General features: G+C 31.6%; 265 protein-coding genes, 4 tRNA genes and 1 other RNA gene (2 of these 270 cut by a window edge). 136 read left to right on the top strand and 134 right to left on the bottom strand.

The window, feature by feature from the left end; genetic code table 11:
- The 3 genes in view from HA141_RS03920 to chrA are tightly spaced (at most 30 nt apart) and all read left to right on the top strand, a layout consistent with a single transcriptional unit that may run on beyond the window.
- Positions 1-938, top strand: the 3' portion of a protein-coding gene (locus HA141_RS03920) for an ArsJ-associated glyceraldehyde-3-phosphate dehydrogenase (RefSeq protein WP_209117927.1). Its footprint begins 85 nt before the window's first position; 938 of the gene's 1,023 nt are visible here — the last part of the coding sequence; its start codon lies beyond the left edge, outside the window; it ends in the stop codon at positions 936-938.
- Positions 939-949: 11 nt separating this feature from the next.
- Positions 950-2,209 carry an organoarsenical effux MFS transporter ArsJ gene (gene arsJ / locus HA141_RS03915; protein WP_209117081.1) on the top strand — a complete coding sequence of 420 codons (1,260 nt, stop codon included), beginning with the start codon at positions 950-952 and terminating at the stop codon, positions 2,207-2,209.
- Positions 2,210-2,239: 30 nt separating this feature from the next.
- A complete protein-coding gene (gene chrA, locus HA141_RS03910; protein WP_209117078.1) occupies positions 2,240-3,466 on the top strand; it encodes a chromate efflux transporter in 1,227 nt (408 codons plus the stop codon).
- Positions 3,467-3,513: 47 nt separating this feature from the next.
- On the opposite strand, the gene pstS is transcribed toward chrA, so the two are convergent.
- Entirely contained in the window at positions 3,514-4,485 is a 972-nt protein-coding gene (pstS, locus tag HA141_RS03905; RefSeq protein WP_209117076.1) for a phosphate ABC transporter substrate-binding protein PstS, read from the bottom strand.
- A gap of 339 nt (positions 4,486-4,824) precedes the next feature.
- Here pstS and HA141_RS03900 point away from each other — a divergent pair, with 339 nt between their 5' ends.
- Positions 4,825-6,183, top strand: a complete 1,359-nt coding sequence (locus tag HA141_RS03900) for a carbohydrate porin (RefSeq protein WP_209117074.1) — start codon at positions 4,825-4,827, stop codon at positions 6,181-6,183.
- 121 nt (positions 6,184-6,304) lie between these two features.
- On the opposite strand, the gene HA141_RS03895 is transcribed toward HA141_RS03900, so the two are convergent.
- From HA141_RS03895 to HA141_RS03870, 7 genes are all read right to left on the bottom strand, one after another.
- Positions 6,305-7,453: a sensor histidine kinase gene (locus HA141_RS03895; protein ID WP_245157271.1), complete on the bottom strand. Its 1,149-nt coding sequence runs from the start codon at positions 7,451-7,453 to the stop codon at positions 6,305-6,307.
- 2 nt (positions 7,454-7,455) lie between these two features.
- Positions 7,456-8,184 (bottom strand): response regulator transcription factor, encoded by a 729-nt coding sequence (locus HA141_RS03890; protein WP_209117070.1) that lies wholly within the window; start codon positions 8,182-8,184, stop codon positions 7,456-7,458.
- Between the two features lie 194 nt (positions 8,185-8,378).
- Positions 8,379-8,732, bottom strand: coding sequence for a c-type cytochrome (locus HA141_RS03885; protein ID WP_209117068.1), 354 nt, complete (start codon positions 8,730-8,732; stop codon positions 8,379-8,381).
- 54 nt (positions 8,733-8,786) lie between these two features.
- On the bottom strand, positions 8,787-9,842 hold the full coding sequence (locus tag HA141_RS03880) for a potassium channel family protein (protein WP_209117065.1): 1,056 nt from the start codon (positions 9,840-9,842) through the stop codon (positions 8,787-8,789).
- A 184-nt stretch (positions 9,843-10,026) separates the two neighbouring features.
- Positions 10,027-10,158, bottom strand: coding sequence for a hypothetical protein (locus HA141_RS09685; RefSeq protein WP_011818220.1), 132 nt, complete (start codon positions 10,156-10,158; stop codon positions 10,027-10,029).
- 77 nt (positions 10,159-10,235) lie between these two features.
- On the bottom strand, positions 10,236-10,589 hold the full coding sequence (locus HA141_RS03875) for a DUF1499 domain-containing protein (protein ID WP_025922294.1): 354 nt from the start codon (positions 10,587-10,589) through the stop codon (positions 10,236-10,238).
- Between the two features lie 355 nt (positions 10,590-10,944).
- A complete protein-coding gene (locus tag HA141_RS03870; protein ID WP_209117063.1) occupies positions 10,945-11,328 on the bottom strand; it encodes a DUP family protein in 384 nt (127 codons plus the stop codon).
- A 283-nt stretch (positions 11,329-11,611) separates the two neighbouring features.
- Here HA141_RS03870 and HA141_RS03865 point away from each other — a divergent pair, with 283 nt between their 5' ends.
- The gene (locus tag HA141_RS03865) at positions 11,612-11,923 is read left to right on the top strand and encodes a DUF3303 domain-containing protein (protein ID WP_011818215.1); all 312 of its coding nucleotides are present in this window, start codon (positions 11,612-11,614) and stop codon (positions 11,921-11,923) included.
- A gap of 95 nt (positions 11,924-12,018) precedes the next feature.
- The gene (locus HA141_RS03860) at positions 12,019-12,213 is read left to right on the top strand and encodes a hypothetical protein (protein ID WP_032520682.1); all 195 of its coding nucleotides are present in this window, start codon (positions 12,019-12,021) and stop codon (positions 12,211-12,213) included.
- A 20-nt stretch (positions 12,214-12,233) separates the two neighbouring features.
- Here HA141_RS03860 and HA141_RS03855 read toward each other — a convergent pair whose 3' ends face one another.
- Both HA141_RS03855 and HA141_RS03850 read right to left on the bottom strand, forming a co-directional pair.
- A complete protein-coding gene (locus tag HA141_RS03855) occupies positions 12,234-12,476 on the bottom strand; it encodes a hypothetical protein (protein ID WP_209117061.1) in 243 nt (80 codons plus the stop codon).
- Between the two features lie 21 nt (positions 12,477-12,497).
- Entirely contained in the window at positions 12,498-12,734 is a 237-nt protein-coding gene (locus tag HA141_RS03850) for a hypothetical protein (protein ID WP_025890625.1), read from the bottom strand.
- Positions 12,735-13,265: 531 nt separating this feature from the next.
- Between HA141_RS03850 and HA141_RS09680 the strand changes: the two genes are divergently transcribed.
- From HA141_RS09680 to HA141_RS03830, 5 genes are all read left to right on the top strand, one after another.
- Positions 13,266-13,391 carry a hypothetical protein gene (locus HA141_RS09680; RefSeq protein WP_257472671.1) on the top strand — a complete coding sequence of 42 codons (126 nt, stop codon included), beginning with the start codon at positions 13,266-13,268 and terminating at the stop codon, positions 13,389-13,391.
- 298 nt (positions 13,392-13,689) lie between these two features.
- A complete protein-coding gene (locus tag HA141_RS03845) occupies positions 13,690-13,941 on the top strand; it encodes a molecular chaperone DnaJ (protein ID WP_209117925.1) in 252 nt (83 codons plus the stop codon).
- A 17-nt stretch (positions 13,942-13,958) separates the two neighbouring features.
- Positions 13,959-14,114, top strand: coding sequence for a hypothetical protein (locus tag HA141_RS03840; protein ID WP_198025609.1), 156 nt, complete (start codon positions 13,959-13,961; stop codon positions 14,112-14,114).
- A gap of 92 nt (positions 14,115-14,206) precedes the next feature.
- Complete coding sequence (locus HA141_RS03835; RefSeq protein WP_209117059.1) at positions 14,207-14,434, top strand: hypothetical protein; 228 nt, start codon at positions 14,207-14,209, stop codon at positions 14,432-14,434.
- Positions 14,434-14,688 carry a hypothetical protein gene (locus HA141_RS03830; RefSeq protein WP_209117057.1) on the top strand — a complete coding sequence of 85 codons (255 nt, stop codon included), beginning with the start codon at positions 14,434-14,436 and terminating at the stop codon, positions 14,686-14,688. The genes HA141_RS03835 and HA141_RS03830 overlap by 1 nt, the downstream gene beginning before the upstream one ends.
- 532 nt (positions 14,689-15,220) lie before the next feature.
- On the opposite strand, the gene HA141_RS03825 is transcribed toward HA141_RS03830, so the two are convergent.
- A complete protein-coding gene (locus HA141_RS03825; protein ID WP_209117055.1) occupies positions 15,221-15,886 on the bottom strand; it encodes an SDR family oxidoreductase in 666 nt (221 codons plus the stop codon).
- A gap of 174 nt (positions 15,887-16,060) precedes the next feature.
- Here HA141_RS03825 and HA141_RS03820 point away from each other — a divergent pair, with 174 nt between their 5' ends.
- The 8 genes from HA141_RS03820 to HA141_RS03785 all read left to right on the top strand — a co-directional run bounded on the left by HA141_RS03820 (position 16,061) and on the right by HA141_RS03785 (position 18,647).
- Positions 16,061-16,267, top strand: coding sequence for a hypothetical protein (locus HA141_RS03820; RefSeq protein ID WP_209117053.1), 207 nt, complete (start codon positions 16,061-16,063; stop codon positions 16,265-16,267).
- A 58-nt stretch (positions 16,268-16,325) separates the two neighbouring features.
- The gene (locus tag HA141_RS03815; RefSeq protein ID WP_209117051.1) at positions 16,326-16,517 is read left to right on the top strand and encodes a hypothetical protein; all 192 of its coding nucleotides are present in this window, start codon (positions 16,326-16,328) and stop codon (positions 16,515-16,517) included.
- Entirely contained in the window at positions 16,507-16,716 is a 210-nt protein-coding gene (locus HA141_RS03810; RefSeq protein ID WP_209117049.1) for a hypothetical protein, read from the top strand. The genes HA141_RS03815 and HA141_RS03810 overlap by 11 nt, the downstream gene beginning before the upstream one ends.
- A gap of 181 nt (positions 16,717-16,897) precedes the next feature.
- A complete protein-coding gene (locus tag HA141_RS03805; protein WP_079293997.1) occupies positions 16,898-17,110 on the top strand; it encodes a TIGR02450 family Trp-rich protein in 213 nt (70 codons plus the stop codon).
- A gap of 99 nt (positions 17,111-17,209) precedes the next feature.
- Complete coding sequence (locus tag HA141_RS03800; RefSeq protein WP_209117047.1) at positions 17,210-17,392, top strand: hypothetical protein; 183 nt, start codon at positions 17,210-17,212, stop codon at positions 17,390-17,392.
- A gap of 519 nt (positions 17,393-17,911) precedes the next feature.
- Positions 17,912-18,166: a chlorophyll a/b-binding protein gene (locus HA141_RS03795; RefSeq protein ID WP_209117045.1), complete on the top strand. Its 255-nt coding sequence runs from the start codon at positions 17,912-17,914 to the stop codon at positions 18,164-18,166.
- A 16-nt stretch (positions 18,167-18,182) separates the two neighbouring features.
- The gene (locus tag HA141_RS03790) at positions 18,183-18,458 is read left to right on the top strand and encodes a hypothetical protein (protein ID WP_245157270.1); all 276 of its coding nucleotides are present in this window, start codon (positions 18,183-18,185) and stop codon (positions 18,456-18,458) included.
- Between the two features lie 6 nt (positions 18,459-18,464).
- On the top strand, positions 18,465-18,647 hold the full coding sequence (locus HA141_RS03785) for a hypothetical protein (RefSeq protein ID WP_209117043.1): 183 nt from the start codon (positions 18,465-18,467) through the stop codon (positions 18,645-18,647).
- Between the two features lie 496 nt (positions 18,648-19,143).
- Here HA141_RS03785 and HA141_RS03780 read toward each other — a convergent pair whose 3' ends face one another.
- Both HA141_RS03780 and HA141_RS03775 read right to left on the bottom strand, forming a co-directional pair.
- Complete coding sequence (locus tag HA141_RS03780) at positions 19,144-19,377, bottom strand: hypothetical protein (protein WP_209117040.1); 234 nt, start codon at positions 19,375-19,377, stop codon at positions 19,144-19,146.
- 2 nt (positions 19,378-19,379) lie between these two features.
- Entirely contained in the window at positions 19,380-19,670 is a 291-nt protein-coding gene (locus tag HA141_RS03775; RefSeq protein WP_209117038.1) for a DUF1651 domain-containing protein, read from the bottom strand.
- 192 nt (positions 19,671-19,862) lie between these two features.
- Between HA141_RS03775 and HA141_RS03770 the strand changes: the two genes are divergently transcribed.
- The 4 genes from HA141_RS03770 (at position 19,863) to HA141_RS03755 (ending at position 21,414) form a co-directional block, all read left to right on the top strand.
- Entirely contained in the window at positions 19,863-20,084 is a 222-nt protein-coding gene (locus HA141_RS03770; protein ID WP_209117036.1) for a hypothetical protein, read from the top strand.
- A gap of 84 nt (positions 20,085-20,168) precedes the next feature.
- Positions 20,169-20,426 carry a Notch domain-containing protein gene (locus tag HA141_RS03765; RefSeq protein WP_209117034.1) on the top strand — a complete coding sequence of 86 codons (258 nt, stop codon included), beginning with the start codon at positions 20,169-20,171 and terminating at the stop codon, positions 20,424-20,426.
- A gap of 31 nt (positions 20,427-20,457) precedes the next feature.
- A complete protein-coding gene (locus tag HA141_RS03760; RefSeq protein ID WP_209117032.1) occupies positions 20,458-20,664 on the top strand; it encodes a hypothetical protein in 207 nt (68 codons plus the stop codon).
- Entirely contained in the window at positions 20,665-21,414 is a 750-nt protein-coding gene (locus tag HA141_RS03755; protein ID WP_209117030.1) for an NAD-dependent DNA ligase, read from the top strand. It abuts the gene before it with no gap.
- Between the two features lie 123 nt (positions 21,415-21,537).
- Here HA141_RS03755 and HA141_RS03750 read toward each other — a convergent pair whose 3' ends face one another.
- The 5 genes from HA141_RS03750 to HA141_RS03730 form a co-directional block, all read right to left on the bottom strand.
- Positions 21,538-21,690 carry a hypothetical protein gene (locus tag HA141_RS03750; RefSeq protein WP_011862727.1) on the bottom strand — a complete coding sequence of 51 codons (153 nt, stop codon included), beginning with the start codon at positions 21,688-21,690 and terminating at the stop codon, positions 21,538-21,540.
- Positions 21,680-21,820 carry a hypothetical protein gene (locus tag HA141_RS03745; protein ID WP_209117028.1) on the bottom strand — a complete coding sequence of 47 codons (141 nt, stop codon included), beginning with the start codon at positions 21,818-21,820 and terminating at the stop codon, positions 21,680-21,682. The genes HA141_RS03750 and HA141_RS03745 overlap by 11 nt, the downstream gene beginning before the upstream one ends.
- Positions 21,817-22,116: a DUF1651 domain-containing protein gene (locus tag HA141_RS03740; RefSeq protein WP_209117026.1), complete on the bottom strand. Its 300-nt coding sequence runs from the start codon at positions 22,114-22,116 to the stop codon at positions 21,817-21,819. Before HA141_RS03740 ends, HA141_RS03745 begins: the two co-directional genes overlap by 4 nt.
- A 159-nt stretch (positions 22,117-22,275) precedes the next feature.
- Positions 22,276-22,460: non-coding RNA, 6S RNA (gene ssrS, locus HA141_RS03735), on the bottom strand.
- A gap of 17 nt (positions 22,461-22,477) precedes the next feature.
- Complete coding sequence (locus HA141_RS03730; RefSeq protein WP_209117024.1) at positions 22,478-23,668, bottom strand: 5-(carboxyamino)imidazole ribonucleotide synthase; 1,191 nt, start codon at positions 23,666-23,668, stop codon at positions 22,478-22,480.
- A gap of 125 nt (positions 23,669-23,793) precedes the next feature.
- Here HA141_RS03730 and aroB point away from each other — a divergent pair, with 125 nt between their 5' ends.
- On the top strand, positions 23,794-24,885 hold the full coding sequence (aroB, locus tag HA141_RS03725) for a 3-dehydroquinate synthase (RefSeq protein WP_209117022.1): 1,092 nt from the start codon (positions 23,794-23,796) through the stop codon (positions 24,883-24,885).
- Here aroB and HA141_RS03720 read toward each other — a convergent pair.
- Positions 24,882-26,072 (bottom strand): SAM-dependent methyltransferase, encoded by a 1,191-nt coding sequence (locus tag HA141_RS03720; protein WP_209117020.1) that lies wholly within the window; start codon positions 26,070-26,072, stop codon positions 24,882-24,884. The two genes, aroB and HA141_RS03720, sit on opposite strands and share 4 nt — an antisense overlap.
- A 31-nt stretch (positions 26,073-26,103) precedes the next feature.
- Here HA141_RS03720 and HA141_RS03715 point away from each other — a divergent pair, with 31 nt between their 5' ends.
- Positions 26,104-26,901, top strand: coding sequence for a TPM domain-containing protein (locus tag HA141_RS03715; RefSeq protein ID WP_209117018.1), 798 nt, complete (start codon positions 26,104-26,106; stop codon positions 26,899-26,901).
- Positions 26,902-26,925: 24 nt separating this feature from the next.
- On the opposite strand, the gene HA141_RS03710 is transcribed toward HA141_RS03715, so the two are convergent.
- Positions 26,926-27,699 carry a TIGR04168 family protein gene (locus HA141_RS03710; RefSeq protein ID WP_245157269.1) on the bottom strand — a complete coding sequence of 258 codons (774 nt, stop codon included), beginning with the start codon at positions 27,697-27,699 and terminating at the stop codon, positions 26,926-26,928.
- Between the two features lie 109 nt (positions 27,700-27,808).
- Between HA141_RS03710 and nadA the strand changes: the two genes are divergently transcribed.
- Complete coding sequence (nadA, locus tag HA141_RS03705; RefSeq protein WP_257473043.1) at positions 27,809-28,777, top strand: quinolinate synthase NadA; 969 nt, start codon at positions 27,809-27,811, stop codon at positions 28,775-28,777.
- Here nadA and HA141_RS03700 read toward each other — a convergent pair.
- From HA141_RS03700 to HA141_RS03690, 3 genes are all read right to left on the bottom strand, one after another.
- Positions 28,774-30,108, bottom strand: a complete 1,335-nt coding sequence (locus tag HA141_RS03700; protein WP_209117917.1) for a S41 family peptidase — start codon at positions 30,106-30,108, stop codon at positions 28,774-28,776. The two genes, nadA and HA141_RS03700, sit on opposite strands and share 4 nt — an antisense overlap.
- A 62-nt stretch (positions 30,109-30,170) precedes the next feature.
- The gene (gene ispG, locus HA141_RS03695) at positions 30,171-31,388 is read right to left on the bottom strand and encodes a (E)-4-hydroxy-3-methylbut-2-enyl-diphosphate synthase (RefSeq protein ID WP_209117016.1); all 1,218 of its coding nucleotides are present in this window, start codon (positions 31,386-31,388) and stop codon (positions 30,171-30,173) included.
- Positions 31,389-31,423: 35 nt separating this feature from the next.
- Positions 31,424-31,927: a uracil-DNA glycosylase gene (locus HA141_RS03690; protein WP_209117013.1), complete on the bottom strand. Its 504-nt coding sequence runs from the start codon at positions 31,925-31,927 to the stop codon at positions 31,424-31,426.
- Between the two features lie 161 nt (positions 31,928-32,088).
- Between HA141_RS03690 and HA141_RS03685 the strand changes: the two genes are divergently transcribed.
- Genes HA141_RS03685 through HA141_RS03665 form a run of 5 tightly spaced genes read left to right on the top strand, consistent with a single transcriptional unit; the run spans position 32,089 to position 37,109 of the window.
- Positions 32,089-33,267: a pyridoxal phosphate-dependent aminotransferase gene (locus tag HA141_RS03685; protein ID WP_209117011.1), complete on the top strand. Its 1,179-nt coding sequence runs from the start codon at positions 32,089-32,091 to the stop codon at positions 33,265-33,267.
- A gap of 11 nt (positions 33,268-33,278) precedes the next feature.
- On the top strand, positions 33,279-34,172 hold the full coding sequence (locus HA141_RS03680; protein ID WP_209117009.1) for a putative selenate ABC transporter substrate-binding protein: 894 nt from the start codon (positions 33,279-33,281) through the stop codon (positions 34,170-34,172).
- On the top strand, positions 34,169-34,909 hold the full coding sequence (locus tag HA141_RS03675; RefSeq protein WP_209117007.1) for an ATP-binding cassette domain-containing protein: 741 nt from the start codon (positions 34,169-34,171) through the stop codon (positions 34,907-34,909). The genes HA141_RS03680 and HA141_RS03675 overlap by 4 nt, the downstream gene beginning before the upstream one ends.
- Before the next feature lie 4 nt (positions 34,910-34,913).
- A complete protein-coding gene (locus HA141_RS03670; RefSeq protein WP_245157267.1) occupies positions 34,914-36,416 on the top strand; it encodes a PhnE/PtxC family ABC transporter permease in 1,503 nt (500 codons plus the stop codon).
- Between the two features lie 48 nt (positions 36,417-36,464).
- Entirely contained in the window at positions 36,465-37,109 is a 645-nt protein-coding gene (locus HA141_RS03665; protein ID WP_209117005.1) for a GDSL-type esterase/lipase family protein, read from the top strand.
- Between the two features lie 20 nt (positions 37,110-37,129).
- Here HA141_RS03665 and HA141_RS03660 read toward each other — a convergent pair whose 3' ends face one another.
- From HA141_RS03660 to HA141_RS03650, 3 genes are read right to left on the bottom strand one after another with little or no spacing between them, the layout of a single operon-like run.
- Positions 37,130-37,867, bottom strand: a complete 738-nt coding sequence (locus tag HA141_RS03660; protein ID WP_209117003.1) for a TIGR00297 family protein — start codon at positions 37,865-37,867, stop codon at positions 37,130-37,132.
- Between the two features lie 6 nt (positions 37,868-37,873).
- Positions 37,874-38,647, bottom strand: coding sequence for a 16S rRNA (uracil(1498)-N(3))-methyltransferase (locus HA141_RS03655; RefSeq protein WP_209117001.1), 774 nt, complete (start codon positions 38,645-38,647; stop codon positions 37,874-37,876).
- Between the two features lie 9 nt (positions 38,648-38,656).
- Complete coding sequence (locus tag HA141_RS03650; protein WP_209116998.1) at positions 38,657-39,100, bottom strand: DUF3531 family protein; 444 nt, start codon at positions 39,098-39,100, stop codon at positions 38,657-38,659.
- An 83-nt stretch (positions 39,101-39,183) separates the two neighbouring features.
- On the opposite strand from HA141_RS03650, the gene HA141_RS03645 reads away from it, so the two are divergent.
- The gene (locus HA141_RS03645; RefSeq protein ID WP_209116996.1) at positions 39,184-39,831 is read left to right on the top strand and encodes an ABC transporter ATP-binding protein; all 648 of its coding nucleotides are present in this window, start codon (positions 39,184-39,186) and stop codon (positions 39,829-39,831) included.
- The gene (gene hslO / locus HA141_RS03640) at positions 39,821-40,723 is read left to right on the top strand and encodes an Hsp33 family molecular chaperone HslO (RefSeq protein WP_209116994.1); all 903 of its coding nucleotides are present in this window, start codon (positions 39,821-39,823) and stop codon (positions 40,721-40,723) included. Before HA141_RS03645 ends, hslO begins: the two co-directional genes overlap by 11 nt.
- Here the strand turns inward: hslO and HA141_RS03635 are convergent, their stop codons facing one another.
- From HA141_RS03635 to HA141_RS03625, 3 genes are read right to left on the bottom strand one after another with little or no spacing between them, the layout of a single operon-like run.
- Complete coding sequence (locus HA141_RS03635; protein ID WP_209116992.1) at positions 40,724-41,398, bottom strand: CPP1-like family protein; 675 nt, start codon at positions 41,396-41,398, stop codon at positions 40,724-40,726. It lies immediately after the preceding gene.
- A 51-nt stretch (positions 41,399-41,449) separates the two neighbouring features.
- On the bottom strand, positions 41,450-43,087 hold the full coding sequence (locus HA141_RS03630) for a peptide chain release factor 3 (RefSeq protein ID WP_209116990.1): 1,638 nt from the start codon (positions 43,085-43,087) through the stop codon (positions 41,450-41,452).
- A 31-nt stretch (positions 43,088-43,118) separates the two neighbouring features.
- Positions 43,119-43,814, bottom strand: coding sequence for a class I SAM-dependent methyltransferase (locus HA141_RS03625; RefSeq protein WP_209116988.1), 696 nt, complete (start codon positions 43,812-43,814; stop codon positions 43,119-43,121).
- Between the two features lie 131 nt (positions 43,815-43,945).
- On the opposite strand from HA141_RS03625, the gene nrdJ reads away from it, so the two are divergent.
- Positions 43,946-46,279 (top strand): ribonucleoside-triphosphate reductase, adenosylcobalamin-dependent, encoded by a 2,334-nt coding sequence (gene nrdJ, locus HA141_RS03620; protein WP_209116986.1) that lies wholly within the window; start codon positions 43,946-43,948, stop codon positions 46,277-46,279.
- Between the two features lie 88 nt (positions 46,280-46,367).
- Positions 46,368-46,631, top strand: a complete 264-nt coding sequence (locus HA141_RS03615; RefSeq protein WP_209116984.1) for an RNA recognition motif-containing protein — start codon at positions 46,368-46,370, stop codon at positions 46,629-46,631.
- On the opposite strand, the gene HA141_RS03610 is transcribed toward HA141_RS03615, so the two are convergent.
- The gene (locus HA141_RS03610; protein ID WP_209116981.1) at positions 46,632-46,826 is read right to left on the bottom strand and encodes a hypothetical protein; all 195 of its coding nucleotides are present in this window, start codon (positions 46,824-46,826) and stop codon (positions 46,632-46,634) included. It lies immediately after the preceding gene.
- Positions 46,827-47,132: 306 nt separating this feature from the next.
- On the opposite strand from HA141_RS03610, the gene HA141_RS03605 reads away from it, so the two are divergent.
- Positions 47,133-47,234, top strand: a complete 102-nt coding sequence (locus HA141_RS03605; protein WP_209116979.1) for a DUF4278 domain-containing protein — start codon at positions 47,133-47,135, stop codon at positions 47,232-47,234.
- Between the two features lie 351 nt (positions 47,235-47,585).
- Positions 47,586-47,735, top strand: coding sequence for a hypothetical protein (locus HA141_RS03600; protein WP_209116977.1), 150 nt, complete (start codon positions 47,586-47,588; stop codon positions 47,733-47,735).
- Between the two features lie 91 nt (positions 47,736-47,826).
- Here the strand turns inward: HA141_RS03600 and HA141_RS03595 are convergent, their stop codons facing one another.
- Complete coding sequence (locus tag HA141_RS03595; RefSeq protein ID WP_209116975.1) at positions 47,827-48,015, bottom strand: hypothetical protein; 189 nt, start codon at positions 48,013-48,015, stop codon at positions 47,827-47,829.
- A 343-nt stretch (positions 48,016-48,358) separates the two neighbouring features.
- Positions 48,359-49,231 carry an SGNH/GDSL hydrolase family protein gene (locus HA141_RS03590; RefSeq protein WP_209116973.1) on the bottom strand — a complete coding sequence of 291 codons (873 nt, stop codon included), beginning with the start codon at positions 49,229-49,231 and terminating at the stop codon, positions 48,359-48,361.
- Between the two features lie 376 nt (positions 49,232-49,607).
- On the opposite strand from HA141_RS03590, the gene HA141_RS03585 reads away from it, so the two are divergent.
- From HA141_RS03585 to HA141_RS03570, 4 genes are all read left to right on the top strand, one after another.
- A tRNA-Ser gene (locus tag HA141_RS03585) sits at positions 49,608-49,694 on the top strand.
- 127 nt (positions 49,695-49,821) lie between these two features.
- Entirely contained in the window at positions 49,822-50,022 is a 201-nt protein-coding gene (locus tag HA141_RS03580; protein ID WP_209116971.1) for a hypothetical protein, read from the top strand.
- 38 nt (positions 50,023-50,060) lie between these two features.
- Positions 50,061-50,645: a hypothetical protein gene (locus HA141_RS03575; RefSeq protein WP_209116969.1), complete on the top strand. Its 585-nt coding sequence runs from the start codon at positions 50,061-50,063 to the stop codon at positions 50,643-50,645.
- Between the two features lie 7 nt (positions 50,646-50,652).
- Positions 50,653-50,982 carry a hypothetical protein gene (locus HA141_RS03570; RefSeq protein WP_209116967.1) on the top strand — a complete coding sequence of 110 codons (330 nt, stop codon included), beginning with the start codon at positions 50,653-50,655 and terminating at the stop codon, positions 50,980-50,982.
- A 27-nt stretch (positions 50,983-51,009) separates the two neighbouring features.
- Here the strand turns inward: HA141_RS03570 and HA141_RS03565 are convergent, their stop codons facing one another.
- Positions 51,010-51,444 (bottom strand): Tic20 family protein, encoded by a 435-nt coding sequence (locus HA141_RS03565; RefSeq protein ID WP_209116965.1) that lies wholly within the window; start codon positions 51,442-51,444, stop codon positions 51,010-51,012.
- A 133-nt stretch (positions 51,445-51,577) separates the two neighbouring features.
- Here HA141_RS03565 and gloA point away from each other — a divergent pair, with 133 nt between their 5' ends.
- The 3 genes from gloA to HA141_RS03550 all read left to right on the top strand — a co-directional run bounded on the left by gloA (position 51,578) and on the right by HA141_RS03550 (position 53,127).
- Positions 51,578-51,967 carry a lactoylglutathione lyase gene (gloA, locus tag HA141_RS03560; RefSeq protein WP_209117913.1) on the top strand — a complete coding sequence of 130 codons (390 nt, stop codon included), beginning with the start codon at positions 51,578-51,580 and terminating at the stop codon, positions 51,965-51,967.
- A gap of 267 nt (positions 51,968-52,234) precedes the next feature.
- The gene (locus HA141_RS03555) at positions 52,235-52,732 is read left to right on the top strand and encodes a VHS domain-containing protein (protein ID WP_209116963.1); all 498 of its coding nucleotides are present in this window, start codon (positions 52,235-52,237) and stop codon (positions 52,730-52,732) included.
- A 2-nt stretch (positions 52,733-52,734) separates the two neighbouring features.
- Complete coding sequence (locus tag HA141_RS03550; RefSeq protein ID WP_209116961.1) at positions 52,735-53,127, top strand: LEM domain-containing protein; 393 nt, start codon at positions 52,735-52,737, stop codon at positions 53,125-53,127.
- 2 nt (positions 53,128-53,129) lie between these two features.
- Here the strand turns inward: HA141_RS03550 and HA141_RS03545 are convergent, their stop codons facing one another.
- Positions 53,130-53,603, bottom strand: a complete 474-nt coding sequence (locus tag HA141_RS03545; RefSeq protein ID WP_209116959.1) for a pentapeptide repeat-containing protein — start codon at positions 53,601-53,603, stop codon at positions 53,130-53,132.
- Positions 53,604-53,709: 106 nt separating this feature from the next.
- On the opposite strand from HA141_RS03545, the gene HA141_RS03540 reads away from it, so the two are divergent.
- Positions 53,710-55,350, top strand: a complete 1,641-nt coding sequence (locus HA141_RS03540; RefSeq protein ID WP_209116957.1) for a GMC oxidoreductase — start codon at positions 53,710-53,712, stop codon at positions 55,348-55,350.
- Here the strand turns inward: HA141_RS03540 and HA141_RS03535 are convergent.
- Both HA141_RS03535 and HA141_RS03530 read right to left on the bottom strand, forming a co-directional pair.
- A complete protein-coding gene (locus HA141_RS03535; RefSeq protein WP_209116955.1) occupies positions 55,337-55,594 on the bottom strand; it encodes a DUF2811 domain-containing protein in 258 nt (85 codons plus the stop codon). The genes HA141_RS03540 and HA141_RS03535 overlap by 14 nt on opposite strands.
- Before the next feature lie 381 nt (positions 55,595-55,975).
- Positions 55,976-57,097, bottom strand: coding sequence for a sirohydrochlorin chelatase (locus HA141_RS03530; protein ID WP_373921802.1), 1,122 nt, complete (start codon positions 57,095-57,097; stop codon positions 55,976-55,978).
- Between the two features lie 47 nt (positions 57,098-57,144).
- Here HA141_RS03530 and HA141_RS03525 point away from each other — a divergent pair, with 47 nt between their 5' ends.
- Positions 57,145-58,419, top strand: a complete 1,275-nt coding sequence (locus HA141_RS03525) for an FAD-binding protein (protein WP_209116951.1) — start codon at positions 57,145-57,147, stop codon at positions 58,417-58,419.
- A gap of 30 nt (positions 58,420-58,449) precedes the next feature.
- Positions 58,450-60,015: a SulP family inorganic anion transporter gene (locus HA141_RS03520; protein ID WP_209116949.1), complete on the top strand. Its 1,566-nt coding sequence runs from the start codon at positions 58,450-58,452 to the stop codon at positions 60,013-60,015.
- Between the two features lie 5 nt (positions 60,016-60,020).
- Here HA141_RS03520 and HA141_RS03515 read toward each other — a convergent pair whose 3' ends face one another.
- The 4 genes from HA141_RS03515 to HA141_RS03500 form a co-directional block, all read right to left on the bottom strand.
- Positions 60,021-60,911, bottom strand: coding sequence for a homoserine O-succinyltransferase (locus HA141_RS03515; RefSeq protein WP_209116947.1), 891 nt, complete (start codon positions 60,909-60,911; stop codon positions 60,021-60,023).
- Between the two features lie 13 nt (positions 60,912-60,924).
- Positions 60,925-62,253 (bottom strand): O-acetylhomoserine aminocarboxypropyltransferase/cysteine synthase family protein, encoded by a 1,329-nt coding sequence (locus HA141_RS03510; protein ID WP_032522424.1) that lies wholly within the window; start codon positions 62,251-62,253, stop codon positions 60,925-60,927.
- Between the two features lie 72 nt (positions 62,254-62,325).
- Entirely contained in the window at positions 62,326-62,985 is a 660-nt protein-coding gene (locus HA141_RS03505; RefSeq protein ID WP_209116945.1) for a hypothetical protein, read from the bottom strand.
- Positions 62,986-63,076: 91 nt separating this feature from the next.
- Entirely contained in the window at positions 63,077-64,585 is a 1,509-nt protein-coding gene (locus HA141_RS03500; RefSeq protein WP_209116943.1) for a hypothetical protein, read from the bottom strand.
- A 166-nt stretch (positions 64,586-64,751) separates the two neighbouring features.
- Here HA141_RS03500 and stpA point away from each other — a divergent pair, with 166 nt between their 5' ends.
- The gene (stpA, locus tag HA141_RS03495) at positions 64,752-65,972 is read left to right on the top strand and encodes a glucosylglycerol 3-phosphatase (RefSeq protein WP_209116941.1); all 1,221 of its coding nucleotides are present in this window, start codon (positions 64,752-64,754) and stop codon (positions 65,970-65,972) included.
- Between the two features lie 40 nt (positions 65,973-66,012).
- Positions 66,013-66,945, top strand: a complete 933-nt coding sequence (gene arsS / locus HA141_RS03490) for an arsenosugar biosynthesis radical SAM (seleno)protein ArsS (protein ID WP_209116940.1) — start codon at positions 66,013-66,015, stop codon at positions 66,943-66,945.
- A 9-nt stretch (positions 66,946-66,954) separates the two neighbouring features.
- Here the strand turns inward: arsS and HA141_RS03485 are convergent, their stop codons facing one another.
- Entirely contained in the window at positions 66,955-67,407 is a 453-nt protein-coding gene (locus HA141_RS03485; RefSeq protein WP_209116938.1) for a Fur family transcriptional regulator, read from the bottom strand.
- Between HA141_RS03485 and HA141_RS03480 the strand changes: the two genes are divergently transcribed.
- From HA141_RS03480 to HA141_RS03470, 3 genes are all read left to right on the top strand, one after another.
- Complete coding sequence (locus tag HA141_RS03480) at positions 67,401-67,541, top strand: hypothetical protein (RefSeq protein ID WP_209116936.1); 141 nt, start codon at positions 67,401-67,403, stop codon at positions 67,539-67,541. The genes HA141_RS03485 and HA141_RS03480 overlap by 7 nt on opposite strands.
- A complete protein-coding gene (locus HA141_RS03475; protein WP_209117911.1) occupies positions 67,528-68,094 on the top strand; it encodes a hydrolase in 567 nt (188 codons plus the stop codon). The genes HA141_RS03480 and HA141_RS03475 overlap by 14 nt, the downstream gene beginning before the upstream one ends.
- Positions 68,095-68,172: 78 nt before the next feature.
- Positions 68,173-69,204, top strand: a complete 1,032-nt coding sequence (locus HA141_RS03470; RefSeq protein WP_209116933.1) for a mechanosensitive ion channel family protein — start codon at positions 68,173-68,175, stop codon at positions 69,202-69,204.
- Here the strand turns inward: HA141_RS03470 and HA141_RS03465 are convergent.
- Complete coding sequence (locus HA141_RS03465; protein WP_209116931.1) at positions 69,175-70,176, bottom strand: SDR family NAD(P)-dependent oxidoreductase; 1,002 nt, start codon at positions 70,174-70,176, stop codon at positions 69,175-69,177. The genes HA141_RS03470 and HA141_RS03465 overlap by 30 nt on opposite strands.
- A gap of 225 nt (positions 70,177-70,401) precedes the next feature.
- Here HA141_RS03465 and crtL point away from each other — a divergent pair, with 225 nt between their 5' ends.
- Positions 70,402-71,685 (top strand): lycopene beta cyclase, encoded by a 1,284-nt coding sequence (crtL, locus tag HA141_RS03460; RefSeq protein ID WP_209116928.1) that lies wholly within the window; start codon positions 70,402-70,404, stop codon positions 71,683-71,685.
- A 7-nt stretch (positions 71,686-71,692) separates the two neighbouring features.
- Positions 71,693-72,400: an SDR family NAD(P)-dependent oxidoreductase gene (locus tag HA141_RS03455; protein WP_209116926.1), complete on the top strand. Its 708-nt coding sequence runs from the start codon at positions 71,693-71,695 to the stop codon at positions 72,398-72,400.
- Here HA141_RS03455 and HA141_RS03450 read toward each other — a convergent pair.
- On the bottom strand, positions 72,397-72,939 hold the full coding sequence (locus tag HA141_RS03450; RefSeq protein ID WP_209116924.1) for a GIY-YIG nuclease family protein: 543 nt from the start codon (positions 72,937-72,939) through the stop codon (positions 72,397-72,399). The two genes, HA141_RS03455 and HA141_RS03450, sit on opposite strands and share 4 nt — an antisense overlap.
- A 74-nt stretch (positions 72,940-73,013) precedes the next feature.
- Between HA141_RS03450 and HA141_RS03445 the strand changes: the two genes are divergently transcribed.
- Positions 73,014-73,673 carry a glutathione S-transferase gene (locus HA141_RS03445; RefSeq protein WP_209116922.1) on the top strand — a complete coding sequence of 220 codons (660 nt, stop codon included), beginning with the start codon at positions 73,014-73,016 and terminating at the stop codon, positions 73,671-73,673.
- On the opposite strand, the gene HA141_RS03440 is transcribed toward HA141_RS03445, so the two are convergent.
- The 3 genes from HA141_RS03440 to HA141_RS03430 all read right to left on the bottom strand — a co-directional run bounded on the left by HA141_RS03440 (position 73,670) and on the right by HA141_RS03430 (position 76,504).
- On the bottom strand, positions 73,670-73,927 hold the full coding sequence (locus tag HA141_RS03440) for a hypothetical protein (protein WP_011862645.1): 258 nt from the start codon (positions 73,925-73,927) through the stop codon (positions 73,670-73,672). The two genes, HA141_RS03445 and HA141_RS03440, sit on opposite strands and share 4 nt — an antisense overlap.
- A 36-nt stretch (positions 73,928-73,963) precedes the next feature.
- The gene (locus tag HA141_RS03435) at positions 73,964-75,352 is read right to left on the bottom strand and encodes a sodium:solute symporter (protein WP_209116920.1); all 1,389 of its coding nucleotides are present in this window, start codon (positions 75,350-75,352) and stop codon (positions 73,964-73,966) included.
- Positions 75,353-75,445: 93 nt separating this feature from the next.
- Positions 75,446-76,504, bottom strand: a complete 1,059-nt coding sequence (locus tag HA141_RS03430; RefSeq protein ID WP_011818131.1) for a chlorophyll a/b binding light-harvesting protein — start codon at positions 76,502-76,504, stop codon at positions 75,446-75,448.
- Positions 76,505-76,834: 330 nt separating this feature from the next.
- On the opposite strand from HA141_RS03430, the gene HA141_RS03425 reads away from it, so the two are divergent.
- Positions 76,835-77,011, top strand: a complete 177-nt coding sequence (locus HA141_RS03425; protein ID WP_167315821.1) for a hypothetical protein — start codon at positions 76,835-76,837, stop codon at positions 77,009-77,011.
- Between the two features lie 43 nt (positions 77,012-77,054).
- On the opposite strand, the gene HA141_RS03420 is transcribed toward HA141_RS03425, so the two are convergent.
- The 4 genes from HA141_RS03420 to hisS form a co-directional block, all read right to left on the bottom strand.
- Positions 77,055-77,288 carry a hypothetical protein gene (locus HA141_RS03420; RefSeq protein WP_209116918.1) on the bottom strand — a complete coding sequence of 78 codons (234 nt, stop codon included), beginning with the start codon at positions 77,286-77,288 and terminating at the stop codon, positions 77,055-77,057.
- Between the two features lie 136 nt (positions 77,289-77,424).
- Positions 77,425-77,724, bottom strand: a complete 300-nt coding sequence (locus HA141_RS03415; protein ID WP_209116916.1) for a TIGR02450 family Trp-rich protein — start codon at positions 77,722-77,724, stop codon at positions 77,425-77,427.
- A 2-nt stretch (positions 77,725-77,726) separates the two neighbouring features.
- On the bottom strand, positions 77,727-77,927 hold the full coding sequence (locus HA141_RS03410) for a glycoprotein (protein ID WP_245157264.1): 201 nt from the start codon (positions 77,925-77,927) through the stop codon (positions 77,727-77,729).
- Positions 77,928-78,016: 89 nt separating this feature from the next.
- Positions 78,017-79,300 carry a histidine--tRNA ligase gene (gene hisS / locus HA141_RS03405; RefSeq protein ID WP_209116912.1) on the bottom strand — a complete coding sequence of 428 codons (1,284 nt, stop codon included), beginning with the start codon at positions 79,298-79,300 and terminating at the stop codon, positions 78,017-78,019.
- A 98-nt stretch (positions 79,301-79,398) separates the two neighbouring features.
- Between hisS and HA141_RS03400 the strand changes: the two genes are divergently transcribed.
- On the top strand, positions 79,399-79,821 hold the full coding sequence (locus HA141_RS03400; RefSeq protein ID WP_209116910.1) for a hypothetical protein: 423 nt from the start codon (positions 79,399-79,401) through the stop codon (positions 79,819-79,821).
- A 30-nt stretch (positions 79,822-79,851) separates the two neighbouring features.
- Here the strand turns inward: HA141_RS03400 and HA141_RS03395 are convergent, their stop codons facing one another.
- Positions 79,852-80,631, bottom strand: a complete 780-nt coding sequence (locus HA141_RS03395; protein ID WP_209116907.1) for a 3'-5' exonuclease — start codon at positions 80,629-80,631, stop codon at positions 79,852-79,854.
- A 115-nt stretch (positions 80,632-80,746) separates the two neighbouring features.
- Here HA141_RS03395 and HA141_RS03390 point away from each other — a divergent pair, with 115 nt between their 5' ends.
- A complete protein-coding gene (locus HA141_RS03390) occupies positions 80,747-81,469 on the top strand; it encodes a DUF1350 family protein (protein ID WP_209116904.1) in 723 nt (240 codons plus the stop codon).
- Here HA141_RS03390 and acs read toward each other — a convergent pair.
- The 6 genes from acs to HA141_RS03360 form a co-directional block, all read right to left on the bottom strand.
- On the bottom strand, positions 81,466-83,448 hold the full coding sequence (gene acs / locus HA141_RS03385) for an acetate--CoA ligase (protein WP_209116902.1): 1,983 nt from the start codon (positions 83,446-83,448) through the stop codon (positions 81,466-81,468). The genes HA141_RS03390 and acs overlap by 4 nt on opposite strands.
- 93 nt (positions 83,449-83,541) lie before the next feature.
- Positions 83,542-84,513 (bottom strand): solanesyl diphosphate synthase, encoded by a 972-nt coding sequence (sds, locus tag HA141_RS03380; RefSeq protein ID WP_209116900.1) that lies wholly within the window; start codon positions 84,511-84,513, stop codon positions 83,542-83,544.
- A gap of 27 nt (positions 84,514-84,540) precedes the next feature.
- Entirely contained in the window at positions 84,541-85,335 is a 795-nt protein-coding gene (murI, locus tag HA141_RS03375; protein WP_209116898.1) for a glutamate racemase, read from the bottom strand.
- A complete protein-coding gene (locus HA141_RS03370) occupies positions 85,332-86,417 on the bottom strand; it encodes an N-acetylmuramoyl-L-alanine amidase (protein ID WP_209116896.1) in 1,086 nt (361 codons plus the stop codon). The genes murI and HA141_RS03370 overlap by 4 nt, the downstream gene beginning before the upstream one ends.
- Positions 86,417-87,244: a carbon-nitrogen hydrolase family protein gene (locus tag HA141_RS03365; RefSeq protein WP_209116894.1), complete on the bottom strand. Its 828-nt coding sequence runs from the start codon at positions 87,242-87,244 to the stop codon at positions 86,417-86,419. Before HA141_RS03365 ends, HA141_RS03370 begins: the two co-directional genes overlap by 1 nt.
- Positions 87,245-87,274: 30 nt before the next feature.
- Entirely contained in the window at positions 87,275-88,003 is a 729-nt protein-coding gene (locus tag HA141_RS03360) for a 2-phosphosulfolactate phosphatase family protein (RefSeq protein ID WP_209117909.1), read from the bottom strand.
- A gap of 127 nt (positions 88,004-88,130) precedes the next feature.
- On the opposite strand from HA141_RS03360, the gene aroA reads away from it, so the two are divergent.
- From aroA to glmU, 3 genes are read left to right on the top strand one after another with little or no spacing between them, the layout of a single operon-like run.
- A complete protein-coding gene (gene aroA, locus HA141_RS03355; protein ID WP_209116892.1) occupies positions 88,131-89,447 on the top strand; it encodes a 3-phosphoshikimate 1-carboxyvinyltransferase in 1,317 nt (438 codons plus the stop codon).
- An 11-nt stretch (positions 89,448-89,458) separates the two neighbouring features.
- Positions 89,459-90,364, top strand: a complete 906-nt coding sequence (locus tag HA141_RS03350) for a tRNA (5-methylaminomethyl-2-thiouridine)(34)-methyltransferase MnmD (protein ID WP_209116890.1) — start codon at positions 89,459-89,461, stop codon at positions 90,362-90,364.
- Between the two features lie 25 nt (positions 90,365-90,389).
- A complete protein-coding gene (glmU, locus tag HA141_RS03345; protein ID WP_209116888.1) occupies positions 90,390-91,739 on the top strand; it encodes a bifunctional UDP-N-acetylglucosamine diphosphorylase/glucosamine-1-phosphate N-acetyltransferase GlmU in 1,350 nt (449 codons plus the stop codon).
- 1 nt (position 91,740) lies between these two features.
- Here the strand turns inward: glmU and HA141_RS03340 are convergent, their stop codons facing one another.
- Genes HA141_RS03340 through menD form a run of 4 tightly spaced genes read right to left on the bottom strand, consistent with a single transcriptional unit; the run spans position 91,741 to position 97,272 of the window.
- Positions 91,741-93,114, bottom strand: a complete 1,374-nt coding sequence (locus HA141_RS03340) for a UDP-N-acetylmuramoyl-tripeptide--D-alanyl-D-alanine ligase (protein ID WP_209116886.1) — start codon at positions 93,112-93,114, stop codon at positions 91,741-91,743.
- 7 nt (positions 93,115-93,121) lie between these two features.
- Positions 93,122-94,579 carry a glycogen synthase GlgA gene (gene glgA, locus HA141_RS03335; protein ID WP_209116884.1) on the bottom strand — a complete coding sequence of 486 codons (1,458 nt, stop codon included), beginning with the start codon at positions 94,577-94,579 and terminating at the stop codon, positions 93,122-93,124.
- A 36-nt stretch (positions 94,580-94,615) separates the two neighbouring features.
- Positions 94,616-95,473: a 1,4-dihydroxy-2-naphthoyl-CoA synthase gene (gene menB / locus HA141_RS03330; RefSeq protein WP_209116882.1), complete on the bottom strand. Its 858-nt coding sequence runs from the start codon at positions 95,471-95,473 to the stop codon at positions 94,616-94,618.
- 35 nt (positions 95,474-95,508) lie between these two features.
- Complete coding sequence (menD, locus tag HA141_RS03325) at positions 95,509-97,272, bottom strand: 2-succinyl-5-enolpyruvyl-6-hydroxy-3-cyclohexene-1-carboxylic-acid synthase (protein ID WP_209116879.1); 1,764 nt, start codon at positions 97,270-97,272, stop codon at positions 95,509-95,511.
- Between the two features lie 50 nt (positions 97,273-97,322).
- Between menD and lepB (HA141_RS03320) the strand changes: the two genes are divergently transcribed.
- Both lepB (HA141_RS03320) and HA141_RS03315 read left to right on the top strand, forming a co-directional pair.
- The gene (lepB, locus tag HA141_RS03320; protein ID WP_209116877.1) at positions 97,323-97,907 is read left to right on the top strand and encodes a signal peptidase I; all 585 of its coding nucleotides are present in this window, start codon (positions 97,323-97,325) and stop codon (positions 97,905-97,907) included.
- A 45-nt stretch (positions 97,908-97,952) separates the two neighbouring features.
- A complete protein-coding gene (locus HA141_RS03315; protein ID WP_012007422.1) occupies positions 97,953-98,288 on the top strand; it encodes a DUF760 domain-containing protein in 336 nt (111 codons plus the stop codon).
- 6 nt (positions 98,289-98,294) lie between these two features.
- Here HA141_RS03315 and HA141_RS03310 read toward each other — a convergent pair whose 3' ends face one another.
- From HA141_RS03310 to HA141_RS03290, 5 genes are read right to left on the bottom strand one after another with little or no spacing between them, the layout of a single operon-like run.
- Entirely contained in the window at positions 98,295-99,467 is a 1,173-nt protein-coding gene (locus tag HA141_RS03310; RefSeq protein WP_209116875.1) for a DUF4336 domain-containing protein, read from the bottom strand.
- Complete coding sequence (locus HA141_RS03305) at positions 99,464-100,336, bottom strand: metal ABC transporter permease (RefSeq protein WP_209116873.1); 873 nt, start codon at positions 100,334-100,336, stop codon at positions 99,464-99,466. Before HA141_RS03305 ends, HA141_RS03310 begins: the two co-directional genes overlap by 4 nt.
- A gap of 12 nt (positions 100,337-100,348) precedes the next feature.
- On the bottom strand, positions 100,349-101,113 hold the full coding sequence (locus HA141_RS03300) for a metal ABC transporter ATP-binding protein (RefSeq protein ID WP_209116871.1): 765 nt from the start codon (positions 101,111-101,113) through the stop codon (positions 100,349-100,351).
- 3 nt (positions 101,114-101,116) lie between these two features.
- Positions 101,117-102,016 (bottom strand): metal ABC transporter substrate-binding protein, encoded by a 900-nt coding sequence (locus HA141_RS03295; RefSeq protein WP_209116869.1) that lies wholly within the window; start codon positions 102,014-102,016, stop codon positions 101,117-101,119.
- A 20-nt stretch (positions 102,017-102,036) separates the two neighbouring features.
- A complete protein-coding gene (locus tag HA141_RS03290) occupies positions 102,037-103,371 on the bottom strand; it encodes a DUF697 domain-containing protein (protein WP_209116867.1) in 1,335 nt (444 codons plus the stop codon).
- A 164-nt stretch (positions 103,372-103,535) separates the two neighbouring features.
- On the opposite strand from HA141_RS03290, the gene HA141_RS03285 reads away from it, so the two are divergent.
- The 7 genes from HA141_RS03285 (at position 103,536) to HA141_RS03255 (ending at position 112,607) form a co-directional block, all read left to right on the top strand.
- Positions 103,536-103,958, top strand: a complete 423-nt coding sequence (locus HA141_RS03285) for a hypothetical protein (RefSeq protein WP_209116865.1) — start codon at positions 103,536-103,538, stop codon at positions 103,956-103,958.
- Positions 103,948-104,964 carry a tryptophan--tRNA ligase gene (trpS, locus tag HA141_RS03280; RefSeq protein ID WP_209116863.1) on the top strand — a complete coding sequence of 339 codons (1,017 nt, stop codon included), beginning with the start codon at positions 103,948-103,950 and terminating at the stop codon, positions 104,962-104,964. Before HA141_RS03285 ends, trpS begins: the two co-directional genes overlap by 11 nt.
- A 3-nt stretch (positions 104,965-104,967) precedes the next feature.
- The gene (gene thrS, locus HA141_RS03275) at positions 104,968-106,884 is read left to right on the top strand and encodes a threonine--tRNA ligase (protein ID WP_209116861.1); all 1,917 of its coding nucleotides are present in this window, start codon (positions 104,968-104,970) and stop codon (positions 106,882-106,884) included.
- 10 nt (positions 106,885-106,894) lie between these two features.
- Positions 106,895-107,920, top strand: coding sequence for a glucokinase (locus HA141_RS03270; protein WP_209116859.1), 1,026 nt, complete (start codon positions 106,895-106,897; stop codon positions 107,918-107,920).
- A gap of 18 nt (positions 107,921-107,938) precedes the next feature.
- Positions 107,939-108,886 carry a homoserine kinase gene (thrB, locus tag HA141_RS03265; protein ID WP_209116857.1) on the top strand — a complete coding sequence of 316 codons (948 nt, stop codon included), beginning with the start codon at positions 107,939-107,941 and terminating at the stop codon, positions 108,884-108,886.
- A 79-nt stretch (positions 108,887-108,965) separates the two neighbouring features.
- Positions 108,966-110,507 (top strand): NAD(P)H-quinone oxidoreductase subunit 4, encoded by a 1,542-nt coding sequence (locus HA141_RS03260; protein ID WP_209116855.1) that lies wholly within the window; start codon positions 108,966-108,968, stop codon positions 110,505-110,507.
- A 12-nt stretch (positions 110,508-110,519) separates the two neighbouring features.
- Positions 110,520-112,607: a M3 family metallopeptidase gene (locus HA141_RS03255; protein WP_209116853.1), complete on the top strand. Its 2,088-nt coding sequence runs from the start codon at positions 110,520-110,522 to the stop codon at positions 112,605-112,607.
- Here the strand turns inward: HA141_RS03255 and HA141_RS03250 are convergent.
- From HA141_RS03250 to HA141_RS03235, 4 genes are all read right to left on the bottom strand, one after another.
- Positions 112,600-113,193 (bottom strand): esterase/lipase family protein, encoded by a 594-nt coding sequence (locus tag HA141_RS03250; RefSeq protein WP_209116851.1) that lies wholly within the window; start codon positions 113,191-113,193, stop codon positions 112,600-112,602. The genes HA141_RS03255 and HA141_RS03250 overlap by 8 nt on opposite strands.
- A gap of 5 nt (positions 113,194-113,198) precedes the next feature.
- Positions 113,199-113,561 carry a dihydroneopterin aldolase gene (gene folB, locus HA141_RS03245; protein ID WP_209116849.1) on the bottom strand — a complete coding sequence of 121 codons (363 nt, stop codon included), beginning with the start codon at positions 113,559-113,561 and terminating at the stop codon, positions 113,199-113,201.
- An 11-nt stretch (positions 113,562-113,572) separates the two neighbouring features.
- Positions 113,573-114,883: a glutamate-5-semialdehyde dehydrogenase gene (locus tag HA141_RS03240; protein WP_209116847.1), complete on the bottom strand. Its 1,311-nt coding sequence runs from the start codon at positions 114,881-114,883 to the stop codon at positions 113,573-113,575.
- A 70-nt stretch (positions 114,884-114,953) separates the two neighbouring features.
- Positions 114,954-118,865, bottom strand: coding sequence for a translocation/assembly module TamB domain-containing protein (locus tag HA141_RS03235; protein ID WP_373921801.1), 3,912 nt, complete (start codon positions 118,863-118,865; stop codon positions 114,954-114,956).
- A gap of 121 nt (positions 118,866-118,986) precedes the next feature.
- Between HA141_RS03235 and HA141_RS03230 the strand changes: the two genes are divergently transcribed.
- The 9 genes from HA141_RS03230 to HA141_RS03190 all read left to right on the top strand — a co-directional run bounded on the left by HA141_RS03230 (position 118,987) and on the right by HA141_RS03190 (position 129,289).
- On the top strand, positions 118,987-119,430 hold the full coding sequence (locus HA141_RS03230; protein ID WP_209116845.1) for a DUF2518 family protein: 444 nt from the start codon (positions 118,987-118,989) through the stop codon (positions 119,428-119,430).
- An 11-nt stretch (positions 119,431-119,441) separates the two neighbouring features.
- Positions 119,442-119,849: a DUF4332 domain-containing protein gene (locus HA141_RS03225; RefSeq protein ID WP_209116843.1), complete on the top strand. Its 408-nt coding sequence runs from the start codon at positions 119,442-119,444 to the stop codon at positions 119,847-119,849.
- Positions 119,850-119,901: 52 nt separating this feature from the next.
- On the top strand, positions 119,902-120,168 hold the full coding sequence (locus tag HA141_RS03220) for a hypothetical protein (RefSeq protein WP_209116841.1): 267 nt from the start codon (positions 119,902-119,904) through the stop codon (positions 120,166-120,168).
- Between the two features lie 7 nt (positions 120,169-120,175).
- The gene (locus HA141_RS03215; RefSeq protein WP_209116839.1) at positions 120,176-121,750 is read left to right on the top strand and encodes a CocE/NonD family hydrolase; all 1,575 of its coding nucleotides are present in this window, start codon (positions 120,176-120,178) and stop codon (positions 121,748-121,750) included.
- A gap of 59 nt (positions 121,751-121,809) precedes the next feature.
- Positions 121,810-124,074, top strand: coding sequence for a 1,4-alpha-glucan branching protein GlgB (gene glgB / locus HA141_RS03210; protein ID WP_209116837.1), 2,265 nt, complete (start codon positions 121,810-121,812; stop codon positions 124,072-124,074).
- A gap of 125 nt (positions 124,075-124,199) precedes the next feature.
- A complete protein-coding gene (gene hemE, locus HA141_RS03205; RefSeq protein WP_209116835.1) occupies positions 124,200-125,240 on the top strand; it encodes a uroporphyrinogen decarboxylase in 1,041 nt (346 codons plus the stop codon).
- An 8-nt stretch (positions 125,241-125,248) separates the two neighbouring features.
- A complete protein-coding gene (locus HA141_RS03200; protein ID WP_209116833.1) occupies positions 125,249-126,232 on the top strand; it encodes an NAD-dependent epimerase/dehydratase family protein in 984 nt (327 codons plus the stop codon).
- A 59-nt stretch (positions 126,233-126,291) separates the two neighbouring features.
- Positions 126,292-126,642, top strand: a complete 351-nt coding sequence (petE, locus tag HA141_RS03195; protein ID WP_012007398.1) for a plastocyanin — start codon at positions 126,292-126,294, stop codon at positions 126,640-126,642.
- 64 nt (positions 126,643-126,706) lie between these two features.
- Positions 126,707-129,289 carry an ATP-dependent Clp protease ATP-binding subunit gene (locus tag HA141_RS03190; protein ID WP_209116830.1) on the top strand — a complete coding sequence of 861 codons (2,583 nt, stop codon included), beginning with the start codon at positions 126,707-126,709 and terminating at the stop codon, positions 129,287-129,289.
- Between the two features lie 49 nt (positions 129,290-129,338).
- Here the strand turns inward: HA141_RS03190 and HA141_RS03185 are convergent, their stop codons facing one another.
- Positions 129,339-129,809, bottom strand: a complete 471-nt coding sequence (locus tag HA141_RS03185) for a 6-carboxytetrahydropterin synthase (RefSeq protein ID WP_209116828.1) — start codon at positions 129,807-129,809, stop codon at positions 129,339-129,341.
- A gap of 63 nt (positions 129,810-129,872) precedes the next feature.
- Between HA141_RS03185 and hisIE the strand changes: the two genes are divergently transcribed.
- The 4 genes from hisIE (at position 129,873) to HA141_RS03165 (ending at position 132,351) form a co-directional block, all read left to right on the top strand.
- Positions 129,873-130,538, top strand: coding sequence for a bifunctional phosphoribosyl-AMP cyclohydrolase/phosphoribosyl-ATP diphosphatase HisIE (hisIE, locus tag HA141_RS03180; RefSeq protein WP_209116826.1), 666 nt, complete (start codon positions 129,873-129,875; stop codon positions 130,536-130,538).
- A 160-nt stretch (positions 130,539-130,698) separates the two neighbouring features.
- Positions 130,699-131,622 (top strand): sigma-70 family RNA polymerase sigma factor, encoded by a 924-nt coding sequence (locus HA141_RS03175; RefSeq protein WP_209116824.1) that lies wholly within the window; start codon positions 130,699-130,701, stop codon positions 131,620-131,622.
- 39 nt (positions 131,623-131,661) lie between these two features.
- On the top strand, positions 131,662-132,030 hold the full coding sequence (locus HA141_RS03170; RefSeq protein ID WP_209116822.1) for a YkvA family protein: 369 nt from the start codon (positions 131,662-131,664) through the stop codon (positions 132,028-132,030).
- Positions 132,031-132,351: a hypothetical protein gene (locus HA141_RS03165; protein WP_209116820.1), complete on the top strand. Its 321-nt coding sequence runs from the start codon at positions 132,031-132,033 to the stop codon at positions 132,349-132,351. It begins immediately after the preceding gene.
- Between the two features lie 231 nt (positions 132,352-132,582).
- Here HA141_RS03165 and HA141_RS03160 read toward each other — a convergent pair whose 3' ends face one another.
- Positions 132,583-132,852 (bottom strand): YciI family protein, encoded by a 270-nt coding sequence (locus HA141_RS03160; RefSeq protein ID WP_209116818.1) that lies wholly within the window; start codon positions 132,850-132,852, stop codon positions 132,583-132,585.
- A 96-nt stretch (positions 132,853-132,948) separates the two neighbouring features.
- Here HA141_RS03160 and HA141_RS03155 point away from each other — a divergent pair, with 96 nt between their 5' ends.
- Complete coding sequence (locus tag HA141_RS03155) at positions 132,949-133,305, top strand: AbrB family transcriptional regulator (protein ID WP_209116816.1); 357 nt, start codon at positions 132,949-132,951, stop codon at positions 133,303-133,305.
- 21 nt (positions 133,306-133,326) lie between these two features.
- On the opposite strand, the gene trpA is transcribed toward HA141_RS03155, so the two are convergent.
- The 5 genes from trpA to pyrC all read right to left on the bottom strand — a co-directional run bounded on the left by trpA (position 133,327) and on the right by pyrC (position 136,092).
- Entirely contained in the window at positions 133,327-134,202 is an 876-nt protein-coding gene (trpA, locus tag HA141_RS03150) for a tryptophan synthase subunit alpha (protein WP_209116814.1), read from the bottom strand.
- 26 nt (positions 134,203-134,228) lie between these two features.
- Positions 134,229-134,549, bottom strand: coding sequence for a DUF3007 family protein (locus HA141_RS03145; RefSeq protein WP_209116812.1), 321 nt, complete (start codon positions 134,547-134,549; stop codon positions 134,229-134,231).
- 4 nt (positions 134,550-134,553) lie between these two features.
- Complete coding sequence (gene ndhL, locus HA141_RS03140) at positions 134,554-134,787, bottom strand: NAD(P)H-quinone oxidoreductase subunit L (RefSeq protein WP_209109770.1); 234 nt, start codon at positions 134,785-134,787, stop codon at positions 134,554-134,556.
- Between the two features lie 70 nt (positions 134,788-134,857).
- Positions 134,858-134,943: transfer RNA gene (locus tag HA141_RS03135), tRNA-Leu, on the bottom strand.
- 99 nt (positions 134,944-135,042) lie between these two features.
- A complete protein-coding gene (gene pyrC / locus HA141_RS03130; protein WP_209116810.1) occupies positions 135,043-136,092 on the bottom strand; it encodes a dihydroorotase in 1,050 nt (349 codons plus the stop codon).
- Between the two features lie 118 nt (positions 136,093-136,210).
- Between pyrC and HA141_RS03125 the strand changes: the two genes are divergently transcribed.
- On the top strand, positions 136,211-137,290 hold the full coding sequence (locus tag HA141_RS03125) for a calcium/sodium antiporter (protein WP_209116807.1): 1,080 nt from the start codon (positions 136,211-136,213) through the stop codon (positions 137,288-137,290).
- Positions 137,291-137,292: 2 nt separating this feature from the next.
- Here HA141_RS03125 and gorA read toward each other — a convergent pair whose 3' ends face one another.
- Positions 137,293-138,657, bottom strand: a complete 1,365-nt coding sequence (gorA, locus tag HA141_RS03120) for a glutathione-disulfide reductase (protein ID WP_209116805.1) — start codon at positions 138,655-138,657, stop codon at positions 137,293-137,295.
- A gap of 52 nt (positions 138,658-138,709) precedes the next feature.
- Between gorA and HA141_RS03115 the strand changes: the two genes are divergently transcribed.
- Positions 138,710-139,939, top strand: a complete 1,230-nt coding sequence (locus HA141_RS03115) for a glutathione S-transferase (protein ID WP_209116803.1) — start codon at positions 138,710-138,712, stop codon at positions 139,937-139,939.
- Between the two features lie 9 nt (positions 139,940-139,948).
- Here HA141_RS03115 and dnaA read toward each other — a convergent pair whose 3' ends face one another.
- Entirely contained in the window at positions 139,949-141,343 is a 1,395-nt protein-coding gene (dnaA, locus tag HA141_RS03110) for a chromosomal replication initiator protein DnaA (protein ID WP_209116801.1), read from the bottom strand.
- Positions 141,344-141,536: 193 nt separating this feature from the next.
- Here dnaA and HA141_RS03105 point away from each other — a divergent pair, with 193 nt between their 5' ends.
- Positions 141,537-142,148 (top strand): TIGR04282 family arsenosugar biosynthesis glycosyltransferase, encoded by a 612-nt coding sequence (locus HA141_RS03105; protein ID WP_209117904.1) that lies wholly within the window; start codon positions 141,537-141,539, stop codon positions 142,146-142,148.
- Positions 142,149-142,153: 5 nt separating this feature from the next.
- Positions 142,154-142,834, top strand: a complete 681-nt coding sequence (locus tag HA141_RS03100) for a TIGR04283 family arsenosugar biosynthesis glycosyltransferase (protein WP_209116799.1) — start codon at positions 142,154-142,156, stop codon at positions 142,832-142,834.
- 3 nt (positions 142,835-142,837) lie between these two features.
- On the opposite strand, the gene HA141_RS03095 is transcribed toward HA141_RS03100, so the two are convergent.
- Genes HA141_RS03095 through hisG form a run of 3 tightly spaced genes read right to left on the bottom strand, consistent with a single transcriptional unit; the run spans position 142,838 to position 145,810 of the window.
- Positions 142,838-143,368 (bottom strand): GNAT family N-acetyltransferase, encoded by a 531-nt coding sequence (locus tag HA141_RS03095; protein WP_209116797.1) that lies wholly within the window; start codon positions 143,366-143,368, stop codon positions 142,838-142,840.
- Positions 143,368-145,161, bottom strand: coding sequence for an ABC transporter ATP-binding protein (locus HA141_RS03090; RefSeq protein WP_209116795.1), 1,794 nt, complete (start codon positions 145,159-145,161; stop codon positions 143,368-143,370). The genes HA141_RS03095 and HA141_RS03090 overlap by 1 nt, the downstream gene beginning before the upstream one ends.
- 4 nt (positions 145,162-145,165) lie before the next feature.
- The gene (gene hisG / locus HA141_RS03085; RefSeq protein ID WP_209116794.1) at positions 145,166-145,810 is read right to left on the bottom strand and encodes an ATP phosphoribosyltransferase; all 645 of its coding nucleotides are present in this window, start codon (positions 145,808-145,810) and stop codon (positions 145,166-145,168) included.
- A gap of 40 nt (positions 145,811-145,850) precedes the next feature.
- On the opposite strand from hisG, the gene gloB reads away from it, so the two are divergent.
- The 3 genes from gloB (at position 145,851) to HA141_RS03070 (ending at position 147,321) form a co-directional block, all read left to right on the top strand.
- Positions 145,851-146,591 (top strand): hydroxyacylglutathione hydrolase, encoded by a 741-nt coding sequence (gloB, locus tag HA141_RS03080; protein ID WP_209116791.1) that lies wholly within the window; start codon positions 145,851-145,853, stop codon positions 146,589-146,591.
- A gap of 24 nt (positions 146,592-146,615) precedes the next feature.
- The gene (locus HA141_RS03075) at positions 146,616-147,008 is read left to right on the top strand and encodes a Rid family detoxifying hydrolase (protein WP_209116789.1); all 393 of its coding nucleotides are present in this window, start codon (positions 146,616-146,618) and stop codon (positions 147,006-147,008) included.
- Positions 147,009-147,093: 85 nt separating this feature from the next.
- Positions 147,094-147,321 (top strand): DUF3136 domain-containing protein, encoded by a 228-nt coding sequence (locus HA141_RS03070; protein ID WP_209116786.1) that lies wholly within the window; start codon positions 147,094-147,096, stop codon positions 147,319-147,321.
- A gap of 6 nt (positions 147,322-147,327) precedes the next feature.
- Here the strand turns inward: HA141_RS03070 and HA141_RS03065 are convergent, their stop codons facing one another.
- The 8 genes from HA141_RS03065 to HA141_RS03030 all read right to left on the bottom strand — a co-directional run bounded on the left by HA141_RS03065 (position 147,328) and on the right by HA141_RS03030 (position 154,313).
- The gene (locus HA141_RS03065; RefSeq protein WP_209116784.1) at positions 147,328-147,567 is read right to left on the bottom strand and encodes a 4a-hydroxytetrahydrobiopterin dehydratase; all 240 of its coding nucleotides are present in this window, start codon (positions 147,565-147,567) and stop codon (positions 147,328-147,330) included.
- Between the two features lie 75 nt (positions 147,568-147,642).
- Positions 147,643-147,891 (bottom strand): carboxysome peptide B, encoded by a 249-nt coding sequence (locus HA141_RS03060; RefSeq protein ID WP_025969106.1) that lies wholly within the window; start codon positions 147,889-147,891, stop codon positions 147,643-147,645.
- Between the two features lie 18 nt (positions 147,892-147,909).
- Complete coding sequence (locus tag HA141_RS03055) at positions 147,910-148,161, bottom strand: carboxysome peptide A (protein ID WP_002805244.1); 252 nt, start codon at positions 148,159-148,161, stop codon at positions 147,910-147,912.
- Positions 148,162-148,163: 2 nt separating this feature from the next.
- Complete coding sequence (locus HA141_RS03050; RefSeq protein ID WP_209116782.1) at positions 148,164-149,693, bottom strand: carboxysome shell carbonic anhydrase; 1,530 nt, start codon at positions 149,691-149,693, stop codon at positions 148,164-148,166.
- Between the two features lie 7 nt (positions 149,694-149,700).
- Positions 149,701-151,995 carry a carboxysome assembly protein CsoS2 gene (gene csoS2 / locus HA141_RS03045; RefSeq protein WP_209116780.1) on the bottom strand — a complete coding sequence of 765 codons (2,295 nt, stop codon included), beginning with the start codon at positions 151,993-151,995 and terminating at the stop codon, positions 149,701-149,703.
- Positions 151,996-152,086: 91 nt separating this feature from the next.
- Positions 152,087-152,428, bottom strand: a complete 342-nt coding sequence (locus HA141_RS03040; protein ID WP_011862568.1) for a ribulose bisphosphate carboxylase small subunit — start codon at positions 152,426-152,428, stop codon at positions 152,087-152,089.
- An 88-nt stretch (positions 152,429-152,516) separates the two neighbouring features.
- The gene (locus HA141_RS03035) at positions 152,517-153,932 is read right to left on the bottom strand and encodes a form I ribulose bisphosphate carboxylase large subunit (RefSeq protein ID WP_011862567.1); all 1,416 of its coding nucleotides are present in this window, start codon (positions 153,930-153,932) and stop codon (positions 152,517-152,519) included.
- Between the two features lie 69 nt (positions 153,933-154,001).
- Entirely contained in the window at positions 154,002-154,313 is a 312-nt protein-coding gene (locus HA141_RS03030; RefSeq protein WP_002807869.1) for a BMC domain-containing protein, read from the bottom strand.
- Between the two features lie 327 nt (positions 154,314-154,640).
- Between HA141_RS03030 and rdgB the strand changes: the two genes are divergently transcribed.
- Positions 154,641-155,225 carry an RdgB/HAM1 family non-canonical purine NTP pyrophosphatase gene (gene rdgB, locus HA141_RS03025; protein WP_209116778.1) on the top strand — a complete coding sequence of 195 codons (585 nt, stop codon included), beginning with the start codon at positions 154,641-154,643 and terminating at the stop codon, positions 155,223-155,225.
- Between the two features lie 8 nt (positions 155,226-155,233).
- On the opposite strand, the gene HA141_RS03020 is transcribed toward rdgB, so the two are convergent.
- Positions 155,234-156,004, bottom strand: a complete 771-nt coding sequence (locus tag HA141_RS03020; protein ID WP_011818055.1) for a hypothetical protein — start codon at positions 156,002-156,004, stop codon at positions 155,234-155,236.
- Between the two features lie 97 nt (positions 156,005-156,101).
- On the opposite strand from HA141_RS03020, the gene HA141_RS03015 reads away from it, so the two are divergent.
- The 4 genes from HA141_RS03015 (at position 156,102) to bchL (ending at position 160,541) form a co-directional block, all read left to right on the top strand.
- On the top strand, positions 156,102-156,470 hold the full coding sequence (locus tag HA141_RS03015; RefSeq protein ID WP_209116776.1) for a hypothetical protein: 369 nt from the start codon (positions 156,102-156,104) through the stop codon (positions 156,468-156,470).
- A 157-nt stretch (positions 156,471-156,627) separates the two neighbouring features.
- Complete coding sequence (locus tag HA141_RS03010; RefSeq protein ID WP_209116774.1) at positions 156,628-157,884, top strand: ferredoxin:protochlorophyllide reductase (ATP-dependent) subunit N; 1,257 nt, start codon at positions 156,628-156,630, stop codon at positions 157,882-157,884.
- A gap of 6 nt (positions 157,885-157,890) precedes the next feature.
- On the top strand, positions 157,891-159,462 hold the full coding sequence (locus HA141_RS03005; protein ID WP_209116772.1) for a ferredoxin:protochlorophyllide reductase (ATP-dependent) subunit B: 1,572 nt from the start codon (positions 157,891-157,893) through the stop codon (positions 159,460-159,462).
- Positions 159,463-159,653: 191 nt separating this feature from the next.
- The gene (gene bchL, locus HA141_RS03000) at positions 159,654-160,541 is read left to right on the top strand and encodes a ferredoxin:protochlorophyllide reductase (ATP-dependent) iron-sulfur ATP-binding protein (protein WP_209116770.1); all 888 of its coding nucleotides are present in this window, start codon (positions 159,654-159,656) and stop codon (positions 160,539-160,541) included.
- A 6-nt stretch (positions 160,542-160,547) separates the two neighbouring features.
- Here the strand turns inward: bchL and HA141_RS02995 are convergent, their stop codons facing one another.
- From HA141_RS02995 to psaM, 3 genes are all read right to left on the bottom strand, one after another.
- Complete coding sequence (locus HA141_RS02995; RefSeq protein WP_209116768.1) at positions 160,548-161,552, bottom strand: SDR family NAD(P)-dependent oxidoreductase; 1,005 nt, start codon at positions 161,550-161,552, stop codon at positions 160,548-160,550.
- Positions 161,553-161,605: 53 nt separating this feature from the next.
- Entirely contained in the window at positions 161,606-161,953 is a 348-nt protein-coding gene (locus HA141_RS02990; protein ID WP_209116766.1) for a hypothetical protein, read from the bottom strand.
- An 84-nt stretch (positions 161,954-162,037) separates the two neighbouring features.
- Positions 162,038-162,142, bottom strand: a complete 105-nt coding sequence (gene psaM / locus HA141_RS02985; RefSeq protein WP_245157261.1) for a photosystem I reaction center subunit XII — start codon at positions 162,140-162,142, stop codon at positions 162,038-162,040.
- 196 nt (positions 162,143-162,338) lie between these two features.
- On the opposite strand from psaM, the gene HA141_RS02980 reads away from it, so the two are divergent.
- A complete protein-coding gene (locus HA141_RS02980; protein WP_245157302.1) occupies positions 162,339-162,971 on the top strand; it encodes a lipoyl protein ligase domain-containing protein in 633 nt (210 codons plus the stop codon).
- A gap of 22 nt (positions 162,972-162,993) precedes the next feature.
- Here the strand turns inward: HA141_RS02980 and HA141_RS02975 are convergent, their stop codons facing one another.
- Positions 162,994-164,217 carry a site-2 protease family protein gene (locus HA141_RS02975; RefSeq protein ID WP_209116759.1) on the bottom strand — a complete coding sequence of 408 codons (1,224 nt, stop codon included), beginning with the start codon at positions 164,215-164,217 and terminating at the stop codon, positions 162,994-162,996.
- A gap of 55 nt (positions 164,218-164,272) precedes the next feature.
- Here HA141_RS02975 and HA141_RS02970 point away from each other — a divergent pair, with 55 nt between their 5' ends.
- A complete protein-coding gene (locus tag HA141_RS02970; protein ID WP_209117902.1) occupies positions 164,273-164,929 on the top strand; it encodes a phosphoribosylanthranilate isomerase in 657 nt (218 codons plus the stop codon).
- On the opposite strand, the gene folE is transcribed toward HA141_RS02970, so the two are convergent.
- The 6 genes from folE to HA141_RS02940 form a co-directional block, all read right to left on the bottom strand.
- Positions 164,926-165,666, bottom strand: coding sequence for a GTP cyclohydrolase I (gene folE / locus HA141_RS02965; RefSeq protein ID WP_209116757.1), 741 nt, complete (start codon positions 165,664-165,666; stop codon positions 164,926-164,928). The genes HA141_RS02970 and folE overlap by 4 nt on opposite strands.
- Positions 165,667-165,818: 152 nt before the next feature.
- On the bottom strand, positions 165,819-166,553 hold the full coding sequence (locus HA141_RS02960) for an SDR family oxidoreductase (protein ID WP_209116755.1): 735 nt from the start codon (positions 166,551-166,553) through the stop codon (positions 165,819-165,821).
- Positions 166,528-167,535 carry an acetyl-CoA carboxylase carboxyltransferase subunit alpha gene (locus tag HA141_RS02955; RefSeq protein ID WP_209116753.1) on the bottom strand — a complete coding sequence of 336 codons (1,008 nt, stop codon included), beginning with the start codon at positions 167,533-167,535 and terminating at the stop codon, positions 166,528-166,530. The genes HA141_RS02960 and HA141_RS02955 overlap by 26 nt, the downstream gene beginning before the upstream one ends.
- Before the next feature lie 3 nt (positions 167,536-167,538).
- On the bottom strand, positions 167,539-168,579 hold the full coding sequence (locus HA141_RS02950; RefSeq protein WP_209116751.1) for a long-chain acyl-[acyl-carrier-protein] reductase: 1,041 nt from the start codon (positions 168,577-168,579) through the stop codon (positions 167,539-167,541).
- A 108-nt stretch (positions 168,580-168,687) separates the two neighbouring features.
- Entirely contained in the window at positions 168,688-169,416 is a 729-nt protein-coding gene (locus HA141_RS02945) for an aldehyde oxygenase (deformylating) (protein WP_209116749.1), read from the bottom strand.
- Between the two features lie 111 nt (positions 169,417-169,527).
- Positions 169,528-170,322, bottom strand: a complete 795-nt coding sequence (locus tag HA141_RS02940; RefSeq protein WP_209116747.1) for a creatininase family protein — start codon at positions 170,320-170,322, stop codon at positions 169,528-169,530.
- Between the two features lie 66 nt (positions 170,323-170,388).
- Between HA141_RS02940 and HA141_RS02935 the strand changes: the two genes are divergently transcribed.
- From HA141_RS02935 to pgeF, 3 genes are read left to right on the top strand one after another with little or no spacing between them, the layout of a single operon-like run.
- On the top strand, positions 170,389-171,597 hold the full coding sequence (locus tag HA141_RS02935) for a S1 RNA-binding domain-containing protein (protein WP_209116745.1): 1,209 nt from the start codon (positions 170,389-170,391) through the stop codon (positions 171,595-171,597).
- The gene (locus tag HA141_RS02930; protein WP_209116743.1) at positions 171,587-172,492 is read left to right on the top strand and encodes a Tab2 family RNA-binding protein; all 906 of its coding nucleotides are present in this window, start codon (positions 171,587-171,589) and stop codon (positions 172,490-172,492) included. The genes HA141_RS02935 and HA141_RS02930 overlap by 11 nt, the downstream gene beginning before the upstream one ends.
- A 22-nt stretch (positions 172,493-172,514) precedes the next feature.
- Positions 172,515-173,297: a peptidoglycan editing factor PgeF gene (pgeF, locus tag HA141_RS02925; protein WP_348535317.1), complete on the top strand. Its 783-nt coding sequence runs from the start codon at positions 172,515-172,517 to the stop codon at positions 173,295-173,297.
- Positions 173,298-173,303: 6 nt separating this feature from the next.
- Here pgeF and HA141_RS02920 read toward each other — a convergent pair whose 3' ends face one another.
- The 3 genes from HA141_RS02920 to hemH all read right to left on the bottom strand — a co-directional run bounded on the left by HA141_RS02920 (position 173,304) and on the right by hemH (position 176,797).
- On the bottom strand, positions 173,304-173,654 hold the full coding sequence (locus tag HA141_RS02920) for a hypothetical protein (protein WP_209116742.1): 351 nt from the start codon (positions 173,652-173,654) through the stop codon (positions 173,304-173,306).
- Between the two features lie 67 nt (positions 173,655-173,721).
- Positions 173,722-175,485 (bottom strand): biosynthetic-type acetolactate synthase large subunit, encoded by a 1,764-nt coding sequence (gene ilvB / locus HA141_RS02915; protein ID WP_209116740.1) that lies wholly within the window; start codon positions 175,483-175,485, stop codon positions 173,722-173,724.
- A gap of 136 nt (positions 175,486-175,621) precedes the next feature.
- Positions 175,622-176,797, bottom strand: a complete 1,176-nt coding sequence (gene hemH / locus HA141_RS02910; RefSeq protein WP_209116737.1) for a ferrochelatase — start codon at positions 176,795-176,797, stop codon at positions 175,622-175,624.
- Between the two features lie 65 nt (positions 176,798-176,862).
- Between hemH and HA141_RS02905 the strand changes: the two genes are divergently transcribed.
- The 5 genes from HA141_RS02905 to HA141_RS02885 all read left to right on the top strand — a co-directional run bounded on the left by HA141_RS02905 (position 176,863) and on the right by HA141_RS02885 (position 181,287).
- Entirely contained in the window at positions 176,863-178,032 is a 1,170-nt protein-coding gene (locus HA141_RS02905) for a site-specific integrase (protein ID WP_209116735.1), read from the top strand.
- Between the two features lie 33 nt (positions 178,033-178,065).
- Positions 178,066-178,758 (top strand): cob(I)yrinic acid a,c-diamide adenosyltransferase, encoded by a 693-nt coding sequence (gene cobO / locus HA141_RS02900; RefSeq protein WP_209116733.1) that lies wholly within the window; start codon positions 178,066-178,068, stop codon positions 178,756-178,758.
- A gap of 124 nt (positions 178,759-178,882) precedes the next feature.
- Positions 178,883-179,587, top strand: a complete 705-nt coding sequence (pyrH, locus tag HA141_RS02895) for a UMP kinase (protein ID WP_209116731.1) — start codon at positions 178,883-178,885, stop codon at positions 179,585-179,587.
- A 21-nt stretch (positions 179,588-179,608) separates the two neighbouring features.
- Positions 179,609-180,157 (top strand): ribosome recycling factor, encoded by a 549-nt coding sequence (frr, locus tag HA141_RS02890; RefSeq protein WP_209116729.1) that lies wholly within the window; start codon positions 179,609-179,611, stop codon positions 180,155-180,157.
- Entirely contained in the window at positions 180,154-181,287 is a 1,134-nt protein-coding gene (locus HA141_RS02885) for an NAD(P)/FAD-dependent oxidoreductase (protein WP_209116727.1), read from the top strand. The genes frr and HA141_RS02885 overlap by 4 nt, the downstream gene beginning before the upstream one ends.
- A gap of 25 nt (positions 181,288-181,312) precedes the next feature.
- Here the strand turns inward: HA141_RS02885 and tal are convergent, their stop codons facing one another.
- The 4 genes from tal to HA141_RS02865 all read right to left on the bottom strand — a co-directional run bounded on the left by tal (position 181,313) and on the right by HA141_RS02865 (position 186,033).
- Positions 181,313-182,314: a transaldolase gene (gene tal / locus HA141_RS02880; RefSeq protein WP_209116725.1), complete on the bottom strand. Its 1,002-nt coding sequence runs from the start codon at positions 182,312-182,314 to the stop codon at positions 181,313-181,315.
- A 91-nt stretch (positions 182,315-182,405) separates the two neighbouring features.
- Positions 182,406-184,157 carry a peptidoglycan D,D-transpeptidase FtsI family protein gene (locus HA141_RS02875; protein WP_209116723.1) on the bottom strand — a complete coding sequence of 584 codons (1,752 nt, stop codon included), beginning with the start codon at positions 184,155-184,157 and terminating at the stop codon, positions 182,406-182,408.
- On the bottom strand, positions 184,157-184,585 hold the full coding sequence (locus tag HA141_RS02870; RefSeq protein ID WP_209116721.1) for a hypothetical protein: 429 nt from the start codon (positions 184,583-184,585) through the stop codon (positions 184,157-184,159). Before HA141_RS02870 ends, HA141_RS02875 begins: the two co-directional genes overlap by 1 nt.
- Before the next feature lie 86 nt (positions 184,586-184,671).
- Complete coding sequence (locus HA141_RS02865) at positions 184,672-186,033, bottom strand: CPBP family intramembrane glutamic endopeptidase (protein WP_209116719.1); 1,362 nt, start codon at positions 186,031-186,033, stop codon at positions 184,672-184,674.
- A 116-nt stretch (positions 186,034-186,149) separates the two neighbouring features.
- On the opposite strand from HA141_RS02865, the gene HA141_RS02860 reads away from it, so the two are divergent.
- Positions 186,150-187,478 (top strand): histidine phosphatase family protein, encoded by a 1,329-nt coding sequence (locus HA141_RS02860; protein ID WP_209116717.1) that lies wholly within the window; start codon positions 186,150-186,152, stop codon positions 187,476-187,478.
- Positions 187,479-187,530: 52 nt separating this feature from the next.
- Here HA141_RS02860 and lepB (HA141_RS02855) read toward each other — a convergent pair whose 3' ends face one another.
- The 5 genes from lepB (HA141_RS02855) to HA141_RS02835 form a co-directional block, all read right to left on the bottom strand.
- Positions 187,531-188,190 carry a signal peptidase I gene (gene lepB, locus HA141_RS02855; protein ID WP_209116715.1) on the bottom strand — a complete coding sequence of 220 codons (660 nt, stop codon included), beginning with the start codon at positions 188,188-188,190 and terminating at the stop codon, positions 187,531-187,533.
- Between the two features lie 23 nt (positions 188,191-188,213).
- Positions 188,214-188,576, bottom strand: a complete 363-nt coding sequence (locus HA141_RS02850; RefSeq protein ID WP_209116713.1) for a Spx/MgsR family RNA polymerase-binding regulatory protein — start codon at positions 188,574-188,576, stop codon at positions 188,214-188,216.
- Positions 188,573-189,127 carry an inorganic diphosphatase gene (locus tag HA141_RS02845; RefSeq protein ID WP_209116711.1) on the bottom strand — a complete coding sequence of 185 codons (555 nt, stop codon included), beginning with the start codon at positions 189,125-189,127 and terminating at the stop codon, positions 188,573-188,575. The genes HA141_RS02850 and HA141_RS02845 overlap by 4 nt, the downstream gene beginning before the upstream one ends.
- The gene (locus HA141_RS02840) at positions 189,117-189,371 is read right to left on the bottom strand and encodes a hypothetical protein (RefSeq protein WP_209116709.1); all 255 of its coding nucleotides are present in this window, start codon (positions 189,369-189,371) and stop codon (positions 189,117-189,119) included. The genes HA141_RS02845 and HA141_RS02840 overlap by 11 nt, the downstream gene beginning before the upstream one ends.
- Positions 189,372-189,467: 96 nt before the next feature.
- Positions 189,468-189,818, bottom strand: a complete 351-nt coding sequence (locus HA141_RS02835; protein ID WP_209116707.1) for a resolvase — start codon at positions 189,816-189,818, stop codon at positions 189,468-189,470.
- Between the two features lie 173 nt (positions 189,819-189,991).
- Here HA141_RS02835 and HA141_RS02830 point away from each other — a divergent pair, with 173 nt between their 5' ends.
- The 4 genes from HA141_RS02830 (at position 189,992) to HA141_RS02815 (ending at position 194,661) form a co-directional block, all read left to right on the top strand.
- The gene (locus tag HA141_RS02830) at positions 189,992-191,791 is read left to right on the top strand and encodes a proline--tRNA ligase (RefSeq protein ID WP_209116705.1); all 1,800 of its coding nucleotides are present in this window, start codon (positions 189,992-189,994) and stop codon (positions 191,789-191,791) included.
- 23 nt (positions 191,792-191,814) lie between these two features.
- A complete protein-coding gene (gene psb27, locus HA141_RS02825) occupies positions 191,815-192,252 on the top strand; it encodes a photosystem II protein Psb27 (RefSeq protein WP_209116703.1) in 438 nt (145 codons plus the stop codon).
- An 81-nt stretch (positions 192,253-192,333) separates the two neighbouring features.
- Positions 192,334-193,644, top strand: a complete 1,311-nt coding sequence (locus HA141_RS02820) for an adenylosuccinate synthase (protein ID WP_209116701.1) — start codon at positions 192,334-192,336, stop codon at positions 193,642-193,644.
- 15 nt (positions 193,645-193,659) lie between these two features.
- Positions 193,660-194,661, top strand: coding sequence for an adenosine kinase (locus tag HA141_RS02815; protein ID WP_209116699.1), 1,002 nt, complete (start codon positions 193,660-193,662; stop codon positions 194,659-194,661).
- Positions 194,662-194,667: 6 nt separating this feature from the next.
- Here HA141_RS02815 and cutA read toward each other — a convergent pair whose 3' ends face one another.
- Together cutA and HA141_RS02805 are read right to left on the bottom strand one after the other, a co-directional pair.
- Positions 194,668-194,973, bottom strand: a complete 306-nt coding sequence (cutA, locus tag HA141_RS02810; RefSeq protein ID WP_209116697.1) for a divalent-cation tolerance protein CutA — start codon at positions 194,971-194,973, stop codon at positions 194,668-194,670.
- A gap of 13 nt (positions 194,974-194,986) precedes the next feature.
- Positions 194,987-195,778, bottom strand: a complete 792-nt coding sequence (locus HA141_RS02805) for a precorrin-6A/cobalt-precorrin-6A reductase (RefSeq protein WP_209116695.1) — start codon at positions 195,776-195,778, stop codon at positions 194,987-194,989.
- Between the two features lie 28 nt (positions 195,779-195,806).
- Between HA141_RS02805 and HA141_RS02800 the strand changes: the two genes are divergently transcribed.
- Positions 195,807-196,232 (top strand): single-stranded DNA-binding protein, encoded by a 426-nt coding sequence (locus HA141_RS02800; RefSeq protein WP_209116693.1) that lies wholly within the window; start codon positions 195,807-195,809, stop codon positions 196,230-196,232.
- Position 196,233: 1 nt separating this feature from the next.
- Here HA141_RS02800 and HA141_RS02795 read toward each other — a convergent pair whose 3' ends face one another.
- The gene (locus HA141_RS02795) at positions 196,234-196,416 is read right to left on the bottom strand and encodes a hypothetical protein (RefSeq protein WP_209116691.1); all 183 of its coding nucleotides are present in this window, start codon (positions 196,414-196,416) and stop codon (positions 196,234-196,236) included.
- A 41-nt stretch (positions 196,417-196,457) separates the two neighbouring features.
- Here HA141_RS02795 and HA141_RS02790 point away from each other — a divergent pair, with 41 nt between their 5' ends.
- From HA141_RS02790 to HA141_RS02780, 3 genes are all read left to right on the top strand, one after another.
- Entirely contained in the window at positions 196,458-196,988 is a 531-nt protein-coding gene (locus HA141_RS02790) for a DUF2854 domain-containing protein (RefSeq protein ID WP_209116689.1), read from the top strand.
- Positions 196,989-197,051: 63 nt separating this feature from the next.
- On the top strand, positions 197,052-197,903 hold the full coding sequence (argB, locus tag HA141_RS02785; protein WP_209116687.1) for an acetylglutamate kinase: 852 nt from the start codon (positions 197,052-197,054) through the stop codon (positions 197,901-197,903).
- A gap of 3 nt (positions 197,904-197,906) precedes the next feature.
- A complete protein-coding gene (locus HA141_RS02780) occupies positions 197,907-199,016 on the top strand; it encodes a DUF3153 domain-containing protein (protein WP_209116685.1) in 1,110 nt (369 codons plus the stop codon).
- On the opposite strand, the gene priA is transcribed toward HA141_RS02780, so the two are convergent.
- The gene (gene priA, locus HA141_RS02775; protein ID WP_209116682.1) at positions 199,017-201,299 is read right to left on the bottom strand and encodes a replication restart helicase PriA; all 2,283 of its coding nucleotides are present in this window, start codon (positions 201,297-201,299) and stop codon (positions 199,017-199,019) included.
- A gap of 324 nt (positions 201,300-201,623) precedes the next feature.
- Here priA and rpoD point away from each other — a divergent pair, with 324 nt between their 5' ends.
- Together rpoD and hemC are read left to right on the top strand one after the other, a co-directional pair.
- On the top strand, positions 201,624-202,805 hold the full coding sequence (gene rpoD / locus HA141_RS02770; RefSeq protein ID WP_209116680.1) for an RNA polymerase sigma factor RpoD: 1,182 nt from the start codon (positions 201,624-201,626) through the stop codon (positions 202,803-202,805).
- Positions 202,806-202,901: 96 nt separating this feature from the next.
- Positions 202,902-203,858 carry a hydroxymethylbilane synthase gene (hemC, locus tag HA141_RS02765; RefSeq protein WP_209116678.1) on the top strand — a complete coding sequence of 319 codons (957 nt, stop codon included), beginning with the start codon at positions 202,902-202,904 and terminating at the stop codon, positions 203,856-203,858.
- On the opposite strand, the gene HA141_RS02760 is transcribed toward hemC, so the two are convergent.
- The gene (locus HA141_RS02760) at positions 203,859-204,446 is read right to left on the bottom strand and encodes an inorganic diphosphatase (protein ID WP_209116676.1); all 588 of its coding nucleotides are present in this window, start codon (positions 204,444-204,446) and stop codon (positions 203,859-203,861) included.
- 63 nt (positions 204,447-204,509) lie between these two features.
- Positions 204,510-206,015 (bottom strand): carboxypeptidase M32, encoded by a 1,506-nt coding sequence (locus HA141_RS02755; RefSeq protein ID WP_209116674.1) that lies wholly within the window; start codon positions 206,013-206,015, stop codon positions 204,510-204,512.
- A gap of 108 nt (positions 206,016-206,123) precedes the next feature.
- Between HA141_RS02755 and HA141_RS02750 the strand changes: the two genes are divergently transcribed.
- The 4 genes from HA141_RS02750 to HA141_RS02735 are packed head-to-tail and all read left to right on the top strand — an operon-like array spanning position 206,124 to position 209,547.
- On the top strand, positions 206,124-206,579 hold the full coding sequence (locus tag HA141_RS02750) for a secondary thiamine-phosphate synthase enzyme YjbQ (RefSeq protein WP_209116672.1): 456 nt from the start codon (positions 206,124-206,126) through the stop codon (positions 206,577-206,579).
- A 36-nt stretch (positions 206,580-206,615) separates the two neighbouring features.
- The gene (locus HA141_RS02745; RefSeq protein ID WP_209116670.1) at positions 206,616-206,906 is read left to right on the top strand and encodes a 4a-hydroxytetrahydrobiopterin dehydratase; all 291 of its coding nucleotides are present in this window, start codon (positions 206,616-206,618) and stop codon (positions 206,904-206,906) included.
- Between the two features lie 29 nt (positions 206,907-206,935).
- On the top strand, positions 206,936-207,982 hold the full coding sequence (locus tag HA141_RS02740) for a CobW family GTP-binding protein (RefSeq protein ID WP_209116668.1): 1,047 nt from the start codon (positions 206,936-206,938) through the stop codon (positions 207,980-207,982).
- Positions 207,983-208,008: 26 nt separating this feature from the next.
- Complete coding sequence (locus HA141_RS02735) at positions 208,009-209,547, top strand: ABC transporter permease (protein ID WP_209116666.1); 1,539 nt, start codon at positions 208,009-208,011, stop codon at positions 209,545-209,547.
- 2 nt (positions 209,548-209,549) lie between these two features.
- On the opposite strand, the gene HA141_RS02730 is transcribed toward HA141_RS02735, so the two are convergent.
- From HA141_RS02730 to HA141_RS02715, 4 genes are read right to left on the bottom strand one after another with little or no spacing between them, the layout of a single operon-like run.
- A complete protein-coding gene (locus HA141_RS02730; protein ID WP_209116663.1) occupies positions 209,550-210,500 on the bottom strand; it encodes a hypothetical protein in 951 nt (316 codons plus the stop codon).
- Positions 210,497-211,723: a nickel pincer cofactor biosynthesis protein LarC gene (larC, locus tag HA141_RS02725; protein WP_209116661.1), complete on the bottom strand. Its 1,227-nt coding sequence runs from the start codon at positions 211,721-211,723 to the stop codon at positions 210,497-210,499. Before larC ends, HA141_RS02730 begins: the two co-directional genes overlap by 4 nt.
- A 53-nt stretch (positions 211,724-211,776) precedes the next feature.
- Positions 211,777-212,376 carry a hypothetical protein gene (locus HA141_RS02720; protein WP_209116659.1) on the bottom strand — a complete coding sequence of 200 codons (600 nt, stop codon included), beginning with the start codon at positions 212,374-212,376 and terminating at the stop codon, positions 211,777-211,779.
- Positions 212,377-212,405: 29 nt separating this feature from the next.
- The gene (locus HA141_RS02715) at positions 212,406-212,699 is read right to left on the bottom strand and encodes a hypothetical protein (RefSeq protein WP_209116657.1); all 294 of its coding nucleotides are present in this window, start codon (positions 212,697-212,699) and stop codon (positions 212,406-212,408) included.
- Positions 212,700-212,767: 68 nt separating this feature from the next.
- On the opposite strand from HA141_RS02715, the gene xth reads away from it, so the two are divergent.
- Both xth and hemL read left to right on the top strand, forming a co-directional pair.
- A complete protein-coding gene (xth, locus tag HA141_RS02710) occupies positions 212,768-213,613 on the top strand; it encodes an exodeoxyribonuclease III (protein WP_209116655.1) in 846 nt (281 codons plus the stop codon).
- A gap of 228 nt (positions 213,614-213,841) precedes the next feature.
- Positions 213,842-215,143 carry a glutamate-1-semialdehyde 2,1-aminomutase gene (gene hemL / locus HA141_RS02705; protein ID WP_209116653.1) on the top strand — a complete coding sequence of 434 codons (1,302 nt, stop codon included), beginning with the start codon at positions 213,842-213,844 and terminating at the stop codon, positions 215,141-215,143.
- Between the two features lie 71 nt (positions 215,144-215,214).
- Here the strand turns inward: hemL and HA141_RS02700 are convergent, their stop codons facing one another.
- From HA141_RS02700 to HA141_RS02680, 5 genes are all read right to left on the bottom strand, one after another.
- Positions 215,215-216,018: a prohibitin family protein gene (locus tag HA141_RS02700; RefSeq protein ID WP_025894130.1), complete on the bottom strand. Its 804-nt coding sequence runs from the start codon at positions 216,016-216,018 to the stop codon at positions 215,215-215,217.
- Between the two features lie 113 nt (positions 216,019-216,131).
- The gene (locus HA141_RS02695; RefSeq protein WP_209116651.1) at positions 216,132-216,338 is read right to left on the bottom strand and encodes a hypothetical protein; all 207 of its coding nucleotides are present in this window, start codon (positions 216,336-216,338) and stop codon (positions 216,132-216,134) included.
- A gap of 24 nt (positions 216,339-216,362) precedes the next feature.
- Entirely contained in the window at positions 216,363-216,860 is a 498-nt protein-coding gene (locus HA141_RS02690) for a YajQ family cyclic di-GMP-binding protein (protein WP_209116649.1), read from the bottom strand.
- 66 nt (positions 216,861-216,926) lie between these two features.
- Positions 216,927-217,439 carry a DNA recombination-mediator protein A gene (locus HA141_RS02685; protein WP_209116647.1) on the bottom strand — a complete coding sequence of 171 codons (513 nt, stop codon included), beginning with the start codon at positions 217,437-217,439 and terminating at the stop codon, positions 216,927-216,929.
- Positions 217,440-217,464: 25 nt separating this feature from the next.
- Complete coding sequence (locus tag HA141_RS02680; protein WP_209116645.1) at positions 217,465-218,574, bottom strand: phosphotransacetylase family protein; 1,110 nt, start codon at positions 218,572-218,574, stop codon at positions 217,465-217,467.
- 147 nt (positions 218,575-218,721) lie between these two features.
- Between HA141_RS02680 and HA141_RS02675 the strand changes: the two genes are divergently transcribed.
- Positions 218,722-219,441, top strand: a complete 720-nt coding sequence (locus HA141_RS02675) for an SDR family oxidoreductase (RefSeq protein WP_209116643.1) — start codon at positions 218,722-218,724, stop codon at positions 219,439-219,441.
- 3 nt (positions 219,442-219,444) lie between these two features.
- On the opposite strand, the gene map is transcribed toward HA141_RS02675, so the two are convergent.
- A complete protein-coding gene (gene map / locus HA141_RS02670) occupies positions 219,445-220,302 on the bottom strand; it encodes a type I methionyl aminopeptidase (protein WP_209116640.1) in 858 nt (285 codons plus the stop codon).
- A gap of 84 nt (positions 220,303-220,386) precedes the next feature.
- Between map and HA141_RS02665 the strand changes: the two genes are divergently transcribed.
- The 6 genes from HA141_RS02665 to gltX all read left to right on the top strand — a co-directional run bounded on the left by HA141_RS02665 (position 220,387) and on the right by gltX (position 223,218).
- A complete protein-coding gene (locus HA141_RS02665) occupies positions 220,387-220,686 on the top strand; it encodes a PepSY domain-containing protein (protein ID WP_209116638.1) in 300 nt (99 codons plus the stop codon).
- A 32-nt stretch (positions 220,687-220,718) separates the two neighbouring features.
- Complete coding sequence (rplS, locus tag HA141_RS02660; RefSeq protein ID WP_245157259.1) at positions 220,719-221,189, top strand: 50S ribosomal protein L19; 471 nt, start codon at positions 220,719-220,721, stop codon at positions 221,187-221,189.
- A gap of 53 nt (positions 221,190-221,242) precedes the next feature.
- Positions 221,243-221,315: transfer RNA gene (locus HA141_RS02655), tRNA-Trp, on the top strand.
- Positions 221,316-221,349: 34 nt separating this feature from the next.
- On the top strand, positions 221,350-221,544 hold the full coding sequence (locus HA141_RS02650) for a hypothetical protein (protein ID WP_002807701.1): 195 nt from the start codon (positions 221,350-221,352) through the stop codon (positions 221,542-221,544).
- A gap of 149 nt (positions 221,545-221,693) precedes the next feature.
- Positions 221,694-221,767, top strand: a tRNA-Asp gene (locus HA141_RS02645).
- Between the two features lie 17 nt (positions 221,768-221,784).
- Positions 221,785-223,218 (top strand): glutamate--tRNA ligase, encoded by a 1,434-nt coding sequence (gltX, locus tag HA141_RS02640; protein WP_209116636.1) that lies wholly within the window; start codon positions 221,785-221,787, stop codon positions 223,216-223,218.
- 3 nt (positions 223,219-223,221) lie between these two features.
- Here gltX and HA141_RS02635 read toward each other — a convergent pair whose 3' ends face one another.
- The 3 genes from HA141_RS02635 to tsaD all read right to left on the bottom strand — a co-directional run bounded on the left by HA141_RS02635 (position 223,222) and on the right by tsaD (position 225,834).
- Positions 223,222-224,421, bottom strand: a complete 1,200-nt coding sequence (locus tag HA141_RS02635; protein WP_209116634.1) for a cation:proton antiporter — start codon at positions 224,419-224,421, stop codon at positions 223,222-223,224.
- Between the two features lie 160 nt (positions 224,422-224,581).
- Positions 224,582-224,758, bottom strand: coding sequence for a high light inducible protein (locus HA141_RS02630; protein ID WP_209116632.1), 177 nt, complete (start codon positions 224,756-224,758; stop codon positions 224,582-224,584).
- A gap of 5 nt (positions 224,759-224,763) precedes the next feature.
- Positions 224,764-225,834, bottom strand: a complete 1,071-nt coding sequence (tsaD, locus tag HA141_RS02625) for a tRNA (adenosine(37)-N6)-threonylcarbamoyltransferase complex transferase subunit TsaD (RefSeq protein WP_209116630.1) — start codon at positions 225,832-225,834, stop codon at positions 224,764-224,766.
- Positions 225,835-225,908: 74 nt separating this feature from the next.
- Between tsaD and HA141_RS02620 the strand changes: the two genes are divergently transcribed.
- Together HA141_RS02620 and psaJ are read left to right on the top strand one after the other, a co-directional pair.
- Entirely contained in the window at positions 225,909-226,463 is a 555-nt protein-coding gene (locus HA141_RS02620) for a Photosystem I reaction center subunit III (RefSeq protein WP_209116628.1), read from the top strand.
- A 28-nt stretch (positions 226,464-226,491) separates the two neighbouring features.
- On the top strand, positions 226,492-226,626 hold the full coding sequence (gene psaJ / locus HA141_RS02615) for a photosystem I reaction center subunit IX (RefSeq protein ID WP_011862490.1): 135 nt from the start codon (positions 226,492-226,494) through the stop codon (positions 226,624-226,626).
- A gap of 15 nt (positions 226,627-226,641) precedes the next feature.
- Here the strand turns inward: psaJ and gmk are convergent, their stop codons facing one another.
- Entirely contained in the window at positions 226,642-227,196 is a 555-nt protein-coding gene (gene gmk / locus HA141_RS02610; RefSeq protein ID WP_209116626.1) for a guanylate kinase, read from the bottom strand.
- Positions 227,197-227,269: 73 nt separating this feature from the next.
- On the opposite strand from gmk, the gene HA141_RS02605 reads away from it, so the two are divergent.
- The 3 genes from HA141_RS02605 (at position 227,270) to tatC (ending at position 230,099) form a co-directional block, all read left to right on the top strand.
- The gene (locus HA141_RS02605; protein WP_209117896.1) at positions 227,270-228,970 is read left to right on the top strand and encodes an NFACT RNA binding domain-containing protein; all 1,701 of its coding nucleotides are present in this window, start codon (positions 227,270-227,272) and stop codon (positions 228,968-228,970) included.
- Positions 228,971-228,999: 29 nt separating this feature from the next.
- Positions 229,000-229,260, top strand: a complete 261-nt coding sequence (locus HA141_RS02600; protein ID WP_002807054.1) for a hypothetical protein — start codon at positions 229,000-229,002, stop codon at positions 229,258-229,260.
- A gap of 80 nt (positions 229,261-229,340) precedes the next feature.
- Positions 229,341-230,099, top strand: coding sequence for a twin-arginine translocase subunit TatC (gene tatC, locus HA141_RS02595; RefSeq protein WP_002807537.1), 759 nt, complete (start codon positions 229,341-229,343; stop codon positions 230,097-230,099).
- Here the strand turns inward: tatC and HA141_RS02590 are convergent.
- The gene (locus tag HA141_RS02590) at positions 230,068-230,385 is read right to left on the bottom strand and encodes a DUF3067 family protein (RefSeq protein WP_209116624.1); all 318 of its coding nucleotides are present in this window, start codon (positions 230,383-230,385) and stop codon (positions 230,068-230,070) included. The two genes, tatC and HA141_RS02590, sit on opposite strands and share 32 nt — an antisense overlap.
- A 123-nt stretch (positions 230,386-230,508) precedes the next feature.
- On the opposite strand from HA141_RS02590, the gene petC reads away from it, so the two are divergent.
- A protein-coding gene (gene petC / locus HA141_RS02585) for a cytochrome b6-f complex iron-sulfur subunit (protein WP_209116621.1) crosses the window boundary here: on the top strand, positions 230,509-230,686 show its start. It continues 359 nt past the right edge of the window; only the first 178 of its 537 coding nucleotides appear in the window; it begins with the start codon at positions 230,509-230,511; its stop codon lies off the right edge, out of view.

Genomic DNA, 230,686 nt, shown 5'->3' with positions numbered 1-230,686 from the left:
ACATTAATGAGATAGCAGGAGATTCGAATGCCGCTGCGCATCTACTCGAATTCGATTCAGTCCATGGTAGATGGGTGAAAGATATAAAGGTCAAAGAAGAAGCAATAATAATTGATGGAAAGAAATTAGCTTACACATCTTTCAAAAATTACCTAGATGTTCCTTGGGAAAAATCTTCTGTAGATATTATTTTGGAATGTACAGGAAAGAATAAAAAGCCAGACAAACTAAATCCCTATTTTGATTCTCTAGGGATGAAAAGAGTAATAGTAGCTTGTCCAGTCAAAGGAATTGTTGCGGAAGCTAAATCACTTAATGTTGTTTATGGCATAAATCAAAGTCTTTATGACCCTTCCAAACATAAATTAGTAACTGCAGCATCCTGCACTACAAATTGTTTAGCTCCGATAGTAAAGGTGATTAATGAAAATTTTTCAATTAAACATGGCGCTATTACAACTATTCACGATGTAACGAACACTCAAGTCCCTGTAGATTTTTATAAAAGTGATTTGAGGAGAGCAAGAGGATGTATGCAAAGTTTAATACCTACTACTACTGGATCTGCCAAAGCTATCGCTGAGATCTTTCCAGAATTAAAAGGAAAATTAAATGGCCATGCTGTAAGAGTTCCTCTACTTAATGGTTCTTTAACAGATGCAGTTTTTGAATTAAATAATAAAGTGACAGTTGAACAAGTAAATTTGGCACTTAAAGAAGCTTCAGAAACTTATTTAAAAGGAATTCTTGGCTACGAAGAAAGACCTTTAGTTTCTGCAGATTATGTAAATGACTCTAGAAGTTCAATAGTTGATAGTTTATCAACGATGGTTGTTAATTCAAATTTATTAAAAATATACGCTTGGTATGACAACGAGTGGGGCTACAGCTGCAGACTTGCAGATCTTACTGAATATGTAATCAAAAAAGAGATTTAATTTATGTCTTTATGAAGTTATCTAATATTCAACAATATAGTGTTGTAACAGCAAACTATTGGGCATTCACGCTCACTGACGGCGCATTAAGATTATTAGTTGTTGGTCACTTTCATGAGCTAGGTTACACAACTCTACAAATTGCTTTACTTTTCCTTTTTTATGAGTTTTTTGGAATAATTACTAATCTATATGGTGGTTGGATAGGAGCAAGATATGGTTTAAGGCTTACTTTATGGATTGGGACTATCCTTCAAATCATTGCTCTTTTCATGCTTATTCCAGTTAAGGAGGATTGGCCAATAATATTTAGTGTCGTATACGTTATGGTTGCTCAAGCAGTCAGTGGGATAGCAAAAGATCTAAACAAAATGAGTGCTAAAAGTGCTGTTAAGACGATAGTTCCAGAGACAAATGATGGCAATGATACTGGCCAAAAACAACTTTTTAAATGGGTTGCTATTTTAACTGGTTCTAAAAATGCTCTTAAGGGAGTTGGCTTTTTCTTAGGTGGACTTCTATATAAGTTATTTGGATTCAATAATGCTGTAGGAATTATGGGTTTTGGACTCTGCTTAGCCTTTTTATTGACATTAATTTTGCCTGGAGAAATTGGCAAGATGAAAACCAAACCAGCTTTTAATGATCTTTTTTCAAAATCAAATGCAATAAATATTCTTTCAGCAGCAAGATTCTTTCTTTTTGGAGCAAGAGATGTTTGGTTTGTTGTAGCTCTTCCAGTATTCCTAGATATGGCATTTGGTTGGGACTACATGGAGATAGGATTATTTCTTGGGGCCTGGGTAATAGGTTATGGAATTGTTCAGGCTTCGGCTCCAGCAATTAGAAAGATGTGGGGCCAGAAAGAAAGTCCAGATCGTAAAGCTATCCAATTTTGGAGTGCCGTATTAATGGTCATACCGTCTTTGATAGGAGTCGCATTATGGAGAGAAAGTTCTCCATCGATAGCAATAATTTTAGGACTTACTATTTTTGGATTTGTTTTTGCAATGAATTCCTCCACACATTCTTATATGATTTTGGCCTACTCTGATAATGAAAAAGTCAGTTTAAATGTTGGCTTCTATTACATGGCAAATGCGGCTGGAAGACTAGTTGGAACATTACTATCTGGCTTACTATTTATGATTGGGAGAAATCCGAGTATTGGTCTTCAATATTGTCTTTATTTTTCATCACTTCTAATATTATTATCTTGGATTTCGAGTCTTAAATTACCATCAATCAAACAAAGCTTATCATCACCATAAAAACTAATTTTTAGAAATTAGAGTATTTAAATGACAAAAATATCCTTAATTGAACTTGCAAAAATTTTTCTAAAAATTGGTATTTTCAGTTTTGGAGGACCATATGCTCATATTTCTTTATTCGAAGATGAACTTATAAATAATAAAAAATTAATCTCTACACAATCTTTTGAAAAAGGTATTGGTTTATGTCAATTGCTTCCTGGGCCAATATCCACTCAATTAGCAATATATATAGGTCTTAAAATTAATGGTTATCTTGGTGGATTGATATCCGGTTTATGTTTCATTATCCCAGGATTCATTTCGGTATTAGTTCTTAGCTTTTTTTGGCAAATTTATTCAGGATCAGAATTTCTAAATGATTTAATTTATTTTAATCCTCCTATTATTGCAGGAATAATTTTTTCATTTGCATTAGTTCTTTTAAAAAAAAGATTAAAGTTAGATCGAGTATTATTCTCTAGCTCAATCTTATTTCTACTTATATTTGCAAAATATAATAGTATTCAATTTCCTCTCATAACAATTCTTACTATTGCAGGTTTGATAAATATTTTCTTACAGCAATGGAAAAATATTTTTTATAGCTTGGTTCCTTTATCTATATTTTCAACAACCTCATTTTTAACTAGCTCAATCTTTTTGTATATTGCCAAGTTTTATAATTTTTTAAAGCACTCTACAAACTCAAAGTTTTTAATAGATTATCTTAATCTGTTTTTTTTCTTCTTGAAATCGGGACTTTTTATTTTTGGAGGGGGATTAGTAATCATTCCTCTAATGAGTGATTATGTTGTCTCACAAGGATGGTTAACAAATAATGAATTTATAGATGGGATAATGATTGGCCAGATAACACCTGGTCCTGTCTTATTAACTACAAGTTTTATTGGATACAAAGCTGGGTTTTCGGTCGGAGGATTAAATGAAGCTTTAAAGTATTCATTTATATCAACTTTTGCAATTTTTTTACCAAGTTTTTTATTGATTTTTGTTTTTGGAAAAGCCTTCATAAAAAACAGAATTAAATCGATTAATTACTTTATCGAAGGAGTAATCAATACAATTCCAGGAGCAGTTATTTTCTCTGGCTTTAATTTAATTGAAAATAGTTTTTCATCAAAATTCTTTTTAATTAGCTCTATTTTTATAGTTTTAATCTCCACACTATTATCTTTTTTTAAAATAGTTCCAACCTACATACTTATTCTTTTTTCTTTAATATTAGGTTTGTCAAAATATTTGTTCGCATAAAAAAAAGGAGGAAATAAATTCCCCCATTTAAATGTTTGTCTTACGATTTATTTACCGATTCTTTTTACAGCAGCTCTTGATTTCTCAAGAATATCGCCTTTCAAAGGGACAAATCCTAGTGATGGAGCTTTATCTTGATACTCATCACTTAACAATGTATTAAAGGCTTGTTTGATAGCTTTAGTGTTTCTACCATTACCTTCTTCATAGGCAAGTATCCACGTTAATGAAGCTATAGGATATGCTCCTTTTGCAGTTGGATTAGGATTTTTACCCGCAAGATTTTCATCTAAAGTAATGCCATTAAGAGCTTTTGCTCCTGCCTCAACTGTAGGCTTTACATATTCTCCAGAAAGATTCTGAAGTGCAGCAGCTTTAACATTACCTTTTATATAAGACTGGTTAACATAACCAATTGCGCCAGGAGTGTTTTGTATAACTCCAGCGACACCAGAATTACCTTTTGCACCAACACCTGCCGGCCACTTAACTGATTTACCAGTTCCTAAAGTCCAAGTTCTTGAAAACGCTTCCATGGAGTTTGTAAAGGCTTTAGTTGTACCTGATCCATCAGAACGATGGGTCCAAGTCAATTTCCCTGGTTTACAACCTAATTCTTTCCAATCTTTAATCATTCCCATAGCAACTTGTACTGCTTTTTCTTGGGAAAGTTTCAAATCACAGTCGTAGTTATAACCGAATGCAATAGTACCTCCAACCATAGGTATCTGTACTAGTCCTCTAGTAACTTTTGCTATATCTTTATCTTTCATGGGATCATCAGAAGCACCAAAGTTTACAGTCTGATCAATAAATGCTTTTCTTCCAGAACCAGAGCCGACAGCTTGATAATTAACTCTTGGGCCGCCAGATTTTGCTAGATCAAAAAACCATCGAGTGTAAATTTTGGCAGGAAATGATGCTCCAGCACCACTTAATCTTGTTTTTGCCGAAACACTTGTGCCAGCAGCAATGGCAACTACAGAAGTAAAGACCAAAGCTTTCTTAGCTATGTTCATTGATTTCATGAATTAACGAAAGACAACATATTTATAGCACTTAACATGAAAACAAATACTCTTTAATTTAAAGTTTATCTTTAAATTAATTAGTTCTTAACCATTACTTAAACTAAATCTTGATTAGAGCTTTTTCGTTTGGTTTTGAAAATATTTAAAAATAAAATTAGGTTAATTTTTAACTTTTGTACGAGAAAATTAAAAAATTTTTTTTATTTACTTTAAGAGCAGTTTAAGTTCTTTTTAAATTTACCTTTTTACTTTATTTCTTATCCGTTTCTTAACCTGAATTCGTTCTCATAAGTTTGGATCAATATCCATTTTTACGTGTTGAGGTTTATGAAACTTTTTCAAAAATTAATTGCTGCTCCTGCAATCATTTCAATTGCTTCAGGATTTGCAGTAAATGCTGCTGAGGTCAATACATATGATCTTAGCGATTATTCAAACTCTAACAATCTAGTATCTTTAAGTGATTTCAAATCTGATACTTTATTTCCAGGAGATTGGGCTTACGATTCTTTAAAGGATCTTACAAATAGTCCAAGATTCAATGGTAACTCTGTCTCTCGTTTAGAAGCTGCTGCTGAATTAAATAATCTAATTGCAGGCGGTGAAGGCTTGATGAATGAAGCTGCAATAGACAGGTTAAGTGATGAACTTGGTTCTGAGTTAGCAATTATGAAAGGAAGAGTGGATGGCCTCGAAGCTCGTGTTAATGGAATTGAAGCTGCAAGTTTCTCAGAAACTACAACGGCGTCATTCGGTGCTAACTTCTTCGCTGGTATCAGTTATGACGATGACGGTGGTAACGATCGTGATGACAACTTAGGAGCAGGTTATGACTTCGGCATGAAATTAACTACAAGTTTCACTGGTGAAGATAATCTTGAAATTAAATTCGATACTGGTAATTCTGACGCGCCAGGTATTGATGAGTTTGGTGGAGACACTATAGCTGGTGAAGCTTTAAGACTTGACGAGATCTCTTATAAATTCCCACTTGGTGATAAGACAACAGTTATGGTTGGTGATGACATAGGTGGTGGTAAATTGTTCACCAAGGCTTGCACTTACGGAACACCTGGTGACACTCTTGATGAGTGTGGTACACCTAACGGCGACGTTGATAATGATGGCGCATACATAGGTGCTGAATATGACTTCGGTAACGGTTTAACTGCTGCTGTAGGTTGGGCTGGTGACGAAAATGACATAGCTAACGAAGAAGGTGTTGATGCTTATGGTATTAACTTCGCTTATACAGGTGATAACTATGGTGTTTCAGCAACTTACGCTGTTACTGAAGATGGAGCTCCAGTTAATGACAACATGGAGGTTGATTCATTCGTTGCTCTTAATGCTTACTACACTCCTGATTCTGAAGGACTTCCTTCAATAAGTGTTGGTTACGAAGCTGGTGAAGATGGTAGTGTTGTTGGTAACAACGACGGATTATCAAACTTCTTCGTTGGACTAACATGGCCTGAAGTTGGACCTGGTGAGCTTGGAATCGGAATGGGTACAAGAGTTAACACTGTTGAAGATACAGACGCTCAGTACATGTATGAGGCATACTACTCCTACCAAATAAACGATGGTATGACAATTACTCCATTAGTTTTCGCAAAGGATGTATCAGCTGCAAATACAGATGATATGACTGGTGTAATGGTTAAGACTTCATTCAAGTTCTAGTCTTATCGAAGTTCTTAAAATTCTACGCATATCTAAAGCCTGCAAAATTGCAGGCTTTTTTATTTCAACAAAAAAAGGTTGTGAATGTATTAAAAACAATCAAATAATTTTTACATAAATCTCAAAATTCTTCCGTCAATGGGAAGATAACTTCTATAATTGCTCCACCATCCTTATGATTAAAAGCCTTTATAAAACCTTTATTGTTATTGATTATTTTTTTTGTTATTGAAAGACCTAAACCACTTCCGCTTTTCTTGAATTTAGTCCTTGATGGATCACCTCTATAAAAACGAGAAAAAATATCATTAAATTCATTTTCTTCTAATCCAATACCTTTATCTCTAACTCTTATAACAACAGAACTATCTCTTTTGAAAATTTCAATTTGAATTTCTTCATTAGCTGGGGAATAACGAATAGCATTATCCAAAATATTTATAAAAGCTCTTTTTAAATTTTCAATATCTGCAGATATAAAATATTTTGTTGGTATCAGTAAATTTATTTTTACATCTTTCTTTTCTGCAAGAGGTTTTAAGGTTTGCCAAGATTCCATTATTAAATCTGAAATAGATATTTTTTTGTTTTTATTAAAAGATTCGCTACTTTCTAACTTGGAAAGCTCTAAAGTCTCTTCGACCATTTTTCTTAGTCTTTTAGATTCTTTCTTAAGTCTTTTAACAAGATATTTATCTTTCTTTGATACTACTGCTTCCAATCTTTCGCCTATTAAAATAAGAGATGTAAGAGGTGTTTTCAGTTCATGAGACACATCATTGATTAATTGATTCTGTCTTTTTTTTATGGATTCGATTGATAATTTACTCTCTAGCAATATTAAATAATTTTTCTTCCTTGCTCTAACAATATTTACAGAAATGGGTTCCCCCGAAATGGCGCAATCTAGGCTGATTGGGAAATCTTTTTTTCTAGAATATAGAATTTTATTTCTTACTACGTCGAGCTCATTAATATCATTAATTGCTTTTCCAATAACGTCTTTATATTTAATAAACTTAATGAGAGATAAAGCTTTCTGATTGATAAATTTTATTGTTAGATCAGATGACAAAATCATCCATCCTTGAGATGAATAATCTAACCAAGACAAAAGTTGCTGTGGTTTAACTTTATCAAATGGAAAATCAAAAATTTGTTGGTTCTTTTTTTTAGTTGATTCAATATTTTTATTATTTTTTGAAAATCCTTTAACCTTATTTTTCCATTTCTTATAAAATAAAATTAATACCTCTTGAAGTGTTTTCATTTTCACCCAAACTTATATCCAAAACCTCTTACAGTTTTCAGAAGTTTTGGCGCTGAGGGATCTTCTTCTAATTTTTCTCTAAGCCATCTAACATGAACATCTACTGTTTTAGTATCACCAATAAAGTCAATTTCCCATATTTTTTCAAGAATTAAATCCCTTGACCATACCCTTTTTGGACTTTTCATAAATAACTCTAATAATTTAAATTCTTTTGGAGATAAAGTTATTTCCCTATCAAAAGAAGTTACTCTGCATTCTTCTAAAAACATTTTTATATGATTAAACTCAATGATGGTTTGTCTTTTGTCTATATATTTCTTATTACGTTTAGATCTTCTTATTAATGCTCTTGATCTGGCAATTAATTCATTTAAACCAAAAGGTTTTGTTAAATAATCATCAGCACCAACCTCTAATCCAAGAACCCGGTCTGATTCATTATCTTTAGCACTCAAAATTAATATAGGTGTATAATTTTCTTCATTTCTTATTTTTCTGCATAACTCTAATCCATTAAGCCCTGGCAACATCACGTCAAGAATTATAAGGTCTATATCATTTCTAGTATTATCGTCAATAAATTTTGAGGCACTTAAACCATCCTTAAAAGTTAACACTTGAAAACCTTCGCCTTTCAATGATTCACATACTGTCAGCCTAATACTCTTATCATCCTCTACAAGAAGAATTTTTGAGTCTTGCAAACTTTTATGATCTTTAATAGTCATTTAAAAACCCAACAAATTAATTTTATATAATCAAATTTATTTGATGTAATTATTTCATATTTACTTTACATTCAATGCTTATTTTTTATTTGATCTTATTTGCTTTTTAATTTGTCCTTAAACCTGTTTATTTAATATAAAAATGCTTCTTTAATTTTCCTCACACAAACATATTAAAGAAGCAAACTTTTCATCTACTCCCAACCTTTTTCTGCATTTTGAATGATCCATTGTGCAAGAACCTTATCCTCTCCATCCTTCAATTTATTTTTATAACCCCTCATAAAACCAATACCTTCATTGGCAATAATTGTTATTGAATTTACATCTGCTATTCCTCTTTTTTCAAGGTCGGAAAGTTTTAATGATTTGGATCCTTTAAGAACTACTGATCCACCTCTTACATGGCAGCCTGCACAAACATTTCTAAAAATTGTTTCTCCATTTCTAATATCAGAAGCCATTAGATATCTGTTTTGCAAAGAGGTTTGAAAAATAATAATTAAAGTTATTACAGGAATAACGAATAGAAATTTAAATATTTTCATTTAATTTATTCCAACCAAAATCAATTTAGCAATTAATTCTGAATCTCGATTTATTTATTTTAATAGCTCTACTGCTACGACAAGATTACCTAATAATCCGTTCAAAATATTTAGTTGTTCTTTACTACCAAATGCTATTAATACCTGACCTGGCTGAAGTATAAAATTACCGCCAGGGTTAGTAAATAATTTTTCGTTCTCTTTTATAGCCAAAATTTTTGCCCCGCTTTTTTTACCTATTCCAAGTTCAGAAAGTGATCTTTTCTCTGCAGTTTCAAAAAGACTAATATCATTACTTAATTCAAATTCTTCAATCTCACATTCACTTCCTGCAAGTAGATCAAGAAAATCAATAGCAATAGGTCTTAAAGCCATTGATGCCATTGCTCTTCCTGCTGCGATATAAGGGCTTACAACTATACTTGCTCCAGCTAATCTCAATTTACTTGCGGCCTCTTCAGTTCCTGCTCTTGCTATTACTCTTATAGAACTTCTTATCCCTTTAGCACTTAAAACAACATATAAATTTGCAGCGTCATTAGGTAAGGTAACAACCAAACTTTTGCATTTTTCTAATCCTGCCAATTTTAAAGTCTCATCAAGAGTCGCATCAGCACAAAGCACTTCTAAACCATTTTCTTCAGCAATCTTTTTTCTATCTTCGTCACTCTCAACAACGATAATAGGAATATTTTGTGTTTTTATTTGGTTAGATATTTCCTGACCTACTCTCCCATACCCGCACAAAATTACATGATTTTCCATTTTTCTAAGAATTCTTTTAAAACGTAATTCGTTTACTCTTTGAAAATAGCCGGATTCGAATAATCTTACAGCTTTTTGAAAAGTAAATTGAATAAAGATCAATCCGCCAACAATTATTAAAACAGTTACGATCCTGCCTTCAGGACTTAAAGGTTGAACTTCTCCAAAACCAATTGTGGTTATTGTGATCAGAACCATCCATAAGCAATCACTCCATTCCCATCCCTCTGTTATTCGATAGCCAATTGCACCTAAAAAAAACAGAAAGAATAAAGAATAAATAAGACCAAACCAAGGCCTCAAATAGTCTTTAATAAAATAGAACTCAAATAATCTAAGCTTCATATCCCTTATTATCGTTAACTATTCAAAAATTTCAAAAAATTTTTTCTATTATGTTCTTAAAACTATTTATTTGTTTAAGTGAAATACATATTAAGCAGGATAATAATATTTATTTTCTTAGCTATATGCATTAAACAAATGATTACTATCTCAGGTCTTTTTTAATGCTTCATTAAGAATTAATTTAAGGTTTTACTTGTACCGATTCAATAAGAAAATCAGAAGCTGCTTTTAACCAATCAGCAACTGTAAGACGAAGGTCAGGTTGAGAATATACAAGCGCGACAATAATTCCAACTAAGATTATTTTTACCATGGCAATTCAAATATTCTTATGAATTAAAGCACAACTATTTAGTAAAAAGAACCTTAAATTTATAAAAAATAGATTAATTAAAATTTCTCTAATTGATTAAACAAGTATTCCACTCTTCTAAGATTTACACCTAAATCTGATTGCCCTAATCTTGCTGCAGATCTTATCTGAATAATTCCTTTTGATCTATCTACATAACTTCTTACATCAAGCTTTAAAATTTCAAGGTCATCAGGAAATCTAAAAATTAAGCTCCTACAAACACCTCTCCAATAATTCCTCCCACTCTCAATGACTTCTGTACGAGGTAATCCTTCTGCCAGAGAAACAAGTTGAATGAACTTTTGATCAACATTTATTAGTTTCTTTTCTATTAAGACACTATTTAATGGATTAGTTATTGGAGCAAGACCTTGAATGGAGGAAACCATATTTTTAAAAACGATATAGATGTTCTAACCGATTTCGGACACAAAGTGAGAGGAAAAAAGTGAAGAATTTTCCAATAAATTTGATCTCTTTACAAAGATTCCTTATTTTGTGATCAAAATTCTAAAATTTGAGATTTTTAATTGTTTTTTTTGATAGATATGGTTGCCTATCTTTTTTACTAGTTAGTTTCCTAACCCAAAAAAAAACTCCTACGAACAAAAATATTTCAACAATAATTCCAATCTTTATTAGACTCATTTTCTATCCTCTTTTTTCTTGTTGGTGCCCTCAATGTATGGCACAAGAATATTTAATAACCACTTTTTAAATGAATTTAACGGTTTCATAATCTTTTTACTTGCCTTTTTTCCACAAACTCCTCCCTTTAATGAGATCCTCTATATTTGGCCAAGCTGCTATTAATTCTTTAAGTGCTTTTCTATTAGGGGTATAAGAAACACAAGATAATGCACTTATTACATAAAATACGAACCATAACTTACTCTCTGAATAAGCTAAAAACAAAGAGAAAAGAAAACTTCCAATAAAGAAAAAGAAAAATAACCTATTTAATACTTCTAATGGAGTTCTTTTAAGTCTGTAAAATTTAATCTTTTTACTATTTCCTTCAGTATCTTTCTGAAATTTACTTTCGTACGAATTAATTATTTCTTCTTCTAGAACTTTTTCATACTCTAAATTATCAATTGGATCCCTTAGATCCTTTTTATTTATCATTGGTATCTATACAATACAAATATGGTAACTAATTTAAGGTATTTTAAAAAGTATCAAATTTTATCTGTTAACTGAAGCTATACGAACAGATCATGATTTTGAAAATACTTCGAGATTGTCTTATTTATAAATGATAAATTAGTCAAAATATTTTTTTTAATTTTCCCAAGTCTTTCTGTCATTTAAAACAATCACTTCTATAAACTTCATAGCATTAATTAAATTGGGAGGCAATATCAAAATCTAGAGTTAAAATAGTTTAGAGATTTTAATAATAATCTATATGCAAAGGTATTTGATTTCCTACGAATTTACAGATGGTGAGGATCAAGAAGAAGGGGCAGAAATGCTAATTAATTGGTATGAATCAGGTGGTCCCCAAAACCGACCTGAAAACTATGAGGTTCATTCATGGATTTTTATGGTTCAAAATGGGATTGGACATTCTGTAGTGAGTGCCGATTCTCTTGAAACAATATGGAAGCAATGGCATCCCTGGAGAAGGTTAATGGATATAAGTATTCAGCCGTGTATGGATCTTGATGAGACAGTCGGATTATTCAAAAAACAAAAAATGAATACACGGATAGTCTAAAAGTATTTCTAAGTTCTAAATTTAAATTTCTCTTTAGTAGCACATAATACTACATACATATATCACTGCGTTAAAAAGGATAAGATTTACTTTCCATGATGAATGATTCTTATCACATTTACTTCAAAGGAGAAATTCTTTTCAAGAATTTAAGTAAAGATGAATTTGAATTTGTTTGGGGAAAACTTTATACATCTTATATAAATGCCCTAAATAAAGAGCTAACCTACGAATTAATTAGTGAAAACAATATTATGGAGCCGGCCTTTAATCTTGAGCCATCTTACTAAATCAAGAATTAAATCCTAGATCATGAATAAAACAAGAAAAGCTGTTTCTCTTTTATTTTGAGGTACTCTTTTTCTTCCTTAGTTATATCCAGAGCAATTTTGTTTGCCTCAATTTCGACATTTGAACTATAAATTTCATATTTTTGCTCTCTTTTAAATAGGGCGGCGATACCAATATCTGTTATGAACCAAATAAAGTGATCAGTTTCTCCAATTGGCTCCTCTTTTAAAGAGTCGATAATCAAATCACTTGTCGAATCCATTTATTTTTCTGTGAGAGAATTTTAATTGCCACCATTGCAATACCTTACCGCCTCTGAATTAGTACCACCATCTTCAATAATTTCGGCAACACATTTATTAAAAAGTTTAGACTCTTTTTTTACTGAACAGAATCCAAAAGCAATCGCAGCTAAAGCTATTGCAGATACAAAACTAGAACCAAGTTGTATAAAACCATAGGCAAACATAATGTTTTTCTTTCCAGAACATTTTTTTGAATCCTTTTTTTCTTCTGTCATGTTAAATTTTTAACTCATACAAACCTATTTGATTAATCTTATTTGGGAAGTGTTGCCATAGAGAAAACCGAATCAAGACTTAATTTAAACAGGTGAGACAAATTTTCAAAAATTCAAGTTTCCTTTTATTTTTCTTAACTTTATTTGTCAATTTGATACATCATTCAAAAATAAATTTATTATTTTTTTCTCAACACTAGTTTCTAGATAAAATCCTTTTTATAAATATAAAAGTAATGATCCCACAGTTATGACAATAGGTTTTGGTGCATTTTAAACTATATTTAAACTTTTCTTGATGAAGTATTAATACTTAAAAAGTATTCCAGAAAAGCTTGTTTTGATCATGCTCCCCGAGAGTTATCCACTTTTTTAGTGTTTTTCAACAGGGTTTTCCACAATATGTTGATTAAATTAAATCTTCTATGTGCAAAATAAAATATTTTCTCTTTTTTAAAAAATATAGCCACATTTTGTTTTAATGATAAGTAGGATTGTTTTTGTCATTTTTTTAGATTGATTTTTAAATTTATGAATAACAACAAATTTAAAAAAAATCCGACTACTGAAATCAAAGAAAAACTTAAGAAATCAAAGTTTGATTTACTTACTAACGAGAATGATTTTTTAGTTAAAAGTCTTAAAAAGGCTGGATAATCTCCTGGTTTACCAAAATGATATTTTTACAATAAATCTCTTTTATTTAAAATTTGTTCTGCTAAATACAACAATTAATCATCTTTTTAAGATTTAATATTAGTTCATTAAATATAAATTTTCTGTTAAAAATAAAAAAAATAGTACTCCCCAATAAACATTAAAAAAAAATATCCGTTATATTAATTTAATCTCAATATGAGATCAGATTAGAAATATAAACGGTAAATTCATAGGGCTTATTTTAATTATTTATTGCTTCTTTTACCTATATTTGGAAACTAGTTTCAGTTTAAAGATGAATACTCAAGAACTTAAAGTCAACTACAAAAAGCTTTTAAACAAAGCTGCCAAAGCAAACGGTCGTAAAGAAACTGTTTCCTATTTAAACCGTGCTGCTAAAATCAAGTCAAAACTTTACTCAACTTCTAAAGTAAATTGCTTCAGATGTAAAGGAGCAGGTTTTCTGAGAATTTCATTAGATGAGACTAAAACGTGTCTATCTTGCTATGGGAAGGGTTTTTTAGTTCAAGAAATTCAGCAGCTTTAAAACAATTTTATTTATTAATGAAAGATCTCATTCAAGCTCATAAAAAATTAATTAAGACAGTCAAAGAACAAATGGGGTTTTCAGATTATGGTATGTACTGGCTAGCTTTCTTAGAAGGGGGATTAACTATTTGGTTTCTGGATAGAATATTTTTCCACTGGTTAAAATTTTAATTTTTTATTAGTCTCAAAAAAAATTATTAAGGTATTAAATAAATTTATTTATCGAAACCATTTAAAAAGTTGTAGCATAGTAAAAAACCAATATGCAATTACTGGGATTAATTCTTCTACTAGCTAGTAGCTGGTACTTGTGGAAATTAACATCAAACTTTCTTGATGAACCAACAAAAAAAGAGCTGACAAATAGTTTTAATAATCTCAAAAATAAATTCTCTGAGGGGAAACAAACCTTCTCTAAAGCAAAAATAAGTGAAGCCTGGGAAAAATACAAAGAAGAAGGTGGAGCCTTATCTAAAAAAGAAAAAAGTTAGTGGACTTTTTTATTATTACAAGTCTCACTAAAGATATTTCTAGAATTGATCTAATTGGTATTTTGATTGGTCATTTAATTTTTGGTGTTGCATTGACACAGCTTTTAGATTGGACGTGGTTAAAAAACCTTATGAGTGAAGAAGATAAAGAAAGGATGCTTAAAAGTTATACATGGAAAGACCTATTAGTTGATGGAGCAATTGTTACGGTAGTTCTAGGAATAATCTTTTTGATAATTAGCATTTTTCTATAAATGAACCTAACTTACATACTTTTAGTTTTTTTAATGATATCAATTGTGATTTTCACTCAAATAATCAATTCCTCCGATAAATCCAAATAAATGACCGAAGTAACTAGCAACTCCTCAACTGGATGGTACTTAATCGCTTTGGTAAGTACTTTATCTTTTTTGGCACTAATTTACTTCGGTCAAAAAAGATAGGGAACATTTTGAAAGACCATTTTAATTCATAAAAAAACTCTGCAACTACTGGAGATGCAGAGCTTTTGATTATTAAATGATTTATTTATATAAATCTATTGATGATAAAACCTTTTTTCTTAATTAAAGAAAAAGAGACCGATGAATGTGATGAAGATACTGAATTCACGGTCCCTTTGATAACCGCATTTTTCGGTAGATACGACAATGAATCACCTCCTTTACTAATATTTTTCTAAACATAACTAAAAGAATTAAACAAGGAAAGAAATTCGTTAAAAATTTAAAAGTTTTTTAACAAATTAACGATATAAATCTTTTAAAAATAAAAATATAGATTTTACCAAGGCAAAACTTCTCCGTTGGCATGCCAAAAAGTACCCGAGTTATTTTTATTTAAAGAATCTACACGTTTTAAAAGGCCATTTGCTGATTCTTCAGGACTAATTCCATTTCGTGTAAAGCCAGTCATTCTTGTACACACTAACCCAGGATGCAAAATAGCTACATAAATATCTTCTCTTGATAAATCTATGGAAAGTGATTTTGCTGCCATTGACAAGGCTACCTTAGACATCCTGTAACCATAAGAACTTCCAGATGAATTATCTTCAATAGATCCCATTCTACTTGTGATAAAAGCAACTTTAGAAGATCTTTTTAAAAGGTGTTTAAGTGATTGGGTCATACATATTGGGCTCAATGCATTAACTTCAAATTGCCGCAAAATACTTTTTTTATCTAAGTTTTCGAAAGAATTAAATTCATAAATTCCTGCATTATGAATTAAGCAATCTAAATTAACTCCAGATAGTTTTTTACACAAATTTGTTATCGACTCATTAGAAGAAATTTCTATATTCTCTTCAATTCTCACACCTAAATCTCTAAGTTCTTTTGAAGCTTTCCTACACGTTGCAATTACATTATCTCCCCTCTTATGAATTTGCCTACATAGTTCTAATCCAATACCCCTATTTGATCCTGTAATTAGATAAGTAGACATCTCTAAATTAAAAAATAAAAAATTAATCTAAACCCAAATATAAAAGAAAACGAACGAGAAAAAGAAAAAATTTATAAAATTCCTTATTAGATTTTTTAAGGTTATTATGGTTAAAGAACTTTAAAAGATTTTATAAAAGAAAGCAAAGATATTTTTATCATCAAAATTTAATAAATGGAAATTTTCAATCAAGAATTTATACAGCAGATTATTAGGTTAACGTGGAGAAATCCTGCTTTCATGGCCATAGCTATTGCGTTAGTTTGGCTTATCCCACAATTATTTATCAGAAAAATAATGGAAAAAAAATATGAAAGAAGAAAAATAGAAATTCAGAAAAATAAAATTCAGAAGCTTTACCCAACTAATACTCCTAAATAAGATTTTTATTTTAAGATGATCTAATGAATCAAAAATACTTTTTGCATCTAAGTAAAATATGACCTACAAAATAATTAGAATTGATGGGAAAGATGACGAATTAACAGCTCAAAGTTTTGATAAGTATTCAGATGCGTACGATTTGTTAGAGGAACTATATGGAGATTTATGTTGTTCAGATGCTGATTATGGAGACATAACCTATTACGATATTGTGGAAAATAATTTAAAAATTATTAATGGAGAATAAAAAATGGGCTCCCTCCCAAGAAGAAAATTTAGGGGTAATAACGAGTGTATATGAATTCATTAAAGAAGAACTTTCGGAACTTCAAAAAGAAACTGGATGTCCCGATTCATTTATTTATGATTTCATTGGCAAGATTCAGAATGAATACCATCCTGAATCTTGCCACTCGATAGTTAGAAATAACAAAAAGAAAAATTAGAAAATATTAAATCTTCAACTCAAATTTATAAAACTTCTTTAATAAAATTTGAATTTAAAATAATAAAGCATGCTCATCAGAATACTAGATATTGTACTTATCCTTGGTATGATCGCATATTACAGTTTAGTTTTGACTGGGCAAAGCAACCTTTAGTTTTTTTAACTTTTAAAAACTTCTCATGAAATGGCCTCCTACTCTTTGTTGGACATCACCAAAAACTATTAATGGTAATAGGCATTTTCAAGTTAAAGCTTATGGTGGTAAAAATGAAGATAGATGGGTTGATATTTTTCCTACCAAAAATAAAAAAGATATTAAAAGAATCTCATGGGCAAAACTAAAATCAGAATGGACTACTGGATGGTTAAGGCTCCCAAAAGATAAAGATTAATTTGTTTATGTAAACAATTATTATTAACCAGAAAACTGTAAAAAATAATACCTAATACAAAAAAAATAACTTCTAAAATTTTTAAAAAGTTTTTTTAATATGAAGCCAGAACCGAAGAAAAAACTTCCTAATAAAAAAGTTATAAGTTCAGCAAAATTTGAGGCTAAAGAACAATTCACAAAATCTGCATTAGAAAATTTAAAAACAGAAAAAGAAAGACTTGTTAATTCACTAAAAAAATCTGGAGAAATTAAAGAATCAAAAAAAAATAAATTTACATAATTAAAATTTTTTTATTATTATGATGTTTTATGGATTGAGAAATGATTGAAAAAATCTCTCTAGCAAATTCTCATTTACCTCAACTTATTGGGTTCGTACTCATGTCAATTGGTTATACACTAGGGAATAAATTTTACCTTCCAGAAATTAAACAAAAGTAATAATTTCTAGCTAAAAAAAATTAATTTAAATAAATAATATTGAAAATATATTCCTATTAAAAAAATTTTCAATAGTCCATCTAGCTTGGATAAATAAGACTTTGAAACTAATTTTTTAATTCAGTTATGACTAATCCTTAAGTATAACAGATACATAAATGTAACATTAAAGGCTATAAAAATGTGAATTCCAAAGAAATAGTAAGAATTCATACTAATTTTTTTTAAATATGTTACATTAGTTAATAATTCAAGTTAAGGTTTTCCTCTGTCAAACAAGCAGAAATAAGGAAATGTTTGATACATACAAACGTCATTTACTTTTTGGATAGTTATTGATCACAAATGAAATTAAAACATGGATGCTCTTACTAGTTTTATAGTTGTTATCATCGCAATTACAATCCAATTCTCTTTATACACTATCAAAAGGTTACAGGAACCTTTAGAACCAAATTATTTGATAGATAAAAAATCGAAAAAAATCACAAACTATATGGGTAAATTTTGGAAAAATGCCGAAATAACAAATGGCAGATTAGCTATGATTGGTTTTTTAGCTTTAATTATTAACTACGGTTTTTTTGGTTGGATAATTCCGGGATTTATTTAAGAACAATATATCAAAGATGGAAGATGAAATAAGTCTTTCGTTCAAAACAAACTCTCCTTTTAAAAAAAAAATTTTTATTATAAGAATAAAACTTTTGAGTAAATCTAATTTTGATAAAAATGGAATAGACAGCTACGGAATACATTGGCTACAATATGCTGCTTTTGCTGTTTCTAGTTTTGCAATTTTTACGACTTGGGCATTTTTTTTTGATGAGAGATTTCATAATTTCATAATGAACATTTTTAGTATCATTAACTGCAGTGGTTTTAACTGTAATGGAGCTTTATAAAATTCAATGGCTAATCCAGACCAAAAAACAATACTAATCGATAATTCCTTTGAGGAAATTAAAAATATTTGTATAAAACTTCAAAAAGATACAGATGCTTCGAATTTAGAAATAAGAAGTTTACTAAAACTAATTATGAATGAATGGGAAGAAAAGGAAAAACAAAAAAATGGCTTTGGATTCAGGTAATGTTAGCCACTTTCTAAGAAAAGTCTTAGGCATCAAATCATTTTAATATGAACAGATTTTTTAATTTAAAATTTAATTTTTATAATTTACACTTTTTTAGAAAAAAATTAAAAAGGAATGAATCTCAAATAGAAGATCCATTCCAGATTTAGCTTAAGTTTTATCTAGATTTAAATTTTATAATTTAACTCCTCTGGTGGACTGTCAATCATTAGATCCCTCCTATTCAACAAGTTAAACCTACGACTTACTTATAAAGAACGTAAATCAGTAAAAATGCTGATTTATGATTTTCTAAAATGTTTGAATTAAAGAAGCCAATTCTGGTGCATCTAATAAAAGTGCAAAAAATGTAAGCACAACTAATAAAAATATGGAAAAATAGAGCTGAATCATATTCCAAAATTACTTAAAAAAAAATTTTTAAGTTGTATAAAATAATGCTTTGTTTACATAATTAAATATCTCTACCTAGAGAAGTTTAAGTAGAGAATAATTAGGATGCTTCAGGAGACAATATCGTCCTATTTTTTTGCCAATACTCGCAACCTTTAAGTAAATGATCACCCTGTGGTATGCGTTTTTCGTATTTTGGACAGATCAAGATAGTAGCAAAAGTTTCTGTAGTGCTGTAGCGAAAGTGATTGCAAGTAATGCAAATCTTCGTTCGTTTTCGTTTTAGAGTAGATTCTTTTAGATATTCCCATTTTGATGGATTTACCTTGATCATGTTTACTGGAATTTATTAGTAACAATTTGCCAACCTCCTGAAATTAATTCATTCCATGTTTCACAAGCACACTCAATAGAATGAAGTCTTGAATTTTTAATTTGGGCTGGTTCACCTAATTCATTTGCATAGAAAAGATGAGTATATACTTTTAAGTTATTAGATAGAGATTTCTTATAACTCTCAAAAAAAATTAATAAACCACTTTTTTTGTTAAATAACCAGCCAGTTGGGGGGTCAATAAGGCTGCCACGATAAAAATAAGTCCGAACATTAGCGACTCCTGAAGTCATGAATACAATACAGTTGTACTATTAATATAAATGTACTACTCGAAGACGTCAAGTATTCCTCTTGTAATTATTTAAATACTAAAATTACTTTCCAGAAATAATCAGTCGTAAACTTCTTATTTGGTAATAGTGAATACAAGTAACTCCTTGAAAAGGAAAATACCATTGAAATAGTATCTCCAAAAGAATGCAATGTATCGAAATCCCTTCTATTTAGGATGGAACAAAGGTTGGTCTTTTTTATTTTTTTTAGAGGGCGGCATTGCAAAAATTGAAGCAAAAGGTTTTGGTATTTCTATTACAACAAAAGTTGAGAAAGGAGAATCACCCCTAGAATCAGCGGATAGATTAGTCTCGAAAGAGCAAAGGATTAGAAAATCAAGATATTATGCTTGGGTTAAATCTATTAATTAAAAAAAAATAAATTAAGCAATCCTTAAATTTCTAAAGTAATTTGTTGACAGTCAATTTAAAATAGAAAATAGTGATTTATTTTTCGTGTCCAATAAATTTTATGAATGGTGGAAAAACCACAGAAAAGTTCTAACCTATGGAGCTTTCATTATCTTGTTTGGTTTTTATTTATTTCCTGTTGTCAAAGAAGCAAAATACAAAAACCAATGTATTAAGTACTCTACTAAAGGAGCTTTAACTAAATTTAATAAGGACGATATACGAGAAACTTTACTAAAAGAAGCAGGTTTGAATATTGATGAACTAGCAAAGATTGAAGGTTATAAGAATTGCATTAATTAAAAAGTTCGCAAAAATTACGCTGAGTTTTTAAATGATTAAAGGTATGCTTAAACTTATTTTATTAATATTATTATTTGGATTTATATTAATAAGTCCAAAAACAAGATATTTGGTTGGCATAACTCTAAAAGAAATTTCTTCATTTCTTTTATGGACTGTTAAATATGAAGATAGAGAAAAATGGATTATAGATAAACCAAGTTGGATACCTAGCCAAAAACTTAAGCCATCGTATTAAATGAAGACTTATCTAGAAAAACGAATTGAATGGTATGACGATAATTATAGAAATGGTAATGCTTTAATCTCTGATAAGCAGTTCGACCAACTTGAAAAAAATTTATTAAGAACTAACCCTAATTGTGATTACTTTATAAAGAAAAATAAACTAGTTTTACCTTCATTAGAAAAGGATTCAATAGATGAATTTTTGAAAGGATTATTAGTAGATACCAAATTATTAATAGAACCGAAAATTGATGGTTGTGCTGTTGCTTTGCAATATAGGGATGGAACCTTGGAGAAAGCAATTTCAAGAAAAGGGGCAGACGTTACTAATAAACTTATTAAAGTCCAAGACATTCCCAATAATCTCCCTTTACGAGGAGTTCTTCAAGTTAGAGGTGAATTATATGCACCTAACCAAAGTCCAAATATCTCCCAGAGAATCGCTTCAAGATTTCTAAGAGCTAAAGAAGGATTTTCTGAAAGTCTTAGCTTCAGCGCATTTCAAATACTTAATTCAACACTTAACCAATATGAGTCCAAAAAGAGTCTTTCAAAGCTTGGCTTCACGATCCCTCAGGATATTTCATGCAACTTTACGAGCCAAGTTGAAGTATTTAGAAAACAATGGCTAGAAGGGAAGCTTTTTAGTAAATATCCAACAGATGGAATAGTAGTAAAAATAAATTCTAGAAAATTACAATTGATTAGAGAAAAATCAAATTTAGATTATCCTTATTGGCAAGTGGCAATAAAACGTTAATGGAATTAATACACCAGATTTTTCCTACTTGGCATATTTACTTGGATATGTTTTTGGTTGGCATTGCAACTTACGGTTTTCTAAGAATTAAGAAAAAAATAAAAACTAAATAAAGTTTTTAAATCATCCGTGGTCCTTAAGCATGGATTTAAGTTGTTCGGTATCTAATTGTTCAAGATAATTTCTCATTGCCAACCAAGATCTTCTGCTTTCTAACTTTCCACTTTGTTTAAATAAATTTGCGGAAACTTGATCTATCAATTCTTTATGAGTCATATTTATATTCTTCATCAAGTTCAATTACAACACCATTAAAAAATTCTGCTAATAATTTTGATGGGTCTTTCATAGATATCTTTCTATCTACTTTTGATAATTTCTTTTTGATTGGATTTAAGTTAGTCATACAGATTCAGGTAATTCAAGTTCTTCAAAAGTCCAACCTTCTAATTGAAGGTCATGCCATTTATCCCAAGCATTATCCAAATACATTTGAGTGGATGATTTAATTGCCATTGGCTCACCAAAATTATTTGCATAATATGTATGAGCAAAAATTCTTATACTATTTCTTGGAGATTTTTTATTCCTTATAAATAAAATTAATCTGCTGCGGTCTGGGCTAAGCAACCAACCACTTGGGGACTCATTACGATAACCGTAAGAAAAATTAGTCCAAACATTAGCTCCTCCTAAAGTCATTTCTAAATAATACATCTGTACTATTAATATAAATACATTAAAAAAATCGTCAAGTATTTTGACAAATAAATTATTTACACTGATAGAGAATAAAAACAGCTAAATTATTCCAAAAAAATAAAATACCTACCAAAGCCTGTTTTAGCAAGCATTTTGATAGGTAACACCGGATCCCCGTCAGTTCTCTGCTGCATCGACCTGGAAATGCCAGAAGAGGATTCAAAGTGGGCTTTCGTTTCCGATTACAAGATCGGTTTACTACCGCATCACGACAGTCTCCTCATGTCGAAAGAGAGTCAGATCAGAGCACATAAAGAAGAACTTAACCAAAGATCCAGTAATCTAACTCTAACTTATTTTTTTATGCATTTGGAGATGGCCAAATGTCTCTTACCATAGTTAATAAAATTTGAGCTTCATCATATCTTTCTGAATGCGTTTTACCTGTTAATAAAAATGTGACGTGAGCCATTTTTCTTCCCATAATTTCGCGAGATTTGCCATAACAATGAATATTAGAACCCTCAATTTCAGATAACATTTTAATTCTGGTTTCCATTGAGATTGGGAAATTCTTTTTTAACCCCAGTAGATTTATCATAATTGCACCTTCACAGTTCATTTTAATTTCAGGTGGCATTATCCCAGAAGAAATACAAACATATTGATCAAACTGACTTGAAGTGCAAGCTTCAATAGAGAAATGAGCTGAGTTATGTGTTCTAGGAGCTATTTCATTAATTAAAAGACCATTATCTCCATAGAAGAATTCAATAGCTAAAACTCCAACGTAATTAAGTTCATTGACTACTGAAGAGAAAATATTTATTGCAAATAAGTTCAAATCATATTCATTTGTTCCAGGTGCAAGAACCCAATCACAAACATGGTTTGATTGGAACGTCTCAACTATTGGAAAGAATCTTATCTTACCAGTCCTATCTCTAGAACCAACAAGAGCCAGTTCTTTTTCATACTCTATCCATTCTTCTATTAACCATTCATTAGAGTTATTCTCTGTTAAAAAAGAATCTAAATCTTCTTTTGTCTTTAATTTTCTGTTCCCTTTGCCGTCATATCCACCTTTATTTGATTTTGCCATTAGAGGAAAAGTCCAATTATTGATTTCCTCATCCGAGAGATTTTTAAAATCTTCAATACTTATCCATTTTGGGCAGGGAATATTCATTCTGTCTATTAATTTTTTTTGAGAAAACCTATCTACTAATGGCTTAATTGCATTAAGGCTTGGAACAAAAATATCGTTATTGCCAATTAAATTTAATTTATCAATTTTTATCCATTCATTTTCAAAAATTATTTTTTCACACTCATTAATTAATGATTTATTACCTCTTATCTTTAAAGGATCAGCTTCTATGACATGATCTGCTTTTAAACCAGCAGGATCATCACAAGATTTTGTTTGCACACATACTTCTAGATCTCTTTTTTTTGCTGCCTCAGTTAACATCAAAGCCAGTTGACCACCTCCAATTATTCCTAAGGAATAATTTTTCTTAATATCGTTTATATTTTTTTTAAAACTCATAGCATGATTTTATTACCATTTCTAATTCTTAACAACTGAATTTTTAAGGATCTAGAGCTTAGATTTTGCTAATATATAAAGTATTTAATACCAAATATTTATAAATTTTAACTAGGTAATCAATTGTGAATAAGAAAAAAATATTAGTCCCATTAGGTGATAAGTCATACGAAGTAACTCTAGAAGCAGGGATACTGAATAATATCAGCGAAGAACTTTTAAAAATTGGAATAACAAAGAATAGAAAAATACTTGTTATTTCAAATGAAGAAATATCAAATTTGTATGGAGAAAAATTTTTAAATAATTTAAATGATAATAAATTTCAGGCCGAAATGTTCCTTATCAAAGCTGGAGAATCATATAAAAACTTAAAAACCTTAAGTGAGATATATGATGTAGCCTTTGAATCTGGCTTAGATAGAAATTCAATAATTATTGCCCTTGGAGGAGGAATTGTTGGAGACGTAAGCGGTTTTGCAGCTGCGACTTGGCTGAGAGGTATCGAATATATTCAGATTCCAACAACATTATTATCAATGGTTGATTCATCTGTAGGAGGAAAAACAGGAGTAAATCATCCAAAAGGTAAGAATTTAATTGGGGCTTTCAATCAACCTAAAGCAGTTTTTATTGATCCAGAAACTTTAAAAAGTTTGCCCAAAAGAGAATTTAGTGCAGGCATGGCCGAAGTAATAAAATACGGAATAATAAGAGATAAAGAACTTTTCGAATACTTAGAAATTGAAAAAAACAAAATTGAACTTATAAATCTCAAAAATGAATATCTAATTAAAATAATTAATAGTTCAATTAAAACAAAGTCTCATATTGTTTCTCAAGACGAACATGAAAATGGTGTTAGGGCAATATTGAATTATGGTCATTCTTTTGGTCACGTTATTGAAAATTTATGTGGATACGGCAAATTTCTACATGGTGAGGCAATATCAATTGGTATGAATATTGCCGGGGAAATAGCAATTGAGAAAGGGTTATGGTCTAAAGAAGAATTAGAGAGACAGAAGAATCTTTTGAAGAGTTATGATCTTCCTACCGAGATCCCAAAAATAAATAAAGAAGACGTTCTAACAATACTTATGGGCGATAAAAAAGTTCGTAATGGCAAAATGAGATTTATATTACCGAAAGAAATTGGTGCTGTTGATATATATGATGACGTAGAAGATTCATTATTTTTAAAGTTTTTTTCTTAACGCAAACAGGTTGAATTTATATTCATTTTCTTCTCATTAAACTTTTTAAAAACAAACCACTTAAAATCACCTAAACAAACAGGATCAACGAGTCTAAGTAATGCCTCTCTTCTTAGAAGGGCATTTGATAAATCCTCTTTAATTTCTTTCTGAATCCCATAAAGTCTCTCTGCCAATCCAAGTGTCAACAAAGCCTCTCCTTGTTTAGTTATTCCGACAGTATCAAATCCAAGAGTCTCAGCATCATTAATTAAAGTTTCTATGCACACATGAGATGTTAAATCGCAATTTCCAGGAGAATCTAGGACATTATTCGTCATTTTTTGATTTTGATAAGAAACTATCGTCCCATCAGAATTCTTAGAGGTGTAGTATTTTTTGGCTTCTTTAGCGTAATCAATTATCAATAAAATACCATTATTGATTTTCCCATAAATAGCTTCTAACCATTTTGAGTTATCTACATGCCATTCTGTCGTCCATCCTTCAGAAGCATCTTCAGGTGGAATAGTGATGCCCAACTCACTTTTAGCAAGTTCAATACTTTTTCTCAATTCACTCGTGATTTGCATTTCATCAAAATATAATTTATGAGATTTTTTGTCTATAGAAACTGCTTGTCGAAGTAATTTTCCTTTTGAGAAGGTTATTCTCTCTACTGGCAAAGCATCCAAAACCTCATTTGCTAGAACTATTCCATTTATATTATTTTCCTCTACTTCATCCAAACCTTTCCATAAAATATCAATACCTAAGTTCAAAAATTCCTCCAATTTATTCTTTTGTTTTTCTACCATCCCTTCATTAGGTTCAATAATTACAAAAGAAACTTCTTCTAAAAAATTCTTGCTGTTTTCTAAAAAATATTTAATTAATCCACTCATAAAGCTTCCATCTCCAGCTCCAAATTCAATTAAAGCTAATTTCTTATTAGATAAAAAACTACTTTTGAACTGAATCAACCAATCTTCTATTTGTTTACCAACCAAAAAAGCAAAATCATCTGATAAAGAAGGTGATGTCACAAAATCTCCTCGAACGCCTAACTCAGCTTTACCGCTACCGTAATAACCATTAATAGGATCATTTAAAGCAAAATTCATAAAGTCATAAAAACTCATAGTCCCGCCCATTTTTATTATTTTTTTTACTAACCAATCTGGATTATTCGCGGGTAAGCTATTCATCGGCGAAAATATAAAGAGACAAAACTTATTTATGCTTTCAAAGATTAACTATTTATTAGGAATATTTCTATCTATATTAGTTTTAATTTCACATAAACCCGTTTTCGCTATAAATAATCCAAATCTCTTACCAGAAGAAAAAACACCAGTAATTGATTTAGCTAAAACATTAAGCCCTAATCAGAAAAAATCTTTAGAGGAAAAGCTCAACAATCTAGAAATTGAAAGTGGGTGGAAAATTAAATATTTATCTCAGTTTGAGAGTTCTCCTGGTAGCGCAATAAAAGACTATTGGGATTTAGATGAGACAAGTTTGTTGATAGTTGCAGATCCTAGAGGAGGTAATTTACTGAATTTTAACGTCGGGGAGGCTTATTTTAATTTTATGCCAAGGTTATTCTGGGTCGAACTTCAAACAAGATTTGGCAACCAATATTATGTTAAAGATCACGGTGAGGATGGTGCAGTATTAGATGCAATTGATTCAGTAAAGATTTGCCTTGAAAGAGGAGGATGTCAAGTTGTCCCTGGACTGCCCAAAGAGCAATATATATGGACTTTATGTACATCTATTCTTGGAGGGCTAGTAGCAGGTTTCGCATCTGCTCCAAGAAAAGAAGGGCAAGTCATATCAATTGGATTCTTAGCTCTTCTTTCTCCCTTATGGGGAATGTTATTTGGAATTTTTGGTTTGGCACCGATAATATCCAGAACAAATGATTTGTTACCTTTATTTAAAAATGGTTTAGCTTTTACAGCCGCAGGAATTGCAGGTTATATCTTGTCTCAAACATTATTTTCAAGATATGAAAAGCCCAAAAATACTTAAAATATGAACAAAAAATATCTAATCCTAAAAAAATTTATCTTCTTCACGAATTTCACCAGATTCTGAATACCATCGATGAGAAACATGACTTAATCCCTTTTTTTCAAACTCAATCCATGAAAAGTTAATTAGTAATTTCCCATCTTCATCAGTTTTATATCTTGGGACTACAGCAGTGTTGAAATAAATTGTTCCTTTGCTATCAATTTTAAACATCTCTCTTAAACCAAGATTTCTTTTAAGCCGGTTGTGCATATGACCAAAAATCACAAGATCAACTTTTCTTCTCTTTTGTATTTGAGAAATAGCCTCAGACAAATCTCTATCTCCCCAATCTGATGAGGGTAATTTCCAGTCTTTCCCACAAATGCTTTTAGGTTCTGAGCCTAAACCCGAGGGGCCAGCATGAGACATGATTATTAAAGGTATATCTTCGACACTCTCTTCAGAACATTTGATAATTTTATTTTTCGAATCTTGTTCGGTGATAGGTCCATAAACACCTTGAACTTCTTTAGAAAGATAATATCCGCCGCCAGAACTACATGGTCTAGCAGACAATAAATTTATTTGATTATTGAAAACTTTCAAATCCCATGCACAATATTTTTCCCCAAGAACCCGTATCTGCTTTGAGAGAGTTTCGCCTGTGGAATCTTTCCCTCTATCATGATTTCCTAAAATCACAAAAGTAGGAATTTTGATCTCATTGATTTTTTTAATTATTTTGACACTCCCATCAGAAATATCACCAACAAATAAAACAATATTTGGTTTAATGATCGATAAAACTTTCAAGTCTAATTCTGACCATTGACCATGACAGTCACCAACAATAGCAATTTTTAAATTTGTCAGAATTTTTTCTGTTTAAAGACATATAATCTATTTAGAGATATTCTAAATCCTGACCAGTATAACTTCTACTGCAAAACAGAAATCAGTTCATAACAAAGAGGATTTGATTTCTGAAATAAAGGAGCGTTGCAAAAAAGCTAATGCGATTATTCTTGCGCACTATTATCAAGCACCAGAGATTCAGGAAATTGCAGATTTTATTGGTGATTCATTAGATCTATCTAGGAAAGCTGCAAATAATGATGCAGATATAATAATTTTTTGCGGCGTGCACTTTATGGCCGAAACCGCAAAAATACTAAGCCCTAATAAAACAGTCCTTTTACCAGATATTGACGCAGGATGCTCATTAGCAGACGATTGTCCCTCAGATAAATTTCAAAAGTTCAGGGAAGAAAATCCAGATCACTATGTCGTAAGTTACATAAATTGTACTGCAGAAGTAAAAGCTCAAAGTGATCTGATATGTACAAGCAGTAACGCAGTCTCATTAATTAAAAAGATACCTGAAGATAAAAAGATAATATTTGCACCAGATCAGAACCTTGGGAAATGGGTACAGAAAAATTCAGGAAGAGATCTTAAATTATGGCCTGGTAGCTGCATTGTTCATGAATCCTTTAGTGAAGAAGCACTTCTAAAATTAAAATTTCAAAATCCAGAATCAAAAGTCATTGCTCATCCTGAATGTAGTCAAAATTTACTTATTCTCTCAGACTTTATTGGATCAACAAGTAAGCTGCTTGATTTCGTAAGTAAAGATCCATCTAAAACTTACATGGTACTAACTGAACCAGGAATAATTCATCAAATGAAAAAGAAAGAACCTAACAAAATTTTTATTGAAGTTCCCGACATAGAAGGTTGTAAATGCAACGAGTGTCCATATATGAAATTAAATACATTAGAAAAAATTCTAGATTGCTTGAGAAACAATTCTCCTTCTATCGAACTTGACCCGGAAATAATAAGAAGAGCCTATGTGCCAATAAAGAGAATGCTGGATATGAGTAATTAATTTAATGAAAATACTTTATCTTCCTTATTAATTTTTAGGAATGCATTAAGGTTTTTAGTCTCAGGCTTAAATTCGCTTATTTGATTCTTTCTATTAATTATATTTATTAGCTCTTTTTCACCAGCTCTATATTGTTTATCTTTTCTAGTTCCAATCTCTCTTTGGAGAATAGGGTTGATATTCATTCTTACTTCTATATCTGGAATAATTCCAGATTTGTTTATATCAGTACCGTTCGGAGTCAAATACTTAGCTACTGTAACAGTCAATCCTGAACCATCAACTAATGTTCTCATAGATTGAACTAGACCTTTACCAAACGTTTTCTTCCCAACTAATTTTCCTCTTTTGTTATCCTTTATTGCACCAGAGACTATTTCACTAGCACTTGCAGAACCCTCATTAACTAGGACAACTAGGGGTTTTTTAGTTAGAGCTTGACCGTTTCCTTTTTTTGTTTCTTTTAAACCATCTTTACTTACTGTAATTACTATTACTCCTTTGTTAATGAAGTGCCTTGAGATATCAATGCTTGATTCTAATAAACCTCCTGGATTACTTCTCAAGTCAAGAACATATCCTTCGACTTTTTTTGTTTCTAAATCCTTAATAGCATCTCTAGTCTCTTTTGATGCATTTGCATTAAATTGTTTAATTCTTACATAGCCAATTAATAAACCGTTTTTGGTTTGATTGACTTTACTTGATACAGATTTTATTTCAATCTTTTCTCTTGATAATATCTTAAAAAAGGATTTAGAACCTCTAAGAATTTCAAGCTTAACTTTAGTACCTCTTTGTCCTCTTATTAATTTCACGGCATCCTCAATATTCATGCCATCAGTAGAAATATTATCTATGGAGAGTATTTTATCTCTAGCTTTAATTCCAGCATCAAATGCAGGGGTACCCTCTATAGGAGAAATGATTATTAAATCATCAGATTCTTTATCTTTAACTATTTGGATACCAACTCCAGTTAATTCACCAGAGGTATCAATTCTCATTTGATTAAATTCCTTAGGTTCTAAAAATCTTGTATAAGAATCATCTAAATTAGAAAGCATATCTCTAATGGCATCATATGCTTCATTGCTGTCTGAGTATGTTTTTGATAAAACTTCTTTTCTTAGATTAATCCAATTGGACTTTTGAAATTTACCGCTGGAATCAAGAAAATCTCTATATACAATTTGCCAAACATGATCAATTACCTCTTTATAACTATTATTTAGAACTGTTGCTTCTGCAAAATTATTTAAAAATAGCCCAGAAAAGGTTGACGCAAACAGAATTATAAATTTTTTTTTAACCAATTTTCTTATCTTCAGAGAATTTCATATTTCTTATTATAAAAAGAATTTATTTATAATTTCAAAAAATTGACAAATCCTTAAGGATCAATCCACTTCCCATCATCCTTGATAAGTTGGATTAAAGCATTAACCCCTTCATCTTCAGGTACTCTTTTTATTTCTTCTTTCCTTCTATATAAGGCAATAGTTCCTTTACCTTTTCCAACATAACCATAATCAGCATCTGCCATTTCTCCTGGTCCATTAACAATACATCCCATTATTGCTATATCTAGACCCGTTAAATGTGAGGTGGCGTTTCTAACTTTATCTACAACTTCCTCTAGATTGAAAAGTGTTCTACCACAACTAGGGCAACTGATGTATTCAACCATTGTTTTTCTTAATCCTAAAGATTGCAAAATTGAATAGCAAACTGGTATTTCCTTTTCTGGAGCTTCTGTTAAGGAAACCCTGATGGTATCTCCTAATCCCTCTGCTAAAAGCGTTCCAATTCCAGCAGTACTTTTAATCCTTCCATAATCACCATCACCAGCTTCGGTCACTCCCAAATGTAAGGGATAGTTATATCCTTCTGAGTCAAGCCTATCTGCAATCATTCTGTAGGCTGCCATCATGACCGGAGCCCTAGAAGCTTTCATAGAAATAATTATATTATGAAAATCAAGCTCATCACAAATTTTGACGAACTCCATCGCAGATTCTGTCATTCCTAATGGCGTATCTCCATAAGTAAAAAGCATCCTCTCAGATAGAGATCCATGGTTAACTCCAATCCTTAGAGCTTTGTTTTCAGTCTTTAAAACTTCAACTAAAGGGGTAAATCTTTTAAGTATTGTTTGCTTAATAGTTTCAAATTCCTCATCTGTATATTCAGTTCTTGTAGGGTCTGATTTTTCAAAAACAAACAATCCAGGGTTTATCCTAACTTTATCAACATGTTTTGCAACTTCCATTGCAATTTTCATACCATTATGGTGAACATCAGCCACTAAGGGGGTGTTGATATTATTTTCTAATAATTTTGCCTTTATATCTCCTACTGCTTTGGCATGTGCTAAGGAAGGGACAGTTAACCTTACTATTTCACAACCCACATCGTGAAGTCTTTTGATAGCCAAGTAAGAATTTTCGACATCCATTGTATCTTCATTTATCATCGATTGAACTCTTACTGGATAATCACTTCCAATGGCTACATCACCCACCATTACTGTTCTAGTTATCCTTCTCTCAATATGAGTTGAATATCTTTTGGAGAGACTATTAACCTCTTTTGATTGAGTTAATGACATTAAAATTCTTGATATTCAAAAAGGATTTCACTAAATTATACGGCATATAGTTTACCACTTACATTCTCTAGGTCTTTCAAAGTTAAATGGTAAGGTTTATTGATTTCTTTTGAAGGAAATCTCAACAAATAAGATGGATGAAAAATTACCATAATTTCTCTCCCATCTTTTTTTATCCATTGACCTCTTAAATTACTTATAGGATCTTTAACTTCTAAAATAGCTCTCATAGCAGTAGAACCAGTAAGTAATATAAATTTTGGATCAACTAGCTTTATTTGCTGTAATAACCAAGGTTTATGAATATTAATTTCTCTAGCAGAAGGTTTTCTATTATTTGGTGGACGACATTTAATTACATTACAAAAATAAACATCCTTCTTATAGTCAATCCCAGCTTGTATTAATAATTCGTTTAATAACTTACCAGATTTACCTACATAAGGTTTTCCCTCTAAATCTTCCTGTGCTCCAGGCGCCTCACCAATTATTAACAAATCTGCAAATACACTTCCTCTCCCAATTACTAACCTTTTCACCGAAAATAAAACTTTAAATATTTTTATCTTAAGAACTCAAAACATGAAAATAAAATAGATTAAGAAAATGAACTAAATTAAACCATTATGTGATAGTTTTATTTATTCTTAATTTATGCATTTGTCATTATTAAAAGTCATATTTGAAAAGTCATAAGTCAATGAGTCAAGTTAATTTATCTGATCGGGCACTTTCAATTGAGCCTTCTCTTACATTGCAGATAAGTGCTAAAGCAAATCAATTATCTGCAGAAGGAGTAGATATTTGCAATTTAAGTGCAGGAGAACCTGATTTTGATGCCCCAAAAGAAGTTATTGAGGCTACAAGTAAGGCTATATTTGATGGATTTACAAAATACGGTCCTGCAGCGGGGAATTTAGATCTCCGAAAAGCAATTGCAAATAAACTTCAAATTCAAAACAATTTAAATTATGACTTTGAAAATGTAATGGTCACAAATGGAGCTAAGCAAGCAATATATAATCTTTTCCAAGTGTTGTTAAATACTGGAGACGAAGTTATTATTCCTTCTCCATATTGGTTAAGTTATCCCCAGATGGTTAGATTGGCAGGCGGGAAGCCAATTTTTACGAATTCTTCTGCTAAAGATGGATTTAAAATAAATATAAAAGACTTGAAGTCTAAAATCTCTTCAAAAACTAAATTTATAATTATCAACTCTCCTAATAACCCTACTGGAAGAGTTATGTCAAAGGAAGAATTATTACAAATTGCCGATTTAGCTAGAGAAAATCCAAATATCAATATTCTTTCTGATGAGATTTACGAATTAATACTTAAAAAAGAATTTAAACACTACAGTTTATCTTCATTAGCAAATGACTTAAAAGATAGGATTTTTATAATAAATGGGTTTGCAAAAGGATGGGCTATGACTGGCTGGAGGATAGGTTATTTAGTGGGTTCCAAAGATGTAATCAAAGCATCCTCAGCATTACAAAGTCAAAGCACAAGTAATGTTTGCTCTTTTGTTCAAAAAGGTGCTTTAGAGGCTTTAAAAATTAATAATGAATTTTTCTCAATGATAAATAGCCATTATGATCAAAGAAGAAGTCTTCTCTATGAGGGCCTTAAGAACATAAATGGGATTTATATTGAAGAACCTAATGGAGCATTTTACGCATTTCCAAGATTACCTAACTCCTCAATTACTTCTGTTGATTTCTGCAATAAAGCTCTTCAAGATTACGGATTAGTTGTTGTACCAGGAAAAGTTTTTGGGGCTGACGAATGTATAAGAATATCTTGTGCAGCTTCAGAAGTTAAAATCAAAGACGGACTAGATAGGCTTGAAAAAGCTATATCTGTATACTTCTAATTTAAATAATAATGTTAAATTTCAAAAATTTCTTAGTATTTTTATCCTTATTATTTTCTTTTTTTTCATCACCTGTATTTTCAAATACCAAAGTTTTAAAAGTTGGAGCAATACCTGATCAAAACCAAGATATTTTGGACAAAAGATTTAATTTATTTTCAAGAGAATTATCCAAACAACTCGGTGTAGAAGTTAAATACATTCCTGTTATTAATTATGTTGCAGCAGTAACTGGATTTAGAACTAAAGATTTAGATTTAGTTTGGTTTGGCGGTTTATCAGGAGTTCAAGCAAGATTACAAAATCCTAGTTCAATTGTCATAGCTCAAAGAGATATCGATAAGGAATTTAAAAGTGTTTTTATAGTAAACAAAAATTTAAAACTTAACTCAATTTCAAAAATTAAAGGACTTAAAAAACTAAAAAATTTAAGATTTACTTTTGGCTCTGAAAACTCAACTTCTGGAAGACTAATGCCAGAATATTTCTTAAATCAAGCAGGAGTAGAAGTTATACACTTTAAAGGAAAGAAAGCAGGTTTTAGTGGGAGTCATGATGCCACAATAGCTTTAGTTAATAGTGGGGCATATGATGCTGGAGCTTTAAATAAACAAGTTTGGGAAAATAATCTTAAAAATAATCCCAAAAGAACAAGTAATTTAGAATTATTTTGGATTACCCCAGAATATGTTGACTATCATTGGGTAGCTCAAGGGGATCTTGAAAATAGATTTTGGGAAGGGTTTTCAAAAGAACTTAAATCAGTAATTCTAAATTTAGATATAAATCAAAAATCACATAAACAGATTTTAGATATGTTCAATGCAAAAAGATTTATAGATGCAGATGCAAAACAGTATAAAAAGATAGAGGAAGTAGCGAGGAAATTAAATAAAATAAGATGAATAATACTCTCTTAGAATTAAGAAATATATCTTATAAATACAAAAATAATCTAATCCTAAATAAAGTAAATTTAAAAATAAATTCAGGTGAGAAAATTGCACTTTTAGGTAAAAGTGGTTCAGGGAAAACTACCCTTATATCAATACTTAATGGCACTATCAAGCCCACTCAAGGTGAGGTTAAATTATTCAATAGAAGTTTCGAGGAATTAGATAGAAAGCAAAAAAGTAAGATAACAACTATTTGGCAAGATTTAAGATTAATAGAAGATCTCTCTGCAGAACAAAATGTTAATTGTGGACTACTAGCGGAAAACAATTTTTATTTCGCTTTTAAAAATTTGCTAAATATAAGTTCTTTTAATAAGGCGCATAAATATATGCAATTATGTAGACTTCATAACTCTGTTTACGACAAAAAAATCAAAAAACTATCTGGGGGGCAAAAACAAAGGGTGGCTATAGCTAGATCATTAATTCAAGGATCAAATATATTACTTGCTGATGAGCCTTTTAATAATTTAGATCCCAAATTGATAACAACAATTAAAAACCTGCTGTTAGAAAATGTAGATAAAAATAATACAAAAAAATCGCCAAAGACTGCATTAGTTGCATTACATAGATTAGATTTGCTGAACGATTTCGATAAAGTTATTGGAATAAGGGATGGTGAAATTTTTTTCAATATTAAAAGAATTAACTTAAAGAAGCTTCATTTAGACAAAATATATTAATTAGTTGAATAAATTAAAATTAAACTATACCTCATTATCTTTTCTTCCAATTTTGGTATGCTTACCTCTAGGGTATCAATTAATAAACAATATTCATTTTGGAGGATTTGAATTATTCCAAGAATTCTTAATTTCTTCATTAAATCCCAAGATCGATAATGAAATTATTATTACCGTATTTAATCGATTAAATGAAACAATCTTAATTGGTTTTTTTAGTTGGTTAGTAAGTATTATTTTTGGAGCAATTTTTGGAGTAATATCCTCAAATATTTTTTATAAAATCTTTAATATTCCAAATTTTTTCTACCGCATAATAAGGTTTTTTCTAACAATAATTAGATCTATTCATGAAGTAGTTTGGGGAATAGTATTAATGCAAATATATGGAATAAATTTTTCAATAGGAATAATAGCTATATGTATACCTTATATTGCTGTAAATTCAAAAGTTTTTGCTGAACAATTAGAAACTATTGACTACAAAAGTTTTGAATATATAAATCAAATAAATGGTCCTAAATTTTCTTCTTTATTAACTATATTATGGTGTCCAATAATAAATACATTTAAAAACTTTGGTTTATACCGATTAGAGTGTTCAATAAGAAGTACAGTAATTCTAGGACTTTTTGGGATTGGAGGAATAGGTACTAGTATTTTTTTATCTTTCCAAACTTTGAATTTTAGAGAGTTATGGACTTATTTATGGTCCTTAGCAATTTTGATAATTCTTTCTGGATTAATATTCAAAAAAATAAAATTTAATACTACAAATAAAATCCTATCTATTTTTTATATTGCAGTTTTTTTCATAACAATTTTATTTACTTTTTCATTTTTTCTTTATTTTATTTTTAATAAAAATTTTGAAAATTTTAATTCCTTTAGTTCTCTATTTAAATCAAGCTCAGATTTAGGATTATTTGATTTCTTAAAACTTATATTAGAAACAATAATTTTAAGTCTTTTATCAACAGGAATCGCAATTAGTTTTCCTCCATTAGTAATAGGAATTTTCAACAACAATACTTCTAAAATTTTTATAAAAATTTTTGCATTTTTATTACGTTTAATACCTACACCTGTAATACTCCTAATTCTATTAACTTTTAACAATCCTTCTTTATCTTTAGCAGCTTTAACATTAGGTCTTCACAACGCTGGCATTACAAGCAAATTACTTTTTACAAATCTAGATAGCCAAGACAGGAGAAATTACATTGCAATGAAATCTCTAGGAATCTCAAAAAAGACTAGTTGGCTTTTAGGTTTATTTTCTCAACAAGCAAAAAGTTACTTAGCATATTGCGCTTATAGATCTGACATCATTATTAGAGAAACTGCAATTGTTGGGGTTATTGGAAGTGTTGGTCTAGGTTGGCAATTGCAAGAGTCAGTAAGTTCCTTCGCATGGCAAGAAGTTACTATAGTTTTGATAGCTTATAGCTCCATCGCAATAGTTGGCGAATTAATAAATGGTAAAATCAAAAATAGTTTAACTTGATTTGTAAGAATAATTTGTTGAATCAAGTAATTTTTTTTTCCGGTTATAGTGATTAGTTTACCAAAACAGCTAGTTGTAATTGGAGATAGCTCAGTTTATGGATGGGGAGATAACGAAGGTGGTGGATGGTGTGAGAGGCTTAGAAAAGATTGGTGCAACAACCAAAATGGGCCAGTAATTTATCAACTTGGCGTAAGGGGAGATGGGATAGAAAAAGTTTCATTTAGATGGGAAAAAGAATGGTCATCTAGAGGAGAAACGAGAAGAAATAAACCTAAAGCAATCCTGCTTAATGTTGGTCTTAACGACACTGCAGCAATTGGTCAGAAAAACGGAAGACATCAATTGGATATAGATGGATTTGAATATGGATTAGAAAGACTTATTAATGAAATGAACTCTCAAACAAATGTATTTGTTATTGGTCTGACACCTGTTGACGAAAGCAAGATGCCTTTCGCAGGATGTTTATGGTACTCAAATGATTTTTGTAATTCTTATGAAAGGAGAATGGAGGAAGTATGCCTCAATCAGAATGTCCCATTTCTTCCTACTTTTAGAGAAATGTACGCTGATAAAAGGAGTAAAAATTGGATTACGCATGATGGAATTCATCTAAATTCCGAGGGTCATTTCTGGATTTTCCAGAGACTGAAGAGCTGGGAGATTCTTACAAAATGGAAGGAATCCTAGGTTTTCAAGTATTTTTAAATTTAAAAATATGAAAATAAAATAAGAGCAAAGATAGCAAAAAAAGAAGCAATACTTGTCTGAATAGCATTTACCAATTCATTGCTTAATTTATATTTGTTTTGAAATTTAGCACCAATAATGCTTTCAGAAAGTGTTGCCAAGAATCCAGAAACCATAACAACTATAAAATGAAATTTTGTAGAAATAATTGATAAACGAAGCATTATAAAAGCCATAAATATTGATCCAAAGATACTAGCTAAAGTTCCTTCTACACTTATTCCTCCTTCGGTTCCTCTCTCCACCTTTTTAAGTGAAGTAATTAAATATGTATCTTTACCAAATCTTTTTCCAATTTCGCTGCCAAAAGTATCCGCCAACTTTGCAGCAAAACTCGCAGCAAAACCTACTTTAAACATCACTAAGTTGGCAGCATTAAATTTGGTCATAATGGCAAGAAATAATCCTGTAGATGCAGATCCCCAAACATTCTCAGGACCTCTTCTCCCTCCTCTTTTTTCAGCTATTCCTTGTTCTTTTTTAAATTTAAAACCTATTTTGGTAACGAGAGATCCAAATAATAAATAAATTACAACTGACATCCATCCCTGCCAAGACAAACATCCCCATAAAATTGTGCCTAAAATGCCTGCACTTATCCAACCACTTTTCGTCATCAAAGGAATCTTGCAAAATATATAAATCAAAATAAAATTAATGCAAAATCCTATAAAAAATTGATTTCTAATTAAATCCATATTTATCTACTTCCTTAATTTAAAATCAACTCTCCACTGATTAAGAATTGATGATGCGTTAATACTAGCCGTTGAAGTTCTTAAGATAGTGTCAGAAAGTTTAACAAAGTTAATATTATTTTTATTAAAAAAATCAATTTCTTTAGAGGACCAACCACCTTCAGGACCAATTACATTCCAAAAAATACCTCCTTTTTTATTTGCAAATTCTTGTTGTTTTCTTAACCATTGATTTAAGTCATATATTGTTTCTTCTCTAGTTATAGAAATTGAAACTCTTTCTTGATTATCTCTACTTTTTAGCCATTTAATAATATCCATACCATTTAAGATAGATGGTTTCCATAATCTCTCACTTTGCTCAACTGCTTCTTTGATAATTGAATTCCATCTCAAAAGTTTTCTAGAAAGATTTAAATTTTTGTTTACTTGTCTTTCTGAAAATAATGGCTGTATAAAATCAATTCCTATTTCAGTACACATTTTTAAAATATCCTCAAAACCACTTTTTGGTATAACAACAGCTATGCCTAATAAGTAAATTTCTTGTTCTTGAAAAAAGTAAGGTTTTTTTAATTGAATTATTTCTAAACAATCATTCTTAACTTTTATAGCTTTCCATAATGAACCCTCCCCGTTAGCTATAAATATTTCTTTACCATTCTTTATCCTCATTACTTTATTTATATAGTGAGCCTCTTCTTTGGTCAGTTCTAAATTATTGCACTTAATATTTTCAATTCTTTCATTTGAAATAACTAATCTTGTTAAGTCTTCCATCTAAAACACTTAATTTTTGAAAACTAAATCTTCATGTTCCTCAATTGCCCAATCATTATTTTCACCCCCAATAATTAACTCTTCAATTTTTACATAGTTATTTGATATCTCATTCAAAGAATTAATTAAGATATCTATTGAAATTGAATCTGAGCCTCCAAAATCAACCCAAAATCTACCCCAAATGTTTTGATATTCCATCTCGCCAACATTATGCATTAACGCAGGGGAAGCTGAATCTTTTTGATTATTATCATATGACATCCAACTTAAATCAGAACCTTCTTCATGAGTTTGTAAATTCTCGGAGTTAAATCCCCCTAAAGTTCCTATTGTGTACCAACTATCAAATAGTTGATCTAAATATTTCTTTTCTGCTTCAGCTGGGATCTCAGAAAACTTCATCCAAATCCAACAATTAAAAGGATCAAATTCTCTAAAAATAATATTCATATTTACTAATAGCTTTTTAGATCTATAGCTATTATAAGTAAGTAATTACTAGATTAAAATTCATAGCTATAACTTAATTAATAATGCTTGATTTAAAAGAAATATCTTATCAACCTCAAACTGGAGAGAGAAAAATAATAGACAATCTAAATTTAAAAGTACATGAAAATGAAATCATCTTAATTTGCGGCAATAGTGGTTCAGGGAAAACAACACTACTCGAAATAATAAGCGGATTAACAAATCCACAAAAAGGAAAAATTACTTGGAAGAATAAAATATTATCTTCTAGACAAAGAAGATGGTTTTGCGGAGTAGTTTTCCAATTTCCCGAAAGATACTTTATAGGTACAACCATTGGGAAAGAATTAAAAATAGGCCATGAATCTTTAAGAGAAAAAAATATAGAAATAGTCTTAAATAAAGTTGGTTTAAAAAAAATTAATCTGACCCAACCACCAGAACAACTAAGTGGCGGACAACAAAGGCGATTAGCTGTAGCAGTTCAACTACTAAGAAAACCCTCAATTCTTTTACTTGATGAACCAACTGCTGGATTAGACTTTTCAATGAGAAATGATGTGAAGAATTTAATTCTTGATTTAAAAAATAAAAATACAATTATTATTGTTACTCATGAACCTGCTTTATTTGAGGGAATTCCTTCTAGGATATTATTCTTGGAAAAAGGGAAAATCAAAAACTTTATGAAAGAAAATCATGCAGGATAGGATAGTTCGGGCTACTGCAGCAAATGGAGGAATAAGATTAGTTGCGGTCTTAACCACAGAATCTTCTTTAGAAGCAAAAAAAAGACACGGTCTTTCTTATTTAACCACCTGCATCTTAGGAAGAGCATTTAGTGCTTCACTGCTTTTAGCAAGCTCGATGAAGATAATGCATGGTAGAGTTACTTTAAGAGTTAGATCTGACGGACCTCTAAAAGGATTACTAGTTGATGCAGGTAGAGACGGAAAAGTTAGGGGTTATGTAGGGAATCCTAATTTAGAATTAGACCTAGTCAAAATAGGTAATAATAAATATTCTTTTGATTTTACAAAAGCATTAGGTACAGGATATTTAAATGTAATTAGAGATAGTGGATTTGGAGAACCCTTTACAAGCACTGTTGAATTAGTAAATGGAAATATTGCTGAAGACTTAGCTTCATATTTATATCATTCAGAGCAAACTCCCTCTGCTGTATTTATTGGAGAAAAAATTCAAAATAAAAGTGTTATTTGTAGTGGTGGCTTATTAGCTCAAGTTCTACCAAAAAAAGATACTGACCCTCTACTAGTCTCACTACTTGAAGAAAGATGTAAAGAAATTAATTCTTTTAGCCAAGACTTATTTCAGTCAAAAGATAATCTTCTTTCATTAATAAGAAATATATTCCCCGATATTGACGATAAATCAATATCTGAAAAAGCTCGTTCACAAGAAGTTAGTTTTAAATGCAAGTGTTCCAAACAAAGAAGTTTAAATGCAATGAAAATCCTTGATAAGAGTGAATTGGAAGATATCCTCAAGAAAGATGGTAAAGCAGAATTAGTTTGTGAATTTTGTAAGAATAAATATCTTATAAATTATCAAGAAATTAAATCGATGATAGAAAATTAACTATAGGAAAATAACACCCATCCACAAAATAATCATGGCTGGAATACTTTGAATTTTTTGTATTGATAAAGAATTGTTTGATATTTCCTGAATCAGAGAATTGGTTTCAAGTAATCCACCAAATATTAATCCTATTGAGAGAAAGGTAACACTCCAACCTAAAGAACCTATAAATCTTTTCCCCGATTTAATTTGTGTATAGGTAAGTATTAGAGTTGAGATAGAGAGTAAAAGTCTATTATTCGAATCTGGACTAATAAATAACAAAATCAAAAACAGTAGTCCTGCAGATATTTTTATTAAGAGATTATCAAATGAGGGAGGCGATATTTTTGGCAAACTGTACTGACTTGAGTTTTTAGAGTTATTGTTTAAATTTTTTATCTTAGAAAGTAGCGGGAAGTTACTATTGGTAAATTGATTAATTTGTTTTTCTTTTTTTGAAGCACTCACAGCTTCATAACTTACATTACCTGATTGTCTAGCTTTCAAACTGCCCATAAGCAATTGATCAAAGGAGGATTCTATTTTTGCTTTTAAAATTAAATCTTCACCAGCCTCTTTAACTTTGAGATCTCTAGCCTTCTGGATATCCTCAAAAGCAGCACCTTCTTTTACACCTAAAATTTCATAAGGTGATTTTTCGCTATTGTTTTTACTGCTGTTTGAATCCAAAATTTTTTCCCAATAGTAACAGATTAACCAATTTTATAATCCATTAAGGCTTTATAAAACAATTGGTTCGACTCCACTAACAACGGGAGCAACTTTGTTTAATTTTAATTGATTATTATCTTCAACAAATTGATTTAAATTCCACTCATTTTTGAAAAGAACAACTGGCCTATTCCAACAATCTTTAACTATTTTACAATTGAATATTCTGCCTAGTTTTTCAATAGCTGGCCATCCATCAGAAACCCATCTAGCCAATTGATATGGCATTGATTCAAGATTTGCATCTACACCATATTCACTTTTTAACCTGTGAGTTACTACCTCCAACTGCAATTGACCAACAGCGGCGAGTATAGGATCTCTTTTGCTCTCATCAAAGTCATAAAGAATCTGAACAGCACCTTCTTCGCGCAGTTCATTAACACCCTTTCTGAAGTTTTTAAATGCTGAAGGATTTGGATTTCTTAGCCAGCTGAATATTTCAGGACTGAAGGACGGTATGCCCTCATATTCCAAATGAGCTCCAGTATAAAGAGTATCTCCAATAGAAAACATACCTGGATTATTCAAGCCAATAACATCTCCAGGATAGGCATCATCAACTACTTCTCTATCTTGCCCAAATATTTTTTGTGGTCTTGATAATCTGATTGTTTTCCCAGTTCTGGAATGTTTAACTGACATATCCTTTTCAAATTTGCCACTACAAACTCTTATAAAAGCGACCCTATCTCTGTGCTTTGGATCCATATTTGCCTGAAGCTTAAAAACAAAACCACTAAATTCATTACTTGCAGGTTCAATATCCCCTTTATTACTATTTCTAGAAGTTGGTTTTTGTGCCATTTTTAAAAAACTATCTAAAAATGGTCTTACACCAAAATTAGTCATGGCAGATCCAAAAAAAACAGGGGTTAAAGAGCCATCAAAAACTTTTTCTTTTTCAAATTTCGATCCTGCCTCATCAAGAACCTCCAATTCTTCAAGTGAGTTTTCAAGTAAATCTCTCTCTACATATTTTGATAGCTCTTTATCTTCAAGACTTAATCTTTTCTCATTCGATTGTTTTCCTCTCACGGCTTTATCAAATAAAATCACCTCTCTCGAAAATCTATCAATAACCCCTCTAAATTCCTCGCCACTCCCAATTGGCCAGTTAATAGGTAAAGTATTTAATTCAAGTTCTGATTCAATTTCATCAAGTAAAGAAAATGGCTCTCTTCCTGGTCTATCCATTTTATTTATGAAAGTAAATATTGGTATTTTTCGCATCTTGCAGACTTCAAATAATTTTCTAGTTTGAGGTTCTAGTCCTTTGGCAGCATCTTCTAACATAACTGCATTATCAGCAGCAGCTAATGTTCTATAAGTATCTTCGGAGAAATCTTGGTGTCCTGGTGTATCTAATAGATTGATTACTGATCTTTCATATTCAAATTGCAATACAGTTGAAGTAATAGAAATACCTCTTTGTTTCTCAAGATCCATCCAGTCTGAGGTAGCTTTTCTCTGATCACCCCTAGCTTTTACGGCTCCTGCCTGTTGAATAGCACCTCCATACAAAAGAAGCTTCTCGGTAAGAGTCGTTTTCCCAGCATCTGGATGTGAAATAATAGCAAAATTTCTTCTTTTATTTACCGCATCCAGTATGTCTTTATTATTTAGAATGTTAGTACCTAAGCTCATTTATATAATATAAGGGCCTTTTTCTTAGTTCTTAAACATTACCATAGACTATTAAATAATTATCACCGTCTTCAAACACATCTAAAGAGGATAGATCATTCGCTAAAGTAAAATTTTTTAACTCTTTGAAAGTATAGGAAGCTCTTAAAGATGCATAATAATCATTAGTTAAAATCTCATTATATTTAATTGAGCATTGTGCTTTGAGAGCTAAAGCAGATTTTTCATCTAATGGCCTTTTTAAGTCCTTGTGAAAATTTACGGTAATATTACTAGACAAACTTCTTATGGTGTTAAAGAAATCTTCAAGATTGGTAATGTGATGAATCAAACTGTTGCTAACAAGTAAACTAATTCTTTTTTTTTGAAAAAAATTATTTGATTTAATGTCTTTAATATCAGAACAAATGTAGCGTAAATTTTTTAATTTTTTTTGGTTAGTAGAAATACTTTTATTATATTCTGCTCTCAAAATCATCTCTTTAGAACCATCTATTCCCACTACTTCAGTATTAGGCCATTTTATTGCTAACTTCTCAGAAATATTTCCCGGACCGCAACCTAAATCAACTATTAAATCTTTTTCACCTAAAGAAATATTTTTTTTTAAAAGATAATAATTTATTTGATTAATTAAATTAACTTCCCCTTCTGAAAAATCAGCTTTGTCATAAGAAATAACCTGCTCTTTTTCTAACATTAATTCAGGTTCAGGGATTCTTTCCATATCTTTTCTTAAACAAAGATTTCATATTAAACATAATTTTACACAAACCGTTAAATAGTGGTAAGAATGGTTGCAGACGCCATAGGTAGAGTTATTCTTCCAGTACTGGTTATTTACATACTTTTTTTATCGTGACTGTTGCACCAAATAAAGCTTCTTCGGAGAGCAATTCGAATAATCTTAAAAAAGATGATTTTCCAAAGACTGCGCCAGCTGCTTATCCTGTTTTTTTCAGATCTTACAGTAGAAAAACTTCATCTGGTAAAAGGGAGAACTGGAGTGAAGTTGGCGAAAGGAACTTATCAGGATTAAAAGAATTAGGAAAACTTTCTGAGGAAGAATTGATCCTAATGAGAGAGATGCAAAGTAACCAAAAAGCCCAACCTTCAGGTAGATGGTTATGGATAGGCGGAACCCCTTGGATTAATAAGAACCAAAATTTCTCAGGCGCATACAACTGTACCTCAACAAACTTAATTGATTGGGAAGCCTTCGCATTAATGATGGACTTAGCAATGATGGGATGTGGAACCGGTGCAATAATTGAACCTCATTTTATAAACAAACTACCTACGGTTTTAAACAAAATAAATATTAAATCAGTCAGTGAGGTTGGAATAACTCCTAAAGATAAAAGAGAAGAAAAGTCATCATTAGAAATCAAAGGGAAAGAACTTTACATAAAAGTTGGAGATAGCAGAAGAGGCTGGGTAGATAGCTACAAATATCTTCTTGAGGCATCAAGTAATGAAAATTTTGAAAGAGAAATTGATGTTTATATAAATTTGGAAGATATTAGACCTGCTGGAGAATCATTAAAAGGTTTTGGTGGGATGGCAAATCCTATTAAATTGAAAGATCTCTACTCAAGAGTCGCATCACTTCTTGGTAAGGCAATAGGCAGGAAATTAAGTACAGTAGAGTGTTGTTTATTAATTGATGAAGCTGCAGTAACTATAGTTGCTGGGAATATAAGAAGAAGCGCTGGAATGAGACAATTTGCCTCAGATGACAAGGAAGCGGCATCTGCAAAAGAAAATCTATGGAGTCAAGATGCAAGTGGTAATTGGAGAATAGATCCTGAAAAAGATGCCCTCAGGATGGCTAATCATACTAGGGTTTACCATACAAAACCCTCATACCAAACTGTTTTAGATGCCGTAACGAAACAATTCCATTCAGGCGAAGGAGCTATTCAATTTGCTCCAGAAGCAATAGCAAGATCAAATGCAGATATCCTCAAAGACGATCAATTAAGAAAGGAATTTATTGAAATCTACTCAGAACAAGGGAAGGATGAAGCAAGAAATTGGATAAATAGTAATTATGGCCAATTTTCTGAAGAAGAGCTTGATCACAGGATGAGCAGATATGGACTTAACCCATGTGGGGAGATCTTAGGAAATGATTTTCACTGCAATTTAGCTGAAGTTCATTTAAATCAGATTGATCCTGAAAATTTTGAAGAGCAAAAAAAGGCTTTCAAAGCTGCAGCTCTTTCTGTAGCATGCTTACTCAATCATGAATTTGAAGTTGAGCGTTACAGAAAAAGTAGGGAATATGATCCTATTGTAGGGGTAAGTTTCACTGGATTTTTTGATTTCTGCGTCCACGCATTTGGAACACCATGGTTGAAGTGGTGGGAAGCAGGAAGGCCAAATAGCGAAGAAGGGAAGGCATTCAAAGAAAAGGAAGCTGAATTCTTAGATTCTTGGAGAAAAATAGTAAAAGAAACTGTATGGGAATATTGTGATAACCATAATCTAAGGAGACCAAATAGATGCACAACAGTTCAGCCAGCTGGGACTAAAAGTCTTCTGACTGGCGCTGCTCCAGGATGGCATCCGCCAAAAGCTCAAAGATTTATTAGAAGAATAACTTTCAGGAAAAATGATCCAATAGCTTTAGCTTGTATGGATTATGGTTACTCTGTTGTTCCATCTCAATCTGATAAAGATGAAAATGGTTGCTTGCTCGATAATCCATTTGATCCAAGATGTACAGAATGGTTAGTTGAAATCCCCACAGAAGTTAGCTGGGCAAATATAGACGGCGCAGACCAAATAGACATCAATAATTTCTCAGCATTAGCTCAATTTGATTTTTACATGCAAGTGCAAAAATTTTACACAGAGCATAATACCTCTGCAACCGTAGAATTTAGAGAAAATGAAATTGAGGATTTAGCTAAGGCTATTTACAATGCAATACAAAATAATGAAGGATATATATCAGCGGCATTACTAGCTCGATTTAGTGCCAACGCTACTTTCCCGAGATTACCTTTTGAACCAATTAGTAAGGAGGAGTACATATCACTGCAAAATAAAGTAATAGAAAGGAAAGTTAATAACGATTTCTTTGACGCTCTTAATAAATATGATGTTGGAGAGCTATCTGAAGCAGGCCCAGCAGGTTGTGATTCAGATAAGTGTCTTCTTCCTCTAGCCAAACCAAAAAATTAAATTTTAAATTATTTGTAAATAAAATATATAAATTAGTTTTTAAAAATATAATTTATGGCTACCTCTTAAATAGGAACATAAATTATTTATGACATTAAGTTTAAATATTGGGAACTTATTTAATGATTCCGCCAGTCATGCCTTGGTGGATGAGCTAAGAAAAAGAACATCAGAAGAGGATATATTGGACTTTGAGGAAAAATTTAACTCCAAAAACGAAAAAAATCTACACATCTATATATGTAGATTTCTTAAAAATAGATCAATATCCAGAGGACTTGCATCTAAATGGTTATTAACAATAATTAAAAACAAAGAATCAAAACTTGATACTTTGCAAAAAATCAAATAATTAGGTCAGCGCTGAGAGTTTCCAAAGAGCAATTCCAAAAATTGAGAACCCCATAATAAAAGTAAAAGCCAAAGCATTTACTAATTGAACCTTATCATTCATCTTATTAGCGAATGGTAGTAATTGAGCAAATAATGGAGTCTCTTCAACTATTGCAGATTTTTTTACGGTAGGTTTTTTGCTTCTAGAAAACATAAAACAAATTTTATAATCTTAAGAATTTTACATTTAAAAGTTCATTAAATAAAAAATACTTCTCAAAAACGAACAAAATGTAACCTGTAATAAAAGACATAAGAATAAACTTAAATATTTTTAGTATTTGTCTAATCTCATAATTAAGATATTAAGTTTATTTATTAAAGACCTAGACAAATATTTTTCTTGGGTGTTATTATAAATTTGTAGCAATCGCTACCAAAACGTTCAACTTGCATTTAGCAAGCCGCAAATCGACTTAAGCCATGGAACGGGGACTTAAGCGAAACCGGAGCTTAAAAAATGACTCTAACTTACAGAGGACAAAAGTACGTCCAGAATAAAGTAGCAGCTAAGAAGCAGCATAACGAACTAACATATAGAGGGAAATCTTATACAAGCTAGTTCATCTAACAAATAAATAAAAAAGGCCACTTATCGTGGCTTTTTTGTTATCTAATCTTAGGCTAAAAATTAAGCATGAAATATCTTTCAACTTGAGTTTTAAGATCAATTTATAAGGTTTTTACAATATTCAATAAGATTCTTTTGAGAAATTGAAAATTGAGATTCAGCAATTTCCAAAAATCATTTCAACTTGAAGTTGAGAGTTATAAAAAAAGATAATAGTCCAAAAAACTTGTTCTTGACTAACTCATTAAAAATTGATGCAAAAATGAAGTCTTTAATAATCAGTTTATAACTTCAAAATCACTCTACTAGTATGATTAAATATCATTTAAAGAATTGACAACGATGGCAAACCAGAAACCTCTATTTAAAGCTCCTTATGACATAAAAGATGTAAGTGCTCTTTTTGCAATAGTTGCTTTTGTTTTAATAATCGCTGCCATCATCGGTAACAACTTATTTGGTTTATTTCAAGAAAATATCAAATTTGGATAAATAAAAAAAATATTTTAAGAAAATAAAGATTCTAATAATTAATCATACGAAGTTTCAAATAACATTTCAGAAAAGGAAAAACATCAATCAATTAATTTAGAAATTTACATTTCTCACTACTCGAAATCCATTCTTCGCATATCACAACGCTTGTTGGTCCGGTTAAGTAATTAAAACATCTAGTCACTCCATAATCATCATTCGAATAAACTGAAGATTGTGAGTCCTGTCTTTGAGTAATTGCTAAGAATATAAATCTAGTACTATTACTATTTCTCATATTTATTAAATACATCCCTTAAATACTATTCCAAACTCTTGCAGTTGGTTCTGAAACAGCTACATCCCAGGCATAATTTGCTATACCTTTACATTTACTTGTCATGTGATATCTGCACTAAATTAAATTTGTGTATTCTGTATTGACCTACCATGCTCTAAAAAAAATACTTGAACTGATTTAATTTAAGTACTTAGTTGAGCTGAGACTCCTCATTGTCTTGCTTTTTTGTTGTACCTTGAAAGCTAATCCAATTTAAAGCTATTTCAAAAGTTCTGGTTATATTTTTTGACTGTGGACTAATTCTTTGGACAATGTCATAAAAATAAAATAACCAAACTCTTCATTTATTAAATTTTCCTATAAAATCAGCATATTTTTCTCCAATTACTGATGCTCCTAAAGAATTAAAATGACATCCATCATATCGATAAATATTTCCAAGATTATCAGTATTTAATGTTAAAAAGACGCTGTCATTTTTTTGAATAATTGAACGCTGAGATTTAATTAGAGATTTACTTTTCTCGGAATTACAAACGCTTACTAAAGCCATACCAATTTTTGTTTTTTTGGAGATTGTAAGAAACTTTTTGAATATTAATTGCATATCTTTAATGTAATTCTGATAGTAAATTCTATTTGCGTTTTTGATTTCTGATTCTCCTTGATGCCAAAGGAGATAATCAATCTCGATATCGTCTTTTTTTAACTTTTTCAAAAAAAAGTCAAGTTTCTCTGCGAAAGGTCCACTCGCCCAATCTTGAGCTCTTGTTCCTCCTTTAGAGAATCCCAAGACAATAATATTATTAGGTAAAGTATAATTTTTTTTTAGAAAAAAAATAGTATCTGATGAAATATGCCCAAAAGCACCTGCGCGACCATCAACTCCTGCTAAAGGTTCTTTAAACTTTGAACAGACTCCTAACCTCCAATCATAAGTGAAGACTTTCTTGTAAGGTAAATTTAGATTTTTTTCTCTTTTTATAATATTTCCATGATTACTTTGTCCAAAATATGCAATATTAATACTTTCTTTAGGACAAGGCACAATATGTTTAAAAGAAGTTGAAAAATAAGACTCTTTTGGATATTTTTTGTTGTAATTGTACCTATTAATTAGAGAACTAAGACGAAGTCTATTTATTTTGCTTGCAAATAAAGAAGGAGTAATAATCAAAATGACTATGAGAATTAAAGGAGAAAATTTTTTCATTAATTTTTCATAAAATATTAAAAAAAAATTTTTTTCTTAATAATCTAAACAAGTTATTTTTAATTGAATATCGAGAGTTAACTCGGTTTGAATTTATCCTAGCAAATAGTAATTTTTCAGGCTTCTTGTTCTTTTTTTAATAAATCATTAGGCTTTAAGCGTGTCTAAATAAACTTATTACTTGGATAAAAATGAATATAGAGTGGTCTAAATCTAACCAATAAAATACTGTATATGAAGATTTTACTCGTTATTATTACCTGAAAACTTTGCTAAATCCCGGTTTAGAAAAGATTTTTCCATTCCCTAAATAATTAGACTATGACTAGTTTCTTATGTTATAGTTTTAAGGTTAATCAAAATTGAATAACCCTCTGGAGGGGTGGTCGAGTGGTTTAAGGCTCTAGTCTTGAAAACTAGCGTATCTGCAAGGGTACCGTGGGTTCGAATCCCACCCCCTCCGTACTTTCTATAACAGACTTCTATGGAAATGAATCCTCATAGGAGTTTTAATAAAAGCAACTGAAATTCAACAGAAAAATATAAACGCTTTTTTGGTCCATTTTTGTTAGGATATTTTTATTTGATCCATGAGTAAAGGATTTGCCACAGATAATTTAATATCCAAAAAATCTAAAAAAAAAGTTATTTCAAATGAAACTCAAGGAAGATTAATATCTTGGTCTCCATGGCCACCAGCTAATTTTCAGACAAGATATCCGGCTTTTCCTTTTGTCCTTACAATATTAATTATAGTAATCGGGCAATGGTACCTATCTTTACTAAGATAACTTGAACAGTTTGCCTGTAAATTTCAGATAAATTTATTTTGTTTTTTTCAATTTTATTATTAGCCCATTTTCAAGCAGCAATCATACCAATATTATTAGGAATTAGATCGATCAAAAAATTCAAACACGTTCGCAAGAACGAATTTATACCTTTTGGTTTTATTTCTTTAGGATTGGCATCGATTTCAGAAATGATAGATCATACTCAAACATCTTGGATTTATGTAGATCATTCCTCTTTATTTAATTGGTTGTTTTATTCTTTCCTATCTTTAGGTCTAACATGTTTATCAATATCAGTTATAAAAAATAAATTTATTCAAAAAATAAATTTTTGCATTTCTTTATGTTCAATATTCTCTTATTTTTTATTTGATAAAACTATCGCTCTTCTTTTTCAAGTAATAATAAGTATCCTGCTAATTATAAATTGGCAAAGAGTTTTTAAAGATTGGCTTTTTATCCTTTATCCAATATTTGGTATTTTCTTTACGACTTTCTTTGGAACTAGGCTCTCAATTAGTGGCGATCAATTTTGGCATCTTTTAATAGGCCCATCTGGAACAATCAGCGTTCTTACCTTTTATTTAGTATTAAAAAGATCGGGCAAAAAATTTACTTAAGATTCTTATGAAAATATTAGTATTTATAAGTTTTATAGTGTGCTTAGTCACAATTATCTCACCAGTTGAAATTTTTGCTGATACGGCACTTGATGTTTATATGAATGATTTTTATTCTAAATCGAATGAAGCTAGCCGGATTCTTAAAGAAATCGAAAAAAGTCTAAAAGAGGGATCACGAAAAAAAGTATGCTCTAGGCAACGAGAGGCCGCAAAATTAGGCCTATTAGCTAATAAATCATTAATAAAAGCCTTTGAAATAGAGGGAACTAATCCACCAATGCAAGCAATAAAGGCAAGTCAACTAAGATGGGAATCTATTCTGAATGAGTGCTGAAAAAAGTCAGTAAATCTATAAATCATTTTAAATTTGCATTCTTACAGATTTGCTAATTAAGGGTATTTCAGGTTCAACTCCATAAATACATTGATAAATCGAATAAATAAAAATACATAGTATTAATATAAAAATAATTGAGCCTAGTTCAACTATGGGAAATATTCTCAAGAGATATGAAATTATTATCAAAGCGATATCAATTAGTAATGCTTGATATGCGTTATATCTGACGAAATAGGGGACTTTTGGATTTCTTGCTAATCCAGCAAACAATATTATAAATAATAAAAAACTACCAAAAGGCAAAGATTTTTCAATTATTGCTATTGGAAAAGTTATTAATAATAGTATTTTTAAAAAAGAATATTTATAGAACAAATAATATCCAAAAGGTATTGATGCCTTTAACGGCAAAGTATACAAAAATACTGAAGAGAGTCTTTGGAGTATCTGATTCAATATATTTTTAAATTTTAGTACTATTATCTTAACCTAATTTTTCTGAACTTAATTAAAGACTTACCCTCGAAACAATCAATTTTGGCAGAAAGTTATTAAATATTAGATAATTAATTAAGGTTTATAAATGACAATGCGTATCCTACATACAATGTTGAGAGTTGGAGATTTGAATAAATCCATTGATTTTTACGTCAATAAATTAGGAATGAATTTATTAAGAAAAAAGGATTACCCTCATGGAAAATTCACTTTAGCATTTGTAGGCTATGGCTTAGAAAAAGAAAACACAGTAATTGAATTAACTCATAACTGGGACAAAAAGTCAGAAGACTATGAGCTTGGAAATAAATATGGTCATATAGCTATTGGAGTAAAAGATATTCATCTTATTTGCCAAGGATTAGAAAATAATGGCTGTAAAGTGACAACCAAACCTAAAACAATGAAAAACAGTAGTACTGTCTTAGCTTTTATTGAGGATCCTGATGGATATAAAATTGAACTTATTGAAAGAGAATAAAAGCTCTAATGTTTTTAAGTAAATAAACAAATAGCTAAGTTAAAAAAGATTGAATTAACTAATACATTGTTTTCAATTAACGGGGAGGGAGACGCTTATAAGAACATATTAGAAAATTCCGCATTTTTAATTGCTATAAAAGATTATTTTAAGTTGAGGAATTCCTGAAAAATAGAATTAAACTTTATACAATCTATATCAATTCTATATAGAATTCATAGACAATCTATTTAGAATTGTATATTATAGAATTGTCGCATAAAGCTTATGCCTAGTAATTGGTCAAAAATAAGAGATGAATGGCTTGATAAAACAGCTGTTGCGAAAGATGATGCTAAATGGGCATTAGAAGCTTTAATTAATTCTGAAGAAGAGTTATTTAAAATAGAACAAAAAATAAACAATCAAGAGGACGTTATAAGCCAAGTAAAATTTTTTAAAAAAAAGGTTAAAGAAACTATTTCCTCGAAAGAAATTAGTCTCGATGATATTGCGTTAAATACTTCAAATTCGAACAAAGTTCAGATCTCAGTACCATCGAATCTTACTTATCTTTTGAAAGTTTGGGCTGCAGCTGAGGGGCGGGATCTATCTAGTGTTGCTTTTCAATGTTTAGAAACTGGTATAAGGGAAATGAAAAGCAAAGGTTCAATACCTTCAATAGCAATAAATAGATATGATTCGGCCTGTCAAAAAAGGATTGCACTGGCAGAAGTTAACAATTTATTGGAGAAATACGAAATAGCTCAGAATAAAATTAAATAATTATGAATAACAGAAAAATCATAAAAGGATACAAAACATCAATGTCATCAAGTTTTAATGAAGATAATTTTACAGATAAATTTAAAGATGGAATAATTTATACTCTTTATTCTGATGAATTTAATTCACTTAGAGTTGGTTTTGCTGAAAATGATAAGGTTCTCGAAAAAAAAATATCTAGTGAGGCATTAATTTTATTGGATATGAAAAAAGGCAACAAAAAAGATCTATTTTTATTAATAACCACTCTAAAAGAACTTGGTATCAAATATTCAGACAATCTTTTTTTCGAATACTCAAGTCATTTAATGAGACACTTGTCTACTTTAGGTTGGCCTATTGGAAGATCATTTTATAAACAAAGAAAAATTAAAAAAGAACTTTTATGTGCATAAATTTAAATGTAATCACACTCTAAAGTTTCTCTAGTGTCTCTATTTGTGAATGGATTAGTACCAGAGGCACTTTCACAAAATTTCCTAACAATATCATTTGGCAAAAAAACATTTGTGAAGTCTGCGCCTTGGATTTTTACATTTTCAAACTGAGTACTATAAGCAAAAGAATCCTCTAAGTTAGTATTTGATAAATCTGTTCCATCTAAAACAGCTGAGTCTAATGTTACTTCTCTTAAATTGGAATTACTTAAATTAGTATCTTTCAATTTTGCTCCATAAAGAGTCGCGTTTTGGAGCTCACAATCTGATAAATTTGCGTCTTGTAAATCAGTCAAATAAAAAGTTGCTCCTTTTAAATCAGATCCAGAAAAATCTGCTCCTACCAAGGATTGTTTACCATAATCCAATGCAGCGAAGCTTCTAGAAGGGAGAGTTAAAATAATCATTAAAACAGTTAAAATTATAAATCTCATTTTTTGAATAGTATTTCAACAAATTCTAACTTCTTAAGTTGAAATCTAAAAATTAATTATTTACTGAATGCTATATTTATTAAAATAAGAAATCATAAACTAGATTTTGAATATAAGTCCTTATGATGCTATTGTTGTTGGTTCTGGTGCTACAGGAGGAATAGCAGCACTTACATTGGCAGAGCAGGGTATAAAAGTTTTAGTAATAGAAGCAGGACCAAAAATTAACAGGCTTGAGGCTAGTAATTATGAGCCAAAAAATACATTAAAAAGATTATCAGGAGTTTTAACAAAAAAACATACCAATCAATGCCAACATCCAGGTTATTGGAAAAATAATCCTGATTTATATTCAAATGAATTGAAACATCCTTATGACTTCCATAAGAAAAAGCCTTTCCTTTGGACTCAAGGTAAACAATATGGGGGGAGATCATTAACTTGGGGAGGTATAACATTAAGACTTTCTTCAGACGATTTACAACCAGCTAAAAAAGACGGATTCGGACCAAACTGGCCTATTTCATACGATGAACTATCTCCTCACTATGATTTCATTGAAAGTTTCTGTGGAATATATGGACAAAAAGATAATATTAAGGAAGTCCCAAATGGTAAATATATTGGTGAAATACCTCTTACAGAAAACGAAAAAGTTTTTGGCAGCAACGTTAAATCAAAATTAAACTATCCATTTATCCAATCAAGAGGCTTTGACCGTAATTCATCAGTAAAAGATAAAGAATGGCCCAAGTCCTCTAGTGTAGGAAGCACTTTTAAGAAAGCTTTAGATACTGGCAATGTACAAATAATCTCTAATCATTTAGTTGAGTCTTTTGAGATTAACAAGATAACAGAGCTTGCCTCAAAACTGACGATTATAAACCTTGAAAATGGACACAAAGAAATATTGGATTGTGATTTAATTCTTCTTTGCGCATCAACAATTTCAACACTGAGAATACTACTGAATTCAGAATACAAATCGAATTCTGCAGGGTTTAAAGATAATTCTGGGAAATTAGGTAGATACCTCATGGATCACATATCTATCTGTAGATTTTTTTCAGTCCCAAGAACAAAAAACTCAGATAGACAATTAGATAATCCTCCCGATCTTTCTGGAGCTGGTAGCTTCTTTATTCCTTTTGGTTCAAATTTACCTGAAATTGAGAACATAAATTTCCATAGAGGTTATGGAATCTGGGGGGCAATTGATAGATTAGGGATACCTAAATTTTTGCAAAAAGACAAAAACACATCCATTGGCTTTCTTATCGCCCATGGCGAAGTCCTCCCTAGAGAGAAAAACTCAGTCTCTCTCTCAAGAAAAACAGATGAATGGGGAATCCCAATCCCCTACATTGAATTCGAATGGAGCGAGAATGAGTTAAATATGGCAAAACATATGGAAAAAACAATACAAAAATCAGTCAAAGCTGCAAATGGAAAAATAAATAATATTGATGAACTAATAAATATCCCTTTAGGGAGTTTAATTACAAAAAATTTGATAGCACTTTCAAATAGTCCTCCTCCTCCTGGATATTACATTCATGAGGTAGGGGGAGCTCCAATGGGAATAAATGAAGAAAATAGCGTAGTTGATAAATTTAATAGATTATGGAGATGTAAGAATGTATTGGTACTAGATGGAGCATGCTGGCCGACATCATCTTGGCAAAGCCCCACACTTACAATGATGGCTTTGAGCAGAAGAGCCTGTTTAAATATTAAAAAGACTTAGAAGGTGTAAATAATTGATTTAAATAAATTTCTGAGACAGAATTATCTGTACATCCGTTTTGTACGAGAAAAGAAGCTAAAGCCGAATTTATAAGCTTATATTGATCCCAAGTTGGATTACTTAATACGAAATCTTTCATAGTTTTGTAAAGAGTTTCTGAAAGCTCTGTTTCTAACGAAACTTTATTTGAAGAGCACTCTAAACGTTTCTTATCATTTAAATTAGAATTGCTGATTGGATCCATAAATCTATATTTTTATCATATTTATAATGATATTTTTTTCTAAAAAAATCAAAAAATATCTGCTATGAAACTTTTCAAATTATCAAATGAGACTCATGTTATAAATTGTTTTTTAAAAAAATGCCTTTCTAAATAAGGAAATTGAATAGTTCTTAGAGAAAAGTCAACAATAATGTTGAAGTCCTGTTTTTTTTGAAAAATACTGGCAGTTCTAGTCCAATGTGGATTTGGACGTGGAAAACAACCTGTAAATTGTGGAAAATCTAGCTCAAAATACTTTCAAGATTTTATATTAAGAATACTTATATGTAGTGAGTCTATTAAGACTAAGTCAAGAAAGAGACGGATGATTCATTGATTTTCAACGGAATTTCTTAAGATTTAGTCTTTATTAGGCAAGCGAAGCGTGACAGGTCCTAAAGGGTGTTTTGAATTTGGATAAATATTATGGTGATGGTGATGGTGATTATCTTCATGTTGATGAGCCTCTACAAATTCATGTTCTAAGTTATCTCCTCCTGAGTTTGATTTTTCTTGGTTATGAATTAGTATTTGATTTTGTATTTCACAAGCACCATTACATTCAGCATCACATAAATCACAACTGATACCCAAACCCTCCACATGGTCATGATGACTTTCTTGTACCATTCCAACTTCTTTTTCAAAGCCAAATAAATTTGATCTATATTTGCAAGTTGAGCAATTCATAAAATTATTACCTTCGTTATTAAGAATCTCTTCAATCCTTTCTACAAAAGTATCGACCACATAGGACTGTGAAGAAAGATATTTTGCATGTATAAATGAAACATTTGGATTATTAATGGCAACTAAATCGCTTTGCCTTTTTATTCTTGTGACAAGGACTCCTGAGAAAAGGAAATAAGGAAAAATAATTATATTTTTATAACCAAGTCTCACAACATTTTTCAAGCCAGGTTCAACTAGAGGGAAAGTTACCCCAGAAAAAACTGTTTCCCCCCACCCTAAACCAATACCTTCTACTATCATTCTCGTAATTTTTGAAACATTGGAATTCGCATCCGGGTCAGAAGAACCTCTACCAACGACAACTAATAATGATTCTTCAGGTTTGAGAGTATTATTTTTTTTAAATACATCTTTAACTCTTTCACAAGCTGCACTAATCATTAAATTATTAATACCTAATTCTCTTCCATAAATTATTTCAATACCTGTTTTACTTGAATAATTCGTAAGCAAGCTAGGTATATCATTTTTCACATGGCCAGCAGCGAAAAGCATTGCGGGTATTGCAATAACTTTTTTTATAGAAAGATCTCTTAATTTGTCTAGAGCATCAACAAGTGAAGGTTTAGCAAATTCCAAGAAACCATATTCAACCAAAAAGTTTGGATATCTTTTTTGGATAAACGTAGTTAATTCTTGAAATTCAGTAATGGCTAGTTTATTTCTACTACCGTGTCCACAGATAAGTATCGCGACTTGATTATTTAACTTCGAGTCTAAATTATCCAAAATCAAGTTATTACTTATACCATAATAGTAAAGAACAATATCATGTAGTGAAAAATAATAGTTTGCTTGAAGTTCCAAATATCAACTCAAAAGATGCAAAATTAAAGAAATTAATTTATGACGTTGATGAATCCTTGTTTTATAAGGATAATTATTCTAATGAAGAATTCGAGCACCTTTGCGTATGTAGTGGAGGTACAACCTCTAGCTGTGCAAAAAATGGTTTTACAACTCTTGATCTAAGAAAAAATTACAACAAAATTCACCTAGATAGAAAAACCAATTTAGTAACAATTGGAGGTGGAGTAAGAATGGGGAATCTAGTAAATCATTTACAAAAACATAATCGAAGTTTTCCAATCGGACTTTCTAAACTTCCTGGAGCAGGCTATATACTCACTGGTGGAGTAAGCCCACTCAGTAGAGCGTACGGATTAGCCATTGATAACATTGAATCAATAAAAGGTTTCTTGGGAAATGGCACATTTATCTCTTTAAAAAAAAATCAAATAAATCTAGAAGAACAATTGATTTGGGAAGCAATTAAAGGCGCAGCACCCTTCTTTTCAATTATTACCGAAATAGAACTTAAGACTATCCAATCTAAGCAAATAAAGGTTATTGAAGGATTTGTAAATCTAAATGAACTTTCAGAAATAATAAAACTATCAGAAGAATTTCCAGAAAATATTAGTCTGCAATGGATTTATGCCCAAAAAATTTATATATATATTTTTGCTGAACTCAATAATTTAGAGGATAAAAGAACAGAAGAATACTTAATGCCTCTAGGCAAATTTCCCGCTCTAGAAAAACAATTTTATGAAAACTTTAATAAAATTAATTTTTTTCCAAAGGAATTGAATTTATATGAGCTGAATGCAAATAATCATTCTGAGGTAATTAGTCTTCTTGGAGAAGATTTAAAAAATGATATCCCAATTTTTATAAAGTGTTTGAGTGAAATAATGGATAATAAACCTAATAATTCCTGTTATATTGCTTCTCAACAATTAGGTGGAAAAACTAAAAAGTTAAATCATGGAGCAAGCTTTTTTGTTCATAGAAAAAGTACTTGGAAACCATGGATATATGCATCATGGAAAAAAAATGATCTTCAAGAAAAAGAAGTCGCTCTGGAATGGATTTATAAATCATGGAGCAAGCTAAAAAGGTTTTATCCAAATATTCACTTAGCCCAATTGCATAATCATTTAAATTTTCATGAAGAAGAAATTACATTAGCCTTTGGAAATAGGATGAATGAATTAAAAACTTTAAAGAATATTTTTGACCCACAAGGTATTTTGCCTCCTCTATGAGTTAACTTCTTAATTATAAAGAAACTTAAAATGTCAAATTTCTCAAGATATTTATCTAAAAATTGGTTAGATGATCCAAAGTCAAACATTCTCTCTGGCTTGGTTGTTGCTTTTGCAATGATCCCAGAAGCAATTGCTTTTTCAGGTATAGCTGGTGTAGATCCTAAAGTTGGCCTTTTTGGTGCATTTTGCTTATCTATAACAATTGCGATTGTTGGAGGAAGAAGGGGGATGATCACTTCAGCCACAGGTTCAACAGCTCTTTTAATGACTGGACTTGTTGCTTATGGAGAATCACAAGCTCCGGGATTAGGAGTCCCATATCTTATTGCAGCTGGAATATTAACTGGAATATTCCAAATTCTTTGGGGATATTTAAGACTTGCCTACCAAATGCGATTCGTTCCAACAGGAGTATTAAGTGGATTTGTAAATGCATTGGCACTTTTAATATTTCAAGCACAACTACCTCAGTTAGGAATAGGTATTAGAGAATCAAAAGGATTAGTTGAACAAACTATTAGTCAATATCCAATTAACTCTCAGATTCCAGTAGTTTGGATTCTTGTAATCCTAGGATTAGTAATTATCTATGGGCTTCCAAAAATCACAAAAGTAATCCCATCTCAACTTATCGCAATAGTAGTAATTACTTTTATAAGCATATTCTTTAATCTAGATGTCCCAACAGTTAGCGATTTGGGTAAATTACCTGATGGATTACCAAGTATTTCTCTCCCTTTTGGATCAATAGAAAATGGGAAAGTACCTTTTAGTTTTGAAACATTAGGGGTAATTTTGCCGACTTCACTTGCAATATCTCTCGTTGGTTTAATGGAAACCTTTTTAACTCAAGACATTTTAGACGATGTAACTGATACAAGTTCTAATAAAAATAAAGAAGCAAGAGGACAGGGAATCGCGAATATTGTGGCATCCTTATTTGGTGGGATGGCAGGATGTGCCTTAGTTGGGCAATCTGTTATGAATACTGAAAATGGTGGCAAATCTAGATTATCAACCCTCTCCTCAGGTATATCTTTACTAATTATGATTATCCTCTTGAAGTCTTGGATTGGAGCAATACCAATGGCTGCTTTAGTAGCAATCATGATAACAATCGCAATAAGTACAGCAGATTTAAATGGATTAAAAAATATTAGAAAGATACCTAAAAGCGATACTGCAGTAATGCTTATGACTTTTGCAGTTACAATGCTTACAAAACCTCATAACCTTGCGCTTGGAGTTATTGCAGGAGTTGCATTAGCTGCAATTCTTTTCAGCAGAAAAGTCGCAAAAGTTATAACTGTCTCAAGAGCTAAAGAAAATAATTTGATTACCTACAAAGTAAAAGGACAATTATTTTTTGTGAGTAAAATTTATTTTTTACAAGGATTTGATATTCATGAACACCCTGAAAATATTGTAATTGATATGTCTTCAGCTCATATTTGGGATCAAAGTGGCGTTGTTGCTCTTGAGCAAATTATTAGAAAATTCCAGAATGGTGGTTCTAAAGTTGAAATTGTAGGATTAAATAAAGAAAGTCTTAACTTATTTGAAAGACTAGGTGGTATTGAAAGCGCTCATTAAAAAAGTTAATTAAGACTAACTTGTTGATAACAAAACCAAAGCCATTGCTGAAAAAGCAAATTCCTATGAGATCTCCAAGCGGTTTTTGAACTATTTAAATCAAAATTTTCAGGAGGAGGTACATCTCCCTTTTCTTTGTCTCTTTCAATTTCACTAATAATTCTATGCACCGTATATTCAGGATGACCTAAATGCATAAGTTGTTTTTGATCCTTAGATTCAAATATTGTATATCCAACGTTTTCTCCATAAGCCAACAAATTCAATTTCCCTTCTTTTTGGGCCTTCTCCATTTTCAAATCTGGTAATCCCGCAAATCTACTTTGAGGACATATAAATTCATCATCTTGTGTACCCATCAAAGGGTGACCGGGAACAAGACTTTTCAAAGGGAATACCCCAAATAATTTCCTATCAAAAACTTGCTTATCAACCCCTGCCAAATAAGCCAGCGCAAAGCCCGCCCAACATAATCCAAGAGTACTCGCACAAGAATTTCTGGCTTCATTTACAATTTTCACAAATTCATCCCAATACTTAACCTCCTCAAAGGCTAGGTGTTCAATAGGCGCTCCAGTAATAATGATTCCATCTAACGATTCTGGATTATTTGCTTCTTCCCAAGTAATGTATAGATTATTTAGATGATTATGATCCCATGTTTTATAAGAGTGAGTTTCAAGCTTTATCCAAACTGGCTCAATTTGAAGAGGTGATAAACCAAGTGGATGTAGTAAGTTAAATTCATACTGCTTGCCAAGAGGCATGATATTTAAAATACCAATCCTAAGAGGACGTATATCCTGTCTTTTTGCCAATTCTGGTTCGATCCAAGATATGTGGTTTTTCTCAACATCACTAATCTTGTGATAGTTACTAGGAATTATTAAAGCCAATAAATCTCCTTTCCTATGTGATTTGTGAAAGTGCTTGTTCGAAATCTGCTTTTATATCATCAATATGCTCAATTCCTACAGAAACTCTTACCATCGTTGGAGTAACACCTGCAGATAATTGTTCTTCTTCAGATAATTGCTGATGAGTTGTTGAAGCCGGATGAATTACTAATGTTTTTGAATCCCCCACGTTAGCAAGGTGGCTCGCTAATTTTAAGGAATCAATAAATTTTACTGCATTTTCATAACCCCCATTAAGAGAGAACATAAGCATGCAACCCATCCCCCTTCCAGTAGTATATTTTTTGGCACTTGAGTAATATGGATCAGATTCTAGGCCTGGGTAATTAACACTACTTACATTAGAATTAGAATCCAACCATTTTGCTAATTCAAGAGCATTAGAAGTTTGTCTTTCTATTCTTAAACTTAGAGTTTCCAGACCCTGCAATAACAAAAACGAATTAAAAGGACTTTGAGCTGATCCCCAGTCTCTCAGACATTCAAGTCTTGCTCTTAACGCAAAAGCTATATTTCTATTATCAGGCACTCCCAAAGATTTGCAGATATCACTACCGAAACCAAAAGCGTCCCAATGAACGAGTCCATGATAAGCAGCGCTTGGCTCACTCATTAGTGGGAATTTACCATTTCCCCAATCAAAAGTTCCGGCATCAACAATAACCCCTCCGATACTTGTTCCATGTCCACCGATCCATTTCGTTGCACTTTCTACAACAACATCGGCTCCAAAATCAATTGGTCTTATTAAAGCACCACCAGCACCAAGGGTATTATCAACTATTAAAGGAATTCCATTTTCCTTCGCCAAAGCAGAAAGTCCATCAAAATCTGGAATATTGAACCGAGGATTTCCCATTGATTCGACATATATTGCTTTGGTTTTATCATCAATTTTATTTCTAAAACTATCGATACTATCACCATCTGCAAATTTAACTTCTATTCCTAATCTTGGAAATTGTACTTTAAATTGATTGTAGGTCCCACCATATAAAAAAGATGTAGAGACAAAATTATCCCCTGCTGTCATGCAGTTCACAATTGCCAAGAATTGAGCAGCTTGTCCTGAGGATGTTGCAAGTGCTGCCATTCCTCCCTCCAAAGCTGCCATTCTTTTTTCGAAGACATCTGTCGTGGGGTTCATAAGTCGAGTATAAATATTTCCAAATTCTTTTAATCCAAAAAGGTTCGCTCCATGCTCTGCATTATCAAAGACATAGGAACTAGTTTGATAAATGGGTACTGCTCTAGAATTTGTAGTTGGATCAGGAACTTGGCCTGCATGTAACTGAAGTGTCTCGAACTTTTGGTTGCTCAAAATTTTTTAAATAATCCTATTATCTATTTAACTTAGAAAAGTCCAAAAAAAAAACAAAAAAAAGATAAATATTTATAAATCCTTTTTTAATGAGGGGAAATTATCTTTCATATACAAACTCAAATCCTCTTTTATCAAAGATCTGAGTTTCTCAATATTTGCAGCTTCAATTATTGGAAAAGTTTTATTAGCCTCAGGATCTTTTTCAGTAATTGATTTCCAATTCTTACCAACATCTTTTTCAGATTTGTTTAAAACCTCATCAAAGTTGAAAACTTTATCGTTGTTTTTAGCGTCAAATTCGCTAAACGCTTTATTTATTAGTTTTTTTCTATTCTCGAATAGATTCTTGGCTTTTAAAGTATCCGGAAGACCCATAACTGGTTGTAATTCCTTAAGAAGTTTTATTTCCTCTTCAATTAAGAGTGTCCATACACTATATTTATTTTTGGGGAGATTAGAATTACTAAAAATATTAATTTCATTTAGGTAAAAATTTAACCATAAATAATATGATTTTTCTTCAATAGTTTTTTTAACAGAGATTTTTTTATTTTGAATCTTTGGGAGTAACTTTTCTGCTTTCTTTAAAAACTGTCTGTCTTCTCTTTCAAGATTTATTAATCCCCATCTTTGGCTGTAGTCCCATAAATCTTCGTATCTTGTTAAATCTTCTTGATTCCAACCAAGAGCTTTCAGTTCATGAGAACGATGTGATAATTCCTTTTTCAAAAAAACCTTTTAAAACCTTAATAATTCTAACCCTGCAATCAAGATTAGTAAATAAATGAAAAACTTAGTTTTTTGTAAATTCGGCAAATAATCAATTATTAAAATAATTATTAATAATTTTCAATACATTAATATAACTTGGATTCTTTTTAGAAATTTGATTACTAGAATCATTATTTTTAAGATCATTTTCCTCTTTGTCAATAAAAAATTTCCTGTAAAACATTTCAATATCATTAAAAAGATAATCTCCTTTTAATTTTTCATTTAGTTCTAAAGATGATTCAGATTTAACAGATTCTTGGCAAAAATTGGTGATTTCTTCTGAACTAATTAAAACCTTATAAATTTCTTTTTTTTCTTCTGAATTAGCATTAAAGCATAAATAAATCAGATTAATCATTGAGCAATTATTATTTTTGATTTTGAATTTTTTATAAATGTCTGGCCAAAATTTTAAGGATTTTAGACCTTCTAAACCTCCTTGACTGAGAGAGTATTTATTACACCAATTTACAAATTCTGAGACATCTTTTGGACATCTATTGAGTTGCAAGAGCATATCTGACAAAACTTGTCCTGCCTGGAAATTCCTTGTTGGTTTTCCTTCAGTTGGCAGTGTCATGCTACCTAAAACATCAGCCTTAACCGCATTTAATTGAGAAAAAGTATAATCTCCTTTTTCAAAAAATTTATCATTAATTTTTTCCTTTGCACTAATTATCTCTTCACCATAACCAAGTTCCTTTAATGAAAGATATTTATTGACTAATTTATTTTCTTTTCTAACTTGTAATGATACTGATGCGGCCTGATCCAAACATTGTGTTAACAAAATCGTATTAATGGTAGGTAGCATTCCTGGCTTATCGGAATGAAAGTTATTTACAAAACCTGCGAATATGGATGATATATTTTTTATTGATTTTATGTATTGACATTCAATATTATGAACTCCAGGAGAAACTTGGATTTTCGGTGACAATTGATTTAAAATTCGAGCTCCTATTAAAGCAGTTAGGGCATCAGGATGGCAGAAATTGGCTGTAAAACTATCATTAGGATTTCGTAAAGCTCCATGACGATGAAACCCTGTAAAAAAAGCTAAATTTGGATATTTATTACAGAGAATAAAGGGTTTTTTGTTTTTATTATCAATGCAGAAAGAACCCACGAGACAGCCAAGAACCACATTTTCTCTTTTTAAAGTTTTTCTAAGTTTTAAAGCATGTTTAACATCATCTTGTATATGGTTACTGTTTGAAGCAAGAATAACAATTTCACATTCCAAGAGAAGATCTTTTAGATCCAAAGATTTTCTTGTTCCATCTGAAGAATAATGTCCCATTCTCTTAATCTTTTCAATAGTCTCATTATCCATATCAGAAAGCACATCATTTGAGAAAGCTCCTAACAAATCTCTATCTTGCCTAGGAGCTAAGAGAATATTATTTGATTTTCCATGCATAGCACAGTTATATGCTAATGATGCAGGATATAAACCAACACTGTAGAATCCAACCTTGCTGTTCTCTAAATCTTCAATCAATGAATAAAAATATTTTTCATCATTTATATTTTCTATAAAATTATTTTTCATTTTTGGAAATTCTTGATAATTTTTTTAATTTCTAACCCATACCAACATTTTTCTACATTAAAGCAATTCTTGACCATAGCAAATTATTTATTGTAAATATTGAATTTTTTAATTTATAATTTCACTGAGATAAAGAAATTAAATTTAAAGACAAATAATTATAAATATGGAATATATAGCAAGTAACCTGAAGGCACAAAAACAATTAATTTCTTCTAAAAATATCTTAATTATTCAAGACATTGACGGAGTTTGTATCCCTTTAGTTAAAGATCCAATGACTAGAGAATTAGAATCAAATTATATCTATGCAGTAAAAGAATTTGCAGAGGAATTCTTTGTATTAACTTGTGGGGAACATGAAGGTCCAAGAGGGGTTAACAGAATAATAGAAAGAAGTTTAAGAAGCACTACTGAGCCAAAAAACAAAGAACTTTATTTAAGAGGTTTAGCAGCATGTGGAGTAGAGTATCAAGACAACAATGGTGAAATAAGTTTTGAAGGAGTCTCAGAAAAAGAACTAAATTTTTTATCTAAAGTACCTAGTCTAATAAGACCAAAGTTTAATTTTATAGTTAAGAATATTTTTCCTGAACTTAGCCAAGAAGATATCAATTTTCACGCAGTAAAATCAATATGCGAAACACGATTCTCGCCAACGATTAATTTCAATAGTCTATTTGAATTAGTTAACAATGATTCTGATAAAAGAAAGGTTATTCAAATTAGTTTTGAAAAAATGATGAATGAAATCATCTTTGAAGCTGAATCCGAAGGCCTTAAAAACTCATTTTTCCTGCATATTTCACCAAATTTAGGAAATAAAAATGGCAAAGAAAGAATTAAGCTTTCTTCTAAAAATGATATTGGATCAACAGACATACAATTACTTATCAAAGGTGCAGTTAAAGATTCTGGAGTCTTATTTCTTTTAAATAAATTTATTGAGGATAAAACTGGTAAAGCTCCTTTTGGAAGTAATTTTAATTTTAGAAACTCTCCAAATTCTATTAAAGGAAAAATTGATTTATGCAAAAGTAATATTCAAACAGAAGATATGCCTTTAATTGTAGGAGTTGGTGACACAATAACATCAAAAAAAAATAATGGTGAAAAAAGTTTTTTAAGAGGAGGCAGTGACAGATCTTTTTTAGAATTTATACAAATATTAGGGAATGAATTTGGTATTAATAATAAAATAATTTTTGTAGATAGTAGTTCTGGTGAAGTTGAAAGACCTTCTACAAAAAAAACTGGTTTAACAGGGATCAGTGACCTTTATGACAACTTAAAGTTTGACTTGATTTTTCAAAATGGTCCCAAAGAATATATAAGTTGGTTTATTGAACTTGCTAATAAGAGATCAAACTTTAAAAAAAATTGTTGACTTTTGAATTTTCAAATGACAATTTATAAATAATAGATTTATGAAAGAAAAATTCCCCTCAATATATAAAGAACCTATAGAAACATTGCAAATCAATATAGGTTATAAATGCAATCAGGCTTGTAAGCATTGTCATGTTAATTCAAGTCCTCTAAGGACTGAAAAGATGTCCAATGAAATAATATCTCTCATTCCAAAAATAATTGATAAGTACAAAATCAGGACTTTAGATATAACAGGTGGCGCGCCAGAACTTCATCCAGAATTTAAAAACCTAATAGCTAGTTTGAGCACAAAACAAGTTGATATTATTGATAGATGCAATTTAACAATTTTCTTTGAAGAAGGTTATGAAGATCTTCCTCAATTTCTTGCAAAAAATAAAGTAATAGTTACTGCTTCGCTACCGTGTTATGAAAAAGATAATGTTGAGTTTCAAAGGGGTCTTGGGGTTTTTGAAAAAAGTATTAATGCTATAAAAATTCTTAATGATTTAGGCTATGGAAAGAAAGAAAATGGATTGCAATTAAATCTTGTTTACAATCCTGTAAGCCCAATTCTTCCACCTTCTCAGAAAATATTGGAAAAAGATTATAAAAAAATACTATTCGAAAAATATAATATTGTTTTTAATAACCTATATACAATAACTAATATGCCAATAAATAGATATGAAGAATCTCTAAGAAGAGAAGGGAAACTAAATATTTATTACAAATTACTAAAAGAAAATTTCAATGAAAATAATTTAGAAAATCTTATGTGCAAAAAAACTATTAGTGTAAATTGGCTTGGAGAAATTTATGATTGTGACTTTAATCAACAGATAAATTTCCGAGAGAATAAAGGACCAAAAACACTTTTTGATTTATTGGATGAGTCATTTACTTTTGACTACAGGGTAGCTGTAAAAGAACATTGTTTTGCCTGTACTGCAGGTGCAGGATCAAGTTGCGGTGGAACTTTAAGTTAATAAAATCCGTTAAATGCAATTAGGACATATAGCTCTTACGTTTAAAGAGGATTCAATTAGTTTAAACCCATTAATTTTTGCTGCAACTTTGCCTGCTTCTAAAACTTCTTCATTTTCGAATTCTTCTGTTCTACCACACCTAATACAAATTAAATGATGATGATCAGGAGTGTCATTACTAAGCAACTCATATCTGTGTCCGCCCTCACTGAGTTCTAATTCATGAAGCAAACCCATTTGCACTAAAAGTCTTAAAGTTCTATAAATTGTTGCAAGTGAAACTTTGGAACTTGATTTAACTAATTTTTCATGTACCTCTTCAGCACTAAGATGATTTCCAGAACCAATATTTTCGAATAAATTAAGAACCTTAAGCCTTTGAGGAGTTAACCTCTTCCCATCTTTATGTAAACCGTCTCCAAGAGGAGATGTGATGACATTGTATTGAGAGGATAATGACAACAATTAACCCACAGCTATTCTCAATAATAACTCTAGATGAGAGTAAAACAACTTTTTCCTTTAAAATGTTTACTAAAGTTGTTCAAAATACTATGTTGAATATATCTTTAAATACAAATGATGAAGGGACATGAAAAATCTTCTGACAAACTATCTCCAAAAGTGAATGCTTTACTAATCATAGATGTTCAGGAAAAAATTATAAGATCAATATTTAACAAGGAATCAATAACCAAAAACATCAAAAAGCTAATAGATGCCTACCAAATTTTAGAAGAAAACATTTTTTTATCTGAACAGAACCCATTCAAATTGGGTGCAACGATACCTGATTTATTGCCTAAAAATGGATTTAAAAAAGTTGAAAAAATGGAATTTAGCTTAGCTAACATAAAAGAATTTTCAGAAGAACTTAAAAATAAGAAAATTACAAATTTGATAGTTTGTGGTATCGAAACGCATATTTGCATTCAACAAACAGTCTTAGATTGTTTACAAAAAGGATTTGTAGTTGTTCTCATAGCAGATGCTATGAGCAGTCGAAATAGGGTAGATCATGAAATAGCATTGCAGAGAATGATTCAGAAGGGAGCGATCTTAACAACTACTGAATCAATAATTTTTGAATTATGCCAAACTGCGGATAGAAAAGAATTTAAAGAAATTAGAAATATAATAATTAGATAAAGAAAAATCAAGACTGGTTTGTTACCTAGAGATAATTTAAAATTTTATTAAAGATAAATTTTTAAGTTCTATTTAAATATGAAATTAGTTACTGAAAACTTCCTTCTGGCAATATCTATTTTTTTTATTGGAATTTTATTGTCAATAATAATTTCAAAACTTTCAAAAATATTCTTCAAAAAGATCTCCAAACGTACAAAAACAAATTTTGATGATTTTATTTTTGAGGTCATCTCGGTAATTGTTAAACCAATAGGTTTTCTCCTCTCATTTTATTTTTCAATTGACTATTTTTTTGCTGATGAAATAACTTTTATCACTGTATTATTGAATATTCTGAAATTATTTATATTGATAATAATTATAAAAGCTCTCAATAAAGTTTTAATAAGATCTTTAACAGAATCGACATCGAAAATTAATGATTCCTCAATCAGCTCAATGATATCTTCACTTACTCCTTTAATAAAAGCATTGACATGGACTATTGGTTCAATCTTTTTCTTACAAAATATAGGTGTTCAAATGACTGCTATTTGGGCTCTACTAAGTGCAGGGGGTATTGGAGCAGGATTAGCTTTGAAAGATCCAGTTCAAGAGTTTTTTGAATACATAACAATTTTACTTGATAAACCTTTTCAAAAAGGTGAGTTTATAAAATCTGATGGCGTCCTTGGAATGGTTGAGAGGGTTGGAGTAAGGTCCTCAAGAATAAGAAGTATCAATGGAGAAGTAATAGTAATGAGCAACAGCGCCCTTACAAATGGAATAATTTCAAATTACGCACAAATGGAAAAAAGAAGGTTAGTGCATAAATTAGGAGTTATTTATGAAACCTCTCCAAAAACTATGAAATTGATTCCAATAATAATAAAAAAAATAGTTGAAGAGACAAAAGATGCGTCTTTTGATAGATGTCATTTCACAGATTTTGGAGACTTCAGTCTTAATTTCGAACTTGTTTATTACATACCAACCAATAATTATCTTGCCGCAATGGAAGCTCAACAATCTATAAATTTAAAAATAATTGAGGAATTCGCAGTTAATAATATTGAGTTTGCATTCCCAACACAAACCTTAAATATTGAAAGTAACAAAGCCAAATGATCGGCAAATCTCTTCACTTAAAATCCAGAGTTTTGATGCTAACTCAGCACTATTTGCTTCATCACTAACATTACTTTTAACTAATTTATGTTTTTTAAAAGATATAAGTTTATTACTTAAATGTAGGAAACCAATATTATTATAATTTTTATCAAGAACAATCTTAGAAAGTATTTTTCCAGCATTTTCTATATTTTCAGAAATCCCAAAAATATCTTTTGCAGCTTTAGAAAAAATTAAATATCCAAAGAGATTAAAACGTTTACTATATCTAAAAAAACCGGAATCATCATTTGGTATTACAAGACCAGGGGCCCAAGTAATTACAGAAATTTTACTAGAAGAGATTTTTAATTTTTTTTCAAGTTCTTTAGCAAACAAAATATTACATAACTTACTATTTTTATAAGCTTCATCAGCATTGAAATTTAAAAATTGCCCAGTTACTTTTTTTCTGAAATCAACTAGGTTATTAAGTCCTGCTTTCTTTCCTATATTGCCCCCTGAACTTTTGGGGTCATGAACATCTGATGATGTAATAATGATTCTAGATTCTTCTTTATCTCTAACAAAATCTTTTAGGATATTTACCAAGTAAAAATGTGCAAGATGATTTACCGCAAAAGTTAGTTCTATGCCTTGTTTTGATACCCTAGGGTAAAAAGAGCCTGTATATTGTAATCCTGCATTTAAAACAACTACATCTAAAAAAATCTTTTTACTAATAAAAAAATCTTTAATTTTATTTATATTCTTTAGATCGGAAAGATCACAATTTTCAATAATGTTTAAAAATTTACCAAGGTGATTTTTATCAAAATATTTCTCAATTTTCTTGAGAAATTCATTCTTTCTAAATTCGTTTTTTATTACAACATATAAATTATTTTTCGTTTTCAGTAAATTAATAATGGCAAAAAACCCTATACCTGAATTACCTCCAGTAATTAAAATATTTTTATTTTTAATCATTTCAATTCCTGTATTATTTTTTATGATAAAAAAATTAATTAAGTTTTTTTTATTTTGTAATCTTATAAATTATTGTTAAAACACAGAAAACTTAGTCACTAGTATTTAAGTAATTTGATTATTATTAATCTACTCTCGTTACCATTAATGGATGGAATATAAAAAAACAATAGCAGAAATTATATTTTGTTCAATAAATTTCTTTAATCATAAGATTTATATTTAATGTCAAAAGAAAGCATGACAGATGTTCTTGTTTTGGGAGCAGGGCCTGCGGGAATGGCAATTGCATCAGCTTTGGGAAAGGAAAAATTAGATGTTGAAGTTCTTTCTCCAAATGGACCAGATGAACCTTGGCCAAACACTTATGGTATTTGGGGGGAGGAAGTTGATCAACTTGGGCTTCAGGATTTACTTGAATATAGATGGAAGAATACTGTAAGTTTTTTTGGGCATGGCGCTTTAGAAGAAAAGGACGACGAGAATAAAGCCACGGAACATTCACTAGATTATGGACTATTTGATAAGAAGAAACTTCACAATTATTGGTTTAATGAATGCAATAAGTCTCTTATTAAATGGCATCAAGGCTTTGCAAACAAAATACATTTTGAAAAATACAAAAGTACAGTAACTACAAGAGATGGCAAGACTTACTCTGCAAGATTAGTAGTAGATGCAACAGGATATGATCCTGTTTTTCTTAAATTAAAAACGTGTGGTCCCTTAGCAGTCCAAACTTGTTATGGGATAGTAGGTAATTTTAGTAAACCTCCACTTAAGAAAGGGCAGTTTGTATTAATGGACTATAGAAATGACCATCTTAACGATGAGCAAAAAAAAGAACCGCCCACTTTTCTTTATGCCATGGATATGGGGGATGGGAAATATTTTCTTGAAGAGACATCTCTAGGTTTAGTAAATCCTCTAACAATGGAAAATTTAAAAGAGAGACTAGAGAAGAGGCTTTCTTATCGAAATATATCAATCACAAGCATGCAACATGAAGAGCTTGGCTTATTTCTCCCTATGAATATGCCAATACCAGATTTCAAACAACAAATACTTGGATATGGTGGTGCTGCTTCAATGGTACATCCTGCCTCTGGATATTTAATTGGTAATGTTTTAAGAAGAGCTCCACTTGTAGCAAAAGCAGTTTCAGAAGCAATTAAAAACAAAAATCTAAGTACCTATCATATAGCTAGAAAAGGTTGGGAAACTTTATGGTCAAAAGAATTAATTAGGAAGAAATCACTTTACCAATTTGGGTTAGAAAAACTCATGAGGTTTGACGAGAAGTTATTGAGAGAATTTTTTGGTAGTTTTTTCCAATTACCTAAAAATCAATGGTATGGTTTTCTAACTGATACTCTTTCCTTAAGAGAGATTGTCTATGCGATGTGCGTTATGTTTATAAAGGCTCCATGGAGTGTAAAGAAAGGTCTTATGATTATGCATGGTAGAGAATTTAAAATGTTACTAAGGATAATTTTTCCAAACATATAGTTAAAAAATGAGAACCATCCTAATAAGTGGAGCCAGTAGAGGTATTGGACTAAATATTGCACATAAAGAATTAAAGGAAGGCAATAGAATTAGTGTTGGCATAAGAGATTTAGAATCATTAAAAGGAAGTGCTATTGATCCAAAAAAATGGCCAGAAGGGAAAATTATAATCAACCAATATGATGCATCAAAAAAAATTACAGCCGAAAATTGGATAAAGAATACCGTAGATAAATTTGGTGGATTTGATTCAGTAATAAATTGTTCTGGAGTATTATCGAAGGTTCCTTTCTTATACAAAGATGGAGATGAAGATGATATTTTAAATACACTCAATATCAACTTTTTGGCAATTTGGAATTTATGTAGGCTTTCTTGGGAACACTTATGTGCCTCAGGTAGAGGAAGAATTATTGTTTTAGTTTCAATGAGTGGGAAAAGATCTAAAGGGGATTTAGCTGCTTATTCTTCTTCAAAATTTGCTTTGATGGGGTTATGCCAAACAATGAAAAATAAAGGTTGGGAGAAAAATATAAGGATTTCAGCAATTTGCCCAAGTTGGGTTAATACAGAAATGGCCCAAAATATTTCTTCCCTAGACAAATCAAGCATGACACAGCCTGAAGATATTGCTGAAATATGCTCAACTATTCTGAAGTTACCTACCCAATCAGTTCCATTTGAAATTGCCTTAAATTGTAATTATGAAATTTAACCTAAATTGAAAATTAAGTAAGCCATTGAAAGCATTGCAATTGCAATAAATAAACCTTTTATTCGATTAGTTAACAATGAAAAAAGAGATAAATCTTCAGAAAAGTATCCGCCAAAACTACCTGTAATAAATAATACAACCATTGGTAGAGATGCCATTCCGAAAGAATAAGATATAGATTTTACAAATCCAAAATTTAAATAATTAAAAATAAAGGAACTTAATGAAAACAATAAAAAAGATGCATATAGAGTTATGGAAACTTCAGCATCTAAAGTATGAGGTAAGCTACCCTTTAATTCAAATTGCTTTTTACATTCTCTAATTTGTCTTTTCGAAAGTTTTAAATAACCAGTTTCAGGGATTCTTTGCGACTTGTATTTTCTTAGTAATCTTGCTTCAAGAGTTTCTGGCTCCTTTGTCATAATTGATGTTAATAATTCATCTGGCTTTAATTTCTTAATTTTCTTTTCAAGATCATCCGTTTTCCCAATCCTATAAAGGTCACCAACTCTAATAAGGTAAACATATCCTGACATTTGCGTTGTAAAATTAATACTGTTCCTACTTAAATAATACTAAAAGAATTAGGGAAATTAAAAGTTTTTACAATATGAAAAACGATATTTTATATTCATTTCGAAGATGTCCATATGCAATTCGTGCAAGATGGGCCCTGTTAATTTGTGAAATAAAAGTAGAGATAAGAGAAATTGATTTAAAAAATAAACCTCTAGATTTTTTAAATAATTCAAAGACAAAAACTGTTCCAATACTTATAAAAGAAAATAGTGAAGTTATTGAAGAAAGTCTTGAAATTATCCTGTGGGCTCTCTCAGAGTCAAAAAAGGAAAACATCAAATCAATTTATTTTCCTGAGGACAAAAAAGAAAATATTTTTGAAATCATTAATGAAAACGATAACGAATTCAAATATCATTTAGATCGATTTAAATATGCTACAAGATATAAGAATAGTGATGAAGAATTTAATTTCACAAATGCGATTAAATTTATAAAGAGATTGAACGATCTTCTTGCAGAAAATAAATACCTTTTTGGAGATAGTCCCACAATCGCTGATTGGTCTATTTGGCCTTTTGTAAGACAATTTAGAATCGCTTGTGAAAGTCAAAAAAGAACAAATTATTTTGAATCCTCAATAAAAAACTGGTTAGATTCATTTGAGAAAAATAGAGAATTTAAATCCTTAATGTATAAATACGAATTATGGGAACCATATTCTAAAAAGAATTATTTCCCATCTAATTAACTTTCCAACAACTTCCTTTTCTCAATTATTCTTGCTAACTCCAAAAAATATCCTGCGGTCCTAAATTTGCCTATATTTTTTTCCTTAAAATCAAGATCGCTTCTGATTTCTGCAGTTTCCGCCATAAGCAAATCTAAATCATTTGATCCAAGACTATACAATTCACCAAGTTCGATTTCCCTTCCGAGTAAATGACTCCTAAACCACTTCCCTTTATTTTCTTGAGGTGGAATATCGTAGGGAGTAAATGACATTAAGATAAAATTTATGCTATTACCATTCTAGGGTTCTTATTGAAACTTTTTCATCTCTACTTTATTAAAAATCAATGCAATAAAAAGAATTGCGAATGTAATTAGGGCACAAATTTCTGTCCAATAATTTAACCCAATTGTAGAAATCATTAATGGTGCAAGAACTGTAAATAGTCCCCCAGAAAGAATTAACTGAGCGAAAAGCTGTTTTGACGTAAAAATTGGTAAAGTCTTAGAAATATTTTTAGGATCTGCAAGCCTTAAAAGAAGTAACCCAGAAGCTACTACACCTGTAGAATTTCCAAACTCTATCAAGCTTTTTTCAAACCAATAATCATCAAAAATAAAGTATGCAAAATAAGCAATGCAGATTAAATTCCAAAATAAACCAAAAATAGTAAAAACTAAAATAAGTATCCAATTATCAAAAACAACTGCAATATCCAAACTCGCCATAGCTGTAAAAATCAATAAATCTGTGGATAAAATACCAATCTCCCTTTGCAGAATATTTGAAATAAATTCTGTATTTCTGGTTTTCTCTAAAATATATCTAATAAGGAGCGAGCCTATAAGGATAAAAGGGAATACTGGCAGTGAAAAAATAATTTCCTTCGAAAAATCACCAAAAGAACTTGAAATATACCTTAAAACTTTAAGGAGTAAAACACCAAAAGAAATTGCCAATCCAGCGAATCCAAGATTTATTATAAAAATTCTTAAATCTGCAAAAATCCCTATCTTATTTTTTTCCTTTGGATTATCATTTTGTACAACAATTTCCTCAGTATCTGAAAGACCTAAAGTTCTACCAAGAAAAATAAATATACTACCCAATATCGAAGAGGATAAAAGACCCATAGTTGCCATAGCCAAACCAAGATCTAAACCATTCGGGAAACCTAGTTTATTAAAACTTTCGCCAATTATTGATGCAGCGCCATGACCGCCCTCAAAACCGACCTCTATTAAACATCCCATTAGAGGATTTATATCCATAGATTGAGGTAGAAAATATCTAACAACTAATCCGCCAACAAAAAACTGTCCAAAACCTAGGGAAAGAGCTAATAGAAATTGATTAAAAATTGGTTTAACTAAACCATTTATATTCGGAATGGGTCTTCCCATCATTAAAGTTGCGAAGACTAATGATAAAAGAGGAGTAGGAAAATTACTCCAAACATTGATTGTTTCTTTTGGCAAAAAGTGTATCGCTCCAAATGGGCCTATAGATATACCTAAAATTCCCGATATAACTGCTATCGGTAAGCCAAACCTCTCAAGTTGTACAGCTAATTTAAATTTTCTCCCAAAAATCAACAAAAAAAATATTATTAACAATCCAAAAAAACTTATTAAAAAAGAATTTGAAAAAATATCTTTATTCTGTAAAGAAAAAATATTCAATGATTTCAAAAACATATAGTTCTTAATCTAAATTAATAAACAATTTTTTTCAAATAAAAAAGGCTCCTGTAAGAGGAGCCTTTAGATATAAATAATTAAATTTAAGAATTAATCTTTAAGAGTAACTGTTGCACTATCAATATTACTGATAGCATTTGTAACTCTCTTGAAGTCAAAGCCTAGTGCTCTTAAAGCGTGCCATAGATGGCCTTGAATAAAGAAGAATCCGAAATAGTAATGAACATTAGCTAACCACGCTCTTGAAGTGTACTCACCATCAGGAAGATCAACAGTATCTACCCAATAAGGAGAAATACTAAATTTCAATTCAAGTGGTTCACCAAAGAATTCAGTTGGATAAACTGTTGTGTTAGCTGCACTCCAGAAGGCTGCAATAATAGCCATCCAGCCTATTCCAGCTAATGACCATGAAAGAACAGCTTCTGCAGATAGAAGACCTTTACCTTTGAATTTGGTATATTCACCAACTTGCTTAGTAGCAATATGCCAAGCTCCACCAGTGATCTCAACGAAAGCAAGGAAAGCATGACCTCCCATTACTTCTTCTAAACTATCAATAGTCAAAAAGTCTGTCTGATGATTCCAAATTTTGGCCAAATTTAATTCATACTCAACCTGTCTTACAGAACCAATAGCTGGATCATAAATTCCATGCACTCTTGCCCATTCGACAAAAGCAATAACTGCGAAACCAAGAATAATTAGATGGTGACCAAGAATAAATGTCAATTTGTCTGGATTATCCCATTCAATATTGAATTTTCTGGCTCTTGCCACATCAGAATCTTCAAGATTTCCAGGAAGAAGTAAAGAATGTAAAAGTCCCCCAGCTGCTAAAACCATAGAAGAGACTAAGTGAACTATTGCTATCGCAAGAACAGGTTTAGTATCTCCCATAGCTACACCATTAGCATCGAACCCTATTCCAAGAGTTGCTAAATGAGGAAGAACGATTAGAGGTTGATGCCCCATTGGGACGCTTGGGTCAAATCGTGAAAGTTCAAAAAGGGTGAATGCACCCGCCCAGAAAACAATTAATCCTGCATGAGCTACATGAGCAGCAATGAATTTTCCTGAGCGATTCGCTACACCTGAATTACCAGCCCACCATCCATAGGTAGTATCTGGATTTCCATAGGTTTGCATTTAGGAATTGATTAGCTTAAACGTTTCGAGAATACTTTATATTTCACCAAACAGTTGAATTAATAACAAAATTGTAAAGGTTAGTAATCCTAGTAATTACCAAACAAAAAATCTTCATAAGGAAATCCAAGAGCAAAGAAGGTAGATTTAATGAAGAAAAATTATTCTCAGAGATATAAGTTTCATAAAATAAACCATTATTTTCCAATTCAAATTATTTTAATAAATTTCATTTTGCTGACATTAAACGATGTTTTGTTTCATTAAACCATCCTTTTTATTGCCTCATTCTCAAACATTTATTAAATAGGAGATAAGACATCTATTATTATGACTACTTCTCAAGAGTCTTCTAGAAAATTTTCACTAGAAATGAAATCTGAAGTTCATTACAAAAAGGCTGCAAAATCTTACAGAAAATCAAAACAATATATAAATATGATTAACTTATATCCAACTTTACAAAACACTCTTATTGAGTGTAAGGATGAGAACCTAATAGAATAAAAATTTAAAATTCTTTTCCAAGTTAATCAAAAAATATTAGTTTTTAGGCTGCATTATTATAATTTTCTTCAGAATAAAATTTATTAATTAATTGTCTGCACATTTTTATATTGTATAAAGCTTTGGGTTTCCAAGGTTTTTTCTGACCGAGTGGAGAGCTTTTCCAATGAATCCCTGGCTTGAGTATTCCATTTTCACGTAAAAAAGAAAGTTTAATTTCAGTTATTCCTAGTTTTTCCGCGGTCAACTCAGATGAGCTCCACATATCCCCTAACATTGAATTAAGTAAATATTATTAATCCTTGATAACGTTAATTTAATTTTTTTGAAAGGGGTAAAACTTTTAAATAATTATTAAGTAACAAAAAACCTTTTATTTACAAAGAAAAGAGATTTGAAAGATTTATATCAAGTTAAGAAATATTAAATAAAGAATCTTCATTAATGAATATCTCATCGATACCCTCTCCTTTATTTATGGATTTATAGTTAAGGTATTCTTCTGTTATCGATTGATGCTTTGAAAGATTGATCCAACCCTTGTGCCAATTTCCACTATTTATTAATTCTTCGTATGTAGTTGTTAGGTTAATTTCAGAATCAAGGACAGAAACCATTAAAAAACTAATATTTCCTTTTTCTTTAGTCTCATTTACTAAAACAAAATGTCTCAATCCATTTATGGTTTTATTAGAAGTCCAGTAATTTTCCATAATTATTTTTTCTTAATATTCCGCTCAGAATTTTTTCTAGATATTTTCATATATTCAGTTCTAATTTCGTCTAATAAAAGTTTTCTTCTATCCATATAGTTAACAGAATCTCGTTTAGATAAGTTATACCTCTCTTTTTTAGTTAAATTCATCCAGTTATTAAGATTCTTTTTATTGAAAGTTGTTAATTTTTTAGCATTCAAAACTTTTTGTTTTCTATTTAGTTTAAGAAAATTCCTTAAATAAAAGAAAATAAATATAAAAAGAAAAATTATCGCAAACTTTAAGAGCATCACTTTGCAAGTAAATTGTTATTTATCCATTTTTCCAATTCAATATCATTCTCAAAAGATATAACCTCTTCTTCGTTCCCATCACATGATTGATCAAAGAGCCTAATAATAAATTCACCTTTAACTGCCTCATCATCACCAATTACAATAATACTTTTAGAATTTATTTTATTTGCCTTTTTAAATTGTTTAGAAAATGAGGCTCCACTTAAATCCAACTCAACTATCAAATCATAATTTCTTAATTTCCTGGATAAATCCAAAGCTAATGATTCAGCAATTAAGCCTTGATTAATAATATAAATATCAGTATTTCTTGGAACTTCAAGATCTTTTCCTGCTAGTAGAATTAATCTTTCTAGACCAATAGCAAATCCAATTGCCGGGGTATTTGGCCCTCCCATTTGTTTTATTAAATCATCGTATCTTCCTCCCCCGCAAACTGTAGCTTGGGAACCTAAAGCACCACTAGTGATTTCAAAAGCAGTATGGGTGTAATAATCTAAACCTCTTACTAAATTAAAATTTTCCACGTAAGGTATTTTTAAAACCTCCAATTGTTTTTTTAAGCCTAAATATCTGTGATGACTTTTTTCAGACAAAAAATCAAATAATCTTGGTGCATTTTCAAGAGCTTTTTTTGTTTGAATATTCTTTGAGTCCAAAATCCTTAAGGGATTTTTAGTAATCCTTTTCTGAGAATCTAAATCTAGAGAATTTTTATTTATTTCTAGCCATTTTAAAAAGGATTTTTGAAAATTTAATCTATCATTAAGATCGCCCAAAGTATTTATTTCAAGATTAAGTTCTTTTATTCCTAATTTGCCTAAGATATCCCAAGCTAAAGCAATAATTTCAACATCACTTCTAACTGAATCGTATCCAACAAACTCAACACCTAACTGATGAAACTGTCTTTGCCTTCCTGCTTGAGGTCTTTCATATCGAAACATAGGCCCCATGTACCAGAGTTTTTGAAGAGAATGTTTAGACAACATTCCATTTTGTATTAACGCTCGAGCAACTGAAGCGGTTCCTTCAGGCCTAAGAGTGCAGGATCTCTCCCCTCTATCTATAAATGTATACATTTCCTTACTGACAACATCAGTTCCTTCACCAATTCCTCTTATAAATAATTCAGTCATTTCGAGTATTGGCGTTCTTATTTCATTAATAGATGCTCTTGCAAGCTGCTCTAATACAATTTTCTCAACGTTTTGCCACTTTATTAATTGATCAGGCAGCAAATCTACCGTTCCTCTAAGATTTTTTAAGTTATTCAAAGTTCTAGAAAATAATTCAAATTTTTTAATTCAAGTAGAAATTAAACTTTAATTAGTTGTTTTGTGGGACAATTTTAATTTAACATTTAGTAAAACTATTGGAAATTAATAAAAATAAAGAGAATCTGCATTGCGGTGCAAAACCAAAAAAAATTGCTTTTGGAATAGCACCCCTTGGTATAGTTTCAGTAGGAATAGTGCCAATGGGAGTTATAAGTATTGGAGTTGTTCCAATGGGTGTATTCTCTTTTGGTGCAGTAGCAATGGGAATACTGAATTTATCAGTAGTTGGGATGGGAATTATCTCTGCTGGAGTTACTACTATGGGGATATGGGAGTACTCACCTAATTCTCAAAACAATCACCATGATCATTCCAAACATTTTTCAAATTCAAATAAGGAAAATATGACGTCAGATTTATTTAAAACTAAAGAAGAAGCTGAACAAGCTGCCTCAAAATATGGATGTATTGGAGCTCATAAAATGGGTAATAAATGGATGCCTTGTAAAATGCACTAAATATTTTCTTTGACAAAAATTCATTAAATATTAATTCAAAATCTCTACTCTAAAACCAAGGTTTTTTGCCTCATCAGTAGTTAATTTTCTTGCCCAAGCTCCTTGAACAGGATTATTCCATCTAAACCCAGCATTTTTAGCTAAAGATCTGTCTTCGTAACTAACTAAGGCCTTGTATAAAAACCGTGGTTCAGTAGCTTTAAGTAAAACTTCCTCTAAATTATCACATTTTTTGAAGACCTCCGATATATAAAAACAGTCAGACAAAGCCCTATGTAGATTCCAAACTGGTATTGAAAAAGATAAAGCTAGATCAGTTACTGAAGGTCTATTCTTTAGTGATTTTTGAAAAGACCAATTAATGTCCTCTAAACTGCATATCCATTTTTTATTAAGTTTAGGCAATCTCCCTTTACCAAACCATTTCTTATCGAACTCTACATTGTGAGCGACAATGAAATCCGAACAGTCAACAAGTTTTAAAAAGAAATTCAATCCATCTTCCCATGGTTGAGAAATATTAGTAACTTCTGCAGAAATACCATTCACATGTTCGGCTTCGTTCTTGTTAACTGGAAATAAAAATGAGACCTGTGATAGTACACATTTAAAAGATACATCAAACAAAATACAACCTATCTCTATCACTTCATCTTTATTTTCATCTAAACCTGTTGTTTCAGTATCAAGAATTAAAATTTTTTCAATTTTCTTATTTTGATTAGTATCACTTTTTTTAGATGGTTTACTATTAATATTGCCTTGAAGAAAATCTAACTGATTTAATTCTTTTTTGTTAATTAGTTCCAATTAGCTGAAAACACTTTCATTTATCTTGACGCATTTAATAAAAATTTCTCTTAAATTAATATAAATTAAGAAACATGGTTAGAGAATACTTTTAAAAACATTTAGTTTATGAAAGATGACTTTTACAAAATATCAATTTAATAATTTTTGTTATTGGCCTTCAAATCCTAAAAAAATTGTGGAATTTATTGGTGGAAGTTATCTAGCTTCTAAACCAGATTTGACTTATAGAAGATTCATAGAGAGTTTAATTAATAAAAACTATGCAGTACATGCATATAAATACACTCCACAATTTGATCACCAACAACTTGCTCTTAAAGCATGGAGGGATTTTAAAAATTGCCGAATATCTTTATCCAAGAGAATAGGAGCATCAATTCCTTCAATAAGAATTGGTCATAGCCTAGGCTGTAAACTTCATCTAATTTCCCCTGATGGTGGAAGAAATTGCGAAAAATTCATATCAATCAGTTTTAATAACTTCAGTGCTAACAAATCAATTCCATTATTGAAACAAATTTCTCAAAAATTAGAATTCAATAGTGAATTCAGTCCAAGCCCTGAAAGAACTTTACGATTAATTGAAAAAACATATCATCAAAAAAATAACTTCCTAATTAAATTCAACTCAGACGAATTAGATCAAACAGATAGATTATTTTCTTGTCTGAAAGCAAGAAAAGAAGATAATTCTAAAGGGGTAATTTTAAAAGGTTCACACACCATAATTGCAAGCGCAGGACTAAGAGAAAATTTTTTGGGAGACTGGGCTGATGATGAATTCAAAAGAAATACTATTAAAAAAATTTCCAATTTAATTGATGAATCTGATTAGGATAATTCTTTCAGCTTTTCCAAAACAGAACTATCTTCAAGAGTACTTATATCACCACTAATTTTTTCTCCAGCAGCCAAAGATCTCAAAATTCGTCTCATAATTTTTCCACTACGTGTTTTGGGAAGGGAGTCAGAAATTATAATTTTTTCAGGCTTTGCGATAATTCCAATTTCATTAACAACATGTTTCTTTAAATTCTCTTCTAATTCTGACGAAATGTTTACATCTTTTTCTAGAGATACAAAAGCAACTATAACTTCACCTTTTAAATCATCTTTTCTACCAACGACTGCAGACTCTGCAACTGATTTATGACTTACCAAAGCAGATTCTATTTCCATTGTTCCTAACCGATGTCCTGAAACACTTATGACATCATCAACTCTTCCCATAATCCATATATATCCATCTTTATCAATGCGTGCTCCATCTCCAGCAAAATAAACATTTTTTTCTCCTTTAAAGGAAATATATTCCCAATAACTCTCCAAATATCTCTCTGAGTTTCCATGAATTGTTCTCATCATTCCTGGCCATGGTTTCTTAATAATTAAATAGCCTCCATCGTTCTCCTTAACCTTATCTCCATTCTTATCGACGATTTCGACTTCGATTCCTGGAAGTGGAAAAGTAGCCGATCCCGGCTTTGTCGGAACAACTCCAGGCAGAGGGCTTATCATTACGCCTCCAGTTTCAGTTTGCCACCAAGTATCAACTATGGGACATTTATTTTTACCAATAACATCTCTATACCACATCCAAGCTTCAGGATTAATTGGTTCTCCAACAGTACCCAATAGCCTGAGACTCTCCAAATTAAAATTATCAGGGATTTCGCGCCCAGACTTCATAAATGCTCTTATCGCAGTTGGTGCGGTATAAAAAATGGAAACCTTATATTTCTGAACAATTTCCCAAAAAGCACCTAAATTCGAAGGCCTTGGAACTCCCTCATACATTAAGGTCGTAGCGCCATTAGATAACGGCCCATAAACTATATAACTGTGGCCAGTAATCCAACCAACATCAGCAGTACACCAGTAAATATCTTCATCTTTTAAATCAAAAATCCATTTAAATGTCAAATGGGACCAAAGATTATAACCCCCTGTAGTATGAACTACACCTTTAGGTTTTCCAGTAGAGCCTGAGGTATAAAGAATAAAAAGTCTATCTTCGCTATTCATTATTTCAGGTTCACACTCATCTTTTTGATCTTTAAATAATTCGTGCCACCAAAAATCTCTATCATCAACCATAGAAATATTTTTTTTTGTTCTTTGAACAACAATTACTTTTTCAACAACTTTATGTGCCCCACTTTCAATTGCTGTATCAACTGCTTGCTTGAGCTCAATTACCTTATCTTTTCTAAAACCACCATCCGCAGTAATAACAAATCTTGCATTTCCATCAATTAATCTATCTTTTAAAGCTTCTGAAGAAAAACCCCCAAATACAACTGAATGCGGGGCCCCAATTCTGGCACAAGCTAGCATCGCAAACATTGCCTCAGGTATCATTGGCATATATATACATACCAAATCTCCTTTTTTTACTCCAATCGCTTTTAATCCATTAGCTGCTTTGCATACTTCTTTTAGGAGTTCATTATAAGTATATTTTTTGTTATCTCCAGGTTCACCTTCCCATATCAGTGCAGTTTTCTCTCCAAGACCTCTCTTAATATGTCTATCTAAGCAATTAAATGTAATATTGATTTTTCCTTCTTTAAACCACTTAAAAAAAGGTGCATTATCGCTATCTAATACAGTTTGAAATGGCTCGAACCAATCTAATTCGGATTTTGCAAAAGATTCCCAAAATTGAGTCGGGTTATCTATTGCTTGTTTTTTTAGACTTAGTAATTCTTCTTGAGTACTAATATTTGAGTTTTCTGCAAATTTTTTTGATGGAGGGAAAATTCTCTTTTCTTCAAGTATGTTATTAATTGAATTTTTCTTATCTAATGCCATTAAATAAATCTATGCTTAATAAATTTAGTCGAAAAAATTATTGTTTTCAAAAATTTTAATATTAATTTAGCTGAAAATTTTTTTTTACTAGATCTAATAAATGCGACCTAGAACAAATTCCGGCAGTGCCATTAAAGCTCTTTTATATTCTGAATCAGGAATCCAAGATATAGCTTCTTTAGAGAGCATTGCAAAATTTTCAGCTAGTTTTCTAGAACTTTCAATGGCATTAGAATTCATAATAATACCAAGAGCATGATCTAAATCATCTTTTTCAACAAGTTCTCTATTTATGAGAACAGACAACTTCTTATTCTCTTCCAAGGCATACAAAACTGGTGCAGTTAGGTATCCACTAGCTAGGTCACTAACAGCAGGTTTTCCGAGTTGTTTATCGTTTCCAGTAAAATCAAGTATGTCATCTACAACTTGGAATGCAAGACCAATATTTTTACCAAAATCGTAAAGAGCATTTAATTTTTCATCATTAAGATCACTTAAAACACCTGCAGCTTTACAACTATTAGCAATTAAAGATGCCGTTTTACAATAACTTTTATTTATGTATTTGGAAAAAGATTGAGCCGAATCGAATCTATTTAAATTCTGTTTAATTTCACCTTCTGCTAAATCCATTATTACTCTACTAAGTAATTTAACAACATTAACATTATCAAGATTGGCTAAATGCCAACTTGCTTGAGCGAATAAAAAATCACCAGCCAATACAGCTACTCGAGTATTAAATCTGCTATGTACAGTATCTACGCCTCTTCTTGTAGAAGCCTCATCAACAACATCATCATGGACTAATGATGCCGTATGAATCATTTCAGTTATTTCAGCAAGTCTTTTATGTTTATCTTTTAAATTAAATTCATGGGATATAGCTTTTGAAATCAACAAAACTATTCCAGGTCTCAGTCTTTTTCCGCCCGCACTAAATAAATGCTCTGCTGCGGCTTGAAGAATTGGATGACCAGCTCCAATTAGATTTTTCAGTTCAAGAATGAGATCATCAAGATCATTTTCAACTGGTTGTAGTAGTTCTGTTACTGTGTTCATTGTTGCCCTCTCTTATATATTAAGGAATCAAACAATGCTTCGGAGGTTAACCAACCTAATTTCTTTATTAATTTCAAGCCAAAATTTTACTTTTTTGGAAAATTCATCTTTTTCTGAAGTAACAAAGAATTTTATATATTCATTTGAAAGACTTTCATAGCAGTCTTTTTTTGAATTAGTAAAAGTTTCATTAAATTTTTTTATTAACGCTTCCGCTGGATCAATAATTTTTATATTTGAATCAACTTTTTTTCTTAAAAAGTCATAAATTAATGGATAATGACTACATCCAAGTATTAATTCTTCAATATTTCTAGTTAATAGAGGTCTTAGATACAAATCCGAAAGATAATCTAATTTATCGAAATTGAGCTTTTCTTTTTCTATTTCTGATACAAATTCTGGACATTCTTGTTGAAATATTTTCAAATTATCCTTTTTAGAATTTAAAGCTTTTTTGTAATATGAAGATCTGACTGTTGTTTTTGTAGCCAACACACCAATTATCTGTTTATTTACTGTTTCAGAAACTGAGTTTATAAGGTCAAAACAAGGAACCTTTAGATTATCTTCCAGAATATCAAGGGCACACGCATTTGTAGTGTTACAAGCAACTAAAAGTGCATCCAAATTCTTATCAACAAAAAAAGTACAAATCTCCTTTGCAATTAATCTTATCTCTTTATTATTTTTGTTCCCAAAAGGTATTCTTTTTGTATCCGCCAAATAAAAAACTTCCATATCATTACGTGTTTTTAGTAAAGAATTAAGGACGGTAAAACCACCTATTCCGCTATCAAATATACCTATTTTAAGTTTCACCCTACTTTATCTAGATATTCGAGGATGCCTTTTGCAATTGCATAGGCTAATCTTTTTCGATGGGTTATTTTTTCTAATCTTCTTGCATCTAATCTTCCCGTTAAAAATCCAATTTCTACAAGAACTGCAGGCATCCTAGTATTTTTAATTACATAAAATCGACCTTGTTTAACTCCTCGATCAGGACTCCCAGGAGAAACTCTTAAAATTTGTTTTTGAATTCTTTTCGCAAGTAATCTTCCTCTCCACCCTCTGTAATAAAAGGTTTCCAATCCATTTATGTCTCTTCTTTTACCTCTTGAGGCATTTGCATGAATACTTACAAAGATATCTGCACCCGTATTATTAGCAATGGAAACTCTTGGAGGCAAATCCAAATCAACTTCATTTGTTCTAGTCATTCTTACTTTGATACCTTTCTCAGAAAGTAATTTTTTAACTATTTTTGAAATCTCTAGAACAACATCTGTTTCTCTAATACCACCAATACCTATTGCTCCTGGATCAGGTCCTCCATGCCCTGGATCGATTACAACCTCAAACTTGTTTCGTTTTACCTCTGGTAGTTTCAAGTAACCATAATTGTTTCTCTTCTTATTAATTAAATTTTGATTTGCTTTGATATTTCCTCTTTTCTTTTCAACTAAACCTTCACCAATCTTTTTAAATGAATATTTTGGGTTAAATAGTTTAATTCTCCATCTATTTTGATCTAAGCCAACCATTTGCCAAGTCAAAGGTTTCAAATAAGTCTCTTCCTTAAATTCAATTACTAATCTTGTTTTACCCTTATCTGGTTTACCTAATCTAATTTCTTTTATTGGGCCATTACCTTTTATTGTTCTGGGATTTTTTAACTCTCCTGGAAAATCTACCCAGAATCTATCGCCCGATATTTGATTAGCCTTCTGAAAGTATGCTTTTAAATTTGTATTTGATTTAGTTCTTAATTCTAAAACCCCATTAGTATTTATTGCCCATGCCGCCAGAGCACTTGAAGATTTAACTGGAAGGATCGAAGAATTTAAAAATAAAAAAACGGATAAATAACGAAAAAGTTTATTTTCTAAAAACTTTATCATTAGTTCGAAAACAATTTGTTTTTTCTATGTTTAAGGCTTGGCATCTGCTCCCTAATTTTCTTTACTCTTTCTTTATCAGCAGGTGCTATTGCAGCTCCCTGAGTTTTTCCAGCATCAGATAAAACTGTACCCCAAGGGTCAATTACCATTGCATGGCCATGACTTTGCCTTCTTCCATAATGAATCCCAGTTTGAGCTGGAGCGACTACATATGCTGTATTCTCAATTGCTCTTGCTTGTAATAGGATTTGCCAATGATCTTTTCCAGTAAATGCTGTAAAAGCTGCGGGAATCATAATTAGCTCTGCACCATTTGAAGACAAATATCTATAGAGTTCAGGAAATCTAACGTCGTAACAAATCGACAATCCTATCTTGCATAAACCTGGGACATCTACAACGGGTGGATACTCTCCTCCGGATAAAATAGTAGATGATTCCTTGTATAAATTTCCATCCGGTAAATCAACATCAAACAAATGAATCTTGTCATATTTTGCCAAAATCTGTCCATCTTTCCCAAATAAGGCTGACCTATTAAAAGTATGACTATCATCACCAGCAGGGACAGGATACCCTCCTCCTAAAAGAAATACTTGATATCTTTGGGACATAGTTTTTAGAAAATTTGCACACTTCTCTGACAATTCAGAAGCTAATCTAAGTTTCTCATCATCTCCTCCTAAAAAAGCAAAATTCTCAGGCAATCCTATTAACTCAGCACCTCTTCTAGCAGCTAATTCAATCTGTTCTTCTGCTTCAGTAAAATTTGCTTCAACATTTGAAGTACTTGTAATTTGCAATGCAGCTACCAAAAAATCAGTCAAGACTTTACTCCTAATGAACCAATTCGTAAATCATGAGGCACGAATTACACCTCTTTCAACTTGAGCCGGAACAATATCTAAGCAATCAAGTTCAGAGCAACATTTAAAATCATCCTCATAATCTCCAAGACTTGTCAATCTTTTGCCATGGGTTGCTGTTTTTAAACATTTCAAAATATCATTTTTCCAGACATCCCAAAGTGCCAAAGCAGCTTGTAATTCATCATTCATAATATTAATTTCGAAACTACAATTCTCTATTAGATATGAGGCCAAAGCACCGGCAGCTAAAGAATCCTCAAGTGAATAAGAGCCTTCCCAACCACTACCAAGTATTAAAATATTTTCACTTTTTAATGAAATGATTTTTTCGGCAACTGCTTTCCTATTTGGAAGACCCATAGCAAATAAATGCTTAGCATTTTGAACTTTTTGCAATGATTTAGTCCCATTAGTTGTACTCATAAATAGTCTTTTACCATTAACAATTTTCTTTGTAACTGATAAAGGAGAATTTCCTAAATCAAAGCCCTCAATCTTCTTTCCACCTCTCTCTCCGATCATTAGTCTCTTTTCAGCTTGCCAGTTAATTGCTGATTCTTTTAATAAATCTAAATCTGCGAAAACTTGTATTGAATCAGCCCCGTTTTTTAAAGCCCAAGAGATTGTAGTTGTAGCTCTTAAAACATCAATGACAACTGCAATGTTTGGACTTATTTCTGGAACATCCTTTGCAACGTGATAATAAGTAAGATTAATAATTAAGTCCTTTTTCTACTCTTATTATAGAAAACAGTTACTTAATTTGATTATTTTTTTTTTAAAAACAAACTTATTGATAATATATAACTAATTTGTTTTTACATAAACTTATCAAGTATTTAATTTGAAAATGAATAATATCCGCACAATAAAAGGTGGAGTTAATTTAATAGGAAAAGTAAAAGTACCTGGAGATAAATCTATTTCTCATAGAGCTTTAATAATAGGAAGTATTGCTAAGGGTGAGACGACTATTGAGGGGTTTTTACATTCTGAAGATCCACTTTCAACTGCTGATTGTCTTAGAAAATTAGGTGTAAACATACCAGAGATAAGAGAAAATGAGCCTTTTACGATTTCAGGATTGGGTCTTAATGGATTTAAAGAGCCCAAAGAAATTCTAAATTGTGGAAATTCGGGAACCACCATGAGATTATTAATGGGGTTACTTGCCGGTCAAGAAGGCAAGAATTTTATCTTAACGGGTGATATTTCTCTTAATGAAAGGCCAATGGGGAGAGTGGGCAAACCATTATCGTTGATGGGTGGCAAAATTTTTGGTAGAGAAAAAGGAAACAAAGCTCCAATCTCAATTGATGGGAATAAACTTAAAGGATGTGTTATTGGAACCCCTGTAGCGAGTGCTCAAGTAAAATCTGCAATTTTATTGGCAGGCCTTAAAGCTTCTGGAACAACTTCTGTTATTGAACCAGCATCTTCAAGAGATCATACTGAAAGAATGTTAAAAGCATTTGGAGCAGACATCAGTATCAGAGGAGAATTAGGAAGAAATGTAGTTATCAAGTCAGGAGGTAACTTAATTGGCCAAAGAATACTGATTCCTGGAGACATAAGCTCTGCTTCTTTTTGGATGATTGCTGCATCTATTGTTCCAAATTCCGAGGTTTTAATTCAGAATGTCGGATTAAATCCAACTAGAACAGGAATTTTGAATGTAATGGATTCAATGGGGTGCAATTATGAGATTTTAGATAAATCGACTATTGCAGGTGAACCTATCGGATCTATTAGAGTAAAGACTTCAAATAATTTAAGATCATTCACTATTGAAGGAGATATTCTCCCAAAACTTATAGATGAGATTCCTATACTAACTGTGGCTGCATGTTTTTGTAATGGAGTTTCTGAAATTAAGGATGCACAGGAATTAAGAGTTAAGGAAACTGACCGATTAAAAGTCATGGCAAGACAGTTGAACAAATTCGGCGCTGAAATAATAGAGAAAGATGATGGGCTAATAATTAATGGTCAATCAAAATTTCATTCCGCGGAAGTAGACAGTGAGACTGATCATCGAGTAGCAATGAGTCTCGCTATTGCTTCACTTCTCGCCAAAGGGACCTCAAAAATAATGAGAGCTGATGCCTCTATCGTATCTTATCCCGCATTTTGGGAAGACCTTGCCAAATTAATTAATTAACTTAAAAGTTTTTGTCTGAATTAATCGAAATTTTAACAAAAGATGGGAGTTACTCTTTAAGAAGTGTATTTTTTCAAGAGAATTTCCATAGTTTATTGGGAGCATTAGAGGAAACAAAATTAAAATTTACATCTCCGTCTGATTTGCAAAGATTTAAGGGCAAATCTCTTAATGTTTTAGATATATGTTTTGGTTTAGGATACAATTCTGCATCTTTATTAAATGAATTAATTAACCAAAAATCATTTTTAAATTTGTATGGTTTGGAGATTGATAAAAAGCCTCTTGAATATTCGCTTAGAAATGAATCTTTCTTGAAATTATGGGTTCCAAAAGTTAAAAAAATATTTGAATCATTGTACCGAAAAAATTACTTTGAGGATCAATTTTTTAAATGTAGTCTTTTGTGGGGAGATGCTAGAGAAAAAATCAATATTATTCCTTCAGCTATTAAATTCGATCTGATTTATTTAGATGGTTTTTCTCCCCAAAAATGCCCTCAAGTTTGGACAATTGAATTTTTATCCAAAGTAACAGAAAAGCTCAATCCCCAAGGTTATTTAATCACTTATTCTTCTTCGGCGGCAGTAAGAAAAACTTTAAGAAATCTTGGATTAGAAATTTTTACTATTAAGTCAAGTTTTAAAAACAGAACTTTTTGGAGTCAAGGGACTGTCGCAATATCAAAATTTGATCAGAATAAATTAAAACCTAATTTCAATTTTGAAAAGTTATCTTTAATGGAAGAAGAACATCTCTTAACAAAAGCTAGTATTCCGTATAGAGATCAAGATTTAAACTCAAGTAAAGACGATATTATTAATAAAAGATTAGAGGAACAATTATTATCAAATCTCTTATCTACAAATAAATGGAGAGAGAAGTGGGGAATGACGAAGTTATCCATTAAGAGTTAAATTTAAATAAGGATTTAAAATAAACATGTTAAGTGTTGCGATATTAGCGGCAGGCAAGGGCACTAGAATGGAAAGCTCATTGCCAAAAGTTTTACATAAAGTTTCTGGCAAAAGTCTTTTACAAAGAGTAATTGATTCATGTGTCGAATTAAAACCTGATCAAATTTTCGTAATTACTGGACACAAATCAAAAGAAGTACAAAAGTCAATACCAAACGATAAAAAAATCCATGTTGTTGTTCAAGAACCTCAATCAGGAACAGGTCATGCTATACAAGTACTTTGTGAAGAAGTCAAAAAACATGAAGGAAAACTTTTGGTACTTAACGGCGATGTTCCTCTCATTAGGCCCAGTACTCTAAAAAGACTTTTGTACTTACACGATTCAAAAAATGCTGATGTTTCTTTAATTACTACAAAGAAAACAAATCCTCATGGATATGGCAGAGTTTTTTTGAAGGGGGGGTTTATAGAGAGAATTGTTGAAGAAAAAGATTGCAATGATCTTGAAAGAGAAAATATATTAATAAATGCTGGTGTTTACTGTTTTAACTGGGGTAATTTGTCAGAAATAATTAATACCTTGCAAAGCAATAATAATCAAAAAGAGATTTACTTAACAGATACAATATCTTTGCTAAAAAATTCCTTAAGCCTCGAGGTAGAGGATAATGGAGAGCTTCAAGGAATTAATAACCGAATTCAACTATCAGAATGTGAGGAAAATATTCAGAATTCAATAAAAGAAAAGCATATGCTTAATGGTGTAACTTTTATAAATAAAGCAAGTTGTTCAATTAGTGAAGAAGCTGAAATTGGTAGGGACGTAATCATAGAGGCTAATACACATATAAGAGGAAACACGAAAATAAAAAGTCATTGCATTATCGGACCAAATACTTTTATTGAGAATTCTAATGTGGGACTAAATTGTGAAATTTCAAACTCTACTGTTTATGCTTCTCAGATAATGGATAATATAAAAATTGGCCCTTATAGTCATATAAGGCCTAATTCCAAAATATCTTCCTTTAGCAAAATAGGTAATTTTGTTGAAATCAAAAATAGTCAATTAGAGGAAGAATCTAAAGTAAACCATTTAAGTTATATAGGAGATTCTATTATTGGAAGATCTACAAATATTGGAGCAGGTACTATCACTGCAAATTTTGATGGTAAGAAAAAACATCAAACAAAAATTGGTAAAAATTCCAGTATTGGTGCGAATACAGTTTTTGTAGCACCAATAAATCTAGGGGAATCAGTTACTACAGGAGCTGGTTCAGTTATCACAAAAGATTCCAAAGATAATTCATTAGCAATCTCAAGAACTAAGCAAGTAAATATAGAAAATTGGGAAAGAAAGAAATCCTAATCTAGTTAATTAATTCAATAATTTTTTCAAGTTGCCAACATCTGCTCCCTTTTATGAGAATAGAATCACCTTTTTTTGTAGATTTGTTTATCTCTTGAGGTATATCTTTAATGTTATTTAAAACAAAGAATTTTTTCATATCTTTTAGATAATTGGTGTAAATTTTTTCATTTTTTTTATCGCAAATAAATAAACACTTTTCTATATCTGAATTATTTATTAAGTTAAATATTTCTTTGTGATATTTTTCGGATTCTTTTCCCAATTCTTGCATACTTCCAAATATGAAAAATTTATTTCTCGGTTTATCAAGTAGGTTTTTAATACATGCTTTTACTGACTCTGGCGAAGCATTATATGATTCATCATATATTGTTGTTTTTACTGATTTGAGAATTTTATTCCTTCCACCTAAACTTACAAAATCAAATTTATTGAAACTTGCAAAATCAATGCCTAGCTCTTTCGCAACTGCATAAGCAAATAAGAAATTCGAAGCATTGTGAAATCCCTCAAATGAAATTTCAAAGGTATTTTCTTCAATTAAAATTGTTTTATTCGAAGGATTATAAAATCCTTGCAAATTATCATCTTTCTTAAAATTCTCCTTTTGATTTTCTATATTGAATAGTTTTACTTTTAACACTCTACCTTTCCAAAATTCTTTTAAAGTTTTTTCTAGGAATGAATCATTTGCTGGAATTATTACAACTCCTTCTGGATTTAAGAACTTACTAATTTCACACTTTGCATAAGTAATATTTTTTTTTGAGCCTAACAATCCAATATGAGCTGTGCCAATGTTAGTAATAACTGCAACATCGGGTTCACTATATTTAGATAAATTCTCAATCTGTCCAGGACCTCTCATTCCCATTTCAAGAACTAAAGCTTTATCCTCTACATCTGTAGCAAGAATAGTAAGACCAACTCCAATCTCATTATTAAAATTTGCATGAGATAATTTAATTCTTCCAAGTTTATTTAAAACTCCACCAATCATTTCTTTTGTTGTTGTTTTACCCACAGAACCAGTTATTGCGACAACAGGGATATTTAATTTTTTTCTTTTTAGCAATGCTAATTTTTGAAATGCCTCTAATGTGTCATTTACAACCCAATAAGGAAAATTACTAGGAAGTAATCTCTGCATCCCTTTTTTAATTACTACTGATTTAACTCCTTTATCTAAAACATCTGGAAGAAAATTATGTCCGTCAAAAGTTTTACCCTTTATAGCTATAAAAAGATCATTTTTAGATAAAGTTCTACTATCAATACTTATATTTTTAAAATTAAAAAAATCTCTTTTCCCCTTGCTCAGATTTTTAATATCCCCCAAAACATTGTTTAATTCTGATAAATAGAATTCCATTAAAATATTAAGTCATACTTTTTTTTAAAGATGGATCAGCCGATTGTCCGTAAGAAAATTTTTCGACCTCAGCAACATCAGGTGATGGTTCTTTCATTCCACAAACATCTTTATACATAATTTCGTATTCGAGTGCAGATCTTTGCCAACTAAACTCTTGACTCATTGCTCTTTTTTGCAATAATTGCCAACTATCTTTATGCCTAAAGGCTTCCCAAGACCTTACTAAAGATGTATAGAAATCTATAGGTTCAAAGCGATCAAAGCAAAAACCCGTACCACTATTATTTTCCGGATCATGAGGTAAAACTGTATCAACTAAACCTCCTACTCGCCTTACTATTGGGATAGAACCATATCTCATAGCAAGTAGTTGACTAATGCCACAAGGTTCAAATCTACTTGGCATTAAGAATGCATCTGAGCCCCCATAGATAAGCCTTGATAAAGAATCATCATAGGTAAGAAATACTGAGAATCTTCCTGGGTAATCTAATGCCAGTTGCCATAATCCAGACTCTAAATATCTATCTCCAGTACCTAAAACAGCAATTTGAGAATCTGTATAGGCTAATAGTCTTCTTGAAACTTGTAAAAGTAAGTCAACACCTTTCTGATCAACTAACCTACTGACCATACCTAAAAGATATTTTTTAGAATTAACTTCGAGACCCATTTCTCTCTGCAGAATTTTTTTATTTTCTAGCCTATTTTCTAAATTCTTAATACTGAATTTTGCAGGTAAAACTGGATCTTTGGCTGGATTCCATGCATCAAGATCTATGCCATTAAGAATCCCTCTTAATTTACCTGAAATATAATTAAGTAATCCTTCGAGGCTTTCCCCGTATTCATGGGTTTTAATCTCATCAGCGTAAGTCGGAGAAACAGCATTGACCCTATCTGCGTATAACATTGCCGCAGCCATTGTGTGGTCTCCATGCATATACCAAGGACACCAAGTCATTTTTTCAAGTTTCCACCTCCATGGGCCTTGGTATTTTAAATTATGAATTGTGAAGACAGTACTAATTTCAGGGTCCTGATGCATCCATACAGGAATCATTCCAGTGTGCCAATCATGGCAATGGAGAACTTGAGGTTTCCAACAATTCCAGGCAAATTCTGCAGTGGCACTAGCAAAAAATGTAAAGCGCCAATCCTCATTTTCGCCCCCGTATATTTGGTCAGAGTCAAATGCTGGATGACCCACTAGGTAAATCACATAATTATGAACGGGATGTTTTGCTTCATATATGGCAAAATCAGTTCCCATTGTATTTGCTCTAAAGACTGGTTCATTCGATACCTCCAAAACACTCCACAATTTTCCATATCCTGGAATTATTACCCTTACATCGTGACCAAGTGTTATCAAAGATGGAGGCAACGAACCAACCACATCTCCCATACCTCCAACTTTGATCATTGGAGCACATTCGGCAGCGGCAAGAAGAATTCTCATTGATAATTATTTAAAAAAGTTCTTTTGAAAAATAAACTAGGGTGTCCACTTATAGTCAGAGAAGTCTGGTGGACGCTTTTCAAGAAAGGCATCTCTACCTTCTTGGGCTTCTTCAGTCGAATAGAATAATTGAGTTGCATATCCAGATAATTCCTGAATACCGGCAATCCCATCATTCTCCGCATTGAATGAAGCTTTAAGAATACGAATAGCAGTTGGACTATTTCGTAAAATCTCTCTTGCCCAGATTACACCCTCAGCTTCTAATTCTTCAATCTTTGTAATTGCATTTATCAAGCCCATATCAAGAGCTTCCTTGGAATTATATTTTCTACATAAAAACCAAATTTCTTTTGCTTTTCTTTGACCAACAAGCCTTGCTAAATAACTAGATCCAAAACCAGCATCAAAACTACCAACTCTTGGGCCTGTTTGACCAAATACTGCATTTTCAGAGGCGATACTGAGATCACAAATTAAATGAAGTACCTGTCCTCCTCCAATTGCAAAACCGGGGACTAAGGCAATAACCACTTTAGGCAAACTTCTGATTAATCTTTGAAGTTCAAGTACATTTAATCTCTGCTTCCCTTCATCATTTTTATACCCATTTTTACCCCTTACACTCTGATCACCTCCAGAGCAAAAAGAATAAATGCCTTTCTTGTCAGGTCCCGCACCTGTAAAGAGAACTACGCCAATAGTTTCATCATTTCTTACGATATCAAATGCGTCAATGAGTTCATCTACAGTTTGTGGCCTAAATGCATTTCTTTTTTCAGGCCGATTAATTGCAATTCTCGCAATTCCCTCATCTGATTTGTGAAACAATATATCCTCATAAGATTTGCACTCTGACCAATTTAAAGTTGTTTTACCAGGTAATACTTTCATGAAATCTAATTATTCAAAAATAAAAAATGATAAATTTAACTGCCAATTATTTTTTCAAGCAGAGCATTTTTTTCACAAATTTCATTTTCTGGATCAACATCAACTTTAATTATTACAGATTTCTGGATAGAAATGCTCCAATCGAATGCCTCTCGTAATTTTTTAAAATTTGCCACGCTTTTAAAGTTTACCTGATAGCCCTCTGCGAGTTTTGGCCAGTTTATTTTTTTTGGCATAAGAAACAGTTTTTTTAAATCATCTTCTTTTAAATTTTTTTTATAAATACGATTAAATATATTTCCGCCATTATTATTTATTAGAAGAATTGTTAAATTCATGTCGATTGAATTTTCAATCAGCCAACCGTTTATATCATGAATAAAAGCCAAATCTCCAGTCACAAGAAGTAGAGGATTTTTAATTCTAGAAATACCTAATGCAAGAGATAAAGTACCGTCTATACCAGAAGCGCCCCTAAAGCTGAAACAGTTTCTTGTTAAAGTAGCATTCTCAGAAAATGTGAGCCAATCTCTAATTGGGCTACTTGCGGAGAGCATTATAGGATTTTCAGCTGGCCAAAGTTTTGGGACAAGGTTTGCAAGCATGTACTCAGTAATTTGATTATCTTGAGTAATTTTATCTTTTAAAACTCCTCTAATCTTCTCGCCTTCCTCCATTAGATCTAAAGCCATTGGAGTAAGAGATTTTTTATTTTTTTCGTTAATTGATAATTCTTCTAGCAATAGAGTAGTAAAATTTGAAAGCCCAAAATCATATTCAAATGATTTTTTTATTGGGTCCAATTTTCTATAGTTTTTTTCTTTTATAAGAATTTGTGTACCTTCGAAAGTTGTTAAAAATTTCTCCAAATCAATAGAAGATGACATGGGGCCAAGCCTCAAAAGTTGATGACAATTTATTGAATTTTTATTTTTTCTTAAGACTAATTCCCAATTCACAACTAATCCTCTCAAATCAGAATTAACTCCTGAAACAGGATCAGCAAATACTGGCCAACCAGTAATTTCTTGCAATCTTTCTAAAGATTTATTGAAAGAAATTAAATCATTTATGGAACCTTGATAGGGACCTACCAAAATAATGCCGGATTCATATAAATTTAAATTTTTTGAAATTTCTAAGAATTTGTTTTTATCAGATTTTATTTCAACTTCCTGAAATATATATTTTTTCTTTAAATAAATTCTTTCAAAAATCTCTAAAACATTTTTTTTATTTAAAAGTGAAATACCTAAAGGCTTATCAATAGGAATATTTAAATGAATAGGCCCAGGGAAAGTTGATATTTGTTTCTCAGTAATTCGAACTAAATTCAGGATTTCGTTTTCTTGTGTTTCATGCAGTCCATTTAGATTTGTACTTAAAACCCTTCTGCAGACTGAAGTCAAAAAATCTTCTTGATTTACTGTTTGATTAGCGCCACAATCTTTTAATCTTAAGGGTCTATCAGCAGTAAGAAATATAATACCTTTACAAGATCGGTCCGCCTCAACTGCTGCTGGCAATAAGTTACTTACGGCAGTCCCAGAAGTGGTAATAACTAAAGAAAGATTACCCGATGCAGCAGAAATCCCAAGAGAGTGGAATCCCGCAGATCTCTCATCTATTGAATTAAAAATATTTACCAGTCCTAATTTATTTAATTCTCCAGCAGCTATCGCTAGGGGTGCTGATCTACTACCTGGACATAGTATTAAATTTTGAACTCCTATTTTTATTAAGAGATTCAAAAGTTGTAAACTTCTAAGAAAATTTTTGCATTCAATAGATGATGTCATAATTTATATAAATGCTTTGGGATTTTCCTTATAACTGAATTAAATAAAACATGTCTACAACTCAAGAAAAAAGAAATTCAATAATAAAAGATTTAAAAAATCTTTTAATCTGGATATCTATAGCTTTAATTATACGATGGCAGGTTATAGAGCCAAGATGGATCCCCTCCGGTTCAATGCTTCCAACTCTTCAAATACAAGATAAAATTCTTGTTGAGAAAGTAACCCCCAAAATCACTTCCAAATCAAATCTTTCAAAATTAAAAAATAAAATAGTTGTTTTTAACGTTCCGGAACAATTAATTAATGCTGGTTATGAAGCAGATACTGCACTAATAAAAAGAGTAATTGGAATACCTGGAGACAAAGTAGAAGTGAGAGATGGTAACCTTTACTTAAATGATATCGCTCAAAAAAATTTCGTTTTTGATAAAAATATTAATTATTCTATAGGGCCTTTTATTGTCCCAGAAGAGTCATTATGGGTGATGGGAGATAATAGAAATAACAGTATGGACTCACATATTTGGGGATTTTTACCCTATGAAAAGGTTATTGGTAAAGCTATTTTTAGATATTGGCCGTTTAATAAAATTGGACCTATTCGGTTCCCTGCCCTTAATACTTTAGATTAATGGGTACGTGATGTTGTAGGGTTTTTATATCTTGAAGTTGTAGAAATGTTTAATCCAGAATTTCTTGCTACTGAAAATAATGATCCAAACGATGAGAATGATTTAATCCAATATTTACAAAAACAATCTCCAGAAGTTTTGCAAAGAGTAGCAAAATCAGCTAGTGAAGATATTCAAGAAATTATTAGACATAATGTTCAAGGTCTTCTTGGAATGCTTCCTTCAGATCAATTTGATGTAAAAATAACATCTTCAAAAGACAACATTGCTAATTTATTATCTTCTGCAATGATGACAGGATATTTCTTAAGGCAAATGGAGCAAAGAAAAGAGCTGGAACAAACTCTTAAAAATGATGAGAACATGTCTATTGAAGAATAATTGTTTTTAAAGATTTACTTCTTCAGGAATTATTCCTAGTTCAAACAACTTTTTATATAAACCCATCAAAAATTTATTATCCTCAGGAAGTTTGTCCCACTTTTGGGAATTAATTTCATTAATTAATTTTTGACAATCTTCTATTGTAAATTTTACAGGGGCCGTAAAATGAGCTGGAATTAAATATTCCATATCTTCAAAACACTTGATATTTTCTAACCATTTGAGTAAAACTTCTTTTGAACGCGGAAAAATTAATTTCTGTAAAACTGGTGCAATTTGAATCTTAGGAGTATCTTTACCCATTATTTCAAGAAGAGAAGATTCCCAATCTTCTTCCCATAAAAAGGGGTAAATACCGAAATGAGATCTCCAATTCCTCATATCTTTTTTGAATGAATACTTAAATATTTTTTTTAAAGGTGGAATATTTAATTTACCTGGTTTTAAAAAAGATGAAAACAAGACTAACCTTTTCCATCCTTTTTTTCTATGTTCCATGGAGTCAATCAAAGGTTCATCTCCTCTCTCTCTAGAATGAAAAAGAAGTGGAGTTGGATCAAAATCAAATATCTCAGGGGGAGTGGAATCTATTCCAACTATTGCGTCTGTAACATGAAGTGTTTTCGTAGGATAATGGAAACAGCTTATCTCCTGATATCTTCCAAGTCCCAAATTCAGAGGGCCTAATGAAGACCATTTAAAGTAGTTTGTATGTGGAGTACCATCCTCAAAGAGTATTCTTGATCTTTTTGATGGAATTCCCAAGAAATCTAGTGGTAGATTTATGGGGAAACTCCATTGTCCAGGACAAAGCCAAATTTCTGCATCTTTAAAAGTTCTTGAAAGAGCTGGCAGTCCGATTTTATGTTCTAGTCCAGAGGCACTCGGTAGAATTATTGTTTTTACTTTGCCATGAATCGCAGTTAATTTTTCTAACTCATTTATTAATTCTTTTGTCGGAGGCAGTGGATTTATTAGCATCAATCCACTATCAACCTTTATTACCGTCATTCTTATTGGAACCGCAACATAATAAAGTCCCTGTATTTGTTCCAAGGACCATATTTGATCAGGAATTAATTCTTTTAAAATTGTTTTCTTTTTTCCATAAGGATATAAGGGGAATAATGGCCACCAATTCCACTTTTTATTTAAAGTTTCATCCACCACAATCATTTATAACCAGCAAATAATTTCTTTAACTTAAATATTCCGTATCTTGGAGCAAATAAAAAAGCAAATAAAAATATAAAAGTTTGTGCCAAGACAATTGATCCACCTGTTTCAAGATCAAACCAAAAACTGACATAGATTCCTATAAGACTTGAGATGATTGCACTTAATACTGAAATTACTGTCATAGTATCAAACTTATCAGTAAGTAAATATGCAGTAGCCCCAGGTGTAATCAACATTGCAACTACCAAAATAATTCCAACAGACTGCAACCCCACAACAGCTGCCAAAGATAAGCATGTGAGGAGTAAATAATGAAGAAATAATACATTAATCCCAACTGTTTTTGCATGCCTAGGGTCAAAACAATAAAGCATTAAATCTTTTCTGAAAATTGATAAAAGGATTACTACTAATAAAGAAATGAATATAGTTTGTTTTACATCTGAAAGTGATATTCCTAATGGACTACCAAAAAGAATAGAGTGCAAATCAATATTACTTTTAATCTTAGAAACCAATACTATTCCAAGAGCGAAAAATCCAGTAAATACCAACCCAATAACAGTATCTTCCTTAACTCTAGATTTCTGCTTAATAAACCCTATCAAGGCTACAGAACCAACTCCGAAAATAAATGCTCCTAATGAGAAAGGAAGACCCAATGCATAAGCAACCACAACACCAGGCATTACCGAATGTGACACTGCATCTCCCATTAAAGCCCATCCTTTAAGAGTCAAATAACTTGATAGAAAACCACAAACAGCTGCAACTAATGAACTCATAAGAAGTGCTTTTCTCATAAAGTCATGAGTTAAAGGATCTGTGATGAATGCTTCTAAAGTTAAAAAAGAATAGAGCTCCATATAAATTAAAATTTAGGATTCAGGTCCAAACAAGAAATCAGGTGAGATCCCTCCAAAAGTGGTTGTAATATTTTCTGGGGTAAACACTTCAGAGGTTTCACCATAAGCTACAACAGTTTTATTTATTAAAAGAACCAAATCACAAAATTCACGGACATGAATCATATCGTGCGTTGATAATAATATGGTTTTACCCTCATTTTTAAATTGAATAAATAATTCCGAGATAAGTTTTTCAGTTCTTATATCAACACCTGAAAAAGGCTCATCAAGAAGAAGTATTGATGCTCTTTGCGCAATTGCTCTAGCTAAAAAAGTTCGTTTTCTCTGACCTCCAGATAAGTTTCCAATAGGTGTAGATAAATGATCAGTAAGATCAACTCTCTCAATAGCATCTTTAACCGCCTGAACATCAGACTCTCTAGGAGACCTAAAAATATTCATCGAACCATATCTTCCCATCATCACTACATCCCAAACACTTATTGGAAATTGACTATCAATTCCCTCATTTTGAGGAACATAAGCAATTGTCTGATCTTTTTGAGCAGATCTTACAGACTCTCCATTTATTCTAATTTTTCCCTTTGAAATATTTACAAAGCCAGTTAAAGCATTAAAGAAAGTTGTTTTACCAGCCCCGTTCATCCCTACTAACCCACAAATCTGGCCAGGTTTCAATCTTAAATTGGCATCATACAAAGCCACCTTACCGTTGTAATCTACGCAAATATTCTCTGCCTCAACCCTAAAGTTTTGATAATTGATTGTTTCCATAATTCAAAAAAGTCCCTTTTTAATTAAATCCAAATTATGCTCAAGCATTTTTATATAAGAACTAGCAGGCCCACTATCATCAGATAATGAATCAACAAAAAGATTTCCTCCAAAATTAGCCCCAGTTTCGTTTGCAACAACCATTTGAGATTCGTTACTTACAGTACTTTCGCAAAATACAGATGGAACATTTTTTTCTTTAACTAGTGAGATTGTTCTTGCCATTCTTTTGGGCGTAATTTGACTCTCAGCATTAACTGGCCACAAATAAACTTCCTCTAATCCATAATCATTTGTTAGATACGAAAAAGCACCTTCACAACTTACTAGATACCTCCTATCTTTATTTAAGTTATTAATAAAAAGTGAGAATTCTTTATCTATTTTAGATAGTTTATCTTTATAAATTTTTCCATTTTCTTCAAATAATGTCCTTTTGGATGGCCTCAATTCTGATAAAGAATCCACGAGAATATCTACGTATAGGATCCCTCTTTTTGGAGAAATCCAGGCATGAGGATTGGGTTTCCCTTTATAAAAATCTTCACTGATAAAAATAGGATCTAAATCTTCCGCGACAGTAATTCTTTTAACTTTTAAATTAGAAACAAATTTTTCAGCCCATAATTCAAATCCAAATCCATTATCAATAAAAACAAAAGCATTAGTGGCATTTACCAAATCGCTTGGAGTTGGTTGGTAGCCATGAACTTCAACTCCAGGTTTCGTTATTGATCTAACAATAAAATCATCTTTAGCGACATTGCTAATTATATCCGCCAAAACAGTAAAACTTGCCAGTATTACTTCTTTAGTTTCATTTTTATTTGATATTCTCTTACATGAGCCTGAAGCAATAGAAAGAAGCAGTATCAAACTTAAAAAAATAATATTTTTTTTCATATTTAACTTCCATCCCAATATTATGAATTAAAAGATAGTTTTATAAGTGGTTTTCTAAGATCAGAAATAAATCCTTTCCAATTTATTTTTTCTTTTTCAAAAGCTTCTTCAACAATTTTCTCAGAATTTTTCTTTATAAAATCCAAATCAGGTTCTTCTACTCCTTTTGTTATTGCCATAAAATCAGCCAAAGAACTTGATACTACTCTTGTTAAATAAGCAGCACTGACAGCCTGAAATGTTCCAGAGACAAGCCAATTTGGGCCATGTAATTTTGTTATGCCAATTAGAGTATGTCCACTCCATTCAAGAACTCCCTGAGCAATTGCAGTCTTTAAAATCTCTTTGGATACTTTATCTAAAATTTCAGGAGACCAATTACATCCCCATATAGACTTAATTTCTTTAATCATTAAAGAATTTAATACTGTCATTGCCATAACATCAATTGATGGGATAGGAGATAAGAAAACAGTTGTTGCGACAAGAATTTGATTTTTTCTTTGTATACCTTTTAACTGCATTCTTCTTATACCTTCAATTTCAGATTGCCAGGCAGCATGAAGTTCTTTCAAGAGCCTTTTTTTTGTATTTTCAATATTTTTAGATGAACCTATGAAAAACTTCCTTAAAGAAAAAGGTATATTTGTTATTTCACTCTTATTCACATCAAAAGTAATAATTTTATTTATAAAGTCACTTGAAATTTGAGACTTTAAGTCTTCTACCTGATTTTTGGCTTCTATTTGGTTGGAAGTTAAAGCCACCAACCAGATTGGCATATTTTTAGGAAACTTTTCCAGCCACAAAAAATCATTTGCCGATAAAGGCAAGTTTATACAATACAAGATTGCATCACTCTTCAAAGCTTCTTCTGGAATAACTTGAGAAGAATTGTATTTAGGCAGTTTTTCGTATAAATCAAAGTCAAACTTATCTGCATTGAAATTACCTTTCAAAACAGATTGAAAACTTTGATAATCTTTTTGTCCAATGCAACTTATTTTTTCTTTTTCACATCTATTAAGAATAGATTCAAGTGTTTTTTGTCTTTTTGAATTCTTTTTTTCTAATTCATTTGTTGCTTCAAGTTCTTCAAAAAAATTTAAATCTTCATTACATAGGTTTATCCAACCATCTAAATTATTTGGCTCATTAAATTTAGGCTTATCATTCTTCAAGTAAAAATATCCCCCAAGACACAAAGCAAAAAATCCTATTGAGCCTCCTGCAAAATGAATTAAGTCACTGACAAACCATTCGCCAAAACCTAACAATAATAAAATAATAAGAAGATTTTTTTTGGGAAACTTTATGAAATCCTTTAAAAGGTTGTCTTTACTAATATCAAACACAATACTTTATTTTTCTAATTTTATTTTAATGCAAGTTGTGAATGAGAAAAGCAAAATTTCATAAGTCGTTAATCAAAAGATAAAAATTTAAGCCTTTTAAAAAGACTTATTGCATAACAAGATGCTAAGTTAATAGACTATTTAATAACTTAAGAAACATTAAGATGTCTAATTCAAATTTCAGCAATAATCCTGGACAAGAAAATTACAGAGGTCGTTCTAACAATGAAAGATCTAATTTCAGAGATAGATCGGGCGGCAGAAGAGATGGAGGAGGATTCCGCATAAGATTGAGTGATAACGAAATGAAAGCTGTTAAATCAATACAAGAGACCTTTCAATTAAGATCTACTGTTGCAGTTCTGGGTTTTTCTGTTAGAACACTTAGCGAAATGATCAAAGACGAAAAATTTATTGAATCAATCAAAGAATATGCAAAAAATAATAAAAACTCTTCTCCGATTAGACAATCACAAAATTCTTATGAAGAAAAGACAAAAACAGCACCTGACCCTTTTGCAAGACCAGTAAAAAGTACATCATCTGAAGAGATCCAATCTAGAGAAGTAGAAGAGGATGGCAAATAAAAAAAGAATTCTTTCGGGAGTTCAACCAACTGGTGATTTACATATTGGGAATTGGCTTGGGGCCATAAATAATTGGGTTACGCTTCAAGAGCAATATGAAACATTTCTATGTGTAGTTGATTTGCACGCAATAACAGCCTTATATAATCCCAAAGAATTATCTAAAAACACTATCTCTACAGCGGCTTTGTACGTCGCTTGCGGGATAGATCCAAATATATGTTCAATTTTTGTCCAAAGTCAGATTTCAGCGCATTCAGAACTTTGTTGGATATTAAATTGCATGACCCCAATAAATTGGATGGAAAGAATGATTCAATTTAAAGAAAAATCCATACAACAAGGTAATAATGTATCTATTGGATTATTTGACTATCCAATACTTATGGCTGCAGACATCCTTCTTTATGATGCTGACTTCGTACCAGTAGGTGAGGATCAAAAACAACATCTTGAACTTGCGAGAGATATTGCACAACAGAGAATTAATGCCAGATTTAGTAAGGATAAAAATATTTTAAAGATCCCTCAACCAATCATCATGAAGAATGGTTCAAAAATAATGAGTTTAATTGATGGTTCAAAAAAGATGAGCAAAAGTGATCCTAATGAGGGTAGTCGCATTAACTTATTAGATCCTCCTGAAATAATCACAAAAAAAATTAAAAGAGCAAAGAGTGACAGTTCTATTGGAATTGAATTTAACAATCCCGAGAGACCAGAATCTAAAAATCTTTTGATGATTTATTCAATATTATCTGGCAAAGAAATTTCTCAATGTGAAAATGAATTCTCGGAGACTGGATGGGGGACATTTAAAAAATTAATTACCGAACAACTTATTGAATCACTAGAACCTATTCAGAAAAAATATAAATTATTAATTAATGATCCCTATCAACTAAATAAAATCCTTAATGAAGGGAAGGAAAAAGCTGAAGATTTAGCGAATCAGACTTTAAAAAGAGTTAAATCAAAATTGGGATTTTTTGAAATGGAGAAATAAATTATGCCAATAATTACCTTGCCTGATGGTTCAAAAAAGGTTTTCGAAAAATCTGTAACTATCCTAGAGATTGCCCAGAGTATAGGAGCTGGATTAGCTAAAGCAACAATTGCTGGGAAAGTAAATGATGTTCTTCTTGATGCAACAATTCCTATAAATAAAGACTCTAAAGTTGTAATCATCACATCAAAAGATAAAGAAGGAATTGAAATAATAAGACATTCTTTCGCTCACCTTATTGGTCATGCAGTTAAACAAATTTACTCTGATATTAAAATGGCGATTGGACCTGTAATTGAAGATGGTTTTTATTACGATATTTTTTCTGAATACAGATTTACTCCTGAAGATTTAATAAAAATCGAAAATAGAATTAATAAATTAATAAAAACAAATTATGACGTTGAAATTTTACAAGTTTCTAAAGAGGAGGCAATTCAAACTTTTAAAGAAAGAGATGAGACTTTTAAATTACGAATAATTGAAGAAATTCCTGAAGATGGTCTCATCAATTTATACAAACACGAAGAATATATCGACATGTGTAGAGGGCCCCACGTACCCAATACTAGACATTTGAGACACTTTAAATTACTTAAATTATCAGGTTCATACTGGAGAGGGAATAGTGAGAATGAATCATTACAGAGAATATATGGGACTGCATGGGCAAAAGAAAAAGAGCTCAACGACTACTTAATAAGAATTGAAGAAGCAGAAAAAAGGGATCATAGAAAACTTGGTAAAAAACATTCACTATTTCATATACAAGAAGAGTCTCCAGGAATGATTTTTTGGCATCCAAATGGATGGACAATCTACCAAGTATTGGAAAAGTACATAAGAGAAATACTCAAAAAAAATGATTATTTAGAAATCAAAACACCACAAGCTGTTGATAAATCTCTTTGGGAAAAATCCGGTCATTGGGATAAATTTAGAGACGATATGTTCACTACTGCTTCAGAAAATCGAACTTATGCAATTAAACCAATGAATTGTCCATGCCATATTCAAGTATTTAATCAAGGTTTAAAAAGTTATAAGGATTTACCTATTCGTCTTGCTGAATTTGGTTCTTGTCACAGAAATGAGCCCTCAGGTGCACTACACGGCTTAATGAGAGTAAGAAACTTTACTCAAGATGATGCACACATATTCTGCACAGAAGAGCAAATTCAAGAAGAGGTATCAACTTTTATAGATCTTGTTTTCGAGGTTTATAAAACTTTTGGTTTTGATGAAATTATTATCAAATTATCAACCCGTCCTGAAAAAAGGGTAGGTACTCAAGAGATTTGGGATAAATCAGAGGAGGCTCTTACCAAAGCTCTCGATAATAAGAACCTAAAATGGGAACTCCAGCCAGGAGAGGGGGCTTTTTATGGTCCAAAAATAGAATTCTCCTTAAAAGATTGTCTCAATAGAATCTGGCAATGCGGTACTATTCAGGTTGATTTCTCAATGCCTATTAGATTGGATGCAACTTATGTAGATATTGGTAATGAAAAAAGAAATCCAGTTATGCTTCATAGAGCAATTTTAGGATCCTTTGAAAGATTTATCGGAATCTTAATTGAACAATATGAGGCGAAATTTCCAATTTGGCTTGCGCCTAATCAAATAATTTTATTAAGCATTACTGATAGAAATATTGATAAATGTTTAAAGTTTAATGAATTAATAAATAATAATGGTTACCGATCAAAAGTTGATGTTAGGAATGAAAAAATAGGATATAAAATAAGAGAGGCAACTTTAGGGAGAGTTCCTTTAATTGCAGTTATTGGAGATAAAGAAGAGGAAATTGATTCAGTCGCTTTAAGAGCTTTAAATGGAACAAATTTAGGAATTTTCGATCTGCCTAATCTATACAAATTAATGGATAAATTAATAGAAAAAAAAGGGAGAACAAAATAATTTAGAATAGATGAATTTTCTAGCTTGTGATTTAGGAGGTACCAAGGTTCTATTAGGAATATTCGAAAGAGTAATAAATGATGATTCGCCTAAATTGTTATTCAAAAAAAAATATACATCTTCTGATTGGGATTCTTTTGAAATAATCCTAGAAGATTTTCTCAAAAATGAATGCAAAAATATTACTCATCCTTCTTCCGCATGTTTTGCTGTAGCTGGTCCTTTATCTAACAACAACGCAAAAATCATGAACTTGTCATGGAATATTTCAGGAAATAAATTAAAAAATAAATTTAAATTTGAACAATGCGAGCTAATAAATGATTTTGCAGTGCAAATTTATGGAATACCTTATTTAAAAAAAAATCAATATTTTACTATCCAAAATGGGGGGCACTCTGAAAGTGCTAATAATGATTTACATGCCATTGTTGGAGCGGGAACTGGTTTGGGCATTGCCAGAGGCATAATATCGGGGAAAAAGGTAAAAGTTTTAGCTAGTGAAGGAGGTCATGCTGAGTACTCGCCAAAGTCTAAATTAGAATGGGAATTAAAAATTTGGCTTAAGAATTATCTTAAAATTGAGAGGATATCTTGTGAAAGAATCGTTAGCGGCTCTGGTTTATCAAGAATTGCTGAATGGAGACTTAGCAAACCTGATGCCAAAAACCATCCTCTACAAAAATTTTTTAAAGAAATTAAAATTTCTGATAGTTTGAGAAAAGAGCTGCCCGAAAAAATTTGCAATCTTTCAAATCAAGGAGATCAGCTAATGAATGAAGTTGAGAGGATATGGTTAGATGCTTACGCCTCTTTATTGGGGGATATCGCTCTTCAAGAATTATGTTTTGGTGGGTTATGGATTTCTGGAGGGACCGCACCCAAACATTTCAAAAACTTTAAATCAGATTTATTTATGAAACAATTTTTCGACAAGGGAAGATTAAAAGATATTCTTAAAACAATACCCCTAAATGTGATTTTAGATGAAGAGTTTGGCCTTTTTAGTGCAGCCTGCAGAGCAAAAATGCTTTAAAAAAACTACCTAAAAAAAATGTATATCCCTGAAGTTGGTAAAAAAATAATAGTAAGAGTACCTTCCACAACAGCTAATTTGGGGCCAGGTTTTGACTGCCTTGGTGCAGCATTAGATTTATATAATGAATTTATTTTTTCAAGAATTGAAGGTGGTGGAGATAGATTTGATTTAATAATGGAAAGTACAGATGGTAATCATTTAAGGGGAGGACCTGAAAACTTAGTATTTAGGGCAGCTCAAAAGGTATGGGAAAGTTCAAATATGGATCCTTTTGCACTAGAAGCAAGAGTTAAGTTAGCAGTTCCGCCTGCACGCGGACTTGGAAGCAGTGCTACAGCAATAGTTGCTGGACTAATAGGAGCAAATGCAATAATGAACTCTCCATTGTCCAAAGAAAAACTCCTTGAACTTGCCATTGATATAGAAGGTCATCCTGATAATGTAGTCCCCTCTCTCTTGGGGGGGCTTTGTTTGACAGCAAGGTCTGCCTCTCAGAGGTGGAGAATCATTAGATGTGATTGGCACGATTCAATTAAAGCTGTTGTAGCTATACCTGCTATGCGTCTAAGCACAAGTGAAGCAAGAAAGGTTATGCCTAGGAATGTACCTATATCTGATGCAGTGACAAATATGGGGGCACTTACTTTGTTACTAAATGGACTGAAAGCAGGAAATGGGGAACTTATAAAAGAGGGAATGTTTGATAAGCTACATGAACCCTACAGATGGAAACTTATTAAAGGAGGATTAGAAGTCAAAGATGCCGCACTAAATGCTGGCGCTCTAGGCTGCGCAATTAGTGGGGCTGGACCAAGTATCTTAGCTTTATGTAAAAAAGAAAATGGTAAAAATGTTAGTCAAGCGATGGTAAAAGCATGGGAAAAGTCAGGTGTAGCTAGCAGAGCACCATTCTTAAACGTTCAAACAGCAGGAAGCCAATTTAGTACTATCTCTGGTAAGTAGTTTTACTTAGGCAGTTTTAATGTTATAGTCTCAAGCTAGTACAACTTCAACTAGAATAATAGAATTATTCATTCCATAAATGAATTTAGAATCTTTTCCTTGGCTATCATCTATTGTTTTATTGCCTTTAATTGGGGCATTAATAATGCCTTTCTTGAATTCAAAAGAAGGAGAAGAAAATACACTCCCTAGAAATATCTCATTAAGTTTTTTATTCATAGATTTTTTACTAATAATCGGGGTCCTTTTTCAAAAATTCAATACTTCAGATAGCTCTTTGCAACTGGTAGAAAGAGCTTCCTGGTTACCCTCAATAGGCTTAGAATGGTCTCTTGGCGTAGATGGATTATCTGCTCCCTTAGTAGCTTTAAGTGGGTTAATCACTTTTTTATCAGCTGCCGCAAGTTGGAAAATTAAGAAGAAATCTAATCTATATTTTGCTCTCTTATTAATCCAAGCATCAGCACAAGCATTAGTTTTCCTTTCTCAAGATTTTCTATTATTTTTCTTGGCATGGGAACTTGAATTGGTTCCGGTATATCTTCTTATTGCAATTTGGGGAGGGAAAAAGAAATTATATGCTGCTACAAAATTTATTCTTTATACAGCTTTAGCCTCTTTATTAATACTCATAAGTGGATTAGCTCTTGCTTTGAGTGGTGATACTTTCACTTTAAATATTACCGATTTAACCAATAAACATGTAACAGGAAGCCTTGCGTTATTGTCTTATTTAGGATTTTTAATTGGTTTTGGAGTAAAACTTCCTATCTTTCCATTACATACTTGGTTACCCGATGCACATGGAGAGGCTAATGCACCAGTATCTATGTTACTCGCTGGAATACTTTTAAAAATGGGAGGCTACGCTCTCCTAAGATTCAATGTTCAAATATTACCTGAAGTACATCTTCAAATTGCACCTGCATTAATTATTCTAGGAATCATTAATATAATTTACGGAGCACTAAATGCATTTGCACAAGATAATGTCAAAAGGAGAATTGCATGTAGTTCAGTCAGTCATATGGGTTTTGTTTTATTAGGGATTGGAGCAGTAGATGCTCTTGGGATAAGCGGAGCAATGCTACAAATGATCAGCCACGGACTTATCGCTGCAGCTATGTTTTTTGTTACGGGCTCATTTTATGAAAGAACAAATACCCTTTCGATACCCAATATGGGCGGTTTAGCTAAGGTCTTGCCAATAACTTTTGCTTTTTTCTTAGCAAGCTCTTTAGCCTCTCTAGCACTACCTGGGATGAGCGGTTTTATCAGTGAAATAACTGTATTTTTAGGAATCACTAGTCAAGAAGGCTTCAGCTCTATCTTTAGATCGATAACGATTCTTATTGCAGCTATTGGTTTAGTTCTAACCCCAATATATCTATTATCAATGTGTAGAAGAGTATTCTTTGGCCCTAGAATTCCGGCACTAGCAACAGTTAAAGAGATGAATGGCAGGGAATTGACGATTGGTTTCAGTTTATTGTTGCCTACTTTGGTAATAGGTTTTTGGCCGAAAATAGCCATAAATTTATACGAATCTTCAACCAATGCTCTCAGTCAGCAACTAACTTTAGCTAAATTAGTAAGTATGATTCCACTTTTAGTTAATTAAATTTTTTTATAAATGGATACCTCAATTTTTAAATATGGAGAATTACCAGAATTTAAAAAATTTACTTCAGAAAATATCAATAATCAATTTCCAGTTGTATTAGAAAAAATTCGTAAAGATTTCAATACCATAGAGAATAATTTATCTAGTTTTTTAACTCAAAATGATTTAAATTGGGATAAAGTTATAAATCCATTAATAGAAGTAAATGAAGTTCTTAGATGGAGTTGGGGAGTTATAGGTCATCTAAATTCAGTAAATGATTCTGAAAGTCTTAGAAAAATTTATTCAAAATTTTTACCTGAGATAATAAGTTTGGGAGATATGTTTGGACAAAGTAAAATAATTTATGATTCCCTAGTAAAACTAAAAAACACAAACAAATTTGATAATGTCAGAAACAGAATTTTAGATAAAGAAATTCTTGAAATGGAACACCGAGGAATTTCTTTAAAAAAGAATGATCAGAAAGAATTTAATATTATTTCAAAAAAGCTAGGAAAATTAACAACTGATTTCAGCAATAATGTTAATGATTCAACGAAATCTTGGTCTTTAATTTTAAAAGATAAATCTCAAGTAGATGGTCTTCCAGAAAGGGTGCTTGAGTCAATGGCGGAATCCGCTCATAAGTTCCTCAACAAAGATGGGCAATTTGATTCTAAAAACGGTCCTTGGAAATTGGCTTTAGATTCTCCAACTTACATAGCTTTTATGACATACGCCACTAACCGTAATCTTAGAGAAAAACTTTACAAGGCCTCCGTTGGAAGAGCTTCTAAAGGAGAAAAAGATAACTCTCAAATCATTGAAGAGATTTTGTCTCTTAGGACTAAACAAGCTAATATCCTTGGCTATGAAAGTTGGGCAGAAAAGAGTCTTTCAACAAAAATGGCTAAGGAAATAAAAAATGTAGAAAAATTACTAGAGGAGTTGAGAATACCAGCTTTAAAAAAGGCCAAATTAGAACTAGATATTCTTGAAAAGTTTGCAAAATCTAATGGTTTACCAGAATCCGAGCAAATTGAGCCATGGGATGTAAGCTACTGGTCTGAACTACTAAGAAAGGAAAAGTTTAATTTGGATCAAGAGTCATTGAGGCCTTGGTTCCCATTAAATGATGTTCTGAAAGGTTTATTTAAACTGAGCGAAAAGTTATTTGAAATCAAAGTCGTCGAAGCAACTAATCAAGCTCCAAAATGGAATGATGACGTCTTGTTTTTTAATATCCTTGATAAAGAAGAAAAAAAAATAGCATCTTTTTACCTTGACCCATATTCACGGCCAGAGTCTAAAAAGCCTGGAGCATGGATGAACGAATGCCTGAATAAAAATAATGTAGGCAAGCATACCCTCCCTGTAGCTTATCTTGTTTGCAATCAAACTCCACCATCAAAAAATAAACCAAGTTTAATGAGTTTTGAGGAAGTTCAAACACTTTTCCATGAATTTGGTCACGGTCTTCAGCACATGCTTACTACTGTAAATCTTCCTCAAGCAGCTGGTATCAACAATGTTGAATGGGATGCAGTCGAACTACCAAGTCAATTTATGGAAAACTGGTGTTTCCATAAAAATACACTTTTAAATATTGCTAAACATTACCAAACAGGAGAGAAATTATCCAACGAAAACTTTGAGAAACTCCTTAAGAATAGAACTTTTAATTGTGGTATGGCCACACTTAGACAACTTCATTTTGCGATTACAGACCTAAGATTACACAGTAATATTGATAAAAATAAAGGTAAAACTGCAGATGAAATAAGAAGAGAAATTGCAAAGCAAACTACTGTTATTGAACCAATTCAAGAAGATCAATTTCTTTGTTGTTTCAGTCATATATTTGCCGGCGGATATTCTGCAGGATATTACTCATATAAATGGGCTGAGGTTCTAAGTGCTGATGCATTTTCAATGTTCGAAGAAGCTGATCTAGAAAACTCTGAAGATTTAAAGTTAATAGGAAAGAAATTCAAAGATACAATACTTAGCCTGGGTGGAAGCTTACCTCCATTAGATATATTTAAACTATTCAGGGGAAGAGAGCCGCAAACAGATTCCTTAATAAGACACTTGGGTCTATCTGGAACTACATAATTATTTCATCGATTATTTTATCAACCACAGATTTATTTCTTACAAGATTTCTATGTTTATATACTTTTACTGATATTTTTTTTCCAAAATTTAAGTTTGTCCACCATCCTGGGAAAACCATTAGATCCCAATAAGTAAAAAAATTTATACACTCGATTTCATCAAGAAAAAAATCATTATCTGCAAGTTCTCTCAAAAATTTACTATTAATTTTCATTTCTGATATTCCTTTAAAAGGGTATTTAGGTATTAATTGAGCCATCAAAGTTCCTTTGTGAGGAGAACCTATAGTAATTAATCTTCTTGTTCTCTTATATCCATTAAATTTTTGAAGCCAGTACCTACCAATTATTCCTCCCATAGAAAATCCCAAAATATCTATTTCTTTTTCTAAACCATATTTCTCTAAAATTAATTCGTTTAATTTATTAGTCAAATCCAGAATTGAAGTCATTCCATATGAATGCTTAAGAGTTGGGGCGAAATATTCAATGCCAATATCATCAAGTTTTTTGATAATAGAAGAAAAAATACTTGAAGTATTCCAAAGACCATGAATCAATATAATAGGATTTCTTTTTTCCAAAACTTTTACTTTTTTTCAAGAATTCTTACGATTGAAACCTTCCCATCAAAACCAGTAATTGGAGGATTACATTTTGTCAAAATGATTTTGATTTTGGACAACTTAAATTCCTCATCAATAATTTCTAAAATTTCATTTGAGTATTTTTCGATTGTGAAACAATATATTTTCTTTGATTGACTTTTTAAAATTTCAACTAATTTTGAATAGTCAACTGTTTTTGTAACATCATCATTTGAAGTACATTTTTCAAAATCAGTCCATAACAATATATCCAAACTAAAAAGTTGTCCTAATCTTCTTTCTTCTTCAAGAACACCAACTCTAGCCCAAAGTTTGATATTCTCTATGTGTAAAAATGTTTCCATCTTCAAAAAATCTAAAGATCCTTATGAGTAAAGACAGCCTTTCCAGATGAAAAATCATCAACTATATTTCCATCCCCTTTAAGGAAATACTTATATGTAACCAAACCCTCTAGGCCTACAGGTCCTCTTGGGGGCAGAGTTTGAGTAGATATCCCAACTTCAGCTCCGAATCCATATCTAAATCCATCTGCAAATCTTGTTGAGCAATTATGAAAAACACCCGCACTATCAACTACATTCATAAATTTATTAGCCGTACTTAAATTTTCAGTAATTATTCCATCTGTATGTTTTGAACTATATTTCTGAATATGTGTAATGGCTTCATCAAGATTGTCAACAATTTTTATTGATAAAATTAAATCTAAATATTCAGTTTTCCAATCTTCTAAACTAGCCTCATACTGTATACCTAATTCTACAGATTTTTTATCTCCGACTAATTTAACGTTATTTGAATCAAATAAAGGTATAGCCTTTTCAAGAAATGCTGGTGCAATATCTTTATGCAATAATAAAGTTTCTATAGCATTACACGCCGCAGGATATTGAATTTTACTGTCCAGTGCCACAGACAAAGCCATCTCAAGATTTACCTCATTATCTACAAACAAATGACAAATTCCATCAGCATGGCCTAGCACTGGAATTCTTGTATTGTCTTGAATAAATTTAACTAATTCATTACTTCCTCTAGGAATTATTAAATTAATATACTTATCAAGATTTAACATGGACATACTATCTTTCCTACTTGTAAGTAAACATATTGCATTTTCATCAAGGCCTGATTCGTGTAATCCATCTTTTAATGCTTTGACTATTGCAGTATTTGTTGAACTAGCTTCACTTCCACCCTTTAAAATAACTCCATTGCCAGATCTTATTGCTAGAGAACTAATCTGCATAACAGCATCAGGTCTTGATTCAAAAATAATCCCGAGGACACCTATAGGTACAGTCTTTCTCTCTATGATCAGTCCTTTGGAAAGTTCTCTTTTAATTTGAACTTGATCCACAGGATCAGCCAAATCCCCAACTTTTCTTACTCCTTCAATTCCTGAATTTAATTTTTCTTTTGATAACTTCAATCTAGAGAGCAAAGCGTTAGAAATACCTTTCTTTTCTGCTTTTATATAGTCTTCATTATTAGCATCTAAAATTTGTTTAGTATTTTTTTCTAGATAATCAGCCATAAAATTTAAGGCTTTAATTCTATTATTATTTTCAGCTTGACTAATTTTTATTGAAGCCAGACGAACTTGATGAGCTTTTTCTAAAAGATCTTTTCCTGGTTGAGGAACTTCAAAAATATCTTCCATATTTATTTATTTATTTTATTAATAAATAATAGGTCAGAAAAACTATTTTAAAAGCGATTATGTTTGTGAATTAATATCTATAGAATAATTGTAATTGACTCTTCCAATCTCCATTAGAATCAGAAGAACCTAATAATTCTAAATCTAAGTTTTTGTCAATTATTTTATTGTTTGGATCGACTTGTAAGGTAATTATGCCCGTAGGAGGCAAATCATCTCTACCGGGAATAGATTGTACAGAGAAATTTATAGAATCAGTAATATCAAAACCTATTTCTGCAACCCATTCTTGAGAGGATATGCCTTTATTAGAAGTTGACTCATTAACATTATTTAAATCTACATTTTCATCAGAAAAAATATTATTTAAAGAATTATTTTTTTCTATTAAGGCTGGATACAAAGAAAACTGAAATTTTTCACTAAAAGCATCCGCATTATTAATCTGAGAAATAAATGCTCTATTAATCAAATTTGCTGAATTACCTCCAATCAAACCAATAATTTGTGATCTAGTGTAATTAGGGGTACTTCTTAATTGGATTTTTTTATTTTCATCCTCGAAAGACAACTGATCTAAAAATCCTTCATAAGAGGCCTCAATTCTAATTAACCTCGTATTGCCAATCCCAAATGAACCAATTCCACCTGTATTATCTACACCTAAATCACCAGAAATATTTGTATCTTGATTATTTTGATTTATAGGTATTATTGAATCTGGGACTCTACTTACAAGAGAAAGATTTATTAATGGAACTACCCCACTTCTTGATGCGAACAAAATAAAATTTTCCTTGTTTTTATCGAGTTTAAAGGGGGTGGTATATAAATTAGCTGTACCTTTCTTTAAATAAATCCATCCTCTTGCATTTAGATCATCTCCAACACCTCCCTTGATTTCTAAATCTAATTTTGTCTCTAGATGAGCTTTAAAAATATTTGAGTATTGAACTATAAATTCTGGACCTAGTTTTAATTTAAGATTTTTAAAACTCAAGTTATCTAAATAATTTGGCAAAGTTTCCCCTAGAAGAACTGAATTCAGAATTGATTCATTTGAAATTATTTCAATATTTTTATTCTTATTCCAATAGAGTTCTGGCCAATCCTTTTTATCATTTTTTTGTTTAATATTATCTACCTTATTATTTTGATTGGCAATATTAAAATTGATGAATCCATTATTAAGAGATAGATTACCTCCCAAAACAGGTTTTTCAAATGATCCATTTAAGTCTATTTCTGAGTCTATTAAAAAATCCAAATTATCCGTCTTTAAATTAAATTTATTTGTTATCAAATTAATCCCTAACTTCCCTAAATCATTTTTACTATAAAAGGGTAAAGAACCTTTTATAAAAATATTTCCTGAATTTTCGGTTTTTGCTTTTAAAGTTTTAATCTCTAAATTATCAAAATCAAAAATTATCGAACTATTAATATCTTTTATTTTATTTTTATAAAGATCAATTTCAGAATCTTTTATTACTACAAAACCATTTAATATAGGTTTATTTCTAGTACCTTTTATTATCATTCTAAGATTTACATCACCTTTCTCAAAAGTAAAGTAGTCTTCTGCCAAAATATCTATTAATTCAATAATTTTTCCATTTCCTATTAATCTAAGGCCTAATTTATCAGTTTTATTTATTGGTATTAAGCCATTTATAATAGTAGGTATTTCAGATTCATTTAATAACAAGGCAAAATCAACAACAAAATTAGAACTGCTGTATTGAATTTTTCCTTTATCAAAAACTAATTTATTATTTTTTATTGATGTATTATTGGAAGAAATTTCACTAGAAAAAGATTTTGTATCAAGATTATAAGATAAATCCAAATCCATATTTCCCTGAAAGTCTTTTGGCTGATTTAAAAAGATATTTGCAACACTTAAAGGCATTTTTTTAATCCTTAAAGAACCTTCACCTTTTAGTATTCCTCCTTCCAAATCTACAGAGAATTCGTCTTTATTTTTTTTGTAATCATCTCTAGAGGTATTAAGGTAGCCATTTAATTTTGCATTTATTTTGTAGTTTTGTGGTCTATCTCCTTTAATATTTATTTTCCCATTATATCTACTTCTAAATTTACTAAAGTATTTTTTCAAGTTAAATTTGTCTCCTAACGCATTATTCTCGGCGATAAAATTATTTATAAAATCGATCCTCTCTTTAAATGAAATATCATCTTTATTTATTTCCAAATCATCCAAGATATTAGATTTTTTTGTTGGAATAACTTGTTTATTTTCAAAATTAAAAATATCAATGGCAGTTAGGATCGTCCAACTAGTACTTATATTATAAAAGTCTAAATTAATTAAATTATTATTTTTTGAGTCATATTCAACCTCAATAATTCCCCCGTCGACTGGATATAATGAGGAGTTAACATAAAAAGAATTATCTTTAAAGCTAAAATCAAATAATGAATTTGCCAACTTTATATTTCTATATTTACCCGAACTCCAAGCCAACCGCCCATCAAGGATAGATTGGTCTAAAGATATTGATCCCTGTCCATTAATAATTCCTTTAATTCTATCGAATTGATTATTAGTTAAAGATAATTCAAGCTCATCAAGAGGAAAATTATCAGCTCTCCAAATATAATTACTATTCTCTTTAACTATTTCTATACTCCCTTTATTAGAGTTAAAAACTCTACTGAAAGCTACATTATCTAATTTTAGATTAGAATCAAATTTAATAGAAAGAAATGAAGGTATTGGAGAATATCTATTCTTCATATTTAATTGGTATTTATTATTATTATTTTTAATATTCCCTTCCCATATTTCTCTAATACGAATACCTTTATAATTAGGATAATCAACATTAAAGTTTATAGAAATATTGGGATCATTAATTTTTCCTTTTAATTCTCCATTAGCAGTAACAAAACCACTTATATTATTTTTTCTGAAAATATTTAAGTTAGATAGTTGAGTTCTATTTATATCAAAGGTTGAATCTATATTTCCAAAATTAATTCCTCTCTTATCAAACCAGTAAGGAATATTACCTGATAATTTAATATCTGGATTAAGACTATTAATATATCCAATGCTGCCTTGAAGCTCAATTTTATTAGAGGTTTCGTTTAATGGAATATTAATATTAAAATTGGATAATAAAGTTCCATAATTTAAGTTTCCTGAGCTTCCTATTAAATTATTATCTTTACAAAAAAACCTAGTTGAATTTGAATTTATATTCTCCGATAAAGCTTCCGAATTTATTTCTAATTGATTTAAAGAAAATCTTCCTTCGCAAAATGTTCTCTTTGGTGATTTGATAAATTTAAAGTTAGATTTAAATTTTCCACTCTTAAGACTAATTTTTCTGCTACCAATATTATATTGTGTGTTCTTAAGATCTAATCCCCTTGAAAATAACTCAAGCCTTAAAAAGTCATTATTTAATTTCGTATTAAATTTAAATTTTAAAAAACCTTTTCCGTCAAATTTAGAACTTATATTTGCAATGATTTTTCTATCAATGGAATTGAATATAAAATTACCTTTTACCTTTGTTTTTAATCCTAAATTTTTAAGCCTTAAATTAGAATAATTATTTAAGTTTAAATTCAATTCATAATTTGATTTTAATTTTTTTGTGCTTCGAGATTTTTTATATGATTCATCACTTTTAAAAAAATCTCTATCTATATTTATTTCAGTTTTGGAAGGTGTTATTTTTACAACCCATTTTTGCTTTAAAAAAGATCTTAAAGGCATAATCCCTACATACACATTTTTAGCTTTAATTAAAGAATCTCGATTTTTTTCATCAGTAATTTTTGAATTCCCCAAAGAAAAACCTAGAAATCTTATCCCGGAATAGTCACCTAAAGAAACCTTTTTATTTAAAAAATTCTCAACTCTATCTTCGAGTTCCGATTTCCTAGAATTATAGTTATCTCTTAAAAGATTATTTAATAAAAAGGTGCCTAAAAATCCTGAGGACACAATAATACCTACTAATAGAATTTTTGCATTTAGATTTAGAGATCTAATTTTTTTCAAGTTAGAACCCAAAAATAGAGTAGGCTTACAAAATATAAGAAATTAATTAGGTCAAAGCCAGTAAATGTCTTTTTTTGAACTATTAGAGAACACTCCCAAAATTTTTGGATTCTTGGGCATATTCCTATTTATTTGCGCTATAGCAGCTTTTATATTAAATTTTGGTTTTAAATTTCGAATAATAGGAGCAACAATCTTCTCATTATTACTTTCTTTAAGCAGTTGGGCATTTATACAAAGTTACACTGAAAATGTAGTAATAGAAGGTGCAAAATATGTTCCAATTGTTTATGACAACGGTTTCGATTTGATTATTGCTAAAGCAGATGATGACTTCCAGGAGGAGTATATTGAACCAACTCTAAAGCAACTTTCAGAAAATCTTAAGAAAGGTAGCAGGTCGGGTGCAAACGTAAAAATAAAGATAAGAAAACTTGAAAAAATTTCAGATGGGATAAGTAAGCCTGTGGTAATAGGAGAAATTCAGAAAAATGTCACAATGAATTAGTCTCCGAAAAAATGGGAAGCAAAACCTTTTTAGATTATTTTCCTACTAACTTTAGACATGAAAAATCCTTTTTTCTTAAAAACAATCTAGTTGACCTTGAAAAATTAAGTAATCTATCAGAATTTGACCTAAATGAGATTCAAAAGAAATCTCCACTATGTACATTAAATAATTTAAAGAAAATAAGAGCTATTGCCATTTTTAAAAAAGAAGTTGAAATTTCACCACCAGAAGCAAATCTTCTTTTACATTGCGGTATTGGATCTATTAAATCATTATCACTATCTACGCCGTACGAGTTAGAAGCCAAAATAGGTAGATTAGAAAGAAGTCTTAGAGTAAAAACTGAGTCGGAGATAACTTTTGCTCTCTTAAAACAATGGATTAAAAGAGCTAAGCAAGTCTATAAATCTTATTGAAATCTTGGTTAAAAAAAATTTTTATTGTAGAATTAAAAAAAATTAATTAATAATGAAATTTTTCTTATTCTTTTTATTTTTATTTCCCTTCTCTTCATATCCTGTTTTTAGTCAATCAAACTTATTAGAAAGTGTAAAAAAGAATCCCGGCGAAGCTAAAAATATATGTAATAAGTTTAGAGAGCTGAATTCAAAAGGTGTTTCCGCGAGTGAAAACGAAGCTATAGACTATGTATCAAAACGAAATAAGCTAACTCCTGTTAACGCAGAAATCTTTTCTATTTACGTCATTGGACTGCACTGTCCAGATATTATTTGAAGCTTAAATGTTTGGTTCAAGGTGGTTTGATAAGTCTCTAATACTTAGAGATGGAGTCAAACTTAGCTCACGTATTTGGCTGCCTAATGGTAATGGGCCATGGCCTACATTATTAATGAGACAACCTTATGGTAAGGAAATAGCTTCAACAATTACATATTCTCACCCCGAATGGTGGGCTTCCAAAGGTTATATGGTAATAATTCAAGATGTTAGAGGAATGGGGGCTTCTGAAGGAGTTTTTAATGGTTTCAAACAAGAAGCCAGTGATACTTCAGAAACACATGAATGGGTAAGGTCTCTAAAAGAATGCAATGGAAAACTTGGCTTATATGGTTTTTCATATCAAGGATTTACTCAACTAACTGGTGAATTAAATTCAAAGCCGCCCGATTGTTTATCTCCAGCAATGACTGGGATGAATATTAAGGATCATTGGTGCTCAGATGGAGGAGCATATTGGTGGCATAACAATATTGCATGGGGACTTCAACTCGCAGCACTAAAAATGAAAAGAGAAAATAAATTGTTTGAGTGGGAAAAGATAAGATTATCTTTAGAAAATAAAAGTTATTTAAGGGAAGGAATTGATATTTTAAAAAAATATGATCCTAATAATTTTGTTTTGCTATGGCTTAAAAATTTTAGGAATGATTGCTCCTTTGAAGAATATGAGCCAATTTCAAAATGGATTAAACAACCTATGTTAATTATTGGAGGTCTTTGGGATCCACATCTAAAAGGTGCTTTTGATCTTTATAAAAAATCTAAAAAAGCTGGTGGAAGTCCTGATATTATCATTGGGAATGCGACACATCTAAATTGGTGGGAAGGATCACAAGACTCTTTATTAAAATTTTTTGATAAACATTTAAAAACAGATAAAATTTTTTATTCTCAGGACACTAAAAATGAAAAGAAAATATGGAATATTTCACTAAAAAAGTGGGACGAATTAGATAATAAATTTCACCCTGAATTTATTTTTGGACTCAAGAGTGATGGCATAGCAAATGTAGATGTTGAAGATGGAAGTCTAATCATAAATTCAAAGGGATCAGGATGGTTCACAATTGTTAATGACCCATGGAGACCTACGCCATCTGACGGTGGTCATTTGGGTCCAAATCCTGGAAAGTTTAATAGAAATATTATTGATAAACGACTTGATGTAGGTGTTTTTCAAACCAATTCTTTTGAAGAGGAGCAATATTTTAAAGGAGTTCCCACATTAGAAATTACTGTAAAAAGTGATCAGCCCAATTTCGATATTTGCCTTGCTTTGTCTCTAGTTGAAAAACGAGATGAGAAAGTGAATCAATTTTCAACAGGATTCTTAAGGGTTAAAAACTCCAAAATAAATTGTGAATGCACTTATCAAATAACAATGCAGCCAACAAATATTTGTTTGGTTAAGGGCAGCAAGCTTCGCTTATCTATTTCTGCAGCAGCTTATCCAGCAATTGGAGTAAATCCTGGATTTGGGGAGGACAATTTTGGAGCTCCTTCGGCAAATCATAGAATTATTACTCTAAGTTTTAGCCTTAATAAAACATTTATGAAAATGAACTCTTTTTTTTAATAAATAATTATTTTTTTGGTTAATCATTTGATATCATTAATCCTTAATATCTACCAGTCATGATCGAGACAATTCAAGCAGACTGGATTAAATCAGAAGCTATCAACCTAGAAAATTGTTGCAATGATAATCCATTAAAAATATTAGGTCCTCATTTTTATGAAGATCAATGGGTAATAAGGGTATGGATGCCTGAAGCGGACGAAGTTAAAATAAATTTTAAAAATAAAACCTATAAGGCGGAAAGAATAAACCATAAATGGCTTTTTGAAGCAATCCTGCCTGAAAATCCAAACTTTAATTATGAAATAAATATTTCGCGAGGAGGGATCAAGCATACACAACATGACCCCTGGTCATACAAAGAAGAGTGGATGGGAGAAGTTGATAGGCATCTTTTTGCAGAAGGTAACCATCATCATATTTGGGAAAAAATGGGAGCACATCTCATTGAAAAAAAGAATCAAAAAGGAGTGATGTTATGCATATGGGCTCCAAATGCAAAATCAATCTCAATAATTGGAGATATAAATTCTTGGGATGGAAGACATCATCCAATGCAAAAAAGATTAGGGGGAATTTGGGAACTATTCATGCCCACAATGAAAGAGGGAGACACATATAAATATGAAATAAGAACACAACAAGGTCATATTTATGAGAAAGCTGATCCATACGGTTTTCTTCATGAAATTAGACCTCAAAATGGATCAATAGTTTCAAAATTGAAAAACTTTAATTGGAATGATAGTTCTTGGATTACGAATAGAGACTCCTCTAGTCAAATTAACAAGCCAATTTCAGTTTATGAGATGCATTTAGGAAGTTGGCTCCATGAATCAACAGATAATAAATATCTTGAAGACAATGGGAATCCTAGAGAGCCTGTTCCTGCTGCAGATTTAAAACCTGGAACAAGATTATTAACTTATCCTGAATTAACCGAAAAACTCATTCCTTATGTAAAGCAGAGAGGATTTACTCATATTGAATTAATGCCAATATCTGAACATCCTTTCGATGGTTCTTGGGGATACCAGGTTACAGGCTGGTATGCACCAACAAGTAGATTTGGTACTCCAAATGAATTTAGAGCGTTTGTCAATAAGTGTCATGAAGAGGGCATAGGCGTAATTCTTGATTGGGTACCTGGTCATTTCCCAAAAGATAAGCATGGTTTAGCATTTTTTGATGGTTGTCATCTTTATGAGCATGGAGATTCACGCATAGGCGAACACAAAGAATGGGGAACCCTAATATTTAATTACAGCAGAAACGAAGTAAGAAATTTTTTAGTTGCCAACCTCGTTTATTGGTGTGAAGAATTTCATATTGATGGCATAAGAGTAGATGCTGTAGCTTCAATGCTTTATAGAGATTATCTACGCCCAGATGGAGAATGGATACCAAATGAAAATGGTGGGAATGAAAATATAGAAGCCGTTAAATTTCTTCAACAGGCTAATCATGTACTTTTCCAACATTTCCCAGGTGTACTTTCTATCGCTGAAGAATCAACAACTTGGCCAATGGTAACCAAACCAACTGACATGGGAGGGTTAGGATTTAATTTGAAATGGAATATGGGATGGATGCACGATATGCTCGATTATTTTGAGATAGATCCTTGGTTTAGGCAATTCCATCAAAATAGCGTAACTTTCTCCATAACATATAACTACACAGAGAACTTTATGCTTGCTCTTAGTCATGATGAGGTTGTCCATGGGAAAAGTCATCTTTTGCATAAAATGCCTGGCGATGACTGGAAGAAATATGCAAATACTCGAGCTTTACTAACTTATATGTGGACCCACCCTGGTAAAAAAACGATATTTATGGGAATGGAATTTGGACAAAGGCAAGAATGGAATGTTTGGGATGATCTTCAATGGGAGTTACTAGAATTTGAACCTCATAAAGGTATCAGAAACTTGATTGATGACCTAAACGTACTTTATAAAAATGAACCAGCGTTATGGAAAAACGACTTTGATCCTTACGGATTCCAATGGATTGATTGTAATGACAAATCTAATTCAGTAATAAGTTTTATGAGAAGAGAAAACGATACCAATGAGTGGCTTGTTATAGTTGCCAACTTCACACCTAATACTCATGGGTCATATAAAGTAGGCGTTCCTGTAGAAGGATTTTATAAGGAGATATTTAATTCAGACGGATCGAGATATGGAGGCAGTAATAAAGGAAATATGGGAGGTAAAGAAACTATAAATTACAATATTCATGATTATCAAAATGCTCTAGAACTTGCTTTGCCCCCATTAAGCGTGAGTATCTTCAAACATCAATCAAAAAAATAAGAAGGCTCATTTAACTTAGTGCTTCATATAAATGTTCATATAACGCTTTTGCTCTGCTTTGCATTGTAGGATTTTTAAGTTGGAATTTTAAAATTTTTTTTTTAAAAAACATATTGAATTGAAAAATGGGTGAAAATTTACCACTACTACTTTCTGCCGCACTAGGTAAAAAAGTGAATAGGCCTCCAGTTTGGATGATGAGGCAAGCAGGAAGATATATGAAAATCTATAGAGATTTAAGGGAGCGTTATCCAAGTTTCAGAGAGAGGTCTGAAAATCCAGAACTATCATATGAGATTTCAATGCAGCCCTTTCATGCTTTCAAACCCGATGGTGTGATCCTTTTTTCAGATATTCTCACACCACTTCCAGGGATGGGTATAAATTTTGAAATAATAGAAAGTAAAGGTCCAATAATTGAGGACCCAATAAGAACTTTTAACCAGATAGAAAATTTAAAAGAATTAAATCCAAGTGAGAGTTTAAGTTTTGTTGGACAAGTTCTTTCTTCACTAAAAAAAGATGTAAATAATGAGGCAACAGTTTTAGGTTTTGTTGGTGCACCTTGGACTCTCGCTGCATATGTAGTTGAAGGTAAAAGCAGTAAAAATTATTCTTTAATAAAATCAATGGCTTTTAAAGAACCAGATTTACTACATAAACTTCTTGATCATTTTGCAAAATCTATTGGTGAATATCTTAAATATCAAATAAAATCTGGAGCGCAAGTAGTACAAATTTTTGATTCATGGGCAGGCCAACTAAGTCCGCAAGATTACGATATCTTTGCTGGGCCGTATCAAAAAAAAGTTGTTGACATTGTAAAAGCGGAATACCCTGAAACACCAGTTATTCTTTATATTTCAGGAAGTGCTGGTGTCATAGAAAGAATGGCAAAAACTGGAGTAGATATAATCTCATTAGACTGGACAGTAGATATTGAAGAGGCTTGTAGAAGAATCCCTAGTGGAATAGGAATTCAAGGTAATGTTGATCCTGGCATTTTATTCGGAAACAAAGAATCAATAAAAGAAAGGATAGATAATACTTTCAATAAAATTAAAGACAGGAAATATATTCTTAATTTGGGTCATGGGATTTTACCTGGGACTCCAGAAGAAAATGCTCAAACATTTTTTGAACATGGGAAAAAACTCGCTTACTAGTCAAAGTCTTGGCATATAAAAACTTATTAATAACAGGTGCGAATGGATGTGTTGGCCAATATTTAGTTGATTGGTTTTTAAAAAACACAAAATTCAGGCTTTATCTCATGGTAAGAGACAAAAGTAAGTTGCCAATTTCTGTTCAAAAAAATAAAAAAGTCAAGCTAATGGTGTGTGATATCAGGGAATCAAGTAAGTATAAAAAAGAAATTAGTCAAATTAATTACCTAATACATACTGCTACAGCTTGGGGAGATCCAAGAAGAGCCTATGAAGTAAACATTAAAGCTTTTGAAGGATTACTTGAAATGGTTGATATTGACAAGTTAGAAAAAATTATTTATTTTTCAACAGCTAGCATTCTTGATACCCAAACAGAATTAATGAGGGAATCATTGATTTATGGAACAGAATACATTCAAACAAAATATGAATGTTTCAAGAGACTTAGAGAAAGCACATTTGCAGAAAAAACTTTCGCTGTTTTCCCTACCTTGGTTTTCGGAGGAAATCTTGGAATAAAAAGTAAATATCCTGTGAGTTATTTAACTAGTGGATTGAAAGAGATTGAAAAATGGCTTTGGATAGCAAGATTTTTAAAACTGGATTCTAAATTTCACTTTATACACGCAAATGATATCGCTCAAATTTGTGGGTTTCTAATCAAAAATTATAAAGAAGAGCAATACAAAGGCTTTAGAAAATTTGTCCTAGGTCAAAAATTTATTTCAATTGACCATGCCATAATTACACTTTTAAAAAGAAATAATATGAGAAGATATTTTGCTATACCTCTTACAAAAAAAATTCTAAAAATATTATTAAGAATTCTTCCCATCCAAACTACCGCTTGGGATAGCTTCAGTATCAAGAAATATGACTTTAATCATGTCCCCATCACTAATCCAGAGACTTTCAAACTTAAAAGTTATGCAAAGTCACTGAATGATATTTTAAGGTTATCAAAGTTACCAAGCTGTAATAACAATTAAAATTCTCACAGTTAGGCTCCCAAAGCCTTGTAATATATATAAATAAGTAAATTTAAATTATGTTACGTTCAATCTTTGCAGGGTTATTCGCAATAGTTTTAACTCTAGGTCTAGGAATTTCATCAGTTTCAGCTAAGACTGTTGAAGTGAAACTTGGAACGGATGCTGGAATGCTTGCATTTGAACCAAGTACAGTAACCATTAGTACTGGTGATACAGTTAAATTCGTCAATAACAAATTAGCTCCTCATAATGCTGTTTTTGATGGACATGAGGAATTAAGTCATGCAGATTTGGCTTTTGCTCCAGGAGAGTCTTGGGAAGAAACATTTGATACTGCAGGAACTTATGATTACTATTGCGAGCCTCATAGAGGAGCTGGAATGGTAGGTAAAGTTATTGTTGAATAAACCTTTTAATATTTAAGTACATTTTCACTTAATATTAACTACAGTCATAATTATATTTTGATTGATGAAAATAGTCCCAAGCGAATTTTCAAATTCTGCTTGGGGCTATTTTATTTTGGCCAAAGAAATTGCCTATAAAAATCATCAACAAAACGTAGACTCTGACAATTTATTTTTAGCTCTTATAAAACAAGATAACCTTACAAAAAAAATCTTAAAAAATAATAATGTAAATATCAAAGAAATTGAGAAAGAAATAATGTCTTCATTAAATTTGAAGGCAAAAATGAAAAACAAACAAGATAATTTATATATCGGTGATACTCTTCACAAAGTATTTTTGAAAGCGAATGATATTAAAAATACTTTAAATGATGTAGTGATATCAACAGAACACTTAGTTTACGGTTTGACTTATGATAATAACTATGGATTTCAAATTTTAAATCAAAAAGGCATTCCAGAATTTCTTGAAACTATAAAGAAAATGAAGTCAGATCCAGCATTAAAAAACGAATTTGATACTTCTACTGAGTCTTTGGAAAAATATGGTACTGATCTAACTCAATCTGCACGAGATGGAATTTTAGACCCAGTTATAGGAAGGGATGAAGAGATTAGAAGAACAATTCAAATACTGAGTAGAAGAACAAAAAATAATCCGGTTCTTATTGGAGAACCTGGGGTTGGTAAAACGGCCATTGTTGAAGGGTTGGCTCAAAGAATTATTAATGGCGATGTGCCTTCTGCCTTACAAGATAGGCAACTAATTTCATTAGATATGGGTTCACTTATAGCTGGGGCGAAATATCGTGGAGAATTTGAAGAAAGAATAAAAAATGTCCTGAAGAGAGTTAAGGAATCAGACGGGAAAATCATTCTTTTTATTGATGAAATTCATACAGTTGTTGGAGCTGGTGCTAGCGGAGGTTCTTTAGATGCGAGCAACCTATTAAAACCAATGCTTGCAAGAGGAGAACTTAGATGTATTGGTGCTACAACTATTATTGAACATAAACAAAATATAGAAAAAGATCCTGCTCTAGAACGAAGATTTCAGAAAATAAAAATTGATGCTCCTTCAATAGATGATACTGTATCAATATTAAGAGGATTGAGAGAAAGGTACGAAGTACATCATAGTGTGAGAATTTCTGATAATGCTTTAGTTGCAGCTGCAAACCTTAGCGAAAGATATATTAACGATAGATTTCTTCCTGACAAAGCAATAGATCTAATCGATGAAGCAGCCTCAAGATTAAATATGGTCATAACTTCCAAACCTGAAGAAATTGATGAAATTGATCGAAAAGTTCTGCAGTTTGAGATGGAAAAATTATCTTTAAAAAGAGAAACAGATGATTTTTCTGTAGAAAGATTAAAAAAAATCAACAATGAACTTTTATCCCTCAAAGATAAACAGGCAGAATTAAGCGCTAAATGGAAAAAAGAAAAAGATGAAATTGATGAGATTAGCACCATAAAAGAAGAAATTGAATTTGTTCAATTGCAAATAGATCAAGCCAAAAGGAGTTTTGACCTCAACAAGGCAGCAGAATTAGAATTTGGAACTTTAAATTCTTTACAAAAAAAATTAAAAGAAAAAAGTGAGTGTCTAGTTAATTCTCAGAAAAACGGAGAGACAAGTCTTTTAAGGCAAGAGGTTACTTTTGATGATATTGCAGAAGTGGTCTCAAAGTGGACCTCTATTCCAGTACAGAACTTAAACCAGTCAGAAAAAGATAAACTTTTGAGCCTCGAGTCAATCCTTAAAGAAAAAATTATTGGTCAAGATAATGCAATTAGGGCTGTTTCAGATTCCATTAAGAGATCGAGGACTGGTCTAAATGATCCAAGCAAGCCATTAGCCAGTTTCCTATTTTTAGGTCCAACTGGTGTTGGGAAAACAGAGCTGAGTAAAGTAACAGCCAAAATTATATTCGATTCAACTTCTTCAATTACAAGATTAGATATGTCTGAATATATGGAAAAGCATTCAGTAAGCAAAATTATAGGTGCGCCCCCTGGATATTTAGGTTTCGAATCTGGAGGACAATTAACTGAAGCAGTGCGGAAAAATCCTTATTCGTTGATACTTTTAGATGAAATAGAAAAAGCACACAAAGATATTTTAGATATTCTTTTACAAGTTCTAGATGATGGAATTATTACTGATGGGCAAGGTCGTACAATCAATTTCAAAAATTCAATCATCGTTATCACAAGTAATTTAGGTAGTCAATCAATTAATGATTTATCAGTTAGAAAAGAAGATACAGATGAAATTAAAAAAATTGTAGATAATGAACTTAAAAAATTTTTCAAGCCTGAGTTTTTAAATCGACTTGATGAAATAGTTATTTTTAATAATTTAGAATTAAAAAACATAAAAGAAATTGCAAAAATCCAGCTTCAAAATTTAGAAAAAAGACTTAACAAAAAAAACTTAAAATTAAAAATTACGGATGAGGCGATTAGCCACCTTGTCGAAAATAGTTTCGATTATGCCTATGGGGCGAGGCCTTTAAAAAGAATTATTAAAAAACAAATTGAGACAAAAATTTCAAATAATATATTGAATAATCATTACCTTAATAAAGACGAAATTAATATTTATTTGGTTAATGGAGAGATAATTGTTGATTAAAGATCTAAATTAAAGAATTCTAGATGGCTTGAAATTTGCCAACTTTAATCTAAGTTTTGAACCAATCAGGAATTTGCTCATAACTTGCTTTATTAGATTTATTTTCTTTTGATTCTGTTTTCCAACAACAGGTTCTACCCTTATCCTTGTCCTGCAAGTATTCATTAGCCCATCTCCAAATCAATTCAGAAGTGAACTCCATTCCAACATTATCCATAATTCTTAGATCTAAAGCATCTAAGTCATGTAATTTTTCCCAGTAATTCAACAAAGGATCATCTTTATTTACTAAAAAAGTATGGTCAAATTGATCCTTTAATCTATTTTCTAGAGGCTTTAGACTTGAAAAATCCACAACAAAACCATTTAGGTCTAACTTTTTTGCAGTGAACCAAAAGGTGAATGATCTTGAATATCCATGCACAAATCTGCAGTGGCCTTCATGGCGCCATTGCCTGTGTGAACAGGGAAAATCCTCGTAACTTTTGCTGCATGAAAATTTCAAAGAATGAATATACATCAATTAACTGTTAGGATAATTTTTAATAAAACACAATTAGTAGGATTTAACATAACGAAAATAATGACTTATTCAACTAATTTTTCGATAGAAGATCTACGCTTTGATAATTATGGATTAATCCCTGCAATAGCACAAGATTGGCTTGACGGATCAATTCTTATGCTTGCTTGGATGAACAAAGAATCGTTGACAATGACACTTGAAACCAAAAACGTTCATTACTGGAGCAGGTCAAGATCAGAAATTTGGAGAAAAGGAGCTACAAGCGGAAGTACCCAAATACTCAAAGAGATAAGATTCGACTGCGATAATGATGCGCTAATCCTTTTGATTGAACAAAATGGTTCAGGAGCATGTCACACTGGGGAAAAAAGTTGTTTTTTCAACGAAATCCAAATTAATCAAAATCATAAAAAAGAGAAAAAAACAACTCCCTTTTCAAATATTTGCTCCGAATTATTTAATACAATTAACGAAAGGTCAATAAATCCATCAGAAAAAAGTTACACAAATCATTTATTAACAAAAGGCAGTAATACTATTCTGAAAAAAATTGGAGAGGAATCTGCAGAATTTATAATGGCTTGCAAAGATAATGATAAAAATTCAATCTCAAATGAAGCTGCTGATTTAATTTATCATCTGCAAGTAGCCCTTATGTATAAAGGAGTTCATTGGAGAGATATACTTGCAGTTCTAGAATCAAGAAAAAAAATAAATAATTAAAATTTTGAATTTATAATTTTTACCTAAATATTAAAAAAAATGTTAATAAGCTAATTAATATATTGTTAATTAATTATTAATTAATTATTAATTAATTATTACATGTATGGCTTATTACTGAATTGACTATAAGTTAAATATATCCACAACGAGGTAAATCGTGAGTTCATTAAGCGATTTTCTTGGTGAAATTGGTCGCCATCAACTTTTGACTCCCGAAAAAGAACTCACCATGGGCAGAAAAGTCCAAGAGATGGTAATGCTTGTCAATAGATGTCAAGAGGCAGGTGGTAAAGGCGCTGCTTGTGAATATTCAGAAGATGAAAAAAAGAAGATCAGAATTGGTGAAAAAGCAAAAAATGAGATGATAACAGCCAACTTAAGATTAGTTGTGAATCTTGCTAAAAGATATCAAGGGAAGGGATTAGAATTGTTGGATTTAATTCAGGAGGGAACTTTAGGCCTTACAAGAGCTGTAGAAAAATATGATCCCTCTAGGGGGCACAGATTTTCCACCTATGCTTATTGGTGGATCAGGCAAGGATTAAATAGAGCATTATCAACTCAAAGTAGGACCATTAGAATACCAGTGAATATAAATGAAAAACTTACAAAATTAAGATCAGCGAAATCAAAGCTTATGCAACTTAAAGGTATTCCTCCTAATAGCGCTGAACTGGCTGAAGAAATGAAAATAACTAAAGAGGAAATTGATGAACTCCTCTCTTGTGAATTGAGGAGTATTACTGTCAGTCTTCAAGGTACTGTTAAATCAAAGTCAGATCCTTCAGAGTTAGTTGATATTCTTCCAAGTGATCAAACTCCTCCAATGGAGTTAGCTGAATTAGCCGAGAGGACAGCCTCTGCTTGGAAGTTATTAGATAAAGCAAATTTAACTGAAAAAGAAAGAAAGATAGTAAGCCTAAGATTTGGCTTAGACGGCTCAAATGAATGGAGAACTTTAGCTGAAGTGGCTAGACATATGAGCTGTAGCAGAGAATATTGCCGACAAGTTGTTCAACGTGCTTTAAGAAAACTTAGAAAAACGGGAATACAAAATGGATTGGTTGATAGTATTAGCTAAAATTTTAAAGACCAAAAATTTTAAATTTCGTTTATAAAGATGAAAGAGAATTACAAAAATCAAGAAAAAATATATGATGCCGAAGTTTTAGAAAGTTCAACATTTGATGAGAATATCATTATCAACATTCTTATTAAAGCTGGGAGAACAATTGCCAAGCCTGCCCTAGAAGTTTTGGAATTGGCTTTAGATCCTTATACTCCAGCACAAGTAAGAGTTTCATTAATGGCTGCGTTAGCATATCTAATAATGCCATTTGATCTTTTCCCGGACTTCATACCATCAGTTGGTTTTAGTGATGATTTTGTAGCCCTCACAGCAGTACTTAGTATATGGAGCAAGTACATGACTCCTTCGATAAGAGCAAAAGCAGAGAATAAGCTCAATAAGTTATTCCCTTTTTTTTGAATGAGTAAATTATCTCAACAGGAAGAAAAAGAACTCATCTCTTTTATTAAAGATTGGTTGAAATCTCATGGATTTAACCAAAAAGACTTAGCAAATGAATTCAATATAAAATCGAGTAGAACGTCTCAGATTATTCTCAAAATTAAAGAGTTATATAAAAAAGGTGGAATGTTCAACATTGCAAAAAATCTTATAAAGATTGAGCAAAAATGGTTAAACAATATCAAGAATGATTATCGAGAGACAAAACAAACTCCGCCATATAATCAATTAGATCTTGACTCTTTAGTAAATCAAATGAATCAAGACACTAGTGAATAGATATTATTTAAAATGCTTTATTTTATTTAAAAATATTCTTTTCTATTAACAAAGATATTTTACAAATAATATAAATGCTTGAATATTAAACCTTTAAAAGAAATTCATTTTAATTCCTATATAAGATAAATAATGAAATTATTAATGCAAAAATTTTATATATTTTCTTTTAAATATATTCTTTTTTCAATTAACAGTTAATAATTACCGAAAGATGTTTATAAATCATATTTAGAAAGCCTGAATCCAGGGATAAATATCATACTTAATCCATATACCTTTTTCCCAATATATATCCTCCTCAATAAGATCTTTCAACTCATTTTTATCATTTGCATTAAAAATTCCAAACAAATATTTAGTACATTTTGTTGGCCCTAAAGTAACTAAAATATCTCTATCTTTTAAATTTTTAAGTCTATTTAGATGTTGATCACGAAATGGTTCCCTTTTAATAATTGCATCTTCACAATACTTCCCAAAAACTACAAACTTTTCCATTTAAAAGATAAATAATAGAATAAATATATTCTAAATAATTGCATATATTACACACAAATTGCTATGTTATTTAATACAACTTTCTTTTAATTAATTATGCTAACTGGTAGCGATCTCCTTGCAAAAGTTAAAGAACTTGGTGATGTTAGCAAATCTGACTTAGTTCGTTCTTGTGGATATGTTTCCACTAAGAAAAACGGAGGTGAACGCTTAAATTTTACCGCATTTTATGAAGCGCTTTTAGAAGCAAAAGGGGTTAACTTGGGTGATTCTGGAGTTACAGGTATTGGGAAAGGTGGAAGAAAACTTAGTTATATAGCTACAGTTCAAGGCAATGGAAATCTTCTGATTGGGAAAGCCTATACAGCACTTCTTGATTTAAAAGCAGGTGATGAATTCGAAATTAAGCTGGGAAGAAAACAAATCAGATTATTACCTACAGAAGAATCTTAAAGACAACAAAAATTAAATTGGTTACATCTTTTTAGTTAATAAATTATCTTTATATTTATCTTTTTGATCAGCAGCAGAACGCATTTCTTTACAAAATTCACCAACATGATAAACGACATCTTTTTCACTTAAAGTAGAAATTCGTTTTACAAATGCACTCCCAATAATCACGCCATCTGCTCCCCACTCACGAACTTTATTAACATGTTCAGGCGTGGATATCCCAAAACCGACAGCAATTGGATTGCTATTTACATCTTTTAATTTAGCAATGAGATTTTCAACTCTATTTTCCATTTTATTTCTCTCACCAGTGACTCCTGTAACACTTACCAAATAAGTAAAGCCTTTTGTATGATTGGATATTTGTTTCATTCTTTCAAATGGAGTAGTTGGAGCTACTAATAAAATCAAGTCCATAGAATGGTAACTAACTATTTTAGAAAATTTATAAGCTTCCTCTAAAGGTAGATCAGGAACTATTAGTCCAGAAACTCCAGCATTAGATGCAATCTCACAAAAATTTTCAAAGCCAAAACATAGTAATGGATTTAAGTAAGAAAAAAGAATGATGGGAATATTTAATTTACCTTTTAAAGACTCTAAAAGTTTAATTACTTTTCTTAGGTCAGTACCTGACTTTAAGGCGCGAGAGGCCGCCACTTGAATAACAGGGCCGTCTGCAAGTGGATCACTGTAAGGGATACCTAATTCAATAAGATCAGCTCCATTTTCTTGTAACTTTAATAGAATCTCAGAAGTTATTTCAATATTGGGGTCTCCAGCCATTATAAAGGGCATCAAAGCTAATTTTTTATTATTTTTTAACTCACAAAACTTCTTATCTATCTTAGATAAAGATTCATTTTTAGAAATTTTCATTTTGTTATCTTTCATGATTTTAGATTTTTTCTATGAAAAATTTATGGATTTTTCTCTAAATCTTCCATTAGTTTTTGCTGCTCTTCCTTTGACAATGCATTGAATTTGGTTTCTAGTTTATCATTAACAACTTTTTCATACTCTTTTCTATAACGCTTCCTTTGTTCCATAAACGTCATTTTTCCATTTACAACTCTATAAACATAAGATGTTACCCAAGTAATAACAATCAAAATTAAGATACAACTTGAGAGTGTAGTAGCTGTAAAATTGTCGATACCAATTTGCGGTGCAAATTTATAACTAATTAATCCTATTAATGAAAGAAATAAACCTATTTGTATAACTTTACCTTTAGTCAATTATTTACCCTTTACCACTTCCTTTTAGTCTGAGATTTAAAAATGGAGAAAATAAAATTAAACCTGGAAAGAAAAGGAATACAAGACCATAAATTCCTAATCTTTCAAATTTGCCCATAATATTCCATCTATTATTCATCCAGTAAAAAAGTAATAATGGAATAACTAATAAATAGATAGAAATAATTCCAATATAAGCAATTAAAGTAGCGAATGAATTATTGAAAAAACTTTCCATTTTGATTTATGGTTGCTTAGTTAAAACATAACAACTATTGGAAGTTATCGTCAGAACTAAAAATAAATAATGGGAGTGGGGGGACTTGAACCCCCACGAGCTAAATCGCTCGACGGATTTTAAGTCCGGCGCGTCTACCAATTCCGCCACACTCCCTCTAGAATTTCCGCTATTTAATCGTAGCCGAAAGCAACCCATTTAACCAAGAAAAATTGGAATATTTACACTTTTAATTGTCAGATTAAATCTAATTTTTTAATTTACTATTCCTTCTACTTGCCATTGTAAAGTTTCACCTGCATGAAATGGTTTTATTTTTCCGACGATATTTTTTTCTTCAACAACATCAATAAACTCTTTAATTTTATTAGGTCTATAAACTAATTTTAATTTTTCTTTATTTGGGGGTACATTATAAAAATTAGGGCCATTCAAACTTGCAAACTTTTCAAAATTATTTAAAGCATCTTCCTCTTCGAATACCTTTAGATAGCTAGCTATTGCTACTGGCGAATTAAAAATACCTGCACATCCACAAAAAGCCTTCCACTTCCTAAGATGTGGAGCAGAGTCAGTTCCCAAGAAAAAACATTTTTCCCCACTTGTGGCAGCTTTCCTTAAAGAGAGTCTATTATTTTCCCTCTTAGCAACTGGTAAGCAGTAAAAATCACTATTTAAGCCTCCAAAAAACATTGCATTTCTATTTATATGTAAATGATGCGGAGTAATAGTAGCTCCAATATTATTTTCTTGAACAAAATTCACTGCATAAGAGGTAGTTATATGTTCTAAAACTATTTTTAATTTTGGAAATCTTTTAGTTATTTGAGAGAGTTCTTTATCTATAAAAACTTCTTCTCTATCAAATATATCTACTTCAGAATCAGTCACTTCCCCATGAATTAAAAGAGGCATTCCAGAATCTTGCATTAATTCAAAGATCTTATATAGATTTTCTATTTTCCTAACTCCATGACTAGAATTTGTTGTGGCATTGGCAGGATACAATTTTGCTGCGAAAAAGACATTATTTTTAAAACCATTTATTAGTTCCTCTTTATCAGTCTCATCTGTAAGATAGATTGTCATAAGTGGTTCAAACTTAGAACTTTCTGGTAACGCTTCAACAATAGATTTCTTATAAGAAATAGCGCTATTGATTGATATTATGGGACTTTTGGTATTTGGCATGACAATGGCTCTTCCAAAATAGTCTGAAGTAAAATGAATGATATTTTGTAATACAAGACCTTCTCTTAAATGCAAATGCCAATCATCAGGTTTTATTATGGTTAAAGTCTTCAAAATTTTTTCTATTTAATCAATTTTAACAGCAAATTAAAATTGACAATAAATTATAGATATTCGAGGATAGTTATATACCAATTATGAAATTTTTTATTATCTAAATAAAAGCCTAAATATGAGTGATTTTTTATTTCCAATAATAGAAATAGTTTTAGGCGTAGTTCTACTTTTTGCTGGAGGAGAGTTCTTTGTTCAAGGAGCCATATTTCTATCTTTAATTTTAGGAATACCTCAAATAGTAATTGGGTTAACAGTTGTTTCTCTTGGAACAAGCTCTCCTGAGTTGTTAGTAAGTTTAAGCTCAATTTTAAAAGGCAGTGACTCGCTTGCGGCAAGCAATGTAATTGGAAGCAATATTTTTAATGTTCTCGTTGTTTTGGGTATAAGCTCATTGATAAAACCTCTTAAGGTAAAAAGCAGAATAGTCAGAAGAGATGTGCCTCTTTTAATGGCAATTTCTTGTGCAGTTTGGGCGATGTCATCAACAGGCTTATTAACATTGCAAGCAGGGATATTTCTAATATTTTGTTTAATCTTAAATACAATATGGGAAATCAATACCATTAATGAGAAAGGAGAGGAGACAAAAGATGCTGAACCAGAGATAAAAGAATTAAAAGATAACTATAAAGGGAAGCTAAATATTTTATTGAAGTTAATATTAGGAATATTTCTTTTAAGCTTTGGTTCAAATATTTTAGTAAATGGTTCTCAAAAGCTTGCTACTCTTTTGGGTGTAAATGAAATTGTTATAGGTTTAACTATCGTCGCCACTGGAACATCTTTACCAGAATTAGTAACTTCAATAATTGCTGCATTTAAAGGCAAAACAGATCTTGCTATTGGTAATGTAATAGGAAGCAATTTGCTCAATCAACTTTTAATCCTTGGAAGTTGCAGTATTTTTTCAGGATTTAAAGGTTTAGTAATCGAACAAAGTCTAATAAAAGTTGACTTGCCTTTTATGGTTTTAACTACCTTTGCATGTTTACCAATTTTTTGGAGCAAAGGGAAAATTACCAGAATTGAAGGATTTATTTTGCTTAATCTTTATATTTTCTACATTCTCGATAAGATACTTTTCCTGTGTAGATTTAACTTCCTTTCTGAATTAAGGATAGGTTTTTTTATTTACTTTGCATTACTTATAGTGTTTCTTATTGTTCAAGAAAAATTAAAATTTTCTAATTCATAATTTTATCCATACATAGTCACAAATTCTTCTGAGATAGTTGGATGCAAAGCCATAGTAATATCAAAGTCTTTTTTTGTTATCCCTGCATTTAATGAAATTGATACCATTTGAATAATCTCAGATGATGTTTCTCCAAACATATGACATCCTAGGACTTTGTCAGTTAACTTATGAACTACAATCTTCAACATACATTTTGATTTATTCTTTCTAAAGGTATTAGACATAGGTGTAAATTTACATTTGAAAACTTTTATATTTTTTTCAGAGTAAATCTCTTTAGCTCTTTTCTCACTTAAGCCAACTGTTGAAATTTCAGGAATGGTAAAAACGGCCTTAGGGATATATTCATAATTTACTCTTCTTTTTTTGTCATTAAAAAAATTATCCGAAAAAACCCTCCCTTGTTCTATTGCTACTGGAGTTAAATTTGGTTTATTGATGATATCGCCAACTGCAAAAATATTTGCGTTGCTTGTTTGATTAAGTTCATTAACATCTAAATATTGGCCATCCATTTTTAGATTTAGAAAATCTAAATTTAGAGGCAAAAGATTTGGTTCTCTTCCTGTAGCAATAAGAATATTATTAGTTAGGAGTTTATCCCCCGAGTCTAGGGTAGATTCCAAATTTCCATTTACTCTGTTGATGGACTTTAATTCAGTATTAGATATTATATTGATTTCAGTAAAAGTAGTTGATTCCTCTAGGCATGAAGAAAGATCCTCATCAAAACCATTAAGTAAATGTTGACCTCTAATTAATTGAGTAACTTCAGTACCTAAATTTCTAAAAATAGAAGCAAATTCACAAGCAATATATCCTCCTCCTACTATTAATATTGATTTGGGAAACTTTTCTAATTCAAAAATATCATCACTAGTCCATGCCAAATCTACCCCGGGAATATTTAATTTCTTTGGTTTACCTCCAACTGAAATAAGAATTTTTTTGGAACTTATTTTATTTTTAATTTTCTTAGTTTTTGGACAAATAATTTCTAATTCATTTTGAGTCGTAAATCTTCCTAAGCCCTCAAAAACAGTTACCTTCAATTTTTTTAAAGAATTTCTATGTAAATTACTTAATCTAGAGACCTCCTCTCTAACATTCTTCAATAAAATATTCGATTCAAAATTAATACCTTCATTTTTTAATCCATATCCTTCAGAAGAATCCATATTTTTTTTACTTTTAGCTGCATAAACCATCAATTTTTTAGGAACACATCCCCTTATCACACAAGTTCCTCCTATTTGATTTACTTCTATGATTGCGACTTTTGCTCCATAACTAGCCGCACGTTTAGCCGCCGCGAGACCTCCAGATCCAGCGCCAACAACAATTAAATCAAATTCAAATTTCAAGACTTTTTTTAATCAACTATTATAACGTTAGTTTATAACCTTAATTTGGATAATGAATGGGATTTTGACATGGGATGATTTAAATAAATTTGAAGTTGAAGATCTTGATAGAGTTCATGGTATAAATAATTCCTACGCAAATTTAAGATTATTTGGGCATAGTGAAAATGATGTATTAGTTACCCTTTATAGGGATAGGCATTCTTGGTGTCCTTACTGTCAGAAGATATGGTTATGGCTTGAATTCAAGAGAATTCCATACAGAGTCAAAAAAATAAACATGTTTTGCTACGGTCAAAAAGAAAGTTGGTTCCTTGAAAAAGTAAGATCGGGGAAATTACCTGCAATTGAATTTAAAGGGCAAGTTATAACAGAAAGCGACGATATAATAGCTTTTTTAGAAAATAAATTTGGAGCACTAGGATCTTTTATAACATCTAGTCACCTTCTCAATATTAGAAAATTGGAAAGAGAAATTTTCAGGTCCTGGTGTAATTGGCTCTGCCGAGAAAGCTCAAATTTTATAGATAATTCTTTAAGAAAAAAAAGATTTAAAGAATCCATTTCAAAACTCGATGAAATCTTGAGCAGATCAAAATCAGGTTTTGTTGATCCATCAGTATCTAATACAGGTGATGTAGAGCCTGGTGTTGGAGATATAATTTTTATTCCCTATATGGAGAGAATAAATGCCTCACTGATTTATTTTAAAGGGTTTAATTTAAGATCTAATTACTGTCATGTAGATAACTGGCTTACTCTTTTTGAAGGGACAAGTGCTTATAGAGGCACTCAAGGAGATTTTCATACTCACTCTCATGATCTACCCCCACAAATGGGAGGATGTTATAAAGAAAGCAATGAACAACAGATTACTTTTTCTAAGCTAATAGATACCGGGGAGGGTCTAGGTAGTTATGAATTAAATAAAAATTATGATTCAAAATATTTCGCAAAAATTGCTCTTAAAAGAGTAATTAAGCATAAAGACAATTTAATAAAAGTAAACCCATACAATAAAGAATCCTTTGAGGAATCATTGAGATCAGCTTTGACTCATATGATAACAGGAGAAGTATTGATCCCTAAAAAACTTTCAGGAATCTCTCTAAGATACTTAAAAAATAGGATCTCAGTTCCAAGAGATATGCCAATTATTTCAGCAAGGTTATTAAGGAAATCATTAAATAAAATTGAATCTCTTAGTGATATCAATGAAATAGATAAGATACCTTTCCGGCATAGATATGATCAAGATCCTAGAAATTTTACTTCTGATTAACAGTAAAAATTATAAATTTTTTCTTGAATCTATTTGAAGTAAATCCCTTATTTTTTGAACTTGACTTGCAATATTAGGATCAATAGACAATTTTTTTTCAACTTGTTCAATAGCATACATAACTGTTGTATGGTCTTTCCCCCCAAACTCATCTCCAATTCTTGGTAAGCTTAGATTTGTTCCATGTCGCATAAGATACATGCCTATTTGCCTAGCTTGACTTACTGGTTTTCTCCTACTTGAACTAATCAATTCATCAGTAGAAACTTTAAAGAAATCTGACACTTTTTTAATAACTTGTTTTGGAGTAACAACTACTCCAACACTATTCGGATCAAGCATTGGAGCAATTGATTGGACTGTCATTGGCAAGCCTGTTATTGATGCAAATGCAACAGCTCTAGTAAAGGCTCCTTCCAATTCTCGAATATTGGAAGTGAATCTTCCTGCTATAAATTGGATTAAATCTCTGGGAAGACTCATGCTTTCTTGTTCTGCCTTTTTTTGAAGAATGGCCGTCCTCGTCTCAAGGTCAGGTGGTTGAATATCTGCAGTCATCCCCATTGAGAACCTAGAAATTAATCTCTCTTGAATTCCCGACAATTGATTTGGGGGTCTATCACTTGCAATAACTATTTGACTTCCAGATTCATGAAGAGCGTTAAAAGTATGAAAGAATTCTTCCTGTGTATACTCTTTGCCTTCTAAGAACTGTATATCGTCTATTAAAATCAAATCTACATTTCTATATTTATCTCGAATAGCAGTCATTCCATCTCTACGAATACCACTAATAACATCGTTAGTAAAAGTTTCGGTGGATACATATTTAACTTTTGCTTCTGGATCTATTTCTACTCGATAATGGCCTATTGCTTGCATTAAATGAGTCTTACCAAGACCTACTCCTCCGCATATAAATAATGGATTGAATTCTCTCCCAGGAGATTCGGCAACTGCTAAAGCTGCGGCGTGAGCCAACCTACTATTTGGACCTACAACAAATCTTTTAAATACGTAACGTAAATTTAAACCATTAGGATTTTTGAATTGACTTTTTGAAGGATTATTTTGGTTAATACTAGAAAAAGATCTTATTTTATGATTACTGTTCTGTTCGTTAGGTTTTTCTTCATTTATTAAATCGCTGGTAGTATTTGTTTCAGATTTAAAAACAACTTTTACATCATGGCCGCAGATTTCTTTTGCAGCTTTTTCAATAGTTTCACAATAATTCTTTCTTAACCAATCACTGGAAAATGTATTTGGAGCGATTAAGGTCAATAGGCCATTTTCAAAACAGTTAAATTTAGCAGGCCTTATCCATGTCTCAAATGAAGGCTTACTTAAAGTTTTTTGGAGTAATTGTTGAACTTCCGCCCAAATAGGATTTGTTGCTTGCAAAGTTTTATTATCTAGATTATTAATCTAGTTGGAATTTAATAATTGGCCATTATCAAATCACAAGATCACGACAAATTTAAAATTACTTAACAAAGCATCAACTATCTTTATAAAGATAAATTTTATATTTTTTTTTAGGCATATAATTATTTTAAATCTCACTAAAGTATTGGATAAAGCATTACTTATTATCATGGCAAAATGGCATGGTTTTGGAAGATGCAAAACAAGATTATCCAAAGATATAGGTAAAAGTAATTCTGCAAAAGTACAAAGTGTGATGACCAAACACACTATTTCAGTCGCAAAATTTCTCCAAGGAAATAAACTAATCGATATTTCTATTGCCATATCTGGTTTGGGGGTTAGTAATTGTAGAAAATGGTCTAGAGAATTAGGTATCAAAAAATTTAATTTACAGGGCAAAGGGTGTTTGGGAGAAAAAATGAAAAGGCAAATAATTATCAACAAAAAATTTTGTGCTAGAAACAATATCAGAAATATTATTTTTATTGGTACTGACCTTCCAGATTTATGCCATCAAGATATATTAAATACCCTAAGAGAGCTTCAACAAAATGATCTTATTTTAGGACCATCCAATGACGGAGGATATTGGCTTATTGGTTTATCAGAAAAAATAACGTCATCGCATATTTATTTACCTTTTATCAATATTAAGTGGGGGACAGAAAATGTTCTTCAAAATACAATTGATAATTTTGTTTCTAAAAAATTGAAATATAAGTTTTTAGAAAAAAAAATAGATATAGATACAATTATTGATATTGAAAATAGAACGTAATCTACTTGTCTAAAATCTCAATTATCGTCCCCACTATCAATGAAGCCAATAATTTGCCATTATTGCTTTCAGACTTGTCGACTATTGATAAAGACGGAGAAATTATTATTGTTGACTGTGGTAGTGAAGATAAAACTATTGACATAGCTAATATTTATGGAGCGAAAGTATTAATATCCAAAGAAAGAAATCGAGGTTTACAATTAGATATTGGAGCTAGGAATTCAAAAGGAGAATGGCTCATATTTTTGCATGCAGACACAAGATTAACTCATGATTGGTTTAGAAAAACAAATTCATTTTTGAAGGGAAATAAGAATAGTATTTACTATTTTAAATTTAAAATAAATAACAAAAAGATTATTTATAGAGTTCTCGAAACTCTTGTAAATTTAAGAAGTAAATATTTTAAACAACCGTATGGTGATCAAGGTTTAATAATTCATAAATCAATTTATATTAGGAATAATGGTTTTAGAAAGATTCCTATAATGGAGGACGTAGATTTTTTTAGGAGATTAAACAATAAAAAAGATCTACAGCAATTAAATTTACCTATTTTTACAAGTTCAAGAAAATGGGAAAGGACTAATATTTTCCTTCAAGCATTAAAGAACTGGAACTTTAGACGAAGATGGTTAAAAGGCGAATCCACAAAATCTATATATTCTGACTATTACAAGTAATAATTAATTTGCATACCAAAAAGCGCATTTTGAGCCTCTTGGTTCTAGTATCCAACCTTGTCTTTTGTAAAATGAAACCACCTCTGCATCAGCAAAAAGTGTAACTTTTGAAATGCCAATATTTTTTAATTCTTTAAGGATATATTTCATTAACTCTTTACCCAATCCTAGTCCTTGATAGACAGGATTAACGGCTACATCCCAAACTGTCGCCTCTAGAATTCCATCGCCAGTGCATCTTGCAAATCCTACTAGCCTAGGAAAATTATCGTCATGACGCCATAAACCAACAACTAAAATACTAAATTCTAGAGCCCTTTTAACCCTTCTTATTGGTCGTCTGCTCCAACCAACAGTTTGCAAAAGTTGATCTAGTTCAATAAGATCTAGATCTTTAGTTTTACTACATACAAAAATTTCTTCTTTATTTTTTTGAGTGAATTCATAAGAATTCAAACCATAGATATCTAAAAGTTTATCTTTAGGGATAATATTGGATTTTTTTATTGATGAACCTTGGTTTCTAAAAATCATTAAAAGTTAACAAATCCTTTTTGTTGAAGCTCAGAGAGCTGAAAATATAAACCCTTTTTCATTCTTAATTGACTATGTGTTCCCTCTTCAACTAATGATCCCCCTTTTAAAACTAAGATCTTATCAGCACTTTCAATAGTTGCTAATCTATGAGCTATTACTAAAGCTGTTCTTTTTTTAAGAATTCTTTGAAGATCTTTTTGCAAAGTAGCTTCAGTAGAGGGATCCATAAACGCTGTAGCTTCGTCCATTATCAAAACAACAGGATTTCTAATTGCTACACGTGCTACTGAGAGAAGTTGTCTTTCTCCGGAAGAGAGATTTCCTCCTCTTTCTCTAAGAAAAGTGTTCAAACCATCTGGTAATTTTTTTAATAAACTTTTTAATCCTAATTCTTTACAAAGATTTTCTAATTCAAGATTGTCTATATTCGCATTTAGTTTCAAATTATCTGCAACATTTCCACTAAAGATAAAGGTATCTTGTAAAACTACTCCCAACATATTTCTAAGTGTTGCTATGGGAATATCTTTTATATCTATATCATCGATTAGAATTTGGCCTGATTGAGGTTCATATAATCTACATAATAATCTAATTATAGTTGTTTTACCTGAACCAGTTGGGCCTACAAAAGCTACATGCTCTCCTGGATTGATTATGAAAGATAAATCCCGTAGGATATATTCACCCTCTTTGTAGTAGAAGTCAATATTCTTAAATTGAATCTTACCTTTAAATTGCTTATTTGCATTTTGAGCATCTTTTAAAAAATGCTTTGCGGAAATAGAATCTTTAATCTGAATTTCTTCATCCAATAATTCATTTATTCTCTCAACGGCTGTTAAACCTCCTTGAATCTGAGTAAATCTCTCAGCAAGCTGTCTTAAAGGTTCAAAGAGTCTTTGGGAATATAAAATAAAAGTTGTTAATGTTCCTAAACCAATATTTCCAGAAGTAACAAAATACCCTCCAACCGCTAAGACCAAGGAAACTGCGGCAAGCGAAATCCACTCTATAAATGCTGAAATACTACTGTCATAAAAAATTGTTCCATTTACTGCTTTCTTATAAGCATCTCCAGTATTAGAAAATTTCTTACTATTAAAAGCCTCTCTTCTGAACATCTGAACGACTTCTAGACCTTGGATATTCTCTTGAAAATCAGAGTTAAGTTGAGACAACTCTTCTCTTACTTGATAATTCGCCCTTCTATAGCGTTTTTGAAGCCAAATAATGAAATATGAAACTGGGATTTGAGTCAAGAGTAGTAAAATTGCGAGTCCTCGATCAATCGAAAACATTGTCAATGAAATCACTATCAGGCTTACAAAGTCAGCAATAACTCCAACTGCTCCACTACCAAAAACCTCGGCTAAAGCATCAACATCATTGGTTAATCTCGTTAATAATTTACCTACAGGCATTTTATCGTGATACCTAAGAGACAAAGATATTGAGTGATCGAACAGTTCTCTTCTTATTCTTGCAGTTAATCTTTGTCCGACTGCTTGGATATTGTAGGTTTGATATCCTTGCAAAACTAATCTTAAAATAACCGAAACAAGCAAGGTTAAGATTATGGCGTTGATAGACTGTCCAAAGAGAGTTTTACTTAGCCAAACATCTGTAGTTTCGTTCTTGAGAATGGTAATTGCTTGACCAACTAATAATGGTTGAATAGCTCCAGAGAAGGAAACGGGTAACAAAACTATCAGGATTAGATAGATTGTTTTTTTATCTTTAGTTAAATATTTACCTAACTTTTTAATCCTTCTAAAATCATTAAACATTAAGCTATTTTTCTATAACATTAATTGATTCTATTGATAAAATTGTATCTCTGAGATGATTATCATCTAACCTCATAGATAAAGGATTTCCAATAAGTCTTGCACTCGAGTAGAAAAGATCATCTATTTTTATTAAACCATTCTCTTTAAGCGTCTTTCCGGTTGCTACTAAATCAACTATTGCCTCTGCCATACCTGTAATTGGGCCAAGCTCGACTGATCCAGTCAAATGAACTATTTCTACAGGAATACTTAATTCTTCAAAATAAGATCTTGCTGTTTTTATAAATTTACTTGCTACTTTGCAATTTGCTGGAAGATCAGTTGGTTTTAAATAATTGCTATTTTTCTTAACCGCCAACGACATATGACAACCCCCAAATCCTAAATCTAATAACTTTGCAACTTTTAATTCAGATTCTCTTAGAACGTCGTAACCAACAATACCCAAATCAGCCTGACCATAACTTACATAAACAGGAACATCTCCATTTCTTACTAATAAAGCTTTAGCCCGTTTGCAATTTGATTCGAAGGTTAATGATCTATTTTCTGCGTCCAAAGCGTCAGAGAAATCTAATCCAGCTCTTTTAAAAGTTGAAATTGAATCTTTTAACAGAGCTCCTTTCGGTAAAGCTATAGTAAACATAGATCAATTTCTTCCAAGCACTCTTCATTCTAAGTTAACAATGGATTTTAATAAAGCTCGAAATATAATCGGACTTAGAGTTTTAAGTGATAACGTCATATGGTTGTGGGAAAAAGATAAATCCGTTGTGGTTGTAGATCCATCTGTTCACGAACCAGTAATTAGATATTTAGATGAAAACAATTTTCACTTAAAAGCTATTTTGCAAACTCATCATCATTCAGACCATATTGGAGGTACGAAGTCTCTTATTGAAAGATGGCCAAATGTAAAGGTGATTGCTTCCTCTAAAGAAAAAAAGCGAATACCTTTTCAAAATGTGTCAGTAGAGGATGGAGAGACATTAAATATTTTAGGTGAAGAAGTAAATATAATTGAAGTATTAGGGCATACTAGCTCACATATTGCCTTCTTTTTGACTGGGGAAAATCCTATTCTTTTTATTGGTGATACTTTGTTCTCTGGAGGCTGTGGAAGAATTTTTGAAGGAACTTATCAACAAATGTATTCTTCACTAGAAAAAATCAAATCTTTACCAAAAAATACTCTCATATATTGTGCACATGAATATACTAAGACAAATATGTTGTGGGCATTGAATCTCAAGCCTAAAGATAAAGATATAAAAAATAAACTTTCAGAAGTTGAGAAAAAACTTTCTCTTAATGAATTAACAATTCCATTTTTACTTGATGAAGAGATGAAAATAAACCTTTTCTTAAGAGCAAAAAATTTAGAAGAATTTACTTTTTTAAGAGCAAATAAAGATTTATGGGTTTAAATAAATAGGTATCTTTATAAACAAATGTCTTCCAAACAAGTAATTAAAACATCAAATGCTCCAGATCCAGTCGGACCTTATAATCAAGCAATAAAAGCTGGAGATTTTATCTATTGTTCTGGTCAAATTGCTATAGACCCAGCTTTAAATGAAATAACATGTTTAGGTGATATAGAGAAGGAAACTCTACAAGTTTTAAAGAATCTCGCAGCAGTTCTTAAAGCTGGCGGAGCCAAAATAGAGGATGTAATAAAAACAACTATTTACTTAACCGACCTAAAAAATTTTCAAATTGTCAATAAAATTTATAGTGATTTTTTTAATATAGAGAATCCTCCAGCAAGGGCCTGTGTGGAAGTTTCATCTCTACCAAAAGGAGTTTTAGTTGAGATAGATTGCGTTGCATTCTTAGATTAGTTTCTAATTATTTAGATTTTTTAATTGAAATCAAATATTGCGCCACTGACATATAGATTATTAGTTATCAATTCTACTTTGATCTATGACAGCAGCAAAGCTAAATATAGACGAATTAGAAGCAGGATATCCACTATTTTGTAAAGCATTAAGATTATTAATTCTAAAAGGAAACTCAATTAAAGAGATCAAAAAGACCGTTTGTTGGGGACACCTCGAAACTTTAAATAGATGCCTACCTGGTAGATATAAAGCCCCCACATATTTAATGGCTTTAATCAAAAGAGATATTGCCAAGCCAAATAATTATTAAAAAAGACTAATCTTCTAAATAAAATTTATCAATATCCTTTGAAAATTCTTTTTCCTTATCTGATATTTCTTTATTATCTAAAAAAATTGAAAGACTTACAAAATTCTTACCGAAGCTGATATTTGGATAGATATCCCTTTCTTTACATAATTTCTCAATTTCTCCCATGAATTTACTAATTTTTGAGTATTGATCAAATTCAAATCTTTTTTCAATCCTCAAAGGTGATTCTCTTTCATTCCACATTACATTCTTCTTTCAAGACTAATTAACACTATACATTCAAGAAAGTTTCTAAATAAATTTTTGAGGTTAAAATTTTTAGTCACTCTCCCAATAATCAATAATACCTCCAATTGTTAAATCGGTTTGAACTTCTGGATTAGGACATGCGAATCTGGCGGCAGAGCCACTAGAAGTAAAAACCCAGTTACCTTCTCTAGCACCAACAGGATCAACAGCAACTAATTTCTTTCCTTTATTATTTTCTAAAATTCGTAAATTCATATGACCTAAACCTGCCACTCTTTGAGTGCATACCATCCTTCCTAATACCTTCATAATTTCCAAAATTTATATCCTCCTTTTTTATGACTTGTCAGGATCCCAATGATCAATTATTCCAACAATCGTTAAATCGCTTGGATAAGATTTACTTCCTGCGGCTTCCCTAGCAGCAGAACTTCCAACACAAATAACCCAATCTCCTGGCTTACAGCCAACAGCGTCAACTGCAACTTTATTAGAAGAACCATCTAATACAACCTGCAGATGTTTGTGTTCGAAACCAGGAATCCTATTGGTAGAAACAAGTGGTTTTACAACCTTGCAAATCAACATAATTAGTGAGCCTCCTCTGTTTTTTTATCTAAAGACATTCCAATAATTTTGGCGGAATGGATGTTGTCCCTATCTCTAATAGTAGAGCAAGTATGTAACAAACCTTGATCAACTAAATTTTTATATCTAATTGATATCGCATTATTAACTCTTTCACAATCTTTTATTGCCCTCTCTTTTGCTCCGGGTACTTTGCCAGAGTAATCAAACCTTATTACTACCGGAATAGGTAGATCTTGAGAAACATTTAAGCCAGAAAAAATCTTCACTCCTACATCTAAATCTGGAGCCCCTTCTTCGACTGTATCTAAATGAGCAAAATAAGTTAAATTTCTGAGATGTACTTCTTTAAAACCTATACCTACCCCAATAAACCTCTCTGCATGTCCAATATCTTCATAAGAACCATTATGAAAACTCTTAACATAATCAATTTGAGAAATATTATTGACAATTAATTTATATATAAATTTTTCCAGTCCACTGAGTTTATCTTTTGAAGATTGCATAGAAATTGTCTGACAAATTTCTCTTTCTGAATCCTCTTTTGAAAAATTTATTGTTGAATTATAAATTTCTAATGTAGAAATAGTTTTTTCTAAATCTATACCGCCATCGCTAGTTGATAAATGTATTTTTAATGAATCAGTATCTGTATCAAGTCCAATTAACATTAAATCCACAGAAGCTCCGCAGCAAAAGCTATTCTCTACGGCCTCTTTGAAAGCATATAATTTATTTCTACCTTCTGCTGCAGCTAACTCATCATTACTCCCATGAGCTGCGCATCCCTGATGCAAAGGATCTACTGAACTAAAGTGATAAGTTACAACTTTTAAATACCTTGTATCCTTATGAGCTTCATTAGGAACATTCTCTCTATATCTTTTATGTTCAGTTTTCACCCATCGATTAACGGTATTTTCAATATCAAAAAGTGCTCCAGCATGGGATCTTCTTCTTACTGAACTAAAAGGTATTCTCATTACATAAGCAACTGAATGAGCTAATCTTCCATCTGAACAAGGAGTTATATCAAGTAAATGTATTCCACAATCTAAGAGAAATTTTTCAAAGTCTTCCGCATCCCTACTTCCAGAAGCACCTTCAAGTGGATCATTATTAAAAAAATTGTCACTTAGTTTCTCATGCTGTTTGAAAGCACACCATGCATATAAAGCTCTCATATCAAGAGGTTTAACCCAAGATTTATCTAATACATGTAGGGGTAAATCTATTCCCAAATTTTTTCTTGATATTTTCTGTGCCTTATTTATAAAATCTTCGTGATGTTGAATTCGAGCAATTTCCTTGAGAGTTGGAACAATTTCATCAAAATCACTTTTTATTTTGCTTTCATACCTAAATAGATTTTCATTTTGGATATTATTGGTTAATTTATGAGACTTTCCAGAATTTCGTAAATTATTTGATTCTTTAGTTTGTGTATGGATATTTTCAGTAAAAGTTTTCATTGGAGCGGTTGGCCCCAATGTGAAGTTCTTGGCTTTAGCCAGTCCTCTTAAAGGCATTATTTACTTAACCTCTTGCACCACCTGAAAAGGTAACAAGTTGTCCTTCACGAGTATTACCACTAGATCCAGTTATCAAGAAATCTGGTTTTTCTGTTTCCTCATTTCTTTTAACTTCCATAGGGGGCATTGCACTCATGAATCCTGCTCTTGATGGATTTCGCTTTCTAGAAGAAGCTCCCTCTGTGCCTGTTACCTTATCACCGCGATCCCAATCATCACCAGTTACGTTTCCCACTGATTGTCCTTCACCGGTAATCCTCGAAGCAACTCTTTTTTCTGGTGTTTTTGCGGCACGATCTACCTCCTCAATTTCCATTTTTTGTTTATAAGTAATATTTTTATTCGGTTCAAATCTAAATTTTTCAGTACCAGTGACCTTATCAACTGCCATATCAAAAGGTCCTGTTACCTTTGAACCATTTTCATATTCATTACCCGTAACACCTTGAGTATTTTTTTCAGAATATTTATCTCTTGATGGTGATTTAACAGAGAATTCATTCCAAGAGTTACCTGCTGACTTTTCCGAATTCGCATAAGCAGTATCATTTGGAGGATTATCACAAGCTTGTGAGAACTGATCTCCACCAACATAAGGAGTCCCTGTTAGGTTTTTACAAGCACCTTTCTTAGCACCTGTCATTACTCCGCCAATTCCTGGTTGTTGTCCTGTAAGTCTGGCATTTGAATTATTTCCAGAATTAACTGTTGCTCTTGATTTCATATCTTCAGAAGTTTCAGTATTACAATTCTCTTTAATCTGATCTAAGCCTGCGTATGGTGTTCCTGTTAACACTTTGCATGAACCTGGTTCATCTCCAGTTACTATTTCTGATCTTCCTGTCATAGTGCCGCTTATTAAATTTGACTTTGAAGAAAGGCTTAAACCTACTTTTCTAGCTTCTGGTTTTGGTTTTGAACCGCAAAACTTCTCGTATTGTTGAGATCCTATATATTCATCTCCAGTTACATTCTTACAACTCCCATGTTCATTGCCTGTCATATGGTCTGATCTTCCAACCCCTGTACCAGTTACATTATTCCCATTAAGAGTGTTGTAACTACCTACTTTTTCAAATGCTTTGCCTTTTGGATTTGGCTCAGAGCCAAGATATTGATCTCCAGTTAACTGATGTCCAGAACCTGATTCATCTCCAGTTACTAGGGTTGATCTACCAGGAAGTGATCCAGATACTTTTAATCCATCGGTTGTAGTACTGTGTTTAACCTTTGAAGGATTTTTTGGAACATCACCACAATACTTCTGTGATTGATTAGAAGATACATATTCAGTACCTGTAAGGTTTTTACAAGTCCCTGGCTCATCGCCTGTGACCCTATCAGATCTACCAACTTCATTCCCAGTCACTTTATTTCCTGATGTTGTTGCAGTAACAGTAGATCTAAGTGGTTGTTTATAACTTGGTCTATCTTGACAAAATTGATCAACAACTTCTGCTCCCATGTATTGGGTGCCAGTAACTGTTCTGCATGTACTTGCTTCATTACCTGTAGTTTTCACAGATCTATTTGCTTGTGTTCCAGTCACTATTTGACCTGAATCAGTTTCACTTTTACCAACTTTCCAACTAGCATCTGCAATATTTTGTTTGGCGCCATTTTTATTTGGACCACATGGTCTACATTTACCATTACCTTTTTTGCCTGTAGCACCAGTTTTACTTCTTAACTCTCTCACTCTCTGAGAAATTTCTCTACTACTTAAATCTGGATCTCCCCTTCTAGCTAGAGAAGCGGCACTGGTATTTTGTTTAGTTGCTGATTTACCATGCTTAGATTGAGCTTCTCTTCTCGCTAAAACAATATCTCTACTTGTATTAGTAATAGGCTTTCTCTTCTGATTAATTCTTCTCTTAACGCTGGGTTTGAGGGACTTAGATTCTGTACTAGTTGAATCCTGACTTTCTTGATTTTTATTTATAGTTGAATTAACTATGTTTACAGGACTTTCTTTTTTAACATCAGTACGTGTTCTATCGGATGAAGTTATAGCTGATTTTCCATGGGTAGACATTGCTTTTCTTCTCTCTATTACTAACTCTTTACTGGATAAAGTTGTTGAAGAATTTCTGTTAACTTGAGTTTTTGGAATATGTTTTGTAGCTGGTTTTGAAATATTATGATTATTTGGAGAAGACTGAGTCCCAGAAATATGTATATCTTGAGAAGATCGAACTCTATCTTTGGTAGTTGAGGAATAAGCAGCAGCTTTTTTACCGCTATCACTCATCGCCTTTCTTCTTTCAAGTGCAATCTCTCTGCTAGTTTTTTTTGACATAATCTTCAAGTTTGAAATTCTTTAAAAACTTTTTTAAAAAACTTTCTCCAAAAAATTTTTTGGAGAAAGATATTAACTACGATAAGTAGCTTTAACGTCCTTGGAAAACTACAAAAGCTGTTCCTTGACTTTGAGTGTAAGCATCGTATCCGATGATTCTTACATGATGATCAGGGTATGCTCTATGACATGCCTCTAATTCGCTCACGATCAAGTTAAGATCTTTTTCCCCAAAGAATGGGAGTTTCCAATAAGACCAATAAGTTTGCATACATCCACTTGGATGAACATGCTCAATAACTGGACTCCAACCTTGAGCAATTATGTACGCAATTTGGTCATATATTTCTTCCTGGGTCATCGGTGGTAAGAAACCGAATGTTTCCAGGGTTGCAACTGTTTGATAGTCGCTTACTGTGCTCTGGAAAGGCATAATTAATCAAAATGTGAATGTAATTACTCGTAAAAACGAGATTTTAATAATTTTGAGGAGAATTAATCTCCTCAAATTGGAACTTGAGTTAACCCTGAACGTCAAGCTTGTCGACAGTGTCAAACTCGAACTTAATTTCCTTCCAAGTTTCTAGAGCAATAGCTAATTCAGGACTATGCTTAGCAGCTTCCATAAGAATGTCTCTACTCTCTTTTTCGATTTCGCGACCAGCATTACGGGCTTTTACACAAGCTTCTAAAGCAACTCTGTTAGCTGCAGCTCCAGCAGCTGAACCCCATGGATGACCATGTGTTCCTCCACCGAACTGAAGACAGGAATCATCCCCAAAGATTGCAAGAAGTGCAGGCATATGCCAAACATGGATACCACCTGATGCGACTGCAAATACTCCAGGCATTGAACCCCAATCTTGATCAAAGAAATTTCCTCTTGATCTATCTTCAGGTACAAATGACTCTCTTAAGTTGTCAATATAACCAAGAGTTGTTTGACGATCACCTTCTAGTTTTCCAACCACGGTTCCAGTATGTAGTTGGTCTCCTCCAGATAGTCTCAAACATTTTGCAAGAACTCTGAAGTGAATACCATGCTTTGGATGTCTATCAATAACAGCATGCATAGCTCTGTGAATATGCAGAAGCATGCCATTTTTACGACACCAATTAGCTAATCCAGTATTTGCAGTAAAACCACCAGTTATATAATCATGCATGATGATTGGCATATCTAGCTCTTTTGCAAATTCAGCTCTTTCATAGAGTTCTTCAGGAGTGTTAGCAGTACAATTTAGATAGTGACCTTTAACTTCTCCAGTTTCTCGCTGAGCAAGCTTAACTGCTTCTGCAACAAACTCAAATCTTTCTCTCCAACGTTGGAATGGTTGAGAATTAATATTCTCATCATCCTTGGTTAAATCAAGACCGCCTCTAAGACATTCATATACAACTCGACCATAGTTTTTACCAGATAATCCTAATTTAGGTTTGATGGTACAACCAAGAAGAGGTCTTCCGTATTTGTTAAGTCGATCTCTTTCAACTACGATTCCATTCGGTGGACCACCGCAAGTTTTAATGAAAGCAATTGGGAATCTAATATCTTCTAGACGTAGATGTCTTAGAGCTTTAAATCCAAAAACGTTTCCTACAAGAGATGTTAATACGTTTGTAATTGAGCCTTCTTCAAAAAGATCTAAAGGATATGCAATAAAAGCATAGAAAGCTTCAGGATCTCCAGGAACGTCTTCGATTCGATAACAACGTCCTTTATAAAATTCTAAGTCTGTAAGTAACTCGGACCAAACTGTTGACCAAGTACCTGTTGAAGATTCAGCGGCAACAGCTGCTGCAACTTCTTCTCTTGGAACACCTTCCTGACCTGTACATTTGAAACAGGCTAGTAAATCGGTGTCTAGGGGTACATATTCTGGAGTCCAGTAGGTATCTCTGTACTCCTTTACCCCTGCGTCATACTTCTTACTCATAAGGATAAATTTAGGTCTGTGTAGGGAAAATAATTATTTTGCAAAATTTATAAATCTTGCTTTATTTAATTAGTCCTTTTGACCAAGAAATTCACCATTACCTAGAGCAGGTTCAACTTCTCTATGAGGACGAGCAATAATGTGAGCTGCAACTAAACCGTCACCAACTCTTTCACAAGCATCAGCACCAGCTCTTACAGCTGCGTTAACTGCGCCTGTTTCACCTCTAACTAATACTGTGACATAACCGCCACCAACGAATTCACGACCAATAAGGCGAACTTCTGCTGCCTTTGTCATTGCGTCTGCTGCTTCGATTGCAGGTACAAGTCCGCGTGTCTCGATCATGCCGAGAGCGATACCCATTGTTTCTGTAGCCATTGTCTACTAAATACTAAATGTGGAATGTTCAATTCGAAGAATGCTTCATTAAGTACTTATAAGTCAAGCGTTTTCGACAAAATCTCCATTAATGTTTTTTCTATCATTCATAAGTTAAACTTATCACCCTTGGTACTATTGATATGTCAATACTTATGCAAATTAGTTAGTGCATCAAAACATACTGTTGTGTTAAGAAAAAATTTACATTATGTTATTTCCGTACGAGACAGGCCCTGTCTACACAGGTGTGGAATGTTCAACCTTTCCTGTCTCCGTATCAAGCTTTGAAGTAAGATAATATTCACAATAAATTTTTATATTATTTTGAACCTTCCAGTTCTAACTATTGCGAGTGGCAATCAAAGAAAAGTATCTGAAATCTCAGAGATGCTGGATGTTTTGTCTTTAAAGGTTGAGAAGCAACCAGAATATTTAAATGTCGAAGAAACTGGGAAAACATATTTTGAGAATGCACTACTTAAAGCCAAGGCAGCTTCTCTAGAGACAAAAACTTGGGCATTAGCTGATGACTCGGGTCTTGAAGTAGATGTTTTAGATGGTCGACCAGGAATTTATTCTGCTCGATATGCCAAAAATAATGATGAGAAAATTAAAAAACTAATTAATGAACTTTCTGATAGTCCTTATAGGAGCGCAAGATTTATAAGTTGTATGGTTTTGTGCGATCCCTCAGGAAACTTAGTTAAAGATACAACAGGAATATGTTGGGGAGAAATTCTTAAGAACCCCAAATATCCTAATGGGGAGTTCGAATCTATTTTTTGGGTTAAAGAAGCTAATTGTGTTTACGGTGAGCTCTCACAATCACAACTAAATAAATTAGGTAGTAGAGGTAAAGCTGCAAAAATTATGTCACCTTTTTTAAAAAAAGAGATAGGTTTAAATTAAAAAAATTCTCAATAATTTGAAATTTCATCAATTGCTCTTATAGCAGCAGCTGCTGCTTCTTCTACATCTCCTTCTTTCCCAGCAAGAGTTAATCTACCAAAAGCGCCAACTGCCTTTACATCAACAACAGTTATATTTGATGCTTTTTCTGCTTCATTTGCTGCTTTTAAGACATACCCGGCCGGTTCAGTTTCTAATATAAACATGCTCATTCCAGATTGAATCATTGATCCACTTCTGTTTTGTCTATTTATTAAAACAGCATGATCTGGAGTAATAGCTCGAATAACTTCTGTCCAACTTGTTGAAGGTTTGGTTCTTTTTCTTACTTCACTACCAATAGCATCTAGAACGACATCGCCAGAATGCAAAACAGTACTTTGATCTTTATGGTAAAGAGCAAGAGAACCAAATGCTCTTTCAACGATCATCTGTCCAAGTCTTACATTACTAGCCTTTAAAGCAATATCAGTGACTCTATGAACGGCCATCCCAGGTGAGACTTCCATCCAAAGACATGAATCTCCAGGAATTGGTAAAAAACCTCTACTAACAGTACCCATATATGCAGCCAATTGAGGCTGAAGAGAATCTAAAAAAACATATGTTCTTAACTCAATTTGTTCTACTTGACTTGCTTGTCTAGATACCAAAGACTTTTCTGAATCAGTTGTAATAAAACAGCTTGCACCACTGGCCTGAGATTGCACCTCAGATCCGGTAACAAGAGAACTCCCTTTCTTTCGTTCTCCTCTGTTTAAACTAGAAGTTGGTTCCATTCACGCGACTATAACGGATAATGGTTCATTTTTTCTATTAAATTTACTTGCATGCTTCTCACAAAACGATAACTTCAAGTAAAAGATATGCATTTTTATGGGAACTTCTCAAAAAAAAGAACCAAATATTTCTGGCACTGAAAAAGAATTAACTCCTGATCAAACTCTTGGATTAGTCAGTCTAAGTTTGATGCAAAAACTATCTCAGAAAGATCCATCTTTTAGTTGGTTAGAAGAAGATAAAATCGAGAAAGTAAATCTTAAGAACCTTAGAGATAGATTGGAGTTAACGCAATTAGCTATAAATACTGGAGCACCTTTAACTACTTCAGAAGTGACAGCTTTAATTGGAGCAAAGCCCGGGAAATCTAAGTTAGAAAGAGCAGGATTATTAGCAACGAAAATAGCTAGAAATGTATGGAAAATTTCAAAAACAAGTCAAGGAAATTCCTTCTACAGAAATTAAAATATATTCTAAAAATAAATTTCATAACTCTCATTTAAGTATTTAAACATTCATATAAGTTTTTTAAATGTGTAGATTTTGTAAGAGAACTTATTAATTACTTTCTTAAATTTAAAAGTTTATGCAAGCTTGAAATATAAGCTCTTGAAAATTTTTAATGAGTAAAGTTGAATTTAATAAGGAAACTGGCCCCAGAGAGGTTTTTTGTGGTTTAACTTCAATAGTTTGGCTACACAGAAGAATGCCTGATGCGTTTTTTCTGGTTGTAGGCTCAAGGACGTGTGCTCATTTAATTCAAAGCGCTGCTGGAGTTATGATTTTTGCTGAGCCAAGATTTGGTACAGCTATTCTTGAAGAAAAAGATCTTGCTGGTCTTGCTGACGCTCATGAAGAATTAGATCGAGTGGTTAATGATCTGATTGCGAGAAGACCAGAAATAAAAACCCTTTTTCTAGTTGGATCTTGTCCGAGTGAAGTGATCAAACTAGATCTTGCAACTGTCGCAGAGAAATTAAATAAAAGGTTTTTAGGTCAAGTAAGATTCGTTAATTATTCTGGCAGTGGGATAGAAACAACTTTTACCCAAGGAGAGGATGGCGCATTAAAAGCTTTAATTCCATTAATGGATTCCTCAAATGAGGAGAAATTATTATTAGTTGGGACACTTGCAAATAATGTAGAGGATAGGTTTAAAAAGATTTTTAAAAATTTAGGAATTTCAAATATTGAGAGCTTCCCACCTCGACAATCCACAGAATTACCAAAAATTGGCAAAAATACAAAAGTATTATTAACACAGCCTTATTTAAGCGATACGGTTCGAGACCTTAAACATCGGGGTTGTGAAATAATTTCAGCGCCATTTCCTCTAGGTATCGAAGGAAGTACAAAATGGTTTTTAGCTGCTGCTAAAGCTTTCAAAATTAGTGAACTTAAAGTTCATGAAATTATTTCGCCTTTAATCAATAGATCAAAACTTGCTCTTGAATCTCACAAAGAAATACTTAAGGGGAAAAGATTATTTCTTCTTCCTGAATCGCAACTGGAGATATCTTTGGCAAGATTTTTGCATAATGAATGCGAAATGGATCTTATAGAGGTAGGCACTCCTTACTTAAATAAGGATTTAATGAAAGAGGAGATTAATTTATTACCTGATAATACAAAAATTGTCGAAGGGCAACATGTAGAAAAACAATTAGATCGAGTAAGGGAATCTAATCCAGACTTAGTAGTTTGTGGGATGGGTTTAGCTAACCCACTGGAGGCGGAAGGAATTAGTACTAAGTGGTCAATAGAAATGGTATTCAGTCCAATTCATGGTATTGATCAGGCCGCAGATTTGGCAGGTCTCTTCTCTAAACCTTTAAGAAGGAATCAAATACTAACTTCAAAAACTTTAGTAACGCATTAAAAGAATATGGAATTAACTCTATGGACATATGAAGGACCACCACATGTTGGTGCGATGAGAATTGCCTCTTCAATGAAAGATATACATTATGTACTTCATGCACCTCAAGGAGATACATATGCAGATCTTCTCTTCACAATGATTGAGAGGAGAGGGCAAAGGCCTCCAGTGACTTATACAACTTTCCAGGCTAGAGACCTCGGAGGTGATACAGCTGAATTAGTTAAGAAAAATATTAAGGAAGCTGTAGATCGATTTAAACCCAAAACTCTTTTAGTGGGAGAAAGTTGTACAGCAGAACTTATCCAAGACCAACCTGGAGCTCTTGCAAAAGGTATGGGGTTTGACATGCCAATTGTTAATCTTGAATTACCTGCTTATAGCAAGAAAGAAAATTGGGGGGCTTCAGAAACTTTTTATCAATTAACAAGAACTCTTTTGAAAGAGAAAGTAAGTTCTTCAGAAAAAATAAGTCCTCTAAGGTGGAAGGAATTAGGTCGCAGACCAAAAGTCAATATACTGGGTCCTTCATTACTTGGATTTAGATGCAGGGATGATGTAATTGAAATCCAACGTATACTCTCAGAACAAGGAATAGATACAAACGTTGTTGCTCCATTAGGCGCTAGTCCAGAAGATATTGAAAGATTAATTGATGCTGAAGTAAATGTTTGTCTTTATCAAGAAATTGCCGAAGCATCATGTGAATGGCTTAGACGGAACTTTGGAATGGAATATACAAATACTATTCCAATTGGAATAAAAAATACAATTGAATTTATCAATGAAATTCATAACAAGTTGGATCTCCCTTTGACTAATAAAAAAGAATTAGAACATAAGTCAAAACTTCCTTGGTACTCAAAATCAGTTGACTCTAATTACTTAACTGGCAAGAGGGTTTTTATTTTTGGTGATGGGACACATGCAATCGCGGCTGCAAAAATTGCCAAAGAGGAATTGGGTTTTGAAGTAGTTGGTCTTGGTACATACAGTAGGGAAATGGCAAGACAGGTAAGAGCAACTGCAAAAGATCTAAATGTAGAAGCTCTGATAACCAATAATTATCTAGAGGTGGAAGATGCCATGAAGAAAGCCGCCCCTGAACTAGTTTTAGGGACCCAAATGGAAAGGCATAGTGCAAAAAGGCTCGGTATTCCATGCTCCGTAATTAGTACTCCAATGCATGTTCAAGATGTTCCTGCAAGATACAGCCCTCAAATGGGATGGGAAGGAGCAAATGTGATTTTTGATGACTGGGTGCATCCCTTAATGATGGGCTTAGAAGAACATCTTATTGATATGTTCAAACATGACTTTGAGTTTGTTGATGGTCATCAAAGCCATTTAGGACATACAGCTACGCAAACAAAAAACTTTATAAATTCTGATGAAAAAAAAGAAAAAAATAGTAAAGAAGGAATTATCTGGACTGAATCTGGTAGAGCTGAATTAACAAAAGTTCCATTTTTTGTAAGAGGTAAAGTCAAAACAAATACTGAAAAATACGCAATCTTGAGAGGAATTCCAGAGATAAGCGATGAAACTCTTTACGATGCCAAGGCATATTTCAGTTAATTTTTTACTAATAAACTATTATCAAGTCATGAGTATTTTCACTCATAATCTAATAGATTTGATCCCAAAAAATTCAGTTATAAGAACATATTTTCCACTTTTAATACAATTAAATACATATTTGTTTAGAAACACATTTCATGTGTATTTACACTGCAAGAATATAAATAATAATGTTTATTAAGCTTTAAATGACAAGTACTATAAATAAACCTCTTGATGGAGAAGGAAGTGTTCAAGTAAAGCAAGATCCAAAAATAAATATCGAAGAAGGGGCTTTGGTTATTGCCGTTTATGGGAAGGGTGGCATCGGAAAATCAACTACATCATCAAACCTTTCTGCAGCATTCTCAAAATTAGGGAAAAAGGTTCTACAAATTGGATGTGATCCGAAACACGATAGCACTTTCACTTTGACCCACAAAATGGTTCCTACAGTTATCGATATTCTCGAAGAGGTAGATTTTCATAGCGAAGAATTAAGGCCTACCGATTTCATGTTTGAAGGTTTTAATGGCGTAATGTGCGTTGAAAGTGGAGGCCCTCCTGCTGGGACAGGTTGCGGCGGATATGTGACTGGTCAGACAGTTAAACTATTAAAAGAACATCACTTATTAGAAGATACTGACGTTGTTATTTTTGATGTCCTTGGAGACGTCGTTTGCGGGGGATTCGCAGCTCCATTGCAACACGCAAATTACTGTCTAATTGTTACTGCTAATGACTTCGACTCAATATTCGCTATGAATAGAATAGTTTCTGCAATCAAAGCAAAAGCAAAAAATTATAAAGTCAGATTAGGTGGTGTAGTAGCTAATAGATCAAAAGACACAGACCAAATTGATAAATTCAATGAAAAAACAGGTTTAAAAACTATGGCCCATTTTAAAGATGTCGACGCCATTAGAAGATCAAGACTAAAAAAATGTACCATTTTTGAAATGGAACCAACTGAAGATGTTATTGAAGTTCAAAATGAATATTTATCTCTTGCTAAAAATATGCTTGAAAACGTAGAACCTCTAGAAGGAAATCCACTTAAAGATAGAGAAATTTTTGATTTATTAGGATTTGATTAGTCTAAATTAATCTAATCCAACCAATTGGCTTGTTAGATCATAAGTTTCTTGAGAGGTCTTCGTATCAATTATTCTTTTTGACAACTTTTGAGAAAAAGCTTTTCTGCCAGTTTTTTGACGATTTCCCCAGCTCCAATGGACTGCTGGTTTAGCAAATTCTTTATAAGTTGCCACCTGAGCGACCCTCTCTCCTGCCAATCTTTGTGACACATATCCTTTTGTTATGAATTTTTGAAATATCGGGAAAAGGAGTCTAAATAACCAAGGTGTATCTCTAAAAAGTTTTGTATCAGCAACACATCCCGGATATAGAGAATTTACAATTATTTCCGCTACAGGATATCTTTTTGATAATTCCTGAACGGTCACCATATTGCAAAGTTTACTATCCTTATAAGCCTTACCAGGTTTGAATTTCTTTCCATTCGCCATACTTATTGGAGACAAAAAACCATTTTTGAATCCAGATAAATCTCCCAAATCAGCTGGTGCAGGGATGGGGATCCTTCCTCCTAGTTCTGAATAATTAGCAGTGACAGTCCCTAATACTGTAATTCTTGGCTTGAATAAAGTAGCTTTTCCATTTAAAACAATTTCTCTTTCTGAAGATAAAATATTTTCTAAAAGAAGGTTTATCATAAGGAAATGGCCAAAATGATTCACTGCCATAGAGTTTTCAAAGCCTTGAGAAGACCTTTCAGGTCTCTTTAGTCTAGGTTTATAAACTGCTGCATTACAAATAAGAGAATTTATTGGTTGTTTAAATCTTTCTAATATTTCATCGCAACCATTTCTCACATCATCCAAGTTAGAAAGATCTATTTCGATAAAATGAACATTTTTAACTTCCTCTTCTGTCAAGAATTCCTTAGCTATTTCTATAGCTCTTTTATTTGATCGATTAACAGCTATAACCTCCCATCCAAATCTTAAAAGTGGTTTTAGAGTATTTAATCCAACTCCTGAAGTTGTTCCTGTTATTAGGACTAAACCCTTAATGTTCTTACTCACTAGCAAAAAGTTAATAGAAAAATGAAAAATAGAATGATACTAGATCACTCTTATCAACGCCATATTACTCTGATAATGTCCCTAGAAATTATTTGATCCTGATCCTTCATAAATCTTTGCTCACCTTCAGCAGAAAATAAATCATCAAACCTACTCGAAAGATTATTGTATCGATATTTTTCGTACGAAAATGAGTCTTGAATTTCCTTTAGTCTTGTTAATCTGAGCTTGGAACTATATCCAAGTTTAAATAAACTTATTAGTGCTAAAAAGGAAAAACAAATTTTTAAAATCAAGAAAACTAAAGATACAGAATTTTCCTGCTTCTCTTGCTTTTGTTTAAATGCAGAACTAAGGTTTTTTCTATAAAAATTACTATTTTTATATGAAGATTTTGCCAAATTTAGTTATTGGAATATTTACTGGATTAGATAATCCAGCCTCACTATATTATTACCTTAAAAATATAAATTTTCTAATTAATTTTAGTTTCTACCTAAACTAATTCCTAACCTGAGAGCTAAAATTCCTGCATGCATAACTACTATTAGACTTAGTGCAATTAAATTTATTGTTTGAGTTGGCTCCATAGTAAAAAATTTATTTCCTATATTCTCCACCAAAAGAGGGAATTTGACACACTATTACAAAATGCTGTTACGTAATTAATAAATTGAAAGAAAAAATTTATTAAAAATTATTATAAATAAACATACAAAGTTAATTTTGGGAATAAGAAATCAGGCTTTAATTTTTTCAACAAATAATTTACCTGGATTTGATCAAATGGCTTTAGATTTAAATTCTTTAGATCAGACTATTTCCAATCCTGAAATAATTTTCACATTGAGGTTCTACTATTGGACTGGAGATTGGCTTTCAATTGGCTATCACCAAAAGGAAATTCCTCTTCATTGGAAAAATTTATTATCAAATCGGGAAATTAATATTGTTAGACGTCCCTCAGGAGGGGGGGCTGTTCTGCATTCGGGAGGCATAACATATGCATTAACATTTAAAAAAACTTACTATAAATTCTTAAGTTATGAAATGGTTAATAATTGGTTAATTAAAAGTTTTAGAGAATTAGGTCTAAACTTACAATATGGTAATTTACGAAAATCAAGCATTAAAACAAATTGTTTTGGGACTTCATTAATTTCGGATTTAGTTGATCAGGATGGGTTTAAGAGAATAGGTAGTGCTCAATTTCGTAAAAAAGGCGCATTCCTTCAACATGGAGAAATTCAAACAAATCCTTCAAGAGATTTGTGGTTCAAATTATTCAAAGAAGAAGCTCCACCAAAAGTAAATTTAAAACTAACAAATGATGAAATAGTTCAACATTTGAGAAATTCATTTGTGAAAAATAAATCAAATATAAATTTCAAAAATATTGCCATAGATAATAAAAAATAGAAAATTTTAATGACAAGAATTATTAAAGATCGCCTTTCTGCTTCATTGAATTAATTATTTTCGGCAATTCAATTCCTAAGGGATAATGATTTTTAAAGTTTAATTTGTTAACAATATCTGAAGGCAAATTAAAACCTAATTTATTCAATACAAAGTTTCCAATTTTTGACCTATCAATTATCCCCAAAGGGATATCTGCAGCATTGAGAACCAATAAAAAACCTTCATTTGTTTCTTCAATTCTTTCTATAGTTCTCCATAATTTATTGTTATAAGATACACTTTCCAAACTATCGATTGGTTTCATAAAATCTCCAACAAAGTTCCGTTCCCATTTTTTTAAGGAAACAGTTTTTAAAATATTCTCATCAACAAAACCGGTCCATCTACCATTATTCGTAACAAAAAAATATTTATCCGATGCATCCTTCTTATTTTTTATTAATTTATTAAATTGTGAGAAATTTGAATCGTATTCAATTTTCCTCAAAGGCTTTAGTTTAATTTCAGAAACTTTACTAAATTTTAGTATGTTTTCAATTTTAAAAAATTGACTTTCAGATTTTGAAGAATTAACTCCAAACAAGCCCAAAAAAGAAAGAATAAAACCAAAGTAAAAGTTAAATCTAAATAAACAAATTACTCCAAAAAATAAAACAAAAAAAGATAATGATAAATTTACTTTGTTGAGGAAATTTCTTCCTTTATTTTTACTCCCTGAGAAATGCCAAATAATACTTTTTAATAAATTCCCCCCATCTAAAGAACCAATTGGAATCAAATTTAAGAAGCCTAAGAATAAATTAAATATACCTACTCTTGAAATTACATTAACTGCTATTTGTTCTTGAGATGCACTGTTATTACTAATTAAAAGGAGGATAGATGCTGTAGCGAAACATAAAAGAGGTCTAACAATTGCAATTTTTATATTACCTAAAGCAGTTTGACAATACTTATCTATTTGTAAAATTGCTCCTAAAAAATAAAAAGTAATGTTTTTTATTTTTACACCCTGATTAAGTGAAACAAAAGTATGAAAAACCTCATGAAAAATAATTGAAGATAATAAGAAAAAAGAAGTTAGAAACCCTATAATCCAAGCTTCTTTATTATTATAAATATTGCTAGAAGATAAATTGACCTGATTACTTATACTCCATGAGAATAAAAAGAGAATAACAAACCAATAGGGATGAACTTTAAAGGGAATTCCCCATATTTTAAAAATTTGCCAACTTCTCAAAAATAATCTCCGCTATATTTAGCAATAATATTAATCTTACATGCAGGATAATGATATGCCCAAGACTATTCCTTTAGTTAAAATTTGTGGACTAACCTCTGAAGAACAAGCTCTTAAAATCGCTAAATTAGGAGCAAATGCTATTGGCATTATTTCCGTTGAAGAGTCTCCAAGGTATGTATCAGCTGAAATTAAGAAAAAAATATTTAAAACCCTTGAAAATTTTTATCCAAAAATTGAGAGGGTATCAGTTGTACAAAATTGTCCAATAGACTTAATTATTAAAAATTTCTTAGGAAACCCCACTGAAACTATCATTCAATTACATGGCGATGAAGATATTGATTATTGCAAAAAAATAAGGGAAAAAATTCCTAATATTGGCCTTTGGAAAGCTTTCAGAATAAAAACAGAAAAGGACATAGATAAAATAAAACCTTTTGAGAATTTTGTAGATGCGATACTACTTGATTCTTGGAATAAAGAAACTTATGGAGGTTCAGGTAAAAAAATAAACTCTATACATCTAAAGAATTTGCAATTTAGCAAACCATGGTGGTTAGCAGGTGGAATATCAATTGAATGGATTGATGAAATCCTCACTGATTTAAAACCAGATGGATTAGATATTTCGAGTAGTATTGAAATATCTCCAGGATTAAAAGATATTAAAAAAACAGAGGATTTTCTTAAGTTTCTGAAAAGAAATTAGTAATTATTAGTAGCGGACTGCTGTTTTACAAGCTCAAAAAATTCTTGTTTTAAACTTAAATCGTGTCTAAAATCTCCTCTTACCACAGAATTAATCATACTTGTATTTGGTTCTTTGACTCCCCTCCACTTCATACAATAATGTTGAGCTTTAACAATAATGCCTAAACCTTTAGGTTCGCATAGTTTTTCAATTTCATCTGCAAGAATCATTACAGCTTCTTCCTGAATATGAGGTCTTGAAAAAACCCAATCGGCAACTCTAGCAAATTTTGAAAGCCCAATGACTTTGTTTCCAGGTTTTATACCTATCCAACACTCTCCTAGAATTGGCACTAAGTGATGTGAACATGCAGATCTGACAGAAATTGGGCCAACCGTATAAATTTCATCAAGATTCTTGTCATTAGGGAAACTGGTAACTTTAGGTTGTTCGTGATATCTGCCTTTAAAAACTTCATTTAAATACATTTTTGAAACTCTTTCAGCAGTTTCTTGAGTATTATGATCGTTTTCAACATCTATTACGAGGGATTTTAGTAAGTCTTTAACCCTTGAGGCTACTTCTTTTTCTAAAATTTCTAATTCACCAGGATTTATAAAATCAGAAATATTATCATTGGCACTAAATCTCACCCCAGAATTCTTAATTCTGTCTCTAATAATTTCAGAAATTAGTTTATTAGTAATCTGGTCGTCAAAGTTTCTAATATTATCGTTGGGTAATGTAGAGGTCATAAAATTTTAAACAGAAAATTGTATGCAACTTAATTAACTGTATCTTCCAATGCTTGATTGCTCATATACTATATCACATTCTCTTGTTCAATCGGGTTCAAATAGCACTAAAAAAAATCACTATTTTAAGATTAATCAGATATTGAGAATGTTTAAAAGGCTCCGCCAGATGGCATCAAAGTCAAGTCTTCGATCAATTGAGATTCAGGTTTTTGAGCCATGTATAGAATAGTTTCTGATACCTCTTTTGAGGAGAGCATAGAAGTTCTATCGAAATCAGAATTGATTGATTCGGAGTCCCAAAGAGGAGTATTTACTGAACCAAGAGTTATTGTGCACGCTCTTATTGAATTAGGTCTCTCCTCCTCCCTCAAGCATTTAGTAAACATAGCTAGTGCAGATTTTGAAACACAATAAGCTCCCCATTGGGGGAATGCATTATAAGAGGCATGACTACTAACATTAATAACTAAACCGCCATTTTTTCTCATTTGAGGAATTATTGCACTACAAATTTGAAAAACACTTGTAAGGTTTATTTGAATAGTTTGTTCCCATTGACCTAATTCCATCTCAACTAAAGGGCCATTAACTGCGCAACCGGCATTATTTATCAATACTGAAGGGCACCCATACTTCTTAATTGCCTCTTTAACACAATGCTCTATTTCTAGAGGATTAGATAAATCACATTTTACTGGGTTAATTTTTGATTTAGTGGTCAAAAGTTCTCTCTTTAGTTTCTCCATTAAATCCATATTCCTGGAGAGTAAAATTAAATCCCAGCCAGCATTGGCAAAAGTAATTGCGGTAGATCTACCAATACCTTTCGTAGCACCCGTTATAAAAGCTAGTTTCAAGTTATTCAGTTTTTTGGGGGATTTCACTATAAATTTCTTCAATATTATTTGCTTCGATAAATTTACCTAAAACCCTAAACTTTTTGTATCTTTCCTCAATTAATTCTTCTTCAGGCATTTGCAATAAAGCATTAAGGTGTTTTTCAATAGCCTTTTTTAGTGTGTTACCAGCATCTAAAGGAGCCCAATTATTCCCACCAGAAGGTTCTGGTAATACCTCATCTATTATACCTAATTTAAGTAAATCTTTACCTGTAATTTTAAGTGCTGATGCAGCTTCTGGTGCCTTAGCAGCATCTCTCCACAAAATTGATGCACATGCTTCCGGACTAGCAACTGTGTAAACACTGTGTTCAAACATTAGTAACCTGTCGGCAACACCTATTCCAAGTGCTCCTCCAGAACCTCCTTCTCCAATGACAGTAGCCACAATTGGAACTTTCAATCCAAACATCTCTCGAAGGTTTCTAGCAATCGCTTCACCTTGACCTTGTTCTTCAGCTTTTAAACCGGCATAAGCTCCGGGAGTATCAATAAATGTAAGGATTGGCAAAGAAAATCTATTTGCATGCTGCATTAATCTAAGAGCTTTTCTGTAACCTCCAGGTTTTGCCATCCCAAAATTTCTTACTACATTTTCTTTTGTGTCCCTTCCTTTCTGATGCCCTAACATCAACACTGGTCTATTATTTATCGAACCTATCCCCCCAATTAGTGCCATATCATCGCCACCATTTCTGTCTCCATGTAATTCGATCCAGTCATCACAAAACATTTGAACAAAATCCAAAGTACTAGGTCTTTGAGGATGTCTAGCTACCTGAATCTTTTGAGCAGGGGTGAGAGATTTAAATATTTCTTCTCTTCTCCTAGCAGCTAAGGTTTCAAGCTGCAGAAGCTGTTGACTAACATCTACTTCTGAATCTCGAGCTAATTCTTTAATTTGCTCTATCTGCTTCTCAAGTTCAACAAGAGGCTTTTCAAAATCAAGGAGGTAACGTTTAGCCATAATTTAAACAGTTAATACTTTAGGCTGCTTATCAAGTCCAATCGCAGAAAAACCGTGCTTTAAAGATGCTGCTCCAATAAACTCCATCTTTTCAAGGGATATGTTATTTCTTCCCCAACTAAAGTTTGTATGACACTTTTCAAATTCTAAAATCATAGCTTCTGCAAAGCAAGCAAACATCTCTCTCTGAGGGTTTTGCATTTCCGCAAGTTCCATCATATTCCATCCAATATCATTAAAAAACTCTACTATACCTCCTTTTAAAACATGAATATTTTCACCCTGAAATTTCTCATCAAGATTTTTGGGGTATCCGCCATCAATCATTAAACATGGTTTTTTTAAGTTATCTATATCAATTTCAATAGTTTTAGGCATACTTGCAACCCATACAACAATATCCGCCTGAGGTAATGCCTCATTTAAGCTTGTTACGATTCCACCATCTAATTCTTTTTGTAACAGCGCTAGTGGTTCTTGTTGTCTTGCTACCATAAGAAGTTCTGAAATCCCAGTTTTATTGATAAGCCATCTACAAACAGCACTACCAATATCACCTGTAGCACCAATTACAGCAACAGTTGCCTTTTTAAGGTCTATCCCAATGCGAGGCGCATTTATTTCTAGTTGTTTACAAATAACCCAGGCGGTATGAGTATTGCCAGTAGTAAACCTTTCCCACTCTAAAGAAGTATTTCTAATTTGTTTATGCTGTAGAAGATTAAAATTCTCAAAAATAATAGAAGTAAATCCTCCTAAAGCGGTAATGTTAATCCCTTTTTTCTGAGCTAGTTCCATAGCATTTAGTACTTTTCTTCTAGCCGTTTTAAACCTAGAAAGCATTTCAGGAACAAAGCACGAATCTATATAAGAACCTTCAATAGATATTCCAGTAGCACTCTTAACTTCTACATTTTCAACAAGCTGAGGAGGAGCAGTACACCAAACATCCAAGTCGCCATCTGCAATATGATCAAAGCCTAGCATCGAAGCTTTTCTTTTTGCATCTTCAAAACTGGTTGAGTGGCCTATTAACCCAAACATTTAAAATTTATAAATGGTTTCTATACGATGTTATGAACAATAGCACAGAGGTAACTACTTAAATAGGATTGGTTAATTATTAAAATCCTTAATTAATTAGTAATGTAATTAGACAATAGCTGCCATAGCCATTCTTGCAATTTCTCTATTATCTAGACCTATTTCCATCAATGTATCTTGATAAGCAATCATAAATTCTTCCATTAATTCTTCTCTATCCATAGCTAACACTGATGCGTCTTCTGCTACTTCATCTAACATCTTTTTAATTAAAGGAAGATTAACCTTATTAGCTTCCATTAATTCCTCTTTACAAGTAGATAAATTCTCTTTAAGCCACTCTTGACCATAATTTAAATGAAGATATTCATCTTTAACTACTCCCTCAGTTATTTTTTTTGCAAAAGGATCCGCAACTCTTATGTAGACGTTATAAGCAGAAATTGCGAATGCCTCAATTAAGATAGCTTGTATTAAAAGACATGTTGTTAAATTTCCCTTTTCAAGAGCAACTTGAAAATTGCCATGTAATTTAGAAAAGAATTTTTTAGCAAAATCCATATCAGCTACTACACCTAAATTTTTTCCACACGCAGTAAAGCCTCTTTTATGCTTCATTTCCATTCTCGCCAATTTAGTTAACTCCTCTAACTCATTTGGAATTAAAGTTGCTATTGAAATGTAATTATCATGAGCCTCTTGCTCTCCCTCTATAACAATTGCATTTATTCTGCTATATGCATCCTTATAAGAATCTGTAGTGAAGTCTGGCAAATCTAAAGAAATCGGATTAGTCGATTCTTCAATAGTTTTTTTATTTGATTCTAGAGTTTGCATGTCAGTAATCTTTAGCTCATTATGCATGAATATTACACGATTATAGAGAATTTATTTAAATATCATGAAAATAGTTTCAATTGTTAAGTCACATTTTTTACTTAAACTTATTTAAGAATTATTTGGCCAATCTGATTGCATCAGATTCATAATCAATTTAAACCAATGATTAATCAATAATTCCTTTAAATTTTTCCCTAAAGACTCATTTGCTCCTCTACTATCTCCAATGACACCTGATTTACTGAAGTCGTCAGTAAGCCAAGCAGTAGGCGCATTGCCCTCTAGACTCCAGCCTTCTGGGATCTGTCCCTTAACGCTTTCATTTGGGCGTTCATCACCTACTAATTCTGGTTTTAAAGCCAGCATCAAACTTGTTTCAGCTAAAGAAGCATGAAGCCCATCCTCGATCTCAGTTTTTGTTAACAATTCACTCAATCCATTAACACCACTCCATAAGAAACAAGGGAAAACTGCCATCCCTGGCGCGAAACTTCTTAGCTCTCTTGCAGCTGTATTTAATAGTGAAATTTGACCTCCATGTCCATTAATCAATATCAATCTTTTAAAACCTGTTTCAAATAATTGACTTCCAACTTCCTTAATCATTGAGGTTATTAAATTTGAGGACAGTGAAATTGTCCCAGCAAAACCCTTATGCTCTGGAGAAAAACCAATATATTGAGTTGGAAGTTTTTTTAATGGAATATCGGCAGGGAATAATTTAAAAACTTCGCTAATAATTTCATCAACAAAAATACTATCTGTAGCAAGAGGCAAATGCGGCCCATGTTGCTCAACAGCACCGAATGGCCAAATCACTGTAGATCTTTTGTTTTTTGCAACACTCTCAATTTCTTGCCAATTTAAATATTCAAATTTATTAGGTATTGGTTTAAAGTTCATTAATTTTAATTTAGAGTACTAACATTTAAGGTATGTTAATAGTTAATTATTCTTATTTTACCTACGATGGGAGTCAATAATAAAAATGCCCAAGATAATATCCAACCAAAGGGCAATAAAAAACCTCTTCAGTTACTTCACATAAGCAAGAAAGATTCTCAAAAAAAATCTCAAGAAATAGATAATGAGCAAACCAATTCGAAAGAAGAAATTAAAAAAGAAAGTATCGCAATCAAACCTCAAATCATTAAAAAGGATTCAGTAAAAGAAATTGAGGACAGTAATGAAAACAACAAAGATATTGATATTTCTCAACAAGACTTAAATAGACCACTTAATTTTTCTGAGCAAAACACAGATTTTCAATTAGAAAGAACTGTTGATGAATTCGATTTTGATGAAAGTGCTTTTTTGGAGGCTTTAAATGAAAATGAGCCGATTGGGGCTACAGGAGAAACAATTTCAGGTAAGGTTATAGCAATCGAAAGTGATGGACTATATATTGACATTGGTGGGAAAGCACCTGGTTATATGCCAAAAAAAGAATGTGGTTTGGGTGTCATAACTAATTTTAAAGAAAAATTTTCTTTAGGACTTGAAATGGAAGTTTTGGTTATCAAAGAACAAAATGCTGATGGGATGGTAACAGTGAGTGCTCGAGCATTAATTCTTAGGCAAAGTTGGGAGAAAGTATCAAGTTCCGCAAAAAATGGAGAATTAATTAACGTTTTAATTAATGGATTTAACAGAGGTGGTCTTACATGTGATGTAGATGGATTAAGAGGATTTATCCCAAGATCCCAACTTGAAGATGGTCAAGACTATCAATCTTTTGTTGGCAAAACTCTCAAAGTAGCATTTCTTGAGGTGAATCCAGAATCCAGAAAATTAGTTCTCTCTGAAAAGAAAGCATCATTAGTGTCTAAGCTTACAAGTTTAGAATTAGGTCAATTAATTGAAGGAGAAGTTTTAGCAGTAAAACCATATGGCTTCTTTATAGATTTAGGTGGAGCGAGTGGACTTCTTCATCAATCCTCACTAACAAATGGATCGATTCGTTCTTTAAGAGAAGTTTTTAGAGAAGGGGAAATTATAAAAGCTTTAATATCTGAAATTGACCTCGAAAAAGGGCGCATTGGTCTCAATACAGCTCTCCTAGAAAACTCTGCAGGAGAATTAATTATTGATAAGCAAAAAGTTATGCAAGAAGCCACAGAGAGAGCACTAAAAACTAAAGCACTTTTCGATAAAAAAGAACAAGATAATGAACATTAATAAAACAATGGAGTCAAGTCTTAAATTAAAAATTTCAGATTGGGAATTAGACTTCTATTCAAGACCAATTATTGAATCAAATGGAAAAAAAAGGTGGGAGTTAATTATTTGCTCTACAAGAAGTCATAAGACAGAAGATATTTTTCTTTGGAATAAAAAATGCCCTGCCAATGAAGTTAATTCAGTATGGCTTACAAAAGCACTAAATGAAGCAATAAATGAAGCAAAAAAACAAGGGTGGGAGAAACCTTCAATAGTTCGATTCTGGAGGTCATCAATGAAATCGATCATTAAAAAATCCCTGGAGGCCGTAAGTATTGAGGCTCTTATAAGTAGGAGAACTTACGATTTATTAGATAGAATCGAATTTCTTGAAAAAGAGATTTATCCAAAGGAAAAAGGTTATGTAAGAGGTGTATTAGCTCCTACTTTTACTTCTAAGATGGAAAACCCTCCTACACCTTTACCAGAAGAAGTAAGAGGTGATGCTTTAACTATCTCTGAAATATCAATTGGAGAATTAAAATCAGCAGAAAATTGGCCTATTGAATTTGGAGATATTTTCCCAATTCACCAAGATTTAGATGATAATTACTTAGTTCCAGGATTAAGACTTTTTAGCAAAGAAAGATCTTTAGCACTTTCTGCATGGTTCAGTTGTTTAGAACCTATTAAATTAATCATCAATAAGAACCAACTCATACTTGAAGCTTCAGAAGATGATAAGTGGCTGGTAACTGATTTACCAGAAAAAGATGCAAGCATTTTGAGTAGAAAGTTTTTAGAGAATAAAAAAAATTCTTTTGGTTATCAATTTATTTCCATACAGTCAACGCCATACATCGAAAAATTTGCAGGATTCTGGATCTTAAGAGATATTGAATTAATTTCATAAATTCAGCTTAGGAGCAGGTACTATTCCATACAAAGAAATAAATTTCTCAAAAGTTGAAATTTTTATTCAAAACAAAATTTTTGAGTATTATTTATCACCTATCCTTAGTCAAAATAATTTCAAACATGCATATTTTACGAAGTCAAGCTCTGAGAAATTTCTTCAGTTGTTGGGGAATCACTTTAATGAAAATTACATAAATTGTGTTTCCAATCAAATTCACAGTAATGTTATAGTGTTTGGATCACATTCAGAAGATGGGATCAAGCCTAATGCAGATGGTCTTATTGGTAATAAATGCAATCAAAACTTATGGGTTTACACAGCTGATTGTATGCCAATATTTTTTGCAGATAAAAGGACAAGAAATGTAGCAACCTTGCATTGTGGAAGAAAAGGTTTAGAAAAAAAAATAATAAAAAATCTGGTTAAAATTTTTGATAATTTAGGGACATCTAGAGATAATTTACTTGTTGCAATAGGACCAGCGATTTCGAAGGAACATTATCTAGTTGATAAAATGACACTCAAAGAATTTTATAGAAAGGCCGAAAACAAAAACATAATGTTCAATTTGACTAAAGCTGAAAAAAATCTTTATTTTAGTGATTCAAATCACTTCCAAGAGCAAAACTTAAATCAACTTGATCTTAAAAGATCTGCTTATAGACAACTTTTAAATGAGAACATTCCAGATACAAATATAGACGTCTCAAATTTATGCACATACAAATTAAAAAATGAATTTAATTCTTGGAGAAGGAGCAAAACATTTTCGAGACAATGGAATTTTATCTGCTCATAGAGATAGTTAACTTGTACAAATTTCACTAGTAAAGTCTTTGGCGACTAATAATTCAGTCATCTCCTTGGTGCCTTTAATATTAAAAACTTTGGCTAACAAAACATTCTCTTTGAAACCAAAAGGTTTTATTTTCACTTTGCTTCCCCTAGGGAATTCACTCTTAAGTAAATTAGTTGCTTGAAGCTCATCATTTTCATTTACATCTACACATAACAGTCCAATCGTTAAATTCCTATTTTGATCTCCCACCAAAATAGTATTTGAACTTTTAATTTGAAGAATTTCGGCCGAGTAAACTATTACAGGATTAAGAACAATCAAGCAGACTATAATAAAAATTTTTGATAAATTTTTCAATTTAGAAATATCTAACTTTTTAAATTATTTTAAAGTTAATTTATTAAAATGACTAATTAAAAAAAAATTATTCTTCACAATTAACATATCCAACCATTTGAGCATTACTTTTACCAGGAGGGACCATTGGATAACAATTTTCACCTCTTCTGACAAGGATATTAATCAAGGCAGGGCCGTCATGAGCAATAGCATTTTTAAATTCATTCTGTAATTGTTTTCTATCAGAAATTAAGTATCCTTTAACTCCAAAAGACTCAGCAAGTTTTACAAAATCAGGTTCACCACAACTCATATCAGATGAGGAATATCTTTCATCGTAGAAACTTTCCTGCCATTGTCTTACCATACCTTGCCAGCGATTATTGATAATAATCAATTTCACCTTTAGACCATATTGAGATAAAGTTCCTAATTCTTGAATATTCATTAAGACACTTGCATCACCTGCAATACAAATAACATCTGAATTAGGTAAGGCTGCTTTTACTCCAATTGCCGCTGGCAATCCAAACCCCATAGTTCCTAAACCTGCACTACTAATCCATTTTCTAGGAGAATTCCTGAGGTATTGAGCAGCCCACATCTGATGTTGTCCTACATCTGTAGTTACATAAGCTTCAGGTGAAAGTTCCCTCACTTTTATAAGAACTTCCTGAGGATAAATTTCTCCTTCTTTAGGCGGGTCGTATAAAGGGTGTTTATTTTTCCAAAAATCAATTTTTTCTAACCAGTTTTTCGTCTGACAAGGAAATTTGTTTTTTAGAGATAGTTCATTAATTTTAAGAACAGCTTTTGAAACATCAGAAATAATTGCAACATCTACACGTCTATTTTTATTAACTTCTGCTGGGTCGATATCTATATGAATTACCTTTGCATTAGGTGCAAAAGTATCTAATTTTCCTGTCACCCTATCATCGAATCTAGCTCCAATAGCAATTAAAAGATCGCATTCTGTAACAGCGAAATTTGCATAAGCAGTTCCATGCATTCCTAACATCCCTACTGATAAATTGTCTTTTTCATCAAAAGCGCCTTTACCCATTAAGGTTGTAGTAACTGGTATTTGATAATTATTTGCCAAAATTCTTATTTCATCATGAGCCCCTGAAGATATTGCACCTCCACCGACGTAGAGAAGAGGTCTTTTAGACTCCTCAATTAATTTAATAGCTTTTTTGATATCACAATCATTTATATCTCCATTTCTTTTAAATCCCTTAGGAATAATCTCGCCCGGCATAACTCTTTCGTAATGAAAGAATTCTTGTCCTACATCCTTTGGTATGTCAATTAAAACAGGGCCAGGTCTTCCGGAAGAGGCTATAAAGAAAGCCTCTGAAACTACTTTTGCAATATCTGAAGGATCTCTAATAACCCATGAATGTTTAACTATGGGAAGTGTTATACCAAAAATGTCAGTTTCTTGAAAAGCATCTGTACCGATCGCAGGTCTTGGAACTTGTCCTGTAACTACTACGAGAGGTACTGAATCCATTTGGGCCGTTGCAATTCCTGTTACCAAATTTGTTGCACCTGGACCTGAGGTCCCAAAACATACTCCTACTTCACCAGTAGATCTTGCATATCCATCAGCCGCATGAGAACCTCCTTGTTCATGTCTTACCATGTAATGCTTTAACCAACCTTCCTTTTCTGCCTTATGAACAGAGTCATATATTGGCAGTATGGCTCCTCCTGGATATCCAAATATAACCTTTACCCCATGAATTTTTAGAGAATCCATAAGTGCATCTGCACCAGTTATCCAGAGGGGGCTTTCATTTTTTGAACTACCTTTTGACAAGGATCTCGAAGTAAGAGTCACTAAAGAAATTCAATATTTACTATAAATATTAAACTCAATTAAAAACTTTTGCCTCATTTAGAAATGTAATGTCAGAAAAGTATTCAAAAATAAAGTCTAATAAATTTAAAATTTTCAAATAAAATTAAATTGATTTTTACAAAATTCCTAGCTTATGTAATGGTCCAGAACCTGAAATAAGTTCTATAAAAAGTACCAGAAAAACAATCATAGCAACCCTCCCATTCCAAACCTCTGAACTATTATTCCAACCCCATTGCCACTTCTCTTGAGGATAAAGTTTAACTTTTTCAGGTAACTTAGAAGCCTCCTCTATATTGACTAAAGGCTCCTCAAGGCAGGAAATTACTAGATCACTAAGACCCTCAATAAAAGTAGGATGAGTGTTTAGAGCTTTTACTCTACGAAAGTTTTTAATACCAGCTTTTTCAGCTATTTCTTTATATTCAATGTCAATTTCTTGCAATGTTTCAATATGCTCTCCAACGAAACTTATGGGGACCACAATAAGATCAATGACATTTGACCTTCCAAGATCAGCTAAAACTTCCTCGGTATATGGCTTCAACCATTCAACTGGACCAACTCTGCTTTGATAAGAGAGTGTATACGGATTACTATGCCCTAAATATTTTTCCAGCTCATTTATTATCAATAATGAACAATCTTCAATTTGTTGCTTATAGGGATCTCCAGCTTCCTCTACATAACTCTTGGGGACTCCATGAGCAGTAAAAAATATATGCGCATTAGAAGGTGATTCACTTCGTGTGATTTGTTCGGAAATCAGTTCAACCATTGACTTTAAATAACCTGATTGACTGAACCAACTTCTTATACATCTCATTGGGATTTTCTTGAAATCATTATCGGAATCTCTTAATTTTTTTAATTCCCTAAAGCTTGAACCACTTGTACTTATTGAAAAATGTGGATAAAGAGGTAATACAACAATTTGATCTATACCATCTGCTTTCATATCTGTAATTGCTGATTCGGTAAAAGGATGCCAATACCTCATAGCAATATATGTAGTAGCATTTAAACCTTTGTCCCTTAATTTAGATTGCAATTCTCTTGCTTGTTGTTCTGTTATTCTTCTAATTGGTGAACCTCCACCTATGGAAAGATAAGCCTGCTGTGAAGTTGTACTTCTAAGAGTACTAATTAACCAGGCTAAAGGTTTTTGGAAGGCAGGAAAAGGGGTCCTGATTATTTCTGGATCAGAAAATAAATTATATAAGAATGGGCCAACATCTCTAATACGTTCAGGCCCTCCTAAATTCATTAGTAAGACGCCTATTTTATCCATTTAAAAATTATGGAGATTGAAAATCAACATTAAAAACGTCATTATATGGTCAATTATATAAGTAAATGAACGTAATTCAGGAAATTAATAATGTCAATGATAAATTTGCTACCCAAGGTAGCAAGCTTAGAATTGAAAAAAGAGGAGAGAAATTAAATATTAGAGGTTCACTACCTTCCAAAGAAGATAAAAACAACTTTAAAATTCAAAGAATATCTCTTGGTGTAACGGCCGATATTTCTGGCCTGGAAGAGGCTAAGAAAAAATTACAATTAATAAATCTGCAACTGGAATTAAATCAATTTGATTGGATTAATTGGCTAAGTAACCCTAATACAAAAGAAACAAAAAATGATTTTGAATTTTTAAGTAGATTAAATCAATTTGAAGAGTTTTTTTTTAAAGAAAATAAAAGTGATTTTCGAAACAGCACCAGAAAAACCACTTGGAAAAGTTCTTACAAACCATATATTAAAAGAATCCAGAATATTTATAATAATTATGAGAATGAAGCTTTAGAAAAAATTTTCCAAAAAACACTTGAAAGTTACAAGGAAGGTAGCAGGAGTAGGAAACAATGCGCTACTTCTCTAAGTATTTTGGCTAAGTTTTTGGACATTAAACTCCCAGAAGATTGGAAATTAAATTCTAGAGGATATGGTCTAAACAAAGCAGGATTTAGAGATCTCCCTACAGACGAGTTAATAGAGAAACTTTGGGAGACGATACCAAACAAATCTTGGAAATTTGTTTTTGGTTTGATGGCTACATATGGATTAAGAAATCATGAAGTATTTTTTTGTGATTTAAGTTCTTTAACTAATCTTGGAGACAAAATTATTAGGGTTTTACCTACGACTAAAACAGGGGAACATCAAGTTTGGCCATTCCATCCTGAATGGGTCGAGAAGTTCGAATTATCAAAACTTGGTGAGAATCCAGAACTTCTTCCTAATATTAATAGAGATTTGAAAATAACAACCTTACAGAATATTGGAAAAAAAATTACTGATCAGTTTAAGCGTTACTCTTTACAAATAAAACCTTATGATCTTAGGCATGCTTGGGCAGTAAGAACAATTTTTTATGATTTACCTGATACTGTAGCTGCCAGAATGATGGGACATTCGGTTAGTCTACATACTCAAACTTATCACCACTGGATTACAAAAAGAGATCAACAACAGGCAGTAAATAATGCACTTTTAAAAGTTAAAAGAGCTAAAAATATTTAAAGATTTATAATCATTAAATAAAATTAGAGTCGTATGAAAGAAAAACCTTTATCTTCCGAGAAAGTAATTAAACTCGATGATCAAGCAAACAATCTTGGAATGGGAGGAAAACTATCTCCAGATATCGATGAGAGCTCATATAAAAAAAGGATGCAGCAAAGAAAAGACATTCAAGCTGAAAGACTACAAATTAGAAAAACAAAAAAAGGTTTGTTGATCGTTTTTACAGGGAATGGCAAAGGCAAGACAACTGCATCTTTAGGTATGGCTTTAAGGACTATAGGACATGGCTATAAAGTAGCAATAATCCAATTTATCAAGGGAGGCTGGACCACTGGAGAAGAAAAAGCATTTAAAAATCTGTCTTCAAAAATATCTTGGCATTCATTAGGAGAAGGATTTACTTGGGAAACACAAGACAGAATAAGAGATGAACAATTAGTTAGAGAAGCATGGCAACTAGCCAAAAAATACATTAAGAACGAATCTTATAAACTTATAATTCTTGATGAAATTAATATTGCTACAAAACTTGGTTATCTTGCTTCAGAAGAAATAATTACTTTTTTAAAAAGCTTAGATAATAGAAAAAATCATGTTGTTTTAACTGGAAGGGGAGCATCTGATTCAATTATCAACTATGCTGATCTAGTTACAGAAATGAAACTAATAAGACATCCTTTTAAAGAACAAGGTATAAAAGCGCAAAAGTGCGTTGAATTCTAAATAAACAAATGTTTTTTTTATTTCTACAGGCAGGTTTAAAAATGTTTAAAGACGCAAGCAATATTTGAACAAAAAATAAATTCGGTACATTTACTTGCTAAGGTCTTAAAAGTATGATTATTGAATGACTTACAAAAGAGTTCTCTTAAAACTTAGTGGCGAAGCACTTATGGGTGAAAAACCTTATGGAATTGATCCTGCCATAGTTCAGTCAATTGCGGAAGACGTTTCAAAAGTAGTCGAAAATAATGTACAACTTGCAATAGTTGTTGGTGGTGGAAACATTTTTAGGGGGCTTAAAGGCTCTGCTGACGGAATGGATCGCGCTACTGCTGACTATGTAGGAATGCTAGCAACAGTAATGAACGCGATTTCACTTCAAGATGGTCTTGAAAGAGTAGGAGTAGAGACAAGAGTCCAAACTGCAATCGAAATGCAGGAAATTGCAGAACCCTACATTAGAAGAAGAGCTATGAGGCACCTAGAAAAAGGAAGAGTTGTAGTTTTCGGAGGGGGATGCGGAAATCCATTTTTTACGACCGATACTACGGCAGCTTTGAGGGCAGCAGAGATAAACGCTGAAGTTGTAATGAAGGCTACTAAAGTTGATGGAGTATACGATCGTGATCCTAATCAATTTAAAGAGGCAAAAAAATATTCCTCTCTCAGTTATCAACAAGTTCTTAGTGATGAAATTGCAGTAATGGACAGCACTGCGATTGCACTTTGCAAAGATAATAATATCCCAATTATGGTTTTTGATATATTCAAAAAAGGTAACATTGCCAAAGCTGTTGCTGGTGAGCCAATAGGCTCTTTAATTAGTTAAATTCATTTAAATTTTTTAATTATGAAAGAAAAAGAAATTCAAGAAAATATGAATAAAAGTATTGAAGCCACACAAAGAAACTTTAATACGATAAGAACTGGTAGAGCTAATGCGTCATTGTTAGACAGAATAAGTGTTGAGTACTACGGAGCAGAAACACCAATCAAATCACTAGCAACAATAAGTACTGTTGATTCACAAACAATCTCAATACAACCTTTCGATATTTCATGTTTACAAGCAATAGAAAAATCTATATCAATGAGCGACTTAGGAATTACTCCAAATAATGATGGGAAACTAATAAGAATAAATGTTCCCCCTTTAACGGAGGAAAGAAGAAAGGAATTTTGTAAATTAGCCTCCAAATATGCAGAGGAAGGAAAAGTAGCTTTGAGGAATATTAGAAGGGATGCAGTTGATAAAGAAAAAAAAGAAGAAAAGGATGGTCTTATTTCCATTGACGAATCGCGAGATAATCAATCGGAAATTCAAAAAATTACTGATAAATTTATCGCTTTGATAGATACTAAATTATCTGAAAAAGAGAAGGAAATTTTAAAAGTTTGATAGGATTTGATGTTGTAATAATTGGTGGAGGTTTATCAGGATCTTCCACAGCACTTAACTTATCAAAGAAAGGATATTCTGTTTTAATTATTGAAAAAGAAAAATTCCAAAATTACAAACCATGTGCAGGTGGCATGGCATCTTCAATGCAAAGATTTCTTCCTCTAGACATTGAAGATTCAATAGAATCAAAAATAAAGAATGTTGAATTCAGATGGAAGGCCGAAGATAATGTGACTGCTGATCTTAATGGTGAATCCCCATTCTGGATTATAAAAAGAGAGAAACTTGATCAATTATTACTTGATGAGTCCTTGAGTAATGGAGTTCAGATAATGAGACCATTATTAATAGAAAAAATCATAAAAAAAAATGATAAATGGGAAATTACTTGCAATAACGAAATAAAATATATATCAGAATTTCTTGTTATTGCAGATGGGTCCCAATCCAAATGGGCAGAACATTTCAATTTAGGGCCCAAAAAACCTAAATTTGCGAACACAATCTCACTAAGATTAAAAGGTTTAGGTGAAATTCCTAAAGATGCAGTTAGATTTGAGTTTGGATTTATAAAATATGGTTTTGCATGGGCATTCCCCCTAAGAGAAAGCTTAAATATTGGTTTAGGTACTTTTATAAATAATAGTCTCTTAGAAAATCAGGCTATAAATAAACAAGTGATCAGAAGCTTTGGTTTTGAAGATTTTCCTCATAAAACAATTAGCAAGAAACTGAGAATATGGAATGGATTCCATTCAATTAATGGTGATAAAGTATTAGCGGTTGGAGATGCAGCATCTCTATGTGATCCATTTTTAGCTGAAGGAATTAGACCATCTCTAATCAGCAGTTATTATGCTGCAGAATACATAGATCAGTGCATATCAGGAAAAGTAGATGATTTAAATCTTTATACGAAAGAAATTAACAACATTTGGGGGAAATCAATGGCTTGGGGGAGGAGAATAGCCCAAGTATTTTATAGATTTCCCAGAACTGGGTACCAATTAGGAGTTAAAAGAAAAACAGCACCTAAACGTATTGCTCAAATATTATCGGGAGAAATGAGTTACGAAGATATTGCAAAAAGAGTCATTAGAAGACTTTTAACAAAAAGTGGGGCTTAATTCTTTTTTCAACTCAAACTTAAATTTAATTAGCAGAAATTAATTTTTTATTTCTAATTTCTGAATATCTCTTAAGTAGCAGCTCTTCCAATTCTTCTATAGCCTTACTGAATCCAGTAATACCTTCACTGAGCTTCTCACTTGCCATTTGATCTTCTAACATACTTAATCTAAAATCTTTTTCTTCAAATTCGTAGTCAATAGAATTATTTATTTGGGTATTTGCATCTAATTTTCTAATTAACTCTCCTTTTTCTTTTTTCAGCTCCTCAAGAAATTTTGGAGCGATTGTTAAAAGATCGCAACCTGCTAATTCTTTTATTTCATCAAGATTTCTAAAACTCGCTCCCATTACTTCTGTCTTGAATCCCTTTTCTTTAAAGTACTTGTAAATTTGTGTAACCGAAATAACACCAGGGTCTTCAGCACCAACAAAACTAGTTTTATTAGTTTTTGCCTTATGCCAATCCAATATACGACCGACGAAAGGAGAAATTAGAGTAATCTTGGCATTGGCACAAGTTACCGCTTGGCAGAAGTTAAAAAGTAAAGTTAAGTTACACTTAATACCCTCTTTTTCCAAAATTTCAGCTGCCTTGATTCCCTCCCAAGTTGCGGCAATCTTAATCAAAATTCTTTCCTTTTCAATTCCAAATTTTTTGTAAAGATTGATCAGTTTTCTCGCTTTTTCCACCGTAGCTTGAGTGTCAAAACTAAGTCTTGCATCAACTTCAGTAGATACGCGGCCTGAAATAATTTTCAATATCTCTTTTCCAAAAAATACTGAAACTTGGTCAACAGTTTCTTTAATTAAATCAATTTCAGAGAATCCTTGGGGCAAGGCATTTTCTGAACTTTCTAGAGCCTTATCAATTAATTTCACATAATCGGGGTTCTTAGCAGCTGCAAGTATTAGCGATGGATTGGTTGTAGCGTCCCTTGGTTGAAATTTTTTTATCGAATCTAAATCTCCAGTATCAGCAACAACAACAGTCATTGATGACAATTGTTCTAAAATTGATTTCATTTCTAGATATTCATAATATACCTATAAATTAGCCTTTATTTCTGATGAAATCATCAGATAATGAACTAAATATTTATAAAGTTGGAAAATTTTAGGGTTTTTTAACAATCATTAAATGATCTTTAATCTTAGGAGGTATTTTTTCAATTACTATCAAACTCTCGATAATTTCTTTCGCAACTGGTACTGCAACAGTTGAACCATATGCATATGATTTAGATGGCTCATCAACGACAACAAGGACTGCATATTTGGGATCATTCACTGGTAAAGTTGCGATAAAACTACAAACTTTTTTACTTGTATACGAACCATTTAAGGCTTTTTGAGAAGTGCCCGTTTTCCCAGCTATCCTATAACCATCAATTTTTACCCCAGATCCACTACCTTTATCAACTACGCTCTCCATCCATTCAAGAACAGTTTTAGATACCTCGTTTGAAAAAAATTGTTTTTTTGGAATTTTATTAATTCTTTCTTTAAAAGTTGAGGTTACATGAGGAGTCACTTCAAAACCCCCATTTGCTAGAGCCGCATGAAGTTGAACCAATTTTAGGGGCGAGATTGAAAAACCTTTACCAAAAGAAGTTACGGCAGGCTCAATTGATTGGTTTACAAATAAATCTTTTCTCTTTAGCTGTCCAGCAGTTGATACAAATAAGTCAGTTTCTAAATTTTTATTTATACCTAAATTTTTTAACCAATCCCAATAAATTGCGGGGTCTAAATTTTGCATTATTTTTACCATTCCAACATTACTTGAAACCTGCAATACTTTTGGATAGTCAATATATCCATTACCTTTTTTATCCCAATTAGAGAGTGTCCATCCTCCAACATTAATCTTTCCAATATCTTCAACTAATCCATTTTTCTGGATTACTTTTTCTTCTAACGCTAAGGCAAGATTAATAGGTTTAAAAGTGGATCCAGGTTCAAATAAATCTTGAGAATACCAGCTCCTAAAGAGTTCAGAATCATACTTCCAAAATTTGTTTGGATCATATGACGGAACCGTAACCAAGGAGAGAATCCGACCATTATTTACATCCATAACTATGGCAAATCCCTTCTTTGCTTTCCATTTAGTTACTTGTTTTGATAATGCATTGAATGACGCTTTCTGTAATTTTGAATCTATAGTTAGGCCTAAACTTTTGTAATCAGAGATAAAATCACCTGGGGCAGAATTATCAGGGAGAGGGGTTCCATCTCCTCCTCTTTTTATTAAATTACTTTTATCAAAAACTTTAATTTGATTATCTAAATGAAGCTCTAAACCTGCGGATCCTTTATTCTCATCATTAACAAAACCAACAAGATTTGAATATAGCTCACCTTGTGGATAATATCTTTGCGAATATTTAAACAAATCAAGTCCGCTTATTTGAAGATTTTTAATCTTTTCTGCTTTTTCTTCAGAAATTTTATCCATAAGCTCGATACCGTTCATTTTGTTATTGAATTTTTTTAAGAGAATTTCATCTTTCAAACCCAAAATAGGTGACAATTTTTTTGTAACTTCTTCAATTCTACGAACTCCGTTAATTGATTCACTAGGGAAATTAAAATATTTTGGATGGGCCCATAATTTATAAAGTGTTTTATCGAAAGCAATTAGTCTACTGTTTCTATCCACAATAGATCGCCTTTTTTTTAAAGAGTTTGTTTTAGAAGATTGTATTAATCTCGCTTTCCTTTGCAAATCAGCAGAATTAAAGACTTGCAATTTAACTAACCTCCCAAACAAACAAAATATTAATAGTAAGCTGAAGAAATAAAGAAATTTAAATCTCCTTTGATCAAGAGGTAATAAACGAGCAATTTTTTTATATTTTTTCATCAATAACCCTCTTGATATTTGCTATCACTTAAACCTTCAATGAAGCTTATAAAATTTTTCTTAAATAAACTTTCTTTTCCTTCTACTATTTGATCTAGATAAATTAAATCTTCAGGTTTAGTTTTTTTATAAGTATTTAGAGACTCTAGTTCACCAATATAAAATTCCTCGATTTTAGAAATATAATCAATAAGATTACTATTTATTACTCTTGTTTTAGATAAAGTTTTATATGTGTTAGACCATTTCCTTTGGCTATCAAATGATAAGAAAAAAAAGATAAAGATTAATACCAAAAGAGATATATTAATTGTGTCAAATATTTGATGTATTAATTTGATGTTAAGTATGGATATTTTTTCAGAATTCTTTTTACCTTGGTATGGAACTTTTTTTTTTAAATTAAATTGATTCCCATAAGGTTCCATCTATGATTTATTTAATAAATAAAAGAAGTGTTATTAATTAAGTAAACATCTTTTAGTTTGATTAGCAAGTAATAATTTTAAATAATTTATGTTCTTAATAAGAATAAATTTAAGAATGTCAAACCATTCCATAAAGAATGCATAATAATTGAAGAAAGCAAACTTCCCGAAGCAATTCTTGTAATTCCTAGTCCCATTCCTAGAACAAATAACGGAGGCATTTCTCCCAAACTCAAATGAGCTAAAGCAAAAATGAAAGCTGAAAATATTATGGCCAAAATTATTCCAAAATCTCTTGAGAGAGTTGGTAGTAAAATTCCGCGAAATATAATCTCCTCAAATAAAGGCGCTAAAAGAGTAGTAGTTACAAACAAAATAATAAATGATAAGTAACTATTATTATTAAGAACAATTTCCAGCAAAGGATTACTGCCATTTTGATTTTCAATCAGACTATTCATAATTAGAGAAATCAATAAGACAAAAGGTACTATGGTTAACCAACCTTTAATTCCCTGTATAATTGCATCTTTTATTGGAAAGAAATTGAATTGAAAATAATCTTTTTTAAAAATAAATTCGCCATTTAAAGATTTAATTTGATAATAAACTATCGCTAATGGCGGAATAGCCATAAAAACATACCCAAAAAATATTTTCAGTGATTGCGACAATTCACTCGAGATATTTTTAGAAAAAAATTCAACCAAACTTATTGAAAATAAAGGTGAAACTACTTCTCCTAAGACAACAAATCCACCTGCAATTAATAAAACCATGTCAATTAATTCTAACTCTAAAGGATCAATTTCTTTCCAAACAAACTTTTTCGAAGAAATAACTTTCCATAATATTTGTAAAGCTAAAATTGAGCCAAGCAGTATTGTTAAAAGTGGTATTAATCTGATAGCTAAGATTTTAAAAAACATTTTGCTTGAAAATGATTTTGTTATTAATGAACTATCATCAAAATCAAATTTCTTGCTTAAAAGGTGATATAAGAATCTATCACCTTTAAATAAATCAAATTTATCAGAATTTGGTTTATATGCATTATTTTTTGATTTTTTTTCTAACTCATCGATTAGTAAGTTGTAGTTTTTATTCTTATACTCTTTAGATATATTTTTATCATTTAAAGATGCATTTGATTCTGAAGAAATTATCCAAATTAATTTATTTCTTTCCGTTAGTTGATTAAATGAGACCTCAGAAAGAGCATTATTTATTTGATCAACAGGATCGTTTGTGACAATAAAACTTTTAAGATTTGTTGGTATTGATTGAACAGCTAATTCAACAATTTCCTGTTCTTTTTGACTTATATCGAATGAAACAGATGGTCTACTCAAACTGTCTCTAAAGCCTTGCTGCCATACGAAGAAAGTTATAGCTAGAGAAATTAAAGCTAATGAAAGTTTTGTCTTAGAAATATTTTTAAAGATCATAATTTATTATAAAGTTAAAAATTATAGTTAGTTACCGTTGAAATTTCTTTTTATTGGTATACCAATTTTTATCACGTCATGAGATGATTAAATCATGATCATTTTCAATCTATATAATGACTATAAAATTAGTTTTGGTTAGACATGGACTTAGTAGTTTTAATGCAAAAGGATTAATTCAAGGTAGGACAGATGATTCATTTTTAACAGATAAAGGATACGAGCAAGCACTTGAAGCAGGAAAAGCATTATCAAAAATAAACTTCGACAGAATCTATTCATCCCCTCTTGTGAGAGCTGCAGAGACTGCAAAAACTATACAAAAGAGTTTTAATAATAAACAAGAAATTATCTTTGATAATAATTTGCTGGAGGTGGACCTTGGTGAATGGTCCGGTCTAAAAATTGAAGAAATAAAAAATAAATTTCCCGAAATTTACCCTTTATGGAAAAGTGATCCAGAAAATCTAGTCTTAAAAAGAAAAGACAATAAAACTTATAAACCAATTCAAGAGTTATTTTTTCAAGCAAGAAATTTTGTAGAAGATATTTTAAAAATTTATCTAGACAAAGATGATGCAAATATTTTAGTTGTAGGACATAATGCGATTCTCAGATGTTTAATCCTTTCGTTATTAGGAAAGCCTAAGAAAGGTTTTAGGAAAATAAGATTAGAAAATGCCTCTTTATCTATACTCAATATTTCAAGGGAAGATAACTCTTTTAAGACCCAAATTGAATGCTTAAATCAAACCTCCCATCTGAATAAAAATATTCCGAATCAAATTGGAGATTCCAGAATATTTCTAATAAGGCATGGTGAAACTAACTGGAACAAAGAGGGTAGATTTCAAGGCCAAATTGATATTCCTTTAAATGAAAACGGGAAAGACCAAGCTAGAAAGACTTTTGAATATTTGAGAAATATTTCTTTCAATAAGGCATTTTCAAGTTCAATGGAAAGACCTTATGAGACTGCACAAATAATCCTTCAAAATAGAAAAGATTTAAAAATAGAAAGGATAGATTCACTTGTAGAAATTAGTCATGGATTATGGGAGGGTAAACTGGAAGCAGAAATCAGAGAACAGTGGCCCGTTTTATTAAAAAATTGGCATGATAAACCTGAAGAAGTAATAATGCCTGAAGGTGAATCTATAAAAGATGTATCAGAAAGGTCGGTAGAAGCTTTTGACAAGATTTGTTTATCTCAAAAGGATAATGATCTTAGCCTTGTGGTTGCTCATGATGCAGTCAATAAAACTCTAATTTGCAAAATCCTTGGGATTAATTATTCAAATATTTGGATGATAAAACAGGGCAATGGCGGCATAACTATAATTGACCTTTTTAATGATCCCAATAAGACCCCTGTGATTAGCGCTCTTAACATTACAACACACTTAGGGGGGGTACTTGATTCAACTGCTTCAGGAGCACTTTAAAATAAGCCTTGTTAAAAATTTATTTTGATGAAGTCAGAGTCAAAAAAAGGCTTTATTTACTGAAAAACCCGACTTGACTAAGAGGCCAAAATCTGAAATATGCTTTACCAATTATCTCTTTTTTATGAAGAAATTTACTTCCAGGCCAATATCTTCCATCCCAGCTATTTGCCCTATTATCACCTAAAACTAAAATATGATCTTTTGGCACTTTTATATTTTCAAATTCACCACATCTATATAAAAGGGATAATGAGCACTTATTAATTACGTAGGGTTCAGAAATTAATTCATTATTTATTATTACTTCACCTTTTGTATTTACACTTACAATTTCTCCAGGTAGAGCTACTACCCTTTTAATGTAAGCATCGCAGGCTTGATCCCTCCAACCAGGAATAAAAGACATTGGAGGAAAACTCATAAAAAAACAATATCTTCTATTTGGTAAAGGCTTAGATCTAGATGAAATTAGTTTTTCATCAAATGAGTAAGGAGATTTAAAGACAACAATATCTCCTCTTTTTGGAAAAGATTTCCTCAAAGAGATTTTTTCAATAATTAATCTATCGTTTATTTTTAATTCTGGTAGCATTGATCCAGAAGGGATATAACGAGGTTCTGCAAAAAATGATCTACAAGAAGAAACAAAAAAAGTTAAAAAAACGAGTAGACCCCATTCTTTTAAAAAACGTTTAATAGAAGCTGGCATAGATTTATTAAAGGCTTGATTTTTTAACCATACGAAAATTGTTTGGCATATTCAATTTCGTTAAATCCTAATATTACTTTTTTTTCTTCATAAACCAGAAATGGTCTTTTTATTAATTTGCCGTCACTTGAAAGAAGTCTAATGATTTCTACTCTAGATAAAGAGTAAATATCAAGATTTATTGATTTAAAGGCTTTTCCTCTAGTATTAAAAACCCTTTTTTTATCATTAGCGCTTTGTTCTAAAGCAAGATTTAAATAATCTAATAACGGAGCTTCCTTTACGATATCAATAAATTGATATGCTAAATCTTTTTTATCAAGCCACTTTAACGCTTGTCGACAAGTAGAGCATTTTAAATAACCATAAATAATTATTTTTTTCAATGTACTTTACTAATTGTTGATTTCTTCAGAACTTTTATGTTTTTCTTCTTTAGGGGTATGCAATTTTTCAATAGATTTTCAACCACATCAAAATCCCTCCAGCCATCAATATGTACAGTTCTTCCATCAAGTCCTTTACTAGTTCTAAAAAATTCAGCAACATCCTCAAGCTGATTCGGAGCAATTTGATTAATACTAACTATATTGGCCTGTCTAGGATTAGCCGTAGGCACGCATAAAAGTTTTCCATCATATGCACCACAATCATGCATATCCAAAACTCCAATAGGTCTAGCTTTTATTAGACAACCAGCGAAAGTAGGTTCATCCATCATCACCATCGCATCAAGAGGAGCGCCATCATCAGCAAGTGTATTAGGAATAAAGCCATAATCAAAAGGGTACCTCACTGAAGAATGCAATACTCTATCTAATGCCATTATTCCTGCATCAGAACAATACTCATACTTATTCCTACTACCTGCAGGTATTTCTACAACTATATTTACTATTCCCTTCATTGGAGATGGAGGTATCAAACTAAGATCCATCTTTTTTTAAATCGTGATTAAAAATTACCTCGTTTCCATGAGAAAAAGGTCTTCCAATTAAAATACTTATTGAAGGTAGTAATAATGTCAAAAAAGCAAAAATAATACCTAAAGATGTTATTGATAAACTCCTTATACTTAAGGGGTCATCATCATCTCTTTCGAAATCACCTTGAACAGAATCAAGAGAAAATTGTTCACCTGATTGACTTTTTAAAAAGTGCTTTGATTTCGAATAACTCAAGAACTATTAATTGGTAATGGTTTAGGAGATAATTGAACACCATTATCCTACATTCTAAATGTCAATAAATCAAAACATTCTTGAGTGACTTTTTAATTATTCTTTTTCTAATAACGACTTAATAGATTTTAATTCTTCTAAGATTTGCGAAAGTATGTTTTGAGCTGCTGAGGAGGGTGTATTAAATACCTCTACAGTTACTTCCTTAATTCTCAAAATGTCTTTAGCAAATCTTGCTACTTCATTAGGATGGAATTTCAAGGGATCTTTTTGATCAGTTCTAAATTCTGGATTTAATTTTCTTGGATTAAAACTAGGGTTTAGATTTCTTAAATCAGTATTTGTATACCTATAGACAGAGGCTCTTGATCGATTAAGAAATTTTTGAACTTCATCAATACCTACTAATTCTTCTTCGCTAGAAATATTGGAATCTATATTTTCCATAACTTTAAGAAAATGCTTTAGAAAAAATGAACTATTTGAAAGAATTTAACTTCATTACTGAAGAAGTTAGCAGAAAGAATATTTCTAGACTAGCCGCGTTGAGGGACTCAAGACACTTTAATTTTTTTTTTCATCTTAATTGATAAAATTAAACATTATTAATTATTTTTTGTATGCGCGTAACCACCTCATTTCCTCTGGGGACACTTCGTGACACACCTTCTGAAGCTGAGATTATTTCACATCAATTACTTTTAAAAGCTGGTTACATACGCAGAGTTAGCAGCGGCATTTATGCATACATGCCAATAATGTTGCGAGTTATTGAAAAAATATCAGCAATAATAGATAGAGAACTTCAAAGTATTGGTTGCACAAAATTACTCTTACCTCAACTTCATCCCGCAGATTTATGGAAAAGAAGTGAGAGGTGGGAGGGATATACTGCTGGGGAAGAAATAATGTTTAATCTCAAGGATAGACAAGGGAAAGAATTTGGTTTGGCCCCAACTCATGAAGAGGTAATAACGAGTATCGCATCAGAAATCATCAACTCCTATAAGCAATTACCTCAATGTTTTTACCAAATTCAGACAAAATTTAGAGATGAAATAAGACCAAGGTTTGGATTACTGAGAAGTAGAGAATTTATAATGAAAGATGGTTATTCTTTTCATTCTTCAGAAAAAGATTTAGCTTCATTTTATGAAAAAGTAAATAATGCTTATGAAAATATTTTTCAATCTTGTGGTCTGCAGACTGTAGGGGTTGAAGCAGATAGTGGAGCAATTGGCGGTGCCTCCTCCAAAGAATTTATGATCACCGCAGATGCCGGGGAAGATTCAATATTGTTTACTCAAAGCGGTTCTTATGCAGCAAATGTAGAAAAAGCTATTTCAATTGCCTCTAAACCTATTCCTTTGGAAGATAGTATTTCAGGATTACTAGAAACACCTCAACAAAAAACAATCCTCGAAGTTTGTAAAAATAATAATTTACACCCTAGTCAGATCATAAAAGTTGTAGTATTCCTTGCAGAATTCGAAGGTAGATCAGAGATCCCAATTCTTGCATGCATAAGAGGCGACCAACATATCAATGAAGTAAAGCTTTTTAACCTTATAAATAAACTTCATAGTTTCAACCTTCTTAAACTTCAGAAAATTGAAGACAAAAACATTATCGAAAAAAACCTAGTTAACTTTCCTTTAGGTTTTCTCGGGCCAGACTTGGATAATCAAACAATAAAAGCTGATTCAAATTGGGATAAAGCATGGACCAGAATAATAGATCATTCTGCAAGTAATCTCTTAAAGTTTATAAGCGGGGCAAATAAAGTTAATTTCCACAAGGTTTATGAGGAATATTCTTTTGCCTCAAGTAATTATCTAATTGAGGATATAAGGAATGCTAAAAAAGGAGATAAAATAAAGGGAGAAAATGAAGAACTTAGAGAAAAAAAGGGTATAGAAATTGGACATATTTTCCAACTAGGTCAAAAATATAGTGAAAAATTGAATGCTAAATTTTCAGAAAAGGATGGCAAACTAAAAAGTTTGTGGATGGGTTGTTATGGAATTGGAGTAACAAGAATAGCTCAAGCTGCAATTGAACAGAATCATGATGAAAAAGGTATTTGTTGGCCAATCCAGATATCTCCTTTTGAAGTTATTATAATTCCAACGAATCTAAAAGATCAGATTCAAAGAGACCTCACCGAGCAAATTTATAATAATTTTTTAAAAAATAAAATTGATGTCCTTCTTGATGATAGGGACGATAGAGCGGGAGTAAAATTTAAAGATGCAGAATTAATTGGTATTCCTTTTCAAATTATCATTGGTAGAGATTCTATAAACAAAGAAGTAGAACTTATATCCAGAACAAATAATACTAAATTTAAAATTAGTGCAGATAAATTGCTTGAAGCATTTATTTCCGAATCGGAAATAATGTACAATAAAAAGTCTTAAGGTTAATTTTTTGGAGCTAAGTTATGTTACTAAAATGGAAATCAGAATTAATTTTTAAAAATCTTACCAAAGCTATATCTTTTGCAATTTCTTTGATTGTTGTTTTTACATTATTTAGTTCCCCTTCTATAGCTGTAAAAACCTCAATGACTGGCGACTATGCTAAAGATACGATTTCAGTTGTTAAAACATTACAATCAGCTGTTGATACTCCAAAAGATTCTCCAAACAAAGATGAAATAAGAAGTGAGGCTCTTACACTCATAACTGACTATATTTCCAGATATAGAAATAGAGGGATGGTAAATAAAACGCAATCATTTACTACAATGCAAACAGCATTAAATGCTATGGCAGGTCATTACAAAAACTTTGCAAGTAGACCTTTACCAGATAAACTGAAAGAGCGTTTAACCAAAGAATTTTCTCTTGCTGAAAAAATGGTTCTAAGAGAAAGTTGATACAATTCATTTACTTTTTAAAAGTAAAACAAGATTTTTGAATATATTAAATATTCGCACAAAAATAATGCTCTTCTAAAATTGGCCAATGTTGTTGTAATCGGCGCCCAATGGGGTGACGAGGGAAAAGGTAAAATAACGGATTTACTTAGTCGTTCGGCTGATGTTGTCGTTCGCTATCAAGGAGGAGTAAATGCAGGTCATACTATAGTCGTAGATGATAAAGTCTTAAAATTACATTTAATTCCCTCAGGGATACTTTATAAAAATACTTCTTGTCTAATTGGTTCGGGAACTGTTGTAGATCCAAAAATCTTGCTTAAAGAAATTGACATGTTAATTGATAATGGAATTGATATCTCAGGGTTAAAAATTTCATCAACATCACATGTAACAATGCCCTACCACCGAATATTAGATGAAGCGATGGAGGCTGATAGAGGTTCAAACAAAATAGGGACAACAGGTCGTGGGATTGGCCCAACTTATGCGGATAAATCACAAAGAAATGGCATTAGGATAAGAGACTTGCTCAATAAGGAAAGGCTAAGTGATGTGATCGAAATTCCATTAAGAGAAAAAAACGGTCTACTAGAAAAAATCTATGGCATTAAACCACTTAAATTAGAAGATATTGTTGAAGAATATCTTGACTATGGGAAAAGATTATCAAAGCATGTTGTTGACTGTACAAGGACTATCCATGCAGCCTCAAAAAACAAGAAGAATATTCTTTTCGAAGGTGCTCAAGGGACTCTACTTGACTTAGATCATGGGACTTATCCTTTTGTTACCTCATCAAACCCTATATCAGGAGGGGCATGTATTGGAGCTGGAGTGGGTCCAACTTTAATTGATAGAGTCATAGGTGTCGCAAAAGCTTACACCACAAGAGTAGGTGAAGGGCCATTCCCAACTGAATTACAAGGAAGTATTAATGATCAACTCTGTGATAGAGGCAGTGAATTTGGAACCACTACTGGGAGAAGGAGAAGATGTGGGTGGTTTGATGGAGTTATTGGTAAATATGCTGTATCTGTCAATGGTCTTGATTGTTTAGCCGTTACGAAACTTGATGTGTTAGATGAATTAGATGAGATTCAAGTTTGCATTGCATATGATCTCGATGGAGAGGAAATAGACTACTTTCCTACAAATTCAGATGACTTAAAAAAATGTAAGCCAATCTACAAAAAATTAAAAGGTTGGCAATGTTCAACTGCAGATTGCAGAAAACTATCTGATCTCCCAGAGAATGCCATGAATTATCTAAGATTTTTAGCTGAATTAATGGAGGTTCCAATTGCCATTGTCTCTTTGGGGGCGAATAGAGATCAAACAATAGTAATTGAGGATCCAATTCATGGCCCTAAAAGAGCACTGCTAAGGTAATTTAGTTCCAAATTAATGAAGGAATCCTTTAGACATTCTGAACATAAAAAAGTTGATCTAATTGGTCTGGGCAACGCAATAGTAGATATTATTGTAAATATTGAAGATAAGTTTCTTGAGATAAATAATCTGGATAAAGGATCAATGAATCTAATTAATTCTGATGAATCTCAGAGATTGTTAGAAAATTGCAAAGTGTGCAAACAAATCTCAGGTGGGTCCTCAGCAAATACCGTTGTTTCTTTAGCAGAATTAGGAAATCAAGTGCAGTTTATAGGAAGAGTGAAAAATGATCAATTTGGGAATTTCTTTTCTGACGATATAAAAAAAAGTAAAACTTTATTTAATACTCCACCAACTATTGAAGGTGCTCCAACAGCTCATTCAATTATTTTGGTTACACCAGATGCACAAAGAACTATGTGCACTTACCTAGGAGCATCTGTAGAGTTTGAACCAAAAGATATTGACTTTACTGTTATTAAGGAAAGTAAATACTTATATTTAGAAGGATATTTATGGGACAGCGAATTAGCTAAAAAAGCTTTTATTAAAGCCGCCCAAATTGCAAAACAATCTAATACAAAAATAATCCTTTCTTTGTCTGATTCATTTTGTGTAGATAGACATCGTGAAAGTTTCTTGGAATTAATTTATAAATATGTAGATATTGTTTTTTGTAATGAATCCGAGGTGTTAAGTCTATTTAAAAGTGATAAATTAGCTATCTGCCAAGAAAACCTTTCTTCCTTATGTGAATTAGTCATAGTAACTCTTGGAAGCAATGGTTCTCTCATAATTAACAACAATAATGTTGAAATAATTGAGTCAAAAACGAAAGGCAAGATTATTGATACTACAGGAGCGGGAGATATCTATGCGGGAGGATTTATCCATGGATTAATAAACAATTTTTCTCTCAAAAAATGCGGAGAAATAGCTTCAATTTGTGCGGGGCAAATAATTACGCAATTAGGATCTAGATCGGATATTGATCTTAAAGAGTTAATAAAATAGTTTTAATCAAATAGCCTTATTCAACCAACCATAATATTTCATCTCCGCTTGGTATTTTTTGTAAATAATTTGAGGAACATCATATGTGGAATTTTTATTTACGAAATCAATTAAACGATCTTTAAATTCTAGTTTACTTTTTATTGTGATTTCAAATTCTTTAGTTTCTTCAATATCATCATCCCACATATAAATTGAAAAAATTTGCTTTATCGAAACACAAGCTGCAAGTTTATTTAGTATAAGTAATTTAGCCATTCGCAAAGCATTTTCATTACTTGATTCAGTTGTGATCATAACTAATGCTTCCATAATGAATTAAACATCAATATTTTTTAATTATGTGATTTATCAAATTGTGATATTGATCAAAAGAGTAAGAATAATCATTTTTAACTTTCGGCCTTTTAACCAAAAATAACTTCATTTTACTTCCGGAAACTATACTCTCCCAGTTTTTCTGAGAATAACTTCCGGATTCTCTGCATAAAACATAATCTATCTCCCAAAAATCACAAAGTTTTTTTTCTAAATTGCTTTTATTATTTTTACTCGGTTCAAGTATCGCTATGTTTGATTTTTTTATACATGATCCAAAAGCTTTAGTTATACCCTCATAAGTTGGAAGTACCCTTGTAAATACATTTGCTTTACAATTCATATAATAATTTGCTGTATCGTTAAGGAATCTTGATCCTATTGCAAGAAGAATATTCTTATTATCAACGTTATTTATATCCTTTAAATCATTAATGTAAAAAAAATTATTAGTGTTATTTATTAGAGATTCCCTCTCAAATAGTAAAAGAGGTGTATTAATCTCTTTACATGCATTATTAAGATTTTTAGAAATTATTATGGCAAACGGATGAGTAGCATCGACAACGCATGTGATTTTATTTTTATTTATGAAATTAATTATTTGATCTTTATTATTTAATTTCCCCGTAATGATATGTAACTTTGGATTCTCAATATAAGCTTGCCCTGCTTTATAAGTTAAAACACTTGCAAAGACTGAATAATTAAGTTCAAGAAGCCTATTAGCTATTACAGGTCCATCCGAAGTTCCTGATAGGATCCAAACATTTTTATAGCAATTTCTTTGATTCTGCATCAGTATGTCTTTAATTAAATAGTAAGTAATGAATCATTGTTTAATTCAAGCGGTCATTAATAGCGCTCCCCAAATGAGGTATACCAAAGAAAACCAAACTCCAATTGCAGAAATGATTGTTAATTTTAAAGGATTACGTAGCGAAGATCCAACCAGAGATCTCAAGATCATAGGATGGGGAAATATTGCCCAAGAAATGGTAGATGAACTAAAGGAGGGGCAAAATATTGTTATTGAGGGACGTCTAAAGATGAATTCTGTTACTAGAAAAGACGGAACGAAAGAAAAGCAACCTGAACTAACAGCTTCAAAGATTCATCAAATATCGCCAGTTGATGTTTCTAAGTCTGATAAAAAAGAAAATAATGAGTCATTTGAAAATAAAGAAAGCACAAAAAACTCCAGTTGGGATAGTTCACCTTTAGTACCCGAAGTTGACGAAATACCTTTTTAAATCAAACATCAACATTATTTTCTTGAACACTTATAATTAGTTTGCTTATTTTTCTTTCAAGCGCAGCAAGTTCGCTTCTGATTTCTGGCCATTTACCCTTATCAAGATTTTCTAATAGCCATGCTCTATCTTGATCAAGTTTAAAAATTAAATCTCCTTGATTTGCAGTGTTAGTATCTTGCATAATACTTGTTAGACCATATAAACTCATTCTACTAAATCAAAATGAAGAAATACCTATCACCTGGAAACTTAATCGTAACAGTTGGGGGTATATTAGCTTTTGTTGGAATGACTGCTTATTTTACAGACTCAGTAAATTTAAGTGTACCTACTTTTTTTTATGGAGTACCTATTTTTCTAATTGGATTAGGTTTAAAGACTTCCGAAATACCTCCTGTAGAGTTGTTTGACAAGACAAATTTTGCGACAAATAAGTTTAATAGACCAAAAGAACTAACAGCACTAGTTAAAGATGTTACAAGATGGAGATATGGGATAAAAGCTCATCTTGAATCTTCATTAGAATCGTTAAACTTGTGGGACGAGGATAATCCCCCTCAACTCAAAGAAATAGAAGAAATTACAAAAGAAGAAAAAAATGGTCTCAGAATGCGTTTCGAAATAAACGCTGTCCCTCTAGAAAAATGGATTGAAAAACAAGAGAGACTAAACAGGTTTTTCGTAAAAGGTCTTGAATCAGAATTTATTATCGACAATAATAAAAAAGAATTTGATTTTATACTCTTTTATTAAATAAAGGGATGTATTTGTAAAAACCTAAATTCTTAATTCAATAAATTTTAATGATTTTTAATCATGAATGATTCTCAAAGAGTATCAATATTAAGCGAAGCACTTCCATATATACAACGTTTCTCAGGTAGAAAAATTGTTATCAAGTATGGAGGTTCTGTCATGGAGGAGAATCATTTAAAAAAAGCTTTTTTTAGAGACATAGCTCTTTTATCAAGCGTAGGAGTATGTCCAGTAGTAATTCATGGAGGAGGACCTGAAATAAATAATTGGTTAAACAAATTAGAAATATCTCCTAAATTTGAAAATGGGCTTAGAGTTACTGATCAAAAAACAATGGAAATTGTCGAAATGGTTCTAATGGGTAGGGTAAACAAACAAATTGTAAGAGGCATTAATAAAACTGGATCTTTATCTATTGGGATATCGGGTCTTGATGGGAACCTAATTCAAACTAGAGAACTAGGAGATGGTAGCCATGGGTTAGTGGGAGAGGTCACAAAAATAAATCCTGAAATATTAGATCCTATTATTTCTAAAGGTTATATCCCTGTTATTTCTAGCGTTGGATCAACCATGGAAGGCATTTCACATAACATTAATGCAGATTTTGTTGCAGGAGAAATTGCTGCTGCAATAAATGCAGAAAAACTTATACTTCTTACTGATACGCAGGGCATCTTAAAAGAAAAAGATAACAAAGTTTCTCTTGTTGAGAAAATTAATCTTAAGGAGGCAAGAAATTTTATTGATAAAAAAATTGTCACTGAAGGTATGATTCCAAAGACGGAATGCTGTATAAGAGCTTTAGCTCAAGGAGTCAAAGCAGCGCACATAATCGATGGGCGAATAGAACATTCATTACTTCTTGAGATTTTCACTAATTCTGGGATTGGTACAATGATTGTTGCCTAACTTATGAAAACTTATAAGCAAGTTTTAGGGACTGCAGAACTTGCTCTAGCTAAAGGTGAATATCATTATTGCATTCAATTCCTTTTACCTAAAATAGAGTCATTTCCTTTATCAAGTAAAGAGGGAGTAAATTTAAGAACAATTTTAATTACTGCCCTATGTGGCTTAAATAAAAAAGAGGAGGCAAAAACTTTTTGTAAAGAACTTCTCAAATCTTACGATAATAAGACGAGAGAAAATGCAAAATATTTGATGGAAATTATAGATTCTCCAGAAATCAAAAAACCAAAAAATTGGAATGTTGAGTTTGAAAGCGATCCATCACTAAATAAAAAATCTCTTAACTCACTACGCAAAAAAAGAAAAGTAGCGGAGGAAAAAAAATTTATCAATGTTACTGATTCTCCAACTGGCGAAACAAAACCCTTTCAGAAGGGTTTTTCTCTGATTATTTTTTTAATACTATTTTTACTTATTCCACTCTTAAGTGGCTGCGTTAAAGTTGAAAATACTCTTGATATAAGTGAACTTGATTCAATTACTAATAATCTAGTAATAGAGAGTAAATACATAAAAAAATTCCCTTGGCAAATAAAATTCGAGGAGAAAATTAAAGATATTTTTCCTGATGCTGAAATTTCACAAGAAGAATCAACTTTTTCTTTGAAAAATAAATATCTTAATCAAGAGGAGACAATGCAAGTACTTAAAATGATCCAAAATACTGCAGGAGAGTTGGCAGGAGGATCAACAAATTTAGAGATAATCACTAGTCAAAAAAACTTCATTTTTTTTAAAAAATATTTTTACAAGGTAGATTTAGATCTTAACTCAATAAAAAATGTTGATAATTTAGAACTCATTTTCAAAGTAATTCACCCTAATAAAGCTACCCTTACTGGTAAAAATAATTCAAATATAGCAATCACTAGAAATCTCATAATTTGGAATTTAAATCTGGGTCAAATGAATAGTCTCGAATTTTCTTTTTGGAGCTGGAACAAATTATTGATTGGGATAACTATCATTTTAATAATAATGATATTGGCTTATTCATTAAGATTCTATAGATTTAAGTTAGGTACAGATTTGCCTCAACTTCCATCAAAGTAATTACAACTCTGCTGGATTAACATCAATTGTTAAAAAAACATTTTTTGGAATAAGTTTCCATAATAATGACCTATCTGGCAAGGGTATCTTTGAATTCTCAGGACCATGTATTAATATTTGCCATCTAAATTTTTTTCCCACTTTAGAAATCAAACTAGGGGCAGGGCCAATTAATTTCCAATTATTTTGTTCACAAAACTTTAGTAGATAATTTGCCAATTTAGTTGAAACTAATTCTGTTAATTCATAGTTTTCGCCCGATAATTTTAGTAGGCAAACCTTACAGAATGGAAATAAATTAGCATCTTTTCTCAATTTCGAAGTTTCAGTCAAAAATGTTTCGTAATCTCTTTTCTGAAGATATGAAATTACAGGATGATTCGGTTTATATGTTTGAAAAATAACTTTTCCTTTTTTTTGAGCTCTGCCTGCGCGTCCCGCTAATTGCAAAAACAATTGTAATGATTTTTCTTCTGCAGAAATATCTGGACGATGGAGTAATCCATCTGCCGCGATAACTACTGAAAGAGTAATATTCGGGATATCAATTCCTTTTGCCAGCATTTGAGTTCCTACAAGAATATCAGCATCGCCTTTAGAAAACTTTGAAAGAATATCTCTATGACCATCTTTGCTTGAGGTTGTATCGCGATCAAATCGAAGAACTCTTGTGTCGGGAAATTCTTTATTTAAAAACTCCACAACTCTTTGAGTCCCTATTCCAAAAGGCTTGAAAGCTTTTGAGTTACAATCTGGGCAATGATTGATCAGTCTCGATTTAAGTTCACACCAATGACAACTTAACCATTTTTTTCCTTGTGAACCAAGATGCACAGATAAAGGAACGTCACAGTTTGGGCACTTTATTGAGTAGCCACAATTTCTACAACTTAAAAAACCACTGTGTCCCCTCCTAGGAATCAAAATTATTGCTTGTTCATTCTTTAATCGTAGTTGGGGAACCAATTCTAATAATTCATTAGATAAGATTTTCATATTTCCTTTCTTAAATTCATTCCGCATATCAATAATTCTTATTTCAGGCATCTCATTCTTAGATATCCTTTTAATCATGCGTACCAATTTAAAATTCTTTTCGTTAATACATTTTTTCCAAGTCTGCATTGATGGGGTTGCGCTTCCAAAAATTAGCTTTGCAGAATTCCTTTTTACTATTTCAATAGCAACGTCTCTTGCGTCATAACAAGGCATAGGGCTATCTTGCTTATATGAAACATCGTGTTCTTCATCCATTATTATTAATCCTAAATTTTTAATTGGAAGAAAAACTGCAGACCTTGTTCCTATTACAATTAGGGGTTCATTAGTATTGATAATTTCTTTCCAAACTAAAGTTCTGTGACTAGAAGAGCAATTACTATGATATTCATAAACAACATTATTAAATCGGCTTCTAAATCTATCAATAAGTTGAGGAATCAAGCCAATTTCTGGCGCAAGTACCAAACAACTTTTTTTATTAAGTAATTGATCTTCAGACATTCTCATATAAACTTCTGTTTTACCAGAACCTGTTTCACCCCAAAGCATTAAGACATGTCCAGGTTTCATTGTTTGAAATTCTTGAATTGCTATTTCCTGCTCACATGTAAGATTTGGTTTTTTTATTGCACTAGGATCAGGATCATTTAAAAATAAATTTAATTTAGGATTTACGGCTTTTTTTCTTTTAGATTTAACAAGGTAATTTTTACTAACCATTGAGTTAATTAAAGTGTAATTAAAACCAGACTTGATTAGTTCACTTTGCCAAGCACCTTTTTTAGGCAAAGTATTTATTAACAAAAATTCTTTCTTGGTCAACTTATTTATTGTTATGTCGAATTCTCTCTTGGTTCCAATCCATATTTGATCTTTTAAACCCTGAGAAATTTTCTTATATTTACCAATCCAACCTGGTGGGAATGCCGTTTTAAACATTTTTAAATTACTAACCATATAAAAAGAGGCAAGAGACTCCATCAATTCTCTCCACAAGTCATCAAATATTTTCTTCTGCAATATACTTTCAACAAACAAATATTTTATACTTTTTCTTCTAGAAACATTTGTTTCTTCTTTATTAATTTTAGAAAAGTTTTCTTTGGAGATTACTAACCCATTTAATAATCTCCCTCTAAGTTTTACAGATACAATATCACCCACCTCTACACCAAGATTATTTCCATCTAAATAGTAAAAGCTATCACTAATGCTACCTATATCAAGCAAAATCTCGAATTTAAAAATGATATTTGATAACTGATTACTTGCCGGGTTCAAAACTTTTTCTTAGTATTAGATTGTTGAACATTCCACAAAGTGTTTTTTGCACATTGTAAGTATCCTGCTCTTAAGGGAGACATGTTGCTTGGATCATTGAGTTAAAATTCAAAAATTGATCTGCCTGTCTGAGAAATCCCAAGACTTTTTACTTTAGGTAATCTATAGCACTATTTAAATTTTTCAACAATTTTGAAAAAACTTTTTTACTCACATATCGTAAAAAAGTTCTTTAAACATTAATGGGATTTTTACTACTAAATGTACAAATTAGCCCTAAATAAAATTTTAACTAGTTAAATTCACCGTAGAAAGGAGTCAATTATGTGTCCAGTAGCAGCAGAATCAAAAAATTCTAAACCTAGTTCAAAAAAAAAGATTAATAAAAAAATTAATGCCAATTTAGAAACAATAGTTGAAGAGGATAGTAATAAAAATAGTCAAAAAATAAATTCATCATCAAATTTAAGCGAAAACAGCGTAGAAATTAATAATGAATTTACTGATTCTGAAGAAGAAGATAAAGAACTTGGAAATATAAAGCTTGGACCAAAAGGTATTTATACTGAAGATTCAATCAGGGTTTATCTCCAAGAAATTGGAAGAATTAGACTTTTAAGGCCAGATGAAGAAATTGAACTTGCAAGAAAAATTGCTGACTTGCTCCAGTTAGAAGAACTGGCAACTCAATATGAGTCTGAGAAAGGTCATTTCCCATCCGTTAGAGAATGGGCTGAATTGATAGATATGCCTCTTTCCAAATTCAGAAGAAGACTTCTATTAGGAAGAAGAGCGAAAGAAAAAATGGTTCAATCAAACTTAAGATTGGTTGTTTCCATTGCAAAAAAATATATGAATAGAGGTTTATCATTTCAAGATTTAATACAAGAAGGAAGTCTGGGCTTGATTAGGGCAGCAGAAAAATTTGACCATGAAAAAGGTTACAAATTCTCCACTTATGCTACGTGGTGGATTCGGCAAGCCATCACTAGAGCAATTGCAGATCAAAGTAGAACTATTCGATTACCAGTTCATTTATACGAGACAATATCCAGAATTAAAAAAACCACAAAAGTTCTTAGCCAAGAATTCGGAAGGAAGCCAAGTGAAGAAGAAATAGCTGAAAGTATGGAAATGACAATTGAAAAATTAAGATTTATAGCCAAAAGTGCTCAGCTACCAATTTCTTTAGAAACTCCAATAGGTAAAGAAGAGGATTCTAGACTTGGGGACTTCATAGAGGCAGATATTGAAAATCCCGAGCAAGATGTTTCAAAGACTTTATTAAGAGAAGATTTAGAAGGAGTTTTAGCAACTCTAAGTCCAAGGGAAAGAGATGTACTTAGATTGAGATATGGAATTGATGACGGAAGAATGAAGACTCTTGAAGAAATTGGGCAGATATTTGATGTAACTAGAGAAAGAATTAGACAAATAGAAGCAAAAGCTCTCAGAAAACTTAGACATCCCAATCGAAATGGTGTTTTAAAAGAATACATAAAATAAAAATAGTTAAATATAATTTTCAGCTTTGGAAAGTTGCAAAAGAATAGCTTAAAATAAATTCGACTTACTTTTTATCTAAACTCAGAATAATATTTAATGACTAATTTTAAACTGAAAATAGCTAGTAGAAGAAGTAAACTAGCCATGGTTCAAACTTTATGGGTTAAAGATCAACTAGAAAAAAATATTCCCAATATAGAAGTATCAATAGAGGCTATGGCAACTCAAGGTGACAAAATTCTTGATGTAGCACTTGCAAAAATAGGCGATAAAGGCTTATTTACAAAGGAACTTGAAGCACAAATGCTAGTAGGCCAAGCAGATATAGCAGTTCATTCTCTAAAGGATTTACCAACAAATCTACCTATTGGGCTTAAATTAGGATGTATCACAAAAAGAGAGGACCCTGCAGATGCTTTAGTAGTAAGCAAAAAAAATAATTGTTATAAATTAGAAACTTTACCTTCAGGTTCAATTGTGGGGACAAGCTCTCTTAGAAGACTTGCACAATTAAGAAATAAGTACCCACATCTTGTTTTCAAAGATATCCGGGGAAATGTGATTACACGAATAGAAAAATTAGATGCCGGAGAATTTGACTGTATAATTCTTGCTGCTGCTGGTTTAAAGAGATTAGGCTTTGAATCAAGAATTCACCAGATTATTCCAAGTGAAATTTCCCTCCATGCCGTTGGGCAGGGAGCTCTAGGTATTGAATGCAAATCTGATGATGAAAAAGTTTTAGAGATTATAAATGTCTTAGAAGATAAACCAACTAGTCAAAGATGTCTGGCAGAGAGGGCTTTTTTAAGAGAGCTTGAAGGTGGGTGTCAAGTCCCCATAGGTGTTAATAGCAAAATAGAGAATGAAAAACTTTATCTTACTGGTATGGTAGCCTCTCTTGATGGGAAAAGGCTTATAAAAGATCAAGTTATTGGTAATATTAATGACCCTGAGCAAGTAGGTATAGAACTGGCAAAAAAACTAAAGCAACAAGGTGCAGATATAATTCTCAGCGAAATATTTGAAGAATTTAGAGAAAACAAAAATTAGTTAATTTACTAATTTAGGATCAATTTCTTTTTTATATCTCTCTTCACAATCTCTAATCACTTTAACAGCTTCTTCTATTCCAAAAAAACCATTAACAGTGCATGTTCCAGGTTTTTTTAGATCTTTGTAGTGCTCCCAATAATACTTTGTTTCTTTTAACCAATGTTCTCCAAGGTCTTCAAAACTTGAGATATGATCCATCCTTTTGTCATCTGCCAGAACTGCTATTACCTTATCATCTACCTCTCCACCATCATCAAATTTCATTACCCCAATAATCCTTGCTTCCACAATAGATCCGGGTATCAATGGCTCAGTTACGCTAACAATTTCAACATCAAGTGGATCTCCATCTTCATCCCATGTCCTTGGTATACATCCATAAGCAAAAGGATAAGCAAGTGAAGAATAACCCACCCTATCAAGTTTAAGGTGACCCGTTTCTGTAATTAATTCATATTTATTTATTGTATTTGAGTTCAATTCAACAATAGTGTTAACTATTTTATTTGAGCTATCAGTGAAAGCATCAAGTATATGCAATAAATTTGGTGTAACCCTGCTTGGGGGCTGATTTAGATTTGCCATCAAGAAATAATTTTTATTTATCTTACATCCTCATACTCAACCAATTTCTTTAAAATTAAAAATTCAGCAAATATCATTTAATTTGGATTTTAAATGATTAAGAAAATAGTTTGGTGAAAGATCTTCGTTGGTAACAGTTTTCACTAATTCCATAGAATTAACTGATCTGCCATATTTATGAATATTATTTCTTAACCAAAAGATAATTTTATTATATTCACCATTTTCGATTAAGTTATCAATCAAACCAATGTCTTTTTCCATTTGAGAAGATATTTGCGCACTTATAAGATGACCTAACAAATATGAAGGAAAATATCCAAACGCACCTTCGCTCCAATGAACATCTTGGAGACATCCTTCTGAATCATTAGATGGTGTTATTCCAAGAAGTTCTCCATATCTTTTATTCCATTCTGCTGGAATATCTTCAGCAGGCAAACCTCCTTCAATCAAATCTATTTCAAGTTCTGTTCTAACTAGTATATGTAAGCCATAAGTCAGTTCATCTGCTTCAACCCTATTTAATCCTGCTTCAATGTGATTTATAGATTTCCATAGTTCTAGATAATTATTTAGAGAACATCCAGCCGAAGCGAATTTTTCAAAAAATCTTTTTGAAAAAGATTTGGATTTAACTATTCTATTTTCCCAAAATAAAGATTGACTTTCATGAATACCCATGGAAGTTGCTTGACCTAAAGGCCAAGCAAACCATTGATGACTTTGAGATGGCAGACCCTGCTCATAAATCGAATGGCCCCACTCATGCGCAGTTGCTAAAAAACTTGATAATGGTTCACCTTCAACAATTCTTGTCGTAATCCTATAATCATTAGGTCCTAGTGTAATTGAAAAAGGATGAGGAGATTTACCAACAACAACAAGATCTTTATCTCTCCCAAATTCATCAAGTAATTTAGAACACAAATTTTCTTGAGATTCTGGACCTAAATCCCAATGATTTTTTTTTGACTGATTAATTCCTCTAATCAAATCTGGAATAGTATCTTTCAATGGTTGAAACATCTTATTCAACCACTTCAAAGTCAAATCAGGTTCAAAGGGTTGGGCAAGTGTCTCCCATGGTGAATATTGATCAGAGATTTGTTTTGCCTCTTCAATCCGTAATTTGACTAATTCTTCAAAAAATGGAAGAAAAATTTTAAAATCTGATTTTTTCTTAGCCTCTTGCCAGCTTTCATACCCTTTTGATTTTGCCTTTGCTAAAGACTCAACTAATTCTGGATCTAGATTGCTTTCTCTATTAAATTCCTTCAATAAAAGATTAATATTCCTTTCTTTATCTTTAATAAGAAATTGATTATCAGATTTTAGTTCACTATCTAATAGTTCATTTTTAGCAGATTCAATTAAGTTAGAAAATTCTTCTGAAGAATTTCTTTTATGCAATACTTTTGCAATGTAAGTAAGTTGTTCAGACCTCCAAGAAGCACCTTTCTTTGGCATTCCAGTATTCTGATCCCAATAAAGTGTATTTTGGATTGAACCTAATATTTGTGTTTCTTTAAGGTAAGCACCCAGCTTATTCCAATGAGTTTCAGCCAAAGATTTAAATGGAAATTAAATTTATCTTAAGATAAAAATTTTAATGTCTGCAGTAAAACATGCATCTTTATCCATAATAGGATATTGATTAATTAAGTTTTAACTTATATGGAACAAATATTTTCAAAACTAAAATTCATAACCCATGGAGAGGGTTTTATTGATATCACATATGATTTAAATTTATGTGTTGAAAAAAATAATTTTCATTCCGGAATTTTAAATTTAACTTCACTTCATACAAGTTGCAGTTTAACTATTAATGAGAACGCAGATCCAAATGTACTGAGGGACCTAAAAAAGTATATGCAATCGATAGTTCCCTATGATTCCTACTTAACCTTATCAAAAAATAGAGAAGAAATATCCTATAAACATTATCAAGAAGGGGCTGACGATATGCCAGCACATATTAAAACATCCCTAACAAACTCTTGTTTATCTTTGAGTTTTCAAGACGGGAAAATTATGCTTGGCACATGGCAAGCAGTTTATTTATGGGAACATCGATTTGATCAAAAGGAAAGAATCATTAATGTACATATAATTGGTGAGAAAAAATAAGATATTTATAATGTAATAAGACAGATTTATTATTTAATGGAACCCTACATTTTGCAAGATGAAGAATTGAAGGAATTAGTTGTCAAAATTCCTGGCTGGGAAATTAAATCTAAACGAATCCAAAGAGAATTTAACTTCGCTAATTTTATTGAAGCCTTTGCTTTCATGACTAAGGTTGCTTTAATCTGTGAAAAATATAATCATCATCCTAACTGGGAAAATGTTTATGCAAAAGTAATAATTAAATTAAATACACATGATCTAGGAGGTATTACGAATCTTGATCAAACATTAGCTTCGGAAATCAACAAAATTTTCGAGCAATAAAAATATAAACTTGTTTTCAACTATTCAAAATGTCTAAAAATTTATTGCCAGTTACTATTATTAGTGGATTTTTAGGTTCTGGCAAAACTACACTTCTAAATCATATTTTAAAAAATCAAGTTGGAATTAAAACAGCTGTTTTAGTCAACGAATTTGGAGAAATCGGAATAGATAATGACTTAATAATAGAAGGCTCAGAAGATATGATCGAATTAAATAATGGTTGTATATGTTGCTCCATCAATGGCGAATTATTAAATACCGTATCCAAAGTTTTAGAAAGGGCTGAAAAATTAGACTATTTGATTGTTGAAACAACTGGATTAGCAGATCCATTACCAGTAGCCATGACTTTTGCGGCTGGTGATCTTAGAGAAAAAGTAAGATTAGATTCGATAATCACTGTCATTGATGGAGAAAATTTTGATTTTGAAATTAATAAAACAAATGTCGCCTATTCTCAAATTTTATACGGAGATATCCTTCTTCTTAATAAATCTGATTTAGTAAATGAAAAACAATTAAAGAAAATAGAGGAGTTTATAAAAAAAATAAAAAAAGAACCAAGGATTTTAAGATCAACTAATAGTGAAGTTGCATTATATACAATAATGAGCGTGGGTCTATTTGAGACGGATACTATTGAATTCGAGAAAAATAAAAAAAATATAGAACAAAATTCAAACGATCACTCTTCTCATTCCCACGACCACTCTTCTCATTCCCACGACCACTCTTCTCATTCCCACGACCACTCTTCTCATTCCCACGATTTGATAAATAATATCGAGGGTTTTACCTCAGTTTCATATGAGACATTTGAACCATTTTCTTTAAGGAAGTTTCAATATTTCTTAGATAATCAAATCTCAGAAAATGTATTCAGAGCAAAAGGTATATTATGGTTTATGGAAAGTGAAAGAAAACATATTTTTCACCTTTCTGGAAAGCGGTTTTCTCTAGATGATGAGGAATGGACAAAAGAAAAAACTAACAAGATAGTATTAATTGGGAAAAACTTAGATCACCAAACTATTAAAAATCAACTGTCATCATGTAGATTTAATTCAGATTAGAGTTCATATTAGGATTTAATTAATTTTTGAAAATACTTATTAAAGGATTTAAACAAGCATTAACCGAATTTAAACTTATTTATTTTACTTCGTTTATTGTCGCACTTTTAGTAATCATTCCAATTTCCAATTTTCTTCTTGAAGGAGTCCAATATGTTTTGAGTGGAAATTTTTCATTAGGCATTGCTGGGGGCGAAGAGATATTAGAAACTTTAAAAGTTTTGGTACTAACAAGTTTTTTTGGAGGAGGATTAGGCACTTTAAATGGATGGTTACTTTCAAATTGTGATTTTAAGTTCAGAAAAGTTATCCGTATTTGTCAACTCATTCCACTAGCCGCCCCAGCATACCTAATAACAGCTGTTTTGCAGGATTTAGGAAGTATTTTGGGATATCAAGTAACTGGTTTATGGTGGGGGGTTTTAATACTTTCAATTTCTACTTATCCATACGTATTCATTCTTGCTAACGAAAGTTTTAATAAATTTGGAGTTAACCAAATCAATGCTAGTAGAGGATTAGGTGTGGGACCATGGCGGAGCTTCTTTAAAATTGCTTTTCCAATGGCTTTGCCAGCACTAATCACAGGAATAAGTTTAATGTGTATGGAAATCATGAATGAGTTAGGAACATTTGCATTATTAAATATTCCAAGTATTTCTACTGGTATAGCCGAAAATTGGATAATTGAAGGTAATCCCAAAAGTGCTATTGGATTATCTTTGGTAGCCTTGTTAATAATTTTCACTTTAATTATTTTTGAAAAATTCTCGAGAAGAAAATCAAAAAGGTGGAGTGAAAATCCTGCATCAAAGGATTCTCAAGGATGGGAATTAAAAAAAACTAGAGCCCTTTTAGCAATAATGGCATCCTTATTTCCACCAATTTTCTCTTTTGGAATTCCATGTTTTTGGGTTTTGCTAAATATCGATCAAATTCAAAAAGGGTTATCTATAGAATTACTTACCTTATCATTAAGAACCATAAGTCTAGGACTTTTAACTGCATTAATAGCGATGCTATTCTCCTTAATAATTTCCTTAGCCAAACGCTCAAATAAAAGCTTATTGCTAGGACTAATAACAAACCTTGCGGGAATAGGTTACGCAATCCCAGGCACTGTACTAGCTTTATCTTTAATAAGCATTTCTTCTTCCAAATTTAATTTCATTGCTATTTGCTTACTGATTTGGGGTTATCTTGTCCGATTTCTTACTATTTCTAAAGGTTCTATTGATTCAAGTTTTGAGAGAATTTCTCCTAGTCTTGATGAAGCTGCACTTGGACTAGGAGAAAATTGGCTTGGAATTATCAAAAAAATTCATCTACCTCTTCTTCAAGGACCAATATTTGTAGGATCACTTTTAGTTTTTGTAGACACGATAAAAGAATTACCCATAACCTTTATTTTAAGACCATTCGATTTCGATACATTATCTGTGAGAATATATCAATATGCTGGAGATGAAAGGATGGTAGAGGCAATATTACCTGCCATTATCATCATGACTTTAGGCCTTTTTGCATCAATTACATTGATACCAAGTTTAGAGAAAAAGAACTAAATTCATTTAGATAGTTTTCTTATTAAGAAAGGTAGGCTTAAAAACAAATCAGCCGAGGTAGATATAACCCTGAAATAAACTAAGCTAATAAGAATTATATTTTGTGGAATACTTTTGCCAACAAAAAAGAGGAAGCAAGCCTCAAAAACGCCAACCCCCCCTGGAGCTGCTGGGACTACCAAGCCTATAGACCATGATAAAGAAAAGATTACTAATAAAATTAAGATATTCAGAGTATTACTTGCATAAAAAGTATTTAAGCAAATATAAAACCCAATAAATTTAGTTAGAATAAATCCAATTTCAAGCAATAAAGCTCTGGTAGGAAAAAAAGAAATTATATTTATCCTATCTTCGAATTTGCCCCTTGAATTTGGAAGTCTCAAGACTTCAAATACTTTTCCTTTAAGAGAACCTAATCTTTTTAATACCAAAAAAATAAATTTTCTATTTAAGAATACTAATGGAAAAACCAAAAAAAAATAAAATGGTGAAAAAATTAGTCCCAGTGATGCCAAGAAAAAAGATCCACACAACATAAAATAAGGTTCTATGAGTGTCGAATACAAAGCAATTTGGGGATTACTTATTTTTTTTATAAAATTAAATCTTTCAACAAAATGCCACATCCCTCCTGGAACGTATTTAAGAATATTAGTCAAAACATAAAAAGATACTAGATTATTACTTTTAAATTCTTTCCAAAACCATTTAACAATATATTTCCATGCATAAGCGTTCAGGTAAATACTTAAAACACAAAACAAAAATGATAAGGATAGATTAATACCATTTCTTTCTAAATTGATATCAAAAGAAATTTGATCAATATTATCAAAAAAATAGATGCAAAAATATGACAAGCTCGAAATAAAGAAAATACTCTTTAAACCACCAAAATTAATTTTTTTAAGGAATTTCAGATATGGTTGATCACCTTTATTAAATCTCATTTCCAGTTTTCAAATGCTTTAAATTTTTTACTTGACTCTTGTATAATTTTTTTTATTTCGTCAGTTGATATTTTATGATCAAGTTTTAATCTTAAAACTTCATCATTTTCAGGTTTCATAGTTATAGATCCATCAGGTTTCAAAATCTGTTTAACTTTTATATTTCCAAAAGTCGTTGAACATTCTCCTCTTCTTCTAAGTAATATCCACCTAGATTGGGTCCTTTCACGAACTCCAATAGTACTGGAATAATCAAACCATAATCGCCTAAAAAATTCTTTCTTCTCAATTGGCAAGATCGCTTGAATAGAGAATCCAATTCTATTTTTTTTCATATTGATAGATTGATAAGAAACGTCGTAAGCCCCCTCAATTCTCAATTTCTCTACAAAATTAGATACATCTTCAGGAGTTTGGTCATCAATCCATGCTTCCTGGACAGATATTTCTTCACAATTTGGATTATTTTGTTGATTAATGGAAGAATCCTCAAATGAAACAATTTCATAAACTCTAACCAAATTTGGGAATGGAAATTTTAAGTTACCTATGCCTACCCCATAAGATTTAATAGAATATTTTGAAGGGGGTCGAAAATAATCAACTAAACATGAAAGCAAAGAAATACCTGTTGGTGTAGATAGTTCACCCTCTATTGAATTAAAACATGATAAAACTCTAATATTATTTTTTCTTATTAGCTCAATAACAGCAGGAGGTGGGACCGATAATTTACCATGTTCTGTTTGCACAAAACCTTTACCTAACATAGGTTCATTGCAATAAACCTTTCTAGGATTCAAGTAATTCCACGCAGCACAGACACCTATGATATCTACTAAAGAATCGATAGCCCCAATCTCATGAAAATGAACCTCCTCAGGTTCGATGCCATGAACTTTTCCTTCTGCATTTGCTAATGATTCAAAAACTTCATAAATAATTTGCTGTAATTTCTCCTCTAATTGCCCCTTTAAAATAAGTTCTTTAATACTTCTCCAATTTCTTTTGGTTGGACCACAATCAATACTCTCAACCTTTGCCTTGACCCCGCGGATTGAACAACTTTTAGATTCTTCAAATTCTAGATTATATAGATCCTTTAATCCAAGATCAATAAGTGGTTGTTCAATTACTTTTTTAGGCACACCTAAATCATAAAGTGCTCCTAATAACATATCTCCAGAAATGCCTGGAGAACATTCAATAAATATATCTCTCATAAATCTTAGATTTCATTATTGGTAAAAGTTAAGGTGAAGATCAAATTTTTATTCTAATTTTTTTTAGAAATATTTTTTTCAATAACTTCGTAATTAAGTAATTTCAAAGAATTTCCATCTCTCATAACATCTAAACTTACAAAACTATTGAGAAATTCAAGTGAAAGCTCCCCTTTAATTACTAATTTAAAATTTTTATTTTTTAAATTCTGCATCTTTGAAGCAGAACAGATTTTTATAACAATCTCTTTCTTTTGAGTATTTACAAAAACTAATGTTCCTCTTACTGAAAAGTAATTATCTTTTAAATCTAATTCATCTAATAATTTGGTGAAGTTAGTTTTTGAAGAATTATTTGGAAAATCATTAAGTTGATAAGGATCCCAGATACCTGCAACTTGTAAATGCAAGTTTTGAGTATTTTTATTCTTTGGATAAACGATCCAAAAATAATTTTTCTTTAAATCAATATGCTTTTTCAGAAGAGATAATGCTTTTCCTAATACTACTGTTTCAATTTTTTCTCCTTTATTATCAGTTAAATATCCCCTATTTAATTGCGAACTTTCATGGGGGATGAATTTACCATTTACGATTCCAATTGCTCTAAATTGCAGTTTATTTGTAACTTTCGGGATAGGATTTTTTAACATCTTAAAATTTAAAATAACAATTTGACTTATTAAATTCCTTGTTTTTCCTCCAAACCATTATAAGACTTTAACGCATCGTCTATAGCATCAGATGGGTTAGTCGCATCATTTAAACTATTGAATCTCCTAATCATTTCTACAATTTCGAATGGATTAGTTGGAATGGCTGATTTATCTTCTTCTGCTTTAGTAGAGCTATCAATTTGCAAATCTTCAAATACATATTCAGCATTAAGGAAATTACCTTGTAAAGTAAAAAATGGAATAAGAAAAATAAATAAAGTCGTTGGTTTTGAGAGGTTTTTAGAAAAGTAAATTTTCATTTTATTTAATTTTAAAATTCTTTAATAAAAAAATCTGTTAACTTAATTCTACATATTCTAATAGAAATTTGTTAATAGCAACTTGGAACGTTAATTCTATAAGAGCACGACTTTCACAAATAATAGATTGGATTAATCAAGTCAAACCAGATATTTTATGTTTGCAAGAAACAAAAGTGCAGGATAATAATTTCCCAATTGAAGCTTTTGAAAAATTAGGCTATACAGTAGAGGTTTACGGACAAAAATCATACAATGGAGTCGCTATTATTTCTAAGATTAAAGCAGAAAATGTTAAAAAAGGATTCTTCGGTTGTATGGAATCTGATCAAGATATCGAGGTTTTCCTAGATCAAAAGAGATTAATTTCTGCTGATATTAACGGTATTAAAATCATAAATGTCTATGTCCCCAATGGATCTTCACTAGAATCAGACAAGTTTACCTACAAAATTAATTGGTTAAATTGTCTAGCTTCTTTTTTAGATGAACAAGAAAAGAACGGAGAATTAATTTGTCTTATGGGTGATTTTAATATTGCTCCAACTGCCTTAGATATTCATGATCCAAATAAATATGAAGGAGTAATAATGGCATCGGAGATGGAGAGAAATGCACTAAATAATGTTCTGAAAGAAAGATTAATAGATTCATTCAGGATTTTTGAAAAAAATTCTGGCCATTGGAGTTGGTGGGATTACCGTAATAACGCTTATGAATTAAATAAAGGTTGGAGAATAGATCATATCTATATCAGTAAAGAACTTTCATCACAACTTAAAAGTTGTGTCATAGACAGCTCACCAAGAGAAAATTTGCGCCCAAGTGATCATGCACCAGTGATGATTGACCTTAACTTAAGTGACTTAAATGTGGATTTCTTTGAGAGTGATGATGATTTTTTCGAAATATAAACAAAAATAAATAGATATTCGTTAAAGCCAGAGAACGCTTATGAATAAAGAGTTATCAAATAATGATGTTGGCATTTATCGTGATTTCTTAAAAATTTAATAATTTACAATCAAAACTATCGCGATAAAAATATCATAATGTAGAATTTCAATCTGATTGACAAAATTTTTACTTATTTCTAATTTAGAACATGACAAATTTTCATCAAAACACCATTTAGTTAAATTGTGACTGAAATATTAAATTACACCAAATCTGAAGAAATTTTTTCTGCGGCCCAACAACTAATGCCAGGTGGAGTTAGTTCTCCAGTAAGAGCTTTTAAGTCTGTAGGCGGCCAACCAATTGTTTTTGATAGAGTGAAAGGCCCCTTTGCTTGGGATATTGATGGAAATAGATATATTGACTACATAGGAAGCTGGGGGCCTGCCATATGTGGGCATGCCCACCCTGAAGTTACAACTGCATTACAGGAAGCAATTGAGAAAGGCACTAGCTTTGGTGCTCCATGCGTACTAGAGAACAAACTTGCTGAAATGGTAATTGATGCTGTCCCATCTGTAGAAATGGTTAGATTTGTTAATAGTGGAACTGAAGCATGCATGGCCGTTTTGAGACTAATGCGAGCATTTACTGGAAGAGATAAAGTTATTAAATTTGACGGTTGCTACCACGGACACGCAGATATGTTTTTAGTAAAAGCAGGATCAGGTGTAGCCACTCTAGGTTTACCAGATTCTCCTGGTGTTCCACGGACAACAACTGCCAACACTCTAACTGCTCCCTACAACGATCTAGAAGCAGTAAAAAAATTATTTTCTGAGAATCCTGATGCCATTTCGGGTGTGATACTTGAACCTATTGTTGGCAATGCTGGATTTATCACTCCTGAACCAGGATTCTTGGAAGGATTAAGAGAATTAACAACAGAGAATGGCTCCTTATTAGTTTTTGACGAAGTTATGACTGGGTTCAGAATAAGTTATGGAGGCGCTCAAGAAAAGTTTGGAGTTACTCCTGATTTAACCACCCTTGGTAAAGTAATTGGTGGAGGCTTACCTGTTGGAGCCTATGGAGGCAAGAAAGAAATAATGTCAATGGTAGCCCCTTCAGGACCGGTTTACCAAGCAGGTACTTTGAGCGGTAATCCACTCGCAATGACTGCTGGAATAAAAACCCTTGAATTGCTCAAACAAGATGGTACATACGATAAACTTGATTCAACAACTTCTAGATTAGTTGAAGGGATAATTCAGTCTGCAGAAAATAACGGTATACCTATTTATGGCGGAAGTGTAAGCGCTATGTTTGGATTTTTCTTATGTGATGGGCCAGTAAGAAATTTTGATGAAGCCAAAACCAATGATGCCGAACTTTTTGGTAAGTTGCATAGAGAAATGCTTCGACGAGGAATTTACTTAGCCCCAAGTCCTTTTGAAGCTGGTTTCACATCACTCTCACATGGCGAAGAAGAAATTGATAAAACTATCGAGGCTTTCGACGAATCTTTTAGTGCAATAAAAAAATAATCATTAACTTGTCTTTTCTTAAAGAAAGATAAGTAAATGATTAAACTTTTAGAAAGATGATTTTTGAATAATTATCTTCTACCACCGACTATTACTGGGGGACTACCACCTTCTGAACCTGGCAAACCAGGAACAACTTGTGTACTACCATCCCATTTGTCGAGAAATAATTTGAAAAGTACCTGATCATCAAGACTTCTATTTAATGTCTCATATCTAAGTGCCTCTTGTTCAGCAATTTCTACTTCTGTCTTTGCTCTAAGTAGTTGCTGACCAGCTATTTGCTTTTGTTCAATTGCAGCTCTGTATTCTTCAGCAATTTCAAGTCCAGTCAGATCTAAACTTTTGACATCTACATAATCAAATGAATTAAGTTCTTGAGCAACGGTATCTCCAACTTTTTCTGAAATAACTGCGAATTCCGTAGCAATTGTCTCTAATTCATATTGAGAAAAGACAGATTTAAGAGCTTTAAGTAGAGATGGCTGAACAATTTTTTGATAAACATCACTATTTCTACTTGCAATTGTAGCGAAAATCCTTCCTGCTTCATTAGGCTTTACTGAGTACTTGACAGTAGCTGTAGCCCTAATAACCTGAAGGTCCTTGGTTAATGTTTCAAATTTTTCAGGTTGAACTTGAGTTTTAATATCAAATGGATAAACAGACTGAACGAATGGAAGTTTAAAATTTAAGCCAGCTCTCCTTGATGGACCACTTACTTTACCTAATGTTGTTACCACTGCAACTTGTCCAGAAGGGACAACAAAAAGAGACTGAGTGAGTAAAAGAAATCCAGTAAATGATAATACAATAAGAAGTGTAGCCGTTCCGCCCGGACCAGTTGGAGTGACATTTTTAAAAGATGTTGACATTAAATTATTCTTTTAGATTTATCATATTTAATCAAATTAATTAGTGCATTAATAAGCCATTTAATTAAAATATTTTTTTAATAATTGTAGAAACAAAATAAATACTTCTTTTATTAAATTTTTGATTTCAATTCCTGCAAAAGTTTTAGATAAAGATCCTCATCTATCTCTCTAATATCATACTCAGAAGGTAAAACACCATGCTTATACTCATGCACTGCCATCCAACAAAATTTCTCTATTTCTCCCTTTGAGAAACGAGGATATTCTTTAACTTTTTTCGACAATGATTCAATAAGAGATTCAGAAAAATCTTCCATTTTAAAATATTATTACTAATGATACTATCTAAAGTTATTTGCCTTTAGTGGAATATTCAAAGACTCCTCCAAGTTAGTTACGAGCTTAATTGCTAATTGAAGATCATTTTTGCTCTTACTAGAAACTCTGAGTGTTTCACCATTAATACTAACGTTTATCTTTTTGATTTGATCTCTGATATTTTTACTGATTTTTTTTGCTATTTCTTGTTTAATTCCTTGTATTAAAAGAATTTTCTGTTTTACTTTATTACCACTAGCTATTTCAAGATCACCGTAGTCGAAAATTTTTAAAGATAAGTTTCTTTTTATTGCCTTTTGTCTAATTATGTCATTAACAGCATTTAGGGTAAGTTCACTGTTAGTCGTTATAAAAATATTTTCTTTATCTAAATGAATTGTTGTTTCAGTTCCTTTTAAATCATAACGCTGAGAAATTTCCCTTTTTACTTGATCCAAAGTGTTAACCAATTCCTGTCTATCAAAATCAGAAACTACATCAAATGAAAAACTTTCAGCCATCTTAAATTTTTTTAAAGTTAAATATTTTTATCATAAATCATCTTTTAAAAGTGGGAATTAATTAATTTAGTCAAAAAATAATAAACTAACCACTTTCCCCATTTCTTCGGCACATCTACAACTGTTTAATAAGGTTTCACTATCGTGAAAAGCAAAACATATTAATTGATCACACCTTGTAATGATTTCTTGATTACAAAGACTGCTTGCGAGTGGCAAAGGCAATTCATCATTTTCACTTTTTTCAACCAAATGCATAACCCTTTCAAGTTGATCTTTTATCTCGGGAAGTTGTCTATCAAGGCTTTGTGGCAATAAAACAGTTAATAATGATGGATTAATATCTAGTACAGCACGAATAACCGCAGCATTAACCCCTTGAGATCCAGATGTAAGGATATTATGCCCTTCCTCTGCTAATGATCTTGCTATCAACTCAATCAAATGAATATCGACAACAGGTACATGTCTAGTGCCCAAAAAAGCAATTCTCCTTTTACCTTTGTCTTGGAGTTTTGCAAGTTCTTGAGCTAAGGCATCAACGCCTTCTGTTGCTGGTAAATCTAAAGAGCGGCTCAAAATAAAATGGTTCCTATATTTGAAATTAGCATTTATCTGAAAAATTGCAGGGAAAAGCAATCTTTTCGAGAATTCTTTTTAGATTTACATGCTCTTGAACTAATTGAATAGCATAAGATGCTTTAACAGATTCATGTATTCTGACATGACCAAAAGCTTGTTCAATAATTTCTACTGAGGAAAGTGTATCTAATCCAACCTTTAAAATTGGCACCTCCAATTCCTCTGCTCTATGAATCAATTGTGAAAGAGGGTCTCCTAAACCAGTTAGAATGAGGCATTGAGTTGAAGCCTCCAAAGCAGCAAGTTGTATATCAGTTCTATCAGCTCCAGTGACTACAGCCATATTTCGTCTTCTTCTGAAAAATTCCATTGCAGAATTTACCCCCATTGCACCAATACTTAATGTTTCAACAAGTAATTGATCTTTTTCAGGGCAACAAATCACTTGGGCATCTAGTCTTCTTACAAGCTCTCCAACAGTGACACTTCTAAGCAGTGGTGATTTAGGCATCACCCCAAAAACTTCAATATCCAGATCTTTAAGAGAAGGTATTATTTCATTTTTAACTTTTTCGACTTCTTGCGGCAACACTCCGTTCAGTACAACACCTGCCAATTTCTCACCTAATTGTTTTTTCGCATCAAGTAATGCATCCACGCTTTTACAATCTTCCCATAAATTCACAATTAAAACTTTCGCATCTAAATCCTTAGCTAGTTGTGGGAGACTTAAGCCATAAATCATACCTTCATGAAGACTTCCAGCTGCTTCTAAAATATTCAGGCCTTCAAAATCATCATTAACCAATCCTTCAATTTGATCAAATCCTTTTCCTGGGAGTAAATCTTTATTGAAGATTCTTTTTTCAGCTGATATATTGTCCAATAATCCTACTGAAGAAATTAAATTCTCCTCTTCTATATTTAATGTGGATCCAATAAACTTAACATCATCATCAATTAATCCTTCATATGACATTGAAGGAAGATTAGTAAGTTCTATGCATGTTGCTAATGGTTTGCCAATTCGTACTTTTTTTTTCTCTTGTAAGAGTCTTTTTGCTATCCCAAGAACCAATGCAGACTTACCACTAAATGGTTCACAAGAACCAATTAACAATATATCGCTCATAATTAGTGAAATTGTTTATCAATAGGTTCAAGATAATGTTTTTTTCAGAACTAAACAAATATTTATTTATGAGTTTTAATCAAATAATTAATTTGTTTTTTGGTAAGTTTATTTTAATCCTTTGGTATATCATCAAAATCAATCAAAATGATTAATTCAACCCAAAACAAACAAACCATTGGTATAACTGGTGCTTCTGGCGCGCTAGGTAAAGAATTAACAAAGTTATTTCGTCAAAAAGGATATAAAGTGATTGGATTTACCCATAGTAAAAATAATTGCAAAAAAAATCTTGAATCTCCAAATGAATGGGTTAAATGGGAATGTGGGAAAGAATTTTCATTAAAAAAACATTTAGAAAAGATAGATATTTTGATTTTGAATCATGGAATCTATGATTTGAGTAGAGAAAATTCTAATTATGAAAAATCAATAGAAATAAATGCATTAAGCAAATTCAAATTTTTAAATTTATTTGAGGATATTGCTCTAACCAATGATTCAATTATAAAAAAAGAGATTTGGATAAACACATCTGAAGCAGAACTTTTTCCAGCCTTAAATCCCTCATATGAGATTAGTAAATCCCTTATTGGTCAATTAGTTTCTTTCAAAAAAAATCTTCTGGACCAAAATATAAAGAACAAATTAATAATTAAAAAAATCATCTTAGGTCCTTTTAAATCAGAACTAAATCCTATTGGTATAATGAGTCCAAAATTTGTTTCAAAAAAAATTTATGCTTTAGCCAATTCAAAAAATTATTTAATAATAATTAGTCCAAACCCATTAACTTACTTAATTTTCCCATTAAAAGAATTTTTTAATTTTTTGTATTGCAAGATCATATATAAGTACAAATCTTAGATTTTAGAAATCTCTATCTGTCAATATTTCAATACCATCTGTTAAAACAACTATTGTATGCTCCCATTGCGCCGATAATTTTCCATCCTTTGTTACGACGGTCCAATCATCATTTAATGTTTTACAAAATTTAGTGCCTTCATTAACGATAGGTTCGACAGCTAAGGTCATTCCTTTACGAAGGACTACGTTGGGCAATTCATTGGTTCGAAAATTAAATACTGAAGGTTGTTCGTGAAGATTTCTTCCAACTCCATGTCCTGTATAATCCTCAACCACACTAAAACCATTTTTTTTGACGACGTCTTCAATAGCTCCAGCAAGTTCATAAAGCGTAATGCCCTCTTTTATCTTTGAAAGACCTGCATAAAGAGCATCTTTTGCAACCTTACTAAGTTTTAAAGCTTTATTGCTTGCTTCCCCTACGCAAATTGTGATACAACTATCGCCCCAATAATTCTCTAAGTAGGCTCCAGTATCAATCTTAACAACATCACCATTTTGTATAATCTTTTTTTTACTGGGAATTCCATGAACTACCTCATTATTGATACTCGAACAAATACTTGCAGGAAAGCCATATATACCTTTAAAACCAGGTCCCAGCCCATTTGAAGGAACTGCTCCCATTTCCATAATTCTTTTTGCAGCAAAATCATCTAAATCTTGAGTAGTCATTCCGGGCTTAATTAAATCTTCTATTTCTCTTAGAACAGTTGCGACGATTCTACTTGAATTTTTCATTAACTTTATTTCTCTTGCTGACTTAAATTCGATACCTCGAGTCCTTGGTATAGAGGCTTTCTGATCATTTGACTTGGAATTATTTATTTTTGGTAAGAGATCTGCAAATTTCATCATTGGATTCAATAATAGGAATAGCTAAATATTTTCAAAAAGCTTAAAACTTTTATTTATCTAATTCTATCAATAACCAAAGTAAAAATGAAAAATTCTAGGCAATTTCATAAAGCATTAGCACCTTGGGTTTTCCTTCCATTATTAATATCTTCAATTACAGGTCTTCTTTATAGGGTTTCAAAAGATTTATTAGGTTACTCTAGAGAGCAAGTTCATTGGTTAATGTCTCTCCATGAGGGCGAATGGCTTGGAGATAATGGAGAATTAATATACGTAATATTAAATTCCCTTGGAGTTTTATGGATGCTCATAACAGGATTTCAAATGTTTTCAAAAACAATTTCATTTACCAAAAAGGTTACTAAAGGCGAGTCAAAAGGTTAAGATATAAAACTTGTAGGACAAAAAAGACCAAAATGGCCAAAGAGAAACAAGAGAAGGAATTAGAAACCAGTATTAATGCTGACGCATCAGTTGATGTAGAAGTTGAACAAAAAGAAAAAAACATGGTTTCTGAAACTACTCAAAGCTTAAGCGCATCGATTCTTATTAAGGAATTTGAGAGTGAACAATTAAAAAAAGAATTGCCTGAAATCTATGTTGGTGACACTGTTAAGGTTGGAGTAAGAATTACCGAAGGTAATAAAGAAAGAGTCCAACCTTATGAGGGTGTTGTCATCGCAAAAAGGCATGGAGGTATTAACCAGACTATTACAGTTAGAAGAATATTTCAGGGTATAGGTGTTGAAAGAGTATTTATGCTACATAGTCCACAAGTTGCCTCTCTAAAAGTTGAACGTAGAGGTAAAGTAAGAAGAGCTAAGTTATTCTATCTAAGAGATAGAGTAGGAAAAGCTACTCGCGTAAAACAACGCTTCGATCGATAAAGTTGTAAATTAATCAACTTATTGGTCCCAAAGACGCTTATAATCATTTAGATGCGTCGTTAGTTCAGTTGGTAGAACGCAGGTCTCCAAAACCTGATGTCGGGGGTTCAAGTCCTCCACGACGCGTTTATCAACATTATGTAAATTATTTTTTCATAAGATGGAGTTAGATCTTCAACCTGGGGACGTAGTTAAAGTCCTCGAATCAGCAGCTTTAGGATGGGTTCGTGCAAGAGTCATCAGAGTTAAGTCTGGTGGAAGAGTTGTCGTACAAAGTGATCAAGGCAGAGAATTTACCGCTAGAGGTAACCAAGTGAGGTTGATCGAACCTGCTGGTTTTAGACCTCAAAAATAAATAGTTACTTAAACTGAGGCAACTGCAAAATTAACTTTTTCTGTAAATCCTCAAATTAATAAATCAGTTTTATTACAACACCATAAATTAAGTATTATGATCTGATAATTTTAAGAATGAAGTTCTAAATAAATTTAGAACAAAACTCTGGGACCGTAGTTCAACTGGTTAGAGCACCGCCCTGTCACGGCGGAAGTTGCGGGTTCGAATCCCGTCGGTCCCGTTTTTTCTAAAAGAAATTTGGAAAAACGATTAAGACTAGCCCCGAGTCCAACGGGTTTATTTCATATTGGAACAGCGCGAACAGCATTATTCAATTGGTTGTATGCGAAAAAAATAGGCGGAAAGTTTCTTATCAGGATAGAAGATACAGATTTTCTTCGATCTAAATCTGAATATACAAAAAATATATTAGAGGGCTTGAAATGGCTTGGACTAAAATGGGATGAAGAACCTATAAAGCAAAGTGACCGAATTTCGATTCACAAAAGTTATATCAAAAAGCTATTAGAATGTGGTGCTGCATATAGGTGCTTTGCAACAGATGATGAAATTACTGAATTAAGAGAAGAACAAAAAAAGAAAGGATTACCTCCAAAGCATGATAATAGACACAGAAGTCTGTCAAAAGAAGAAATAGAGACATTCATATCCCAAGGGAGGACTTCAGTAATAAGGTTTAAAATCGAAGAAAATATACAAATCACATGGATAGATCAGATAAAAGGTGAAATCAAATGGCAAGGTAAGGACCTGGGCGGTGATTTGGTTTTATCAAGGAGGGCTAAGGGATATGAAATTGGAGATCCTTTGTACAACCTCGCAGTTGTAATTGATGATAATTACATGAATATCACTCATGTAATTAGAGGCGAAGACCATATCTCTAACACTGCAAAACAAATATTAATTTATGAAGCATTAGATCTTAAATTACCTACTTTTTCGCATACACCACTAATACTAAATCTAGAAGGGAAAAAATTATCCAAGAGAGATTGCGTTACTTCAATAGACGAATTTAAAGATATGGGATATTTACCTGAAGCTTTAACAAACTATATGGCTTTTTTAGGTTGGTCGCCAAAATCTGCTGATAGTGAGATCCTTTCACTTGATAAGATATCCAAAATTTTTGACTTGTCAGATATAAATAAAGCAGGAGCTAAATTCAGTTGGGAAAAACTCAACTGGATTAATTCTCAATACATAAAAAAAATGGAATCAACAAAGTTAAGTGAGATCATAAAAAAATACTGGGATGATATGGGTTGGGAACCCCCATCTGAAGAATGGGCAATAAAATTAACAATTTTGCTTAGAGACTCTATGAATCTTTTAAAAGATGCTATTGATCAATCAAAACCATTTTTCTTATTACCTCCAATTCAAAAAGAAGGGAAAGATTTTCTCGAGAATAATGATAGTAAAGCATTTCTAAAAAATATCTTAGATTATTTAGATGAGAGAAACACTGTAAAACTTGACAAAGAGAAAGCCACGGAAATTTTAAACGAAATCTCAAAAATGCATAATATTAAAAAAGGGATTTTAATGAAATCATTAAGAATAGCCTTTTTTGGATGTCTCAGTGGTCCAGATTTAATTCAAAGTTGGGAACTCCTCTCAGAGAGTAAAAGTGATTTATCTCGTATTGAAAGATGTCTTAATTAAAAACTAACCCTTTTTTTGCACTAACATTAATCGATTTGCCAAAGGTTTAGCTGTAAGTCCTTGAATTCCCACTGTCATTAAAATAGTAAGAAACACTAAACCTTGAAGACGTCCAGCTCCAAGGATACCAGCCTGTTCTAATCTGATGGAAAAAAGAGAGGCTACTGCTGCAGTAACAATTCCTCTAGGAGCTAACCAAGCTAAAAATAATTTTTCCTTTGATTCTAATTCTCTACCCATCGTTGCTATCCAAATGGAGATAGGACGAACAATTATCATCATCATCAAAACGCAAACAATACCTCCCCAGCCCAGCGGGCTTAATTCACCCCAAGAGACATCAGCGGCCAAAAGAGGGAAAAGAACAGTTATGGCCAATTGAGCTAGTTCACCTATTAGATTATCCAATTTCTGCTTATCTATTACTTCTCTTTTGCCCACAATAAAACCTGCCGCTACAGAAGCAGGCAAACCTGATTCTGGCAAAAAATATTCGCAAGTTCCATACACAAGAAAAATAAAGCCAAGGGTAACTTGAAGCTCTATTCCGAATGAGGCTTCATTTTTTATTTTTTTTAAAATTTCTGATAGTAACCATCCTGAACTTAATCCGATTACAACTCCACCCCCTAATCTTTGCATTAATGCGATAAATACCTCGTTAATTCCATGTAGGTCTCCCAAAGCAAGTTCTAAAAGTAATAAAGCTAATACAGCGCCAATTGGTTCAAGTAATAACCCCTCAGCTTTTAAAACATCTGAAAGAGGGGAAGCTAATTTTATTTGCTCAACTAATGGAGAGACAACTGTGGGTCCGGTAGCAAGAACTATGGCACTATATATTCCTGCAACCTGCCATGAAAGGCCAGCCAGCCAATGAGCAATAAAGATTCCAGCCGATAATGAAATAAAAAGTCTTATTAATGAAATCTTCAAAACAGTATTTCTTACATTCCCTTCAGGTAGTTTTAAATTTAGTCCTCCTTCAAATAAAACCAAGCAGACTAGAAGACCTACAATAGTCTCAAGTCCTTGTCCTAAATCTAGAGGCTCAACAAATCCTAAACCTGATCTTCCTATGAATAATCCAGAAAGCAATAAAACAACAACACTTGGGAATCCTGTAAAAGAAGAAAATAAACGTGCACAAGCACCTGCGAATACAGTTATTCCCCAAAGTAATCCCAGCCTTTCAGGCGTCATATAAAAATATAAATAATAAAAATATTAATTATTTTGATTAAATCAATAATCTTATCCCAAGTCCATCAAATACAATAATTTTTAATTTAATTCATCAGATTAACATTAAGGATTTATAAATCTATAAAATTACTTTTAAGTTAAATGTATTTGATTTCTATTAAGAAAATTGACTTATTAAAGCAATAATAATAAATATTAAACCTATACCAACAGTTGCCATCCTTCCATTCCATATTTCAGCTTGAGGAGTAAAACCTCTTTTCCATAAATTCAGTTCCTTTTTATCAACGAAATTTTTTGTCTCTTTAATCTCGATTTTAGATTCTTTATTCATTGGAGTTAAAAAGGGGGGATTTCTTCATAAAGGGAATTTGCTTGTTCAATTGATAGTCTTCCTGAGACACCTAATCTAAGAGAACTTAAATGCTCCTTAAATTTGATCCTGAACAAGGCAGCTGCTCCAATCATCGCCGCATTATCTGTACAAAGATTCAGAGGAGCTAAATGAACTTTAATAGATTTTTTACTAGCTTCACTAATCATCATTTTTCTTAATGTATTATTAGCAGCTACTCCACCAACTACAACAACATTATCCAATCTATGATCTTCGGCACATCTTATAGTTCTCTCAACCAATACCTCTGCCACCACTCTCTCAAAACTTGCGGCGATATCAGGAACTGGGATAGTCTTTCCATCTAAATTTATTTTCTCAACTAATCTTAATACAGCTGTTTTTAGACCACTAAAAGAGAAATCATATTTAAGGAATCCACCCTTTTTATCAGAAATCTTACATTTTGGTAAATTAAATTTCATCGGGTCTCCATTTTTAGCAATCTTTTCAATTGCCGGACCTCCTGGATAACTAAGACCTAATAATCTTCCAACTTTATCAAAGGCTTCTCCAGCGGCATCATCAAAGCTTTTCCCAAGCCTTTGCATTCCCCTTCTGTCTTCAACCTTTATCAGTTCAGTATGTCCGCCACTTACAAGTAAAGTAAGGAAAGATTTCTTTGGATAGTTTTCTGAAAATAAAATTGAAGATAAATGTCCCTCCAAATGATGAATTCCTAAAAATGGCTTTGAATGCAATATACAAAGAGATCTTGCAGTTACAGAACCAACTCTTAAACAACCAACCAATCCAGGAGCTACAGTTGATGCAATATAATCAATTTCCTCAATTTTAATTTTTGATTCTGTTAAAGCCTTTTCTAAAACAAAAGGTAATAACTCCAAGTGTTTTCTCGCTGCAAGTTCAGGAACAACTCCTCCCCATTTTGAATGATCTTCAATTTGAGATGCGATAATATTTGAATGAATTTTGAAAGTATCACCAATATTGGACACTATTGAGACAGATGTCTCATCACAACTTGTTTCAATAGCTAAAACTTTGCGCATATTTGATTCAACTTGTTCTATTTTAATATTAATTTCTTACTTAACACACTATAAGGAATTAAAGATTGCAACTTATGAAATTCTTTTTTTCAATCATAACCTCGGTTTTTCTATTCCTAGGAATCACTCCTATTGCTCTAGCTGCAAATGGACCTGCATTAAACGCAGACAGAGCTAGTACGGAATATACTGCTTCAGCTCTCACAAAATGCTCTGAAAACCCTAAATTCATTGAGAGAGCAAGTTCTGCAAGTACTCAAAAAGACATAGCAAGATTTGAAAGGTATGGAAAAGCATCATGCGGAGATGATGGACTTCCACATTTAATTATTGGACCTCCACTCGAGCCATGGGGAGCTCTTCTAAATAGAGGTCATGAGGGAGATCTACTTATACCTGGGGTATTATTCATTTACATTGCGGGAATTATAGGCTGGTCGGGAAGAGAGTATTTGATTGAATCAAAAAAAACTAAGAATCCAGCAGATCTTGAGATCATTATTGATCTAGACTTAGCGAGAAAATGTCTAGTAAAAGGTGCACAATGGCCTCTTCTTGCTAATAAACAAGGTAGAAATGGAGATTTAAGAGAGAAAGACAACAATATTACACTTAATGGTCCCCGTTAAACATCTTTAAAAACTTCCGTAAAATCAAATGTTCAAAATTCTAAACACAAAATTTGTTAGATCAGCTCCAGTAGTAGCAGCAATTTGGCTAAGCCTTACAGCTGGAATAATTATTGAATTTAATAGGTTTTTCCCAGATTTATTATTCCATCCAATGAGCTGATGAATGTGAGAATAGTCAAGTTTGTATTAACTTGATTATTCTTTTAGCTGTTTCATCTACATTGTGATTTGTTAATGCAACATCAAATTTATTTGATGCTGAAATCTCATAATTAGCCCTTGAGAGTCTTTTTTTAATTGCCTCTTCTTTTTCTGTTCCTCTATTTCTTATCCTTCTCTCTAACTCTGCTTTATCAGGAGGAAGTAAAAATATTGACAGGGAATTAGGGAATTTATCTTTTATTTGTTTTGCTCCTTCCACTTCAATTTCGAGTAGTACTGAAAATCCCTTTTTGATTTTCTCATTAACAGAGGATAAGGGAGTTCCATAATAGTTTCCAGCAAATTGAGCCCATTCAAGAAATAGGTTTTGTTCAATCATTTCTTTAAACTTTTCTTCAGTCAAAAAATAATAATTTTCTCCCTCTTTCTCTCCCGCTCTAGGTTCTCTAGTAGTTGCAGATATTGAAAGCCAAATATTTTTATCTTTAAGTAATAGCTCTTTAACAACAGTTCCTTTTCCCACCCCGCTTGGCCCAGTAAGAATAATTAGCTTTTTTTGATTGTTCATATTAAATTTTTTACAGTAAAATAAATGTCTTGTGAATTAAAAAGAAATAATGCAAAAAGGTTTGCCTCAAATAATGGATATTACATCGATTAGATCTGTTTTGCATTATTTATCAAAGAGTATTTTACCTTCAAAGTTTGAAACTGCCCAACAACCAGAGCCTAATACAATTCAATTATGCTTCAGAGGAATTGATTCCCAAGCTTGGTTAGAGGTTTCATGGAATGGTGAATCTCCAAGAATATTAAAGATAAATAAGCCGGAAAAAATTGGAAGAGAAAGTACACTTTCTAAACAAATAAGATACGGATTAAAATATATGGCTTTAATTTCGATTGATCAAGATGATTTTGAGAGAGTTATAAAATTTGGTTTTGCAAAAAAACCTGGAGATGAAATTAGTAAGTATTTAATTTTTGAGTTAATGGGGAAACATAGTAATATTTTTTATTTGGATAACAAACATAAAATAATTGCAGTTGGTAAACAAATTAAATCAAGTCAATCTAGTTTTAGAACAGTTTCCACAGGATCAATTTACTCTGGCCCTCCAGTTAATCTCAAAAAACAACCTAGAGAAGATGAGTCTTTTAAATCATGGAAAGACTCAATTTCAATAGTACCTGAGTCTTTGAAATACTGTTTAATAAATACCTATCAGGGAGTAAGCCCTATCCTCACAAAACAATTAGAGGTTCTTAGCAAAACTTGCAATTCGGAAATAATGGAAAAAAATATCGATTTTATTGGCGATTCAGACTTAAAGGAGATATTTAAAAATTGGAAGATTTGGATAAATAGGTTTAAAAACAATAATTTTAACTTTTCTATCTTTAATAAAGATTTTTATTGCGTTTGGTTTTTCAATGAAGAAATTAATTGGAAAAAAAAGATAGATTTATGCACCGGTATAGAGAATTATTATGATTATCATCTGAAGCAAAAAAGACTTGAATTGTTGGGAAAGAAAATTGAAGGGATTATTTTTAAACAGATCAATATTGAGAAAAAGAATTTAAATATTCAATATGATCTTCTGACAAAATCAGAGAACTACGAGATATATAAAGAAAAAGCTGATAATATATTTTCTTCAAATAAAGTTAAAAAACAAGATATTATTAGAGGACAAAAACTATATAAAAAGTCAAAAAAATTAAAGAGATCTAGAGAATTAATAAAACAAAGATTAAGTATTTACAAAACTAATATAGAAAGATTAGATGAATTCACTACGCTTCTAGAAAATTTAAATTCTTTAAATCATGAAAAACTTTTTATGCGAATCAAACTACTAGAAGAAATTATGGAAGAAATTTGTAACGAGTTTAATATCAATATCAAGAGGCATAGAGAAGATAAGAAAAGTACATATGAGATAGAATCTTCACCAATTCAAGTTGAAACTCCCACAGGATTGAAACTTCAGGTAGGAAGAAATATGAGGCAAAATGACTTAATAAGCTTTAAGTTCTCAAGAAAAGGCGATTTATGGTTTCATGCTCAGGAATCACCAGGCAGTCATGTAGTATTGAAGTCTTCATCTCAGGAAGCATCTGAGCAAGATCTTCAAATAGCTGCAGATTTAGCTGCTTTATTTAGTAAGGCAAAAAGAAACATTAAAGTTCCAATTAATTTAGTAAAGATTAAAGATTTGCAAAAAATCAAAAAAGGAGGACCGGGTTGTGTTTCCTTTAAAAGTGGAGAAATTATTTGGGGAAATCCTACAAGAGGAGAAGATTACATTAAAAAAAATCTTAAAACGGTAATTTAGTTTATAATAAAAAAAATTTTTAAATCTAAATGTTTGATTTTCTTTTGGGCACTCATGAATTTTTAGGAAATCATAGTTTTCCAGAATTTATTATTGGATATCTATTTGGTGCTGCATTAATAATTGGTGCTCCTACTGTTTTCTTACTACTTGCCTTCGTAAGCGCTTTAATGAAAACCAATGGAAAAATGGGTGGGTATAGAGAATATGAAACTTATGGTGAATCATCCCTAAATGATGCTCCTCCTTTCTTATTACCAGATCCAACTAATCCTAAATTAAGCAAATAATTAAATTGATCGAAAAACAAATTGGGCTTTGACAATAGTAGTTTTAAACCTTTTTCTTACAAAATCTTTATCAAATAATAATGAGAGGTACAGGTCAAAGTGAAAATAAATTATCAGATTCAATGACTTTTAGTGATCATTTAGAGGAGCTTCGTCAAAGGATATTAAACTCAATTTACTCAATACTTATTTCAATATTCTTTAGTTTTCTTATCATAAAGCCATTAATATCTTTTTTAGAAATCCCAGCTGGTGATATTCATTTACTACAACTTGCTCCGGGAGAGTTCTTATTTGTCGCTATTAAAGTTGCAGGTTACAGCGGATTAATAGTTTCTATGCCTTATATTTTTTATCAAATAATATTATTTATTTCTCCTGGTTTAACAAAACAAGAAAAAAGTCTTATCTTGCCCGCAGTTTTTGGTTCAGGTCTTCTGTTTTTTTTAGGATTAATTTTTTCCTGGTGGATATTAGTCCCTGCAGCAATAAATTTCTTCATTAGTTTTGGTGCTGATATTGTTGAACCAACTTGGTCTATAGAAAGATATTTTGATTTTGTTCTCTTATTGATGTCTAGCACTGCAATAGCTTTTCAATTGCCAGTATTACAATTTATTCTTGGTTCACTTGGAATAATTACAACAGAAAAAATGATTTCGAATTGGAAGATTGTTGTAATTTCCTCTGCAATATTATCTGCAGTGATTACCCCTTCAACAGACCCATTGACTATGTCATTGCTATCTATATCAATTGTGTTTTTGTTTTTTGTTGGTACTGGATTAACTTACTTATCAGAAAATCTTAAGTCAAAAACTCTTTCATCTTCTCATTAAGATTTAATTGCAAGCTGACAGCTCTACCTAACCTTGGCTTAGCATTAACTTTCTTTAGCCATTCCCTTACTTCTTCTGAATATCCACATCTATTTAAAATCTCGATTTTATCAGCTATCGATTTTTTATATTCATCTTCACTTAAAGGGAATGATTCCTGTCCAAGAAATCCCCACATCATTTGAAAATACAAAAATTTCCCTCTTTTAAAGAGTCTAAAATCATATTTTTTCCCCCAACGATGAATCAAATAATGTATTACTTCATCTACTAGCAATGGGTTCATTTAAATCAATTAATTAAGACTTCCTAAACTTTTACTTTAAATTATTAAAAGTCCTATCTATTTGCAACAGAAATTGAACAATTTGATTCATAATAACTAATAAATAACAGAACCAAGTAACGAATGACTCAATTAAGTTCCAATGATGTCCCTTCAATGGGTCGAAGGCAATTTATGAATCTTCTTACATTTGGTACTGCAACTGGTGTAGCGTTAGGAGCCCTTTACCCTGTAGCGAATTACTTCATGCCTTTAAGAGCAGGTGGTGGTGGTGGTGGAACTTCTGCTAAAGATGAATTAG

This window comes from Prochlorococcus marinus XMU1402, from assembly GCF_017696205.1.
In the GTDB taxonomy this organism is placed as follows: domain Bacteria; phylum Cyanobacteriota; class Cyanobacteriia; order PCC-6307; family Cyanobiaceae; genus Prochlorococcus_A; species Prochlorococcus_A marinus_AC.
Note: the sequence above shows the minus strand (reverse complement) of the source record. Positions and strands in the feature narration are given on the sequence as shown.

Coding starts and splice junctions, on each gene's coding strand:
- HA141_RS03005 (WP_209116772.1), top strand. CDS start 157,891: ATGGAATTAACTCTATGGACATATGAAGGACCACCACATGTTGGTGCG.
- hslO (WP_209116994.1), top strand. CDS start 39,821: ATGCAGGATAGGATAGTTCGGGCTACTGCAGCAAATGGAGGAATAAGA.
- HA141_RS03190 (WP_209116830.1), top strand. CDS start 126,707: ATGAAAATAGTCCCAAGCGAATTTTCAAATTCTGCTTGGGGCTATTTT.
- HA141_RS03895 (WP_245157271.1), bottom strand. CDS start 7,453: ATGAAAACACTTCAAGAGGTATTAATTTTATTTTATAAGAAATGGAAA.
- psb27 (WP_209116703.1), top strand. CDS start 191,815: ATGTTACTAAAATGGAAATCAGAATTAATTTTTAAAAATCTTACCAAA.
- HA141_RS02980 (WP_245157302.1), top strand. CDS start 162,339: ATGGCTTTAGATTTAAATTCTTTAGATCAGACTATTTCCAATCCTGAA.
- acs (WP_209116902.1), bottom strand. CDS start 83,448: ATGGCATTAGATAAGAAAAATTCAATTAATAACATACTTGAAGAAAAG.
- HA141_RS03685 (WP_209117011.1), top strand. CDS start 32,089: ATGAGTCAAGTTAATTTATCTGATCGGGCACTTTCAATTGAGCCTTCT.
- HA141_RS02865 (WP_209116719.1), bottom strand. CDS start 186,033: ATGATCTTTAAAAATATTTCTAAGACAAAACTTTCATTAGCTTTAATT.
- HA141_RS03220 (WP_209116841.1), top strand. CDS start 119,902: ATGAAATTTTTCTTATTCTTTTTATTTTTATTTCCCTTCTCTTCATAT.
- HA141_RS03865 (WP_011818215.1), top strand. CDS start 11,612: ATGCAAAGGTATTTGATTTCCTACGAATTTACAGATGGTGAGGATCAA.
- HA141_RS03155 (WP_209116816.1), top strand. CDS start 132,949: ATGCTAACTGGTAGCGATCTCCTTGCAAAAGTTAAAGAACTTGGTGAT.
- HA141_RS02830 (WP_209116705.1), top strand. CDS start 189,992: ATGCGCGTAACCACCTCATTTCCTCTGGGGACACTTCGTGACACACCT.
- HA141_RS03295 (WP_209116869.1), bottom strand. CDS start 102,016: ATGAAAAAAAATATTATTTTTTTAAGTTTGATACTGCTTCTTTCTATT.
- frr (WP_209116729.1), top strand. CDS start 179,609: ATGAAAGAAAAAGAAATTCAAGAAAATATGAATAAAAGTATTGAAGCC.
- lepB (WP_209116715.1), bottom strand. CDS start 188,190: ATGCCAGCTTCTATTAAACGTTTTTTAAAAGAATGGGGTCTACTCGTT.
- folE (WP_209116757.1), bottom strand. CDS start 165,666: ATGACCTCTACATTACCCAACGATAATATTAGAAACTTTGACGACCAG.
- thrB (WP_209116857.1), top strand. CDS start 107,939: ATGTATATCCCTGAAGTTGGTAAAAAAATAATAGTAAGAGTACCTTCC.
- hemH (WP_209116737.1), bottom strand. CDS start 176,797: ATGGATAAAATAGGCGTCTTACTAATGAATTTAGGAGGGCCTGAACGT.
- HA141_RS03305 (WP_209116873.1), bottom strand. CDS start 100,336: ATGGAGCTCTATTCTTTTTTAACTTTAGAAGCATTCATCACAGATCCT.
- HA141_RS03870 (WP_209117063.1), bottom strand. CDS start 11,328: ATGATAAATAAAAAGGATCTAAGGGATCCAATTGATAATTTAGAGTAT.
- HA141_RS02940 (WP_209116747.1), bottom strand. CDS start 170,322: ATGAACTTTAAACCAATACCTAATAAATTTGAATATTTAAATTGGCAA.
- HA141_RS03815 (WP_209117051.1), top strand. CDS start 16,326: ATGACCTACAAAATAATTAGAATTGATGGGAAAGATGACGAATTAACA.
- HA141_RS03055 (WP_002805244.1), bottom strand. CDS start 148,161: ATGTTGATTTGCAAGGTTGTAAAACCACTTGTTTCTACCAATAGGATT.
- HA141_RS02650 (WP_002807701.1), top strand. CDS start 221,350: ATGGAGTTAGATCTTCAACCTGGGGACGTAGTTAAAGTCCTCGAATCA.
- HA141_RS03300 (WP_209116871.1), bottom strand. CDS start 101,113: ATGGAAACAATCAATTATCAAAACTTTAGGGTTGAGGCAGAGAATATT.
- cutA (WP_209116697.1), bottom strand. CDS start 194,973: ATGGAAGCATTAGTTATGATCACAACTGAATCAAGTAATGAAAATGCT.
- psaM (WP_245157261.1), bottom strand. CDS start 162,142: ATGGAGCCAACTCAAACAATAAATTTAATTGCACTAAGTCTAATAGTA.
- crtL (WP_209116928.1), top strand. CDS start 70,402: ATGTCAAAAGAAAGCATGACAGATGTTCTTGTTTTGGGAGCAGGGCCT.
- HA141_RS03570 (WP_209116967.1), top strand. CDS start 50,653: ATGAAAATATTAGTATTTATAAGTTTTATAGTGTGCTTAGTCACAATT.
- HA141_RS02795 (WP_209116691.1), bottom strand. CDS start 196,416: ATGCAAGATACTAACACTGCAAATCAAGGAGATTTAATTTTTAAACTT.
- HA141_RS03165 (WP_209116820.1), top strand. CDS start 132,031: ATGAGTAAATTATCTCAACAGGAAGAAAAAGAACTCATCTCTTTTATT.
- glmU (WP_209116888.1), top strand. CDS start 90,390: ATGTTAAGTGTTGCGATATTAGCGGCAGGCAAGGGCACTAGAATGGAA.
- HA141_RS03095 (WP_209116797.1), bottom strand. CDS start 143,368: ATGATTTTTAGAAACCAAGGTTCATCAATAAAAAAATCCAATATTATC.
- HA141_RS03615 (WP_209116984.1), top strand. CDS start 46,368: ATGACATTAAGTTTAAATATTGGGAACTTATTTAATGATTCCGCCAGT.
- HA141_RS02620 (WP_209116628.1), top strand. CDS start 225,909: ATGAAATTCTTTTTTTCAATCATAACCTCGGTTTTTCTATTCCTAGGA.
- HA141_RS03580 (WP_209116971.1), top strand. CDS start 49,822: ATGAGTAAAGGATTTGCCACAGATAATTTAATATCCAAAAAATCTAAA.
- HA141_RS03800 (WP_209117047.1), top strand. CDS start 17,210: ATGAAGCCAGAACCGAAGAAAAAACTTCCTAATAAAAAAGTTATAAGT.
- HA141_RS03645 (WP_209116996.1), top strand. CDS start 39,184: ATGCTTGATTTAAAAGAAATATCTTATCAACCTCAAACTGGAGAGAGA.
- HA141_RS02800 (WP_209116693.1), top strand. CDS start 195,807: ATGAATCATTGTTTAATTCAAGCGGTCATTAATAGCGCTCCCCAAATG.
- HA141_RS03600 (WP_209116977.1), top strand. CDS start 47,586: ATGGCAAACCAGAAACCTCTATTTAAAGCTCCTTATGACATAAAAGAT.
- HA141_RS03030 (WP_002807869.1), bottom strand. CDS start 154,313: ATGGCTACAGAAACAATGGGTATCGCTCTCGGCATGATCGAGACACGC.
- HA141_RS03555 (WP_209116963.1), top strand. CDS start 52,235: ATGCCTAGTAATTGGTCAAAAATAAGAGATGAATGGCTTGATAAAACA.
- HA141_RS03840 (WP_198025609.1), top strand. CDS start 13,959: ATGAAAGATCTCATTCAAGCTCATAAAAAATTAATTAAGACAGTCAAA.
- larC (WP_209116661.1), bottom strand. CDS start 211,723: ATGAGAGATATATTTATTGAATGTTCTCCAGGCATTTCTGGAGATATG.
- HA141_RS02780 (WP_209116685.1), top strand. CDS start 197,907: ATGAAAACTTATAAGCAAGTTTTAGGGACTGCAGAACTTGCTCTAGCT.
- HA141_RS03825 (WP_209117055.1), bottom strand. CDS start 15,886: ATGTCTACTTATCTAATTACAGGATCAAATAGGGGTATTGGATTAGAA.
- tal (WP_209116725.1), bottom strand. CDS start 182,314: ATGAAATCAATTTTAGAACAATTGTCATCAATGACTGTTGTTGTTGCT.
- HA141_RS02930 (WP_209116743.1), top strand. CDS start 171,587: ATGAACATTAATAAAACAATGGAGTCAAGTCTTAAATTAAAAATTTCA.
- HA141_RS03660 (WP_209117003.1), bottom strand. CDS start 37,867: ATGGATTTAATTAGAAATCAATTTTTTATAGGATTTTGCATTAATTTT.
- HA141_RS03810 (WP_209117049.1), top strand. CDS start 16,507: ATGGAGAATAAAAAATGGGCTCCCTCCCAAGAAGAAAATTTAGGGGTA.
- menB (WP_209116882.1), bottom strand. CDS start 95,473: ATGAAAGTATTACCTGGTAAAACAACTTTAAATTGGTCAGAGTGCAAA.
- HA141_RS02955 (WP_209116753.1), bottom strand. CDS start 167,535: ATGGCTAAACGTTACCTCCTTGATTTTGAAAAGCCTCTTGTTGAACTT.
- HA141_RS03105 (WP_209117904.1), top strand. CDS start 141,537: ATGGCAAAATGGCATGGTTTTGGAAGATGCAAAACAAGATTATCCAAA.
- HA141_RS03415 (WP_209116916.1), bottom strand. CDS start 77,724: ATGGAAAATTACTGGACTTCTAATAAAACCATAAATGGATTGAGACAT.
- HA141_RS02700 (WP_025894130.1), bottom strand. CDS start 216,018: ATGTCAACATCTTTTAAAAATGTCACTCCAACTGGTCCGGGCGGAACG.
- HA141_RS02590 (WP_209116624.1), bottom strand. CDS start 230,385: ATGAACCCATTGCTAGTAGATGAAGTAATACATTATTTGATTCATCGT.
- HA141_RS03680 (WP_209117009.1), top strand. CDS start 33,279: ATGTTAAATTTCAAAAATTTCTTAGTATTTTTATCCTTATTATTTTCT.
- HA141_RS03035 (WP_011862567.1), bottom strand. CDS start 153,932: ATGAGTAAGAAGTATGACGCAGGGGTAAAGGAGTACAGAGATACCTAC.
- ispG (WP_209117016.1), bottom strand. CDS start 31,388: ATGTCATTAACTCAATCAAAAGAGGTTAATAGTCTCTCCAAAAGATAT.
- HA141_RS03715 (WP_209117018.1), top strand. CDS start 26,104: ATGCTTTCAAAGATTAACTATTTATTAGGAATATTTCTATCTATATTA.
- chrA (WP_209117078.1), top strand. CDS start 2,240: ATGACAAAAATATCCTTAATTGAACTTGCAAAAATTTTTCTAAAAATT.
- HA141_RS02720 (WP_209116659.1), bottom strand. CDS start 212,376: ATGTTAAAAAATCCTATCCCGAAAGTTACAAATAAACTGCAATTTAGA.
- HA141_RS03455 (WP_209116926.1), top strand. CDS start 71,693: ATGAGAACCATCCTAATAAGTGGAGCCAGTAGAGGTATTGGACTAAAT.
- HA141_RS03420 (WP_209116918.1), bottom strand. CDS start 77,288: ATGTTAGGGGATATGTGGAGCTCATCTGAGTTGACCGCGGAAAAACTA.
- HA141_RS03090 (WP_209116795.1), bottom strand. CDS start 145,161: ATGTTTAATGATTTTAGAAGGATTAAAAAGTTAGGTAAATATTTAACT.
- trpA (WP_209116814.1), bottom strand. CDS start 134,202: ATGAAAGATAACAAAATGAAAATTTCTAAAAATGAATCTTTATCTAAG.
- gloA (WP_209117913.1), top strand. CDS start 51,578: ATGCGTATCCTACATACAATGTTGAGAGTTGGAGATTTGAATAAATCC.
- HA141_RS03785 (WP_209117043.1), top strand. CDS start 18,465: ATGGCTAATCCAGACCAAAAAACAATACTAATCGATAATTCCTTTGAG.
- HA141_RS02870 (WP_209116721.1), bottom strand. CDS start 184,585: ATGGAACCTTATGGGAATCAATTTAATTTAAAAAAAAAAGTTCCATAC.
- folB (WP_209116849.1), bottom strand. CDS start 113,561: ATGGAAACATTTTTACACATAGAGAATATCAAACTTTGGGCTAGAGTT.
- HA141_RS03835 (WP_209117059.1), top strand. CDS start 14,207: ATGCAATTACTGGGATTAATTCTTCTACTAGCTAGTAGCTGGTACTTG.
- HA141_RS03115 (WP_209116803.1), top strand. CDS start 138,710: ATGAATGGGATTTTGACATGGGATGATTTAAATAAATTTGAAGTTGAA.
- HA141_RS03745 (WP_209117028.1), bottom strand. CDS start 21,820: ATGACTAACTTAAATCCAATCAAAAAGAAATTATCAAAAGTAGATAGA.
- HA141_RS03255 (WP_209116853.1), top strand. CDS start 110,520: ATGGATACCTCAATTTTTAAATATGGAGAATTACCAGAATTTAAAAAA.
- HA141_RS03650 (WP_209116998.1), bottom strand. CDS start 39,100: ATGAATATTATTTTTAGAGAATTTGATCCTTTTAATTGTTGGATTTGG.
- HA141_RS03435 (WP_209116920.1), bottom strand. CDS start 75,352: ATGTTTTTGAAATCATTGAATATTTTTTCTTTACAGAATAAAGATATT.
- HA141_RS03780 (WP_209117040.1), bottom strand. CDS start 19,377: ATGATCAAGGTAAATCCATCAAAATGGGAATATCTAAAAGAATCTACT.
- HA141_RS03390 (WP_209116904.1), top strand. CDS start 80,747: ATGACTTTTACAAAATATCAATTTAATAATTTTTGTTATTGGCCTTCA.
- HA141_RS03590 (WP_209116973.1), bottom strand. CDS start 49,231: ATGAAAAAATTTTCTCCTTTAATTCTCATAGTCATTTTGATTATTACT.
- hemE (WP_209116835.1), top strand. CDS start 124,200: ATGGGTGAAAATTTACCACTACTACTTTCTGCCGCACTAGGTAAAAAA.
- HA141_RS03875 (WP_025922294.1), bottom strand. CDS start 10,589: ATGGTTTCCTCCATTCAAGGTCTTGCTCCAATAACTAATCCATTAAAT.
- HA141_RS03370 (WP_209116896.1), bottom strand. CDS start 86,417: ATGATAAAGTTTTTAGAAAATAAACTTTTTCGTTATTTATCCGTTTTT.
- HA141_RS03550 (WP_209116961.1), top strand. CDS start 52,735: ATGAATAACAGAAAAATCATAAAAGGATACAAAACATCAATGTCATCA.
- HA141_RS03675 (WP_209117007.1), top strand. CDS start 34,169: ATGAATAATACTCTCTTAGAATTAAGAAATATATCTTATAAATACAAA.
- menD (WP_209116879.1), bottom strand. CDS start 97,272: ATGACATCATCTATTGAATGCAAAAATTTTCTTAGAAGTTTACAACTT.
- HA141_RS03430 (WP_011818131.1), bottom strand. CDS start 76,504: ATGCAAACCTATGGAAATCCAGATACTACCTATGGATGGTGGGCTGGT.
- HA141_RS03445 (WP_209116922.1), top strand. CDS start 73,014: ATGAAAAACGATATTTTATATTCATTTCGAAGATGTCCATATGCAATT.
- HA141_RS02950 (WP_209116751.1), bottom strand. CDS start 168,579: ATGTTTGGGTTAATAGGCCACTCAACCAGTTTTGAAGATGCAAAAAGA.
- HA141_RS02740 (WP_209116668.1), top strand. CDS start 206,936: ATGTCTAAAAATTTATTGCCAGTTACTATTATTAGTGGATTTTTAGGT.
- HA141_RS03465 (WP_209116931.1), bottom strand. CDS start 70,176: ATGATTAAAAATAAAAATATTTTAATTACTGGAGGTAATTCAGGTATA.
- HA141_RS02905 (WP_209116735.1), top strand. CDS start 176,863: ATGAACGTAATTCAGGAAATTAATAATGTCAATGATAAATTTGCTACC.
- HA141_RS03500 (WP_209116943.1), bottom strand. CDS start 64,585: ATGAAAAATAATTTTATAGAAAATATAAATGATGAAAAATATTTTTAT.
- HA141_RS02680 (WP_209116645.1), bottom strand. CDS start 218,574: ATGAGCGATATATTGTTAATTGGTTCTTGTGAACCATTTAGTGGTAAG.
- stpA (WP_209116941.1), top strand. CDS start 64,752: ATGGAATATATAGCAAGTAACCTGAAGGCACAAAAACAATTAATTTCT.
- HA141_RS03340 (WP_209116886.1), bottom strand. CDS start 93,114: ATGGAATTCTATTTATCAGAATTAAACAATGTTTTGGGGGATATTAAA.
- HA141_RS02970 (WP_209117902.1), top strand. CDS start 164,273: ATGCCCAAGACTATTCCTTTAGTTAAAATTTGTGGACTAACCTCTGAA.
- HA141_RS02675 (WP_209116643.1), top strand. CDS start 218,722: ATGATTAATTCAACCCAAAACAAACAAACCATTGGTATAACTGGTGCT.
- HA141_RS03010 (WP_209116774.1), top strand. CDS start 156,628: ATGAGTAAAGTTGAATTTAATAAGGAAACTGGCCCCAGAGAGGTTTTT.
- HA141_RS03065 (WP_209116784.1), bottom strand. CDS start 147,567: ATGTGGAATGAAAGAGAATCACCTTTGAGGATTGAAAAAAGATTTGAA.
- HA141_RS02605 (WP_209117896.1), top strand. CDS start 227,270: ATGGATATTACATCGATTAGATCTGTTTTGCATTATTTATCAAAGAGT.
- HA141_RS02815 (WP_209116699.1), top strand. CDS start 193,660: ATGAAGGAATCCTTTAGACATTCTGAACATAAAAAAGTTGATCTAATT.
- HA141_RS03850 (WP_025890625.1), bottom strand. CDS start 12,734: ATGACAGAAGAAAAAAAGGATTCAAAAAAATGTTCTGGAAAGAAAAAC.
- HA141_RS03790 (WP_245157270.1), top strand. CDS start 18,183: ATGGAAGATGAAATAAGTCTTTCGTTCAAAACAAACTCTCCTTTTAAA.
- HA141_RS02875 (WP_209116723.1), bottom strand. CDS start 184,157: ATGAAAAAATATAAAAAAATTGCTCGTTTATTACCTCTTGATCAAAGG.
- HA141_RS03480 (WP_209116936.1), top strand. CDS start 67,401: ATGACAACAATTAACCCACAGCTATTCTCAATAATAACTCTAGATGAG.
- hisIE (WP_209116826.1), top strand. CDS start 129,873: ATGACTTATTCAACTAATTTTTCGATAGAAGATCTACGCTTTGATAAT.
- HA141_RS03285 (WP_209116865.1), top strand. CDS start 103,536: ATGTCTAATTCAAATTTCAGCAATAATCCTGGACAAGAAAATTACAGA.
- map (WP_209116640.1), bottom strand. CDS start 220,302: ATGATGAAATTTGCAGATCTCTTACCAAAAATAAATAATTCCAAGTCA.
- HA141_RS03475 (WP_209117911.1), top strand. CDS start 67,528: ATGAAGGGACATGAAAAATCTTCTGACAAACTATCTCCAAAAGTGAAT.
- HA141_RS03260 (WP_209116855.1), top strand. CDS start 108,966: ATGAATTTAGAATCTTTTCCTTGGCTATCATCTATTGTTTTATTGCCT.
- HA141_RS03885 (WP_209117068.1), bottom strand. CDS start 8,732: ATGAAAATATTTAAATTTCTATTCGTTATTCCTGTAATAACTTTAATT.
- tsaD (WP_209116630.1), bottom strand. CDS start 225,834: ATGCGCAAAGTTTTAGCTATTGAAACAAGTTGTGATGAGACATCTGTC.
- HA141_RS02745 (WP_209116670.1), top strand. CDS start 206,616: ATGGAACCCTACATTTTGCAAGATGAAGAATTGAAGGAATTAGTTGTC.
- HA141_RS03015 (WP_209116776.1), top strand. CDS start 156,102: ATGGGAACTTCTCAAAAAAAAGAACCAAATATTTCTGGCACTGAAAAA.
- HA141_RS02945 (WP_209116749.1), bottom strand. CDS start 169,416: ATGCAAACTCTAGAATCAAATAAAAAAACTATTGAAGAATCGACTAAT.
- HA141_RS03070 (WP_209116786.1), top strand. CDS start 147,094: ATGACAGCAGCAAAGCTAAATATAGACGAATTAGAAGCAGGATATCCA.
- cobO (WP_209116733.1), top strand. CDS start 178,066: ATGAAAGAAAAACCTTTATCTTCCGAGAAAGTAATTAAACTCGATGAT.
- HA141_RS03730 (WP_209117024.1), bottom strand. CDS start 23,668: ATGAGTTTTAAAAAAAATATAAACGATATTAAGAAAAATTATTCCTTA.
- rplS (WP_245157259.1), top strand. CDS start 220,719: ATGGCCAAAGAGAAACAAGAGAAGGAATTAGAAACCAGTATTAATGCT.
- HA141_RS03240 (WP_209116847.1), bottom strand. CDS start 114,883: ATGGAAGATATTTTTGAAGTTCCTCAACCAGGAAAAGATCTTTTAGAA.
- HA141_RS03595 (WP_209116975.1), bottom strand. CDS start 48,015: ATGAGAAATAGTAATAGTACTAGATTTATATTCTTAGCAATTACTCAA.
- HA141_RS02630 (WP_209116632.1), bottom strand. CDS start 224,758: ATGAATAAAGAATCTAAAATCGAGATTAAAGAGACAAAAAATTTCGTT.
- HA141_RS03310 (WP_209116875.1), bottom strand. CDS start 99,467: ATGATTGTGGTGGATGAAACTTTAAATAAAAAGTGGAATTGGTGGCCA.
- HA141_RS02600 (WP_002807054.1), top strand. CDS start 229,000: ATGTTTGATTTTCTTTTGGGCACTCATGAATTTTTAGGAAATCATAGT.
- gloB (WP_209116791.1), top strand. CDS start 145,851: ATGGATTTTAATAAAGCTCGAAATATAATCGGACTTAGAGTTTTAAGT.
- HA141_RS03770 (WP_209117036.1), top strand. CDS start 19,863: ATGTATCGAAATCCCTTCTATTTAGGATGGAACAAAGGTTGGTCTTTT.
- HA141_RS03125 (WP_209116807.1), top strand. CDS start 136,211: ATGAGTGATTTTTTATTTCCAATAATAGAAATAGTTTTAGGCGTAGTT.
- HA141_RS02695 (WP_209116651.1), bottom strand. CDS start 216,338: ATGGAAGATTTTTCTGAATCTCTTATTGAATCATTGTCGAAAAAAGTT.
- csoS2 (WP_209116780.1), bottom strand. CDS start 151,995: ATGTCAAAAAAAACTAGCAGAGAGATTGCACTTGAAAGAAGAAAGGCG.
- HA141_RS02845 (WP_209116711.1), bottom strand. CDS start 189,127: ATGGATCTTAGTTTGATACCTCCATCTCCAATGAAGGGAATAGTAAAT.
- HA141_RS03075 (WP_209116789.1), top strand. CDS start 146,616: ATGTCTTCCAAACAAGTAATTAAAACATCAAATGCTCCAGATCCAGTC.
- HA141_RS09685 (WP_011818220.1), bottom strand. CDS start 10,158: ATGGTAAAAATAATCTTAGTTGGAATTATTGTCGCGCTTGTATATTCT.
- HA141_RS03450 (WP_209116924.1), bottom strand. CDS start 72,939: ATGTCAGGATATGTTTACCTTATTAGAGTTGGTGACCTTTATAGGATT.
- HA141_RS03440 (WP_011862645.1), bottom strand. CDS start 73,927: ATGTCATTTACTCCCTACGATATTCCACCTCAAGAAAATAAAGGGAAG.
- arsJ (WP_209117081.1), top strand. CDS start 950: ATGAAGTTATCTAATATTCAACAATATAGTGTTGTAACAGCAAACTAT.
- HA141_RS03040 (WP_011862568.1), bottom strand. CDS start 152,428: ATGCCTTTCCAGAGCACAGTAAGCGACTATCAAACAGTTGCAACCCTG.
- HA141_RS03900 (WP_209117074.1), top strand. CDS start 4,825: ATGAAACTTTTTCAAAAATTAATTGCTGCTCCTGCAATCATTTCAATT.
- HA141_RS02805 (WP_209116695.1), bottom strand. CDS start 195,778: ATGCAGAATCAAAGAAATTGCTATAAAAATGTTTGGATCCTATCAGGA.
- HA141_RS03230 (WP_209116845.1), top strand. CDS start 118,987: ATGTCTTTTTTTGAACTATTAGAGAACACTCCCAAAATTTTTGGATTC.
- arsS (WP_209116940.1), top strand. CDS start 66,013: ATGAAAGAAAAATTCCCCTCAATATATAAAGAACCTATAGAAACATTG.
- HA141_RS03625 (WP_209116988.1), bottom strand. CDS start 43,814: ATGGAAAGAATCCCTGAACCTGAATTAATGTTAGAAAAAGAGCAGGTT.
- HA141_RS03170 (WP_209116822.1), top strand. CDS start 131,662: ATGAAAGAGAATTACAAAAATCAAGAAAAAATATATGATGCCGAAGTT.
- HA141_RS09680 (WP_257472671.1), top strand. CDS start 13,266: ATGAATAACAACAAATTTAAAAAAAATCCGACTACTGAAATCAAAGAA.
- HA141_RS03755 (WP_209117030.1), top strand. CDS start 20,665: ATGAAGACTTATCTAGAAAAACGAATTGAATGGTATGACGATAATTAT.
- HA141_RS03050 (WP_209116782.1), bottom strand. CDS start 149,693: ATGCCTTTAAGAGGACTGGCTAAAGCCAAGAACTTCACATTGGGGCCA.
- HA141_RS03215 (WP_209116839.1), top strand. CDS start 120,176: ATGTTTGGTTCAAGGTGGTTTGATAAGTCTCTAATACTTAGAGATGGA.
- HA141_RS02935 (WP_209116745.1), top strand. CDS start 170,389: ATGGGAGTCAATAATAAAAATGCCCAAGATAATATCCAACCAAAGGGC.
- pstS (WP_209117076.1), bottom strand. CDS start 4,485: ATGAACATAGCTAAGAAAGCTTTGGTCTTTACTTCTGTAGTTGCCATT.
- HA141_RS03805 (WP_079293997.1), top strand. CDS start 16,898: ATGAAATGGCCTCCTACTCTTTGTTGGACATCACCAAAAACTATTAAT.
- HA141_RS02635 (WP_209116634.1), bottom strand. CDS start 224,421: ATGACGCCTGAAAGGCTGGGATTACTTTGGGGAATAACTGTATTCGCA.
- HA141_RS03655 (WP_209117001.1), bottom strand. CDS start 38,647: ATGGAAGACTTAACAAGATTAGTTATTTCAAATGAAAGAATTGAAAAT.
- HA141_RS03315 (WP_012007422.1), top strand. CDS start 97,953: ATGTTTAATCCAGAATTTCTTGCTACTGAAAATAATGATCCAAACGAT.
- glgA (WP_209116884.1), bottom strand. CDS start 94,579: ATGAGAATTCTTCTTGCCGCTGCCGAATGTGCTCCAATGATCAAAGTT.
- HA141_RS03520 (WP_209116949.1), top strand. CDS start 58,450: ATGTCAAATTTCTCAAGATATTTATCTAAAAATTGGTTAGATGATCCA.
- sds (WP_209116900.1), bottom strand. CDS start 84,513: ATGAACACAGTAACAGAACTACTACAACCAGTTGAAAATGATCTTGAT.
- tatC (WP_002807537.1), top strand. CDS start 229,341: ATGAGAGGTACAGGTCAAAGTGAAAATAAATTATCAGATTCAATGACT.
- HA141_RS03425 (WP_167315821.1), top strand. CDS start 76,835: ATGACTACTTCTCAAGAGTCTTCTAGAAAATTTTCACTAGAAATGAAA.
- HA141_RS03890 (WP_209117070.1), bottom strand. CDS start 8,184: ATGACTATTAAAGATCATAAAAGTTTGCAAGACTCAAAAATTCTTCTT.
- HA141_RS02760 (WP_209116676.1), bottom strand. CDS start 204,446: ATGGCAAATCTAAATCAGCCCCCAAGCAGGGTTACACCAAATTTATTG.
- ndhL (WP_209109770.1), bottom strand. CDS start 134,787: ATGGAAAGTTTTTTCAATAATTCATTCGCTACTTTAATTGCTTATATT.
- pyrH (WP_209116731.1), top strand. CDS start 178,883: ATGACTTACAAAAGAGTTCTCTTAAAACTTAGTGGCGAAGCACTTATG.
- HA141_RS02690 (WP_209116649.1), bottom strand. CDS start 216,860: ATGGCTGAAAGTTTTTCATTTGATGTAGTTTCTGATTTTGATAGACAG.
- hemC (WP_209116678.1), top strand. CDS start 202,902: ATGACTAATTTTAAACTGAAAATAGCTAGTAGAAGAAGTAAACTAGCC.
- gmk (WP_209116626.1), bottom strand. CDS start 227,196: ATGAACAATCAAAAAAAGCTAATTATTCTTACTGGGCCAAGCGGGGTG.
- HA141_RS03750 (WP_011862727.1), bottom strand. CDS start 21,690: ATGACTCATAAAGAATTGATAGATCAAGTTTCCGCAAATTTATTTAAA.
- HA141_RS03775 (WP_209117038.1), bottom strand. CDS start 19,670: ATGACTTCAGGAGTCGCTAATGTTCGGACTTATTTTTATCGTGGCAGC.
- HA141_RS02665 (WP_209116638.1), top strand. CDS start 220,387: ATGAAAAATTCTAGGCAATTTCATAAAGCATTAGCACCTTGGGTTTTC.
- HA141_RS03470 (WP_209116933.1), top strand. CDS start 68,173: ATGAAATTAGTTACTGAAAACTTCCTTCTGGCAATATCTATTTTTTTT.
- HA141_RS03160 (WP_209116818.1), bottom strand. CDS start 132,852: ATGGAAAAGTTTGTAGTTTTTGGGAAGTATTGTGAAGATGCAATTATT.
- HA141_RS03610 (WP_209116981.1), bottom strand. CDS start 46,826: ATGTTTTCTAGAAGCAAAAAACCTACCGTAAAAAAATCTGCAATAGTT.
- HA141_RS03860 (WP_032520682.1), top strand. CDS start 12,019: ATGATGAATGATTCTTATCACATTTACTTCAAAGGAGAAATTCTTTTC.
- HA141_RS03225 (WP_209116843.1), top strand. CDS start 119,442: ATGGGAAGCAAAACCTTTTTAGATTATTTTCCTACTAACTTTAGACAT.
- HA141_RS03630 (WP_209116990.1), bottom strand. CDS start 43,087: ATGAGCTTAGGTACTAACATTCTAAATAATAAAGACATACTGGATGCG.
- glgB (WP_209116837.1), top strand. CDS start 121,810: ATGATCGAGACAATTCAAGCAGACTGGATTAAATCAGAAGCTATCAAC.
- HA141_RS03820 (WP_209117053.1), top strand. CDS start 16,061: ATGGAAATTTTCAATCAAGAATTTATACAGCAGATTATTAGGTTAACG.
- HA141_RS03185 (WP_209116828.1), bottom strand. CDS start 129,809: ATGTATATTCATTCTTTGAAATTTTCATGCAGCAAAAGTTACGAGGAT.
- HA141_RS02730 (WP_209116663.1), bottom strand. CDS start 210,500: ATGAGATTTAATAAAGGTGATCAACCATATCTGAAATTCCTTAAAAAA.
- HA141_RS03545 (WP_209116959.1), bottom strand. CDS start 53,603: ATGAGATTTATAATTTTAACTGTTTTAATGATTATTTTAACTCTCCCT.
- HA141_RS02790 (WP_209116689.1), top strand. CDS start 196,458: ATGAAGAAATACCTATCACCTGGAAACTTAATCGTAACAGTTGGGGGT.
- bchL (WP_209116770.1), top strand. CDS start 159,654: ATGACAAGTACTATAAATAAACCTCTTGATGGAGAAGGAAGTGTTCAA.
- HA141_RS03740 (WP_209117026.1), bottom strand. CDS start 22,116: ATGACTTTAGGAGGAGCTAATGTTTGGACTAATTTTTCTTACGGTTAT.
- HA141_RS03270 (WP_209116859.1), top strand. CDS start 106,895: ATGAATTTTCTAGCTTGTGATTTAGGAGGTACCAAGGTTCTATTAGGA.
- rpoD (WP_209116680.1), top strand. CDS start 201,624: ATGTGTCCAGTAGCAGCAGAATCAAAAAATTCTAAACCTAGTTCAAAA.
- psaJ (WP_011862490.1), top strand. CDS start 226,492: ATGTTCAAAATTCTAAACACAAAATTTGTTAGATCAGCTCCAGTAGTA.
- HA141_RS02750 (WP_209116672.1), top strand. CDS start 206,124: ATGGAACAAATATTTTCAAAACTAAAATTCATAACCCATGGAGAGGGT.
- lepB (WP_209116877.1), top strand. CDS start 97,323: ATGTCTACAACTCAAGAAAAAAGAAATTCAATAATAAAAGATTTAAAA.
- HA141_RS03760 (WP_209117032.1), top strand. CDS start 20,458: ATGATTAAAGGTATGCTTAAACTTATTTTATTAATATTATTATTTGGA.
- HA141_RS02860 (WP_209116717.1), top strand. CDS start 186,150: ATGACTATAAAATTAGTTTTGGTTAGACATGGACTTAGTAGTTTTAAT.
- HA141_RS02715 (WP_209116657.1), bottom strand. CDS start 212,699: ATGAAAATTTACTTTTCTAAAAACCTCTCAAAACCAACGACTTTATTT.
- trpS (WP_209116863.1), top strand. CDS start 103,948: ATGGCAAATAAAAAAAGAATTCTTTCGGGAGTTCAACCAACTGGTGAT.
- HA141_RS03845 (WP_209117925.1), top strand. CDS start 13,690: ATGAATACTCAAGAACTTAAAGTCAACTACAAAAAGCTTTTAAACAAA.
- HA141_RS03720 (WP_209117020.1), bottom strand. CDS start 26,072: ATGAATAGCTTACCCGCGAATAATCCAGATTGGTTAGTAAAAAAAATA.
- thrS (WP_209116861.1), top strand. CDS start 104,968: ATGCCAATAATTACCTTGCCTGATGGTTCAAAAAAGGTTTTCGAAAAA.
- petE (WP_012007398.1), top strand. CDS start 126,292: ATGTTACGTTCAATCTTTGCAGGGTTATTCGCAATAGTTTTAACTCTA.
- HA141_RS03880 (WP_209117065.1), bottom strand. CDS start 9,842: ATGAAGCTTAGATTATTTGAGTTCTATTTTATTAAAGACTATTTGAGG.
- argB (WP_209116687.1), top strand. CDS start 197,052: ATGAATGATTCTCAAAGAGTATCAATATTAAGCGAAGCACTTCCATAT.
- HA141_RS03535 (WP_209116955.1), bottom strand. CDS start 55,594: ATGGATCCAATCAGCAATTCTAATTTAAATGATAAGAAACGTTTAGAG.
- HA141_RS02835 (WP_209116707.1), bottom strand. CDS start 189,818: ATGGAAAATATAGATTCCAATATTTCTAGCGAAGAAGAATTAGTAGGT.
- HA141_RS03855 (WP_209117061.1), bottom strand. CDS start 12,476: ATGGATTCGACAAGTGATTTGATTATCGACTCTTTAAAAGAGGAGCCA.
- HA141_RS03795 (WP_209117045.1), top strand. CDS start 17,912: ATGGATGCTCTTACTAGTTTTATAGTTGTTATCATCGCAATTACAATC.
- hisG (WP_209116794.1), bottom strand. CDS start 145,810: ATGTTTACTATAGCTTTACCGAAAGGAGCTCTGTTAAAAGATTCAATT.
- HA141_RS03020 (WP_011818055.1), bottom strand. CDS start 156,004: ATGGAACCAACTTCTAGTTTAAACAGAGGAGAACGAAAGAAAGGGAGT.
- HA141_RS03605 (WP_209116979.1), top strand. CDS start 47,133: ATGACTCTAACTTACAGAGGACAAAAGTACGTCCAGAATAAAGTAGCA.